This is a genomic window from Bacillus sp. FSL M7-0791 (assembly GCF_038627085.1).
Lineage (GTDB): Bacteria > Bacillota > Bacilli > Bacillales > Bacillaceae > Bacillus > Bacillus safensis.
On record NZ_CP152022.1, the window covers coordinates 286,479 to 517,164 of the forward strand.

A 230,686-nucleotide genomic window follows, 5' to 3' on the forward strand; every position below is an offset into this window, starting at 1 on the left:
TTCTATAGAAGGAACGCGGCTGTCCAGTCCCTTTTCAACACGAAGCAGCCATAAATCTGTACTGCTGGCGATCCTGTCTGCTTCTTCATCTGTTTCACCGCAGATGACAAAGACGGCAAACATAGATTGTGGCTGCCTAGAAAAGACAGATGGAGAAAAGTGTGATCGATACGTCTCAAATGCTTGTGTGCCGCGTGCAGGATGGATAAAGTGGCCGAAAATATAGTTGATTCCAAGCTCCGCCGCCTGCATGGCACTATTTTCTCCCAGCCCAAGCAGCCAAACCGGCGGATGAGTATCAACAAGCGGAGCAGCTTTCACGCCTGTATGCGGATGACCAGAAGGCAGTCTGTCTGATAAGTAAAAAAGAAGATCCTTCAGCTGGCGGTCAAACTGAGACAGATCTTTAGGCACGCCGTCTGTCAAAGCGAGCCTCGTCCTTTCGATCCCGCCTGGAGATTTGCCGACACCAATCTCAATCCGTCCAGGATAAAGGGCTTCAAGCTGCCGCGTGACCTCTGCTACTTTAAAAGGACTGTACTGAGGAAGTAAAATACCGCCAGATCCGGTACGCAAGGTCGTTGTATGAGCCGCAATATGAGCCATTAATATTTCAGGCGCTGTACTAGCGAGCCCTCTTGTGCTGTGGTGTTCAGCGAACCAATAGCGCTCATACCCAAGCGTTTCAGCCAGCTGAGCCAGCTGCGTTGTATGAATCAATGTCTCCTGAGCAGACTGACCTTTAGGAATGGCGACTTGATCTAATATATGAAGTGATGGCATCATCAACATCCTTTCATCAACATGCTGAATATAAGTATAAAGAAATCCTTAGGTGGAAGGAAACGAAAGGGTTTATCCTTTGCTTTTATCTTTTCTATATCAACATATGAAACCACATCAATACACTCGTTATCAGCTAGAGCTGTTCATCGGGAACTTTCGACAATGTTTCACATGAAACACTTCATTAACGACATGAACCATTTCCAATGTGCATCTTTCGTTAAAAAAATATAAAGTGTTTGAAACCTATCTTGAACATAGATCGTATATACTAGTAAATAGAAAAAAGAGTAAGAGGCTCCAATGTCATTTCATGAATTTTGTCGAATTTTCATGTATGATGATTTTAATAGGGTCCATCGCTTAATAAATAGATTTTTATTATGCTGGAGGAGTGATTGATTTGGCGATTACATTAGAAAAAGGTCAACGTATTGATTTAACAAAAGGGAAAACAGGGCTAACAAATATTCTTGTTGGACTTGGCTGGGACCCTGTCTCACAAGGCGGCGGATTTTTAGGAAAGCTGTTTGGCGGCGGAGGCGGCGCTGATGTTGATTGTGATGCTTCAGTGCTCATGCTGAAAAATGATAAGTTTACGGAAAATAAAGATTTGATTTATTTTGGCAACCTAAAGAGCAAATGCGGCAGTGTTGAGCATACAGGTGACAACCTGACTGGTGAAGGAGACGGAGATGATGAACAAGTCCTCGTCAACTTGAGCAAGGTGCCAGGTAACGTGAATAAATTGGTGTTTGTCGTGAACATTTATGATGCTCTTAGAAGAAACCAACACTTTGGTATGATTCAAAATGCTTACATTCGCATCGTTGATCGTTCAAACAATCAAGAATTAGTGAAATATAATTTAAAAGATGATTATGCAGGAAAAACATCATTAATCGTCGGAGAGCTTTATCGTCACGAGAATGAGTGGAAGTTTGCGGCGCTTGGAAATGGAACAAATGATGCGAAGCTTGCAGATATTACGAGAAACTATATTTAAACAGAAGGGAGAGGTTCCTAGTGGGAATTTCTTTAGCGAAAGGTCAAAAAATTGATTTAACAAAAACGAATCCGGGTTTAACAAAAGTAGTCGTCGGTCTTGGCTGGGACGTCAATAAGTATGACGGCGGACATGACTTTGATCTGGACGCAAGTGTATTCCTTTTAGATGCGACAGGTAAAGCAAGCTCTCCATCTGACTTTGTCTTTTACAACCAAACAACTGGCGGAGGCGGCAGTGTCGTACATACAGGCGATAACCGCACTGGTGAAGGGGACGGGGATGACGAGCAGGTCAATGTTGACCTTGCAGCTGTACCAGCAAGTGTTGAAAAGATTTCATTTGTCATTACAATTCATGATGCAGAAGCGCGCAGTCAAAATTTCGGACAAGTGTCTAACGCATATGTACGTATTTTAAATGCAGCATCGAATGAAGAACTCATTCGCTACGATTTGGCAGAGGATTTCTCAATTGAGACAGCCATTATTGTAGGTGAATTATACCGTCATGGCGGGGAATGGAAATTCTCAGCTGTCGGATCAGGCTATCAAGGCGGTCTTGCCCGCATTGCAACGGACTTTGGCTTAGATATCGGATAACGCAATAGTTTTCTATTTTCAAAGACAGGAGAGATACGAATATGGCGATTCAGCTTTCAAAAGGACAACGTGTCGATTTAACCAAAACCAACCCAGGGCTGACGAAAGTGATGATCGGTCTTGGCTGGGATACGAATAAATATTCTGGCGGAGCCGAATTTGATTTGGACGCTTCGGCTTTCTTGGTGGATGCAAACAATCGTTGTCAGCAAGATACAGATTTTGTGTTCTATAATAACCTTCAGCATCCGAGCGGCAGTGTCACTCATACAGGTGATAACCGTACGGGTGAAGGAGATGGAGATGACGAGCAAATTCTCGTTGATTTCTCGAAAATTCCTGCTAACATTGATCGTATCGGAATTACAGTTACGATCCATGATGCAGAGGCGCGCAGCCAAAATTTTGGACAAGTCTCTAATGCATTTGTTCGTGTTGTAAATGAAGAGGGCGGGGAAGAATTGATTCGCTTCGATTTAGGCGAAGACTTCTCAATTGAAACAGCTGTTGTGGTATGTGAATTGTACCGACACGGAAGTGATTGGAAGTTTAACGCGATCGGAAGCGGATTCTCTGGCGGACTTGCAGCTCTTTGTCAAAATTATGGGTTAGAAGTGTAAATAAGAGAAACAAATCAGTTCAAGAGATGCTGTCAAAAGCTCATATGAGGGCCTTTTCCTAAGTGAGAAAGAAACAGCGATCAAGAATAGCAGCAGGCGAAAGCCTGCTGATGCTTCTACACTTATAGGAGGAAAACCAGTTGGACATTTTGAAACATATGTTGGATACATATGCCTCGTTTTTTGATTGGCATATGTGGGCAGAGGTATTAACAGACCCTGTCTCTTGGGGGCTTATTGGGACTCTTGTCGTGCTTGAAGGATTGTTATCAGCAGATAACGCACTTGTATTAGCTGTGATGGTGAAACATCTACCAGAAAAGCAGCGTAAAAAAGCATTAACCTACGGATTAATTGGCGCTTATTTCTTCCGTTTTCTATTCATTGGCGTAGGGATGCTGCTTATTAAGTTCTGGTGGATTAAGGTCCTCGGAGCTGCTTACTTAGCATGGCTTGTTATTAAGCACTTCTGGTTAGGTGACGGCGATGATGAAGCGAAGGAACTGAAAAAAGAAGGCTGGTTGATTCGAGTCTTTGGTGTGTTCTGGGCAACTGTTATTTCTGTTGAAATTATGGACCTTGCCTTCTCGGTTGATAGTATTCTTGCAGCATTCGCTGTATCTGAGGAAGTATGGATTCTACTATTAGGCGGAATGCTTGGAATTCTCATGATGCGTACAGTCGCGCAGTTATTCCTTGTTCTCATTGATCGTATCCCAGAGCTTGAGAATACTGCGTTTATTCTCATCGGGATCATTGCGATCAAAATGGGCTTGAGTGCTGCTCACATTGAAATCCCGCATCTTGTATTCTTTGCGATTATTATCCTAGCATTTATCGGAACGTTTATCGTTCATAAGATCAATAAGAAGAAACATCAAGAAGTGACAAACGAAGCTGCGGCTTCAAAAGAAGAATAGGACGATCAAAAAGGAATGGAGTTGATTAGCGGCTCCATCCTTTTTTGAATCATCAAGTCATTTGTTCGATTTTCTCTCAACAACAGGAGGTGGCACAGCATGCGGTATTTTCAGTTTTTATCAGAGGCGAGGCAGCACGATATTTTTTTCAAACGGCCGGGGTCGATGCATTTGATGACGCCAAGGCACGTACTTGCGCATGCATTAGGTGCTACTTTGTATATGCCTGCGACAAGACAGGATATAGCAGACATGCTGCTGTCGCAGAAATATGAAGCGCTTTGCTCTGTTGTATTTTGTTTAGAGGATGCCATCGGTGATCAAGAAGTGGAAATGGCTGAACAGAATCTAGTGGTACAACTCGCCAAACTGTCGGACAAATTAACGCATACACCTGAAATGGCTGAACAAATGCCGCTTTTATTTATTCGGGTTCGTTCGCCGAAGCAGCTGCTGAAAATGGCAGATTTGCTTGGTCCATCTCTTCGTTTATTGACGGGTTTTGTATTTCCAAAGTGTTCTATTCATAATGCGAAGGATTATTTGGACAGCTTGAAACAGGCGTCCGCACAAACGAAGACAACGCTGTACGGTATGCCCATTTTGGAAACACCCGATTTATTAGAAAAAGAAACAAGATATACGGTGCTGTCTAAGTTAAAGCAGATCATGCTGAATGATGAAGAATATATTTTGAATATTCGTATTGGGGCAACGGATCTTTGCGGCTTATATGGCATTCGCCGTGATCGCAACACCACCATCTATGAAATCAGATTGATTGCTGATTTGATCACAGATATTATCAATTATTTTGGCCGTTCCTTTGTTGTATCAGGTGCTGTATGGGAGCATTTTGGCCCTGCACGAAAGGAACAAAAACCATTCATCCGTGCGCTTTCTAAGGGCGGTGAGCTGTCCTTATCTGAATTCGATGACGTACAAGGTTTACTCAAAGAGACAAGACTCGATGTAGCCAACGGCATACATGGAAAGACAGTGATCCATCCTACACATCTCAAGCCAGTGCAAAGCATGTACGTTGTGACAAAGGAAGAGTACTTGGATGCATTAAGCATTCTGGAACATGCCGACGGCACAGTTGGCGTGATGAAGAGTGCTTTCTCTAATAAGATGAATGAAACAAAGCCGCATTACAGGTGGGCAGAGCACATTTTAATTAAGTCAGATATTTACGGGGTGTTTCATGAAAATAGAAGCTATATCGACATACTCACAGAATCAGAAGCGGCATACGCTGAACATCTTGGAACATATGGAGGTTGAGCTTGACCTTAAAGAAGGTGCGCTCCAGCTTGAAAAAGAGCATCTTTTTGAGATGGCGGCAAGGGTGAACAAAAAAAGAGCCTTTTTATTCGTTAGTAAGGTGCTTGGAAAGCATATTCCTGTTCATCCAGTAAAACCGCTCCTTGTCTCGGGTCTTTTAGCGATGGCATATGCCAAAGAGCAAACGGGAAAGACGCCCCCGCACCAAGATCTTCTTGTAGAGGCACTCAAGACGGATGATCACACGGTGTTAACGGCAGCCTATGAAACACTCAAAGAAGAAAAGCTTTCAGCAGGCAATGAGCCTGTCGTCATCGGCTTTGCGGAAACGGCAACAGCCCTTGGACATGGTGTGTATGATGTGATAGAAGGCGCATCATACATTCATACGACACGTGAACAGCTGCTGGATCTTGACCCGTCATTGGTATTTGAAGAAGAACATTCGCATGCAACAGATCAGCTTTGTTATGCAGACGAAACATTCCTTCGCACAGAACGCCCCATCGTGTTAGTAGATGATGAAGTCACGACAGGCCGTACCAATATCAACATCATTCGTGACCTTCATGCAAAGTACCCAAGGCATTCTTATACCATTCTTTCCATTTTGGACTGGCGGACGGAGGAGCATGAGAAAGCCATGTGCCAGCTTGAAGAGGAGCTTGGAATTCACATCACATCATTGTCTTTATTAAAAGGGCAGATGATTTTTCGAGGCAAAACGCTCGATGAGCCAGCTTATTCGTATGAGATTGCGGAGCAAGAGAAGCAGCCAAGTCTCTCTTTTCACTCTCTTCAACCTTTCTTTAAGCAGGCGCCATATTCACTTTCTCATGCAGCAAATTCGGCTGGTCATTCGCCATATATACATGAAACGGGCCGTTTTGGTTTAAACGCAGCAGATACGGAAGCGCTCGACCAAGCAGCTGCTGAAGCGGGATTGAGGCTGCGGCAGGAACGTAAAGGAAAACAAACACTCTGCTTAGGGACAGGTGAGCTGATGTATGTGCCGATGAGACTGTCTGCACACATGGGGGAAGGCGTTCTCTTTCATTCAACAACGAGAAGCCCTATTCACCCAGTCGAAAAGGATGGATACGCTGTCCAAAATGGGTTTACCTTTATGAATCCAGAGGATGCCCGAATTCAGCACTACGTGTACAACATTCCAAAAGGTGAATATGATGATGTATTTCTCTTTTTTGAGAAAAAGGTCTCTCAGGAGGCATTGCTTCCGCTTGTTCACTTATTTGCTGAGCGGCATGTGAAGCATGTGCATATTGTGACTTTATCAGACGAGGTGAAGGTGAATGGCTAATGTGTATACAAAGATGGGGAGCTATCCAGAGCAGGATGTAACCTTCTTACTCAAAGATTTATCCTCTATTGAGATGGAGAAAAGTACAGAAGAGCGGGAGCGTTCGATTCAGAGCGGTGCGCATTATTCAGAAATGCTGCCAATTGAGTACAAACCAACGGCATCTTATATGACTTTATTCTATCAATCTCTTGAAGAAAGTAAGGAAAAGGTAGCAGAAGCAGTAGCTGTTGTAGCAGAACAGATTGTGAAGAAGCGAGGCTTCCAAACCGTGCTTTGCAGTCTGGCGCGTGCGGGGACACCGATCGGGGTGCTGATCAAACGATATATTCGAAAGACGTATGGTGTCGATCTGCCTCATTACAGCATCTCTATTATTCGCGACCGCGGAATAGACGAGAATGCACTGCATTATATGCTGAAAGAACATCCAGGTTTTGAAATTGCTTTTATCGATGGTTGGACTGGAAAAGGGGCGATTTCGAAAGAGCTCCAAAAAGCTGTTCTTGATTTTGAAAAAAAGTATGGTGTACGTCTCTCGAGTGAGCTGGCTGTGCTGGCAGACCCCGGCTATTGTACACATGTATACGGAACGAGGGAGGACTTTCTCATTCCAAGTGCCTGCTTGAATTCGACAGTATCAGGGCTTGTCAGTCGTACGGTATTAAACAACCGCTGGATCAATGCCGATGATTTCCATGGGGCAAAGTATTATAAAGAGCTGCTTGATGAGGATGTGTCCAATCTATATGTGGATACAATTGAAGAAGCATTTTCAAGCCTCGGACCAAATGTACAAGAGAAAGCAGAAACCATACTCTCGCAAGGGACGCCGGCAGATTGGCGGGGAATGGCATCCATTGAAGCAATCGGTCAGGAGTTTCAAATTGAAAATACCCATTTGATTAAGCCGGGAGTTGGTGAGACGACCCGTGTGCTGCTTAGAAGAATCCCTTGGAAAATCTTGATTCAGCCTGGATCTCAGGAGAAGCTGAAGCATATCTTGCTTTTGGCAGAGGACAGAGGTGTTCCTGTCATTGAATATGCCAATATGTCTTACACGTGCTGCGGGTTAATTCGTCCGCTGGAGCAAACGTCATGAAGACATTTGCATTTGCCAGTGATTTAGACAGGACGCTGATTTACTCACATCGAGTGCTTGACCAGTATGCGTATGAAGGAGAGTATGATTTAGTTGAGGTGCTGGACGAACGGCCGCTTTCCTATATGTCTGTTAAAACGAAAAAATCTTTGCAGACGATTCATCAATCAGGCTGGTTCATTCCAGTGACGACAAGAACAACCGCACAGTATGAACGAATCACCTTCTTTGAGCAAGAGCTTAAACCGGAGTATGCCGTGACAACAAATGGAGGCTGTATTCTTCATCATGGCAAGCCGCTTGAGGATTGGCAGGCCATTGTTGATGAGAGACTTAGGGAGTGTATGCCAGTCAGAGAGATGCTGAGGGCGATCTCGAAACTTCCAGTTGCGGCATGGGTGAAGCGTACCCGTACAGCAGAGGGAAGATTTCTTTATTTGATTATGAAAGATGAGTATCTATCTCACATTCCGCTTGCTGAATTGAAGCTGTGGGGCGAGGAGAGAGGCTGGCAGGTTTCTCTTCAGGGACGGAAGCTTTATTTTATTCCACAGCCGCTTAATAAGTGGGATGCTGTTGCTTTTCTAAAGGACAGGCTGCAGCTTGAATACGTCTATGGTGCGGGTGATTCTCTGTTAGATGCAGGGCTCATTCGTCAATCAGATATGGGCTTTGCCCCAAGGCATGGAGAAGTTCTCGACTTTGACCCATCACTTGAGCCGACAGCAGCATCTGGCATGGCCGCAGCGGATGAAATCACCGCTTGTGTCATCGATCAGATGATGAACGCAAAAAAGCCTTCGATTCGATAGCAGAAGTAGAAGGCTGAATGATATGATAGTAGTAGCTTTCGAGAAAATATAGGAGAAAGGAAGGAGCGGCGTGAGTTATAAAGAAATCAATGTCACCCATACACGGGCGGAGCAGGAAGCCTGGAAAAACGTGCTGAAAAAGCCGCTCCCTGAAAGAGACGGTTATGTAAAGGACGAGCATACGTTGTCTTTGCCGCGTCTCGCCGCCCGGGTCCTTGGAACTCCGCATGATGCAACCGATTATTTTATTTATTTACATGAATTATACGAAACAGACGGCATGCATATTTTAAGTGAAACACTCAATCGTCATATTGAGCCGGAGCATTTTCAAGCGCTGCAGCGCATTCATTTGATTAACCAAGAAGAAAAGGGATTGTCCGTGAATCGCTTTGTTGCTTTTTTAGATGGTGAACAGCTGATTGTACGCCATCCAAACCCTGTGATGAACCGGCATATCCGTCTTTCATTGATCAAGGTATTTGAGCATTTCAAGCAGCTGCACGAGGGTGGATTTCAGCATCCTGATTTCCGCCGGGTCCTGCTGGATGTCGTGAAGTTTTCAAATAACCATCTAGGTCCATGGCTGAAGGAAGTCAATATCGAAGAAAAAATGCCGGCTGTCATTTGGTATGGAGAGGCGAATAAAAGTCAGCTTTATTTTCTTTACTATGTCATGCTGATTGGCTGTGATGTTGTGCTATTTCATCCAGAAGGCAAGGATTCGTTCCGCGAATTAGATCCAGAAGAAAAGCTGACTTTTATTGATCAGTACCCGGGGACTTCAAAGCTTGAGCCGTTCCCTACTGAAAAGCCTGAGAGGAAATCAACGGTGGCGTACCGCTCGACAAGAGAGCTTGAAGAGGTGCTTCACACGGAAGATTCAATGCTGTATAAGCCGTGGCAATTCAGAGATCATACTCCTCATTCTATTACGCTGAAGACCACGTATGATGAGCTGTTTTTAATTGCAAAGGAACGATCCTTTATCCGCCCGAATTTTAAAGCAGACCGGGACACGATACAGATTCCGAATCTTTTTGCGAAAATGATGGGTGTCACACGAGACAAGCGTGAATACTGGGATCGCATTCACACGTTAATGGAGGGGAAAGAGACGAAGACCATTCGCCATTTTCCTTTTACGAAAGAAGTGACTTCGAATTATCAATTTCATTATCAGCATGCACTTTCTTCTGCTGGAGAGATTGATCCTGACTTATTAATGAAAAGCAATGTGTGGCAGTTTTCTCATCTATATGAGGGCACGCAGCGTGCGATAGCAGAGGCGATATCTCGAATCTGTCAGCATCCGAAGCTATTAAAAGAAGGCAATGAGACCGAATTAGATGTCCGTATTTATTTATTCAAGCAGGTTCTGCATTTAAGCCAGGATCTCATTGAACTGATTCAAACCTTTGATTACGCACAAACCGTACCGAAAGTGATTTTATACCATACGGAATATAATGGGGAGCTGACTCGTTCTGATGCGGCCGCCCTGATTTTCCTAAATGAAATGGGTGTGGATCTCTTCGTATATCATCCAGCGGGATATCAGTGTATCGAACGGTATATCGATGACCAATTATTTGATACCCATTGGCTTGATGAGATGGTCATGAACCAGGAGTTTAAAGAGCCGTCCATCGTTAGAAAGTTATTTCAATCCATTAAAAACCGATAAGGAGATCAAAGCTTATGACAAATACAAACGGAAATGACATCATTTCAATTGATAAAGAGGAAATCACGATTGAGAAGGCAGACGATATTCGCGTTCAGCTTCGAAATGAACCAGAAGTGCAAAATATTGCGAGACAGATCGATGCGAAAAATCAGCTGGAACTGCTTGAATACGGGAAACAGCCGGCCGTTGAAATCTCTAAGTTCTCTGATCGTATCCTTTCAATGATGCGTTCAACAAGTGTCACTGACTCAGGAACAATGCTGACGCAGCTTGGTAAGATTATGGATCGCTTTGATAAAAATGATTTTGACGAACCGAAGGGTGGTTTGTTGTCAAAAATCTTTAAGCGCGGCGGCAGCATGATCGAAAAGATTTTTAGTAAATATCAAACGCTTGGTGCAGAAATTGAAAAAATTAATGTGGAAATTAGTAAATATAAAGATGAAATGACCAAATCGACTGTGACGCTTGAAGAAATGTATGAGCATAACATTCAATACTATTTGGAGCTGGAAAAGTATGTCGTAGCCGGTCAAATGAAAATCGAAGAATTAAAGCAATTGGTTCCTTCATATGAAGAAAAAGCAGCTAGTGGAAACCAGCTGGCACAAATGGAGCTTGATACGCTTCGTAATGGCATTCAAGCGCTTGAAGAGCGTGTGTATGACCTTGATATGGCACGAATGGTGGCGCTTCAAACAGCACCGCAAATCCGTTTGCTTCAGCGTGGGAATACGAAATTAATCGGTAAAATCAACTCTGCCTTCATCATCACGATTCCAATTTTCAAAAATGGGATCATTCAAGCTGTTACAGCGAAGAGACAAAAGCTTGTGGCTGATTCTATGAGTGAGCTGGATAGAAGAACAAATGAAATGCTGAAACGAAATGCTGAAAACATTTCAAGTCAAAGTGTGGAGATTGCCAAATTATCTGGCCGTCCAAGCATCGACATTGAAACGATCGAATCTTCCTTTAATACAATTGTACAAGGGATGAAAGAGACGAAACAGATCGAAGAAGAGAACAAGCGATTACGCGAAGATGGAACAAAACGTATGCTTGAGCTTCAAGATAATATTAAGCGGGCTGCCCTAGAGTCCTAAAAAAACAAGCTGTCTGTAACTAAAGATGCAGGCAGTTTTTTTATGAATTTAAATAAAATTTGAGGAAAAAGGTTTTTATGTGACCATTTTCGGGTAAATCCTGTTCAGGGGAATGGTTCGCCCATGATTCAAAAAACCGCTATGACGAGGATTCGACTTATTTTTTAGCACAATTAGGAATTTCCAGTAAAATATTGTCTGATGAGAGGAAATACCCCGTAAAATATGTAGTTTATGAAGCATTCTATAGGATTTACGAGTAATACGGCGTATAAACTCTAATGACCAGACCTCTATATGGAATTCATACATATTGTGGGGAAATAAGCGAATTCTAAAGATTGTTCGCATCATAACGCTTATGTTACGGTTATAAAGATGCTAATTTGGAGGGAAAATATGAATTCTGAAGAGAGAAATATCAAAATCAAGATAAATAATGTATCTAAAATTTTCGGTAAAAATGCTAAAAAAGCATCTCAAATGCTTGAAAAAGGGAAAACAAAAAGAGAGATCCTAAAAGAGACCGGCGCAACAGTTGGTGTCAATCGAGCAAATTTTGATGTTTATGACGGCGAGATATTTGTCATCATGGGGCTATCAGGGAGCGGAAAGTCCACACTTGTGCGGATGCTAAACAGGTTAATCGAACCAACCTCCGGTGAAATATATATTGATGGGGATATGATAACAAATATGTCAAAGGATCAATTGCGTGAAGTCAGACGGAAAAAGATCAGCATGGTTTTCCAAAACTTCGCATTGTTCCCGCACCGTACAATTCTTGAGAACACTGAGTATGGTCTTGAATTGCAAGGTGTCGATAAAGAAGAGCGCAGACCAAAAGCGCTTGAATCTTTAAAGCTTGTTGGACTTGAAGGCTTTGAAGAGCAATATCCAAATCAATTAAGTGGTGGTATGCAGCAGCGTGTTGGATTGGCACGTGCGTTAGCAAATGACCCTGACATTTTATTAATGGATGAAGCATTCAGCGCACTAGATCCATTAATTCGTAAAGATATGCAGGATGAATTGCTTGAGCTTCATACATCTGTAGGAAAAACGATCATTTTCATTACCCATGATTTAGATGAGGCGCTTCGTATTGGTGACCGCATTGTACTCATGAAGGACGGAAATATCGTTCAAATCGGAACACCAGAAGAAATTCTGATGAACCCATCGAATGAATATGTTGAACGCTTCGTTGAAGATGTTGACCTTTCTAAAGTATTAACCGCTGGTCATATTATGAAACGTGCAGAAACAGTTCAGATCGATAAAGGGGCACGTGTTGCGCTTACGCTCATGAAAAACCTTGGGATTTCGTCTATCTATGCAGTAGATAAGAAAAAGCATTTATTAGGTGTCATTTCTGCCCAAGCAGCGAAAAAGGCAGCAGAAACGGGAGCGTCACTTGAAACGGTTCTCGATAAAGAATTTACGACAGTGTTGGAATCTACGTATTTGACAGAGATCTTTGATGCGGTGTCTGATGCGAACATTCCGATTGCCGTTGTTGATGAGAAAAACAGAATGAAGGGCATTGTGGTCAGAGGTGCATTGATTGGTGCATTATCAGGAAATGATGAGTATATCAACATGTCTTCTAACAAGCTAGAGGAAATTAAAGCACAAGAGCCTTCTGCACAGGAGGTAGAATAAGATGTTTAGTATGAGTGATTTACCTAGAATTCCGTTTGCGGAATATATCGATCAATTTGTTGACTGGTTAACATTAACGTTTGGTGGTTTCTTTGATGGCATCACAAATGGATTAGCAGGAACAGTAAATGGGATTGTGGCAGCACTTGGCGTCATTCCATCCATTATTTTAACCCTTATCTTTGCCGGCATTGCTTGGTGGATCAGTACAAGAGGAGTTGCTCTTTTCACACTTATTGGATTTTTACTGATCGACTATTTAGGCTACTGGCATCCAATGCTTCAAACACTTGCACTCGTTTTGACCGCTGTGGTCATTTCCATTGTGATCGGGGTTCCGATCGGTATTTGGGCATCACAGAAGGAAACTGTGCGTAAAATTGTGACACCTATTTTAGATTTAATGCAGACAATGCCTGCATTCGTTTATCTATTACCAGCGATCTTCTTCTTTAATATTGGGGTTGTTCCTGGGGTTGTGGCATCGGTTATTTTCTCCATGCCGCCAACGATTCGTATGACCATTCTTGGTATTAAACAAGTACCGGCTGATTTAATTGAAGCAACTGAAGCATTTGGTTCAACGACATTCCAGCGTTTATTCAAAGTTCAGTTTCCACTTGCAACAAAAACCATCTTAGCTGGTATTAACCAAAGTATCATGCTGGCTCTATCAATGGTCGTCATTGCGGCGATGGTAGGTGCACCAGGACTTGGTTCAGAAGTATATAGTGCGGTAACGCAGCTGAAAACAGGTATTGGTTTTGAAGCAGGTATTGCCATTGTGATTGTGGCGATTACACTTGACCGTATTACCCAAAACATTAAAACGAAAAAATCCAGGGGGAATGCTTAATGTGGAAAAAGTCTCTCTACATTGGGATGACCGCCCTGCTTGTCTTTTTACTAGCCGCTTGCGGTGCGCAGACAGATTCAAATGCGAGTGCTGCTCAGCAGGTGAATAAAACCATTATCGGAATCGATCCTGGTTCAGGGATTATGGCACTGACAGATCAAGCGAAAAAGGATTACGGCTTAGAGGATTGGACGGTTGTGTCTGCATCAAGTGCAGCCATGACGGCAACGCTCAAAAAATCTTACGACCGTAAAAAGCCAATCATCATCACTGGCTGGAATCCACACTGGATGTTTTCCCGCTATGATTTAAAATATTTAGATGATCCAAAAAAATCTTACGGTGAAGCGGAAGAAATTCATACGATTTCACGTAAAGGATTTGCGAAGGATCAGCCGGAAGCAGCCAAAATGCTTAGTCAATTTAAATGGTCTCAAGATGACATGGGCGAAGTCATGATTGATATCCAAGATGGTGTGAAACCAAAGGATGCCGCCTTAAAATATGTGAAAAAACATAAAGACCAAGTAGCGAAATGGACAAAAGGCGTGAAAAAGTCGAATGGTGGAAAAGTCAATCTTGCCTACGTTGCCTGGGATAGTGAGATTGCAAGTACCAATGTTGCAGCAGAAGTATTGCGTGAACTTGGGTTTAAAGTAACTTTGACTCAGGTTGAAGCAGGTCCAATGTGGACAGCAATTGCAACCGGAAGTGCGGATGCATCATTATCCGCTTGGCTGCCAAATACGCATAAAACGTATGCAGCGAAGTTTAAAGGAAAATATGATGACCTTGGTACAAGTATGAAAGGTCTTCGAATGGGGCTAGTTGTTCCAACATATATGAAGAACGTAAACTCCATTGAGGATTTGAAAAAATAGTCAATGATATAGTGGTTCCCTTATAATAGAAGGGAGCATGTTGAAAAAGCAGTCTGCTCAAAAAGCGGCTGCTTTTTTCTTATATAGAAGGATGGAGTTGTCGGACGATGGATAAATCAATCATGATTTTTCTGCATGGTGGAGGAGTAAGCAGCTGGATGTGGCAGGAGCAGGTTGAAATATTGAAGGACACGTATGAATGCTTTGCTCCTGATCTCATTGGACACGGGACAAGAGCAAAAGAACAGATATTTTCAATGAATGAAAGCACCCGTGAAGTCATCTCATGGATCAAGGAAAATGCGAATGGCCGTCAAGTGATTCTGATTGGATTTTCTTTAGGTGCGCAGATTGCCGTTGATGTGTTATCAAGAGAGCCGGATATCGTAGACATAGCCGTCATCAATAGCGCCCTTGTGATGCCTTTGCCATGGCTCCATTTCATGGTGAGACCCCTCTTGCCACTGACGTATCCATTATTAAAGAAAGATTGGTTTATCCAGCTCCAAGCCGAAAAGATGGGGCTCTCGCAACATGTACTGCATCATTATGCGGCGGAATCGAAACATCTGCAAAAGAAAACCCTTCTTACGATGTTTCAAGAAAACCTCCATTACAAGCTCCCTGACACGTTTCAACAAGCGAAGGCACGCATTCTTGTCACAGTGGGAGAAAAAGAAAAAGGCATTATGAAACGGTCAGCAAAAAAAATAACGAATTCACATCCGAAGGCAACAGGCTTCATCGTTCCCGGTATTGGACATACATTTACTTTTGAGAAGAAAGAACTTTTTACAGAAATGATCAAATGCTTTATAGAGGCACGTGCATTACCAGTCGAATTAAAGGAAATCCAGTAGCCGCGCCAATCAATAAGTGAAGACGAGCATAAAAAGGGCGCCAGTCTCTTAAAATCTGTATGATATAGGTGTAGAGCGCTTACAGTTTGTGTTTCCTAGAAGGAGGAGCTATGAGTAAAAACTATATCATATTCGGTGCAAGTCAAGGATTAGGAGATGCTTTTGTAAAGGGTCTCCCTTCAAGTGGAGATACAGTTTGGATTGTATCGCGAAGTGAACCAAGCAGTTTGAGCATAGATGACGGTGTACATAGAATTTGGCTGAAAATCGACTTATCAAGCCAAACGCATATCTCTTATATGCTCGAAGCACTGGAGAACAAGACGATTGATGTACTCATCTATAACGTCGGCTTATGGGAAAAACGAGGCTTTGAAGACGATTATTCCTTTGATCACGATCAGCCAGAGGATATTGCACATTTAATCAATGTGAATGTCACCTCAACCATTACATACATCCAGGCACTGCTTCCGCACGTAAGGAAATCAGAGAATGGGAAAATCATCGTGATTGGCTCAACGGCCGGACTCGACCATACAAACCTGCCTCAGGTCTCGTTTGTTGCATCTAAATTTGGCCTGCGCGGAATTGTAAATGCACTGAGAGAGCATGTGAGGAAAGATAAAATATCCGTCACCTGTATCAATCCAGGAGAGCTGGCGGCGGAGGTTCCATATGAGGATGGAGCCGAAAAGGCCATCACTCTATATGATGAAACGAGAATCCCTGTCCAGGATATTGTGGAGCTTGCGAGATGTGTGATTCATTTATCAAGGGTATCTTGCGTAAAAGAAATCAACGTTCCCGCCATGGCAGATCTGAATGCATAATATAAAGCAGACCACCCGCTTAATGAGAAGGCGGGTGGCTTTTTCATTTATGATGAATGCTGCTGGAGTGTTTGATAGACAGCTTCGGTCAAAATCTCAATGCCGGTAAAGATTGCCGAGCGGTTGAAGGTCATATACGGATGATGAAGACCAGGCTTTAAATCACAGCCTAAACCGAGCATTGTGGATTTGATATGCGGAAGCTTTGCTGCATAAAAGTGAAAGTCCTCTCCACCTGTTGTGACAATCGGGGGATCAAGCTGTTCTTTACCTAAAACCTGTTCAATTGCATGAGACATGATCTGGACAGCTTCCTCATTTAAGGTGGCGGCAGGCAGACGATGGTCTGTTGAAAGTGTAATGGAAGCGCCAAAGGCATCCGCTACAGAATGAACGGCTCTTTCAATTTCTTTTTCTAGTTCATCCATCACTTCGTTTGTTTGCGCCCGTACATCTAATGTAAAAGAAGCTTTACCTGGGATGATGTTTGAGCTGCCCCCGCCAGCATGTAAATTGGTCATTTTGACAGAATGCGCAACTCTTGGATCGACATGGATATGCGCGAGTCTCTGCACAAGGGTAGAAGCCACTTCTATTACGTTGATGCCAAGGTGTGGACGTGCACCGTGCGCTTCCTCGCCAATAATGGTGCCGACATAATGATTACTTGATCCGTGCAAAATAGCAGGAGCGCAGCGTCCGTTTAATGTTTCTTGAATTGGACGCACATGTACGCCATATAAGTAATCGACATCTGCCAGCACACCTTTTTCAATCATTTTCAGCGCACCGCCGCCTCTTTCCTCAGCAGGCTGAAAGATGAAACGGATCGTGCCGTTTGGTCGTTCTTTTTCCTTTAATGCCATGAAGGTGCCAAGAGCCATTGTCATGTGTGCATCGTGGCCACATGAATGATTGGCTTTAAACTCACCATCTACTTCCTGCCAAAGTGCATCAATATCAGCTCTCACAGCGACCACTGGTGCGCCTTCTCCAATTTCACCGATCACCCCTGTACAGTCGTCAAATGTTTGAGTTTTGCAGCCCAATTTTTTCAATATATCTTCAATATAAGCGGTCGTTTCTGTTTCTTCCCAGCTGATTTCTGGGTGGGCATGCAAGTGTTCAAAGATGTCTGTCACGGTTTGTTTCATTTCGTTTGTCAAAGTTGTCATGAGAATCCTCCTTGCTGACAGATAATCTGCCAAAACATTATTTTAATGAAATAATATTGCTCTTAAATATCAACAGTGTTTATAATATAACACATCATTTGATTATTCTGAAAATTAAGTGAAATTCCGATCGGGACAAAGGGGTTTTGACACATGAAAACAGCGACAGTATCAGCACCAGAGAAACAAAAACGAAAACTTCAAATGCCAGATGCGTATGTTCTCTTATTTATGATTGCACTGATTTGTACAATAGCAACGTATTTTGTACCAGCGGGTGAGTTTGACCGAAAGACATCTGGGGAGATCACAACAGCCGTTCCTGGCAGCTATCACCGTATTGATCAATCACCAGTGAGTCCAGTTGGCTTTTTTACAGCGATACAAGAAGGAATGGTAGGGTCCTCTTCTATTATTTTTCTGATTCTATTTACGGGCGGAACCATTGCCATTTTGGAGAAGACAGGTGCTATTAACGGGATGATTCACCATGTCATCAGCCGGTTTCAAACGAAGCAATTATTGTTTATTTGTATTGTTGGGGGATTATTTTCAGTCCTTGGAACGACCGGAATTGTCGTGAACTCTGTCATTGGATTTATTCCAATCGGCATCATTGTAGCACGATCCTTGAAATGGGATGCTGTAGCAGGAGCGGCTGTCATATACATCGGCTGTTATGCAGGATTTAACGCAACGATTTTATCTCCATCTCCATTAGGTTTATCACAAACGATTGCAGAGCTGCCGATCTTTTCCGGAATTGGCCTGCGTGTCATTATTTATCTTTGTTTTCTTATTTCTAGTATTGTGTACATCTATTTATATACAAGACGTCTGAAGAATAAAGAAAAGGGAAGCATTCTTGGCGATCAATGGTTTCCTGCTAAGGGGCTTGGCGGAGCCGATGCGGAATCTGTGGACAAGCCTGCATTTACTGGCAGACATAAGCTGATTTTAGCAGTGTGCGGATTGTCACTTGGAGGATTCTTATATGGCGCACTTCAGCTTGGCTGGACCGATAAGGAAATGGCGGGTGTGTTCATCTTTATGGCTATCGCTGCTGGACTGCTTGGCGGTTTAGCGGCCAATGATATTGCGAAAACGTTTATTATTGGGTGCCAAAGCCTTGTATACGGCGCACTTATTGTTGGGATGGCACGCTGTATTTCGGTCATTTTAGAAAATGGGAAGCTGCTTGATACAGTGGTCAACGGCTTGGCGAGTATGCTGACAGGCTTTAGTCCAATCGCTGGTGCGATCGGGATGTATATTGCGAGTGCGCTTCTTCACTTTTTGATTTCATCAGGATCAGGAGAAGCTGTTGTCTTTATCCCGATTCTTGCGCCGCTCGCTGATTTAATGGGTATCACAAGACAGGTAGCTGTAGAAGCAGTGATGCTTGGCGAAGGGGTAGTCAACTGTATCAATCCGACTTCTGGTGTATTGATGGCTGTGCTTGCTGCAAGTGGTATACCTTATGTAAAATGGCTGCGTTTTATGGTGCCGCTTGCCCTCATTTGGTTTGTCATCGGTCTTGTATTTATTTGTATCGGGGTCATGATCAACTGGGGACCTTATTAAATATGTAGGAAGCTGCCGACGAGTGTTTGGCAGCTTTTTTCTTGTGGAAATATGTATGGATCCAGCGCTTTGAAAGCACAATAAATGTGTTCACAAATTCGCTACATATTTTTTTTGAGCAGTCCCCTTGCAAAAGTTTGTGAAATGTTGCACAATATGAATGTGAAATACTTCACATAAGAAAAACAGCCTAGTTTTACTCAGGAGGATGAGATAAATGACAAACGAAAAAGTAAACAAAGTAGCCCTTATTGGAGCAGGTTTCGTCGGCAGCAGTTATGCCTTTACATTAATAAATCAAGCAATCACAGATGAATTGGTTGTCATCGATTTGAATCAAGACAAAGCAATGGGTGACGTGATGGATTTAAACCACGGAAAAGCATTTGCCCCGCATCCTGTGAATACATGGTATGGAGATTATGAGGATTGTAAGGATGCAGATATCGTCTGTATCTGTGCTGGTGCAAACCAAAAGCCAGGTGAAACAAGACTTGATCTTGTTGAGAAAAATTTAAATATATTTAAAGGCATTGTAGAAAACGTAATGAAAAGTGGATTTGATGGCATTTTCTTAGTTGCCACAAACCCAGTCGATATTTTGACATATGCGACTTGGAAATTCAGTGGACTTCCAAAAGAACGAGTAATTGGCAGTGGTACGACGCTTGATACGGCAAGATTTAGATACATGCTTAGTGAGTATTTTGAAGCAGCGGCACACAACGTGCATGCTTACATCATTGGCGAGCATGGAGATACAGAGCTTGCTGTTTGGAGTCATGCGAATATCGGAAGTGTACCAATTGCAGAATTAATGAAGAGAAATGATCAATACAAACAAGAAGACTTAGATGAAATCATGGAAAATGTTCGTCATGCCGCTTACCAAATCATTGAGAAAAAAGGCGCCACTTATTACGGCGTAGCAATGAGTTTAGCCCGCATTACAAGAGCGATCCTGCACAATGAAAACAGCATTTTAACTGTCAGCACTTACTTAGATGGAGAGTACGGAGCAGAAGATGTTTACATTGGTGTACCAGCTCTTGTGAATCGAAATGGTGCAACAGAAGTGATGGAGCTCGCACTGAACGACACGGAGAAAGAAAAATTTGCACACAGTGTAAATGTGTTAAAAGAGATTTTGGCTCCTCATTTTTAATCAATCAAAAGCAACCTATCTGAGCAGAAAAGGATGAATCACTATGTGGCAGCAAATATATGATCCGTTTGGTAATGAATTCGTCAGTGCATTGGTGGCAATGCTCCCAATCTTGTTTTTCCTTCTTGCATTAACTGTTTTTAAGCTAAAAGGTGTTTTAGCCGCTTGTTTTACCTTAATCGTCAGTTTTGTAACAGCTGTTTTCTTCTTCCATATGCCAGTTGAAAAAGCATTATCTGCTGTGCTGCTCGGTATATCTAATGGGCTGTGGCCGATTGGATATATCGTCATCATGGCGGTATGGCTCTATAAAATTGCCGTGAAATCTGGTAAGTTCGATGTCATTCGATCTAGTATTGCAGGAATCTCTCAAGATCAACGTCTTCAGCTCTTATTAATCGGTTTTAGTTTTAACGCATTTTTAGAGGGCGCTGCTGGATTTGGTGTACCGATTGCGATCAGTGCCGCTCTCTTAACAGAGCTTGGGTTTAAACCGCTGAAAGCTGCGATGCTCTGCTTAATTGCCAATGCTGCGTCTGGTGCATTTGGGGCGGTGGGCATCCCGGTGATTACAGGGGCGCAAATGGGCAATATGACGCCGCTTGCGTTATCTCAAACCCTTGTATATACCATCCCATTTATTTCATTCTGTATTCCGTTTCTCCTCATTCTGATTGTAGATGGATTGAAAGGGATCAAAGAAACTCTGCCAGCCTTGCTTGTTGTGAGTGGTACCTATGCCATTTTGCAAGCTGTCACAATGGTGACGATGGGTCCTGAGCTTGCCAATATTATTTCTGCCTTAGCAAGTATGGGAATTTTGGCTTTATTTCTTCGGAAATGGCAGCCAAAACACATTTATCGTGAAGAAGGAGCGCCAGATATTGAACAGAAACAAACGTATCGCGGCGTTGAAATACTGAAAGCATGGTCTCCGTTCTATATTTTAACTGCTGTTATTACGGTATGGAGTCTGCCGGCATTTAAAGCATTGTTTGCTGTAGGAGGACCGCTTAACTGGACGACCATTTTAGTGAAAATGCCATTTTTACATCAGCAAATTGTGAAATTACCACCAATTGCACAAACGGAAACACCTATTGATGCGATCTTTAAAATTGATGTCATCAGTGCAACGGGGACCGCCATTCTGATTGCGGTCATGCTGACAGGGCTGTTTAGCAGACATATTACATTAACAGAAGGCGCTGTCTGCTTAAAAGCAGCGGTGAAAGAGCTTTGGGTTCCTGTTCTGACTATTTGTTTTGTTATGGGTTTTGCCAACCTTGCGAACTTTGCTGGCCTAAGTTCAGCCATTGGACTTGCTCTTGCCAAAACGGGCGATTTGTTCCCGCTTGTCAGCCCGGTGCTTGGCTGGATCGGCGTGTTTATTACGGGGTCTGTCGTGAGTAACAACGCCTTATTCGGTAACCTTCAAGCGGTCACTGCTTCTCAAATCGGCTCACAGGCAGGTTTGTTAATTGGGGCGAATACGACCGGTGGTGTGATGGCGAAATTAATTTCTCCACAATCAATCGCTATCGCTACAGCAGCTGTTGGAGAAACAGGGAAAGAATCTGAGCTCTTCAAAAAGACCGTGAAGTACAGCTTCATCCTGCTCGGTATTGTATGTATATGGACATTCATTCTTGCTCAATTTGTATAGGTTGATAGACTAAAAAAGACTGAGAAAGATCTCAGTCTTTTTCTTTATGTAGATTCTCTTGTCACGAGCCGGGTAGGCAGCTGGATATGTTCGCGCTGTAATGGTTTTTGATCTTGCAGGAGTGCGATCATTTGCTGTACAGACCGCTGGCCAAGCTCTACGATCGGTATGTCAATTGTGGTGATCGTTGGAGCTGTCACCTCACAAATGTCTTGGTTGTCATAGCCGATGACCGCTAGATCCCCGGGGATTTGATAGCCGTATGAAATAGCCTGTTTAATGAGTCCTGCTGCGACTTGATCATTGCCGGTGAAAATGGCATCAGGCGCTTCCTTCATGTGATGGATGACCTCCATTAAGCGAAAGCCGTCTTCAATGGTAAAAGCCTCTCCAAACAGCCAATCATCTTGCAGCGGCAAACCGTGAGCAGAGAGTGCATCAAGATAGCCCTGTTTCCTTTGTTTCTGCGCTTCACTGCTTTCTGTATCAAAGCAAAACCCAATCGATTTTCGCCCCGACCGAATCAAATAGTCCACCGCTTTATAGGCGGCTTCCCGTTCATCGTATCCAATAATCGGGATGTTTGCTGTTTGGTGATATTCATTTGCCATGACAATGGGGCCGTTCGTTAAAAATGGCTCAATTTTCTCCCACGTATTTTCTAACGCACCCAATATAACCCCATCGACTTCTTTTCTTTTTAATAATTGAAGCCCTTCAAGCTCTAATGCTTCTTGATAAAACGTCTGGAGCACGATGGCTTTATATCCTTGATCCAGTGCTTCCTTTGAAATGCCTTTAATCAATTGTGCAAAAAAAGGATGGTCCACAGCTGGAACAGACACAGCAATGGTTTTTGTCTGATGTGACCTTAGTGTGCGGGCTGCTGAACTCGGTGTATATTCCATTTCTTTCATCACCTGTAAAATGAGCTGCCGCTTTTCTTCTGACACATATGGGTGATGGTTTAGCACTCTGGAAACGGTGGTGGTTGAAACCCCGCAGCGTTTGGCAATTTCATAAATTGTACACATATTAACAAATCCTTTACACAAAGTTATTGTTCTGAAATCGATAACATCATTTACAATGTGAAACAAGTTAAATATTAACAAAAGGAATTGATTAATTGGAGGGAATGGAATGCAAATATTGACGAAGATATCAGGTAAAAGCAAGGATTATCTTCCTTTGCTGGATATGATCAATCAAGGTGTTCAAGTTAAGGCTGATTCAGTTGAAAAGCATCTAGCAAATGAAAAGCTGGTGACGTTCCTTGAGCAAGATATAGAGCGCACAGGTTTGGAAAAAATTCTCTTCCATTATAAACAAAATAAGGAAAAAAAGATACCGTTTCTGCCAGTTGACAAACTGATTTCAGAAGATGAAATCGATGATATTATGCAGGTGCTGAAGGAAGTATTGAGCTCTGGCCGTTTTACTTCAGGGCCATATATTCCGACATTTGAAAAGGCGATTGCTGAGTACTTAGGGAAAAAATATGTCATTGCCACGTCAAGTGGAACAGATGCATTAATGATCAGTCTCATATCAGCAGGCGTCCATCCAGGAGACGAGGTGATTTTGCCGGCCAATAGCTTTGCTGCAACAGAAAATGCAGTGCTTGCCATTGGGGCTGTTCCGGTATATGCCGATATTGATCCTGAAACCTACTGCCTCTCACCGAGTGAAATAGAGAAACATATCACAGATAAAACGGTATGCATTCTACCGGTTCATTTATATGGAAAGCAAGCGGATATGAAGGAGATTTCGGCGATTGCGAAACAGCATGGGCTGAAAATCATTGAAGACGGCTGTCAGGCGATTGGCAGCAGCGGCCTTGGCGCTTATGGAGATGGACTTGTTCTCAGCTTTAATCCATACAAAAACCTTGGGGTCTGCGGAAAGGCAGGAGCCATCGCTACAAATGATGAGGCCTTAGCGGAAAAATGCATGGAGATCAGCTATCACGGCTTTGAAGCTGGAAAGAAAAATGTCAAACGCAGTGACTATGGCTTTAATTCGAAAATTGATAATTTGCAGGCAGCGATTGGACTCGAACGAATGAAGTATTTAGGACTGCAAAATTTCAAACGTTTTTACTTAGCCAAGCGATACATTGAACAGCTGCAAACGCTTGAGGATGAAGGATATATGAAGCTCCCGACGCTGACAGATGATCATGTCTGGCATCTATTCCCGATTAGAGTGCTGAAGGGAGAACGAGATGAACTGGCAGCGAAATTGCTGGAAATGGGCATAGAGACGGATGTCTATTACCCGGTTCTATCGCATCAGCATCAAACAAATCTTGTTTCTCAAAAATATAGACAAACGACACTTCCACACACGGAAAAAGCTGCGCAGCAATTACTTCACTTGCCGCTTTATCCAGGAATGCCGCTGCAAGATCAGGAGAAGGTCATCGAGGGGGTTCATCATGTTATCAAGTCTTCCATTCAATAAAAAACTGCTGAATCTGCCGAAGAATCCGCAGTGGATCGTCTTCTGTGATTTTGATGAAACGTATTATTCTCACGGAATGACAGAGAAGCAGAGAGAGGATGTCAAGCGGCTGGAAGCCTTTGTAGCAGAAAAGAGTGAAGCGGGACAGCTCTTGCTGGGCTGGGTGACGGGAAGCAGTCTCGATTCTGTCACGAGCAAAATGGAAAAAGGCGGGTTTCATCAATTCCCGCATTTCATTGCATCAAACTTAGGGACTGAGATTGTATATACGTCGGATGCCCATTTTGGACAGCCAGACGCAGAGTGGATGAAGCGGCTGAATGCCCAGGGCTTTTCAGATGAAAAAATCGAAGACATCCTGGAAACCATCCGAGAAAAGGGCATTTCCCTTAGACCGCAAACGCAGCTGGGCAGTTCAGGGTATAAGAAGAATTTCTATTATCAGGAGCAGGATGAACGGACAGATCTTCATCATCTATCATTTATCCAAACACTGGCGAAAGAGCGAGGCGTGGCGGTCAACATCAACAAATGCAACCCGCTTGCAGGAGATCCTGCGGATTGCTATGATGTCGATTTTTTACCAGTCGGAACAGGGAAGGATGAAATTGTCCGTTTTATGCTGAACCAATATGATTTATCGAAAGATCAAGGCTTTGCCTTTGGTGATAGCGGGAACGATTTGCGGATGCTTCAATCCGTCACACACGGTTTCCTTGTCCAAAATGCGACAGCCGAAGCCAAACGGCACCATCACCAAATTTGTCATCATGGGTATGCAAAAGGAATCTATGAAACACTGAAAACAGTGATGTATAAACATGAGGAGGCACATTCATGAAGAAAATTGGAATTGTTGGAGCAGGGAATATTGCAAAAGCACATGCAAGAGCATTATCAACGATCAAAGGTGCAGAATTATCCGGTGTCTATGATTTGCACGAGTCAGTTGCACAGGGATTCATTAAACAGTACGGCGGACGTGTGTATTCAAGTATTGAGACACTGGCAGATGCATCTGATGGGTTGATTATTGCTTCTCCTAATTTTTGTCACAAGGACCATGCCCTTCAGTCGCTAAGAGCAGGACAGCCGATTTTATGTGAAAAACCGATGGCTGTGTCGCTGAAGGAAGCGAAGGAAATGGTGGAGACAGCCAAACAGTTCCAAGTTCAAGATAGTATGGGCTTTAACTATCGTTATTTATCCTTTGTGAATATATTGAAGAACTTGATTACCAACGGTGAATTAGGCCGCATTTTAACCGTCAGAACTCATTTTAAGAAAAACAGTGCCCTTAGAAGAAAGACTTTTTCATGGAGAGACAGCGGTGAAAGTCTGCGTACGAGCGGTGCACTAGGGGATCTTGGCATTCATTTGATTGATATGCTGTGGTACTTATTTGGCAGTGAAATGAAGAAAGAATCACTTAACACCAAGATGCTGACACATGTAAAGGAAAAAGAAGAGAAAAAGGTTCAGGTGGATGATCATACCGAAATTTTCGGACAGATGGAGAATCAAGTGTTCTTTCACTTGGTGACATCCAAAAGCACGCAGCCTGAGGAATGTGGATTTAGTGTAGAAGTCGTTGGTCATGACAAGGTATTCAAATACCATACGAACATGAAAAACGAATATGAGATCAGTGATGGATTGTGTGTGGAACGTCATCAAATGCCGCAAACATTGCTGACAGATCCGCCAAATGAATTTTACGGATGGTCCGATACATTCCGCGATCAGCTGATGCATTGGGTGAATACAGATCCATACCCATCTCATATGAAGGTCGCTGATTTTGAAGATGGTTATCGCGCGCAGGCTGCGCTCAATACATGCTTTGAGAGGGAAGAGGCAGTCGTCTCTGCCCAGGCATATTAAAGAGGTGGAGCGGAGGATGTGATGACTCCGCTCCTTTTTAGAGGAAGTGAAAAGATGAAAAAGGTATTTTATTTTGGCTGTGTCTTTTATTTTTTTATTGGGACCATTCATGTGTTTTTTGGCAGCTTAACGCCTTATTTGCTGTCGAGTTACAATAAGGGCCCCGGGGAATTATCATCTTTAATTTTTTTTCAGTTTATTGGATTTTTGACAGGTGTTCTGTTATCCCCCATTCTAGTGAGAAAAAAAGGCTATGGCGCTGTGCTGACCATGGGTCTTTTGCTGATGATCGGCTCACTTCTGCTGGGGCTATTGGTGCCGGGCTGGACAACGCTTGTGCTGGCAGGTTTTTTTCTTGGGAGCGGCGCAGGCAGTCTTGAGACAACGGCCGGTGCGTATGTCATTTCGATGGCTAATAGTGCAAAGCGAATCAGTATCATGGAGGTCTTTTTTGGATTAGGTGCGCTGTTATTCCCGCTAGTGATTCTGCTGACTGTCACAGAACAGACATGGCAGTATGTGTTTTTATTTCAGGTGGGTGCGCTGACATTTTTCCTTATGCTTTGGCTGGTTTTTATGAACAAACTGCCTCACGGACAGATGAATGCTTCTTCCGCAGAAGGGACGAGGAAACCGTCCTTACTTGTTGATCGAAATAATCGAATGATCGTGGTGATCATGATTTGCTTTGCCTTTTTCTACGCAGGGATTGAAACGAACTTTGCGAACTTTTTGCCGTCGATCATGCTGGAAAAAGGGGGAGAAAATTGGGGTCTCTTTGCGGTCTCTACTTTCTGGACAGCGATCGTCATCGGCAGAACCGTGATTGCGAGAAAAGCTGATCAGCTGCATCCGCTGCGTTTTTTAAAGCTAAGTGCATCACTGATGATTTTGCTGCTTGTGATATTCGCTCTGACAACCCACATTACCGCGCAGCTGATTCTCATCTTTTTCATCGGTCTTTGTGCAGCTGGCATGTTCCCAATCGCACTGACAGCATCTGCCTTAATGATTGAAAATGCCATCGATGAGGCGACAAGTTATTTTATTGCAGCCGCGAGCTTAGGCGGAGCCTGCTTGTCCTTTTTGATTGGATTTAGTCTGGAATGGGCAGGAGCGGCAAGTGCCGTCTTTGTATTTGCCTTCTTAGCGGTTCTTCTGTTCGCAGCTGCGATTCAAATGAATCGTTCTAAGAAAAAAGAAACGTTACACGCGCAGCAGTCGGCACTGAAAGCAGACCGCTAAGCATCCACCTGAAATGATGACAAAGGACTTGTACTAAAACGCAGAAAGTTTGAATAACATGTACAAGTCAGCATCAAAAGGAGGACGTCTATGTGGCGGTGTTTTTTGGTTATATCTTTTTAGGGTTGTCACTTTCAGCGCCTGTTGGGCCGGTCAATGCAGCCCAAATCGACAGAGGGATTAAAAGTGGATTTTGGCATGCGTGGATTTTTGGTGTGGGGGCTATGGCTGCGGATATTGTCTATATGCTCCTCATCTATTTTGGTGTCGCCCAGCTTTTGACTGCACCTCTTGTAAAAACCTTTTTGTGGCTGTTCGGCTTTTTCGTTTTGACCTATACCGGCATTGAAAGTCTGCGTAAAATCAATTTGCAGGAGAGTCCGAAAAAGGACAGCGAAAACACATCAATTGGCAAATCATTCATGACCGGATTTTTCATTTCTCTTTCTAATCCGCTCAGTATTTTGTTTTGGCTTGGCATTTATGGCAGCATCTTAGCCAATACGATCGAAAAGTATGGAGCTTCCCAAATGCTCATGTACAGTATGGCTATTTTTATCGGCATGCTGATCTGGGATTTCAGTATGGCGCTGCTTGCTAGTTCGTTTAGGCGTTATTTAAGTGAACGTGTTTTACATGGCTTATCCGTTCTTGCAGGTCTATCTTTACTTGGTTTCGGCGCCTATTTTGGATATCAGGGGATCATGGCGTTGATTGGGTAGAAAAACAGACTGACACATTCAGTCTGTTTTTTTGTAAGGATTGACAGATATAACACATTATTGAATAATGATGGAACAGAAAATGGATTGAAGGAGCTTCTGCTATGCGTCTGTTTTTGCCAGTATTCAACTATGTGTGTATGCTGATTTTATCAGTCATCACAGCAACATTCGTTTATACGTTTTTATTCATGCCGCCTGAAGTGGGCTTTAGTTATGTGGAGATGACCAGTCTGTTCATTTTGCTCGCTTATGTCATTTTTGCTGCACCGATTCAGCTTGTTTTACACCGCCATCCTAAGAGGTTTCGAAGCCGTGACTTATTGATTTATTTTATTGCGGCATGGCTGGTTTGTTCGGCTTTGGCTTTATGGATTGATTATGGGCTTGTTGTGTTCATCAGCTATAAAGTCTATCTGTTTAGCTTCTGCGCAGCCCTTATTTATTGGGTGCTGGATTCCGTCTTTTTGATGAATAATCGATCGTAGGTATGACGAAAGGCTCTCTATTAACTTACACTAGTCTGATCATACATAATAGAATAAAAGAAACAAATACCTGCTCAATTTGAATGGAACCCCCATCCTGTCATGCGCTAGGAAAGTCGTGGAAGGACAGTCACCACAGCCATTTGCACCTCATAGGCTATGGAGAAGACGCTAAAACGAGGTGTAAAGAAATGGCCCAGCTGTATGCAAAAAGTTGCCTTGATCAAAATCTACGATCACTAGAAGAATGGAAGCAGGATGCTTTCACACAATTTGGCGAGATGGTAGGAGATGAAGCCGATACATTCCCTTGTGTACCCGGAAGACAGGGATTTTTTCTCGATCATTTACGCTATGGGTTTGTTGGTGACCCGAGGAAAGAGGAAGCGGTGGATGAATTAGCCCAGCTGCTGAGAGAATATCAAGGCTGTGCGAAAGAAACCGGTCAATATGCTTCATTTATCTGTTTTTTTGAAACACCGCAGGACTTAAAGGAAAGTTCGCTTGAAGAGTTTGAGCAGCAGTTTTGGTCGCTGCTTCAACGGCTGCATCATAAAGATGAAGAACCGTGGCCTGAGGAGATCCCGTTAGATACTCATCATCATGAGTGGGAGTATTGCTTCCATGGTGAGGCGTATTTTATTTTGTGTTCCACACCTGCTCATAAGCTCAGAAAAAGCCGCCACTTCCCTTATCTCTTGATGGCGTTTCAGCCTAGATGGGTGTTTGAGAAATTGAATGGATCGACCAAGTTTGGACAAAAAATGAGCCAGCTCGTTCGCAAGCGACTCAAAGCATATGATGAGGTCAGTGTTCATCCATCATTAAAATGGTACGGTGATCCGGCCAATCATGAATGGAAGCAATACTTTCTCCCAGATGAAGAGGCGGAGAAACCAGCCTCCGCCAAATGTCCATTTACTGCATTAAAAAACATGATGAAATTATGATGCGGTCTGATCCTGCTTCCACTTTTTCCTCATAAATAGCACCATGATGGCAATCACTGCAATGATCCCAAGGCTGATAAAAAAGCCAGGTCGTCCGCTTGCCTCTGTTAATGTGCCTGAAACGGCGGCTCCAATTAAGAGCAGCGCAAGAATCATTTCGCACGTTTGGCGGGTGGATGGCTTGGATAGCTTTTTACTTGAGAACAAAATAAAGATCCATGTGTACAGCAGGGTAAGACCGGCTGCTGTTGTGAGATGCTCGTAGATGTGTTTGGACAAAAAGAGTGCAAGCAAAATTGAGACAATTAAGCCAGCAGCAGTTAAGATAATCGAAGACCATCTCACATGCGATGGATCTTTTTGTTTAAAGCAAGCAGGTGCATCCTGATGCTCTGACATTGTGCCGAGCAGCGTTGTGACCGCATAGAGAGAGGCAACCAATGTCGAAAAACCAGCAATAATGAAAATGCCATTAAAGATATGAAGAAAGATCGATAAATGAAACGGCTCTAATGAAGTAATAAATGGACTGCTGTTCTCATTAAAGGCTGTCACTGGGACAAGCAAGAGAGCAAGTCCGATCGAGACGATATAGATGACTGCTAGAATGATCAGCATGACACGTCCAGCCTTTGCCGCATCCTTCGGGTCCTTTAAATGAACCGCCATCAGCCCCATGACTTCAATTCCCCCAAATGCATAAAATGCGTAAATCAATCCATTCCAAAGACCAAGCGGACCAAGAGGCATCCATTCGTGATCCTTGTTAGGCAGATGCAGGGTCGGTTTATGTTCTGTCAAAATGCCGAATAACACAAGCACCGCAAGAATCATAAACAGAAAAATCGCCGCTGTTTTCAGTACCGCAAGAACATTTTCTGTCTTTTGAAAAGAAGAAAGCCCAATGATAATCACGAGCAGGGCAAGAGCGGAATAAATCGCAGAAAACACCCAAAGCAGAACAGAAGGAAACCAGTGGCGGGTAAATAGAGAAATGGCGGTTAACTGACTTCCTGTAATCAGCATTTCTGCAAACCAATACACCCAGCCATTGCTAAACCCTGCCCAGCGTCCGTATGCTTTACGAGCATAGGAACAAAACGACCCTTTATCAGGATTATCGGCTGTCATCGCAGCTAAATGTTTAAAGACGAGATACGTTCCGACCGCAGCAAGCAAAAAAGAAATGCAGACGGAATAACCGGATTTTGTAATGGCGATGCTGGAACCAAGGAAGAAACCAGTGCCAATTGTACAGCCGACTCCGATGAGAGAAAGCTGCCACCAAGATAAAGATTGTTCTTCTTTCAATGCAAGTGCAACACCTTTCTGTTTCAATGACTTTAGCTTGTGACCGCCTCTTTTTTTTATACATGATCAAGGGGACATTTTGGGCATACTGTCATGGAAAGGAGTGCATGTGATGAACGGAGAACACGTCATTTTACCAAAGGGTAGACTCGGCTTTCGTTTAGGAAAAGGCCAATGTATGCGAGTGGTTGATGTCGAAGGCCAGCAAGTAGCAGATGTGATGGCCTATCATGAAAAAGATTTTTATGAAAAATTTGACCAAGGTGCGACGATGGACAGTTTGTTCTCGTCTAAAGTGAAAAAAGGCGATAAGCTTTATTCTAATTTATATAAACCGATGTTTACGATCATTGAAGATACAGTAGAATGCCATGATTTATACATGCCCGCCTGCCGGCAAGAGATGTATCAGCTTTTATACGGCCGGACGCACTTAGAGGTCATGCATACATGCTACGACAATTTGCGGACGGCCTTTGAGCCCTTTGGAATTCCAAAGGAGGATATGTACCATCCTTTTAATGCCTTTATGAATACAGTCATTGATGAAAAAGGAAAGTTGTCTGTCGAGCTGCCAAAATCGCTGCCCGGTGACTACATTCGCCTGCGGGCTGAAATGGATCTCATTGTGGCCGTGTCTGCATGTCCTGCTGATATTGGGAAGTGTAATGGATCAAGCTGTACATCTATACGGGTAGAAATTGATTAAAAAAGAAAAGGACCAGTCCATAAAGACATGGTCTTTTTCACTTGTGAATGTTTGATCATCTAAGAAATAGGGGAACGTCTAACAAAATGTTCTTGATGAAAACATGGTATAATGAAGATTCAAAAAACGTTGTTAAATCAATGAATTGTGAGTAAAACCTGTTCTCTTCATGTAGAGGATGCTTAGGAGGAAAAGTGTATGAGTTTGCAGAAAAAGATCAGCCAAGAGTTGCATGTGCAGCCCTCAATTGACCCAAAGCAGGAGATCGAAAAACGGGTTGGATTTCTAAAAGAGTACTTGAAAAAAACCGGTGCAAAAGGATTTGTTCTCGGTATTAGCGGCGGGCAGGATTCAACGCTTGCCGGACGTCTTGCACAGCTTGCTGTCAGTGAGCTTCGTCAAGAAGGAAAAGAGGATGCGGTCTTTATTGCGGTACGCCTTCCGCATGGTGTGCAGCAGGATGAAGATGATGCACAGCTCGCCCTATCATTTATTCAGCCAGACAAGTCGTGGAAATATGATATTGCACCTGCCGTGTCAGCATTCAGTGATCAATATCAAAAGGAAACTGGCGGCCCATTGTCTGACTTTAATAAAGGAAATGTCAAAGCTCGCATGAGAATGATCGCGCAATATGCCGTCGGTGGTGAGGAAGGATTGCTTGTCATCGGTACAGATCATGCAGCTGAAGCAGTAACCGGCTTCTTCACGAAGTATGGTGATGGCGGTGCAGATGTTCTTCCGCTAACAGGTTTGACAAAACGCCAAGGCCGTGCGCTTTTAGAAGCCCTAGAAGCTCCGGAACGCCTGTATTTAAAGAAACCAACAGCCGATCTGCTGGATGATAAACCTCAGCAAACGGATGAAACAGAACTCGGCATTACGTACAATGAAATTGATGATTACTTAGAAGGAAAACCAGTGTCAGATCAAGCCGCCGAAGCGATTGAAAAGCGTTATGTTCAATCAGAGCATAAACGCCAAGTACCCGCTTCCATGTTTGATGACTGGTGGAAATAAAAAAGAAACCTCTCCAGAAGATGGAGAGGTTTCAGCGTGTAGACAAACCCTCGCATTCGTTGTCAGGCCTGCATGCCGGTGCTCACGAATGTCACATTCCGAACCGGTACTCATCCTTCCTAGGGCTGCAAAGGTTTTCTATCACGCTGAAAAGAAGACAAAGGGCTAAAATAAAGATCATTTTAGCCCTTTGTCAATAATCAGAGACCTCTCCAGATGGAGAGTTTTTTTTATGTCGAATTTCAATTGAGTTTGACAAAATAACCAAAAATTCATTAAATTAGTAGAACGATCTACTTAAGTCCATTTAACTAAATATCAATTTTTTTGATCAAAAAAAGCAAACATAATTAGTTCGATTCACTTAATTTCGCTCCTATTGACAGTATTTTCAGAAAAAATAATTGACGAATAAAAAGAATGCGCTTACAATGAAACCACATTCCGAAAAGTGAAATTAGATTCCACTGGATGGAATAAAGGGGTGGTTCACCTCCAAATAAGAAGCTAAAGGAATGATTCACACAATGAAAAATCGAAGTGCACTGGAAATTTACAAAGAGGGAGGCGCTTGGTGGGAGACTGAGATTAGTCATATTCAAAAAAATTCAATTGAAATTCGAGGGTATCCGATTGAAGAACTGATTGGTGAATTGTCTTATCCACAAATGCTCTATTTACTGCTTGTTGGTGAATTATTGGATGATTCAAAAGCAGCTCTTTTTGAAAGTGTTCTTGTCGCAGGTGCGGACCATGGACCAAGAGCACCATCTATTGCAGCAGCTAGAATGGCGGTGACTTGCGGCATTTCGTTTAATTCCTCTGTAGCAACAGGGGTGAATCTATTAGGTGACATTCATGGCGGAGCTGGAGAGAAGGCCATGCGCATGCTATACGAGGCTAAAGCGATCTACGATGATCAAAAGGATATACACTCTGCGGCAAAGCAAGTGTGTCAAACATGGTTAAATCGCAAGGAAAAAATCCCGGGAATCGGCCATCAGCTTCATGATGATGATCCGAGGGTGAGACGTCTATATGAGCTGAGTCACAAACATGTCCAGCAAGGTCTTATCAGCGGCACATATTTACGGTTAGCCGAAGCGATTAGGCATGAGCTTGAACAACTGAAAGGGAAGAAAATCACGATGAATATAGATGGTGTATCTGCTGCCATCCAATGTGAATTAAACATTCCAGCAGAAGCAGCAAAAGGCATTTTTTCCTTATCCAGAGGAATGGGCATCGTGGCGCATGCATATGAGGAGCTGACAAAGGGAGCCCTCGTGAAAGGACCTTGTCCGAATGAAGAAAGATTGGTTCGTTATGCAGGACATGGAACGCGGCACTTGAAGGAGGGAGAGAAAATTTGAGTAGTTTGAGAGCGTTGTCATATATAAACGGCGAGTGGCTGGATACCGGTCGTGTGAAAACAGATATCATCAATCCTTACTCAGGAGAAAGGATCGGTACATCCTATCTCGCCTCATCAGAAGACATAGAACAGGCACTTTCTAGTGCGCAGCATGCTAAAAAACAAATAGCGGGAATATCGGCAATCGAACGCTCAAAGCTTCTAACAAAAGCAGCCACCTTGCTTGAAGAACAAAAAGACCATTTTGCAAAACTGATTTCGCTAGAATTAGGCAAACCGCTTAAAAATACAAGAGATGAAGTTTCGCGGTCAATCGAGACGCTGGCGCAATCGGCGGAAGAAGCGAATCGATTAATAGGTGAGACCATTCCTGGCAATGTATCATCGCGCGGACAGGGAGCAATGGCCATGACATTTAAAGTACCAGTCGGAGTTGTGCTGGCGATTACCCCTTTTAATGCACCGCTCAACTTAATTTGTCACAAAGTCGGTCCGGCCTTTGCGGGAGGGAATGTCATCATTTTGAAGCCTGCACCGCAAACATCAGCTGTTGCCACAGCGTTTGTCGAACTCCTTCTCGAAGCAGGATTTCCTGAGGCTGGTTTGCAGCTTGTGATTGGCGGGGTCGACGCCGGGAAACAGTTAGTCACTGATGATAGAACGAATCTCATCTCTTTTACCGGCGGGGCTGCCGGAGGCGAACACATTACAACCTCTGCGGGATTAAAAAAGGTACTGCTTGAACTCGGAGGGAATGGAGCGACGATTGTTCATCACGATGCAGATATTGAACAAGCCGCATCCATGTGTGCCAAAACAGGCTTTAGTAATTCCGGTCAAAGCTGTATTTCTGTTCAAAGAATTTATGTCCACCAGGAAATGATGCCGTTGTTTACTGAGGTATTAAAACAAAAAGTAGAGCAGCTTGTTGTTGGAGATCCGCTGTCCAGTGAGAGTGATATCGGCTGTATGGTCGATGTACAGGCCGCACAGCGTGTTGAGGCATGGATACAAGAGGCAGAGAGCATGGGTGCCCAGCTTTTATGCGGGGGGAAAAGAAATGGAGCGAGCATCACACCGGCTATTTTGCTAAACCCTCCGAAACAGGCCAAGGTCGTCTGTGAGGAAGTGTTCGGCCCAGTTGTCAGCATTCTCCCTTATGAGGAGCTGGAGGAGGCAATTAAAGAAGCAAATGATAGCCGATATGGTTTGCAGGCAGGGATCTTTACGAATCAGCTGGATGTGGCATTACACGCAGCAAAAGAGCTTGAAACTGGCGGCGTTGTCATCAATGGGACATCGAATTTTAGACTGGATCATTGGCCTTATGGCGGGATTAAACGAAGTGGCCTTGGAAGAGAAGGTCCGCGTTTCGCCATCGAGGAGATGACCGAAACCAAAATGGTCGTGCTTCCAAATGGTCTGTGAAAGGGGCGTATGGATGTGAATGCATTTCAGCAAAAGGTAAAAAGTGTGCAGGCAGGCGGTCAGCCAATGATTTGTACGCCGCTCATCGGACAAACAAAGGAAGAATTGTTTCATGAGATAGAGGTGTTAACAGAGAAGAAGCCTGATGTGATAGAGTGGCGGGCGGATTTTTTTCATCACCTTCATGACAAGGATCAAGTGATAGAAACCCTTAAGGGAATGGTAGAAAAGGCAAAGGGCATCCCATTTTTATTCACCATTCGTTCTGAAAAGGAGGGAGGCGAAAGGATATCACTCTCAGAATCTGAGAAGGTTTCTCTGCTTGCCGAACTTTGTTCCACACAGCTTGTGGACGCCGTTGATTATGAATTCATGCATGATGTGACACATATACAGCAAGTCAGTCAGGCAGCTAAAAGACATGGCGTTACCTTGATTGTGTCGTATCACGATTTCGATCGCACCCCTGAGGTGGATCGCCTCGTGCAGCTATTCGTCAATGCAGAATCAGTCGGCGCCGACATCGCAAAGATCGCAGTGATGCCGCATTCCTATGACGATGCATTAACACTGCTCTCGGCGACCAGCCATGCGAAAAAGCAGCTGTCAATTCCCGTTATTTCCATGGCAATGGCGGAATACGGGGCTTTTACAAGAATGATTGGCGGGCTTTTTGGTTCTGTGATGACCTTTGCTGTAGGGAAAGAAAGCTCAGCTCCCGGGCAAGTGGCGATACAGGATTTGAACAATGTTCTATCTATTGTGTTTTCAAAGAATAAGTGAGTAGCAGATTCATAGCTGCACCGTGAGAGGAGAGAAACATGAAGAAGAATATTTCTACACAGGTTATTCAGTACTTAGAAAATCGGGGAGTCGAGCATATTTTCGGCCTCTGTGGTCATACGAATATTGCTTTTTTATCAGCGCTTGAAAAAAGCTCGATTCAATTTGTAAATGTCAGACATGAACAGATAGCGGCACATGCAGCAGATGGTTATGCGCGGGCGAAGAAACAGACGGCTGTTGTTCTCAGTCATCTAGGACCTGGACTCACCAATGCCGCAACAGGGGTAGCGAATGCAGCACTTGATTCCATTCCAATGGTTGTTATTGCAGGAGATGTCCCAAGTCACTATTACGGAAAGCACCCACACCAAGAAATCAATCTTCATTCCGATGCCTCTCAATACGAAATTTACCGGCCGTTTGTGAAAAGAGCATGGCGAGTCGATATTCCAGAATTATTTCCAGAGATTTTATCAAAAGCATTTCAGTTAGCTGAAAGCGGCCGTCCTGGCCCGGTGCTTATTTCTGTTCCAATGGATGTGTTCTCAAAAGACCTAGATGTGTCCCTGTTTGAACAAATCAACCATCATACACACACCATTGAAAAACCTTCTATTGATGATCAAACGGCCAATCGGATATTAGATCGATTGCTGCAGGCAGAAAGACCGCTCTTATATGTTGGGGGAGGCATTTTATTAGCTGATGCAGCTGAAGAACTAAAGGCTTTTTCTGACCATCTAAGTATCCCTGTCGCCCATTCTTTAATGGGGAAAGGAGCCATGCCGGATGATCACCCAATGACCCTTGGAATGACAGGGTTTTGGGGGACGAAATTTATCAATGATCAGTGCAAAGAGGCGGATTATATATTGGCTTTAGGCACTCGTTTTGCTGAAGCTGATGCGAGCTCGTGGGAATCGGAGTATACGTTCAATTTCCAATCAACCAAGCTCATTCATATCGACATAGATCCGAATGAAATTGGCCGTAACTACCCTGTTGAAATTGGAGCGGTAGCCGATCTTAAGCAAGCCTTGACTGTACTCAATCGAGTGGCGAGAGAAAGGCTGCCAAAAGGGCTGAATCGTCCTGAATTGAAAAAGGAAATTGCGGCATATCGTAAGGATTTTCAGGCTAGCAATCTGACGAATGTTCAAGATGAATCCTTCCCAATGAAGCCGCAGCGTATTTTGCAGGAAGTGCGGGAAGTATTGCCGCCAGATGCGTTTATTACAACGGATGTTGGCTGGAACAAAAATGGGGTTGGACAGCAATTTCCTGTGTTGACGCCAGGAACCATTTTAACGCCAGGCGGCTTTGCAACGATGGGATTTGGAGCCCCTGCCGCACTTGGGGCAAAGATTGCCCAGCCTGACCGTGTTGTTGTGTCACTCGTTGGAGACGGCGGCTTCGGTCAAAATCCATCCGTTCTCGCAACAGCCGTTGAAGAGAACATTCCTGTTGTGTGGATTGTGATGAATAACAGTGCATTTGGCACAATAGCCGGCTTGCAAATGGCGCACTATGAAACGACGTACGGCACTGTTTTTAGAAAAGATGGAGAAAGCTATTCACCGGATTTTGCTGCCATTGCGAGAGGTTATGGAATGAAGGGGATTAAAATCACCTCTGCTTCTGAATTCAAAGAAGCTTTAGCTGAAGCCATTGCTTCTCAGGAGCCTTGCGTTATTGATGTAGCAATGAAAAATGATCCTGTTCCTACGGATGGACATTGGAATATTAATGACATTTATTCACCAAATTCAAAGCGCTCACATGTCAGCGTGAATTAATCAGAATGAGGGAGGAATTAACAATGAAAATTAAAGTATTGAATCCGTTTCAAGATGGGAACCCATTATGGTTAGGCTTAGATCGTCCAGAGGAGCAAATGGTTCGAAAGGTATTTCAAACCATTACACCGGATACAGTTGGTTCAGAACATATGATGGCGGGTCTCACCATTTTTGAACCAGGGGAAGCAAGTTCAGTGCACAATCACCCGGGTTCAGAGGAATTTGATTTTGTGATTAAAGGATCTGGCGAAGTCATTTGTGATGGAGAAAGGCAGTCCTTTAAACAAAATGATTTTATGTTCATTCCTGACGGTGTCCCGCACCAGCATGTGAATACAGGAGATGAACCTTTATGGCTCATTTGGCTCTACACACCGCAAGGGCAGCTTCCAAAGGATTAAAAACCTGCACCGGTAAGCCCTCTTTTTGAATCATCAAGGCTTTCCGGGTCAATCAGAAAGATGAAAAGGGCTAAAATTAGGAATGATTTTAGCCCTTCATCACTTGAATGAAAGGGAGTCAAGCAATGAATATGAATACACCGCTCGAAGGAATAAAAATATTAGACGTCTCTACGATGATTGCTGCACCCTATGGCGCGGTGCTTCTAGGGGATTTTGGAGCAGAGGTCATCAAAGTCGAGATTCCTGGCAAAGGCGATACGCTGCGGCATGTCGGCCCTTTTGCAGATGGGGAACCACTTAGATGGTCTGGTCTCTCACGGAATAAGAAATCCCTTACACTGGATTTGCACAAAGACGAAGCAAAAGACATTTTTAAAAAACTTGCGGGCCAGGTCGATGTGCTGATTGAAAATTTCCGCCCTGGAACACTGGAAAAATGGGGCGTTGGGTACGATGTGTTAAAAGAAATCAACCCTCGTTTAATTATGATTCGTGTATCGGGTTATGGTCAAACGGGCCCGTTTAAGGACAAAGCCGGATTTGGAACACCAGCGACGGCGTTTAGCGGCTTTACATATATTCAAGGGTTTCCAGACCGGCATCCAGTCAGCCCTTCCTTTTCTCTCACTGATTATATTGCTGGCATCTATGTGGCGTTTGCTACTGTGACAGCGATGTATTACAGGGATACACATCCAGAAGGAACTGGGCAAATGGTGGATTTGGCCCTCTATGAATCTGTGTTTCGTATGTTAGAGTTTTTGGTTGCAGAATATGACAAGCTTGGGAAGGTGCGTGAGCGTTCACCGGGGCTGAGCGGACATTCAAGCCCTGCCGGCACCTATGAGACAAAGGATGGTCATTATTTGGTTCTTGTGACGAGTACAGATTCGACCTTCAATCGATTGGCAGAGGCGATGAATCGATTAGATTTACTAGAGAATGAAAAATTCGCGGTCAATGCATCCAGGCTGAGGCATAACAAAGAAATGGATGCGATCGTCTCTGAATGGATCGCGTCGAAAACAAGGGATGACGTATTAGAAATTTTAGATAAACACGGTGTTCCTGTGAGCCCAATCTTAAGTATTCGGGATATTTTTGAGCATCCGCAATTTAAAGCACGAGAGAATATCGTCGAGGTGCATCACCCTCGTCTTGGAAAAGTGAAGGTGCCTGGGATCATTCCAAAGTTTGAAAAAACACCTGGAAGTATCCGTCACATTGCACCTGATTTAGGCGAACATAATTATGAAATTTTAACAAATATGCTTGGCTTAACAGAAGAAGAGTGTAAGCAGTTAGAAGAAAAAGGGGTAATTTAATACGCTCAACCGAACCGCACGCTGCGGAAACAAAGGAGGATGGTTATGAAAGTGCATTCAGAACTGAAGGGGAATGAATTGCAGCCCGCATATGTGAAACCAACGAAAGCCCGTTTTGGCATATTGATTCTGTTGTTTTTTATTACCGCTATTAATTATATTGATCGAGCCAGTGTATCCATTGTTGCTCCTGCAATTCAATCTTCATTGCAATTAAATCCTGCCTTATTAGGCTTGATTTTTTCAGCATTTAGCTGGACATATACAGCGATGCAAATACCAGGCGGTTTTATTCTCGATAAATTTGGCTCAAAGGTAACGTATGGGATATCACTCGTTACTTGGTCTATTTTCACATGCTTACAGGCGTTTGCGAACAGCTTTGCCTTTTTATTCGGCTGCCGTTTGTTTATTGGGATTACAGAATCTCCCGCTTTTCCTGCAAATAACCGTATTGTTACCACATGGTTTCCAAGGCGGGAACGGGCTTTTGCAACAGGTGTTTATACTGCTGGAGAGTATGTGGGTCTTGCATTTGCGACACCTCTTCTATTTTGGATCATGACGACTTTCGATTGGAGAACCGTCTTCATTACGGCAGGTGCGCTCGGTATCATATTTGCTTTCTTTTGGTACAAGTATTATCACGAACCGAAAGAGCATCCGAAGATAAATGAAGATGAGTTAGGATTAATCCGGCAAGGCGATGGGCTGACAGTCGCATCACAGGAGAAGCTGAAATGGGCAGACTTTGCCGCCCTTCTAAAATATCGTAAATTGATCGGGCTTTATATTGGCCAATTCTCTGTTGCGTCTACCCTTTTTTTCTTTTTAACATGGTTTCCGACCTATTTGGCAGAGGCGAAAAATATGGCGTTTCTCAAGGTAGGTTTTGCTGCTTCTCTTCCTTATATTGCTGCATTCTTTGGGGTCTTGTTTGGAGGTTATGTGTCTGATTGGCTGCTTAAAAAGGGCGTATCAGTGAATGTAGCGAGAAAGCTGCCAGTAGTGGTTGGCTTGCTGATGACGAGTACCATTGTTTTAGCAAACTTTACAACAAATATCCCGCTTGTGCTGACCATTTTATCCATCGCTTCATTTGCGCAAGGATTGTCTAATATCTCTTGGACGATGCTGTCTGAGGTGGCACCGCGGGAAATGGTTGGGCTGGCTGGCGGCGTATTTAACTTTTTTGCTAATTTAGCTGGGATCATCACTCCGCTGATTATCGGATTCATCGTGTCGGCGACAGGCTCTTACAATGGAGGAATTTTATTCGTCAGTTTAGTTGCTTTAGGCGGGGCATTGTCGTACATCTTTATCGTAGGTAAAATTGAACGTATTCAATTAAAACCATAGAGAGAAAGCAAAAGAGAACTCAAGGGTGAGTTCTCTTTTCAGCGTGTAGACAAACCCTTGCATTCGTTGTCAGTCCTGCGTGCTGGTGCTCACGAATGTTAAATTCGCTCCGCGCCCGTGCTCGTCCTTCCTAGACTTCAAAGGTTTTCTATCACGCTGAAAAGAAGACAAAGGGCTAAAATCAACATCATTTTAGCCCTTTGTCAACAATCTGAAAAGAGAACTCAAGGATGAGTTCTCTTTTTTATGTATAAAAGATAACGGTGATGATCGCTGCACATGCGATACCCATGCTGATATAAAGGCTGGCAAACCATATATTCCAGCGAGTGATACGGTAAGGGTTGACCTTCATCAAATCAGCTAATAGGGAGACAGAAACATTAAAAGGACTAAACATAACAGTCGATGTGCCAGCAACGATCAGCATGATGGCAATGGGAAGAGCAGGCAGTTCATGGATGACTGGTGCCATCATGCTGACTAACAAAGCAAGTGAGACGAGCGGGTGAAAGCCGCAAAGGGCAGTGATCAGAAAATACAACCCAATGACACAATAAACCCAAATGGCATGGTCTGATATACTGACAATAAATGCTTGAATCGGCTGCATACTGTTTGTCGCAAGGAGCATATCGACAAAGAAGCCTGCACTTAAAAATAGACACATATAGTTGGAGAGCTGACGGGTTCTTTCTTTCCAATGAGGCACAGAGACAGCGATATACTGTTTTCTTTTTTTGATAACAGAAGAGAATAATAGAGCAAATGGAATAATCGTCAGTACTACAGCGAATAAATAGCCTTTCCCAATCCATGCATCGACAAGTGAGACGACTGTCATAAAACCTAGCAGCATGAAAGCGAGCTGAAGGGTTTTTCGCTTAATTCGATGAGGATTGGCGTTTGTTTCTGAAGACTGAATGATGTTTGGTAATCGTTTGCTTTGACGAGAAAAAAGCATCCAATCTATCGCCAGCACAACGACCATTAAACCAAAAGTAATAGGTGCAATTTGATAATATTTTAGTTTGGTTGCATCAATGGTGACGCTTACCAGCACTTCAACAGGACTCCAGCTTAAACATAATGCATATGACCTTAAGAGGTTGCGTGTATAAAGATGTTGTTTCACTTGTTCTTTTAGGGATTCGAGCGACGGTTTGAGCGATGTATATAGTAAAGGAATCGTCGCGATATTTAAAAACATGCCGAGTATATGAGTGACAAATGAACTCTTGCGATAAAGCTGATTTGAGCTCGTTGTATGCAGTGTGAGCAGTTTATTTAATTGTGTATCGAAATGTCCAACATGTATGAGAGAATGAATAAAAGGCAGCATGAAAAAGAGAGAAAGCAAGCCCAGCATGGAATGAAAGTGAAGAAAAAACGTGTGCAATGGCTGGCCGGATAAGAAGAATAAGAACAACCCAATGATGAGAAATACAGCACCTGTTTTCAAATAAAGCCCGCTTGCTTTCTTAAAAGAAATGGTGAGCGAAGCAGCGGCCAGCAGACCAACAAAATAGGAGAGTATGAGAGCAGGAAATAGTTGATGAACTATATATAGACTGATAAGCAGTGTAAAAACGAGCAGGTACATTCAAATATCTCCTCCATCAAATATCTTCAATTGATTTTATTCTGTCTGGTGGAATTTGTTTTCTTTTAGTGGAACGTTTAAAATGGATTATAGCAAAATCGATCGTTGATGTCGATAAGAAATCAAAGGGGAAAAGGAGAAAGTGAATATGGCTGATAAAAAGTCAAAAGAAGAATCAGGACTGCGTACAGTTCAGCGTGCTTTGGATATTCTTTATTGTTTTAGTGAAGAACGTCAAGAGCTGACGCTAACGGATATTTCAAAAGAGATGAATTTAGCAATGTCTACGACAACGAGACTGCTCAAGGCACTTGAAATGAATCATTTTGTGGAGAAGAATCAAGAAACAATGAAATACCGATTGGGTCAAAGGCTTTATCTCCTCGGATACATTGCAGGGAAGTCCATTAAATTGAGGGAACTGGCTAAGCCACTCATGTACTCACTTCGTGATGAAACAAAGGAAACCGTCAACCTGTATGTACTGGATTCAACAAGCAGGGTTTGTATTGAACAAGCGGAAGGGCTGCAATCGATTCGGCATCTTGTCAAGATTGGTGAAAAGCTGCCATTGTACGCAGGTGCAGGCGGAAAGGTATTATTGGCATTTCAAAGTGAAGAATTTCAACAAAAAGTATTAGCGTATGAGGCTGATCATGTGATGAAGGGTGACTGGCAAAAGGAACGTAAACATATTCTTGACACATATACTTCTTGCAGCATCGATGAACGCGAGGTAGGATCTGCGGCAGTAGCGGCACCAATCTTTAACATTCATGGTGAAGTGAAAGCCTGTTTATCCATATCTGGTCCAACCCATCGGTTTACTGAAGAAGTCATTCCTCAGCTGCAGCAAAAAGTGAAAGAACAGGCACAGCGGCTTTCTGAACAGCTCGGCTACGTCGTCAAACACAATTTTTAAGATTGCCTATCTTTTCGCGCTCCATTTATCATATAATAGAAACATTATGTAGCATTCCTTGTCGTAGGGAGGACGTGTCACGACCATGAAAATCAATAGAGAAATTCCTGTAAGACAGCGGAATATTGTCCTCATTGGCTTTATGGGTGTTGGGAAAACAACCATTGGGCAGCTGGTTGCCAAAAAGCTATATAGAGATTTTATTGATGTCGATCAGGAGATTGAGAAAAAGTACAACATGACGATTCCAGAGATGTTTCAGCAAAAAGGAGAAGCATTCTTCAGGCAGGCTGAAAAGGATTATATCGTCGATTTATGTGAACATACACAGCTCAAGATCGTTTCCCTTGGAGGCGGTGCATTCAAACAGGAAGAAATCAAACGCGCCTGCTTGAAGCATTGTACCGTTCTTTTCCTTGATCTATCGTGGGAGAATTGGAAGCAGCGGCTTGATATTTTAATCGAAAACCGCCCTGTTCTTCACAACCGGACGCTTGATGAGATGAAAGAGCTGTTTGAAGAGCGCCGGGAGATTTATTCTCTTCATAACTCAAGAGTGGAAACAGATCATTTAGAGGCTGAGGAAGTCGCCAATTATATTGTGGACACACTCAAGCTTGGCTGGGATTTATATTCGAAATAAAAAAAGTCTACCGTTGAGGGTAGACTTTTTTTCTATTGAATTCTTTTCCTTCGTACATATGATGATGCTTTGACAACCAAAATGTATTTATCCTTTTTTTGGTGTGCAGCCGTTTGGAAAAAGCGGTGATCCTCCTTCAATCAATTCATGATGATGAGTTTTTTGATATAGATCATTTTCTTTTTCGGAAAAATAAAATAGTATCTAAATTTTAATAAGAGTTTTTTGAATTATGATAATCTTAAAAAAATAATGTTGACATCTTCCGTGAGGACATTCTATGATTGTTTACGTAAACGCTTACGGTAAACGTTTACTATAATCGAATGGGGAGGAATTTGTTGATGAAAAATAAAGAAAAATGGAGCGGTGTATTCCCGGCGGTCTTAATTCCTTTTAAAGATGACTATTCAATTGATGAACCTGCTTTTCGTAAGCTTGTTCGCTGGGTGGCGGAGCACGAAGGAATTAACGGGATTGTTGTCAATGGACATACGGGCGAGATTATGACTTTGCTGCCACATGAACGAGCTGAGGCTGTGCGTATTGCAGCCGACGAATTAAAAGGGGAAGTACCTGTCATTTCCGGGGTATCAGCTGAAGGGACAATTGAAGCGATCCAGCATGCAAAAGCAGTTCAAGAAGCTGGCGGAGAAGGTATCCTTCTCATGCCGCCGCATTCATGGCTGAGATTCGGTATGCAGCCTGAATCACCTGTCCAATTCTTTAAAGATGTTGCAGAAGCGATTGACATTTCAATCATCGTCCATCAATATCCAACGTGGACAAAAACCTCATATACAACGAATCAATTACTAGAAATGTCGGAAATTGAAAATGTTGTCTCATTCAAAATTGGTCAAAGAGACATGGCACAATATGAAGTCGATGTGCGCGCACTGAAAAAGCATGCACCAGATGTATCGCTGCTCACATGTCACGATGAATATTTATTGCCAACATTAGTTCAAGGGATTGATGGGGCGCTTGTCGGTTTCGGCTGTTTTGTGCCAGATTTGATCGCTGAACTTGTGAAATGTGTGGAAAAACAAGACCTTGCAGCAGCTAATAAAGTGTACGATAGAATCTTTGAATTAAAGCATGCTGTATATAAAATGGATGAACCTTCCTCTACCTCTCATCTGCGAATGAAGGAAGCGATGTTCCAGAGAGGTTTGATCAGCAGTTCGCTTGCTAGAAAGCCGGTATTACCTTTAACTCAAAAGGAAAAAGAAGAGATTCGCCAAGGCCTTCAAAGTGTTGGTTTGCTTAAGGAAAACGTCAGTAGATAACAGACCATTGATTTCATGATGAAGGTGAGTCAGGTTATAATAGGGTATAAAACAACAGACTCCCGGAGGTATGAAATGTGTCAGTAAGTATTAAAGATGTCGCATTGAAAGCAGGAGTGTCTATAGCCTCTGTTTCCCGAGTATTAAGTGGAAAACCAGGAGTAGGCGCTCAAACGGCTGAAAGAATCAAACAAGTGATTGATGAGTTAGGCTACCGCCCTAATTTAGGAGCGAGAGGGCTCGTGAAAAGAAAGACTGGGAATATCGCTGTAGTGGTTCCCCGCGGTTCATATATTTTGAATAATCCATTTTTTTCAACGATTTTAGACGGCATAGCGAAGGAATTAGATGAGACCGAATTCAATATGCTGATGTCATTTACATCTGTGCAGCAGCAGCGGTTACTTGAGACGCAGGCTGTAGATGGTGCCATTTTATTTTCTCCAAGAAATGAAGAATTGAGCATGGATTGGCTAAAAAGTTTGGCTATTCCCATTATCGTTGTCGGAAGTTACTTAGAGGATTCACCATTTCCATGTGTCAGGCCAGATGATGAAGAAGGTGTTTGTCAATCTGTAACGGCCTTATTTGATAAAGGTCATCGAACCATTGGGCTGGTCAATGGTCCAATGAGTTCGATGCATAGTGTGAGGTATTACAAGGGGTATGAGCGCACACTGAAACGTTTAGGATTAACATTGAACAAAGAGCTTGTGTTTGAGTTAGATGAATTTGATGGGGGAAAAGTAGTAGAAGTGGTTTCTCGATTTCTCCAAGGAAACCAGCACATGACTGGAGTTGTTTGCTCTTCAGATTTTTTGGCGATAGGGGTCATGAAAGCGGCAGAAAACGCAAATGTGTCAATACCTCATGATTTGTCTGTCGTTGGTGCCGATGATGTGCCCATTGCAAGTTTCCTAACCCCTTCTTTATCTTCTGTTCATGTTGATTTAGTTGGAATGGGAAGAAAAGCTGTTTCTTTACTAACACAGTTATTAGAAGGAGAACAGTTAGAGGCGATGGAGCATATCTTCCCTATGTATTATATAGATCGGGGCACCACGGGAACGCCAAAAAAGATTTGATAGATGCTGAAAACTCGTATGAACGCTACAGAATTTCAGCTAGATTTAAAATGTAAGCGATTTCTTCAGCGCTCTTCGGCATGTACTTTTGCATCATTTCCTCTAATAAGGAGGAGATACCATGACGTTAGAACTCAGCGGAAATTCAAATTCTCAAGGTGGGCAAGTTGTTGATAGAGCTTCACAACTATTGACCAGGATGGAAAGTGTACCTTTTTCGAGGTGGCATTTAAAACCTCGGATCATTATGGGATCTGCTACCTTTTTTGATGCTTTTGATGCGCTATCTTTAGCGTTTGTTCTCCCGGTCCTCATCGGCATGTGGAATTTATCACCTGCTCAAATTGGCCTTCTTATTGGGTCTGGTTATATAGGACAAGCGATTGGTGCTATTTTCTTTGGGTGGTTAGCAGAAAGGCGCGGCCGTGTATTTAGTGCAAAGTGGACGGTGTTCCTCATGTCTATTATGAGTATCGCATGTGTATTTTCAGGTAATTTTATGGCCCTTTTTATTTTCCGCTTTATACAAGGGATTGGAGTTGGAGGAGAGGTGCCGGTAGCAGCCTCATATATTAATGAGTTGTCCCGAGCCCAAGGAAGAGGCAGATTTTTTATGCTTTATGAGATGATTTTTCCATTAGGATTAATGATCTCAGCTCAAATTGGTGCATTTGTTGTACCTAGCTTTGGGTGGAAATGGATGTTCTTGATTGGAGGCATTGGAGGTTTAATCGTCTTTGGATTCTTTTTCATGCTGCGTGAATCGCCAAGGTGGCTTATTTCGAAAGGCAGGTTAGATGAAGCCGAAAGAATTATTGAAGAAATTGAAGCTAGTACTGACAAACGAATGCCTGTCGCAAATCAAGTATCCAGCAGTACTGAAAAAGGCGACTGGAAAGAGCTATTTTCAACTTTTTACCGTAAAAGAACATTGGTCGTATGGGGACTATGGTTTTCTGCCTACTTTGTATCGAATGGTTTAAATAACTGGTTACCGAGTCTTTATAATACTGTTTACCATTTGCCAGTCGGAGATTCATTAAGGGCAGCATCTCTCACAAATATTTTACAGACCATAGGGGTATTTGCTTGTGCATTTTTAATTGATAAAGTGGGACGGAAGCGCTGGGCAACCATTGCATTTGTATTAACAGGTGTTTTATTAACGGCTTTATGGATCAGCGGAGCGACTTCACCAGAAAGCGTCATCTATTTAGGGTCTGCTGCTTACGGAATGATGGGGACAATTACAGTTCTCCTCTATCTATATACACCTGAAATTTATCCGACACGTATGAGGGTGATTGGAACGGCATTTGCTACATCGTGGCTTAGACTGGCCTCAGCGATCGCTCCTATTATGATAGGTTTTATTTTAGAGGTAAGCGGTGTTTCAACTATTTTTATTCTTTTTGCAAGTGTGACGGTAGTGGGAGCAATTCTTGCTTTTAAAATGATCGAAACGCGCGAGAAAGTATTAGAGGATATTGCACCGTAAGTTACGCATGCAGTAAAGAACTTATTCCAAAGAGGGTAGGTTCTTTTTTTATTCAGAGGATCTAAAATGCCTCACCTATCTTCGTTCATTTATCATATAATAGAAACATAATCTAGTCGTGAAGAGAGACGTGTCACGAACATGAAAAGCCACCTGTGAAACAGTGAAGATTAAAAAAGTCTACCGGCGATGGTAGACTTTTTCTATCAGTTTAATGCTTAATTCCTTGAAGCAGTGCAGCTTTTAAACAGAAGGAAATGGGCTGATGCTGTGCATCGAATTGAAGCTGAAACAGCTGCTTTGTGTCAGGGTCTGCGGCTTGAAGGTGGGAAACGATCTCCTTTTGAATATTCTCTGGCGTGCGTCCGCGTATAATCCAGTCCTGATAATCAATATGCAGATCCCAGTAACCAATCTCTTTCTGAGTCAATTGGTTGTCATCGAAAAGCTCTTTCCATTCTGATAACGAGCTTTCCCGCACATGAGAAGGGTCTCTCAGTCTATTTAAGTGATTAATAAATGAATCCTGTGCAGGGTTTTCAGGTGCATAATGGTCGACGAGCAGAAATTGGCCGCCTTTTTTTAAGACTCGGCTGATTTCAGACATGGCTGGCGGAAGGTTTGGAAAGTGGTGAGCAGCAAATCGGCACGTCACTAAATCAAATGATTCATCAGAGAAGGGCAATGCTTCTGCGGCTGCCTGCTCAAAAGTAATGTGGTTCAGGTGGCGTTCTTCCGCTAGTGCTGCTGCAATCTCGATCATTTTTTGCGTGACATCAATGCCGACCCCTTTAGAGATAACGTCTGAAAAGGAAAAAACGGTATGTCCTGCCGCGCAGCCAATATCAAGTAAATGCTCATGTCCCTTCGCATTTGCTGTTGTTTTCATCCATTCCAGCTCTTCTCCGGCTGCAAATATAGGTGAATCTCGATAGTTCTCGGCATTTTGTGAAAATTGGTTCTCGGCTTTAGCATATGGATTCATTTCTTTTCCCCCTTTGTGGTCTCTTTATCGTAGAATTCCTTCTGTTATTTGTCTAAGACATAAAAGATATGACATGGATAGTTAAAACCTATGAGGTGATGAATGTGGATATACGAATGATGGAATATGTCATTGAAGTGTACCGGCAGCAAAGTTTTACAAAAGCAGCGGATCAACTTCATATTGCACAGCCTTCTTTAAGCCAGCAAATGAAGAAGCTGGAAGAGGAATTAGACACACCGCTATTTATTCGAAATTATGGACAAGTAACGCCCACACCTCAAGGGAGACGATTCATTAAAAGGGCTGAGAATATTTTGAAGGAAAGAGATGATTTGCTGCGTGAAATGGGAGAAGCAGCTTATGAAATCGGGAGAGAGCTGAACATTGGAGCGCCAGCAGTCACAGGGGGATATGTCTTGCCCGGTTTATTAAAAACCTTTTGTCAAACGTATCCTCATGTTCGCGTTCAACTGATAGAAGAGTCTCCTCGTGAGCTCGAAAAACGTCTATTGGCCGGAAAACTGGATTTGGCTATTTTATCTATGCCTGTCGAGCATGAATCATTGAAAACGAAACAAATGCTGACAGAGCCGCTCCTTCTTGCAGTTCCACAAGCTGCTCAGCCTTGGTTATCAGAGGAATTGAACGAGATCATCAAGCAAGCAGGGCAAAAAGAAATGGTTCCCTTTCAACTTCTTGAAGGTATCCCATTTATTATGCTGAAAGAGGGATACGGTTTTCGGCATGTGGTCATGGAACTGTGCCGTTATCACGGTTTTCAGCCAAAAGCGGCTTTTGAAACAAGTCATATTCAAACAGCACAGGCATTGGTCAAAAACGAACTAGGTGTGACCGTTGTGCCGAAAATGGTGGCACAAGAGGATAGGAACCAAGTTATTTATTTAAACATTGATTCATGCCCAACCCGAACACTTGTGTTTGCATATGTTGAAGAAAGGTATTTAACGAAAGCCGCTCAAGCCTTCATGGACCTTTATCAGAACCAAGGGGAAGCTTAAACAAACGTTTAATTAAACGCAAACAGCAGGGGAGCACCCTGCTGTTTAATATAAGTCCAGACGCTGATCCGTCATAACCGGAATTTGCTGTCTGACTTCATCCACTAGCTGAAGATCAATTTCCGCATAATAAATATCTTCGTCATCTTTTGTTTCAAGCAGGATGCGGCCGAGTGGATCAATCACCATAGAGTGTCCAGGGAATGCCGTGTCTCTGCTTGTGCCTGTTCTGTTAACAGCAATCATAAATGACTGGTTTTCAATCGCTCTTGCGATGAGCAGGCTGCGCCAATGGTCCACTCTTGCTGACGGCCATTGCGCCGTATTGACAAGCACCTTCGCTCCTTTGTTCACAAGTGTTCTGGAAAGCTGCGGGAAGCGGAGGTCATAGCAAATCATCGCACCAATTGTTACATCTTCACCATAGTCAAATAAACCAAGCTGATCACCAGCGGTTAAATAGTTGTGCTCATCCATTAAGCGGAATAAATGAATTTTATCATAATCTAACAAAAGCTCACCTTGGCGGTTAAAAACATACATTGTGTTGGTAATGTGTTCATCTTCTGTCCGTTTATTTAATACACTTCCTGCGATGAGATACACTTGGTGGTTGCGGGCAAAGGAGGAGAAGAGCTGCTTTGTGCGTTCACCGTTTATATCTGCAAGCTGCTCGGCTTGTTCAAGGGCGTAGCCGGTATTCCACATTTCGGGTAAAATGATCAGATCAGGCTGCTCGCGGACTGCTTCTTCTAAAAACGCTTCTGCTTTTTTAAAATTCACTTCAGGTTCTCCAATTTGTACGTCCATTTGGACAAGGGCGATTTTCATATGGGTTCCTCCTTTATTCGCTATATGTCATGTGAAAATCATGAATGTATGTAATGGTTTATTCTAGTCTTCAAGGCCAGTTTCTTTATCATAAAGGTTTCCATCATCTTTGCCAATAGAAATGTCAGAAGGTTTTGTTAAATGACTTTCTCAATCAAGAAATGAGTGGTATGATACCTATAACTAATAAAACAAAGGGGAATAGTATGATATGCAATTGTTCGATTTATCACTAGAAGATCTAAAAAAATATAAACCAAAGAAAACTGCACGTCCTGATTTCTCAGACTTTTGGAAGAAATCGCTCGAAGAACTGCGCCAAGTGGAGGCAAAGCCAACACTTGAACCGTATGACTATCCAGTGAAAGGCGTCAAGGTGTACCGCCTGACGTATCAAAGCTTTGGACATTCTAAAATTGAAGGCTTTTATGCTGTACCTGATCAATCTGGCCCGCATCCAGCGCTCGTTCGTTATCATGGCTATAATGCCAGCTATGACGGCGGCATTCACGACATCGTCAACTGGGCGCTCCACGGCTATGCAATTTTTGGTATGCTCGTCCGCGGTCAAGGCGGCAGTGAAGATCAGACAGTGACACCAGGCGGTCACGCTTTGGGGTGGATGACAAAAGGCATTTTATCAAAAGAGACCTACTATTATCGCGGTGTTTATTTAGATGCGGTTCGTGCACTCGAAGTCATTCAGTCCTTCCCTGAAGTGGATAAACACCGGATCGGCGTAATTGGTGGAAGCCAGGGAGGCGCATTAGCGGTAGCAGCTGCAGCCCTTTCAGATATTCCGAAGGTCGTCGCGGCAGATTACCCTTATTTATCAAACTTTGAGCGTGCAGTGGATGTGGCATTGGAGCAGCCTTATTTAGAAATCAATTCGTACTTTCGGAGAAATAGTGACCCGGAAGTGGAAGAAAAGGCATTTGAGACATTAAGCTATTTTGACTTAATCAATTTAGCTGGATGGGTCAAACAGCCAACATTGATGGCGATCGGTCTGATTGACAAAATTACCCCGCCATCTACTGTGTTTGCGGCATACAACCATTTAGAAACAGATAAAGACCTAAAGGTATATCGCTATTTTGGACACGAGTTTATCCCGGCTTTTCAAACAGAGAAGCTTTCCTTCTTACAAAAGCATTTGCTCAAATAAAAGAAAAAAGAGGCCGCTCTAGGAGGGCCTCTTTTTTAATAACTCGTATTTTGTCTCGTTTTTTCATCAGGTACTAACGCGGTGATAATAAGGGCAAGAGCTGTGATGATATGAAGGATGAATCCAAGTATCGGAATCCAGGCGAGGCAGGATGTGATAATCCCAATGATGCTGCCAATCATTGGTCCTTGGTCTCGCTTCGATAAGACGAGTGTGATAATATGCAGAATAAGCATGACCATGAGCGGTGAATAGCCATTGCTAATAATAAATAGCCCTCCGATGACAGGGATGGCAAGACAGGCTTCAAAAATCCCGGTGATCCATTTCATGATGCGAGATATAGACATGAGATCCAACTCCTTTTTCATATATGTCTTATTCGTATTTTACCAAAACGTGAAGAAGTCATGCAGATTTCTATAGAAAGAGTTGATGGATGATGAGAGAGAGAATCAAGGAAGAGCTGAAAATCATCGAAGAAACGTATGACGTGAAAATTTGCCTCGCGGTTGAATCAGGCAGCAGAGCATGGGGATTCCCCTCGACTGATAGTGATTACGATGTCCGTTTTTTATATGTTCCTCGAAAAGAATGGTATTGGGCAATGGAAGAACATCGTGATGTCATTGAACGGCCGATTGATGATGTGCTTGATATCAGCGGCTGGGAGCTTAGAAAGGCACTTCGCTTATTCAATAAATCGAATCCGTCCATCATGGAATGGCTGTCGTCTGACATCATCTATGCTGAATCCTTCTCTTTGGCAAAGCAGCTAAGAGAATTAAAGGATCGAGCGTTTTATCCTGCAGCATTGATGTATCATTACCTCAATATGGCGAAGCGGAATGAAAGCCGGCATTTACGAGGAGAGCAGGTGCGAATCAAGAAGTATTTCTATGTGCTTCGTCCGCTGCTTGCCTGTCAGTGGATTGAACGATACCGGACGGTTCCGCCGATGGACTTTCATGAACTGCTCGAAGAACTAGTGGAGGAAGATCCGCTTTTAGCGGAAATCCATGAGCTGCTCAAACGTAAAATGGACGGAGAAGAAATGGATGTAGAAAACCGCCTCGCTTATGTCCATCCATTTATCGACAAAGAGCTCGCGCGATTTGATGAATTGGTGAAAAGCTACAATCAGCCGAAAGACAACCTGTTGCAAGAATTAAATGAGCTGCTGCAGTCTACCCTTGATGAGGTGTGGGCGTAAGCAGGGAAGAGCCAGCCGGATCACGGCAGGCTCTTTTTTATCTCTTATTGTGATAAAACCACAAAAAAAGTCAGAATTTTTGTCATCTTCAAATATTGTAGCGGACAGCTTATGAGCTTTACAATAAAGACATAGCTTACAAAGAGTGGGAGGTGCCCTTTATGGAGTCGGTCACAAGAAATTTCTTCTTGTTTTTGTCAAAGAGCAGTCTCTTGAACCATATTGCTCGTAATTGGGGAAGTGCTGTTGCATCTAAGAAAATCATCGGAGGGAAGGACTTTGAGAGTGCCATCCCTGTTATCAAGCGATTAAATGACCAAGGAATGGCTGTGACAGTTGATCACCTTGGTGAGTTTGTTACAAAGGCAGAGATTGCCAATGAACGGACGACTGAGTGTATTCAAACCATTCAGCGGATTGCTGAGGCGGGACTCAATTCCCATGTGTCACTCAAAATGACATCCCTTGGCCTGGATATTGACGATGACCTTGTGTATCACAATATGAAACGTATTTTAGATACGGCAGAGAAACACCGTATCATGGTGACAATCGATATGGAGGATGAACAGCGCTGTCAAAAAACGCTGGACATTTTTAAAGAGATGAAATCTCAATATGAGTATGTCAGTACGGTCTTGCAGGCGTATTTGTACAGAACAGAAAAGGATCTTGAAGACCTAAATGAGCTGCAGCCATTTTTAAGACTTGTAAAGGGTGCCTATAAGGAATCCGCCGAAGTGGCGTATCCAAACAAAAAAGATGTCGATCTGAATTATCAAAAGCTGATCGAAAAGCAATTGCTCTCAGGGAACTATACAGCCATTGCGACACATGACGATCAAATGATCGAGTTCACAAAAAATATTGTGAAAAAACACAATATACAGACAAGTCGGTTCGAATTTCAAATGCTGTACGGCATGAGATCAGAAACGCAGCAGGCACTTGTGAAAGAAGGCTATCAAATGAGGGTCTATACTCCGTATGGACGAGAGTGGTATGGCTACTACATGAGACGTCTTGCAGAACGGCCGGCAAACATTGCCTTTGCTCTAAAAGGGATGACGAGAAAATAAATTGAAACGGGAGCGTGACAAAAATGACAACACCTTACAAGCATGAACCATTCACGGATTTTAGCCAGGAAGAAAACCGCAAAGCGTTTGAACAAGCATTAGCTAAAGTAACAGAATCACTTGGTCAAACCTATCCGCTCGTGATTAATGGAGAAAGAATTGAAACGAAAGACAAGATTGTTTCGATCAATCCAGCGAAAAAGGATGAAGTGGTTGGAACCGTATCAAAGGCCGGGAAGGAAGAGGCAGAGCAGGCGGTTCAAGCAGCAGCGAAAGCATTCGAAACATGGCGCTACACGTCTCCAGAAGAAAGAGCTGGCGTATTATTCAGAGCTGCGGCAAGCATTCGCCGTAAAAAGCATGAGTATTCAGCCCTTCTTGTCAAAGAAGCAGGTAAGCCTTGGAATGAAGCGGATGCAGATACAGCAGAAGCGATTGACTTCCTAGAATATTATGCCCGTCAAATGCTGGAGCTGGCGAAAGGAAAGCCAGTGAACAGCCGCGAAGGCGAACGCAATCAATATGTTTACACACCAACTGGCGTGACGCTCGTGATTCCGCCGTGGAACTTCTTGTTTGCGATCATGGCAGGAACAACAGTAGCGCCAATCGTCACTGGGAATACAGTTGTTTTAAAACCCGCAAGTGCGACGCCTGTCATTGCAGCCCGTTTTGTGGAGGAGCTTGAGCAAGCCGGTCTTCCAAAGGGTGTTGTCAACTTTGTACCAGGAAGCGGAGCAGAGGTCGGGGATTACTTAGTAGATCATCCGAAAACAAGCCTGATTACATTCACTGGATCAAGAGAAGTAGGGACACGTATCTTTGAACGCGCAGCAAAAGTGCAGCCAGGCCAGCAGCATTTAAAACGTGTCATTGCTGAAATGGGCGGTAAGGATACAGTGGTTGTCGATGAGGATGCAGATGTTGAATTAGCGGCTAATGCCATTTTCACATCAGCCTTCGGATTTTCAGGTCAGAAATGTTCAGCTGGATCTCGGGCTGTCGTCCATGAGAAGCTGTATGACCAAGTGGTTGAGCGAGTGAAGGAAATCACAGAAACGAAAACAACAGCCAACCCACTTTCTGCCGATGTTTACATGGGACCTGTCATTGATCAAGCGTCCTTTGACAAGATCACGGATTATATCGAGGTTGGCAAACAGGAAGGCCGTTTAGTCACTGGCGGAACGAGTGATGATTCGGAAGGATACTTTATCCACCCGACCATTTTTGCAGATCTTGAGCCAACTTCCCGTTTAATGCAAGAAGAAATCTTTGGACCAGTCTTGGCTTTCTCGAAAGTCTCTAGCTTTGATGAGGCACTTGAGGTAGCCAACAACACAGAATACGGTTTAACAGGTGCTGTCATTACGAATAATCGTGATCACATCAACCGTGCGAAGCAGGAGTTCCATGTAGGGAACCTTTACTTTAACCGTAACTGCACAGGTGCCATCGTTGGTTACCACCCATTCGGCGGCTTCAAAATGTCAGGAACGGATTCAAAAGCAGGCGGTCCAGATTACCTAGCTCTGCACATGCAGGCAAAAACGATTAGTGAAATGTTTTAATATGGAAAAGCATGAACCTGCACTGATGGGTTCATGCTTTTTTTGCCTGCTTGCGACTTGTTTCTATACAAATCTGACTGGAAAGAAGTATGATAAATGTATCACTTAATCAGGGAGCAATCGGGATGGAAGAGATATTAGAAAAGCTTCATACATTTTTTGATGTCGATAAATTAATTGCATTTATTAGCGGATATTTAAAAAAACCAGTCATTTTAGAAAGCACAGAGTGTCAGCTCCTTGCTTATAATTCTTACAGCATTCAGCAGTTTGACCCAGTCAATCAGCAAACGATTTTCTCCAAGGAATGTCCGGGGTCTGTGGTCGATTGGTTAAAGAAAACAGGGGTAATTGAGCGGCTTCACAAGGAGTCAAAGCCTTTTTATGTGAGCGGCCATGACGAGCTCGGATTTAATCGGCGGGTGGCTGTGAGCGCCAAGCATAAACAAGAGGTAGTAGGCTTTATTTGGGTGCAGGACATTGAGGACTCCCTCTCTCAGGAGGAGCTGCAATTTTTACACGAAGCTTCCTTTCAGGTTGGAAAAGTGATTTATAAGAATAAGAAACAGCTTGAGAAAAAGGAAGGCAAGATTGAAGAGTTTTTCAAAAAGGTCATGGATGATCATTTTTATACTGAAGAAGAGCTGAAATGGGAGGCTGAGAACTTAAGCATTCCACTGCCAGCCGTATTTACCGTTATGGTCGTGCACGCTGCCGATAACAAAAGTGAGACGGCAGAAGATGTGAAGGATGTCATTCGAACGTATTTGCAGCTAGAGGATAAAGTAAATCACGTCTATTCGGTTCAAGCAGATATTGTCGTTATATTAGGCAGCCTGTCAGACCGGCACTCACCGAAAGCGACTGCCGCTGATGTCATCGCACATCTGCAATCAAAAACGAATGCCCATCCTTCCCCTTTGTATATTGGGATGGGAAGAGAGTACCGTGATGTCATGAAAATGAGTACAAGTCGATTTGAAGCGATAGAGGTCGTCAAGGCAGTAAAAATTGTCGGAGGGCAAGAACTGATTCCATATGATTATGAGAATTTAGGGGTCTTCCGGTTTTTAGACTCTATTTACAGCCATCAAAAAAAGAAAAACGACTTCAATCCAGATTTGTTACGCTTGAAGGAAAAAGACCGCGAGAGTCAAACCTCGTTTTTAAAAACGCTGGAAGTCTACTTATTGAATAACTGCAAGCTAAAGCCAGCAGCGGAGCAGTTGTTTATTCATCAAAATACATTAAACTATCGAATGAAACAAATTTTTGACATGACTTCGATCGACTTAAGTCATTTTAGCCAGAGATGTGAGTTATTTATTGAATTGATGCTGATGAAAAAAGATCAATAATCATGATGGAATCCGCAGGTGCATAGGTTCACCTGCGGGTTTTCATGTGACATGCGAAAATGGCATACAACTGATGCATTTCGTTGTATGATAGATAAAGATTTTATGAGAAAAGTGAAAGGGGGGCCACCTTTGGGATCAGTCACCTTAGCCATTTTGATTTTCATCATGACCCTCTTCCTTGTCATTTGGCAGCCAGGACGTGTCACCATAGGATGGTCAGCGTGTGGAGGCGCCATTCTTGCACTTGCCTTTGGTGTCGTTCATCTAGGCGATGTGTGGGAAGTCACGCAAATTGTATGGAACGCGACCTTTGCCTTTATTGGCATTATTATCATTTCGTTAATTTTAGATGAGATCGGTTTTTTTGAATGGGCTGCACTGCATATGGCAAAAGCCGCAAGAGGCAACGGTGTCCGCATGTTTATTTACTTAACATTGCTCGGCGCTGTTGTGGCTGCTTTTTTTGCCAACGATGGAGCGGCACTGATCTTGACCCCAATCGTTTTATCTGTGGTGAGAGCGTTGAAGCTGGATGAGCGCATGGTGCTGCCTTTTGTGATGGCAAGCGGCTTTATTGCAGATACAACCTCCTTGCCATTTGTCATTAGTAACCTGGTCAATATCGTATCAGCCGACTATTTTCATATTGGTTTTCTAGAATATACAGCGAATATGTTCGTGCCAAACCTTGTGTCGCTTGGAGCGAGCATGCTGGTTCTGTATGTATTTTACCGAAAGCTTATCCCAAAAACCTACGATCTGTCACAGGCAAAGGAACCGGCGTCAGCTATTCGAGATATCCGTATGTTCCGTTTGTCTTGGTATGTGCTCGGCTGTCTGCTTGTGGGTTATTTTGCGGGGGAACTGATCGGTATTCCAGTGTCCATCATCGTAGGCGGGATTGCCCTTGCTTTCTTGTGGATGGCGAGAAGAAGTCCACAAGTAGCGACAAAGCGAGTGGTCAAAGAAGCGCCGTGGTCCATTGTGTTTTTCTCAATCGGTATGTATGTCGTCGTATATGGACTGAAAAATGTCGGTCTTACAGAAATATTGGCGGCATGGATTGAACAAGGGGCTTCACATGGCTTGCTTGCAGGAACGATGTTTATGGGCGTGCTTGCCGCAGTGCTGTCCTCTGTGATGAACAATCTGCCGACCGTTTTAATTGATGCGATTGCCATTGGACATACAGATACAGCAGGTGTCATGAGAGACGGACTGATTTATGCCAATGTCATCGGCTCCAACCTTGGACCGAAAATGACCCCAATCGGCTCATTGGCGACATTGCTGTGGCTTCATGTCTTAAAGAAAAAAGGCGTCCATATCTCTTGGGGGGCGTACATGAAAGCCGGGATCATCCTGACCATCCCAACCTTGATTCTCACATTACTCGGGTTATATGTATGGTTATGGCTTATTCATTAATTATCGTGCAGAAAAATCCTCGCATTCGCCCGCAGGTCTGCGCTTCGGTGCTTAGGGCTGCAAAGGTTTTCTAACACGCTGAAAAAGAGCAGATCCATGAGATCTGCTCTTTTTTTGCTACAGATATTTCGCATAGCGTTTTTCTAAAAAGTCCTGAAGCAATGAGACGACACTGCAAATGCCCCAGTAAATGAGTGCGACCAAAATATACATGGTCATATAATCGAATTCTCGTCCGCCTACAATTTTTGCTTGCTGGAAGAGCTCTGGTACAGTAATCATTGCTGCCAGTGAGGAAGCTTTGATTAAATCGAGCATGACATTGGTCAATGGCGGCAGGGCGATGCGGACGGATTGGGGCAAAATGACACCACGCATCGTTTGCCAATAGCTGAGACCTAATGATTTAGCAGCTTCCACCTGTCCACTTGGAACAGAGGAGAGGGCCGCTCGGTTAATTTCTGCAATATAGGCAGCACTATTAAAGCTGAACCCAATAATGGCGGCAGTGACCGCTGTGAACTCAATGCCGATATAGGGGAATCCAAAATAGAGAATAAACAAAATCACTAAAATGGGCACGCCTCGCATGAATGAGATATACAGTCGTGCAGGCAGCCGAAGAATCCATGAATTCGCCATCCTGGCAAGGGCGATAAAAAAGCCAAGAATGGTACCAAAAAACATGCTCACAAAGGAAATGAGCAGCGTCAGCCAGATGCCTTTCATAACAAACGGAAATGACGCCTTTGCCAGTGCAGGATTAAATATATATTCTAAATGAATATCTCCCACGATTGCGGCTCCTTATTTGGAAATGTCGACATCTTCGACATCAGCATCAATTTTCTTAGAGACGTCTGCATGATTAAAGAATTTCTCAGAAATCTTTTTCATTGTTCCGTCTTTTTTCATGTCGCCTAATACACGATTTAATTCTTTTTGAAGCTCTTTGTTGTCCTTCTTCATAACAAAACCTTGTTCATTCGGCATGTACTTCAAGTCAGGGTGAATTGTAATATTTAGTTTAGGAAATGCAGCAAGAGCCAGTGTCTGCAAGTAATAATCATTTAGAATGACATCTGTACGGCCGTTTGCAACATCCTTTAGGTATTGCTCGTTTGTCGCATTATCATAAATGACTTCCTTTGCACCGTACTTACGAGCAACATCCATATAAATCGTTGTGGCAGCCCCTGCTGCTTTCTTTCCTTTTAAATCTTTTAAAGTTTTAATGCCAGATAAATCATCTTTCCGAACGATAGCCGTTCCGTAGGAATATTTATAAGGGGTTGAAAAGGCAAACTTGTCTTTTCTGTCATCTGTGATGTCGATATCATTTGCAGCGGCATCCACTTGACCAGAATTAATGGCGCTCAGCATCCCATCATAGCCCATTTCTTTAAATTCTACTTTCACATCAAGACGTTTAAACGCTTCTTTGACGACTTCTACTTCATAGCCAGTTAATTGATCCTTGCCATTAGAAGTATCATGATAAGAAGTTGGATAAAGGGTGCCTGAAGTTGCAACCACGATTTTCCCTTTCTTTTTAATCTGATCCCACTTTGTGTCTTCAGATTGAGATGAGCCTGATTGACTGCAAGCAGACATGATAAGGATGAAAGCAGATACAACAAGCATGATCCATATAGGTTTTTTATGATAAAAACGACTCATTTAAGAATCCTCCTCTATTTTTTATACAAAACAAAACATAGCACGCTTTCTCTATAAGGACAACGTTTTCAGAAGAAAAGTGAAAAAGTAAGAATATTATAAGCAATTTGCGTGTTGAAATAATGTATAAAAAAGGAAAGAGAGCGCAAAATAAAGGCGAATAAAGGAGGGAACAACAATGATGAAAAAAATAAGTAGTTTGATCATCTTGTCGATGATGCTGTTATTTGGTTTTCATATAGAAACGGCTCATGGAGAAACACCTCAAATGGAAAAGCGCCCGGTGACACATCAAGTGAAATTAACAGCAGAACAACAAAAACAAATTGAAATCCTTGAGCAGCAAATTCTTTCTAAGCGAAAAGAAGTCATTGAGAAATATGTACAGTACGGCGTGTTAACAAAGGAACAAGGCACACACATCACGAAACGAATGGATGAGCATTACACTCATTTGAAAAAGAACGGATTTGTTCCATTGCTGAAAAAACCACAGCACCACCGCCCATGATAATGATGAAACCGGCAGCGAAGTGCCGGTTTTTTATTGTCGATCAGAAGGTGAGACTTTCCCCATCTTGAGGGACAAAAATGGCTTGATCTGCATGATGCTCTTGAACGTAAGCTTCTAAAACAGCTCTTGTTAACAGGCAATGATTCACTGCTTCAAGATGACAGACGACAATTTGAGCTTTTGGCTGAGAACGGTGAATGTCTAGAATCTCTTCCTTGGTCATTGTAATAGGATCGCCTTCTAAAAATTGAGCAGCCCCGCTATTGACCACAATGACGTCTGGCTTGCTTGTATTCACAACCTCTTTCGGTTCATCACACCAAATGGTATCACCTGCAATATAAAGGGTAGGTTCATCAGGGTGAGAGAAAACAAAACCGCTCACCTGCCCCATCCGCTTCGCCGTTTCTCCCGTCCCATGCTGTCCGCCTGTACGTTTAATATGAACGCCGCAAATGTCCATTTCATCTTCAATGCATGTGACATGCTGAAATCCAGCTTCTTCAACTTCTTTTCGATCCTTCTCCGATTGAGTATAAATTGGTTGATCCTGAGCTAATTTCCTTTTGGCCTCGTCGTCAAAGTGGTCCACATGTAAATGAGAGAGTAAGACAGCATCTGGGTGTAACAGACTGTCTAAATCTATATTTACAGGAAGCTCCACAATAGGATTGTTCAAATGTTGATTGGCTGTATGAGGGAACGGTGGATATGTTCCTTTTGCTGCTAAAAAGGGATCGATTAAAAAAGTTGAATGACCATAGTGAAGGTATAAAGTCGCATTGCGAATGAGTGTAATTTTCATAAAAAGGCCTCCTTTTTTTCTGATTAAGTTTACAGTATATTAAAAGAGTTCTACGTGACAGAGGATTATGAAAGTGTTTTGGCAGAAGGGCTTGATTTTTGAAAGAGGTGAGCCAATGCTAGACCAAACAGATATGAATATTTTAAAAGAACTATCAAAGAACAGCCGATTAACGATGAAAGCTCTAGGTGAAAAAGTTCATTTAACCGGCCAAGCTGTTGCAAATCGGGTGTTAAAGCTAGAAGAAGAAGGCGTGATTGAAGCATATACCATTTCAATTGATTGGCAGACACAAAAGACGATTCAAACCTTTTTGCAGCTATATACCCGTAGTCATCATCATGAACCACTTTTGTCGTTTCTTTATAAAAAGGAAGAAATCAAGAATTTGTTCAAAATAAGTGGTGAAGGCTGTTATATGGCTGAAGGGCATTTCTCCAGTCATGATGAACTTGATCAGTTTTTAACGGAGCTGACGAATTACGCAAATTACAAACTGTCTATTGCGGTTAAACGTCTCATTCATCAGTAATAGAAGAGACGCAGGAGGAAAAGGAACGATGCAAAAATTAATCGAAAATCAAGCTGAACCGATGACAAAGGAAAGAATCAAAGCAGACTTGGTTCAACTTGGTGTGAAAAAGGGCATGATTTTATGTGTTCATTCATCTTTATCATCAATCGGCTGGGTAAATGGAGGCGCTGTAGCCGTCATACAAGCATTGATGGAAACCTTAACAGAAGAAGGGACACTGATTATGCCGGCACAAACGTTAGAGCTTTCTGATCCCGCCGATTGGATCGATCCGCCTGTTCCTTATTCATGGTGGAAATCGATCAAAGAAACAATGCCCGCATTTGACCCAGCTTACACGACACCAGCAGCAATGGGAAAGGTGGCGGAAACATTTTGGAAATACCCAGGCGTGGCGAGAAGCAATCATCCCCATTTTTCATTCACCGCCTGGGGGAAAAGAAAACATGAAATTCTGCAACACCATGCACTTTCCTTTGGATTAGGAGAGCAGTCGCCTCTTGGCCGCATGTATGATCTTCATGCTCAAGTGCTGCTGCTTGGCGCATCATTTGAGAGCATGACAGCTTTTCATCTAGCTGAATACCGAATCCCTCAACAGGACCTCATGACAAGAGGAGCCCCTATTTTAGAGAATGGGTGGAGGGTATGGAAAGAGTACCAAGATATCATCACAAGAGAAGAACTATTTGAACAGATTGGCCGTGATTTTCTGCAATCAGGAGGCATCCATCAGCACAATCAAATTGGACTTGCCAGTTCATATTTACTGCCCATGAGAGAATCGGTAGACTATGCGGAACAGTGGCTTGATCTATACGATCAGTCGTAATCTACACTGTTTGGAAATTTACATAATAAACGTCTTGATCAGGCTGCTGTGAGGTGTAGCAGGTAAGCTGATAGTTTCCTTTTGGAATGGAAAAAGACAGCACATTGGCCATGACGCTTGTGATATAAACTTGGTCACTTGTAAGCGTAAAGGGAACTGTTATGGCTCTATCAACCGAGACTTGGGGCTCATCGCTATTTAATGTCACAATAATAGACGCCTTTCCATTATTGATTCCTTCAAAGGAAACTCCTTGATCTCCTGTTGCAAATCCTTGAAGAATGTCCTCATCTGTCCAATCAATAACAGGTGGTGTTTCGCTTCCGGTGTATACCGTGATTTGGTGGTAGGAGATAGATAGGGAATAGGCTTGATTTAAGTGATTCATATAAAAAGCTCCTTTATTTATGGATTTTCGTTGGAACGTGAATGGTTAAAGAGTGATTCTTGAGGAGAAAGTTAGGCAGCAAGACGATTGTCGCCGTCTTGCGCTATTTGGTGTGGGATCTAGATGTGAAATTGCGAGACCATTGCTTTTAAATCTCCTGCTAAATGGGCAAGCGCTTCTGATGAAGCTGTTACTTCTTCCATTGCAGCAAATTGTTCTTCTGTTAAACCGGCTACTTGCTGTGAATGTTCACTCGTTCGTTTCACGCCTTCTGTAATAGACGCAAAAGACTGTTTCGCATCGTTTGTATAAGCTGCGATTTTTTGTGATGCACTTGATAAATGCTTAATGCCATTCGCCATTTCTCTCATTGACTGCTGGATATCATGAAATGATTCCTCTGTATGAGAGATAAGTACAGCCCCTTGAGCCGCTTCCTCTCTTACTCGTTTGATGGCATTCGTCGAATGAGTCATCTCTTTTTGTATTTCAGAAATGAGATGGGAAATCATGTTTGATGATGCTTGAGATTCTTCTGCAAGCTTTCTCACTTCGTCTGCGACAACAGCAAATCCTTTTCCATGCTCACCTGCCCGTGCTGCTTCAATTGCTGCATTAAGAGCTAGCAGGTTTGTCTGGCTGGCGATATCTGTAATGACTTTGGAAATATGATCAATTTCAGCTGAACGTGTTTCCAATGCTTGAATCGCTGTACCATTTTCTTCAATTGATTTAGCAATAGACGTCATTTGTGAATGAACTTCACCGATATTGTGTACACCTTTTTGGGCCACTTCTTGTGCGGAGTGACTTCTTGAAGCCATTTGTCCTGCATTTTCAGTGATGTTTGCCAGCTCGTTTGATACTTGAATCATTTTGTGCTCACTAGCTGTCATTTGAGTGGACTGTTCTTCTGAAGATTGTGCCACTTCTTGAATCGTGTAGGTGATTTTTTCTGATGCTGCACTCGTTTCTTCTGCGCTAGCTGACAGCTGCTCAGAGGATGTGGCCACTAATTCAGACGTGTTCATGACATTTAGAATGGTTTGATTTAGTTTTTCACGCATCTTATTGAAATGGCCAGCCAGATCAGACAATTCATCACCAGCAGTATCCGTCACATTGATGGTTAAATCACCTTCGCCTGCACTCTTAATGGCAGAAGCCATATGCTTGAGGCGTGCCTGAATCCGTTTAGTGAAAATAGAAATAATGATGACCGAAACGATCAGACTTAACAAAAGGACGATGACAAATTGTATATAGAATGACTGAAGCATTTGTGAAATCATGCTTTGATTGGCGCCAGTATAAAAAATACCAATTGTTTCGCCTGCTTCATTTTTGATCGGCATATAAGCCGTTTGATAGTCTTTCCCGGCAACATTTGCAGTGCCGTAATAGTTTTCTCCTTTATCTAAAACAGTGGTCTTCACTTCAGGAGAGACTTCTGTACCTACAGCTCTTTTCCCGTTTAACATGACATTCGTAGCAACGCGGGTATTTCCTTGAAAAATCGTGATTGTATCACCGGTATATTCGGCTAATTGGTCAACCAATGTGTCATGATCATTCATTTGCGTATTTCCTTTGAATAGCTTGTCCTCTTTAATCTGCCACGAGCCTTCTACTTTTTCATTCAGGTAGGCGTAGCCTAGTTTTAAATCACCTTTTGCTTTTTCAGTTGCCATATGCTTGATGTTTTCTGTCATCTCGCGATTCACCACATAACCAACAACTGCGGAAAAGATGATGAGGACACTTAAAAAGATCAGCAAAATTTTGGCGCCAAGCCTCAGTTTTCCCTTTTTCTTCATGCTTTTTAACTCCTTTAGGTATAAGGTAGGATATCCCTCCTTAAGGATTATCGGCATGAAAAAAGTGTTTAAAATACCTGCATGCAGTCATGTGAAAATTTTTTTAATATAGAAAAGGGAAAGGCTGCTAATCGATGATAAATTGAATTCTTGTGCCGTCAGGATCATCCGATAATTGATGACTTACCCACGAGCCTGCGCCTCTATTATCAGAAGGGCGTACATATTTGACAGAAGCTCCTGTGCCTCCTTCTTTGCACATTGCCATTGGCCATTCGTCACGATCATACCCGCGCTTTGTTGGAACGCCATGTAATGATCGATCCCTCTGCTCATCACTATGTTTACGGTCAATTGTACAAATGGATGAATGACCTTCATCAATGGCTTCTTCTATGTGCTTGGCTGTTTCGGGGTAGCGGTCTGATGGAAAATGAATCGTTTTGTCATAAGATGAATTCGCTGTCTCTTGTTTCCCTTGCTCCAGCTGGATATAGCCTGTTGCTACACCAATAACAATCAATAAAAGCAAGAGAATCATTTTAAGAAGTTTCATAGGTGCTGGCTCTCTTTCTTGTTTGCGTATTTTGTAAACAGAAGTATAGCAGAATTACTTACCAATTTCTCCTGGTTTTGAAAAAACGCCTTTTAAAATTCAAAAAACAGATTTTACTTGATTTCTTGTTTTTCATTTTTGTAGAAATTCATAAAAATTTTAATTTTGTAGAGCATAAAACGATTATGCTCATCCAAAATGGCTTTATCACTGCTTTTTGAGCTAATTTCAAGAATTTAACACACAGAAATTTCAAAAAATAAAATTGACTAGACCGATCTGCTTTAATAATATGGAGTCAAATATCAAAAAATGTCGTAATTTATCAAAATATGATTCTAATTACATTGTAGGAGGGAAGTACAAATGGCGGATGTCTCATACTGGCTCGGAATAGACATAGGCGGAACATTTACTGATTTATCGTTGATAAATGAAGCAACAGGGGAGCTGACTGAACTCAAGACACCCACAGTGACTGATGACCCAGCCCAAGGTATTATCAATGGGTTAAATCTTCTAAAAAAAAGAGGGGTTGATTTATCCAACATCCAATACCTCGTTCACGGAATGACAATCGGTCTTAATACATTATTGCAGCGAAAAGGAGCAGATTTAGCCCTTTTTGTGACAGAAGGATTTCAAGATATATTGTCACTTCAACGTTTACGACTACCCATTCCTTATGACTTCAATTCTCGTTTGCCAGAACCATTGATACCTCGGAAACATGTATATCCAATCTCTGAAAGGTTGATACACGATGGTACGATCAAAAACCCTCTCCATCTGCAGCAGTTAGATGATGCAGTCCAGCATGTTATATCTAAAAATCTAGCAGGTATCGTCATTTCTTTTTTACATAGTTATCAAAACCCAGTTCATGAATTACAGGCAAAAGCCTATATCAATCATCATTATCCACAGTTAGAAGTCCTTACTTCATCTGAATTATGGCCTCAAATGAGGGAATACGAGCGTACAGTGATGTCTGTTGTTAATTTGTACATTCAACCAAAGGTGAAACAGTATTTACAAACACTGAAAAGTCGTTTGAAGGAAGAAGGTGTACCAATTTCTCCATACATTACACAATCAAATGGTGGTTTAATGGATGCAGAAAGTGCGGCAACCTCGCCTGTTAAGACTCTCTTTTCTGGTCCGGCAGCTGGTGTCATCGGTGCGGCGAGAATTGCAGCATCAGCTAGTGAACCCAACCTGATCACTTTTGATGTCGGGGGGACGAGTGCAGATATCTCGATTATTCAAAATGGACAGCCTACAATGGCGCAATCGAATCAGCTTTCAGGCTTTCCAATTATTCTCCCATCTGTTGCGATGTATTCAATAGGAGCAGGGGGAGGTTCGGTAGCATGGATTGATCAGGGCGGACTTCTAAAAGCGGGGCCAGAATCAGTTGGCTCGAATCCGGGACCAGCTTCGTATGGAAAGGGAGAAAAAGCAGCTTTAACTGATGCGTTTCTTATATGCGGTTATCTCAATCAAGAACGTTTTGCCGGAGGACATTTACAATTACAGTTGTCTGCGGCGAAAAAGGCCTTTCAGCCAATTGCTGATCAGCTCAACAAAACGGTTGAAGAGGCTGCTGACCAGCTCATTCAAGTAGCCGTAGCCAATATGTACACAGAATTAAGCAATGTGATGGAGCAGCAAGGATTTGACCCTAGAGATTTTAGTTTGCTGGCGTTTGGCGGAGCAGGGCCGGTTGTGGCGAATTTTCTTGCGAGAGAAATTCATGCGAAAAATGTGGTTGTTCCTCCGAGTCCGGGTACATTATGTGCATTAGGTGCTCTGACCGCTGACTTTATTCATGATGCGGTGCTGTCGAAGAAAATATGCTTACAAGACTATTCGATCAACCAACTAAAACAAGATTATGAGAAGCTGTCGCGAAAAGCGGCTGATTGGGTCAGCCAGCAGGACATTCAGCATATCAATCAGACATCCATTCTATTATTAGCAGACGCACGTTATCAAGGACAGGCATTTGAGATTGAATTGCCATTATCGATTGATTGGCTAAAACAAGAACAAGACATCCACCAACTCATTGAAGCCTTTCACAAACTGCATCAACGACAATATGGTCATAGGGATGATCAGGCAAACATCGAGTTTACTCATTTACGCGTTCGAGTCATAGGCGAGACGCCTCCTCTGCCTTTTTCACCTGTTCATGAAAGCAGCGGACAGTCTTTGAAACCATATGAATATAGACGAATCTTTATAGAGGAAAAAGAATACGAAGCATCGGTTTATAACCGGGATACTCTGTCAGTAGGTTCTATTGTTAATGGACCAGCCGTTATTGAGCAGGATGATACAACAACATTAATTTTGCCAAACTGGGCAGGCAGCATTGATCCATCAGGTAACTTAGTGATTTCAAAGGAGGCAGCTTTACATGAGAACTGATCCAGCAAAGCTTGAGATGATGCGCAGTTATTTTAATGCGATTGCATCAGGCATGGGACATGTCATTGAACGAACGTCATTTACGACCTTCGTCAAAGAATCTGCTGACTTTGCGACAGCATTAGCCACGCCTTCTGGAGATTTCTTTGTTTATCCGAAGACAGTGGGTGTGACGATCTTTTTAGGGCTGAGTCTAAAAAAGGCGATTGAAGAAAGCGGGCCGATGCAGCCAGGAGACATTATCATCACTAATGATCCTTATACGACAGATGGTTTGGCGACTCACCTGCCAGATGTCCATATCATTAAGCCGATTTTTGTAGATGATGAAATCGTAAGCTATGCTTGGTCTTTTGTTCATGTCAGTGATGTGGGTGGACTTGTGCCTTCGAGTATTTCACCGACAGCAACGGATGTTCATCAAGAAGGATTAAGAATTCCGCCAGTAAAAATTTATGAAGGCGGAAAAGAGAATCAGGTCGTACGTACCTTTTTAAGAGCTAACAGCCGCGCTAGTCATCTAAATGATGGTGATATCAATGCGATGATTGCTGCAGTGAATACAGCAGATATTCGGTTAAAAGAAATGATTGAGAAATTCGGAAAAAACGAAGTGAAACAAGGAATGATAGACTTGCTGAAGCAAGCCGAGGATCGTGCTGGAAAGGTCATTGAAGCTATACCGGATGGAACGAGTGAATTTGCTGATTATTTAGATGATGATATGATCTCAGACGTCCCTATTCGGTTGAAAATCAAGCTAACGATCAAAGGGAAACGGCTGACGCTCGATTTTTCTGAGTGTGATCCGCAAGTAAAAACAGCCTTTAACCTTGTCACCAATGGTCAGAAGCATTCCTTTCTTTATCAAGGGTTGATTAATTACATCATTAGTAAGGATCCTTTTATACCGATTAATGGTGGAATAACGTATCCAATTGACGTGGTCTCTCCTAAAGGAACGCTGGTGCACCCAGAATACCCTGCCTCTGTCGGAATTCGGCATTCGATTACGATGAGGCTGTACAATGTCGTGCTAGGCGCCATTGGTAAGCTGCTGCCTGAAGCAGTGCCGGCAGCAGGTGCAGGTCAATCTGCCATTGTGGTTCTCTCTGTACCTGATGATCAAACGGGTGGCAGGAAAATGTCCGTTGTCGAACCATTAGGCGGAGGCGGAGGTGCTCAAAATGGTACTGATGGAGTGGACGGTATTGATCATTCGTCAGGCTTTTTGAAGAATACCCCAATTGAGAGTTTGGAACAGCATATTGATATTCATGTTCACCGATATGAGCTTCTGCCGAATACAGGTGGAGCTGGTGAAAATCGAGGCGGACATGCGATTGGTTTGGAATTTGAAATGATAAAGCCTGAATCGATGGTGACAGCACGAGGAATGGAACGGATGAAGTTTCAGCCTTGGGGATTAATGGGCGGCCGAGCAGGAGCGGTTGGTGAGGTCAAGCTGATCACAGCTAATGGTGAGAAACAAGACCAGCCCAAAATAGATGTCTTGCGACTTGATAAAGGCGATATCGTTCAATTGATTTCACCAAGTGGAGGCGGCTGGGGGAATCCATTTGCTAGGAAGAAAGAAAAAGTCCTTCAGGAAGTGGAAGCAGGTCTATTAAGTGAAGAAAGAGCGCTGCAGCAATATGGTGTGAAAGTATATTTAGACCAAAATGAATGGAAGATTGATGAGGAGCAGACGAGCAGGGTGCGTGAAAAGGTTAATCATTCTCCATCTACTGACGTGTGGGATTTCGGAGAACAAAGAGCAGCTTATGAGAAAGTATGGACGGACGAAGCCAGCAGTGAGCTTGCCGTTCAGCTTCGTTCCTATCCGGCTAATGAACGTACGCACTATAAACATGCAGTTCATCAACATTTCAGTCATAGAAATGAGCCGTTAACAAAGGAAGATATTACTCAAGCACTTCGTCAAATGAATGGACAAAAAGGGGGAAATGAATCATGAAAAGAAGATTAATCGCTATTTTTGCAGGCATCCTATCAATCGTTGTACTGCTGACCGCTTGTGGTGGAAATGGAAAGGATCAAGGCAAACAGCAGCAGACTGTGATTGTTGGCGTATATGGAGGCGATTGGGAAAAGAATATCAAACCAATCCTCGAAAAGTTTGAAAAAGATACAGGAATTAAAGTGCAAACCGTCTCTGGGGCGGATTCTGAATGGTTTACAAAATTAAAAGCGTCAAATGGGAAAAATCCACCATATGACTTACTAATCTTACAGCCTGATACGATTCAAAGAGGTATCGCGGCAAACGTTCTTGCGCCTATTGATGAAGATCAAGCGCCGAACGTCAAAAAGCTTTACCGTTCTGTCCAAAAGAAGCTTACTGTGAATGGAAAACAATATGCAGCAGGCTTTAGTATGGGGCAGCTTGGTATTGCTTATAGAAAAGACCTCGTCAAGCAGGAACCAAACAGCTGGACTGACCTATGGAGCAGTCAGCTGAAAGGGAAGGTAGCCATTTCATCTCCGACTTATTCAGCCGGTTTGCAATTTTTCTCTGCACTTGTTCATGCGCAAGGGGGGACAGAATCAAATCCTAAGGATATTGATAAAGCATTTAAAAGTCTCGCGCAGTTAAAAGGTCATGTTGCTGCTTTTCCAGATAACCCAGGATCGATTCAAACCTTGTTAGAACGTGGGGATGTTGCGGCTGTTCCATATTGGGACGGGCGAGTATTTGCACTTGAAGAAGAAGGCATGGATATTGGTTTCTCATATCCGAAAGAAGGTGCTGTTGCAGCTGTTGCGAGCTGGGCTTTAACGAAGGGAAGTCCGCATGAAGAAGCGGCGTACAAACTATTAAACTACTTAAGTGGAAAAGAAGCTCAGGAGGCTTTCTCGGAAAAATCTTATTATGGCATGTCGAATTCTGATGTGAAATACGATGACAAGATTAAGGGGAAAGTGAAAGTTGGAGAAAATTATTACAGCAAGCTGACGTGGGTAGATTATGAAACAGCGACCTCTGAGCTTGGCAATTGGACAAACCGATGGAACGAAGTATTAGGCGGAGGAAAATAGGTGATCGCATGAGTGGAATTCATTTAGAACACATCAGTCAGCACTTCGGTGAGCAGATTGCTCTCAACGATGTCAGTCTTACGGTGAATGAGGGAGAGTTTTTCTCCCTTCTTGGTCCTAGCGGCTGCGGAAAATCAACGTTATTAAACATCATTGGCGGTTTTTTAGAACCAACAAAAGGTGTCGTCTATATTGGTGATCAGGATGTGACAGCTTTGCCGCCTTACCAAAGAAAAACAGGTATGGTCTTTCAAAGCTATGCACTCTTTCCGCATCTGACTGTATTTGATAATGTGGCGTACGGGCTAAAGGTTCAAAAGAAAAAGAAGGCGGAAATCAAAGAGAAGGTGATGGAAAGCTTGTCTCTTGTTCAATTAGAGGCATTTGCGAAACGGATGCCCCACCAATTAAGCGGTGGTCAGCAGCAGCGGGTAGCGATTGCAAGAGCGCTGGCGATTCAGCCGTCTGTTCTCCTTCTTGATGAACCGCTCAGCAACCTGGATGCCAAACTAAGAAAAAACATGCAGACAGAGCTGCGAAATATTCAAAGGAATGTCGGGATTACAACCATTCTTGTGACACATGATCAAGAGGAAGCCTTAAGCCTTTCTGATCGGGTTGGAATTTTAGGAGAGGGAAGAATTCAGCAGATTGGGACGCCTTTAGAGGTGTACCGCCAGCCAAACAACCGATTTGTAGCTGAATTCATCGGACAGGTGAACATCTTTGAGGCCGTGTACAATGAAGCTGATGTGGCATTTACAGTTCCGCATGTCACCCATTCAAACGGTCAGCATCTTCAGCTGCAGGCTGCGGCACATCAAGGGAAGAGGGAAAAGCAACTGCTTATGCTGCGCCCTGAAAGAATCAGCATCTCTTCTGAGCGGGAGGAAGTAAAGCCGAACCATGTATCAGGCGTGCTGTCAGATGTGAGTTATATTGGGCATTCATTACGTTTGGTTGTGGGGCTTGATAATGGTGAAATCATTGTCCATGCTTCTGATGCGGCATTTCCCGAGCTGCCTGAAGTTGGAGAAACCGTCCATATCCATTGGCAGCCTGAAGATATCGTTTTCTTAGATTCGAAGGTGCATACGTGATGCGAATCAAGAAAAAGAATCAACGATTTCATTGGTTTATGCTGCTGCCAGCCTGTTTGTTTCTTGTTGTATTTTTACTAGCTCCGCTTGTGATGATGCTCGTTCTCAGTTTTCGCGATGTCGATTCGATGATGAATACATTACAAACGTATAGCTTTTCTCAATATATTCATGTGTTCACGACAGATGCATATGTAAAGGCGATTGGAAGTACTGTGTGGGTGGCTTTGCAGACAACGGTGATTTGTTTATTGATGGCATACCCCGCAGCATACGTGCTCGTCAAAGCACCTAATCCGCGTCTGCGGGCATTTTTCTATATCTTACTAGTGTCGCCGCTTTTGACAAGTGTTGTGATTCGGACATTTGCATGGATCGTTCTTCTTTCGCAAAATGGTCTGATCAATGGCATGTTACTAGATTTACAGGTAATTGAGAAGCCGCTCTCGATGCTGTGGAATATGAATGCGGTCATTATTGCCTATGTCCAAGTCATGCTGCCATTTGCAGTACTGCCGATCGCAACAAGCTTAACCGATATGGATCGTCACTTAAGACCGGCTTCTATGAGTCTTGGAGCTGGCCGGATTCGAACCTTTTTTCATGTCACCTTACCATTGACCATTCCAGGCATGGTGACTGGCGCGATCATCGTCTTCTCACTGGCAGCAGGAAGTTATATCACCCCGCTGTTAGTCGGCGGACGGATGCAGCCGCTGCTGCCGCTGTCAATTTATCAGCAGGTCATGCAGGTGTATAATTTGCCTCTTGCTGCAGCTATGTCCTTTACATTATTGGTTTGTGTGCTTGTGGTAGTCAGTCTATTAAGCTATTTATTGAAGCGTTGGGAGGCGAGGATGCATGCGTAAAAAGTCAATAGGTGACCGCTTGCTTTCCATCCTGATTTGGACTGCTGGGTCATTGGTTTATCTTTTTTTAACCATACCTGTTCTTGTGATCGTCCTATCTGCTTTTAGTCCAAATGCCTTTCCTGAATTTCCACCGACTTCGTTCTCTGTGCGCTGGTTTCATGAGGTCGTGTCAAATCCAGAATGGATGGAATCTCTTCGGATCAGTGTGATTCTGCTGTTCATCGTGACGCCTCTCACGGTTCTTTTAGGGACAATGGCTTCGTATGCTTTAGCAAGGCTTACCTTTAAGGGAAAGGAGGCTGTCCAAGCTTTCATTCTGTCACCTCTCATGATTCCTCAGGTGGTGTTAGGGATTGCAATGCTTTACTTGTTTACGGCTATGGGCTTTACAGGGTCTTTGTGGGCGCTCGTCATTGGTCACGTCATCATTGGTTTTCCCTATGTGGTTCGAACGGTAGGCGTGAGTGTTTCGAATTTAGATCCGCGGCTTGAGCTGGCTTCAATGAATCTTGGCGCAGGACCCATTCGCACGTTTTTTCGAGTCACATTGCCTTTGATTAAGCCGGGAATCATTGCAGGAGGGGTGTTTTCAGCTGTGACGTCATTTGGGGAAATATCGATCAGTTTGTTCGTTTCCTCTCCTCAAACCATTACAATTCCTGTCAGGACCTTTAATTACATTGAGCAGACCTTTGATCCAAGTGTCAATGCGATATCTGTCATATTTATTATCATTTCTATCATTGCGCTGCTCATTATTGAAAAAACGATTGGTCTGTCTAAGGTGATGTAAATATAATGAAGAAACAAGGAGTTGTCATTTGAAATGACAACTCTTTTTTTGTTGTTTTTACAGTAAAAAAATTCATTTTTTTTAGGGAATATAGTTCTTAAGATTTAAGAATTTGCGGGGAACGCAAGGAGACCTCTATCCTACATTTTCGGTCATATTTTCAAAATTTAAGGGAAAATATGAAATTTTTGCGGTATTTAGTCGATTATTTTCGGTTGAACGCAACTATTATTAGTTATTTTCGGTAAATATCGTCAATTCTCACAGGATCCCTTCGGTATAACGCATGAATCTTTACACCCATTTTTCGGTGAAAAAAACAATATTTTCATATAAAGTGGACGTAAATAGAAAATATCTAAAAGAAAAGAAGAAAAAGGCAAATCTATGGAAACATAGAGACGCAAAGCCATGTCCTAAGGTAAATGATTCTTTTTTTGCTAAGGTCGGCAGGCTACCGAATGAAAATGGGAGTCCCTCCGTTTTATTCGGGGTGGGCTCCTTTTCTGTTTAACCGTCTATTTTAATGAAATAGACTTGGTTCTTTTGATATAGAGGGTGCAGGGTGAAATTGGTGGAGAAAACATAGAAGAGGCGGAGGATGAGAATGAATACAGTTTATTACCCCTTAACACATGCGCAAAAGCGAGTATTCTACACGGAAAGATTTTATCCAGGTACAAGTATTTCTAATTTGGGTGGATTCGCCAGGTTGAGATCGGCATCTGGTCTCGATCCTTCTTTGGTCGTCGATGTGCTTCAAGCGTACATTCGACAAACTGACTCTCTTCGGCTGAGGCTCGTGTATCGAGATGAAGAGGAGGAGCCTGTTCAATATATCAAACCTTATGAAAAACAGCCGATTCTCATGGAAAAGGGCTGGAGTGAAGAGGAAGTAAGGGTTTGGGCAAACGAGCAGATTCGTGAGCCGATGCCATTGATTGACAGCCCTTTGATTGAATTTACGGTGTTTCAAATCAGTGATCAAGAGTGCTGGCTGTTCTGTAAAGCACATCATATTGTCGCGGATGGTATTTCCATCATTTTAATGGGAAATCGCATTATTGATTTATATCATGACATGCTGCAAGGAGTAGACATCTCACCAGTTGAGGAGATTTCCTTCGTTGATCACATCATGAGTGAGCAGACCTATGAATCTTCTAAACGTTTTCAAAAAGACCAAGCTTTTTGGAATGAACAATTTGCTCATATTCCAGACTTCGCATCTTTAAAACCGCATAAGGGATACGAGATGAGTTTGCATGCGGAGCGATTTTCAGGGGATGTTCCAGATTCTTTAAAGGAGAAGCTTCGTGTTTTTTGTGAAGAACAGAAAGTCAGTATGCTTTCGATGTTTATGTCCACTGTCTATATTTACTTACATCGCTTTAGCGGTATGGAGGATGTCGTTCTTGGAACCTTTATGGGCAACCGGACGAATGCCAAAGAAAAAAAGATGATTGGGATGTTTGTATCCACGATTCCAATGCGTGCATCTGTTCAAGGGTCGCAATCGTTTCTTGATTTCGTAAAGCAGGTCATGGCGGATCAAATGAAGATCTTGCGACACCAAAAGTACCCTTACAATTTGCTCATGAATGATTTGCGGGAAAGAGAAGGGTTTACAGGACGCCTTTTTGATATTTCTTTAGAGTATCAGGTGATGCAGTGGCAAAAAAAAGAGAATCTGTCGTTCATTACTGAACCGATTTTTAGCGGAAGCGGAATGAATGATATTTCAATACATGTAAAAGACCGCTGGGATACTGATACATTGACCATTGATTTGGATTACCGTACAGATGTATTCACAGAAGAAGAAATGAGTAAGATGTTTGATCGATTCTTGATATTACTAGAAGCGGCCGTCTCTCAGCCTGATCAGCTGATCGGGACACTGCCTTTACTTTCAGCAGGTGAACAAAAGGAGCTGCTGCAATTATCTGAAGGAGAATCGTTTGAAAGGCCAGCAGCAAAACCGGTTCATCACATGTTTGATGAGACAGCTAACAAATATGCAGACCGGACAGCCGTTGTAGCAGAAAATGGAACAATTACTTATGGAGAGCTGCAACAACAGGCAGAAAAGCTGGCACGTTTTTTACAAATGAAAGGTATCTCACGTGATGTGCCTGTTGCTGTTTTGATGGAGCGGAAGACAGATGCCATGGTAGCAGTCTTCGGCATACTAAAGGCTGGCGGGGCATATGTACCAATTGATCCGGCATTACCTGAGGAGCGCATTCAATTTATTGTGGAAGATTCAGGTGCTTCTATTGTGTTAACAGATGAATCGTTCATTCAAGAGTACCCAGCCCTTTCGGAAAAATTGATCGTGCAGCAGCAAATATTATTAGATGATGGACGGCTGCCTGAGCTTGTCGATCAGACGGCGCCGGAGGATTTAGCCTACATGATTTATACATCGGGTACGACTGGAAAGCCGAAGGGCGTCATGATTGAGCATCTTCAGCTTCATCATTTGGTCCATGCTTTGCATCATGAGATTTATCAAGGGGCGAATGAGCTGCAAATGGCGCTTCTAGCCCCATTCCATTTCGATGCATCGGTCAAACAAATCTTTGCTGCCCTTTTATTTGGACATACGCTTCATATCATCCCGCGAGAAACGACGAGAAATGGCATGCAGCTAGCGGTTTATTACAGAAAACATCAAATTGAAGCGGCAGATGGAACACCGGCGCATGTGCAGCTTTTACTTGCTGCGGATTTGGACGGGCTGTCATTGACGCACATGTTGATTGGGGGAGAAGCGCTGCCTGCGAAAGCAGCACGTTCACTCATCGAAGCAGTTCGTATGAGTCAGCCTGATTTTACTCTGTGGAATGTGTATGGTCCAACGGAGACGTGTGTGGATGCGGCGGTGCATCGTCTAGATCTCAGTGAGCTGAGTGAATCAACTGAACAGCGCTATGTGTCGATTGGAAAACCGCTTGGTCATCATCGTGTTTATATTTTAAATGAATATGATCAATTACAGCTGCATGGGGCAGCAGGAGAACTGTGCATTGCCGGTATAGGTGTTGGGCGAGGCTATGTGAATCAGCCTGAATTGACGGAGAAGGTATTCACAGCAGATCCGTTTTCTCCGCATGAGCGGATGTATCGAACGGGGGATCTAGTCAGATGGCTTCCGGATGGCACGATTGATTATCTTGGCAGAATGGACGATCAAGTGAAAATAAGGGGTTACCGGATAGAAACAGGCGAGATTGAAGCGGTGATGGAGCAGGTAGATGGAGTTGATAAGGCTGTCGTGCTAGTGGTTGACGAAGCGGATGGAGAAAAGGGGTTAAGTGCTTATTATCAAGCTCGTCATGAAGGTGTGTCTGTTGACATGCTGCAAGCGGCTATCAAACATCAGCTTCCAGCGTACATGATGCCTCTTTATTTCAAAGAGCTCGATGCTTTTCCACTCACAGTCAGCGGCAAAGTCGACCGTCGTGCACTTGCTGCGTTAAAAGGTGATAGAGCGGTACATGCTGTTTATACGGCACCTAGAAACGATATAGAAACGAAGCTTGTTCATTTGTGGGAAGACATTCTAGATCAAGAGAAGATCGGTGTATATGATTCTTTCTTCGATCGAGGCGGGCATTCGCTCAAAGCAATGACCGTACTTACCAAGGTTCAGCGAGACTTTCAAGTGGAGGTGCCGCTCTCCGTTTTATTTGAACAGCAGACGATTGCTGCTCTAGCTGCTTATATTGAGCAAGCAGATAAGTCTTCTGAAACGGTGATACCAAAAGCGCCGGCTGCTGATCATTATCCATTGTCGCCTCCACAGCAGCGCGTCTATATGGTGAGTCAATTGGAGCAAAGCACTGCATATCATATGCCTGCTGTTGTGAGGTTAAAAGGAACTCTGCAGCTTGAGAAGCTGAATGAAGCCTTTGACAGGCTGATCTCACGTCACGATATGCTGCGCACTTCTTTTCATACGATAAAAGGTGTTCCTCGTCAGCGGATCGTTTCATCAGTGTCCTTTCAAATAGAACAGCTGACAGGCGGTACGATGGAAGAAAACATGCAGCGATTTGTCAGACCTTTTGATCTTGAGTGTGCGCCGCTTCTTCGAATTGGTTTGCAGTCATTGCATGATCAGGAGCATTTGCTCTTTTTCGATATGCATCATCTGATTTCAGATGGTCTTTCGATCGATTTGATGCTGCGTGAGCTGTCAGATGCTTACGAGGGATCGGTTAAAGCACCATTGAAGCTTCAATATAAAGATTATGCTGTTTGGCAACAGCACCAAGGCTTTCAAAAAGAAGAGGCATTTTGGCTGCAAGAATTTTCGGGTGATATTCCTGCTTTACAGCTGCTGACCGATTATCAGCGTCCAGCTGTCCAGTCTTTCGCAGGTGATCGTGTCATCAAAGAAATAGATGAAGCGTTAAAGAATCAATTACAGGAGCTTGCAGCAAACCATCACACGACACTGTATACGGTCTTGCTTTCTGCTTACTATACATTGCTTGCCAAATATACAGGTCAAAAGGAATTCGTGGTCGGAACACCGGCGGCAGGGCGTGTGCATACAGATTTGAATGACATGATCGGTATGTTTGTCCAGACACTTGCTTTGCGGTCTGAGGTAGATCCGAATGGAACCATGTCTCAGCTGATTGAGCAAGTAAAGAAAAAGACAATGCAGGCATTTGAGCATCAGCAATATCCATTTGAACGGCTACTTGAAAAGCTGAATGTGCCAAGAGATTTTAGCCGTCATCCATTGTTTGACACCGTCTTTACACTCGCGCCGGATCATGGAGCAGCTCAGCATATTGGAGATATGCTGGTCGAGGCTGAAGAAACCAATTTCCATATTGCGAAATTTGATTTAACACTGCAAGCGATGGAGTCAGATCAAGGTTTATCCTTTGTACTTGATTACAGTACGGCGCTATTTAAACGAAGTACGGCAGAGCAGATGATGAAACATTATGTTTATCTGCTGGAGCAGATGGTTCAAGCGCCGCAGAAAGCTATCCAATCCTATCGATTACTGTCTGAACAAGAAGCAGAAGCTCAGTTAAATAGGTGGAATCCGTTACCTTCGCCTTATCCAGCAGAAGAAACCATTGTGACGCAGTTTGAAAAACAGGTGCAGCAGCATGGTCATCAGCCTGCATTGCAATGTGAAGATGAGATTCTTTCTTATCAAGAGCTGAATGACCGAGTGAATCAGCTGGCTCATTATTTGCGTGAAAATGGTTTTGAAAAAGGGATGAAAGCGGCCTTATTCTTTGAACGTTCCAATGAAATGGTGCTCTCTGTTCTGGCTGTGCTTAAAGCTGGCGGTGTCTATGTACCAATTGACCCCGATTTCCCTGATGAGCGCGTGAAGCACTTTTTAACAGACAGCGGTGCACAATTTTTACTGACACATCAAGTGCTGCGCCATCGCTCGGTGCTCACTTCATTTGAGGGAACCATCATAGAAACAGAAGATCGAGCGATTGAACAGCAGTCAGACAGCCCTATAGATGCTCATATTTTACCTGAGGACTTAGCGAATTTGACCTATACATCTGGTACAACCGGTAAGCCTAAAGGAAATATGGTGACACACCGGAACATTTTGAGAACGGTGAAGCAATCGAATTATCTCACCATTCATCATGAAGACACGGTGATGAGCCTCTCAAACTATGTATTTGATGCCTTTATGTTTGATGTGTTTGGTGCTTTATTAAACGGAGCGAAACTCATTGTTCTGCCAAAGGACCATATCTTAAACATGAATGAGCTTTCTGGAGCGATTGAGAAGGAAAAAGTCAGTATTTTAATGATCACGACAGCTCTTTTTCACTTACTCATCGATATGAAAAAAGACAGCCTGAAAAACGTGAGAAAAGTGCTGTTTGGCGGAGAACGTGCTTCTGTGCCTCATGTAGTGACTGCACTTGAGACAGTTGGGAAAGACAAGCTTGTTCATATGTACGGACCTTCTGAGAGCACAATATTCACCACATATTATCCTGTGAATCATATTGAGAAGCAGGCGTTATCTATCCCAATCGGAAAGCCAGTGAGTCAAACGGCTGTTTATATTGTAGATGAGTTTGGACATGTTCAGCCGCCGGGTGTGGCGGGAGAGCTATGTGTCGCTGGTGATGGACTGGTGAAAGGATATTATAAGCAGCCAGAACTAACAAGCGAAAAGTTTGTCAAAAATCCTTTCCGCCCTGGAGAGGCCATGTATAAAACGGGCGATCTTGCACGCTGGCTGCCGAATGGAGATATTGAATTCATTGGACGGATCGATCATCAAGTGAAGATTCGCGGACAGCGTATCGAGCTTGGGGAAATTGAACACCAGCTGCTGCGGCATCCTCAGGTGAAGGAAGCTGTCGTCATTGCTGCTTCGAATGACACGTTATGTGCGTATTTCACAGCAGAAGGATCTGTTTCATTATCTGATTTGCGCGAGCAAGCAGGGCGTGAATTGCCTGTGTATATGATGCCGGCATTTTTCATGCAATTAGACGAGCTTCCTTTGACGAATAATGGCAAGGTCGATAGGCGGGCGCTGCCGGCACCTGATCTCAGTGAGCAGGGGGCAAATGAATACACCTCTCCTCAAACAGAAACAGAGCGTCTGCTGGCGAACATTTGGGAGGAAGTTCTTGAAGTGCCGCGAATCGGCAGGCATGATCATTTCTTTGAATGCGGGGGCCATTCGCTGCGCGGCATGAAAATGCTGAACAGGCTGTATGAAGAGATGCAGGTGGAGCTCACTTTGAAGTCTTTATTTGAATCCCCAACATTAGAAGCGTTCGCCCTTGCGGTTGATCAAGCGGACCAAACGGAGATCAAGCGAGTGGAAGTTGCCAAAGAGGCGGCCTATTATCCAGTGACATCTGCTCAGAAAAGACTGTTTGTTTTGGAGAAAATGACTGATGCGGAGCAAAGTTATCATATGCCGGCTGCCTTAAAGCTAGAAGGTGTCTTTGATGAGAAACGATTTGAAAAGGCAATTGATCAGCTAGTCCAACGTCATGAAGCTTTCCGAACGAGCTTTGATTTTGTTCAGAATGAACCTGTTCAACGGATTGAAACAAATGTCTCTATAGACATTGAAAAAATTGAACAGAACGGCCGAGACATACAGGAATTGATGAATGAATTTATCAGGCCATTTGATGTAGAAAAAGCGCCTTTACTCAGAATAGGACTGGTTTCCGTCTCCGTAAATGTCCATTATTTACTGATTGATATGCATCATATCATTTCAGATGGTGCGTCTGTTGGCATTTTAATTGAGGAGCTATCAGCCCTGTATCGAGGAGAAAAACTAGAGGAATTACCTGTTCAATATAAGGATTATGCAGTTTGGTCAAAAAGTGAGGCATCTGCTGCGCAAAAAGCAGCTGAAGAGGCTTTCTGGCTGAATCAATTACAAGGGGAACTGCCTGTACTGGCACTGCCGGAAGACCTGCCAAGGCCAAAAGTGCAAACATTCTCAGGAGATCGTGTCTCATTTACAATCGAAGGTTCGCTTAAAGCGAAATTGGACGAACTCGTTAGAGCGCTCAACAGTACGACCTATACAGTCCTGCTTGCTGGCTACAGTATTCTTTTAAGCAAGCTTTCAAGACAAGAGGATATCATCATTGGTTCTCCGGTTGTCGGCAGAACCCATCCTGATATTCAATCTGTGATCGGCATGTTTGTGAACACGCTGGCACTTAGAACAAGACCATCAGGACATCAGACAGCTGCTGAATTTGCGTCAAATGTTCATCAGCTTGTGTTAGAGGCAAACGAGCATCAGTTGTACCCATTTGAAGAATTGGTAGATCAGGTGCAAACGGTTCGAGACACAAGCCGCCATCCAATTTTTGACGTGGTATTCTCCATGGAAAATGCGGATATTCGTGATTTATCAATGGATGGGCTTCACATTGTTCCACAGCCATTCGAAGAGAATATCGCCAAATTTGATTTAACCTTAACTGGAAACGAATCCTCAGATCAAATTGAGCTCGTGTTTGATTTTAATTGTTCTATCTTTCAAAAGACGTCAATTGAAAAGTGGAAAGAATATTTCCTTCATTTGCTGGAACAAATGGTATCAGCGCCAAATCAATCGCTAGATCAAATGCAATTATTGTCACCGCAGCAGCAGCAAAAACAGCTGAATGAATGGTCAGGACCAGACCTAGACGTCCCGTCAAATCAAACCGTTCACGCGCTAATTGAGTCTAAGGCACAAGAAGCACCTCATCAAAAAGCAGCGGTCTTCTGCGGAACGAGCTGGACGTATGAAGAGCTGAACAGCCGGGCGAATGTAGTTGCTTCAAGACTCATCGCAAGCGGTACAAAACCAGGAGACCGCGTCGGCATTCTCACTCGCCCATCCCTTGATATGACGGCTGCTGTTCTCGGCGTTCTCAAGGCAGGTGCGGCATTCGTTCCAATTGATGCGGATTATCCAGCGCAGCGTATTGCGTACATGCTGGAAGACTGCGGGGCAGAGGTGCTTCTGATGCAGAAAGGACTCACTGCACCATCTTCATTCACAGGTCAAGTGTTGTTCATAGAAGATGCGGTAGAAGGAGAAGCTCACGAGATTCATGTTCATATCAAACCAACAGATCTCGCCTATATGATTTACACGTCTGGAACGACAGGAAAGCCGAAGGGTGTCATGGTCGAGCACCAGTCTCTTGTGAATCTTGCATTCTGGCACAATGATGCGTTCCAAGTGACGAACAAGGATCGAACTGCGAAATATGCCGGCTTTGGCTTTGACGCTTCCATTTGGGAGATGTTCCCGACGTGGATCGCCGGCGCAGAGCTGCACATTATCGATGAAGCGATTCGTCTTGATATGATCAAGCTCAATGCGTATTTCAATGAAAAAGGCATCACCATTGCCTTCCTGCCGACGCAGCTATGTGAGCAGTTTATGTCAATGGACAACCATTCTCTGCGTTATTTACTAACAGGCGGAGATAAGCTGAAACAGGTAAAGCCGGTTCCATATCAACTCGTCAATAACTACGGTCCGACTGAAAATACAGTCGTAGCGACAAGCGGAGTCATCAATCCAGATCAAGGCACGCTTCCGATTGGAACTGCGATTGCCAATACACGTTTCTACATCATGGGTTCGTTATATGACCTGTCGCCGCCAGGCGTACCGGGTGAGCTTGTGATTGCAGGAAAAGGATTGGCAAGAGGCTACTGGAATCTTCCAGAGGAAACCGACAAACGATTTGTCCCAGATCCATTTTTTCCAGGCGAGCGCATGTACCGCACAGGCGATTTAGTGAAATGGATAGAGGGTGGTGAGCTGATTTATCTCGGCAGAAAAGACCATCAGGTCAACATCCGCGGCTTCCGTATTGAGCTGTCAGAAATTGAAGCCCAGCTCCTGACGCTGGATTCGGTCAAAGAAGCTGTCGTGACAACGGTCAAAGATGCGGGTGATCAAGATGCACTTATCGCTTATGTCATCACGGTTGATGAAACAACAGCTCTAAAAGAAAGCCTAAAACGCACACTGCCTGAATACATGGTGCCAGCATGGATCATAAAACTAGACCAATTTCCAATGACGGCCAATGGAAAGGTCGATCTCAAAGCATTGCCAGCTCCTGATATCGAAGCGAACCAAACGATATACGAAGCCCCAAGAGACGAAGTGGAAACACTGCTTTGCGGCATTTGGGAAGATGTCCTTGGCGTCAGCCAAGTCGGCATCCACGATCACTTCTTCTTCCTTGGCGGAGATTCGATTAAAGGTATCCAAATGGCAAGCCGACTCACGCAAGCTGGCTGGAAGCTCGATATGAAACTTCTATTCCAGTACCCAACGATTGCGGAGCTGCGCCCATATATCGAAGAAGCTGATCAAATGACGGCTGACCAATCACCTGTCGAAGGAGAAGTCATTTTAACACCAATTCAGCGGTGGTTCTTTGAACGAAACTTTACGAATCAGCATCATTGGAACCAATCGGTTATGCTCCAAGCACCAAATGGCTTGGATGAGGAACTCGTTCAGCAAGTGCTGGAGCAAGTCATGATTCATCATGATGCATTGCGAATGGTGTTTCCGCTCGAAGAAGGGCGCGTCATCCAGCGTCATCGAGGAATCGAGGAAAACAATGTGGCAATTGATGTGTTGGAAGTAAAAGGAGAGCTGTCGCAGCAGATCCAGCAGGTAGAAAAGCTGGCAAATGAAGTGCAGGCGAGTATGTCGCTAGCGGAGGGACCACTAGTGAAACCTGCCATTTTCCGAACGGATCAAGGAGATCATTTATTGCTCGCTGTACATCACCTTGTCATTGATGGTGTGTCATGGCGTATTTTCCTTGAAGATTTCATGGCTCTTTATGAACAGTCGAAGCGCGGGGAAACTCTTACCCTTCCTGAAAAAACACACTCCTTCCAAGAATATGCCCAAAAACTGACTGAATACGCTGTGTCAGATGAGCTGCTATCGGAAAGAGATTATTGGAAAAAGGTGCTTGCGCATTCCGTTCCTCCGCTTCAAAAGGATCATGTCACGGAGGATCAACGAATGCTTCATACACAGACCGTTCGTTTTACATTGTCTGAAGAGGAAACACGCAGTCTGTTGACGGATGTACATGAAGCCTACCAAACAGAAATCAATGATATTTTGCTGACGGCATTAGGGTTGTCCATGAAAGAGTGGACAGGTGAAGACAGGCACTTTATTCATCTTGAAGGGCACGGGAGAGAGGACATCCTCCCTGCGGTTAATGTATCACGGACCATCGGCTGGTTTACTAGTATGTATCCTGTGTTATTGGATATGTCGCATGCAGACGATCTTTCTTATCAGATCAAGTATTTAAAAGAGGAACTCAGACACATTCCGAACAAGGGCATCGGCTATGGCGTTTTAAAATACTTAACGCCTGACAAGATGAAGGACGATATCGATTTTCAAGTCACACCAGATATCAGCTTTAACTATCTTGGTCAGTTTGATGAACAGATCGGCGGCGGTGAATTGAGGCGCTCTCCATGGCATGCAGGACAATCGCTGAGCCCTGAATCTGAGAAACCTCATGCGCTGGATATTGTTGGTTTCGTAGAACAAGCAGTGCTCCATGTGACGATTTCCTATCATCACCTTGAATTCGAAGAACGTACGATCGAACAGTTCAAGGAACTCTTAGAAAAGAATGTGAAGGCACTGATCTCACATTGTCTATCACAGGATGAGAGTCAGATCACACCTAGTGATGTGGGGGATGAGGATCTCACTATGGATGAACTTGAAAAGCTAATGGATCTATTTTAAGCAAAAATGAAGAGGTGGACTTATGAGCAAGCAGAAAATTCAAAAGGTATATCCTTTAACACCAATGCAAGAGGGCATGCTGTATCATGCCATGCTAGACCCTAATTCCTCCTCTTATTTCACACAGCTTGAGCTTGGAATAAGCGGAGATTTTGATCTCGATCTTTTTGAAAAGAGTCTCAATGAACTCGTACGGACATATGACATTCTGCGTACAGCCTTTGTCTATCAACAATTACAAAAGCCTCGTCAGGTTGTACTGGCTGAACGTCATTTAAATGTGTATAGAGAAGATCTATCTCATCTGAATCATCAAGAGCAGAAAAAGGTATTGGATCAATATAAAAAGCAAGTGAGAAAGCAAGGATTTCACTTAACGAATGATCTGTTGTTGAAAGTCGCTGTTTTTCAATTAAATGAAACAAACTGGCACCTGATTTGGAGCAACCATCACATTATTATGGATGGTTGGTCTATGGGTGTGTTGATGAAAAAACTGTTTCATTACTATGAATCTTATCGGAACGGCCGAACGCCGGATCGCTCACAAGGTAAGCCTTATGTGGACTATATCCAGTGGCTTGGAAAGCAAAACAAACAAGAAGCGGAAGACTATTGGAAGGAGCGGCTGGATGGTGCTGTTCAGCACCAAGGGCTGCTGCAGCAAAAAGAAGCGAACGGACAATATGACCATCAGGAATGGACGTTTACATGGGACGCTCAAACCGTACAAGCCATTCAAGATGCGGCAAGACAATGCCAAGTGACAGCACCGAACCTTTTTCAGGCTGTCTGGTCCGTTCTTTTAGGCACCTATCATGCAGCAGATGATGTCATATTCGGAACAGTCGTATCAGGCAGACCTCCAAGTGTGTCTGGGATTGAGCGGATGGCAGGGCTGTTTATCAATACGATACCTGTTCGGGTGACATTGGATCAGGAGCAGACCTTTAAACAGCTGTTTCAAACGGTTCAGCAGCATGCACTGGAAGCGGAAAACTATGATTTTATGCCGCTTTATGACATTCAGCAGAAAACAGCTGCTGGAGGAAAACTCTTTGATCATTTGGTTGGGTTTGAAAACTATCCTTTAGATCAGGAGCTGTCTGGTGACACCATGTCTGCACGTCTCGGTTTTGCCATTGATGTAAAGGACGGATTTGAACAAACGAATTTCGATCTCAATGTCCTTGTCTATCCTGGTGAAACGTGGACATTGACATTCAAATACAATGCGATGGCTTTTGAAGAAAAGGTCATTGAAAACATATCAAAACATCTGACCAACCTCATGAAGCAAATCATTCACAATCCTGACGTACGTCTTCATGAAGTGACATGTATTACAGAAGAAGAAAAGCAGCAGATTGAAGCATGGAACCAGACGGAGCGAGATTATCCGAAGCATCTGTCCATTCCTGAGCTGCTCGATGAACGTATCAAGGCGCAGCCTGACCATCCGGCATTAGTCGAAGGCGAGCGAACATTCACATACGAAGAGCTTGGACAGGAAATCCGTCGTTTAGCGAGCAGTCTTGTAGAAAACGGCGTTCAGCGGGGGGATGCTGTCGCGGTATATATGAACCGATCAGCAGATGCGGTGATCTCTATTTTGGCCATTTTACATGCAGGGGCTACTTATGTACCGATTGATCCAGCTCAGCCTGAGGAGAGAATCCGTTGGATGCTTGAAGACAGCGGCGTATCCGTTTTGCTCTATGCTGACAGCCAGCCGCCAGTTGATGAAAGCATCAAAGTTGTTCATGTGACCGGCATGTCTCATCACTCACAAGCGGAGTTATCAGTCGAGACGTCCCCATCTCAATTGGCATATATCATGTTCACTTCGGGATCAACTGGACGGCCAAAAGGAGTTCAAATTGAGCATCAGCATATTGTGAGGTTAGCATGCTCTCAGGAAAAAATAGGCTTGAACACATCGGATCGTATGGCGCATACAGGAGCTGTCAGCTTTGATGCGATTACCCTTGAAATCTTTACTACGCTTCTGAATGGGGCGACGCTTTATCCTGTTGACCGTGATACTTTATTGGATATTCACCGATTTGAACAATTTATCCAAACACATCAGATCACAGCGCTCTTTTTAACGACTGGTTTATTTAATCAGCTCGCTCAGCAGCGGCCGCAAATGTTCAAAGGGTTAAAAACATTATTCACCGGCGGTGATGTGATCAATGTGAAAAGTGCGGAGCTTGTGAAAAAGCATCATCCATCAATTACCTTGCTGAATGTCTATGGCCCAACTGAAAATACAACCATTTCGACCATTTACGAAGTAAGAGGAGATGAAATGGGCCCGATCCCAATTGGTCAGCCGATCAATCATACGTCAGCTTATATTTTAGATGACTATCAAAGACTTCAGCCAATTGGAGCCCCAGGAGAGCTGTATGTGGGCGGAGATGGTGTTTCAAGAGGGTACATCAAACGTCCAGATTTGACTGATCAAGTATTCATGGCAGATCCTTTTAAGCCGTCAGGACGGATGTATCGAACGGGAGACTTGGCTAGATATGGTGCAGATGGTCAGATTGAATTCCTCGGTCGTGCCGATGATCAGGTGAAAATTCGTGGTTTCCGTATTGAGCTTGGTGAAATTGAATCAGTGCTTCACCAAGAAGCGGGGATAGATGAAGCAGTTGTACTTGTTCAGCAGCTCTCCTCAGATGAAAAGGAAATCATCGCTTACTTCACAGGGACACTGACAGAAGAAGAGGTACGAGATGTATTCAATCAAAAACTGCCAGCTTATATGGTGCCGCACCATGTGATGAAGCTGGATACCTTTGCACTGACATCGAACGGGAAGGTAGATCGAAAAGCTTTACCAAAGCCTGACGAAGTGCATCGCGAGGAAATCAAAATCATTCTGCCTGAGACCGAGACAGAAAAGGCACTCGCTGACATTTGGGAGGAGCTTCTTGGGAAAACGATTGGGATAGACGAGCATTTCTTTATGGCTGGCGGGCACTCACTCAAGGCGATGATGATGTCTGCGAAGGTTCAAGAAGTGCTTCAAAAGGAAGTGCCGATTCAAGTGATTTTCGAGAAGCCGACGATTCGCTCATTAGCGGCTTACATCGATCAGGATGGTCAAGAAGAAGCCGGACATCCTATTTTGCCAGCAGAGCAGGCGGACGAATATCCGGTATCACCAGCCCAGCGCCGTTTATATATTTTGCAGACACTTGAACCTGACAGCACGAATTATCATATTCCGATCGTCTTAACGCTTGAAGGAACACTCGAATATCAGCGGCTCAAATCAGCATTTAATCAGTTAATCCAAACACATGAAATTTTAAGAACGAGCTTTCATATGAACGGGGAAGACATTGTCCAAAGGGTGCATGAATGGACTGAATTTGACCTTCCTGTTCATGACATCAAGGAAGAAGAGGCGGAGGCATTTCTTACAGAACGTCAATCGCCATTTGATTTAACAGCAGCACCCCTTTTGCGAGCTCAGCTGCTGAAAATCAGTGAGAATCGTCATCTTCTCGTCTTAGAAGCACATCATCTCATTACAGATGGCAGCTCCATGAAGACATTCATTCAAGATTTAGCGAAGGCCTACGATGGGGAAGCTCTTGCTGAACGAGCCCTTCATTATAAGGATTACGCTGTCTGGCAGCTAAGTGAAGAAGAAACGGAGAAACAGAAGGAGCATGAAGCGTATTGGCTGAAGCAATTTGAAGGAGATTTACCGGTTTTAGAGCTGCCAACTGATTATCCTCGTCCAGCAGAACGTGATTTTACTGGAGAACGATTCATGTTTGGCTGTGATCAAGCAACGACTCAGCGAATTCAGGAACTGCTTCAGAAAACCGATACGACCATGTATATGTTCTTGTTATCCGCCTTTCAGGTGCTGCTTGCCTCCTATAGCGGGCAGGAAGATATCATTGTGGGTTCGCCTGTTGCTGGACGGACACACCCTGATATCCAGGACATGCCGGGGATGTTTATCAACACCATTGCGATGCGCGGAAAACCAGAACAAACCAAAACATTTTTACAGCTGCTTGAAGAAATAAAAGAAACAAGTGTTGATGCTTTTGCACATCAAAGCTATCCGCTCGAAGAGTTAATTGCACATCTTCCATTAGACCGTGATACAACTCGGAGCCCGCTTTTTAGCGTGTCATTTAACATGCAGAACATGGAGGTACCGGCGCTAAAGCTCGGCGATCTGCACATTTCGCCTTATGCCATTCAGCATCACTCGGTCAAATTTGATCTATCTTTAGAAGCATTTGAACGCGAGGGAGCATTAAAGCTGAGCTTTGACTATGCAGCGGCATTATTTAAAGAAGAGACCGTCCGACGTTTTGGAACTCATCTCCTGGCGATTATTCGTGAGGCGGTTCGTCATCCAGAGGAACAGATCGGCTTGCTCCATATACTGGATCAGCATGAACAAATAGAGCGTCTGGAGAAAAAAGCCGAAGGACAAACGAATCGTCATGAGCCATTCCATGTTCAATTTTCACGTCAGGCGAAGGAAACACCGGATGCTATCGCCGTCATGGATGATCAAAGAAAACTCACCTACCGCGAGCTTGAGGACATGTCACATGCACTTAGCTGTGAACTTAAAAAACGAGGCGTCGAGAAGGAACAAACTGTGGCACTGATCCTTGACCGCTCTGTCTATGTCATCGTCTCCATGCTTGGTGTGATGAAAGCAGGAGGAGCGTTTGTCCCGATTGATCCGGCCTTTCCGGCTGAACGAATCCGCTACACATTAGAGGATTCAGGTGCACAAGTAATTATGACAAATGAGTCTCTAGCAGATTCCTATCAAAATCATAAGTCGATTCAAGTGGTGCAGGTTGAACAAGCAGTGCATCAAAGCCATCCACTAGAATTGCCGGAAGTATCGGTTGATCAGCTTGCTTATGTCATTTACACATCTGGGACAACAGGGAAGCCGAAGGGTGTACAGCTCACGCATCGTAATCTATCACACTATGTCAGCTGGCTGATAAATGAGGTGACATTGCAGGAATGTGATCGGACGGCACTGCTTTCTTCTTATGCATATGATCTTGGTTACACAAGCATTTTCCCTGTTTTAAAAGCAGGGGGGACACTCTATGTTCCTCGTGAAGACGTGTATACAGACCCTGTACGTCTGATGCGGTTGATTGATGAACAAGAGCTGACTTATATCAAAATGACACCATCCTTATTTCATCTGATGGCAGATTCTAAGGAACATTCATTTAATGCTTTACGCCTGGTGGTACTTGGAGGAGAACCGGTGATCCCTGAGGATGTTGAAACATTTATGATGCAGCATCCATGCGTGGCAGTAATGAACCATTACGGTCCGACTGAGACAACCATTGGTACAGTGACCAAGCTGATCACACCGCAAGAGCTGGACGCTTTGAAGGAACGATCTTTGATCGGACAGCCAATTGCTCACACAAGAGCGCTCGTATGCAATCAGCAGCAGCGGCTTGTTCCTTATGGCGCGCCGGGAGAGCTTTATATATCTGGAGAAGGCGTGTCGAGAGGATATTTGAATCAGCCTGAATTAACAGCAGAACGTTTTCTTGAAAATCCATATGATCCTCAAGAGAGAATGTATCGCACAGGGGATTTGGTCAGACAGCATGCAAATGGAGATATTGAGTTTCTTGGACGAGTAGACGATCAAGTGAAAATCCGCGGCTATCGCATTGAGAAACAGGAAATTGAGCATGCCGCACGTGCTCTGGCATCTATTCAAGAAGTCTATGTAAAAGTCCTGCACCTGTCTGGGTTGCCGGAGCTTGCACTCTATTACACAGCGCCTGAACACATTGGAACACTGACGTTTAGAGAAAATCTTGCGGAGACACTGCCGGATTATATGATTCCAACGTACTTTGTGAAAGTCGATCACATTCCACTCACCCAAAACGGAAAGGTGGATGCGAAGTCTCTGCCGCTTCCGCATGAGGTGCATATGAACCATGCGGCGCATGTGGCACCAGAAACGGAACTTGAGCGGGCGCTGTGTGACATTTGGTCAGAAGTTCTTGGGGTTGAACAAATAGGTGTTCTTGACCACTTCTTTGAATTGGGAGGTCATTCCCTCAAGGGCATGGTGCTCATTTCGAAGGTGCAGGCAAAGCTGAACAAGCATGTGCCGCTCAAAGTCCTTTTTGAAAAACCAACCATACGGGCAATGGCAGCCTACTTGGAAGAAACAGATTCTTCGGTGGTGACATCCATTCAGCCAGCGGAAAAGCAAGATTTCTATCCCGTCTCTTCTGCTCAAAAGCGTATGTATGTACTTCAGCAGCTGCATCCAGATGCAGTCACTTATCATATGCCAGCCGTTTTAATGATGGAAGGCAGCCTTGATGTGAAGCAGCTGGAAGCAGCGCTTCAAGCCTTGATCGACAGACATGAATCACTTCGGACAGCCTTTGTAGAAATTGACGGCGTACCCGTTCAAAAAGTCTATCGCCAAGTACCGTTTACATTAGAGGTTGATGAAATAGAGGGCGATCAGGAGCAGTCTGTCATCGAGTCATTCATTACACCATTCTCATTACATCAAGCACCATTAATGAGGGCAAAAGTGGCGAAGTTTTCTGATGAGAAATATGTATTCATGATGGATATGCACCATATCATTGCAGATGGTGTCACACGCGGCCTGCTCATTCAAGAACTCGCAGAGCTGTATGAGAAAAAGACGTTACCGCCAGTTCAGCTGCATTACAAGGATTTTGCGGTATGGCAGCAGGAAGAAAAGCAGCAGGCACTGCTTGAAAAACAGCGGCAGTATTGGCTGGAGCAATATGCACAGCCGCCGGAAGACTTAGCACTGCCCCTTGATTTTCCGCGTCCTCAAGTTCAGTCATTTGAAGGAGGGAGAGTCGATAGATGGTTGTCTGCTGAAAAGGTGCAGTCCATCAAAACGCTCATGGCGGAAAAAGGTGTGAGCTTGAACATGGTGATGCAAACGGCATTTGCCATTTTCCTTTCCAAGTTAACTGGGCAGACAGATATCGTCATAGGCGCTGTGACCGCAGGACGTACGCATGCTTCAATCGAGCGGGTTCCAGGCATGTTTGTCAATACACTGGCTCTTCGAAACGAAGTGCAGCCAGAAGAAACGACAGCGCAGCTGCTTGAAAAAATGAAAGATCGCAACCTATCAGCCTATGAACATCAAGAATTCCCGTTTGAGGAATTGGTGGCTCAGTTAGATCTTCCGAAAGACACGAGCCGCAATCCATTGTTTAGTGTCATGCTGACAACAGATGACCGTGACCTGACGTTACCGGATTTGAATGGACTCAAGCTGTCGCAAAAGCAGCAAGATACCGTTCATGCAAAATTTGATATAACGCTCGGTGTATTTGAAGAAAATGACCAAGTGGGCTTGCGCTTTGAGTATGCAGCGGCCCTGTTTAAAAAGAGCACCATTCAGCGCTGGAGCATGTATATTGAAAAAATCATAGATGATATGCTGGCTAAGCTGAATCAGCCAATTTCAGCGCTATCTCTCATAACTGAAGAGGAAAAACGAGAGCTGATCAATGAATGGTCAGGACCTGCCCTAGACGTCCCGTTAGATCAAACCGTTCATGCCTTGATTGAGGCTAAGGCACAAGAAGCACCGCACCAAAAAGCAGTGGTCTTCTGCGGAACGAGCTGGACGTATAAAGAGTTGAACAGCCGGGCGAATGTAGTCGCTTCAAGACTCATCGCAAACGGCACAAAACCAGGCGACCGCGTCGGTATTTTCACTCGTCCGTCCCTTGATATGACGGCAGCTGTTCTTGGCGTTCTCAAGTCAGGTGCGGCATTCGTTCCAATTGATGCAGACTATCCAGCGCAGCGTATTGCCTACATGCTGGAAGACTGCGGGGCAGAGGTGCTTCTGATGCAAAAAGGACTCACTGCACCATCTTCATTTACAGGTCATGTCCTGTTCATAGAAGATGCGGTAGAGGGAGAAGCTCACGAGATTCAGGTTCATATCAAACCAACGGATCTCGCTTATATGATTTACACCTCTGGGACGACAGGACAGCCGAAGGGTGTCATGGTCGAGCACCAGTCCCTTGTGAATCTTGCATTCTGGCACAATGATGCCTTCCAAGTGACGAAAGACGATCGAACCGCGAAATATGCCGGCTTTGGCTTTGACGCCTCCATTTGGGAGATGTTCCCGACGTGGATCGCCGGCGCAGAACTGCACATTATCGACGAAGCGATTCGTCTCGATATGATCAAACTCAATGCGTATTTCAATAAAGAAAACATCACCATTGCCTTCCTGCCAACGCAGTTATGCGAGCAGTTTATGTCAATGGACAACCATTCTCTGCGTTATTTACTAACAGGCGGAGATAAGCTGAAACAGGTAAAGCCAGTCCCATACAAACTAGTGAATAACTACGGTCCAACTGAAAATACAGTCGTAGCGACAAGTGGAGTCATCGATCCAGAACAAGGCACGATTCCGATAGGAACAGCCATTGCCAATACACGTTTTTACATCATGGGTTCGTTATACGACCTGTCGCCGCCAGGCGTACCGGGTGAGCTCGTGATTGCAGGAAAAGGACTGGCAAGAGGCTACTGGAATCTTCCAGATGAAACAGACAAACGATTTGTCCCAGATCCATTTTATCCAGGCGAGCGCATGTACCGCACAGGCGATCTAGTGAAATGGACAGACGCTGGTGAGCTGATTTATCTCGGCAGAATAGACCATCAGGTCAATATCCGCGGCTTCCGTATTGAGCTGTCAGAAATTGAAGCGCAGCTCCTGACGCTGGATTCGGTCAAAGAAGCCGTCGTGACAACGGTCAAAGATGCGAGTGATCAAGATGCACTTATCGCTTATGTCATTGCGGCTGAAGAAACAACAGCCCTGAAAGAAAGCCTAAAACGAACGTTGCCAGAATACATGGTGCCATCATGGATCATAAAACTAGACCAATTTCCAATGACGGCCAATGGAAAGGTCGATCTGAAAGCATTGCCAGCTCCTGATATCGAAGCGAACCAAACGGTATACGAAGCACCAAGAGACGAAGTGGAAACACTGCTTTGCGGCATTTGGGAAGATGTCCTTGGCGTCAGCCAAGTCGGTATCCACGATCACTTCTTCTTCCTTGGCGGAGATTCGATTAAAGGCATCCAAATGGCAAGCCGACTCACGCAAGCAGGCTGGAAGCTTGATATGAAACTTCTATTCCAGTACCCAACGATTGCGGAGCTGCGCCCATATATCGAGGAAGCTGATCTTCTCACAGCGTATCAATCACCTGTCGAAGGAGAAGTCATCTTAACACCAATTCAACGCTGGTTCTTTGAACGAGCATTCAGCGATCAGCACCATTGGAATCTCTCGATGATGCTTCATGCACCAAATGGATTTGACCTTTCCATTACAGAACAAGTCATGCAAAAACTGCTTTCACATCATGATGCACTGCGTATGGTATACAGGCAGGAACATGGCGGTATCCTGCAATACAACCAGCGGGAGCTCACGGAACCGCTGGAGATTATTTCTCATGATGTCTCAAAAGAGCACGACGTGAAAAAGGCTATTTCCACATATGCCAATGAGTATCAGCGTCAGCTGAATCTCGAAACAGGTCCGTTAATGAAAGTGATTTGTTTCCATGCAAAAGATGGCGATCACTTACTCATCGTGACACACCATTTAGTCATTGATGGTGTCTCATGCCGAATTTTACTAGAGGACTTTATGTCTCTATATCAGCAGGCAGCTCAGGGGCAAACGCTTGTCCTGCCGCTGAAAACTCATTCCTTTAAAGAATGGGCAGAGGCCATTGAACGTTATGCACAGTCACAGCCTTTAAAAAGTCAGCAGGAGTATTGGGTAGAGATTGAAAGCAAACCATTAACCACATTACCTGTTGATCATGAAGTGACAAAAAGAAAAGTTGCCGAAACCAAATCAGTTCAAATGCAGCTGACAGAAACAGAAACTGAACATCTTTTGACCGATATTCATCTGCCGTACACTACGGAAATGAACGATATTCTTTTATGTGCTCTCGGTCTTGCTGTTCAAGAGTGGACAGGTGAGTCCCATGTACATGTGCAGCTTGAAGGTCATGGTAGAGAGGATATTTTATCAGGGCTGGATGTCTCTCGCACGATTGGCTGGTTTACGAGTATGTATCCAGTTGTACTTGAAGCGAAGCCAGATCAGACCATAGCTGATGCTATTAAAGGAACGAAAGAAATGCTGCGGCGTGTGCCAAATAAAGGAATTGGATACGGAATCTTAAAATACATGACAGCCGCTGAACCGTCAGGACAGCACGTACAGCCTGAAATCAGTTTGAACTATCTTGGACAGATTGATCAGGAAGTGACGACAGAACTCTTTGGGCCGTCGACTTATGATATGGGACGACAAGCAAGCCCTGATTCGGAAGCTGTTTATAAGCTGAACCTTAGTGGTCTTGTTCAACAAAATCGATTCATTTTGTCTTGTTCCTATTGTGCAAGTGAATATGAAGAACAGACGATACAGCAGTTCATGGCATTGTTGAAGGGGAAAATTCAATCCATCATCACCCATTGCTTAGCGCAGCAAGAACGGGAATTTACGCCAAGTGACTTCTCTGCGGCTGACCTTGAAATGGATGAAATGGACGACATTTTTGACATGCTTGAGGAGAAATTGACTTAACAACACGAGATGAATCATAAAAAAGGAAGGGAGGATGAAATAGATGAGTCAATTTAAAAGGGATCAAGTTCAAGACATGTATTATCTGTCACCGATGCAAGAAGGAATGCTGTTTCATACCCTCCATCATCAGGAAAAGGGCTTTTATGTAGAGCAAATGGATATGAACGTTAAGGGCACACTACGTTATGACTTACTTGAGAAAAGCATGAATATCATCGTGGAGCGGTACGATATTTTTCGTACCGTGTTTCTCCACGAAAAAGTAAAGCGCCCTGTCCAAGTTGTACTAAAAGAACGTCCTTTTACACTTGATGTTGTGGACTTGCAAGATCTTTCTGAAGACGAACAACTTGAACGTATAGAGAAATTCAAACAACAGGATCAGCTGAGAGGATTTGACCTCTCGAAGGATTCTCTCATGCGGGCATCCGTTTTCCAAACGGGCCCTGCCAGCTATCGCTGGATATGGAGCTATCATCATATCCTTCTGGATGGCTGGTGCTTTGGACTTGTGGTGCAGGAGTTATTTGCGATTTATCATGCACTTTTACATGACGTCCCTTACAAGTTAGAGCCGGTCAAACCATATAAAGAATATATAAAGTGGCTGGAAAAACAAGATAAGCAAGCATCACTTCAATATTGGCAGCAATCATTAGCAGGGTTTGATGGACAATCGACCTTTAAAGAGCAGCGAAAACAAACGAATGAACATGAATTAGGCGAAATTGAGTGGTCCATGAGTAAAGAAGAAACGGCCGCTTTATCAGAGTTAGCGCTGCAGCAAAATGCAACGTTAAGCAGTGCGCTTCAATCAGTCTGGTCTGTTCTGCTGAGCAGATATCAGCAGTCAAATGATGTGCTGTTTGGAACAGTTGTGTCAGGACGTCCGGCAGACTTGGCTGGCGTTGACAGGATGGTTGGATTGTTCATCAATGTCATCCCAAGAAGAATTCAGCTGACAGATCACATGACATTTCGTGCACTCCTGTCAGAAACACAGCAGCAGTCTCTTGCAGCCGAGCCGCACCAATATATTCCGATTTATGATATTCAGGCAAAGACAGGTCAGCAGCAGCTCATTGATCATATTGTTGTGTTTGAAAATGTCCCAGCTGCAAAGAAGGACGAGCAAGAGGCACGGTTAGGGTTCACGGTGGAGAACATGAATGTCTATGAAAAATCAAACTATGATCTCAATCTGCTCGCATCGCCTGGAGAAGAATTACTATTGAAGCTGGCCTTTAACCAAAGAGCGTTTGATCCTCAATTTGTTCATAAGTTAAAGGAACAGCTCAGCCTATTGATACATGAGGCGGTCAAGCATCCCGATCAATCGGTTCATACACTCTCACTCGTCACGAAACAGGAAAAACAGCTGATTCTTGAGGAATGGAATGCACCTGAGCTTGAGCATGACCAGCTGTATTTATCGAAATGGTTTGAGCATAATGTCCGCAAACAGCCAAATGCAGTGGCGCTATCAGCAGAAGAGCAAACGATGACATATGCTGAGCTGAATGAACAGGCCAATCGATTGGCACGACATTTGCAAAAAAATGGAGCCGAACATCAAACGGTCATCGCCATTTTAGCCGATCGAACGCCTGAACTCATTGTCAGTCTGCTTGCTGTCTTAAAAGCAGGCGCAGCCTATGTGCCAATTGATCCCGACTATCCAGAAAGCCGCATTCAATACATGCTTAAAGACAGCGGAGCGACGCATCTTCTGACTCACTCATCCTTTATTGGTCAGGCGAAGGGACTCGGGTTTGCTGGCACGTATCTGTTTGCAGATGATCAGGAGATTTCACTAATGAGCTCAGAGAATCTGCCGCTGGAAGCAGGTTTACACGATACGGCATATATCATGTATACATCAGGCACAACGGGTCAGCCAAAAGGCATCATGACAACCCATTCCAATATTGCCCGGGTGGTCAAAAATACGAACTACTTAACCATTTCAGAAACAGATACACTACTGTCGCTATCCAACAGCGTATTTGATGGCTTTACCTTTGATGTATACGGTGCACTTTTAAACGGAGCAAAGCTTGTCCTGCCGAAAAAAGACACCATTTTAGATATGCATGAGCTGACGGAGCTGATTAAAAGAGAAAGCATTTCTGTCATGTTTGTTCCAACTGCTCTATTTAATCTTCTTATTGATGAAGAAACCGATTGGATGCGCAGTGTGCGCAAGGTGCTGTTCGGAGGTGAGCGTGCATCTATACAGCATGTGAGAAAAGCCTTTGATGTCATGGGGAAAGGCAGACTCATCAATGTCTACGGCCCAACTGAATCAACGGTTTTCGCCACCTATTATCCTGTAGATGAAGCTCCTCCAATCGAAGCGCATTCTATTCCAATCGGAAAGCCGATTAACCAAACGGGTGCTTATATATTGAGCCAGCACGGACAGCTTCAGCCGATTGGAATGGTCGGAGAACTTTGTCTCAGCGGCAAAGGGCTTGCGAAGGGGTATTTGAATCGTCCTGATCTGACAAAAGAAGCATTTATCACACATCCATTTGCTGCGGGAGAAAGGCTGTATCGTACGGGAGATTTGGCTTATTTTCGAGCAGACGGTCTGATTGAGTATGCAGGCAGAGTGGACGATCAGGTGAAAATTCGCGGCCACCGAATTGAGCTGACAGAAATTGAAGCCCACCTTCTCATGCATCCGGGTGTAAAGCAAGCTGCCCTTATGACGGATCAGCATGGCTCGCAGCATACAAGACTGCTCGCCTATATGACGTGTGAGGAGGAGTGGAAGGACAAAGTTGATGTGATCAAGTCAGGGCTGAAGGAGAAACTTCCGGCTTACATGCAGCCTCATGAGCTGATCAGACTTGAGAAAATGCCGCTGACACCAAACGGAAAGATTGATAAACGTCAGCTGCCAAAGCCGGAGACGCCTCAAGGAAACCGCCATGTGAAGCTTCCGGCCAATGAGATAGAACAAAAGCTGCTTGTCATGTGGCGTGAAGTGCTTGAACGAAATGATATCAGTACAGATGACCATTTCTTTGAGCTTGGCGGACATTCTTTAAAAGCGATGTCACTTTTATCAAAGGTGTCGAAGGAATTCGATGTTCAGGTGCCTATTCACTTGCTGTTTGAGACGCCGACAATTGAAGCCATCAGCCGTTATATTCAACAGCAGGATCATGAAGCTGCCGGCTATCTTGTATTCAATGAATCTCAAACGCCAACAGTCTTTGCTCTTCCGCCATTACCGGGCTACGGCTTTATCTATCAGGAAGCTGCCAAAACGCTTGATAGCGTTCGTTTGATCGCCTTTGACTTTATTGAAGCTGATCAACGCATGACGCAATACGTTCAGCATATCCAGCACCTTCAGCCTGAAGGGCCACTGACTTTGATGGGCTACTCTGGCGGGTGCTACCTAGCCTTTGATCTCGTTCAATCGCTTGAAAAAGCAGGACGGACGGTGGAAAAGGTCATCATGATCGATTCCTATAAGAAAATTGGTGAAAGTGATTTAGAAGGACGATCCATTGATGACGATATCGCAGCGATTGTCCATCAATCAAAGCAAAGTGAACTTGCCCAAGAAGAGCTCGTTCAAGAAGCGCTTGCTCAAAAAACGCGGGCCTACTATGAAACATTTGTTAAGGGGGTGAATCAAGGAAAGATACAAGCAGATATTGATTTCATCCAATCAGAAGAGCAAATTGATGTTCCAGACTGGATGGATCATTGGGAAGAAGCGACGACCGGTGCTTATCGCTATTATCAAGGCTATGGTCAGCATGCTGACATGTTCAAAAACAAAGAATGTGCAGCTCAAAATGCCCAGCTGATCCAAAAGATCGTCAATCAAAAAAATAGAGAAGCCGTTTTGTAAACTTTAGATCAGGCAGGGGTGCACATTAGCAGCCCTGCCTGTCAAAAAAGGAAAGGAACTCATATGAAACCATCAATTATGAACCAATCAAATGTACATGAATCAATGGATACGATTTTACAAGATGTACAGAGAACCATTTTACAAACCAACGAAATCGAACGCTTCGCTGTTTTTTCTCGGGAAAAAACCATTCGACCGCGGCCATATCACCTCTCTCATTTATTTCTCGACAATCACATGGAGCAGGAGGCCGCATCTGAATCGATACAGAAGCACACGGCTTCCCCTGCTTTAGCGGACATGCCGCCTGCCCTTTCCTATGGAGGGGATCTAGATGTTAAGGCAGGAGCCCAAACCTTGCAGGACGCCTTAACAGAGGCGGCAAAAACGACAAATGGGCTGACTTATATCGTCAATAGTGAAAATGAACTCACACAATCCTATGCGCAGTTAAAGGAGGATGCCGAGCGGGTTCTGACAGGTTTAAGGGCGCTCGGACTTAAACCGGGTGATCCTGTGTTCTTTCAGTTTTCATCCAATCATGCGATGGTAACCGCCTTTTGGGCGTGTGTGTTAGGCGGATTTGTTCCAACACTAGTGTCCGCTGCACCGACCTATCGGGAAATGAATGCCTCCGTGAAGAAACTTCATCATGCGTGGCACCTGCTGGAGCATCCGCTCATTTTAACAGATGACTCGCTGATTGATGAGGTGCAAGGCTTAGCTTTATTGTGGCATACAGACAAGTTACGTGTCGCAGCCGTTGAGCCGATGCTTTCTTTAGAAAGAGACATAGAAGCTTATCCCGCGTCACCGGATGATTCAGTCTTTTTTATCTTAACGTCTGGAAGTACAGGGATGCCCAAATGCGTAGAGCATTCTCATCGAAGCGTGCTGGCGAATGTCAAAGGAACAGTGGCAGCCAATGGGTTTACACAAGAGGATGTATCGTTAGACTGGATGCCTTTAGATCATATTGGCGGCATTGTGATGTTTCACCTTGTCAATGTATACACGGGCTGTGAGCAGGTTCGGGCAAGAACAGATGATTTTATCGCACAGCCGCTGCGCTGGCTTGACTGGATGGACCGCTACCGTGCAACGAAGACATGGGCGCCTAACTTCGCATTTGCGATGATCAATGATTATGAGAAAGACATTTCATCAGGATCTTGGGATCTTTCTGCTATGACCTGTATGATCAATGGGGCAGAAGCGGTCGTACCGAAGACGATTCACCGATTTTTACACTTGCTTGCTCCGCACGGCTTAAAGGGAGACGTCATTAGACCGGCATTCGGCATGTCTGAAATCTCTTCAGCCGTTGTCTTCTCTTTTGCGATAGAGCGGGGAGATGAAAGCAGCGGGGTTCTAACCTTTGAGGAAACATCACTCACAGAGCAGCTAAGACCAGCAGAGGCACGTGAGACAGGAACCGTCAGCTTTACAGAGCTGGGAAGACCAATTCCGGGGATCACGATTCGTATCGTGAATCATCAGCATGAGCTTCTTCCCGAAGATCATATTGGCAGTGTGCAAATTAAAGGGCCGACGACAATGAAGGGCTATTACAAGAATGACGAAGCGAATCAAGAAGTCTTTCAAACAGACGGCTGGTTTCACACGGGGGATTTAGGTTTTCTGCACGAAGGAAGGCTGACATTAACCGGTAGAGAAAAAGACATGATCATCATCAACGGGAAAAATTATCACAACTATGAAATAGAAGTCATTGCAGAGGAAGTACCCGGCGTCGAAACGAGCTTTGTAGCCGCTTGTTCCGCTCGGATGGAAGCATCTGCATCCGACGAGCTGATTCTCTTTTTTACACCGAAGCTGTATGAACCTTCTTATATCATGAGGGCAAGTCAGAATATCAAATCCCATATTGCAACAAAAATGGGGTTGTCTGCATCGCGCGTGATTCCTGTCCAGAAGCATGCCTTTCCGAAAACAAGCTCTGGAAAAATAGAAAGGGCACAGCTCAAGAAGCGATGGCAGGAAGGTGAATTCGATGAAATCATCAAGGAGCTGGACATCAGACTTGAAAATGAGCACACCTTGCCTGATTGGAGTCTACAAAAGAAGTGGACACCTGCTCCGCTTCATGAAGCGGAAAAACAAACAGAAGGGAATATGGTGATCTTTGCAGACACACTAGGGCTGGCAGATCAATTAAAATCCCTTTCAGGCAATGAGCAAACGTATATTACGGTTGAACCGGGTCAAGCATTCACACAACTTACACATACACACTTCATCATCCACCCGAATCGGCCGTCTGACTACGAACAACTCTTTGAGACGCTCCGTTCGTATGGCGTTTCGGTGAAACAAATCATTCACCTTTGGAACTACACAACTCAAGAAGACACACTTCATGCATCGTTGGCAAAAGAAGCGCAGAAAACTGGCAGTATGAGTGCATTATATGTAACAAAAGCGATCGCTGCCTATGAGGAGCCGGTAGAGATCACGTTTGTCTCTGCTCATGCGATGAATTTGCCGGAAGATCAAACACACGATGTGGAGAAAGCAACGACAGCAGGATTGATGACAGCTGTTCAGCATGAATGGCCGTTTATCAAGGTGCGGTGTCTTGATTTTTCTCTGATAGAACCGGATGCTGGCCGTTCTCATGCATCATTGATCATGACAGAGCTCACACATGACACAAGCCATCATATCGCCGCTTATCGCGAAGGTGTTCGTTATATTCCTCTTTTAATACCGTTTCATCTGGAAAAAGAACAAAGGATGAAGAAACCGCCATTTGAATCATCCGGGCTTTATGTGATGACAGGCGGGCTTGGCGGCATTGGGGGGATGCTTAGTGAGTACCTGCTGACATCCTATCAAGCGCATCTAGTGCTAGTTGGAAGAAAGGCGAGAGAGGCTTTATCTATGGAGCAGCAAGACGTATTGATTTCACTTGAGACACTAGCGGAAAAGCGCGGCGGCACAGTTCTTTATGAAAAAGTGGACATCACTGACGCAAAAGCCATTGAAGCGTTGATCTCAAAACAGGAGGCGGCTTTAGGCAAAAGGCTGCATGGCGTTATTCATTTCGCTGGCATCATTCAAGAAGAGCTGCTTCGTGACATGACGTCTGTGTCATTACATGCGATGTACGAAGCGAAGGTATATGGCACGATTGCGCTTCATGAAGCAGCCTCTAAACGGCACAATGTCTTATTCCTTTCTAGCTCGTCAGCTCGAACGTTAAAGGGCGGGATGACCGTTGGCGCTTATTGCGCGGCCAATGAGTTCGTTGAACAATTTGCTCATTATCAGAGGCTGACATCTACTGTAAAGCCGTATTGCTTTAGCTTTAGCATGTGGGATGAGACCGGAATGAGTGAAGGCTCAATGATCAAAGGCATGCTAAAAGAAAGGGGCTATCTCCCGATTCCAAAGCGGGTGGGCATTCAAACAATGCTGGCATGCTTGATGACAGATGCTCCCCTCATTTATATCGGGCTGGATCGGTCGAAGCAGGAAATTCAAGAGATGATACAGGGGGAGATCCTAACAGAGCAGGCCGTATATGTCTTTTTCAAAACTGATCAAACAAAGGCTATTGAAGAAAGACTGTATCAATCCATTTATACGTGTATACAGTCTCGGCTATCTGGTGAATATTCCGTTCATCTATATCCTGAAGAATACTGGAAAGAAACAGAGGATGGGATGCCGGACGAAGAGTATTTCAATGAATTAATAGAGGAAAGCGGACATGCTGCAGAGGACAGAGTACCTCAAACCGAGACGGAAAAACTTTTGGCACATATTTGGTCCGAACTGCTTGATGTCTCAATCATCAGCTGTGGTGATCATTTCTTTCTACTCGGAGGTCATTCGCTCAAGGCAACGCAAATGCTGTCTGCTGTTAGGCAGAAAACTGGATTTGACGTGCCGCTCGCCGTTCTTTTTGAGCATACGAGACTCGGAGAGTTAGCGGACTGGATTGATTCACATGCCAAAGCCGATGAAGCGATTCCGATACGGAAAATAGAAAAGGGTCAGGAGCTTCCGATGTCCTATGCTCAGCAAAGACAGTGGTTTCTCTATCAATTACAGCCTGATCTGCCATTATACAATAATACGATTTCCTTTCGGATGAATGGACCTTTAGATGTAAAGGTGCTTCAGCGCAGCCTGCAGCAAATGGTGCAAAGGCATGAATCACTCAGAACATCTTTTGCAATGAACGGCGATGAACCGGTACAGATCATACATGAGCATATGACTCTTCCAGCGCTTGAGGTGGTCGATGTATCAGATTTGGCATCACAGGAAGAAAAAGAACAAAAAGCGGCTGAGTGGGCGAAAAAAGAAGCGGGCACACCTTTCCGCTTAGAGCATGATGCACTCTTTCGGGTGAAACTAATTCGGCTGTCAGAAACAGATCATTTGCTGCTGATGTCCATTCACCACATCGTGTCAGATGGCTGGTCGATTGGCATTGCCGCAAAGGAGCTGTCCGAATGGTATACAGCAATGATCGAGGGGAGGGAGCCTGATCTCTCACCGCTGCCGATTCAATATGCAGATTACGCACTTTGGCAGAAGGAGTATTTGACGGGAGAAACACTGCAGAAGCAGCTTTCCTATTGGAAGGAGCAATTTGCGGTACCTGTGGAAGAGTTGATGCTGCCGTATGACTACACGCGTCCGGCCGTTCAATCCTATAAGGGAAAAACGAAAAAATACCGCTTGTCGAAGCCGCTGTCTGACCAGCTGGCTGCTCTTTCTCAGAAAACAGACAGCACCCTTTATATGACATTACTTTCGGCTTTCTCTACCTTGCTGCATCGATTGTCTTCACAGGATGAGTTTGTCATTGGATCCGTCATTGCCGGGAGAAATCGGACGGAGATGGAGCAGCTCATCGGATTTTTCGTGAATACGCTGGCACTTCGGATCGATCATAGCGGGAATCCGGCTTTCACAGAGCTATTAGAGCGAGTGAAGGAAACAACAATGGGTGCCTATGCACATCAGGATGTGCCGTTTGAGATGGTCGTAGATGAGCTGAATATTGTACGTGAGGCTGGGAAGCAGCCGCTGTTTCAGGTCATGTTCGTTCTGCAAAACCTGCCCCTTGAAGCTTCTCCGATGGGTGAAGCGACATCTGTTTTAGCCATTGAAGATAATGATACGGCCAAATTCGATCTATCTCTGTTTGTTTTTGAAGGGGCGGAAGGTCTTCAATTAAAACTGGAGTATGATGCAGACTTATTTTCTGACGACACGATGGAACGGTTCCTTCGTTACTACGAGCAGCTGCTTGCATGTATTTGTGAAAATCCAGCACAGCCAATCAGACAAATGAATTACCTGCCAAAGAAAGAGAGGAATCAGCTGCTCTATGAATGGAGCGGCACAACAGATCAACCAGCAGGCCCGCTTCTCATCACAGAACGGTTTGAAGCGCAGGTGAAAAAGACACCTCATGCGATCGCCCTCGAATCTGGGGGAAAACAGTGGACGTATCAGGAGTTACAAGAGAAAGTTGACCGGCTTGCCGCTTATCTGCAGCAGCGAGGAGTGAAGCCGCATGAACCAGTAGGGCTTCTGATCGACAGGTCGCCTGAAATGATTTTTGGGGTACTGGCGATTGTGAAAGCAGGCGGGGCCTATGTCCCAATTGATCCTGAATATCCAGAAGCACGCATTGATTATATGCTGAGGGATACAGGTATTCAGCTGTTATTGACAAAAAATGAATGGCTGAAACAAGTCTCGATCAGTCAAACCGAGCTCATTTGTCTTGATCAGGGGTATGAAGAGTTTTTATCAGAGGCAGAACTCAAGTCTGCTGCTTTAAAACCTGATGGACTCGCTTATATCAATTACACATCAGGATCAACCGGTCAGCCAAAAGGGGTTTTAATTCCGCATCAAGCGGTCATCCGGCTTGTATGTGAAACAGATTATGTCACCCTTCATGAACATACGCGTATTTTACAAATCGCGAGCTTTTCCTTTGATGCCTTTACGTATGAAATATGGGGGGCCCTGCTCAACGGGGGAAGGCTGATACTGACCGATCGAAATACGATCTTATCAATGGATACACTGGCTGACACGCTGACATCTTACAAGATCACAACAGGATTTCTGACAGTGCCGCTGTTTAACCGATTAACAGAGGAACATCCAGAAGCTTTATCTGGATTCGATACATTATTGGTCGGCGGTGATGCTTTGTCAGCTGCTCATATCCGTAAAGCGCTGCCGTATTTACCTGAAGGCCTTTTAAACGGCTATGGACCAACTGAGAATACGACGTTCTCCTGTGTGCATCACATTCGGGCAGTGGATGAGGGGCAGGTGGCGGTTCCTATCGGTCAGCCAATTGCGTATTCTCAGGCCTATGTACTAGACGACCAGCTACAGCCGGTTCCGCAAGGTGTTATTGGAGAGATTTACGTAGGCGGTACAGGGCTTGCACTCGGATATCTTGGAGATGAAGAAAAAACATCGCAATCATTTATTCCGCATCCTTTCCAAGAAGGAGCGCGTTTATATAAAACAGGCGATATGGGCCGCTGGCTGCCAAACGGCATCATCGACTGCCTTGGAAGAATCGATCATCAAGTGAAAATTCGCGGACACCGCGTCGAATGCGGAGAAATTGAAGCTACTATGCTGCGCTTTGAAGACATTATAGAATGTGCGGTCATTCCGCATCAGCATGAGAGTGGTCATAAGCGATTGATCGGTTATTTTGTCCAAAAGGGCAGCATGACCACGCATGACATTCGCCATCAATTAAAAGAAATACTGCCAGATTATATGGTGCCAAGCCTATTAATAGAGCTGGAGGAACTCCCGCTCACAGCAAATGGCAAGGTAGACCAAAAACGTCTCCCGCCGCCAGAGTGGAGACAGGAAGAAGTGGACAAACCGGCTGACAGGGCACTCAGTGAGGAAGAGCGTGTACTGGAAAAAGTATGGACTCAGCTGCTCGGTACGCCTTCGATTGGCGTGCATGATAACTACTTTGAGCTTGGCGGAGATTCGATTATTGTCATACAAATGGTGGCGCGCTTAGCACAGGAAGGCTATGTCATTCAGCCGAGAGATGTATTTGAAAAACAGACGATTTCACAGCTAGCACTTGCTATGAAGAGGTCAGATGCTGCTGCGTTCTATGATCAGTCGCCTGTCACAGGAGATGTTCGTCTGCTTCCAATCCAATTATGGTTCTTTGAGCAATCAATGACAAACCAAGATTATTGGAATTTATCAGCGCATATGGAATTCAAGCAATCCATACAGCTAAAGCAGCTGACACAGGTTCTCTCAAAAGTTGTCGATCATCACGATATGCTGAGAGCGGTATATACAAAAGCAGAAGATGGCTCGTGGATTCAAACCATTCGTGAGCCTGGCATCACCCCTTGTGTCTCCTTCTTTGATTTGACGGGTGTTTCTCAGGAGGAAGCGCTGGAACAAATCCGCATGGAGACCGCCGCCTGTCAAGGAACGTTGTCATTAGAACGGGGAGAAGTCATCAAAGCCATTCTTTTTCACACAAGTGATGGCACGTCTGAACTCTTTATCGCTGCCCATCATCTTGTAATGGATGGAATCTCATGGCGCATCATACAGGAAGACCTATTAAATGGACTGAAGCAGCTTGCGGCAGGGCAGGAAATCGAGCTTGCAAAGAAAACTGCGTCCTATCAGCAGTGGGCAGAGGCTCTTTATGAATATGCACAAACCGATCAATTACAAGAGCAGGTTCCTTTTTGGCAAAATATCATCAGTCAAGAGGAAGAGGGTTCTCCTTTTCAAACACCTGCGCTTTTCAATATAGAAGAACATGCAGAGATCCTGTCTATTCAATTGACGAAGGATCAAACAGATATTTTATTAAGACAGGCATCACAAGCGTACCGAACAGAGGTAAACGATTTACTCTTATCAGGACTCACACAAGCCGTTGGAAAGCCGCTGCTCATCACGTTAGAAGGGCACGGGCGCGAGGATTTATTTGAACAGATGGATTTGTCACGAACAGTCGGATGGTTTACAAGCTCTTATCCTATTTTTATTCCTTTTATTCAAACCGATATTGAGAGACAAATCAAAGATATCAAAGAAACCTTAAGAGCTGTGCCGCAAAAGGGAATCGGCTATGGCTTGCTTCAATATATGACAGCATCTCGTTTCCTCAAAAAGGCAGCGCCGCAAATGAGCTTTAATTATCTTGGACAGTTAGATCAAATAGACGGTGAAGCACATCTTTATTTAGCAGATGAACGAAATGGACTTGTACATGATCCAAAAGCAGAAAGACAGCATTTGATCGATGTGTACGGATATGTTGTGAACGGTCAGCTTCAGATGAATTTTATGATAAACCGTGAACTGCTTCAGTATGAAGAGGTGCGCCTGTTACCTGAACGGTTCAAAGAAAAAATGGAGGATATTTTGACGCATTGTGTAGAGACAAAAGGCGGCTTTACGCCATCTGATTTTCCAATGGTTCAGCTGACGCAAGAGCAAATCGATGAGCTTCCAGACAATGTAGTGGATGTGTATCCACTATCTCCAATGCAGCAAGGGATGCTGTTTCATGCTCTATTAGATCAAGCGTCACAGGCGTATTTTGGTCAAGTGCATATGACACTCGTAGGCTTAACGGACGGCGCAGCCTATGAAAAGGCCTGGAATCTGCTTGTGGAGCGTCATTCGATTTTGCGGACAACATTTGCTTGGGAAGGGCTAAAGGAGCCTGTTCAGTTGATTCAATCAGAAGGAAGCATTCATCTCACTCAGCACGATGTGCGCCACCTGAGCGAAACGGATCAGAAGGAAGCTATCCAGCAATATTTGCAAACAGATCGTTTAAAGGATTTCAAACTAGAAGATACGGATGAGCCGCTGATTCGTATTGCTTTATTCCATCGTGATGAAAACACATGCACGTTTGTTTTTAGCTTTCATCATATTTTAATCGACGGCTGGAGCTTGTTCAGCTTTATTGAAGAATCCTTTTCTTTGTACCGCTCTCTAGTGGATGAACGGGAGGTGGATCTTCCTGCTGTCCGTCCATATAAAGATTTTATCGAGTGGCTGCAAAAGCAGGATCAAGAGAAGGCGCTAGAGTTCTGGAAAGGTTATATGTCAGGAGTAGAGGAGGCTACACCGCTACCAGGAGACGGCGGGCAGGCTTCGGATGAAGATGGAGGTGTTGATCAACTAAGTATCAAACTAACGCCCGAGATGCAGCAGAAACTCGAAAAGATGACAGGCACGCAGAAGGTGACAATGAGCACATTGATTCAAACAGCATGGGGGCTGCTTTTGCATCTTCATTCAGGATCAGAGGATGTTGTGTTCGGAGTGACAGTATCAGGACGGCCGGCGGATTTACCACAGGTTGAAAGCATGACAGGGCTCTTTATTAACACATTGCCGCTCCGTTTGCCGATCACGCCAGAGTGGACCATTTCCAAGCTGCTGGCACATACGCAGGACACAGTTTTTCAGATGCGGGAATTCGAATATACCGTACTGCCAGATATTCAGCAGCTGACCCACATCCCGAATGGAGATTCATTGTTTAACAGCATTGTCGTGTTTGAAAACTATCCGATTGAATCTATCGAGCCATACGGGGTACGCATTTTAGACATTGCAAGTCATGAAGAAACGAACTATGACCTGACCCTTGTGGCAGTTCCGGGAGATACGCTGGAGCTTCGGGTCACATATCGCTTCAATCAATATACAGAAAAGCAAATACAAGCGCTGATGCAGCAGCTGATCCATACACTTGAAGCGATGACAGAACAAATGGAGACACCCCTCTCTTCCTTCACGATCGTCACGAATGAAGAAAAAGAGCGGATGATCACCGATTGGGCGAAAAATGCACAAGTCAACGTGCTGTACCCAGATCAAGAAGAGGTCTATTCAGGTGTGCATGATCCTTCCTGTGAGACGGAAATATATGTCCTGAGCGAAGAGCATCAGCTCATGCCGGTAGGATTTTCTGGAGATATTTTTATCGGCGCAAAGGATATTAAAGCACTTTGCGGGGAGCTTGCCGATTGGATGGAGACGCATAAAATTCCGCATCCATTCAAACATCAAACTGGCGAATACCTCTATCCGACAGGGGATGTCGGCGTTTGGATTGAAGAAAGCAAGATTCAGATTTTGGATTGGATGTAGGAGGAGAAGAACGATGCTAGTGAGTAGACGAAAAGGACATGCAGCAAATCATATCGTCAGAATCAACGGGAAACGGATAGATCTCAAAGCATTAGAGCAAGTCATGATGCTTCATTTTCCGCTTAAGGAATGTGCAATCATTCCAAAGAAAAATCAAGAAGGCAGTCTATCGCTTGTGCTATTTGCACAGGCGAAGGACGCTTCGCTGACAAGGGAGGACCTGATGAAAGGTCCACTTCATCCTCATGAAGTGCCAGCTGCTCTTGTCTTATTACCTTCTTTGCCAAAGACAGAAAGTGGAGCAGTTGACAAAGAGGCACTGCTTTCAATTGAAATCATAGATCAAGAGGAATTAAGAAAGATAGAAGAGCGCGCCAAAGCTATAGATGGAGTAGAGGAAGCGGCCGCTTTCATTGAAAGTCAGTCAGAAAAACGCACGCCCTATCACTTAAATGATCTGTTTCCTGATCGACAGCGTACTCAAGGGAACGGACCGATTTCGAAAAGTGAAGCGGGCGAAACAAAACCATCATCTCTACATGAGAAGCCGCCCGCACTTGTGTATGGCGGAGATGTGATCAAAAAACCAGGCACACCTGTCACGCTGACAGAGGTGCTGATTCGATCAGCCTTTATGTCACCAGACCGCGGGGTGACTTATTTGAAAGAAGGCGGGCGTACGTTGACCCAAACATATCCTGAATTACTAACTAGCGCTGAACGGGTTCTGTCTGGTTTAAGGGCAGCAGGACTGTCAAACGGCGATCAAGTGTTACTTCAATTGAAAGACCATCAAGATTTTATCACGGTGTTCTGGGGCTGTATTCTCGGAGGAATCATTCCGACCCCAGTCTCTGTGCCGCCTGTTTATGATGAAGTGAATCAAGGTGTGAATAAGCTGAAGGGCGTGTTTCAGCTGCAAAATGAACCTTTCATTATTACGAATGAAGCAAGTGCTGAGGACATTGCTGGGCTGCGTGAGGCATTTGAAGCGAAGGTCATGCCTATCTTAACAATTGAAGCGTTGCTGGCGTATGAACCAGATGAACAGCATTATGAGCCAGAGCCGGATGAGCCTGTGCTGCAGCTGCTGTCTTCAGGAAGTACGGGTGTACCAAAGTGTATCCGTCATCATCATCAAAGCATTTTATCTAGAATTATGGCCTTTGAGCAGGTAAACGGCTTTACACATGAGGATGTGTCGCTTAACTGGATGCCGCTTGATCATGTTGGTGGAATTGTCATGTTTCATGTACATGACGTCTACCTTGGCTGCCAGCAGATTAGTCCATCCATCGATCAATTTATCGAGCGGCCGATGGTGTGGCTGGATTGGGTAGAAACATACGGTGTCACAAGGACATGGGCACCAAACTTTGCCTTTGCCATGATGAATGAATATGAAGACGACATTCGTAAGGGAAACTGGGACCTGTCCACTCTGACTTATATCATGAATGCAGCCGAAGCGGTTGTTCCGAAAGTCACGCAGCGCTTCATGCACATCATGGGGCAGCACGGATTAAGCCGTCATGCGATGGTACCTGCTTACGGTATGTCAGAAACATCCTCAGCCATTGTTCAGTCAAAGAAATTTATGCGGAACAGTGAACAGGATGGACAGCTGACGATTGATCAGACCTCGTTAACAAGTGAGATCGAATATGTGACGCACGATCATCCGAACAAGATGACGTTTACAGAAGTCGGCACGCCGATTCCGTCTGTATGGATTCGAATTGTAGATGAGCATCACGAGGTGCTGCCAGAAGATCAGGTTGGGCGCTTGCAGGTGAAGAGTCCAACAATTATGATGGGCTACTATCAAAATGAGGAAGCCAATCAAGAAGTATTTGCGGAAAACGGCTGGTTTCACACAGGGGATTTAGGTTTTATTCATGAAGGGCGTCTCGTTCTGACAGGTCGAGAAAAAGACATCATTGTGATCAACGGCGCAAACTATTTGAATTACGAAATTGAAGCGGTTGTAGAAGAAGTGGACGGGGTCGAAGTCACCTTTGCCGCTGCGTACGGCATTTATAATCCCGAATCAAGCAATGACACGCTTGCCGTCTTTTTTGTCTCACAAAGGGATTCAATAGAGGAACAAATCGCAATAATTCAACAGATGAGAGAGGCTATTATTCGAAAAATCGGAATAGAGCCTGATCACATCATTCCGGTGAAAAAAGACCAATTTCCAAAAACGGAAAGTGGGAAAATCCAGCGTGCCCAGTTAGGCGCAGCACTAAAAGATGGAGCCTTCCGTGACATTGAACAGGCACTGGATCTTGCTTCTGAAAATGAACAAACACTCCCAGACTGGTTTTTCAAACGCATTTGGGCTAAGGAGCATATCGGTCCAACTCAGCCTATTGCTGACCATGTACTCGTTTTTGAAGATGAAAAAGGACTTTATCAATCGCTTTACGCACAATTTGAGCAAAAGAATCAGCCATATATTTCTGTGAGAAAAGGGCATGAATTTTTGCGTCTGTCCAAAGGGGTGTACCAGATAAATCCGAGAATCAAAGGGGATTACGTCAGGCTCGTTGCCGCACTTGAAGCAGATGAACTAAAGATCGGGCGCATGCTCCATCTGTGGAATGTGTCAGACAAAGAAGACATCGTTGATCCTGCGCAGTTCAAAGAGCTGCATGCCAGCACCAATCAATCCATTTTGTACTTGTATCAAGCATTGAGACAAGCAAATAAAGAGCCCATCCGTCTTGTCGTTGTGACAAAAGGCGGTCAATTTGTGAAGCCTGAAGACGATCTTCATGTGGAGAAAACGCCCCTTGTAGGTCTGCTAAAAACCATTCCGCAAGAATGGGAAGGAGCAGAGGTGTCTCATCTTGATATTGAAGCGGAGAATGTAGAACAGGATGCCAAGCATATTGCGGAAGAATTGTCTGCGATTCATATAAAAGCAGAGGTTTCTTACCGAAATGGGGACAGATTCGTACCAAAGCTTGAAAAAGTCAATATGATCGAAGCGCCTCAAACAGAAGGGTTTTTAGAATATGAAGGTCTTTATTTATTGACTGGAGGACTTGGCGGTATTGGGTTTGAGCTGTCTAAGCAGATGATCCAATTTGGCTTAAAGCTCGTCTTGATCGGACGGACATCTCTGGAAGACAGCTTGGAAAAGAAAGAAGCCTTCTCACAGCTAAAAGATGTTGGTGACGTCATTTATATCCAAGCAGATGTGACCAACTTACGTGACGTTGAACAGGCGATTTATGAAGCAGAAAAGCATTTTGGACAATCGATCCGGGGTGTGCTGCATTTAGCCGGTGCTGGCAATGTGTCTGAGCATTTTCAGCAGGCGGACAAGTATACACTGGCTCATACGTCAGAAGAGGATTTCACAAAAGAAGTGTCAGGGAAAGCAGACGGGGCATGGGTCCTGCAGGAAGCCTTTAAGTATGATCCGACAATACCGCTTGTCTTTTTTGGATCGGTCAATGGCTTTTTTGGCGGCACAACATTTGGGGCATACTCTGCGGCCAACAGCTTTTTAGATGGACTCGCGCACGCTCTCACCTTTCAAGAAGGAAGACGAGCAATCTCTTTGAACTTCAGTATGTGGGATAATCTCGGTTTGTCTAAGGGGCATACCGGAACAGCTCTCACCGTTCGCAAGGGATTTCAATTGATTGGAAAAAAACAAGGTCTCCATTCATTATGTTTAGGTGTTCGGCTCAATGAAGCGCATCTGTTTATCGGTCTGGACGGAGCAAATCCAGACATCGCCGGGTATCTTCAGCCAGCTCCAATACCGGTCTTTGAGAAAAAGCTTTTTTACACCGTTCAGCCTGGCAAAGAAGTGCATGTTGAAGAGATCACGAGCGTCTCAGAAGGCAAATGGGACATTCAGCAAGTACAGGAAATACCGAAAAACAAAGATGGCTCTATTGATCATGAAGCACTCAAATTGAATCATGACAAAAATGGACAAAGCCTTGAAAAGCAATTGCCAGAAACGAAGACAGAGCAGCTTCTTGCCGCCATATGGGAGGACATTTTAGATGTAGATCGCGTGTACAAAGAGGATCAATTCTTCGATCTTGGCGGACATTCACTAAAGGCAACTCAAACCATTTCCCGGATCAATCATGAATTTTCAATGAAGGCGCCTTTAAAAATATTATTTGAAAGCAAGCATCTGGCACATCTGGCGCAAATGGTTGATGACATCAAAGGGGCGCCAGCCGTTCAGGAAGCTAAAATTCCAAAGCTTGAAAAGCAAACAAGCTATGAACTGTCACATGCCCAGAAGCGTATTTGGTTCTTATCCACATTAGAAAAGAGCCATCATTACAATATATTAGGTGCTTGGAAGCTGACAGGACCATTACACATTCAAGCATTAACAAAAGCGATTGGCCTTTTAACAAAGCGGCATGAAGCACTTCGGGCAGTATTTAAATCACTTGGCGGCAAGCCGGTGCAACTTATTCGTGAAGACCTTCCGCCATCTGTGACAGTGGCAAATTTCTCATTATTTAATGAAAAAACAAGAGCGAGAAGACTCAAGCAGCTCATTCAGCAAGAGGCAGAACGTGTCTATGATTTAGAAAGAGGGCCTCTTGCGCAGTGGACGATAGTAGATATGGGCAAGGAGGAGTATTATCTCCTTTGCGCGCAGCACCACATCATTTCAGATGCATGGTCACTCAGCCTGCTCATTCAGGAATTAGAAGTGGCATATGACGCGCTGCTTGCAGATGAAACGCCGCAGCTCCCAGCCTTAGAAATCGAATGGACAGATTATGTACATTGGGAAAATGAACAATTAAAGCATCATCAAGAAGACCAAACCTATTGGCTCAATACGTTACAAGGTGAACTTCCAGTGCTGGAGCTGCCGTTTGACCGTCCTCGTCCGCCGGTTCAAACATTTAACGGTGCTACAGAGCAAATTGTACTGGATGAACCGCTTATCCGCCGCTTGCAGGCTTTGTCCAAGCAGCAGGGCACGACCTTGTTCATGACGATGCTGTCCGCGTACTACGTCCTGCTTCACAAACTGTCCGGACAGACAGATATCATCATTGGATCGCCTATCGCGGGTCGGGATGCCAAGCAATCAGAGCAGCTCGTTGGGATGTTTGTGAATACACTTGCGCTGAGACAGGATGTCTCAACAGCAGAGACGTTTGCTGATCTTTTGGAAAACGTGAAAGAGATGACATTAAAAGCGTTTGAGCATCAGCATTATCCATTTGACAAGCTTGTCGATGACCTTTCGTTAGATCGAGATTTAAGCCGGTCACCTATTTTTCAGGCGGCCATGGGGTATGTCACCGATTCACTTGATGTAAACCTTAAAGGGCTGACAAGTGAACATGTGATGGTCCATCATACAGTATCTAAATTTGATCTCACCCTGCATGTATTTGAACAGGAAGAGCAGCTCTCGATTCATGTGGAATACAATACGGATTTATTTGATCAAGAGACCATCCATCGTTATATGAACTATTATCTCCATGTGCTAGACGGCATGACGGCTCAGCCTGAGCGTACATTTGCTGATTATTGCTTAATGAACAAAGCGGAACAGGCGGCCATGATTATAGGGAAAAATCAAACGGATACGCCTTATCCAAAGCGTACGCTTCAAGAATTGTTTGAAGAACAGGTGCAGCGTGATCCGCATCGTATTGCCCTGTCCTATATGGATGAGCATATGACGTATGAAAGCTTGGATAAGAAGGCGACAAAGCTTGCTGCTTACTTGCAGTCAAAAGGAATTGGACCAGGCTCCCTTGTCCCGATGCTTTTTGATCGCTCCTTTGACATGATTGTGTCGGTACTAGGAATCATCAAATCTGGTGCTGCATATGTTCCGATGTCACCTGAATATCCTGATGCACGCATCCGTCTCATCGTTCGTGATACGCAAAGCGATGTGATCATCACCCAGTCTCATTTTGCAGACCGTCTAGTAGACTTTACATGTACAAAGATCGTCATGGACAAGCCAATACCAGAAACAAAAGCAGTGTATCAAAGAGAATCATCGATTATAGGTGAAGACCAGATAGCCTATGTTAATTACACATCAGGCTCAACAGGTACACCAAAAGGCGTAATGCTTCCTCATGCAGGAGTTGTCCGCTTGGTTAGAGAAACAAATTATATAAAGCTCGGTCCAGATGACAAAATGCTTCAGCTCTCAAACTATGCTTTTGATGCTTTTACATTTGAATTATGGGGGATGCTGCTGAATGGCGGTCAGCTGATTTTACTCCCAAAATATGCAGCACTGAATATGGAAGAATTAACGCAGTTCATCAAAACGTATCAAGTGACTGCCAACTGTCTGCCAACCGCTTTATTTAATCGACTGGTAGAGCACGATCCGAAAAGTGTGGCAGGCTACCGCACATTACTTGTTGGCGGGGAAGCCATGTCTAGTGAGCATGCACGAAAGGCACTGCCGCATATGGAAGGTGTGCTCGTCAATGCTTACGGTCCAACAGAAAATACGACATTAGCCACAACACATCAAGTCACACACGTGCCAGCAGGTGCAAAATCAGTTCCAATTGGTGTGCCGGTGTCGAACTCAACTGTCGTCATACTGGACGATGCGCTCAATCCAGTACCAGCAGGCGTCAAAGGAGAAATTTATATCGGTGGAACCGGTCTTGCGAAAGGCTACCTTCATGATCCAGAGCAGACAAAGGAGCGGTTTATTGACAATCCTTTTCCTGAACTAAAGGGAGACAAGCTGTATCGTTCAGGCGACCTTGGTACATGGCGATCAGATGGCACCATTGAATACCTCGGCCGAAAAGATCATCTAGTGAAAATTAGAGGCTACCGAATTGAATGCGGAGAAATTGAGACAGCCCTGCTCAAGCATCCGCAAATCAAAGAATGTACAGTCATCGCCAAAACGTATGGCAGCTCAAAACGGCTGGCGGCCTACCTTGTAACAAACGGAGAAAACCCTGTTCCGGGCTGGAAAGCCTTTTTGCAGGAAAGCCTGCCAGGCTATATGATTCCAAGTTACTTTGTCGTACTGGATGAAATGCCGGTGACAACGAACGGGAAGGTTGATCAAAAAGCACTGCCAGAGCCAACAGCAACAATTTCCCTTTCCCATGATGACGACAAACCGGTCACCGAAACGGAGGAGCGGATTGTCGCAGCTTTCAAGGAAGTGCTTGGTGTGAAACAAGTAGGTATGCATGACTCCTTCTTTGATCTGGGCGGCGATTCAATTATGAGTATTCAGGCTGTCGCCAAATTAAAAGAAAAAGGTGTTCGTGTTGATCCAAAATGGATTTTCATGCACCCGGCGCCTGCCCAGTTAGCCGCACATTTGAACACAGTGCCAGAAGCCGCTGAGAACGTCGAAAGGTCTCCGAAGGACTACGTGATTGAGCTGAAAAAAGGCGATCCAGCCGAACCGAGAATATTCTTCGCGCCGCCTGCTGGTGGAACGGTGATGGGCTATATTGATGTTGCTAAGCTCATGACACATCAAGGTGCTGTGTATGCCTTGCAGTCTCCTGGACTATATGAGGATGAAGAGCCACAATTCCTCCATTACACGGAGCTTGTAACCCTTTTTATTGAAGCTATTGAGACGTTCTACCGTCCGGGCATTGACTATCTCGCAGGGCATTCAATGGGCGGGCATCTTGCCTACGGAATGAATCAGCGGCTCTGCCATGCAGGAAAAGCACCGAAAGGACTCATCATTTTAGATACGGTGCCAGTGCTAAGAGATGAGGCAGATCAGGCACTTCATGCCGATATGAACGAAGAAGAAGTAAAAATGCTCGCACTTGTCCTTGGGATGGGGAACCTGGTCGGCATTCAGCCAGAAGCTTTACAAGGATTGAGCTTCCAAGAAGTGAAGCAGAAAATACTCAAAGAGGCAGAAAAGGATGAAGTTGTTCATCAATTCATGAATGATCAATATTTAGATAAATATTTGCAAATGCAAACGCATAATACGATCATGTCACAAGCCATTGAATTAGAAAAAGAACCATTCCCTGTGCCATTTTATATTGTCCAAAGCAGTGATCACGCAAGCGATTTCCAGAAGAAGTTCGCAGATTGGGAGGCTTATACGAAAGAGTCGTGCTCGTATTACCACATCAAAGGCGATCATGTCACCATGATGAAAAGACCGCAGGCAGATGAACTGGCACGGATTCTTCAAACGATTATAAAGGGGTAAAGACGTATGAATCAGTTATTGAAAACCTTTGAAAAAAAATCAGATCTCAATCAGCTTATTTGTTTTCCTTTTGCCGGCGGATATTCCGCCTCATACCGTCCGCTCTTTGAACAGCTAAAAGACGTGGCCGAAGTCACAGCAGCAGAGCCCCCAGGGCACGGCACCAATCTCATGCCGCTTGAATCAAGCATTGACCGGCTGGCAGAGCTGTATAAAGAAGGACTTACGGACAAATTGAACCGCCCATTTATTCTGTTTGGACATTCAATGGGAGGGCTTGTGGTATACAGACTAACCCAGCTGCTAGAAAAGGAAGGAATTTATCCTGCAGCAGTGGTGATCTCAGCCATTCAGCCTCCGCAAACAAAACGGCAGATGCTGACACATTTATCCAATGAAGCATTTGTACAGCATATTGCCGAAATGGGCGGGATTCCAAAGGAATTACTAGAGAACAAACCAATGATGGATTACTTTACGCCGTCATTGCGTGCAGACTACAAGGCGTTAGAAACCTTTCAGCACACAGATCAATCGATTATCGACACACCTGTTTATTTATTCAATGGAAAGCAAGATGAGAAATGCATGCAGGATGCAAGCGGCTGGTTAAAATGGGCAAAAACGATCGAACGCACCAATTTCGATGGAGGCCACATGTACATCAACACACACCTTGAGCCATTTGCAGAGCAGATGAGACATGTGATTGAGCTTACAGCCAAGCAGCAATTGATCAAGAATTAAGAAAAAACGACCCATCAATAGGGTCGTTTTTTACTGAGGAATAATTCTTGAAAACGCTGATATAGCTAATGAAAATAAGAATAATAAAACGAATGGGAGGTAAAATTTATAACTTCTATTTTCTTGATCTTTTAAGTAAGAATAGCACCACACACTAAATGCGACTATAACGAAAATGTTGATGTTCCATAAAAATGGAAGTGTAATCGTGCGTTCAGCATTAGATACCTTAAATAGGTATAAAATAATAACAATCAAGTTGCCTAGTAAAATGTAATAGTAAGCTAATATCCCTTTTTTAAAAATATTTTTATAGGAATCTTTTATTCCAAAAATAATAAAACTTAAAAAAATGACTAATGAAAAAAATAAAACTTCAATCATTGGCTTGAATATTTCTCCAATCACAGCAAGTGAAATACCTATCCACTTACTAACTTCAATTACATCTTGATTCCCTTCAAGTTGTAGCTCTAGTAGATTTTTATTTATTTCATCCATTTTTAATATAGAAAGGATGAAAGCTATTATACCAGAAAGCATACATACTAATAAAATGTGTTTTTTCATAATAGCACCCTTTAACAATATCAAATTTTTATAAAATAAAATTCAATCATCGAAGCAATAAATAATAAGAAAACACCGGTTATAAGCTGACTAGCATAGATTTTCCCTTTTGTTTTAAATGAAATTTTGTTTTTAGATATGATATATCCTATAATCTGTCTTGATATATCAAAAGAGACAAAATAAAAAAGGAACAAACCGACAATCTCCATCGGAGCGTGGAAAATAATATAGTATAATGCTATATCAAATCCATATATATAGGTATACGATATAAAAAATGCACCTAAGAAAAAACCATTTAGAAAAATAATCATGCTAGATAACAAACCTAAACTAACTATTCCAGATATTAATATTAGGAGTGACACAAAAAGATTATTAAAAAAAATGTCTAGATAGCTATGAATCTCAATGTTGTTTTTAAAATCTATACTATCTATAAATGTTGAAGCAAAAATACTTAAACTAAAACCTCCTAAAAATAATATGATAAAAACTGAAAAATTTTTAAGATAATTTTTCAAAAAATTTCTTTTCGAGCTGATCCTCATGAAAAGTCACTCCTGAAGATTTTTTTTCTGAGTGAATAATACTACCATTATCAATAAAAAGGATTTCATCACATAAGTCTGCTGCAAATTGAATGATATGTGTGGAGAGCAAAATGATTTTGTTGGCATCTCTGAAATTTCTTAAATGTTTTTTCATGTCAGCCATGTTAGTAGGATCAAGACCTGTAAATGGCTCATCTAATAAAATAATGTTTGGATGATGTAATATTGTTAATATAAAAGACATTCTTTGTCTCATACCTCTTGAAAGAGCAGAGGAACGGCGGTGAGTTTGTTCTTCTAATCCATATTTGCTCAATAAATCCTTGATTTGTTCATTTTCTAAAGGTTGTTCTACAAGCATAGATTGATATTTTACAAGTTCAAAACAGGTTAAGTTTTCAAATAGAGTTGGATCGTCTTCCATATATCCGACAGAAGAAAAATTTTGCTTACTATGATTTATTAATATTTGACCTTCATCAGGATTTATCAATCCAGCTACCATTTCTAAAATAGTCGTTTTTCCAGCACCATTTTTACCTAATAGTCCGATAATTCTACCCTCTTGGAAATGCATCTCAGGGATCATAACTTTAAAGTTAGACTCTTTGTACTCTTTAATTAGACCTTGAATTGATAACATACAATCCCTCACTCAAATAATGTTTTAAATGATTTGTAGTTTTTGTTGATTGTTCTATCCCAAAATTTAATCATTAAAAATAAAATGATGAATGAACAAGCAGCCATAACAGAATTTGTTAAAATGAAATATACTGTGCTGTATGAGGAAATCACTGATAAAGCTAGAATAAATCCATAACAAATATTTAAAGTCAATTTACTAAGAGAACTTGGAACTTGATAAACAAATTCCCAATTAAAATAAGGAAATACAACAGTAGAACCGACAGTACAAATACCGACGAGAATGCAAGTGTTTATTAAAGTAATCATCACGTAAAAAGGCTGATCTAGTTTTAATACAAAGCTTGAAAAAATGATATATAAAATACAAAAAAACAAGTGTAATATAATAGATAAAATTATCTTATTTTTAATTTTATTTTTCACTAAGTTAGGTAGATTCTGTTTTAAAGGAAGAATGGGTCCATCAATATCAAAAGAGACATATGGTTGTATTGCATTCGATATAATAATCATTGGAAAAATCACACTAAAAATAAACAAAAAATCATTTTCTATATTCAATGTTTCAAGCTGATTTGTATTAACACCATAAAGAATTAGACCAAATAACCCCCCAGATAAGGTTAATATGAATAATAATACTGACCATTGAATAGGGGGATTTCTCATGAGAAGCGTAATTTCATAAAACAAAATATGATTAAACTCTCTAGATGTTCTTTTTCGTTTTTCTTTTAATTCTTTTTGGGAATTAAAAATTGGTACATTACGAACATTTTTCTTCCAATTCATCAATAACAATAAACTAATGAATGTGAAGGTTAAAATAAAATATATTGAATAACTAGATAAAGAATTTGTTAATAAATTGAATCTAAATACAGTGAATACCCATAGAGCAATGAGGCCTGTAGTTATATAACCAATGCTCGATGAAATTGAGAAAAACTTTGGATTAGAAAGTAGCAACAAGACGTGTAATCTAAGTAAGTAACCTAAAATAAAAGAAGTGGCGGCGAGAGCTGCTATTGTAAAAGCTCCCTCATACCCATTTATAATTAAGTTTGCTAAGTAGGACCCTAATATGAAGAATAATACACCCACAATAGTGCTGAAAAACTTACTCATATCTTTGCCGAAAATGTATTGATCAAGATGAACTTTTAAAATAGCCATCTGTTTTTTATCAGAGGAGAAAAGTATTCTCATCAAACTCTTATCAATATTAACTGTAAACATAAATATAAACAGCGATAAATAAATTATTGATAAATCCTTAACGAAAAAAGGAGTTAATATACCTAGTAATAGTGGTGTTATTATGTATAAAAAAGCAAAAAATACAAAAATGAGAGCATTTTTTCGATGATGTCTTCTTAAATCATTGATTAACAAGATTTTTGTATATGTTAAATATTTATGCATTTACAACACTTCCATTTTAAAGGTGTATAGAGAAGGCTGTTACACCTTCTCTATTAAATCTTTTTTAGAAAGAAATAGCGTATTTCACTCCGTATTTTCTAGCATAACTAATGACCAGAGAAGCAATAGCACCAAGTCCAAAAGTACCTAAGACAGCAGCAACAGCACCCACTGTACCTGCAGCATTTAGAATTGCACTAACAGAAGTTATAGCCCAGCCAGGTATTTGAGGATAGTTTGCTACTAGATTTGCAAAAGGTGTAACTGGTTCAAGAGTCAATAAAATCATAGTTGTCAAAGTTAGAGTGAAAATAAGACTCAAGCCTACAATTGCAAAAAATCTATTTTTTAAACTCAATTCCATAATTAACACCTCCCCCCTTGCTTATATGCCCATATTATACAAAAAAAGGATATTTAATAAATGGGTTTTTTATACTGTATTTTATTTCTCTGTAACGAAAGATTTAGTAGTAGTTTGATGGAATATGAGAAAAGGTAGTAAAATTACTCGAGAATTAATAGCCCATAAATCTATTTTTTATATTGATAATGACATTACTTCAGTAACTAGCTATGAAATACAAGGTGAAATCACTTATTTTATTAAATATGATATTTAATTTGGACGAAAAAAGAAGCTTATACAAGACTATCAACAATTAATAGGACATAAGAAAAGCGGCTCTCTATAAAGATGCCGCTTTTTCTTATGAATGCTGTTTCTTCACCACATTCCCGCCAATCACCCCGCCAATGACCAGCACCCCTCCGAGGAGATGATACCAATCAATCGTTTCATGTAAAATGAGAACTCCGGCGGCGACCGTGATAAACGCGGATAAATTGTTAAAGATGCTCACCTTTGCCGCTTCTAGCTGCGAGAGTGCATAGTTTGATAAATATGCGGTAAGAAGAGATGAAAGAATACCTAAAAAGAGCATCGACCATACAAAGGATGCTTCTGTAAAAGGACTGAAAAACTGAGGCAATGACCCATTGATCGAATGCCGGATAAGCGCAGCGGCATTAAAAAAGACAAAGCCAAAGAAGGTCATCACAAAGGTGAGTTCGATCACGTGGAATCGTTTTGTAATCACTCTGGCAAACACACTATATGCACTGGATGACAAGGCTGAAAGTAAAATCAGCACATAGCCGATGAAGTGAGAATGCTTGACATCGATTCCCTTCATGACAAAGAGAAGCATCACCCCGCACACAGAAAGGAAGGTAAACAGCACTTGTATCCATGTCGCACGTTCCTTTAAAAACCAGGCTGCCAGCAGCATCGTCAGAATGGGAATCGTCGCTTGAATGATGCCAGCCTCTGAAGAAGATGTATACATCAATCCCCACACTTGAAAAGCAAAGAACAAAACAGGGTAAAGCAAGGAAAACGGTACGATATAAATGAGATCACGCCATTGAATGGATATGCGATACTTTTTTCGTAGAAACGGATACAGCAATAAAGCGGCTGCAAAAGAAACAGTAAAGCGGTGTGCCAATAAATCGATTGGATTTGCTGATTCTAATGCTATTTTGACAAACAAAAAGGAAAAACCAATGATAGAGGCGTATGCGATCGCGGCAGCATACGCTTTTTGTTTTGACATATTCATAACGTGACTCCTTACATGAGCATGCATGCTTCAAATGAATTGACCGGTTCTGTTCTTCTATCGTAATCGGATCATCTAACGTGTACAATAAGAGAACATGATATCTGTACCGGTACAAGGAGGAAAAGGCGTGAGGAAATATGATCAGCTTGTCTCGAGTTTAAAAGAAAAAATGGATTCAGGTGAGTACAGCGCTGGAATGAAAATTCCCTCCATTCGCCACTTAGCGGCTCAATATGCAGTGAGTAAAAGCACTGTCATCAAAGCGCTGGAGACATTGGAGCGTGAACATCTGCTGTATTCTGTAGAAAGGAGCGGCTATTATGTCGTGAAAACGAAGCAATCAGCAGGTAAGCAGGACGGCACATGGATTGATTTTGCTTCATCTGCTCCTGATCCCGTTGTGTTTCCATATGTCGATTTCCAGCACTGCATCAACCAAGCGATCGATTTATATCAAAATGACTTATTTATTTACGGCACAGCCAACGGCTTACCATCCCTGCTGCCAGTCATTTCAAAGCGATTAATGGATTATCAAGTGTTTGCTCATCCAGAACAGATCGTCATGACCTCTGGTATTCAGCTCGCGTTATCCATTTTAAGCACCATCCCTTTTCCGAATGGAAAACAAACCATACTAGTCGAACAGCCGGGGTATCACTTATATCTCCAATATTTAGAGAAAAACCAATTGCCTGTGCGCGGAATTCAACGGACGGAAAAAGGGATCGATCTGATCGAATTAGAACGTATCTTTCGAGAAGAGGAGATTCGTTTTTTCTATACGATGCCAAGATTTCAAAACCCGCTTGGAACGAGTTTATCAAAGCAAGAAAAAAGAGCGATTGCAGCCCTTGCTGAGAAATATGATGTCTACATTGTTGAGGATGATTATCTAGCAGATTTAGAATTCGACACAAAAAGAGACCCGATCTATTCATACGATCAGGCAGGAAAGGTTATTTATTTGAAAAGCTTTTCTAAAATCATTTTTCCGGGGCTGCGAACAGGAGCTGTCGTCTTACCTGAAGAACTGATTACACCTTTTAGCGAACACAAACGGCTGATTGATATCGACAGCTCCATGCTGTCCCAGGCAGCCTTAGAAATCTATTTAAAAAGCGGGATGTTTGAGCGGCATAGAGACAGAATGCGGGCGAGCTATCGAAACCGCTCCAAGCAGCTCGTGGCAAGTCTAAAAAATGATCAGAGCGCTTATCAGCTGGGAGAACAGGAGCCGGCTACCCATACACATGTACGTGTCGACCGGTCGATTCCCATGAACCAGCTCATTCAGCAGCTGAAAAAGGCATCTGTTTCCATTCAGCCAATTGACCGCCATTACCTACAGGCCTATCAAAAGGACCCCATTCTTCAGCTGAACATCTGGCAGGTGAAAGAAGAGCAGATCACACGTGGAGTCGATTTATTAAAGACGGTATTTCAGCAAAGCACGCGTTATTAAAGACGGGACAGCACATCACTGCAAGTGATTTTCTCTACGCTTTCAGCCGCAGCAGACTTTCGTGTGCATACCGCCATTTGGTAGGCAGGGTCAAGTGAATAAGTTTGAACAAAGCAAGGTGCTTCATGATCAGGTAATGTCAACGCAGCCTGTCCATCCTCTGACAGACGGGCTGTAAAGGACGAAAGTCCATAGGATAAGCCTTTTCCAGTGAGCTTGATAAAGGCCTCCTTCATTGACCAGAGATGAAAGAAATACGCTTCCTGCCGTTCTGCCGGCTGTGAGAGTAAATCCTGATACTCATCCGCTGAAAAAAATCGTTTGGCAATCGCCAGATCAATAGGTTTGATTTCCTCAATATCAATGCCAACAGGTGCATCATCTACTGCGCAAACGACCCAATCGCCAGAATGAGAAAGATTAAAATGAAAAGAAGGAAGCTGCCGGACAACAGGCTTGCCATTGCCCTCAGTTTCAAAAACGATCCGATCCATAGGCAGATCGTACATATCATGGATCGTTTGACGAACCAGCACCTCACCTAACAAGGTTCTTCTTGCATCGATCAAAAAACGAAAGCGTTCAGCCGCAGCACGCTTTTCAGATGAAACAAAGGGTTTCAGCCGCTCTATTTGTTGTTGTGCATCAATTTCATCTAAGTGTTGTAATTGGATAGCAAATATCTTCATAACGAACCTCTAATTTTTTACATTGATTGTACCATTGGAGAGCGCCGCGCAAAAGAGTCCATTAACGTAAAAAAGGCAGCGAGCCTCACTGCTTTTACGTCTGATTCACGATGTGAACACCATTCGGATCAGTTGTATCAACTCCATCATCATCTGTCATGACCACGTTAAGCAGGGAAAGCCGTTCTCCTTTTTGCCAGTGAATGGGCTGATGCAAAGGTGATAGCAGCTGATCCACTTTAGGTGTCTGTGACAAATCAGGAACAGCAATTGTCATAGCGTGCAGCGCATCGGTTCCCGTTTCAATGACATCTGTACGCCGCTGTAACTCAAGCCTTAAACGAAGAGGTGTCGAAAGAAACGTTCTCCGTTCCCCAGCTTGGATTGGCCAGTTTAGTTCTTTAGCTTGTGCAAGCAGCTGAGCATATTCTTCGTCTGAGACAAGAAAGCCGATGTGATCAAAAAGGACTTTTTTGCTATAGCCAAAAGTGATATTGATCTGACCTTTTCTCATTTCGATGATTCGAAAGGTGGGCTGCTCTTCTCTAAAATCATCCCATGTCAGCGGGGGATGAAAGGAGCCATCTTTTGTGAAACGACCTTTTACCTCAAAGCCTAGCGAACGATACGCTTGTTCTGTCTCTTCAACAAATGGTGTCCAGTAATGATAGTGGAAAAGCTGCATAGGTCTCATCTCCTGTGTGTGAATATTCTGTTTATTTATTTTAGCACAAGAAAAGCCATTCTAATTATAGAATGGCTTGTTCTCATCTAGTCAGGGTTTGAACAGGTTTCTCTGCTGTTTTTGTAATGAGCAGCTCCAGAAGCCGTGTTGATTGAGGCAAGGAGAAACGAAGGACAAGACCTGTGAAGATCGCAGTCAAAATCGTTCCAATGCCAATCGGTCCACCGAGCATCCATGCAAACAAAAGCACTGTTAACTCAATGCCATTTCGAACCCACTGTACGTTCAGTCCCGTTTTCGCTGAGATGAGCAGCATTAATGAGTCCCGTGGCCCAGCGCCAAGATTAGCTGAAACATAAATGCCAACGCCATATCCAGAAACAACAACACCTGTAATAAATACATATAAGGCCGGTAAATATCCGTGCGGCGCAGGTAATATCGCATTAAAGAAATCAATAAAAACGCCAATCAGCACCATATTCAGTAAAGCGCCGATCTTTGGAAATGATTTCGTAAAAATAGAAGTCAGTGTCACAATAAGTGCACCAATAATAATGGACCATTGTCCAATTGTGAGTCCAAAATGCTGAAACAGTCCGTAGTGGAAAGCGTCCCAAGGACCAATCCCAAGGATCTTCCCTTTCACTGTCAGCGATAGTCCAAAAGCTAGTACGATCAATCCAACAAAATAAAAAAACCAACGTAAAAGATGTTCCCGCTTCAAAAGCATTCCCTTCTTTCTTAAACACTCGATTTCCATCGTAACATACTCTCACACCCCTTTAAATGGCTCAGCCTAATTGTAATCGCTTACTTCAAAAATAATTTTTTCGAATTGTAAAGGTCAAAACGGCAAAACAAGCAGTATGACTTTCGGATTGTTTTTTTTGACAAACCAAGCCATTAATTTCCTATCTTTAAGAAAAAAAGAAAATAATTCAATATATTTTGCCAAAAAAATAATCTACACCCAATTAAAGAATATTTATCTTTAAATAGAAAGGATTGTATGTAATTCACATCATAAGACCTGTTTATAAAGATAGATATATGAGGGGATTTAAGATGAAAAAAGGCTATTTTTTTGGAAAAAACATAGACATATCAAATGACGAGAGGTGTATAGTTCTAAAAGTCTATTTTTGTCGAAAATAGTCATTTAGTCATGTTGAGGCATTTCAAATGTTACTGATATTCTTTACCAAAGTGTGGGAGGTGAACTGGTACATACCATTATGAAATGAAGCAGGAAAAAGGGGAGGTCAAAAAATGAATATATTAAAAAGAACGAGTCAATTATTTCTTATATTGGTGCTGATCGTTGGAAATTTATTAACGGTCTCACCAGCTGTTACGAAAGCCGCTGGGACGGTGGTTGTCAATAACTCGGATTCATATATTATTGGGAGTAGGCCGCTAGTTCTTCAGCAGCTTGATGGAAATAATCCAACTAATGTAAAAGCTAGTGTGCAGGTGAAGGGAATCGATATAGGTGCAGTGAATGGTGTTGCTGTAAGTGATCGAGAAAATGTTGTGTATGCATTTGCGAATAGCACTACCCCTACTCTATATAAAATAAATGCGACATCAGGACAAGCAGAGAGTGTAGCCCAATTACCAGAAGGTGCTTCTAATGCCGTTGTGTATCAAGATAAATATATATATTCTTACGCTTCTAATGGTGAGTATTTCCTTGGAACATACGATTTAGTTACGAAGAAAAAAACGGCCAAAAAAATTGTAGGCTATGACATTGGCTCTGGCGTTGGCGGAGATCTTGTCGTTGATAAGGACGGCTATCTTTGGTTCGCATCAAATGGCAGTGGAGCCATTGCGCAAATGAACCCTGATACAGCAGAAGTCATTCGTGTCATTCCGATTAAAAATGCGGATGGTAAAACGATTGAAGGAGGCGTTCGGGGGATTAGCTTTTTGCCAAATGGACAAATGCTATTACAGTCAGGGTTAAATGAATCCATTGGTCATTCAACTCTTTTTACACTTGATGCGAAAACATTAAGTACAACATATATGGGCACTGTAGGTGATTCATTATCTTACGACTTAGCATCACGAGTAAAGCCAGAATTTGATCCATATCCTCCAGAGCTTGAATCTGAAAAATCAGTTGTCTTACAGAAAAAAGCAGAGGGTAACACAGATGAGAAGCATCCAGAAGTAGGCGACACGTTACTTTATACAATTAAAACAAAAAATACTGTGCAATATGGTATTGTCAAAAATCTGATCATATCTGATAACCTGCCAAGCAGCTTAACGTATGTTTCAGGGTCGCTTAAGGTGGATGGAACAAGCGTAACAGATGCAAAAGATCAAGACAAAGGTGATTATACAAACGGCACTGTTTCAGGTCAAATAGGTGACGTGAAAGATACCGATTGGCACACAGTGACATTTGAAGCGACGGTAGGCAAAGGTCAGGCAGGCAAAGATATTCAAAATACCGCGAATGTCAAAGGGGAAAACACACCACCGGACAAACCAACAACAAACATAGAAATTTACCCGCGTGACCCAAAGCTTGAATCAGAAAAATCAGCCGTCTTACAGAAAAAAGCCGAAGGTAACACAGATGAGAAGCATCCAGAAGTAGGCGACACATTACTGTATACCATTCAAGCCCGTAATGCTGTTGAAGACAGCGTCATTGAAGATCTTGTGATTTCTGACAAGTTACCTCAAGGGTTATCATATGTACCAAATTCTCTACAGATAGATGGAAATCCAGTCACAGATACAAAAGATGATGACAACGGTGATATGACAGACGGAACTGTCACTGGAACGTTCGGTGAAGTGAAAGATGCGAAATGGCATACAGTGACGTTCGAAGTGACGATTAACAAAGGGCAGGCAGGCAAAGACATTCAAAATACAGCCAATGTCACAAGCGGCAACACACCGCCAGATGAACCGACAACGAATGTAGAAATTTATCCGCGTGACCCGAAGCTGACCTCTGAAAAATCAGCCGTCTTGCAGAAAAAAGCCGAAGGTAACACAGATGAGAAGCATCCAGAGGTCGGTGACACCCTTCTTTATACAATTAAAACAAAGAATACGATAGAAGACAGTCTCGTTGAAAACTTAGTGATCTCAGATGAACTGCCGGAAGGATTGGCGTATGTACCGAATTCACTACAGGTGGATGGAGATACAGTCACAGACGCAAAGGATGACGATAACGGAGACTTTACAAACGGAACCGTTTCAGGACAATTTGGCGACATTAAGGATACAGATTGGCATACGGTGACGTTTGAAGTGACGGTTGAAAAAGGACAATCTGGTAAAGACATTCAAAATACAGCCAATGTCACAGGCGGCAACACACCGCCGGATAAGCCGACAACAAAAACAGAAATCTATCCGCGTGATCCAAAGCTTGAATCAGAAAAATCAGCGGTCTTGCAGAAAAAAGCAGAAGGTAACAAAGATGAGAAACACCCAGAAGTAGGCGATACCCTTCTTTATACGATTAAAACAAAGAATACGAAAGAAGACAGTTTGATTAAAGATTTAGTGATTTCAGATCAATTACCAAAAGGACTGAAGTATGTCACTGGATCCCTGCAAGTTGATGGAGAATCTGTCACGGATGTAAAAGACGACGATAGCGGAGACTACACAGATGGAAAGGTTACAGGTTCTTTTGGTGATGTGAAGGATACGGACTGGCACACGGTGACGTTTGAAGTAACAGTTGAAAAGGGACAGGCTGGTCAAGACATTCAAAACACAGCCAGCGTCACAGGCGAAAACACACCGCCAGAAGAGCCAACAACAGAAACAAAAATTTACCCTCGTGACCCAAAACTAGCATCAGAAAAATCAGCGGACATTCAAAAGAAGGCAGAGGGCAACACAGATAAAAAGACACCACAGGTAGGCGATACCCTTCTGTATACAATCAAAACAAAGAACCTTGAAGAAGACAGCATCGTCAACAATCTCGTGATTTCCGATGAATTGCCAGAAGGTCTTCAATATGTCGAAGGTTCATTAAAAGTAGATGGACAAGTTGTTACAGATGCAAAAGATGACGACAACGGAGACTACACAAAAGGCACAGTAACCGGTCAAATTGGCGATATCAAAGATACGGACTGGCATACAGTGACCTTTGAAGCGAAAGTCGCTAAAGGCCAATCAGGTAAAAACATTCAAAACACAGCGAAAGTAACAGGCGAAAACACACCGCCAGATGAACCAACGACCGAAACAAAAATTGAACCAAGAGATCCAAAGCTTGAATCAGAAAAAACATCTGAAATCTCTCAAAAAGCAGAAGGCAATACAGATGAAAAACAAGTACAGGCAGGCGACACTCTTCTTTACACCATCAAAACAAAAAATAGTGTAGAAGACAGTGTCATCAAAGATCTAGTCATCACAGATAAGCTGCCGGAAGGTCTTCAATATGTCGAAGGTTCATTAAAAGTAGATGGACAAACCGTCACAGATGCAAAAGATGACGACAACGGAGATTACACAAAAGGCAAAGTAACTGGTCAATTTGGCGATATCAAAGATAACGATTGGCATACCGTAACGTTTGAGGCGAAGGCTGTCAAAGGATCTGAAGGTAAAACCATTCAAAATATTGGAGTCGTGAAGGGTGAGAATGTAGATGAACCAGACAAACCTGAAAACTCAACGACAGTAGAACCACCGAATGTGCCAGAAGTGCCAGCAAATCCAGATCAACCTTCTGATCCACAACAGGATACACCTGGACATCATCTTCCGAATACTGCAACTGCGATGTACAACCTTTTACTAGCAGGATTTGCACTCGTATTAATAGGTGCAGCCCTGATTTTTTGGAATAGAAGAAAAAGAAACGGATAACCAGTCATGTTTCAAAAATTCATCTCAGCGATAATGATCATAGCAGGGCTTTGTCTTGCGATTGTAGGATATTTGAATATCGTTGATGGACAAAAAGAAGTAGATCAGTCATTTCAGTCTGCACAAGCAGCCATTCAGCAAAAGGGGCAAACAGATTCCCCTTTTGCGCCGCAGACTGGTGAAGCGATTGGGCTTTTGCACATCCCAAAGCTAAAAGCTGAGTTACCGATTGTAGAAGGAACAGAAGCAGATGATTTAGCAAAAGGCGTTGGTCACTTTCATGACAGTTATTTTCCAAACGAGCACGGACAAATCGTTCTATCAGGGCATCGTGATACGGTGTTTAGACGAACAGGAGAACTTGTGAAGGGAGATCAATTGATTATTGAGCTTTCATATGGACGTTTTGTCTATGAAATCGAGAAAACAAAGATAGTGAAGAAAGTTGATCAAACAATTATTACTTTACAACAGGAAAAGGAAGAACTTGTCCTCACCACATGTTACCCTTTTTCCTATATTGGTCCTGCACCAAACAGATATATCATATATGGGAAGCGTATTTAGTCACTGGAACAGCCTGCAGATTAACCGATTTGATCGCTTAATCCCTTCATAAAGAGGGAATCTTTTATATCATATCTAGAGATGCAGGAGGGGGCAATTTGTTAAATAACGATTATGTTAAATATATAGATAAATTTGGAAGAATCGTCCTGCCGACAGAGATGAGAAAACGGTTGAACATTCATCCGCAAGATTTTATGGAGATTTATCGAGAAGAAGACCAAATTGTGATGAAGCCGTATTGGCAGGACAAACCTTGCATCGTAACAGGACAAGTGACGTGTTCCAATAAGGTGCTATCCGGCGGGCTGGTTATCAGTCCAGAGGGAGCGAGACTGCTCCTGCAAGATTTACTGGCACTTCGCCTGCAAAAAGAGATATAAAAAAAGGCTGTCCTCACCACGTGAGAACAGCCTTTTTTCATCATACTGGATTTAATATCCGGTTTAAGAATTGTTTTGTTCGTTCTTCCTTTGGTCGTTTGAAGATTTCTTCCGGGGGACCTTGTTCGACGATGACGCCGCCATCAATAAAAATCACTTCGTCTGCTACTTCTTGGGCAAACTTGATTTCATGTGTGACAACTGCCATGGTCCAGCCTTCCTTCGCTAGATCCTTCATGACCTTTAAGACTTCCCCGACAAGCTCAGGGTCAAGCGCAGAGGTTGGTTCATCAAAAAGCATGAGCTCTGGCTGAATGGCAAGTGCACGGGCAATCCCGACACGCTGCTTTTGACCGCCTGAGAGCTGGAATGGATACAGATCCTTTTTATCTTCCAGACCGACCTTTTGCAAGAGCTGAATGGCTTCCTTTCGAACCGTTTCCTTTGGACGGCGCTGCACCTGAACAGGACCTTCCATCACATTTTCAAGCACTGTACGGTGAGGAAACAGGTGATAATCCTGAAACACCATTCCTGATTTCCGGCGTAACTTCAGGAGATCAGCTGATTTATTTTTTTTCGAAAAATCAATCGAGAAATCATTGAAGGTAAAGGAGCCGCCATTTGGTATTTCAAGTGCATTTAAACAGCGAAGCATCGTTGTTTTTCCTGAACCAGATGGACCGAGAATGGCCACAACCTGCCCTTTGTTGATCGAAAAATCAATCGACTTTAATATTTCGTTTTCACCAAAGGATTTCTTGAGACCTTTGACTGTTAGCATGTCGTTCCCTCCTTACCTTGCGACATATCGATCAAGTCGTTTTTCAATTTGATGCTGAACGAGCGATAGAATGAAGCAGAATACCCAATAGATGAGAGCTGCTTCCATATAAATAAACAAGATTTGATCCAAGTTTGCCGCAGCAATTTCCTGTGATTTACGGAACATCTCTGCCACGAGGATTTGGGAGGCAAGCGATGTATCTTTCACCAAACTAATGAAAGAATTAGACAGCGGCGGAATCGATACACGCACTGCCTGCGGTAAAATCACGCGGACGAGCGTTTTGCGATGGGTCATCCCAATCGAATACCCCGCTTCCCATTGTCCTTTTGGAACAGATAGGACGGATGCACGAATAATTTCCGAAGCATACGCACCTACGTTTAAAGAAAAAGCGATGATAGCACTTGGATATGGATCAAGTGTGATATTAAATGTCGGAAAGAAATAGAAAATAATAAACAATTGCACAAAAAGCGGCGTTCCGCGAACAGCCGACACATAGATAGAAAAAATCCATCTGAGCGCTTTGATTTTAGACATTCTAGCAAGAGCTGTCACAAGCGCGATAAAAAGACCAATGATAAAGGCAATGATGGCGAGGGGAATTGTATAATAAATTCCCTGCATCACCATTGGCCAAAAAGATTGTTGAAGAAGATCCCACGGAATGACGACTCCGAGGATATTATTTTGTAACATCTTCACCAAACCATTTCTTAGAAATCTTAGCAAGTGTACCGTCTTTTTTCATTTCTTTTAGTGCGCCATTCACTTTGTCAACGACTTCGCCGCTGCCTTTTCTGAAGGCAAAATACGTTTCTTGTGGATCTCCTGTTTCAAATGCAACTTTTAGGTTTTTGTTACCGCTTGTTTTCAAGTAATTCAAGACAGCCAATTTATCATTGAACGTCAAATCAGCACGCCCTTGCTGAATCAATTGAATGGATTGTGCAAGACCTTCAACCCCTTCAATTTTAGCGCCAGCATCTGTAGCTAATTTGTTATAGTTACTTGTTAATGATTGTGCTGCTTTTTTGCCTTTCACATCAGAAAGTTTCTTGATGTCATTGTTATCTGATTTTGTCACAACAATGGCTTGAGATGTTGTGTATTTATCAGAGAAATCATATTGATTTTCACGTCCAGTTTTACCAACTTGGTTCGCTACCACATCAAAACGTTTTGAATTCAGACCAGCAAACATGCTGTCCCATTGTGTTTCTTTGAAGTCTGGTTTTAAGTCAAGACGTTTTGCGACTTCTGTGATGACCTCGACATCATAGCCAGTTAATTTATCTGTCTTTTTGTCATGGAAGGTGAAAGGAGCATATGTACCTTCTGTACCGATGGTTAATACGCCTTTATCCTGAATGGACTTCCAAAGGTCACCTGATTCCTTAGACCCAGATTGTTTATTTGCGCTGTCGTTTGCAGCTGATCCACATGCTGTGATCAATGCAACACAAGCGCCTAAAATAATGGCAAAGAACATTTTTTTCATTTTATTCCCCACTTTTCTTGTTGGTATTTACAACATATGATCTTACAGAGAAGCAACCTAAAAGTAAAGCATTTGAAACTAGCTTGAGCGAATCTCACCAACTTTATGCCCTCAAACGGTCGAACGGACAAACGATAGAACTATACCCAAGTTAAAAGGTGAATAAAACCAATCACAAGTTCAAGATGATTTGATTGGTGGAACGTTAGATAAACGATTCGGGTAAAATATGCAATGATCATCCCAACGAAATTTTCCAATCGATTCAATTGACTTCTAAGAAACAAAAGGGAAGTGTGAACATTTGCATACATCGAAACAAAAACCTGTCATGATCTTAATACACGAAATATACGGAATAAATGATCATATGAAGAGTATGATCCATTATTTCGACACAGCTGGTTTTGAGGTTTATTGTCCTCATTTATTGGGACAGGCGAAGCACTTCCCTTATGTCAGTGAAAATGAGGCTTACGACTACTTTATGAATAAAGTTGGTTTTGATAAGCCGGTAAAGAGTGTACTGAATCTGGCAAAAGAGTTAAAAACGAAGAATGCCGCGATAGACATATTTCTGCTAGGTTTTAGTGTGGGGGCAACAATTGCCTGGCGATGCAGCCAAAATGATCAGCTGTTTAGAGGAGTTATTGGATTTTATGGTTCAAGGATCAGAGATGACGTCGATCTTGTGCCCGCCTGCAAAACGCTGTTATTTTTCCCGGAGATCGAAGCATCCTTTCATCCAAGGGAGATTGCGAGTGTTTTGGAGAAAAAGGAAAAGCTTTGCGTGACAATAGTAGAGGGTGAGCATGGATTCGCCAATTCATATTCTGCGGCCTTTCACGCTGAATCTAAAAATCGCTGATTTCAGAAAATAGATGAATTTATCAAAGTGTGTTTGTTAAAAGCAGAATGACTTGTGACTAAAGTGATCATAAGAACTGTCTAAAATGAGACTTGAAAAGAATGAAACGAAACCAGTGTGCAACGATAAAGTTTCAAGCTGGTTTTTTTGTGCAATATTTTAGATATATCGCATCCTATCAAATGACCAGATCCACCACATAGTTGTGCGAACATTACTAAAATAAAGACTTTGAGACAGTGACCATAGAAGGAAGCATATTTATTATAAAAGATGTATAATTAGTAGGTTGTTTTGAAAATGGAATGAATCACATGGAGACATGTTTTGATAACAGAGCATCTTAGAAGAAGGAGGGCATCATTGTGGATGTTGGACAAAATCAGCCTGAACAATTGAAAAGGGCGATGACCTCCCGCCATTTATTTATGATTTCACTTGGCGGTGTCATTGGGACAGGCTTTTTCTTAGGAACGGGCTATACGATTGGACAAGCAGGGCCAGTCGGAGCTGTTCTTTCATATATTGTGGGCGGATTGATCATGTATTTAACCATGCTGTGTCTTGGTGAGCTGTCGGTTGCACTTCCTGTGTCGGGGTCGTTTCATACGTATGCGACAAAATTTGTCAGCCCTGCAGCAGGTTTTGCTGTCGGCTGGATTTATTGGCTCGGCTGGGCAGCAACGGTCGCCCTTGAGTTCTTATCAGCAGGGCAGCTGATGAGGCGCTGGCTCCCGCAAGTGGATGTGTGGATTTGGTGTCTCATATTCGGACTCTGTCTTTTCTTATTAAATGCCCGGTCGGCGAAAGCGTTCGGGGAGTCGGAGTTTTTCTTTTCCACCATTAAGATTATTGCAATTTTACTCTTTATTGGCGTAGGCGGAGCGGCGATGTTTGGGTTTATTGAAACAACGAGCGGTGAACCCGCCCCATATTTCAGCCATTTTGTGAGTGACGGGCTGTTTCCAAATGGTCTGCTCGCTGTTGTGGTTACGATGATAACAGTAAATTTTTCGTTTCAAGGAACAGAGCTGATCGGGATTGCGGCAGGTGAAAGTGAAAACCCTGAGAAAACCGTTCCCCGCTCGATTCATCAGACCGTATGGCGTACACTCGTCTTTTTCGTCTTATCGATTTTCGTCTTAGCGGGTATGGTGCCTTGGAAGGAAGCTAGTGTGCTGCAAAGCCCATTTGTTACTGTGTTTGAGAGAACGGGCATTCCTTTTGCGGCAGACATCATGAACTTTGTCATTATCATTGCTTTATTATCTGTTGCGAACTCTGGCTTGTATGCATCAACGAGAATGCTGTATTCCTTATCGAAGGAAGGAATGGCAGGAAAAGCGTTTAGACGCGTCAATCAGCGCGGTATTCCGATGAATGCCTTACTGCTCACGTTCCTGTTTACAGGGATTTCGCTGTTATCCGGGTTTTTTGCAGAGAAAACGGTATTTGCCTGGATCGTGTCCATTGCCGGCATGAGTGCCCAGACAGGCTGGATCACGATTACATTATCACAGCTGCTTTTCCGTAGAAAATACTTGAAAGCAGGCGGAAAGCTGGAAAACTTAAAATTTAAAACGCCTCTTTATCCGGTGCTGCCAATCATTGCGATCACACTGAATACCATCGTATTGGTCAGCCTTGCCTTTGATCAAGAGCAGCGCATCGGGCTATATGTCGGTGTACCGCTCATGATCATTGGGTATATTGTCTATCACCGCTATGTGAAAAAGCATCAGGCGAAAAGTGAACCGCTGAAGCTGCAAATTCATGGAGATGATGAGATCCGGTTTTAAAATCAAAAAACACTAAATGTAAGATATTTAAAAACACCTCTGATATCAATCTGAAGGTGTTTTTTTTTGAAGTGCAACTAACAACAAAAGTTAGTTCATATCCTGTTTAAAATCTTGTTGTTCAAAATGTTGGCGCTTATTCTGATATCCTACGTTATTATGACCCCAAAGCTTCTCGTAATCCCATCCTGTTAGCGCTTTCAAAACACTTCTTGTTTCATCATCAGCCTGTTCCATTGAACCATTATTCTTTAACCTATTAATTTCATTAATCATAATGGAATGGGTTTTCTTAGATAATTTAAATCTAAATGAAATAACTAAACTAATACCGACTAGCCCTACAGTTCCGAAAAACAGAATACCTACAATCCCATTTATTGCTGTCGTAGATTGTGTCGTCGCGCTTGCAACGAATCCACTTTCCTGTAAAATAACTCCTACCAAAAATGTGGCTAAAGCTGTAGTACTTTTGCGTGTAAAAGTCATAATACCTGCAAATATTCCTTCTCTTCTTTTACGAGTGACCATTTCATCTACATCAGGAATGAAAGTGTAAATATTCCATGGTATATAATATAATCCACTCTTTCCGATGCCTAAGATAACAGAGAAAGCATACAGCGCTATAATCATATAAGTTGGTTGTGTGAAGTATAAAAATATATAACCGCTGATACATGTAATAATCGCAATATAAGATATTTTCAAAGATGGCGCAGGACCTATTTTAATCACGAGCCAACCAAACAATATTGTACATACCATTTGAAGTAATGAACCAATAGATAATAAATCGGCTGCCAGCACTGCATCTTTATTTAAAGAAAACACAACAAAGTAGACAAAGACAGCGTTTAAAATATCCATGGCCGTAAACGAACAAATATACATCGTGAGGTGCTGACGGAAACTTCTTATTCTAAAAGTAGATGTTAAGTCAATGATGACTTTTTTTATGGATTCTATAGCAGGTACTTTTTCTACACCATCAGGTTCTATCATGTCTTCTTCTATTTTACGTTCCCATGTTGTTCTATGTGTAATTAATAATGCGGCCATAAAAATAAAGGTGAAGATAATCCCATTGTAAAGAAAAACTTGAGGTGAATCTTTTCCGAATATTTCGAATAATCTACCTGGAATAAAGGTAGCTAAAAATGTTCCTAGTCCTGAATAGATTAATCTGATAGTTGAGAGCTTGGTCCGAGCATTAAAATCATTCGTCATTTCAGCTCCAAGTGTTTCAAATGGAATTAATACCATTGCTGCAAGGAATTCTAACAAAATATAAACCGTTAAATAGTACCAGTAATTCATATCAGAAATCCAAAGAAGAGAATAAATAACCATTAAAGGGCTTCCAACTAGCAAAAAGAACCTGCGTCTTCCAAATTTTTTCCCAAGTTTTGTACGACCAAAATTATCAGTGATATGGCCCATAATTGGGCTTGCTATCGCATCAATAATACGTGCAATTGCAATAATAGATCCTGCTTCAACAGGGGTAAGGCCGCAGTATGTAATGAAAAAATATAACATCCATGCGCCTATTATAGCGAATGCTCCCCCTCCAAATATATCCATTGTTCCATAACCAATATAATTTTTGAGTGTTAGTTTCCTGTTCTCAGTCTGCATTCTTATGTCTCCTTTCCAAGCCTACTTATAAATTTAAAAAAACAGATAAAATAAAGATGTATGACAAGGAAAAAATAAAAATATTAAACACCTGAATACGCCATAAAACCTCCATCCACAGGAATTGTCACGCCGGTAACAAATGCTGACATATGATCATCAACAAGCCATAATAGGGTACCAAGAAGATCTTCTGGCGTACCAAACCTTCTCATTGGTGTATTCGAAATAATCTTATGTGACCTCTCTGTATAATCTCCATCTTCATTTAGGAGAAGGTTTTTATTTTGTGAGGTTAAAAAGAAGCCCGGTGCAATAGCATTTACTCTAATTCCTGCCTCAGCCATATGAACAGCTAACCATTTGGTGAAATTTTCAATTGCTGCTTTTGCCGCGCTATAAGCAGGCACTTTGGTCATTGGAGAAGGGGCACTCATAGATGACATGTTGATGACAACTGCTCCCTTTTGATGAACCATATGTTTAGTGAAAATTTGTGTAGGAATGAAAGTCCCCATAAAATTTAAATCAAATACATTTTGTACACTATCTGTACTTAAATGAAAAAAAGTATTTACCTTAGGATTAGTAAGATCTTCTGTTTGAAATATTTCGTTGGTTGTATTTGCACTGGAGTGGTTACCACCAGCTCCATTTATCAATATTGTACACATGCCTAATTCCTCTGTTACAATCTTCTCGGCTTGTACCACACTATCTTTATTCATCACATCACATTTAATCGCAATCGCTTTCCCACCCATAAGGTTAATTTCTTCGGCTACCTTTTCACCCTTTTCGACTGTTCTATTTAAAATAGCCACAGACACGCCATGTCTAGCAAGTTCCTTTGCCATGGCGCTGCAAAGTACGCCACTTCCTCCTGTTATGACAGCTACTTTACCAGCTAAATTTTTATTTTCTTGTATGTTTACCATGTAGCTTCCTCCTTTGCTTCTTTTCGTACAGACTGTTTATTTTTTAAAGCATCCCAAGCTCCCCACAAATACATAATTCCAAGTGCTCTATCATAAAGACCATATCCAGGCCTGCATTGTTCATCCCAAATGTGTCTTCCATGATCGGGTCTACAATAACCTTTGAATCCGCTTTCATAATAAGCATGTATAATGGCTGAAACGTCTACTGATCCATCTTTTGATCGATGCGATGTTTCAACAAAGTCCCCGTTATCATATACGCGTACATTTCTTATATGAGTAAATGGTATTCTATCAATAAATTCGTGAATCATAGAAACTAAATCATTCTCTAAGTTTGCTCCTAAAGATCCTGTACAGAGCGTTATACAATGATATGGGCTGCTATTTAGTTGTAAAATTTTTCTGATGTTTTTTTGATTAGTTACTATTCGTGGTAGACCAAAGACAGGCCAAGGTGGATCGTCAGGATGAATAGCCATTTTAATATCATGAAGTTCTGCAATTGGAATAATCTGATCTAAAAAATATTTCAAGTTAGCCCACAAATCATCTTCTGTTATATTTCTGTAGGCTTCAAAAAGTTGGTGGAGGTGATTTAACCGCTCTGGTTCCCAACCGGGCATGGTTAAACTGGAGTTTTCACTAATTTTATTTACTAATTCTTTCGGATCAATATCTTTAATTCGACTATGTTCATAAAATAGAGCTGTAGATCCATCAGAAAGTGTTTTATTTAAGTCTGTACGGATCCAATCAAAGACAGGCATAAAGTTATAACATATGACTTTAACACCCACCTTTGCTAGCTTCTGAATTGTTTTCTTATAATTTTCTATGTATCGATCTCTAGTTGGAAGTCCGAGCTTAATGTCTTCATGAACATTCACGCTTTCAACCACTTCAATATGAAGGTTATGTTTATCGGCTAATTTTTTCATTTCTAACATTCTTTCTATTGGCCACTCTTCTCCTACGGGCACATCATGCAGTGCCCAAACAATTCCTTCCACTCCTGGAATCTGCTTTATTTGTTCCAGTGTGATCGTGTCGTTTCCTTCTCCAAACCATCTGAATGTCATCCTCATCTACCATCACCCCTAATTTTATTGAAAATAATTTGGATATTCTTTCTTCAATAATTCTTTATCAACAAGTGCAATTTTCAAATGCTCTTCCATGATTTTTTCAGCTTTATCAGCATCTTGATCTTGTATAGCTTTGAAGATATTTACATGTTGAGAAAGAATATGATCCCAATTATAATCTGTTACTAGCCTTAACATGCGACTCCTATTAAAGTGTACATTCATCTGTTGAATAACTAACCATGTTTTTTCTTTTTTACACCGTTTGAAAATAGTTCTATGAAACTCCTCATCTAATTCAAACATTTTTTTATAGTCTTTTTTCTTAACGCAAATTTTTTGCATACTTAAATTCATATCTAAATCATTAATCAGCTCTTCCGAAAATTCCTGACAGGCTAGTCTAATCACTGCCTTCTCGAGATGTTCTCGCATAAACCGTGCTTCCTCCACAAGGTTCAAATCAATTAAAGAAACAAATGTACCTCGTTGAGGATAGATACTTAATAATCCTTCTTGAGATAATTTTAAAAAGCTTTCTCTTACAGGAGTTCGACTCACATTAAATTGAACGGATATTTCCTTTTCAGAAATATTTGTCCCAGGTGGAAGCTTCAGGCTTAATATTTGATCTTTTAGCATATTGTAAACTTGTTCCCTCGTAGAGAGGTTTTGGTTTTTAAAATCAATATTCATTATTCTAATCTCCTTTCTCTAACATACTACCATACAAGTAGATTAGAATGGTAGACATTCATATAATTTTTCTGAATACTTGTACTGTGAGCATCTCTTGATGATTCCACTATGTAAGCCATGATCAATCATAAAAGTGTGGGATATTAAAAAGAAAATTCAAAAAACTATACAAAATTCAAAAAGATTGAGTTATAATGTTTTTGATCTACCATACTAGTATAACTAGAATATTAACAAAATGAACGGTACTTTGATCTATCAGTTAGGTGAATCATTCAGTTTTTTGAAAGCGCTATCTCATTATTGGAAGTGAAAATTTATCTTCTTGCAGAAGGGAAAGATTGATATGTCTAACATCGCCATTATTGGAACTGGATCTATTGCAACTGCCCATATCGAGGCTTATCTTGCAATGCCTGAAATCAGTAAAATTGTAGCTTTAGCTGATATTTATCCTGAAAAAGCAATGTCTGCAGCAACAAAATATAACCTGGAAGCACGAGTTGTCGCTAACTACCAAGAATTATTGAATGATCCTACGATTGATGCCGTTTCCATTTGTACACCTCCTTATATGCACGCAACCATTGCCATCGATTTTCTTAAAGCAGGCAAACATGTTTTAGTAGAAAAACCTATGGCTTCTTCTCTAAAAGAATGTGACGAAATGATAAAAGCATCTATTGAAAGCCAAAAGCTTTTATCTGTGGTTGCTCAAAACAGGTTTATGACGCCCATTATGAGATTAAAACATGTCCTTGATCAAAACCTAATTGGAAAAATCGCTCATACTCAAGTTGATTCTTTTTGGTGGCGTGGTCATAGTTATTATGATTTATGGTGGCGCGGTACATGGGAAAAAGAAGGTGGAGGTTGTACACTTAATCATGCTGTCCACCATATTGATATGTTGCAATGGATGTTAGGATTGCCGGTTGACATTTTTGCAGCAACTAGTAATACCTTGCATGATAATGCAGAGGTTGAAGACCTTTCTATTGCTGTACTTCGCTATGGAAATGGCAGCTTAGCACAAGTAACCAGTTCTGTTGTTCATCATGGAGAAGAACAACAATTGATTTTTCAAGGTGAAAAAGCTAGAGTATCTGTCCCATGGAAAGTAAATGCTCAAATAGCTAAAGAAAATGGGTTTCCTCAAGAGAAAAATGATGAGGATTTAGAAAATCGTATTCAGGAAGCTTTTCATCAATATCCGGAATTACTATTTGAAGGGCATAAAGGACAAATAAATAATTTTTTAATGGCTATCAAGGGTAACCAGAAGCTTTTAATTGATGGAACAGAAGGAAGAAAAACACTAGAACTTATTACAGCCATCTATAAATCTGCAAACCAAGGTGTTCATGTGAAGCTTCCTCTTTCAGCAGATGATCCTTTTTATACACGTGAAGGAATGCTCGCGAACGTTAAGCATTTTTATGAAAAACAAAGCAGTGTCGAAAATTTTTCAGACGATACGATAACCGTTGGAGGAAATTACGAGAAACTATGAGTCTAACGTTATTAAATTATTAAAAATAAACTGGAAGCTAGCTAGAGGAGGAACAATCATGCAGAAAAGTGATGGAATGAATTATGCTCCTAAGGGAAAAAGTGCCCCTGTTGTTACAGAAGGACAATTCGTCATGGCGGCAATAGGTCTTGATCATGGACACATCTATGCAATGTGCAATGGATTAACTGAGGCTGGGGCTACATTAAAATGGGTTTATGATCATGATCAGAAAAAAGTACAAGAATTTTGTAAAGCTTATCCGGAGGTACAGGCAGCCAAAAGTGAGAAAGAAATCCTCGAAGATCCAGATGTCAGGCTCGTGGCAGGCGCAGCCATTACATCTAAACGCTGTGATTTAGGGCTGCGTGTTTTAGATCATGGTAAGCATTACTTTACGGATAAATCACCTTTTACAACGTTAGAACAATTGGAGCTTGCTCGTAAAAAAACAGCTGAAACGGGACTTAAATGGGCTGTTTATTATAGTGAACGTTTGCACGTGGAGAGTGCCGTATTTGCTGGTCAATTGATTGAACAAGGAGCCATTGGAAAAGTGGTACAAGTTCTTGGAACTGGCCCACATCGTAGTAATGTAGAAAGCAGACCAAGCTGGTTTTTTGAAAAGGAATATTATGGAGGTATTCTATGTGATATTGGCAGTCACCAAATTGAACAATTCCTTTTCTATTCTGGCGCAAAAGATGCAAAAGTTGTACATAGTAAAGTGGGCAATTATAAGCATCATCAATATCCAGAATTAGAAGACTTTGGTGATGCTACTTTGATTGCTGATAATGGGGCTACAAACTACTTTAGAGTAGACTGGCTGACTCCTGATGGCCTTAGCACTTGGGGGGATGGGCGTACATTCATTCTTGGAACAGATGGGTATATTGAAATTCGCAAATACGTAGACATCGCAAGGGATAAAACAGGAGACCATTTATACTTAGTAAATCAACAGACAGAGCAGCATTTTTCTCTAAATGGAGAAGTAGGATTCCCTTACTTTGGTGAACTTATTTTAGATTGTTTAAACGGTACAGAAAATGCTATGACTCAGGAACATACTTTTAAAGCCGCAGAACTTTGCTTAATTGCACAACGAGACGCAATCTACGTAAATACGGAGTTTGAATTAAGTAAGATCTAAAAAAGAGAGGTGTTATTTTTGTTAATAACACCTTATTTCATTTAATTGATTTTCTAAACATAAGTATAGAGGTGACGATATTGTCTACATTCCTAAGCGAAGATATGATGCTTAATCATGAAAGTTCAAAAGTTCTTTATCATGATTACGCGAAAAATATGCCAATCTATGATTTTCATACGCATTTAATGGCTGATGACATTGCTGCTAACAAAAAATATGAAAATATGACTGATATTTGGCTTAATGGAGATCACTATAAATGGAGGGCGATGCGATGGTTAGGCTTAGAAGAAAGATTGATCACGGGGAATGCAAGTGACAAGGAAAAATTCTTAGCTTGGGCGCAAACGGTTCCATATACAATAGGAAACCCTCTTTATCATTGGTCACATTTAGAATTAAGTCGTTATTTCAATATAAATGAGTTGTTCTCAGAAAAAAATGCACATCAAGTTTGGGATATTTGTAATGAGAGATTAAATGAAAGTAACATGTCCACAAATGGAATTTTAGAAAAATTTAATGTAAAAGTTGTGTGTACGACTGATGATCCAATCGATACTTTAGAAATTCATCAAATCATACGTAAAGATGTAGGAATTAAAACTAGGGTCCTACCTACATTTAGACCGGATCATGCTTTAAATATTGAACAATCAAATTTTGTAAACTATATAGAAAAATTAGGTGATTCAATCAACGGCGCTGTTTTAACATATGAAAACTTTATCGCTTCATTACATTCGCGAATTGATTATTTTCACGCGAATGGATGCAGAATTTCTGATCATGGTTTTGAAATATTTCCATTTTCACCAGCTACTGAACAAGAAGTGTCTTCTATATTTGTACGTGCTCTGCAAGGAAAAACACTATCCCTAGAGGATATCAATAAATTTAAAACAAACACTCTTCTTCACCTGAGTAAAAAATATCATTCTCTTCATTGGACCATGCAATTACACATAGGTGCTTTAAGGAATAATAACACACGAATGTTCAAGTTAACGGGGAAAGATAGTGGGTACGACTCTATGTCTGACTTCCACCTAGCAAGACATTTAAATGGTTTTTTGAATGAATTAGACAAAGACAACCTTTTACCTAAAACCATCATCTATAATTTAAATCCCGCTCATAATGCGATTGTGGCCTCTACTATAGGGAATTTTCAGTCTTCTGATGCCAGAGCAAAAATTCAATTTGGATCCGGGTGGTGGTTTAATGATCAAAAAGACGGCATGCTAGATCAAATGAAAACATTATCTAATATAGGTTTGCTTAGCACTTTCGTAGGGATGCTTACAGACTCCAGAAGCTTTTTATCGTTCCCTCGCCATGAATATTTCAGAAGAATCTTATGTGATTTATTTGGGACTTGGATAGAAAATGGTGAGCTTCCAAGGGATTACGAATTTATAGGAAAAATAGTCAAAGATATTTGTTATCACAATGCCGTGAATTATTTTAATATTGAAATAAATGAGACAGTACCAATGAAAACGAATGAATAATGCAGTAAGATAATGATTATAATTAAAGTAAAAAACTGGACATGATGTACTCATGCCCAGTTTTTTATTAATGAACGCCTTTCATCGCTTTCTTAATCACTGGTGTCAGTAATAGCATCACAACGCATAAAACGATGGCAAGGAATCCGATGATACCGAAATAGACGGTTTCCGGCACTTTATCAAACAGTTTGACTACTTGCGCATTGATCGCCTGTGCCATTGCATTTGAAAGGAACCAAAGGCTCATCGTTTGCGCTGAGAAGGCAGCAGGGGCCAGCTTTGTTGTCGCTGACAGTCCAACTGGTGATAAGCAGAGCTCTCCGATCACGACGAGGAAGAAGCTCAGAACGAGCCATAATGGGCTCACAAGTGTGTTCGGACCAGACATGTATGCAGGAATGATCATGATGATGAAGGATAACCCTGCAAACAGAAGACCGAGTGAGAATTTAATCGGGGTAGACGGCTGTTTCTTCCCAAGTCTGACCCATAACCAAGCAAACACTGGAGACAGCAGCACAATAAAGATTGGGTTCAATGATTGGAACCATGAAGACGCTAGTGTCATCCCAAGGAAATTCAAGTTTGTTCGTTGATCTGCATATGTTGCTAAAATGTTTGAGCCCTGCTCTTGAATCGCCCAGAACATCACGGCAGCAAGGAACAATGGAATATAAGCGAGAACCCTGGATTGTTCCACTGCGCTCGTCTTTTTACTGAAATACATGACAATGAAATAAACAATCGGAATGAGTACACCAAGGGCACTGACAAACCAAGTGAATAGATTAATTGTGAGTGCGCCTGTTTGAATGCCAATGACAGCAAAAACCGCAAGCAAAATCACAACCAATGATCCGTAAATTTTGAAGTTCTTACGTTCGGCAGCTGATAATGGATTTGTCACATAAGTGCCGGCAAGACCAAGATTCGGTTTTTTTGTGACCACAAATGTAATAAGTCCAACAAGCATCCCCACGGCAGCGAGTGAGAACCCGAGGTGGAAATTCACTTTTTGACCGAGTGTTCCGACAATTAATGGGGAGATAAAGCCACCCATGTTGATCCCCATGTAGAAAATACTAAATCCAGAGTCCCTGCGCGGGTCTGTTTTTGTATATAGGTCGCCAACAATGTTTGAAACGTTTGGCTTGAGAAGACCTGTCCCGATAATAATCAGTCCCATACTAATAAAGAGCGCTGTTGCTCCGCTTGGCAAAGCCAAAATCACGTGGCCAAGCATAATAAAAACTCCGCCATAAAACACCGTACTGGACGAACCAAATACCCGGTCGGCGAGCCATCCGCCAATCACTCCTGACATATAGACAAGCGCACCGTAGACAGACATGATCGAATTGGCTGTCGTCTGGTCAAAGCCTAGACCGCCTTTTGTCACCTCTGTGTACATATAATAAATAAGCAGTGCACGCATGCCATAATAGGAGAAACGCTCCCAAAATTCAGTGAAAAACAGTGTGTAAAGTCCTTTAGGATGTCCAAAAAACCCTTTTTGAGGAACACTTTTAACAATTTTATCGTGATCAATTGTAGACATGGCATAGATCCTTTCTTAAAAAAAGAGATATGAGAAAAATGATATTCTTGTATAGTTCTTGTGTCAATATAAAACTATTCTAAAACAGGAAAATGTTAGTTCAATAGGCGTAAAGACTCAAAAAATTGAAAAATTCTTTGAAGTGAAAATTATCGGAAAGTTATTCCAAAAGAATTTATTTAAAATTTGAAGGAATGTACAAGCAAACCTTTACCACATGCATAGGATGACAAGAGAACATGTGTGAAAAGGAGTGATTAGGTTGGGGGAATTGAATGAATCTGATCTAAAAAAACCAGTTGTCAATGTACTAGATTTTGGCGTAATTGCTGACGGGAAAACGGATTGCACAGCTAAGCTCAATGAATGTTTAGAGTGGACAAAAGCACAGGGATATTCCCATATCTGGCTGCCGAGCGGCACATATTTAATCGATGCGGTGTACAGAGGTGATCCATTTTTTCCTTTCCGAGGTGCAGGTATACGGGTGCCAAGTCATATATGCATTGAGATGGCGTCAGACGCTGTAATAAAGGTGAAACCAAATGATTCATGGGGGTATGCAGCTTTTTATATAGGAAAGGTTGAGCATGTGACCATTCGAGGCGGGCGTATTGAAGGGGATCGTCATGAGCATGTATACAAGCCGCTCCCCGCTGAACGAAGAACCCATGAATGGGGCTTTGGGATATGTATTGAAGGTGCCTCCCATGTAGAGGTCAATCATGTCCAAATAAAAAATTGTACGGGAGACGGCATCATTGTTAGTCCCCACGGTTTGTTGACAGAGGGTGAACCATACTCGCCTGCTGCATCTATTGATATTTCTGGCTGCACCATCACAGATTCGAGACGCAACAATATTTCGATTACAGGCTGTGATGGGGTTATTGTGGAGGACTGTCTCTTGGAAAGAGCAGGAGTAAATGGGGTCGAGCCAAGAATGGGCATTGATATTGAAGGCTATGGAGAAAATGCTGTTAATATGGAGGAGCCTTTGAATATTCAGATTCGCAACAACATCGTCAGAGGAGGTGCAGCAAGCTCCATCTATAACTTTAACGGCTATGGTGTGATCATTGAAGGCAATCATACAGATAGCAGTATCTCCTATGGCTTCTCCACCGAAACGATCATTGCCAACAATTTGATTCGTGCAGTAGGAGGAGGTGTTACAAAAGCAGGGATTACGAGTTTAGGCGTCTCACTTGGCCAAACGGAAAACAATGTGATGATTATTGGCAATATGATTGAGGGGTTTGAAAAAGGAATTGATGTGAGAGGAGACAGCGTTCACATTACAGGCAATAAGATTAGTCTTTTTGAAGATGCGGCTGTGTCCGTTTATATGGCGAATCGTATTCTAATAGAAGGAAACCATATTGAATCAGGAACGAATACCGGAAAAAGAAGCGCCTCGCTGCGTATCTATCAATCGGATAGTGTCGTTTTTTCAAACAATACGGTCTACTCTGTTATCGATGCGGCCGTGGTGAGAGGAACGAATATTCTCATCCAGCACAATCAATTCAAAGAATTCAGCAGAGGAATCTGGGTGCAGGAAGGGGAAGCAGGAATCAACGGCAACCACTTTATTCAAGAAGGACACCCGGAGCTAGATTCTTCGTATACGATCAGTGTCACTGGAAATGCAAAGGCTTTCATCTGGCAGAATCGCTTTAAGCACTATCAAAACTACGCTGTATACAGCAGCACGACGGGGGCATTGGAAATTAAAGATAATTCCTTTGAAGAAACATCCTTATATGTCGTGATGTATATTAAAAATGGTTCACCACAAATTGGAGATAACCGCTTCTATTTAAATCGATCGATCGGACAGCCGACGGCGATCTTTATTGACCAGACTGCCTCAGCCCGTGTGCTGCGTAATAACATCATCAATAGATCTCCTCAAAAAGCGATTGCCGTCCGCACCGCAAATTCCACTCATTCTGTGATCGCTCACAACATGCTGGAGCGTAGTCAATTGGTGACACATACCACAGACCGGCTCATCGGAAATATTGAGATTGATACACCGTCATGAGCGTTTGAAATCCCTTATTTTGGAGGTTCAGAAGGCGGTTGACAATCCTGTAAAAAGGGCATATAGTAATAATTATTTTTCATTTTTCGCAACATTTGCCCTTTTTTTTATTAATAAAACCGATTAATTCAATCAGAAAAATGTATCTTCTAAGGACTTCGGTTTGATACATTTAGGATATAGAAAGGATGAAGAACAAGTGTCACAGCCGAAAAGGAAGCTCAAGCTAGGCGTATTCATCGCAGGAACTGGACATCACGTTGCCTCTTGGAGACATCCGAATGCAGTACCAGATGCAGCCATGAACCTAAATTATTTTAAACAATTAGCGAAAAAGGCAGAGGAAGGAAAGCTGGATTTGCTCTTTTTAGCCGACAGTTTATCCATTAATCAAACCTCTCATCCGAACGTATTAACGAGATTTGAACCGCTCACGCTGCTTTCATCTATTGCTGAGTCTACCTCAACCATTGGTTTAGCAGCAACAGCTTCCACTACATACAGTGAGCCTTTCCATATTGCAAGGCAGTTTGCTTCCCTTGATCATTTATCAGGAGGAAGAGCGGCATGGAATGTGGTCACATCTTCTATTGAAGAAACAGCGAAAAATTTTAGCGGAGAAGAGCATTTAGCACACCATAAACGATATGAGCGGGCAGAAGAGTTCGTCGAGGTCGTCAAAGGTCTCTGGGATTCTTGGGAGGAAGACGCTCTGGTCCGAAACAAGGAAACAGGAGAATTCTTCGAATCTAGTAAGCTTCATGAGCTCCAGCACAAAGGTGAGTTCTTCTCAGTCAGGGGGCCTCTCAACGTATCACGTACGCCGCAAGGGCAGCCCGTGATCATTCAAGCAGGATCTTCCGAAGATGGCCAAAAGCTTGCAGCAAAAACAGCAGAGCTCATTTTCACAGCACAAAACGATCTCGATAAAGCGAAGGAATTTTATCAAAGCTTGAAGGGGAAAGTAGAGGCTGCTGGCCGTGCTAGAGAGGACGTCAGTATCATGCCGGGTATCTTCCCGATCATTGCTGATACAGAGGAAGAAGCCCAAGCGAAATATGAAGAATTACAGGAGCTGATTGTTCCTGAGATTGGACTGAGCATTCTGCAAAATTACTTAGGCGGAATTGATCTGTCTCAGTATCCTTTAGACGGACCGCTTCCAGAGATTGATCCAAGCACAACAAATGCGGTGAAAAGCCGTTTTGATCTCGTGATGAATATGGCGAGAAAGGATAACCTGACCATTCGCCAGCTCTATCAATCGGTTGCCGGCTCACGCGGTCATAATATTTTCATTGGAACGCCGCAGCAGCTGGCAGATGTGATGGAAACATGGCTTCGTGAAGAAGCAGCAGACGGCTTTAATGTCATGCCGCCGCTCTTGCCAGAAGGGCTGGATGTGTTCGTAGACCGCGTCGTCCCAATCCTTCAGGAACGAGGCTTATTCAAAACCGATTACACAGGACAAACCTTGCGAGAAAATCTCGGATTAACAGAGCCAAAAAATCGCTACACGACATAAGGGTGAGGTGACTAACGTTGGGATACACGTTTCGTCTGGCAACAGAGGCAGATATAGAGGCGCTGCTTGAACTGACAACAAGAGCCTACGAGCCAATTCGTGAGCTCGGCATCCAGTTTCAAGCAGCACATGCTGATTTCGCTCTCGTTCAGAATAATGTACAAAAGAATCTTTGCTATGTGATGGAAGAAAACGGAGAGCTTCTATCCACCTTATCACTCCGTATGCCTTGGGGAGAGCAGCCAGGACCGTTCGGCGTCCCTCATATCTGGTGGTTTGCCTCAGAACCAGCCGCCAAAAAAGGCACAGGCTCAGCCTTGCTGGAATGGGTGGAAACTGAAGTGCTAAGGGATACACTGAAGGTGCCGTACGTGTCGCTCGGTACAGCTGATAAGCATCCATGGCTGATAGAGATGTATGAGCGTAAAGGCTATGTCAGAGCAGGTGAAAAAGATTTAGGCAAAGGTCATATCACGGTTTATTTCAAAAAACAATTAAGATCAGATATCACACAACCATAAGAGGAAGAAGGGTTTACAAACATGAAAAACAAAAAGTGGCTAGTCGTTCTATTTGCAGCAATGCTGGCAGTTTTAGCAGCTTGCGGCGGCAACAATCAGAGTGAAGGCAAAGACGAAAAAGTGTTAAAAGTAGGCGCTACAGGACAAAGCTATCCGTTTGCTTATAAAGACAATGGCAAGCTTGTAGGATTCGATGTTGAAGTAACAGAAGCTATTGCGAAAAAGCTTGGCTACAAACTAGACTGGCAGCTGAGTGAATTCAGCGGACTGATGGGACAGCTAACGTCTGGTAAGCTCGATACAGTGTCAAACCAAGTCGCCATCACAGACGAGCGTAAACAAACATTTAACTTTACAGATACGTACGCTTACGCAGGAACACAAATCATCGTGAAAAAAGACAACAACGACATCAAAGGTCTTGACGATTTAAAAGGAAAAACAGTGGCGGCGGTTCTTGGCTCTAACCATGCTAAAAACTTAGAGAGCAAAGACCCTGACAAGAAAATTAAGATTAAAACATATGAAACGCAAGACGGCGTATTAAATGAAGTGGCAAATGGCCGCGTAGATGCATATGTCAACGGACGCAGTGTATTACTTGCTCAAATTGAAAAAACAGGTCTGCCGCTGAAAATCGTAGGCAACCCAATTGTATATGAAGAAGTAGGCTACCCATTTGCGAAAGATAAAAAGCATGACAAACTAAGAGAAGAATTTAACAAAGCCATCAAAGAATTGAGAGAAGACGGGACACTTAAGAAATTGTCTGAGAAATATTTCAAAGACGATGTGACAGTGCCAATTAAAAAATAACGACAGCGGCGGTGAAGAGCAGACATGAACAAAATTGATTGGCAGTATATGGTGACGGTGTTTCCGACATTGCTTCAATACTTGCCGATAACGATCTTCATGGCGATTGTCTCCATGGTATTTGCCATTATCATTGGTGTGGTATTCGCTCTCATTACGAAAAACCGGATACCTGTTTTATACCAATTTGCCAAGCTGTATATTTCTTTCTTCAGAGCGGTTCCAACCTTGGTTCAGCTCTTTCTCATTTATTTTGGTCTCCCGCAGCTATTCCCTGCGATGACCTCAATGGATGCTTTAACAGCGGTCATTATCGGATTAAGTATTAAAAACTCAGCATACTTAGCAGAAATTTTCAGAGCGGCTCTGAACTCAGTGGATGAAGGGCAGCTTGAGGCATGCTTATCTGTTGGCATGACAAGATGGCAGTCTTACATCAGAATTATTTTCCCGCAGGCCATTAGAAATGCAATTCCAGCGACGGGGAATACCTTTATCGGTCTTTTAAAAGAAACATCTCTTGCCTTTACGATTGGTGTGGCAGAAATGTTTGCACAAGGGAAGATGATTGCATCGGCGAACTATAAATACTTTGAAACCTATTTAGCCGTAGGGATCGTGTATTGGGTGATGACGATTATTTATAGCTTCCTGCAAGACCTATTTGAACGAAAAATCAGCAAACCTTACCGGAATTAAGGAGGTGTGGACATGATCAAGCTCACCAATTTGAAGAAATCATTCGGCGATCTTGTCGTCTTAGACGGAATCAATCTCGACGTGAAAAAAGGGCAGGTTGTGGCCATTATCGGACCTTCTGGCTCCGGTAAATCCACCTTGCTGCGCTGTTTAAATTTATTAGAAACACCTGATGAAGGGACAATTGAAATTGGCGATGCGAGGCTCGATGCGTCCAAATATTCACGTAAAGAAGCCCATCACCTGCGTCAACAAACGGCCATGGTGTTTCAAAACTATAATTTATTTAAAAACAAGACAGCACTGCAAAACATAACAGAATCACTGCTTGTGACGAAAAAAATGACGAAGCAGCAGGCGAATGAAATCGGTATGAAACTGCTGAAGCAGGTAGGGTTAGAGCAAAAGGCTGACAGCTATCCAGTCACGTTATCTGGCGGACAGCAGCAGCGGATTGGGATTGCCCGCGCGTTAGCGGTTGATCCACATGCGATTTTACTGGATGAACCAACGTCAGCGCTTGATCCAGAGCTTGTCTCAGGTGTGCTTCATGTCATTAAATCCATTGCGATTCAAGAAACAACGATGATCATCGTCACACATGAAATGGCGTTTGCAAGAGAAGTGGCAGACCATGTGATTTTCATGGCGGATGGTCATATTATCGAGCAGGGGACGCCAACTGAGCTATTTGATAAAACGAAGAATGAACGGACGAAACGATTTATCCAAAAAGAAGCAGCGGCTGAAGAAGCATAAGCTGCTTTTTATTCTTTAGAGGGGTGAGTGTCTAGTGAAATCAATAGGAAATGAAGCTTTAAACAAACGTTTGATCAACATTCGCCGAGCGCTTCATGAGCATCCAGAGCTGGCGTTTGAAGAATTTGAAACGACAAAGAAACTGCGCCACTGGTTAGAAGAGGAAGGGATCACTGTACTTGATATCCCAGCCCTTCAAACAGGCGTTGTCTGTGAAATCAAAGGAGAACAAGAGGGGCCGACAATTGCTTTGAGAGCCGATATTGATGCACTTCCGATTGAAGAGGCATCTGGCGAACCATTTTCTTCAAAGGTACCGGGCAAAATGCATGCGTGCGGTCATGATTTCCATACAGCTTCTATTTTTGGTGCGGCTCTTTTATTAAAGGAGCGGAAACATGAGATCAAAGGAACGGTCCGTATTTTGTTCCAGCCGGCTGAGGAAGTGGCTCAAGGGGCGAAACACGTCATAGAGGCAGGCGTTTTAGATGGAGTCGATGCGATTTTCGGTATGCACAACAAGCCTGACCTGCCAGTTGGCACGATTGGCATTAGAGAAAAAGCATTGATGGCGAGTGTGGACCGGTTTGAAATCGATATTAAAGGAACGGGTGGCCACGCCGGTATTCCAAATCACACGGTAGACCCGATTGCCATCAGCGGGCAGATCACAAGCGCCCTTCAGCAAATCGTCAGCCGCCGCATCAGCTCCTTGCATCATGCAGTTGTCAGTATCACACGCATCCAAGGCGGTACATCATGGAATGTGATTCCCGACCGTGTTGAGATGGAAGGAACCGTTCGGACGTTTGAGCCTGAAGTAAGAGCGATGATTCCAGAGCTTATGAAACAAATCGTCAGCGGGATTGCTGAAGGATTTGGAGCAGAGGCTGAAGTGAGATGGCATCCTTATTTGCCTTCTGTCATGAATGATGAGCGTCTGACAAAGGTGGTAGAAGAAACGGCTGGCTCGCTTGACTTACATGTCGTGCAGGCAGAGCAGTCACCGGGCGGAGAAGATTTTGCCCTTTATCAAGAACGCATTCCAGGCTTTTTTGTATGGATGGGGACTAGTGGTACAAAGGAGTGGCATCACCCTGCGTTTACATTAAATGAAGACGCACTTCCAGCTGCCGCTGCCTTCTTTGCTGAGCTTGCCGTTCGGGCATTGGAGTCTCGATCATGGAATTAACAAAACATCTGGCAGAAGCAGTGCTTTCTGCTGATCCACTGCTAGATGAGCGGGCCATTCAAATGGCTAGCAATGGCCTGTTAGACGCTGCGGCATCAGCGTTTGCTGCGAAAGAGGATGAAGGGATTCAGAAGCTGATGCAGCTTGTTGAACAGGAAGGCGGAGCCGCTCAGATTCCTGTCATTGGACAAGGAAAGAAGGTGAGCCGCCAATCTGCAGCCATGCTGAACGGCTACCTCATCCATGCCCTGGATTATGATGATGTGCACTCAGATGTGAGAGGACATCCGAGCGCGGTCATCATTCCAGCGCTGCTATCACAGCTGACAGACGGCAAAGGGTATGGCGAGCGGTTTTTAGCTGCCTACATCACAGGTGTTGAAGTGATGGCAAGACTTGGCGAATCCATCGGCAAGGCGCATTATGAGCGGGGCTGGCATAATACAGGAACACTCGGAGCCATTGCGGCAGTGTGTGCGATTGGCTATTTGAAACAAGTCTCGCAGGAAGAACTGACGAAAGCAATCGGCTTTGCCGGAGCGCAATCAGCCGGAATGCGAAAGCAATTTGGCTCTGATATGAAACCATTACAAGCCGGCTTAGCTGCTAAAACAGCCGTTTGGTCTATGGATTTAGCTTGTTCAGGTTTTGGCGGGAATGATTCGGTTCTTGATGGCGCGCTTGGTTTCTTTTCACTCTATGGAGATCTGGAACTTGCGAAAAGCCGTTTGCTAGAGGGCTATGGTTCTACATGGCGTATCGTTTCGCCGGGGCTGTGGTTCAAAGTATATCCATTTTGCTCAGCAGCCCACCATGCAGCAGATGCGATCCAATCCTTAATGAAAGAGCGGTCTTTCTTGCCGGAGCAGGTAAAACAGGTCGATGTCATATTCCCGCCAGGCGGAGATGCAGCGCTTATTGAGCGGACACCTTTAACCGGGGAAGAAGGACGATTCAGTGTCGAATACGTCATCGCACTTGCAGTGTTTGGACAGACGCTTACGCTGGATGCCTTTACGAAAAAAACCATTCCATCAGACATGCGGACATGGATGAAGCGGGTAAGCAGAGGATATGATCAAACGACAGAACCCCATCCCGATGCTGTTCCAAAAGGACGCTTTACGATTGTGAAACTCACCTTATCTGACGGCACCACCATTAGCAAGCGGGTTGATATTCCGCAGGGAGCACCAGGCTGTGCGTTATCGAAAGAAGACATCATACAAAAGTTAAGCAGCGTCACAAGCGCATCACAGGCACAGCAGATTTTACAGGCGGTTGAAGAGGAAAACGACACTGCTTATTTGAAGTTGCTGGCATGATAAAAAAGCTCATCGATAGGGGACTGACCCCAAAAGATGAGCTTTTTTAATCCATCTTTTAACTGTCAGGATGCGTGACACATGAGTTTAAAAACCATAAATGACACTGTCCTTCTCTTGATATTTTGTCACGTCATGTTGAATCATATCTTCAACTAACATCTTACCATCTTCTGCAATGCCATCATATAAAAAACCTCATGTGATTCACCGCAGTATTAGTTCTTTCAAAAAGTATGAATAAAAGATGACCAAACGATGATAAGTTCATAAAAACAGTGGAATCCAATTGAGATTTGAAAGGGAACATGTAAAATAAAGAAAAACAATGGTAGCAGCGGAGGCTGATCATGAAAATATTAATGATTGAAGATAATCAGAGCGTTTGTACAATGACGGAAATGTTTTTTCAACGAGAGGGATTTCAAGCGGAATTCGTTCATGATGGATTAGAAGGATTGAATCGTTTTAAGCAAGAGGAGAATTGGGATCTACTCATTTTAGATGTCATGCTTCCTTCGATGGATGGTCTGACCATTTGTCAAAAGGTGCGCCAGATCAGTGACATTCCGATTATCATGCTGACAGCCAAGGAAACCGAATCTGATCAGGTACTTGGTTTTGATCTTGGGGCAGATGATTATGTGACCAAGCCCTTTAGTCCACTAACCTTGATGGCAAGAATTAAAGCGGTGAAACGACGCTTTGCTCATACAAAGACTCAAGAAAAGGTGAATGAGGGCGAACGGCTGGAGACAGCACATTTTCAGTTGGATAAGAAAACGAGGGAAGTTTTCCTGGATGGAGAGCGAATAGAGAACCTCACACCGAAAGAATACGATCTGCTGTGCTTTTTTATTCAGCATCCTCGGCAAGTATTTTCACGAGAACAATTGCTTGAGCAAATTTGGGGATACCAATTTTATGGAGATGAACGAACGGTAGATGTTCATATTAAACGGCTGCGCCAAAAAATTGGGGACGGGCCTAAGCCCTTCTTGTATACAGTATGGGGCGTAGGGTATAAGTTCGATGAAGATTAAATATTTTTATCAGCTGCTGATCAGCCATCTTGGGTTATTGCTCATCGCCATTGTCATTATCAGCACCCTTTTATCTCATTTTGTGAAAGATATTGCCTATCAAAACAGAGTGAATGAAATGAGCTCCTATGGGAATGAAATCTTGCAAGATTATAGAAGACTCCCTAAAAGCGAGATGACCTTTCGTCTGCGGCCATTTGAAGATATTCTTTCGACGAGACAAATTCGTTTTTTCGTGTTTGATGAAAAAGGAGATATTCTGTCTCAGCAGCAAGAGATGCCGCCGCATGAAGTATTATTGACAAAGGATTTATGGGCCAAACTCTCAAAAGGAGAGCAAATCATTGTGAAGCGAAGTGATTCACGCCGCCTTGATCAAGAGGCATCACTTGTGGCGCTCCCTGTCATGGAGGATGGAAAGCTAAAGGGCGGAGTTGTCCTTATTGCCCCGATTCAAGGCGCTGAACAGCTCATCGCCCAAATGAATCGTTATCTGTATATCATCGTATTTGTGGCGCTGACGATCACCTTTATTCTCAGCCTGTTCCTGTCTAAATTTCATGTGAACCGTATCAAAAAGCTGAGAGAGGCGACTGAAAAGATTGCGCAAGGTGATTACAACATCAAGCTTGAAAACAAACACCTTGATGAAATTGGCACACTTGGTGAGGATTTTAATATGATGGCCAAGCGTCTTCAGCAATCAAGAGAGGAAATTGATCGGCTCGAAAAGCGCAGACGCCAATTCATCGCAGATGTGTCTCACGAATTGAAAACACCGCTGACCACCATTCGAGGACTGGTGGAATGGCTGAACACTGCGGATGTGTCAGCAGAAGAGAAAGAGAAATGCTATGCCTTAATCACTGACGAGACAAAACGTATGCTGCGCCTTGTCAATGAAAATATGGATTATGAGAAAATTAGATCGAATCAAATTACCCTTCAGAAATTTTACTATCCACTCATTGACACATTTGAAGTGATGAAAGAGCAGCTGAGCCGAATCGCCGAAGAGAAAAACAATCAGCTGATCGTGGACGTTGATCCCGAGCTAAAGGTTTATGCAGATTATGACAGGCTTATTCAAATCCTTGTCAATATCACAAAGAACGCGATTCAATTCACAGAAGGCGGCCGTATTTACTTAAGAGGAAAACAAGAAAATCAAGAGACGATCATCGAAGTGGAAGACACAGGCATTGGCATTGCGCCAGACGAAGTCAAACACATATGGGAACGTTTTTATAAAGCGGATATCTCAAGAACGAATACACCGTATGGAGAATACGGATTGGGCTTGTCTATCGTGAAGCAGCTTGTAGACCTGCATGAAGGGCATATTGATATGAAAAGTGAAAAAAACAATGGAACGACATTTACCATACGACTCCCGTTTCCAGAAGAAAAGGGCTAAAATGAAGTTCATTTTAGCCCTTTTTGGTGAATCACCACTTATTCATTTTTGGTAAACGTCAACCCAATATGAGCAAGTGCCTGCGGCAAGTCTTTCCGGATGGTGATGTCTTTAAACGATATATTGGATTGAATCGCACTTAAAGCAAGGTCTTGCTTAATACCTGTTAAAACTGCCGAAATTCCTAAAAGTCTCAGTGTTTGTGCGTAGCTGACTAAATATTGAATGCTTTGTTCATTCAGGCTTTTTGTTCCCGATACATCAATGACCAAATGAGAAAGCGACAGCCTGTAGCTTTCCTGTAAAATGGTTTCCAAAATATGCTGAGCACGTGTCTCTTCGATATCACCAAGCAGAGGAAGCACAGCGACACCGTCAACAACTGGTACGATCGGTACAGACAATTGCCGAATTTGCCGGTTGGCACGGTCTAGTTCGAGGACATAGCTTAATAATGAAGCCATCGTTTCAAACATATATACATGCTCTTCTGTGAACTGCTTCGGCCTCAAATCAAGTCCGCAAATCGTTCCGTAGTTCGTCCCATCTGTGAAATTAATGGGAACTCCAATAAACGAGCCGCCTTGAAGATTTTTCGTAACCTCTAAGTATTTAAAACGGTCATCCTTCGAAATGTCAGGAATCACAAGTGTATCCCGATGATCGACCACAAGCTTGCAAAATGTCTTTTCGTAAGGAAGTTCTTCTCCTTCTTCAAGAAGCTGCTCGTCATGATTTAGCACCTTTACAATTTGATTGGTGTTTTGATCATTTTTAGCAATAAACAGTGTATTCACATCAATGAATTGACTCATCATGTTTAAAATACTAGTAGAAGCATCATGAAAATTGCGAAACTGTTTTAATAGTTGTTGAAGAGGCATTGTTTTAGGACTCCTTGTAGCTCCGATCATAGGCCGGAACGGATAGTTGATTTGTCTCTATCATACAAAATCAAACAAGAAATAGATACACTTTAATGCGCAAAAACACTCTGATCGTCGAGATGAAAAAAGACTGCCGATCCAAAGATCTGGCAGCCTTCTGATTAAAGAGAGACAGGGACAGTAGACATAGAGAAAAATTCCTCATACAAGGCTTGAACAGCTTCTTTTTCTTGAGCCGCTTTGACGCCAAACATCATGCTGACCTCTGAAGAGCCTTGATTGATCATTTCAATATTGACCTTCGCTTTTGACAGCGCCTTTGCCGCTCTTGCTGTTGTACCAACATTATGACGCATCGCTTCTCCTACAACCATAATCAGCGAAAGATTTCGCTCTAAAATGACCTCATCTGCATCAAGCACGAGCTTCAAGCGGTCTAGCAGCTCCTCTTCAATATGCTGCTCCTCCAGCTGATCCTGCCGTAAAATAATGGTCATATCATCAATGCCAGAAGGAACATGCTCATACGTAAGCCCATACTCTTCTAGTGTTTGCAGCACCTTTCGTCCAAAACCGACTTCTCTGTTCATCAAATATTTACTAATGTAAATACTGCAAAATCCATTGTCTGAGGCGATTCCAACAACAGGTCCATTTGTATGGTCCCGCTGATTTACGATTTTTGTCCCTTTTGCCGACGGGTTGTTGGTGTTTTTAATCTGAACCGGAATGCCTGCACGGAAGGCAGGAATAAGTGCTTCATCATGGAACACAGAAAAACCAGCATAGGACAGCTCGCGCATTTCCCGGTATGTCAGCTCTGTAATCTCTTTTGGTTCATGAACGATCGTTGGATTGACGGCATAGACAGCATCGACATCTGTAAAGTTTTCATATACATCTGCCTTCAAACCGTTCGCCAAAATGGAGCCGGTAATATCGGAGCCGCTTCGCGAAAAGGTGACGATGTCTCCCGCGAGACTAAAGCCAAAAAAGCCAGGGAATATAATAATGCCAGAGCGCTCTCTTAATTTGTACAAATGATCATAAGACTCCGGCAGAACTTGCGCTTGGCCAGGCTCATCGCTCACAAACAAACCAGCTTCCTTTGGATTCACATAATGAGCTTCCACACCTTGGTGGCGGAAATAGGCGGCAATGAGCTTAGCGTTATTGTCTTCACCGCTTGCTTTAATGGCATCAAGATAGCACTCAGGGCGGGATGAATCAGCCTGTAATAATGTGTCTAGATCTTGCCTGATGGTATCGATAATGTCTTGACCTAATTCGAGTTCATCCGCTATTGAGGCATACCTCTCGATGACTGCTTCCTTTAAATCATGTGCTTCGCCTAAACGTAAATATTGTTCACCGCAGCTAATTAATAAATCGGTGACCTTTGTATCCGTTGAATGCCGTTTTCCTGGTGCGGAAACAACGACTGCTTTTCGAGCTGGATCTGCTGTTACAATGTCAAATACCTTTTGCAGCTGCTTGCCAGAGGCAAGTGAACTGCCACCAAATTTAACGACCTTCAATGCATACATCTCCTATAGTAAAAATTTTCTCACAAATTGAATAGTTCCTATTATCAACTCTTTTCCTTAAATTATCAAGGTTTTTCTTCACTAGAAATACAAATGTTTTTATAGAGAGGACAATATTGTGTAAGTATATGAAAAAAGAGCCGGCCATATGCCGAGCTCTTTTTCTTATGAAGAAGACGAGGAGGAAGATAGCTCCTGCTTCATTACTTTATTCTCACGTTTTTTTTCCTTTAAGAAAAAGGAGAGGACGAGTCCAATGACCGCAATCAGACCAGAAATGAAGAATGACGTATTCATTCCATGAACGGCCGATTTTAATGGATTGGCTAATTCTGCATTTGCAGCAGAGCTGCTCATGATGGAAACAAGCACAGCCGTTCCAATGGAACCGCCTATTTGTCTCATCGTGTTATTCATCGCTGTCCCATGAGGGATCAAATGAGGCGGTAAAGAGTTAATACCTGCGGTTGTCAGCGGCATCATGATCATCCCAACCCCAATTAACCGAAGCGTGTAGGCGACCGTAATGAGGGCGATCGATGAATCAAGAGTGAGCAGCATAAATGGCAGGGTGGTAACGGTGAGTATCGTAAATCCGCCTAATGCCAGCCCTTTTCCGCCGACTTTATCAAAAATCCGTCCAATAATCGGTGACAGGAGTCCCATGAAGAGAGCACCTGGCAATAAGATAAGCCCTGTATCAAGTGCAGACAGCCCTCTGACATTCTGCGTATAAAGCGGCAGAATCGTCTCTGTCCCAATTAATAAAGCAAAGACAAGCATCCCGAGGAAGGTTGTTAAGCTAAAGATCGCAAATTTAAATACGCCAAACTCAAGCATCGGTCTTGTTAAGTTCGACTGGCGCAGGATAAAGAAGAACAAGCTCACGGCGCCGACAATCAGCGAAATGAGAACAGTCGCACTCGTCCATCCATACGTGCCGACACTAGAAAATCCGTAAAGCAGCCCGCCGAAACCGAACGACGACAAGATGACAGATAAAACATCAATACGTGTTTCTCTTTGCTGCGTCACATTTTTCATTAAGAAGAAAGCAAGAATGAGATCAATGATACCGATTGGCAGAACAATATAGAACAAGAACTTCCAGCTGAAGGAATCAACAATCCAGCCGCCAAGTGTTGGCCCAAGCGCAGGTGCGAACGAGATGACAAGTCCGACCATGCCCATTGCCTGCCCGCGTTTTTCTTTCGGGAAAATGGTTAAAAAGATCGTTTGCATCAGCGGCATTAAAATCCCTGCACCGGCTGCCTGTACGATACGCGCTGCAAGTAACACCGGGAAATTCGTTGCAAATGAAGCAAGAATTGTACCGGCTGTAAAGATGCTAAGTGCCGTTAAAACTAAAGAACGGCTTGAAAATTTCTCAATGAGGAAAGCCGTAATGGGGATGAGAATCCCGTTTGTCAGCATAAAGGCTGTTGTAAGCCACTGTCCTTTGCTGACCTCAATATTGAAATCTTCCATGATATGCGGGATCGCTGGAATGAGAAGCGTTTGGTTTAAAATCGCAACGAATGCCCCAACGAGAAAAATCCCAACAATCACAGATCGATTATACGATGTAGTTGATTGGTTCATGTTATCCCTTCTTTATCTATAAAATGATGCTTTTCAGCTGTGACACGTTTTGTGATAAAACGCTGTTTTTGCCTAAATAATCGAGCAGTGAGCTGACCAAAAAGGTTCTCGGTTCATCCTTTGATAATTCTTGATTGAGCAGCTCATACGCAGAGAGGAGATCGTCTTTTTCTTCTCCGTTTGACAGTGCGTGAAGCTCTTGTTTGATCTTCGTTAAGTACGAGATGACAAGTTTTTCTTCATCATATCCGTCCTGTGAGGAAAACAAATAAGAGTCCATGAGCTGATCTGTTAACACAGGCTCAATTGAGCAAGGCTTTTTCGATACACGGTCCATCACACCGATGATCATCTCGGCAGCATTTTCTAATTTGATGTTCTTGTGCTCAATCGCCAGCATTAAGATGAATTCTCTCATTAATCCATTGAGAACAATCACAAGATCCCAGACATAAGGAGCGACAGATTCACCATATGTGCTCAAAATTATGTCTCTGTGCCGCTGCATGATAATGGAGCGTGTCTCGCGTAAGTGTTTAATGACAATAGGCGAATGCTGAGAAAAAGCTTCAAAAGACAGCATGTTCAAAAATTTATGATTCTCTTTAAACTCTTCAAGCTCAAGCTTGATCTTCTTTGTGAATTTTTCCTTTTTGGACAGCGTCGTTTCTGAATGAATGATGCGAGAAATCTCTCTCATTTTGCGCTGATTGTATTTAATCAGTTCTAGTAGAAGAGCTTCCTTTGAATCAAACAGTTTATAAATAGACGCTTTTGATATTTTACAGGCATCGGCAATTGACTGCATGGAGACACTCATATAGCCTTTTTGAGAAAATAATTTCTTTGAAACCCGCAAAATCTCTTCTTGCTTTTCGTTCATCTTCAATAAGTCCCTTCCGAATCGGCAAAACCATATGGTCACAATGGAAACCGAGTGGTCACTTTTGCTATGATAACAAAACCAATGACCCATGACAAGAAAATGAACTTAAAAAATACCCGTCTGTGACAAGTATTTTATCCTTCCGCATGTGCGGTATATATATTTTTGTTTTGCCGTGAAGTTCGGCGATCAAAACGGGTTCCTTCCCTTCAGACAGTCTCATGAATAATGGACGTTTGTGAAGTCATATCGTTACTTGACCAGTCAGCTTCAGGTGAATGAGATTGTATGTTGGCACAAAATACGATACATTTATTGTATGACGAATCCAAACCATCCAAACAAAGAAGATATGAGATTGATTTCTGTGCTGCACGCATTGGCTGATCCAATCCGGTTAGAAATTGTCCGCTGCTTAGCGGAAGCGGGGGAGAGGACATGCGGCACGTATGAGATGAATATTGCCAAATCTACGCTTTCCCATCATTTCAAAGTGCTGAGGGAGGCAGGCGTCGTGAAAGTGAGAATTGACGGGAAGCACCGTTACTATTCTTTAAGAAAAGAAGACATCGAGACCGCTTTTCCTGGACTCATGTCATCGATTCTAGCTGTAGATAAAGAACGGTGGTAAGCCAGCTGTCTATGAAGAGCAGCTGGCTGTTTTATTTCCCAAAAATGGCGTCATACAGCCGTTTTACTGCTGGCTGAATATCTTCTTGCTTCATATGTGAGAAGCCGAGGACGAGCGGAACAAAGCCTGGCTGATGCCCCGGCAATTGCTCATCAAGGGTAAAACGATCCATTCCGTACATTTTCAGCTTTCTTTCTTTCGCTCGCTGTAAAATCTCATGCTGCGTTCGATTTGAGCGGAACTCTGCAATAAAATGAAGACCGGCATTTTCTCCAATAATCCGCACGTTGTCAGCAAAAACCGTATTGAGCTCTTCAATGAGCTGCTTCCGTTTTTCCTCATATAAACCATTCATTCTTTTAATATGCCGTTGATACGCCCCATCTTTTATAAAATGAAGAAGGGTGTATTGTGTAAAAAGATTAGCTGTTTGAATGAAAAAATGCTGTTCCTCCTTATAGCGTCTCAATAAATGCTGAGGCAGCACCATATAGCTTAGCCGCAAGCCAGGCAGCAATGATTTTGAAAAGGTGCCCATATAAATGACTTTGTCATATCGGTCAAGACTTTGCAGCGCCGGAATGCTGTCTGTGCCATATTTAAATTCACTGTCATAATCATCCTCAATAATATAACGATCTGGCTGATCGGCTGCCCAGTTTAACAGCTGAATACGCCGGGAAATCGGCATAATCACCCCTGTTGGAAATTGATGTGAAGGGGTAATGATCAACACATTTGGCTGTTTCTTATGAATGTCGCTCATCCGCACACCTTTTTGGTCAATGCCAATCGTTTCAATTTGGTGATGATTGTTTTTCAGCATTTGAAAGAGCCGGCGGTAGCCAGGGTTTTCTAACCCATATATTTGATCGGCCGGAAGAATGCTTGATAACGAATGGATCAGTGACTGTGTGCCTGCACTTAAAATGAGCTGTTCTGGATAGCATTTGACCCCTCGTGCAAGTCCGATCAACCGGGCAATCGTTTCCCGCAGTTCATACACACCTTGTGGATGCGGAAGCTCACCGAAGGCTTCTTGGTGGAGATGGATCGCCTTTTGTTCACTTTTCAGCCAGCTTTTAAATGGAAAGTTCGCTGTATCGACGGAGATATGTGAAAAGGAATACCAGTCGTCTCGTGCAATCGGTTCTTCCTTTAAATCTACAGGAAGAGAAGAGGGTTTCAGCTGCCCAGATTCATGAAATGTTTCTAGTGATTCCACGAAAAAACCTTTGCGTTCAACCGAATATAAATATCCCTCAGCAAGCAGCTGCTGATAGGCCCCATTCACTGAATTAACGCTGACGTTTAATGTATCGGCTAACTCTCGTTTAGATGGTAATTGATCGTGTGGCTGTAGGTTGCGATTTAAGATTTCTTCTTTAATTTTCATATAAATTTGATGATAAATATATCCGTTTCGTCCTGTTTGGTCTAGTTGAATTGTCAGCATCTCACCATTCCATCCTCTCTGGTACCATGAAAAAAATGATATTGGTACTTTCTATCATACCAAAAAATATTCAGAATAATAAAAAAGGATATAAAGGGGATGGATGACAATGAGTCAAACGACAACAAACCGTTTTTCAACCGAAGAATGGCAGGGGAAAAGAGATCAATACGTCGCAAGAGGCGTGAGTAATGGCAACCGTCATCTTGCAGCGAAGGGGAAAGGAGCCGAGCTGTTCGATATTGATGGGAAACGATTTATCGATTTTGCAGGCGCCATTGGCACATTAAACGTAGGCCATTCACATCCAAAGGTCGTGGAAGCGGTCAAAGCACAGGCAGATAGCCTGATTCACCCAGGATTCAACGTGATGATGTACGAATCGTATATCGAATTGGCAGAGAAGCTGTGCCTTCTCACACCAGGGGATCATGATAAGAAAGCCATTTTTCTTAATTCAGGTGCAGAAGCTGTTGAAAATGCGGTGAAAATTGCACGTAAATATACGAAAAGACAGGCTGTTGTGTCGTTCACAAGAGGTTTTCACGGCAGAACGAATATGACAATGAGCATGACGAGCAAGGTCAAGCCATATAAATTTGGCTTCGGGCCATTCGCATCTGAGGTGTACCAAGCACCGTACCCTTATTACTATCAAAAGCCTGAAGGCTTAAGTGATGCTGCTTACGACGAGTACATCATTGATCAATTCAATCAATTCTTCGTCGCAGCCGTTGCACCAGAAACCGTTGCTTGTGTGGTCATGGAACCAGTCCAAGGGGAGGGCGGATTCATTGTGCCATCGAAGCGTTTCGTTCAGCATGTCGCTTCATTCTGTCAGCAGCACGGGATTGTCTTTGTTGCAGATGAAATCCAAACCGGTTTTGCGAGAACAGGGAAATACTTTGCGATTGAGCACTTTGATGTGGTACCGGACTTAATTACTGTGTCAAAATCTCTTGCAGCTGGCTTACCGCTGAGCGGAGTCGTTGGCAGAAAAGAAATGCTTGATGCGGCAGATCCAGGGGAGCTTGGGGGAACATATGCAGGAAGTCCGTTAGGCTGTGTAGCTGCACTGGCTGTCCTTGATATCATTGAAACAGAACAACTGAATCAACGATCTGAACATATTGGGCAAGTCATTGAGGACAAAGCAAATGAATGGAGACAGGCGTATCCATTCATTGGGGAAGTCCGCCGGTTAGGGGCAATGGCGGCGATTGAAATTGTGGAAGATCAAACAACGCGTACACCGGATAAGAAAACAGCCGCAGCGATTGCAGCATATGCAAATGAGCAAGGGCTGCTTCTTTTAACGGCAGGGATTAATGGGAATATCATTCGCTTCTTAACACCACTTGTCATCACAGATGAGCTGCTTCACGAAGGACTAGGGATTATCGAGGACGCCTTCAAAGCACGCTAAACAACAAAGGGGGATGGTTGTATGCAAAAACAACAAATGGCAAAAACGATGTCGCAGTCTGACGTGCTGTTTTTGTCCATTGGTGCAATGCTTGGCTGGGGCTGGGTTGTACTTTCGGGAGATTGGGTTTTAACAGCTGGATTTTTAGGCAGTGTGATTGCTTTCATTATAGGCGGTATTCTCGTCATCTTTATCGGACTTACGTATGCTGAGCTTTCGTCTGCGATTCCAGAGACAGGCGGAGGGCTCGTTTTTGTCCAGCGGGCATTTGGGATGAAAGCAGCGTTCGTCTCAGCATGGGGCGTATTATTTGGTTATGTGTCTGTGATTACGTTTGAAGCTGTCGCCTTGCCGACCGTCATTGATTATGTGATTCCAACACAGCATGCTGGCTTCTTATGGAATATAGGAGGATGGGACGTTTATTTCACATGGGTATTGATTGGATCTGGCGGGGCATTGTTTTTAACAGCGCTGAATTACATTGGAGCGAAGCCTGCTGCCATTTTTCAGTCCGTGTTCACAGTGGCGATTATTCTGACAGGTTTTCTCCTTTTAGGCGGCGCAACATTTAATGGAGATTTTGCAAACCTTGAGCCGATGTTTCAAGGCGGAGTTGGGGGGCTTATGGCGGTGTTAGTCATGATTCCCTTTTTATTCGTTGGGTTTGATGTCATTCCGCAAGTAGCGGCAGAGATTAACGCACCAAAAAAAATCATTGGGAGAATCTTGATTATCTCCATCGTGAGCGCAGTCGTTTTTTATCTGCTTATTGTCTTTGGGGTAGCTGCTGGAATGTCAAAAGGACAGCTTGAAGCTTCCTCATTAGCGACAGCAGATGCGATGGTACAGCTTCTCGGTCATCAAGCGTTTGGAACAGTGCTTGTCATTGGAGGGGTAGCAGGAATTGTGACGAGCTGGAATGCTTTTATTATCGGTGCAAGCCGTATTCTATATGCTATGGCGGAAAGAGGTATGATTTCCAAATGGTTTGCGTATATTCATCCAAAGTATAAAACACCGACAAATGCCATTTTATTTCTTGGAGCTTTAGCTTTTTTTGCTCCATTACTAGGGCGTCCTGCCCTCGTATGGATTGTCAATGCAGGCGGTGTCGGAATCATCGTCGGGTACTTAATCGTGTCCATTGCCTTTATGAGACTTCGCAAAACAGAACCTGAGCTGGAGCGTCCATACAGCATTAAATATTGGCGGACGACAGGTGTTTTAGCCATCGGACTGAGTCTTCTTTTCCTTTCATTTTACTTTCCAGGAATGCCGGCTTCCTTATCGTGGCCAGCTGAATGGATATTGCTTTTAGGTTGGGTACTCATTGGGTATATACTATATGTAATGAATCCAAGAACGAAGGAGACGGTAGAGCATGACAAACGAACTCAGAGTATATAATCCTGCAACAGGAGAAGAAATTGCTTCAGTTGCTCAGCATACAAAAGAACAGATCGAAGATGCAATTTCCCGTTCACACAAAGCATTCAAATCATGGGCAAAAACGTCAGCGCATGAACGTGCCAATATCATTCGCAAATGGTTTGATCTGATGATTGAGCATAAAGAAAGGCTTGCGAAAATCATCACAGAAGAAAACGGAAAGCCGTATCAAGAAGCATTAGGAGAAATCGTCTATGCGGCTGGTTATATTGAATGGTACGCAGAAGAAGCAAAGCGAATCTACGGCAGAACCATCCCGTCACATACGACGAACAAACGGCTTTTCGTCACAAAACAGCCAGTTGGTCCTGTTGCTGCCATTACTCCGTGGAATTTCCCTGCGGCGATGATTACGAGAAAGGCAGCTCCTGCGCTTGCAGCAGGCTGTACGTTTATTGTAAAACCTGCTGAAGACACACCGCTGACAGCCATTGAACTAGTAAAATTAGGTCATGAAGCCGGCATTCCAGAGGATGCACTGCAATGGGTTGTGGGAGATGGCAAAGAAGTGGGTGAAATCTTCACAGATAGTCCATTGATTCGAAAAATCACGTTTACAGGCTCAACGCCCGTCGGAAAGCATTTGATCAAAAACAGTGCCAGCACAGTCAAACACGTATCAATGGAGCTTGGCGGTCATGCTCCGCTCATCGTAGACAAGGATGCGAATCTTGAACAAGCTGTCAAACAGGCAGTGGCATCTAAGTTCCGGAATGCAGGACAAACCTGTGTCTGTGCCAACCGCTTAATTGTGCATGAAGACATTCATGAAGCATTTGCGCAAAGCCTCAGCAAAGAAGTAGAAAAACTGAAAGTAGGCAATGGCTTTGAAGAAGGCATATCTATTGGACCAATTATCAACAAGCGCGGCTTTGATAAAATTGTCGGTCAAATTCAAGATGCTGTGGCTAAAGGGGCGAAAGTTCTTGTCGGCGGCGATACGCATTTCGACGATGACAAATCATATTATTTTGTCCAGCCAACGGTTCTTACACATGTGGATCCTTCGATGAACATCATGCATGAAGAGACATTTGGTCCAGTGGCACCAATTACGACATTCAAAACGTTAGACGAGGCAATTGAATTAGCCAACGATACACCTTTTGGCCTTGCAGCTTATTTCTTTACAGAAAATTATCGGAACGGACTCTACATTTCAGAACATCTCGATTATGGGATTATTGGCTGGAATGATGGCGGTCCATCGGCTGTTCAAGCACCTTTTGGCGGTATGAAAGAGAGCGGAATTGGCCGAGAAGGCGGCATCGAAGGGATCGAACCTTATTTAGAAACAAAATATGTATCTATTGGTTTAGACGAATAAACGTGAAAAAGACTGTCAGAGGGATCTCGGCAGTCTTTTTTATGTTAAACAGCCGGCGGGAAAAGCTGATCCACCGTTTCTTTCGTTTCTTTCAAAATTTCATGTATGTAATCTGCAGATGCCTGCTCCATGCTGCTGAACAAAAGCCTTTCGACAGGCTGAACGCCAATAAAATTGAAGACTTCAGTATCGGTTGTCATGTGATGAGAGGAGCTGAAGACTTTATTGGAATCAAGAAAAGTCCTCGGTGCATCGTGGGTGTTGATAATGACACCTTTTTTGTGCTGAAGCAGATTTTCAATCTCTCCATCTTCACTGATCTGATAAGCAAAACCTTCAGAAAACACGCGCTCTACATATCCTTTTAGCATAGCCGGCAAGCCTGTCCACCATATTGGAAAAATAAACGTCAGCACATCCGCTTGCTGAATCAGCGTCTGCTCTCTTTGAATGGCAATCGGGACATCACCGCATTTGATGGCAGCCTTTTCTGCAATGGTGAGCTCTGGCGAAAATCCTAGGGCATAGACATCACGAACAGTCACTTTATGACCATTGTTCAATAGAGTGCTCACAACAAGATCTAATAAGGTTTGATTTAAGCTTTGCTGGGGATGAGCAAATATAATTACATGGTTCATCTCATAGCCTCCTATGTGGTCATCTGTCTCATTATGTCACGCGGCTTTATCCTATTCAATCCTATATTGGTAATAACAAGTTGGGAAAATGGAAAATAATTGATTTCTAATAAAAGTAAACAGTCTGTGATGCAAGAAAAAGCGATCGTTTCTGAGAAAACGATCGCTCATACAGCTTTTATTTCTTTCTAAAAGCAAGTCCAAGTGCAATCAGTGCCACCACTAGAGCAGCAATGGACAGACCAAGGACAAGTGGTGAGGAAGAAGCAGAGGCTGTTTCAGAGGCCTTTTCTTCTTTTGGTTTTTCCTGGCCATGTGAATCCGTTACTGTATTAGATGCGACAATGTTTGTGATGGAATGAGGTTTATCAGCATCTTTATCGCCAGTCCATTCAACGACTGTACCATCCTTATAATATTGATACGCATCCCAAGCAGCTTCACCTGCTTTTTCAGGGTTTTTCGCTACAAAAACGAATTGCTGGAATTGTCCTGCAAGCACACCTTTACCAGTTGCTTCCCAAGTCACTCTTGTCACCTTGCCATCTTTCTCTTCAGTTGACGTTTTCCAGCCAGGTACTGGCTCATATTGTTGGAATTCTACGCCTTTAGGTATTGTCAAAACAACCTTTGTCGTCGGGCTGTCACTCTCAGAAGGAACCTTTAATGTATAGGTCTCCCAAGCATTTGCCGCAGATGTATCAGGCTTGACTGACACGTGCGCACTCACAGGAATCGCCAATAAAAATGAAGCGAGAAGCATTGGTAATAAAGCTTTAACGTATTTTTTCATAGTGATAACTCCTTTTTAGTTTCTTCTAATAAATGTAGTATCGATATTCTTAAATGAACCAGTTAACGCATGGATTTCAATTTTCCATGTGCCTTTTTCATTTAATAAGAGATTTTCAGCAGAGAAATGACCATTTTTTAATCGTTTCAGTTGAAATTCACTTGGTGTCTCATCACCGAATAAAGCCACCTTATGGATTTTGGCTGTCACAGATTGAATATCAGTGATCGTTTCTCCATTCTTCTTTGTAAATGCCACTTCGAACGAGTTTTTGCCCGGGGCATTCGGGGTAATGCTCAAGGACACAATGTCACGATGCTCAACCTGATTTGCACCAAAGAAGGGCTCAGGTGCAGGAGGAGGAGGGCTCGGAATATTGGTAAAGACAGCCGTTAATAACAAAATGGCGATCCCGATCATCCATTCAACTCGTAAGGAAACGCTGCGTTTCTGCATCTTTTCCCATCTCAGCATCAAGTAATGCATAAGCCCAAGAAGGCCCATGATGATAAATAAACCAAGCTTGATTAAAAAGGTGCGTCCGTATGCTGATTGGAAAAGCGCGTCAAACGATTGCAAAATAAAGATGGCATTCACAAATCCTGAGAACACAATGAGTCCAACAGAGAGCAGTGCCCAAGGATGAAATGCTGCTAGCGTACTCCGAATGAGCGGCTGATCTTCATTTGGCAGTTTCTTCATCAATAGAAGGACAATGGCTGTTAAACCACCGACCCAAATTGAAGCAGAGACGAGATGGATGAAATCAAGTGATGTTGTGAGTATTTTATTGTCTGTTGCGGCTGGATGGCCGATTTGTGCTTTCACCCAAAGGAGCACTGTGAATAGGAGCAGTGGAAACAGCCAAACCCGGAAAGAAGAGAAGGCCCCTTTTCTCACCGCCACAATCGTCCAGATGGTGAGAAGAACAAATGACGCCATAAGCATCATCCACAGACTACCGCCAGAAGTGGAAGCAATCGTTTCTTGTAAAAGCGAAGGCTGAAATGCCCCCCAAAAGGACACGTCTGCCGCTGATTTTGTTTGAATCGGCAGCTGGAACACAAGTGCTGTGCCCATCATGATCAATGACACGGTTAAAAGCCGCTTCATTCGTTTCGCCAATACAGATGAAATCGCAGTCTTAAACCAAAGCAGTCCAAACAAAATGGTCCCAAGGAATAAGCTGAATGAAGTATAAAGAAAGGCTTTATCAATAGTTGAGGCCACATCAATGGCTTCATCCGTTTGACCTTGTTCTAATTGGTCAAAACCGCCATCCGCTTTTCCAATACTAAACGGAATCATGCCAGAGACAGAGTGTCCGTCCGCTGATACCGCATTCCACTGAATGGTGTAAATTCCTTTTGGTAAATTCTTTTTCAAAGCCGCTTCCATGATCTTTTGATCTTTAATGACCGTATCTCCTTTATCCACACGATCACCTTTTGCATTTAGCACCTTAATGGCATGAAATCCGCTTTCAATCCCTTCACTAAATGTGATCGAGACTGAAGGAGGCTGCTGATCCAGTTCTTCATTTGCCGCTGGGTTTGAGCTCACGACGTATGCGTGAGCAAATGCTTCCTTTGGAATGAAAAAAGCGAACATGACCATAAGAAGCAGAAGCCACTTACTATTTTTATACAAGGTGAATAACCGCCTTTCTACCTATGAAAATGTCTCATGTATCAGAAAGAAAGCGGCAGTAAACTGTGAGTCACAGAAAAAACCGCTCTTCCTATTGTACCGCCCTCTCTAAAAGGTAAACGAAACAAACAGCAAGATGGTTCACTTTTTCTGTGTCATGTCTGCGCAGACATTTCTTAATTGAATAGGTTTGATCAATTATAAGCCTATTCGATTTAAGAAGAGGAAACAAGAAGAGACCATTTGAAAGTTGTGAAATTCCCATGAATTTTGCTTCAAAACAACGGCAGATCAACCTTTTCTCCCCTTTTGTATTGGGATCTGAAGGTGATGTCACATCATTTTTCAATTTTGTCACACACTAAGTGACAAAGTGACATTTAGTTTCAATTGAAGAGAAAGTGAAAGCGTTTTACGATAGGCATAAGGGCTTCACTGAATCTTGTTCTTATATCTTTTGACCTATAAAGCCCTAAATAAAGGGAGAGAAGAAAGGAGTTTTCATAGATGCAGGAAAAAAGCGGATTTCGCGTAAAGGTACAGCGCTTTGGAAGCTATTTAAGCGGTATGATCATGCCGAATATTGGAGCGTTTATCGCTTGGGGACTCATCACCGCATTGTTCATTCCAAGTGGTTATTTTCCAAATGAACAATTAAATACACTTGTTGGACCAATGATCAACTACTTGCTGCCGCTCTTAATCGGTTACACAGGCGGGAAGCTCGTATATGACCATCGAGGCGGGGTACTCGGTGCAACCGCTACGATTGGGGTTATTGTCGGTTCGGACATCCCAATGTTTCTAGGCGCAATGATCATGGGCCCGCTTGGCGGTTATCTCATTAAGAAAATCGACCAGCTGTTTAAAGACCGAATCAGATCAGGCTTTGAAATGCTGATTAATAACTTTAGTGCAGGTATTCTAGGTGCCATTTTAGTCGCCATTGCTTTCTACGCCATCGGTCCAGTGGTACTAGGTTTGAATAAAGCCCTTGCGGCAGGTGTAGATATCATTGTCAATGCACATTTACTTCCGCTGGCAAGTATCTTCATTGAACCAGCGAAAGTATTGTTCTTAAACAATGCCATTAACCAAGGGATTTTAGGTCCATTAGGAGTAGAGCAAGCAGCGAAGACAGGCCAGTCCGTTCTGTTCTTGCTTGAAACAAACCCAGGACCAGGTCTCGGTGTTCTTCTAGCTTACATGTTCTTTGGAAGAGGGACGGCAAAGCAGTCTGCACCTGGTGCGATTGTCATTCAATTCTTAGGGGGAATCCATGAGATTTACTTCCCATACATCTTAATGAAGCCAAAGCTCATTTTGGCGGTTATTGCTGGGGGAGCGAGCGGCGTTCTGACCTTTACACTGTTAAATGCAGGCTTAAAGGCTGTGCCGTCACCAGGAAGTATCATCGCTCTGATGCTCATGTCACCAAAAGGCGGCCACCTTGCCGTTCTAGCAGGTGTTGTCGTGGCAGCGGTCGTATCGTTCCTTGTCGCTTCTGTCATTTTGAAAGCGTCTAAAGCAGTGGACGAAGATTTAACAGCAGCAACTGAAAAAATGCAAGACATGAAAGGCAAGAAAAGTGCAGCAGCAGCAGCTCTTACAGCACAAAAAGAAGGTGCTGAAGCAAGCGAGCAAGCAGCATCTCCAGATGAAATCAATCCAGATGACGTGAACAAAATCATCTTTGCCTGTGATGCAGGAATGGGCTCAAGTGCGATGGGCGCATCCGTCTTAAAGAATAAAGTCAAAAAGGCAGAGCTAGATATTGATGTAACAAATACATCCATCAGCAATATCCCAGATGATGCCGATGTGGTCTTTACTCATAAAGATTTAACAGATAGAGCCAAGGCAAAACTGCCAGGAGCTGTGCATATCTCAGTTGATAATTTCTTAAACAGCCCGAAATACGATGAGCTGATTGAGAAATTGAAAAAATAACATGACGAAACGGGTTGAGTCCAATTTTTCCTAATTGAACTCCCCGTTTTGGTTGTTTTCTGATTTTCCATTCTAAAAAAGGTGTGTGATCTTTCATGAAACAAGTACTTTCAAAAGACAATATTTTTCTAAACGAACAAGCGGGCTCTAAAGAAGAAGCCATTAAAAAAGCGGGCGAAGTCCTAGTGGCAAACGGTTATGTCACAAGTGATTATGTGGACAAAATGTTTGAAAGAGAAAATATTTCTTCTACATTTATGGGCAACGGAATTGCCATTCCTCATGGAACAGAGGATGCGAAAGCGGCTGTTCTTCATTCAGGAATTTCCATTATCCAAATTCCAGATGGCGTTGAATATGGCGAGGGGAATATTGTCAAAGTCGTATTTGGCATCGCTGGTAAAAACAATGAACATCTCGATATTCTTTCTCAAATTGCAATTGTCTGTTCAGAGGAAGAAAACGTAGAGCGTATCATTCATGCAAAGGATCAGGATGAACTGATCGCCATCTTTAACGAGGTGAACTAACATGAAGGCACTTCATTTTGGAGCAGGAAATATTGGCAGAGGGTTTATCGGATCTTTGTTAAAAGCATCAGGCTTTGAGCTCGTTTTTACCGATGTAAATGAAGCGGTGATCAACGAGCTGAATGAAAAAGGAGAATACACAGTGGAACTTGCAGCACCAGGGCAGCAGCAAGAAGTGGTTGGTCCTGTGTCAGCCATCAATTCCGCAAAAGATCCAGCCGCATTAACAGAGGCAGTTGCAACAGCTGATCTCATTACAACAGCTGTTGGACCAGCTGTTTTGAACATCATTGCTTCATCGATTGCTGAAGGTTTAAAACAGAAAAAGACTGATCATATCATCAACATTGTGGCGTGTGAAAATATGATTGGCGGCAGCTCTCATTTAAAGGAAGCCGTTTTCTCTCATTTAACAGCTGATGAACAAGAAGCGCTGTCACACACAGTTGGTTTTCCAAACGCTGCGGTTGACCGCATTGTCCCCATTCAGCACCATGAGGACATTTTGAAAGTATCAGTCGAGCCATTTTTCGAGTGGGTCATTGATGAGACAGGCTTTATTGGAGACGTTCCTCAGATCGATGGAGCGACCTTTGTACAAGATTTGACGCCTTATATTGAGCGTAAGCTCTTTACTGTCAACACAGGACATGCACTAGCTGCTTATGTCGGGTACGAGAAAGGCGTTCAAACGATTAAAGAAGCTGTCGATACACCAGAGATTCGTCAAGTGGTCGAAGGTGCACTTCACGAAACGGGCAGCTATTTAATCGACACATATGGCTTTCAAAAAGAAGAACATGATGCGTATATCCAAAAAATCATCAAACGATTTGAAAATGCCTTTATCTCTGATGAAGTCACGCGCGTCGCACGTTCCCCGCTTAGAAAGCTTGGAGCAAATGACCGTTTAATCGGTCCAGCGAAAAAGATCAAACAGCCACAGTATTTAGTAAAAGGAATCGTGGCAGCTTTGGCTTACGACTTTACTGAAGACGAAGAAGCTGTTCGTTTGCAGGCATTAAGAAAAGAAAAAGGCATTGAATGTGTGCTGGAAGAGGTATGTGGACTCTCACCAACAGACGATCTTTATCAAGCCATTCTTAAAGAAACAGCTCGATAATGAGAAAAATCCCTTTCCAACGTGAGAAAGGGATTTTTTCTATGACTTTTTTAATACTTTTCCCTGCTTGACGATATATAAAGTAAGGGGGAATTTGTACATGAAAAAGAAAGCGTTTGCGTCAAGGAGTGTCTTTTTTCAATTAATGTCTGCTATTATCGTGATCACGATTTTAACGGGCGGACTAGTTGGAACAACGGGATATTTGTTAGCGAAACATGTATTAATTGATGCAGGGAAAGCAGATTTAAAGCACATCGTCAGCGGAGCGATGGCCACACTTGAACAGTTGAATGACCGTGTGGAGAAAAAAGAACTGACGCTTGAGCAGGCGCAAGAACAAGCCCGGCTTTACTTGAGCGGACCCAAAAATGACAACGGGAAGGGATACCAATCTCAAAAATCAGATTTTATCTATAAAAATAAAGGCTATCTGATCGCATATGGCTCTGACTATTCTACCCAAGTTCATCCGGTCAACGACATTGGCGTTATTCCAGATAACACGACCAATCGTGAAAAAATGGTCGCTGGCGCTAATGCAAAAGGTGAGGATGCACACTATGTGACCTATATGGATAAGGACGATGCAACCGGCGAAGAAAAAGAAAAGCTCGCCTATATGAGCCAGTTTACGCCGTGGAATTGGAGTGTAGGTATCGCTGTCTTCCAGGACGAATTTTATAAAGAATTAGAGCAGATGAAGCTCTATATTATTCTCATTACAGCAGGTGTCGCCCTTCTGAGTCTAGGCGTCTTTTATTTAGCTGCTCGAGGAAAAGTCAGACTGCTGAAGCAAGTCACTGCTGCTTCAAAGGAAATTGCGGCGGGGAATATTGAACGCACGAACTTAAAGGAAACAACGGATGAAATCGGCCAGCTGGCAAAAGGCTTTAACCATATGTCAGGAGAGCTCAGAACACTGGTGAGCGGTTTACAGGAAACGAGCAGTCAGCTTGTTGAATCAGCGACAGATTTATCGGCGATCTCTGAAGAAACCTCAGCCAGCAGTGAAGAAATTGGACGAGCCATCGGAGACATTTCGACTGGAACACTTCATCAAGCATCCGATCTTGAAGTAGCCAATCAACAAATGACCCAGTTTAATCAATCTATTGAGAATGTCAAAGAACAGAGTGATCAAATTAAACGGATTTCCGACCAATCAAGTCAATCATCACAGCAGGGTCAGCAAATCGTACAGCAATTAAAACAATCGAATGAACAATCGATTCAGGCATCTCAAGGCATTAGAGCAGGAATCGAGCAGTTAACTACAAAAGTACAGGATATTTCTCAAATCACAGATACGATTGAAAGCATTTCAAATGAGACGAATTTACTGGCGCTGAATGCAAGTATTGAGGCAGCACGTGCAGGAGAGCATGGCAAAGGCTTCTCAGTTGTGGCGAGTGAAGTGCGGAATTTAGCTGAACAGACAAAACAATCAGCCGTTCAAATTCAGCAAATGATCCAAGGCATTAAAGAAGAAACGACGGCAACAGCCGGCATCATGTCGAGCACAATGGATCGTTTTGCCGAGCTGGATGAAGCGGTGCATGCAACAGAACATGAGTTCAATGCCATCTCTACATTGATTTCACAAACCATCGTTGAAACAAACGCGATGGCAAAAGAGCTGAATACACTGCTGGAGCAAAACGACCTCATCACAAAAGCCATGCACGGCGCAGCACATGTTTCTCAAGAAAATGCTGCGGTGATCGAAGAAATCACTGCGTCCACAGACGAACAAGTGACAGCCATCTCTAATGTGGCTAAAGCAGCAGAAAGGCTCAATGAACTAAGCATGCGATTGAATCAGGACATTGCACGTTATCGTCTATAAATCATTTTGACGATGTATCACTTGTCAGGTACGATGAAGTTAATCAAAACCTTGCTCACGCAAACAAAAGGAGTGTTCCGGTCATGAAAAAGAAGATTGATGTTCTTACCTTGTGGCTATGGATACTCATTTTGGTTTTATTTTTCATTAATACAAAAAGCTATCCATAATAAAGGATAGCTTTTTTTAAGGATACGAATATAAATCGCTTATGGAATTATATTAAATAAATTTTCTTGACTTGGTGTTCACTCCAAGTAGTAATCTGTGTTTACTATCGGAAACACAGAAAGGAAGAATAAAATGAACGAACAAAATAAAGTGGTATTGATTACAGGAGCCAACTCTGGGATTGGATTGGAACTGACGAAAAAGATTCTATCTCAAGGATGGGAAGTAATTGCTGTAATTCGTTCTGACTTTCCAAATGATCAACCAATAATTATTGATGCTCTTAAAAAGAAGCTATTAAGAGTATATAAAGCTGATTTAGCCGAATTCTCCAGCCTTAGAAACGTACTTAGCCAGATTAAGAAAAGCGAGACCAAAATTGACTTGATTTTTAACAATGCAGGAGTCAGTTTTGCTGAATACAAATATTCCAAACAAGGGCGTGAAATTCATTTTGAAGTTAATACATTAGTGCCTTATATCGTTACAATGGAACTTAAAGAACTGTTACTACATGGGCAGGAGAAAACGATCATCAATACGTCTTCCAATTCTTTATTATTTTTGAAGCAATTTGACTTAAATACAGTAATCGATCCTAAGATAATTCCATTTAAAAAGATTATAGGTCCATATGCGAACAGTAAATTAGCCCTTTCCCTGTGGACGAATGGAATTGCTCCGAAGCTATTGACCGAGGGAATAAAAATTCGCAGTGTCTGCCCAGGACCAAACAGGACGAAGTTGACCAAAGGAAAAAGAATGCCCAGTTATATTCTTCCCATAAGGAACCTTATTTTTTCTCCTCCAAGCAAAGGGGCATCTCGCTTATATGAAGCTGCTTTCAATTTCAACAACGAAATTACCGGGATTTTTGTAAACAAGGGCAAAGAAACTGCAATCAAATTCTCTGGTTATGAGGCACAAGTACTTAATCAACTGATTGATATTTACCAAAACGAGTTTCTCGTTTAGATTTTAATTAATCTATCTGTAAACAAAATTAGTAGGTGATGATTTGAATGCTTATTCTATCAAGCAAGCTTCCAAGAAAACCGGATTAACTGAAGATGCGATCCGCTATTATGAAAAAATCGGATTGCTTCCTTATGCAAAAAGAAAACGAAATGGACATCGAATATACGATGAAGAAGACATAGAGCTAATGGACCTGATCATTTGTCTGAAAAAAACAGGAATGTCATTAAATGAAATGAAAAATATTTTACAATATCCTGTAAAATATAAACTTAGTTCTGTTCCCGAATTAAAAAGAACCCTTTTAGAATATAAAGAAAAAGTGATGAATCAAATACACGATCTTCAACGTATTGTGGAGTTTATTGATTCTAAGCTAGAAAACGATGAGACCCTTTTTCGGCCTCAAAAAAATAAAGGTAACAAAAACGCTTAGTGTATGACTGGTATTTTACCTGTAGTTTAGGTATGAAGCTATCCCTTATGGGCTATTACTTAATATTTTGTTTAAATCAATAAGATGCTTCAATATAAGAGTATTTTAGTGTAAATTAGCACTTAAATGAAATGAAAAATAGAGCTCCTAAAGTGATCGACTGGGACCATCTATACCCTCAGTGGGATACGATCTTCAAAACAGCTTACCCATCAATGACGGTTGCTTATGTATCAGCTTTAGGATGGCCTGAGCTGAAAATTGAAATTGAACTATGGTGTGCGGATATATGATTCAAAAAAAGAACAGTGGAAACTGTTCTTTTTTACTTGAGCCGCTTTGTAATCCACCCAGCAAAGAATGTAAAGACGGTATAGACGATGACCCAAATGAGAAAGGATTCATTCCCGTCAATATAAGTGAACATGAAGATTATGCTCGCTAACAGCACAATCAAAGTAGGTATCCAAACATTCTTTAAAAAGAGCGTGCCCAAAATGCCAATCAGCACAGAGAGAATAGGAAAGCCAAATACAATGAATAGAATAAAAACAGCCATATTGCGAACTCCTTTTAACAAGTGTTTACGTCAAAACATAAAAGACTGACGCAGCCATGTGTGGAAGTGCAAAAATGATTACAAGAAAAGCCGTATCAAGACGCCACATGCGGTGTTCTTTTGTTTCAGAATGATAGGCTGTTCGTGTCTCTTCTCCACTTGTCCAAGCACCCATTAGCACCCCAGACATCACGACCCCAATAATTGAGATGCCGCCACTGACAAACCCAATCCATTCAAGGTGCTGCAACAGGATAGCGGCGCTGCAAATCACAATCATTGAGCAAACACCGGCGAAAAAAGCATGTTTTTTTCTCATTCTGGTTCACTCCCTTCAAAGACAATTAGGAGACCGCATCACATATTTCAATGAAATGACCATCAGGATCAGACACATAAGCGACTGTTTGACCCCATGGTTTTTTTGCAGGTTCTTTGATGATCGAAACCCCTTTTTCCTTCATTGATGCAATCGTTTGCTCCACATCATCCACAACAAAGCCAATCTCAAACGTGTGAGACGCTTGATTTGCTTCAGGGACAGGCAATCCGAGTGCTTCTTTGACATCCTGGCGTGAATTAATCGATAACGTCACGTCTCCAGTGTCAAACTCAACATAGGATTCAACCCTCAATTTTATTGGGAAACCAAGTACATGCTGATAGAAATGAATACTTGCCTCCACATCGTTTACATATAAAATGGTATATTTCATTTTCATGTGAAAAACTCCTTTCTTCATATACGTGTCAAAAACGGAAAGGTTTCCCACTCATTGTACCATATAGGATATAAGGTGTATTTCATGCCAAAAAAATCAAAATATTTAGCTCAATAGTCTTGAAAAACAAAAAGTGGTGACATATGATAAAAATGTAAAATTAGAAAAAATAGGGGGATCTTACATGTTGAAAAAAATCATGGTGGCTGTCTTGTCTTTAGGACTTTTACTAAGTTTTACACAAGTCGACACCCACACAGCAGATGCAAAAACGGTCAAGTCTTACAAAAACTGCAAAGCGCTGAACAAAGTATATAAAGGCGGCGTAGCAAAAAGTAAAAATACGAAAAACAAAGGCGGAAAAACAAAATACAAGCCTTATGTATCTAAAGCACTTTATCAAAAAAATAAGCACCTTGACCGCGATAAAGACGGCATTGCGTGTGAACGCTAAGCACATGTGAAAAAGACCTGCAACAAGGTCTTTTTTCTATGGGATCAAACTCGTCCCTTTGTGCCTTCTTCCTCTTTATATTAAAATAAAGATAGTTTCAAAAATCGATACAAAGTGGGGTACTCAATTTGTCAACACAAGCTCATAAGAAAGACATCCGATTGATTGCCATTGATATGGATGGCACGCTGTTAAACAGTGAGCACATCATTCCAGAGGAAAATAAACAAGCCATTAAAGAGGCTGAAGCAAAAGGAGTCCATGTGGTCATTAGCACAGGGCGGACACTGATGACATGCCGAGAGCTGGTTGAGCCGCTCAAGTTATCGTCTTACCTTGTGACAGCAAACGGAAGTGAAATCTGGGATTCAAACTTCCAGCTGATCGAACGGGATCTGCTGCATCCTGATCACGTCCAAATGATGTGGGATTTAAAAAATAGGTACGAAACCGATTACTGGGCTTCGACTGTGGATAAGGTGTGGAGAGGTGAATTCCCTGAACGAATTCATGACCATGAATGGCTGAAATTTGGCTTTGATATTCATGATGATGACGTTCGTGAGGAAGTACTCAATACATTGAAAACAAATAAGCATCTAGAGATCACAAACTCAAGTCCAACGAATATCGAAGTGAATGCAGCCGGCATTAACAAAGCGGCAGCTCTTGCAAAAGTAGCAGAACGCATTGGCTGTACGATGGACAACGTCATGTCACTTGGCGACAGCCTCAATGATATAGCCATGATTCAAGAAGCCGGATTAGGCATTGCCATGGGAAATGCGCAGGAAGTGGTGAAAGAGGCCGCTGATTGGATTACAGCGCCTAATACAGAACACGGCGTGGCAAAAGCCATCCAACATTGGGTGCTGTCTAAATAAGGTGCATATCATTACAAAAAAAGTGAGAGGATTTTGCCTCTCGCTTTTTTTGTTTTCTCCTAGTTCTATTGTTATGTTTTCTGCCAATTTCATGTGCAGTCTATTCAAAGTTGGTATAATCAATATAAATTCGAATATTCGGACTTTATATTCCGTATTTCGGAACAATAAGGAGGGATTCTATGTATCAAGTGGATATCAACTGTGATTTGGGAGAAAGCTTTGGTCAATACACAATCGGTGCAGATGAACAAATCTTAGAATATGTCACCTCAGCCAACATTGCTTGCGGTTTTCATGCAGGAGATCCAACGGTCATGAGAAAGACAGTTAGAATGGCACTGGATAAAGGGGTTAAAATTGGTGCACATCCAGGTTTGCAAGATTTGGCCGGCTTTGGCAGACGTCCAATGGCTATCTCCGCAGAGGAAGCCTATGATCTTGTCATCTATCAAATTGGCGCTCTATCAGCCTTTCTCAAGGCCGAGGGCGGCACGATGCAGCATGTCAAACCACACGGCGCCCTCTACAACATGGCAGCTAAAAATAATGAATTATCTGAATCGATTGCGCAGGCTGTATATGATGTGGACCCAAACCTTGTGTTATTTGGTCTGTCAGGCAGTGAACTTGCGTTAGCAGGTGAACGAATAGGTCTGCAAGTGGCACATGAAGTTTTTTCTGATCGGACGTATCAAACAGACGGGACGCTGACATCGCGCCGCGAACCACATGCACTCATTAAAGAGGATGAACGGGCCGTCCAGCAGGTTGTTCGTATGGTGCGAGAAGGCAGGGTTCGTACAGTTCAAGGAGAAGATATCGAGCTCAAAGCAGATACGGTTTGCATTCACGGAGACGGCAGTCATGCGCTTCAATTTGCGAAGATCATTACAGCAAAGCTAAAAGAAGCCGGCATCCATCTGAAGGCCTTTCAATAAAAATCGTCATCAAAGGGGGAAACAGCATGAAAACAGAGAAAGTCAAACAAATGAAGGCACCAAAGGGGAATCGGTCTATGCTGATGGGCGCAGCCTTTTTAATGGCGACGTCCGCGATCGGACCGGGATTTTTAACACAAACAACCGTCTTCACACAGCAGCTTGCGGCTAGCTTTGGATTTGTCATTTTGATCTCAATTTTATTAGATATTTTTGCACAAACAAATGTATGGCGCATCATTGCCGTGTCAGAAAAACGAGGTCAGGATATCGCAAATATGGTGCTCCCGGGTCTCGGCTATGTGCTGGCCTTTTTGATTGTCATTGGAGGACTTGCCTTTAACATCGGAAATATCGCTGGAGCTGGTCTCGGTTTCCAGGTGATCTTCGGAGTCGATCCGCGAATCGGCGCAGGGATCAGTGCTGTGATTGCCATTCTTATCTTTGTGATCAAAGAGGCTGGGAAAGCGATGGATCGTTTCACACAGGCAGCTGGTTTTGTCATGATTGGCCTGATGCTGTATGTGGCGATTTCAACAGCGCCGCCAGTTGGAGAAGCGGCCGTGAGAACATTTGTCCCAGAGACGATTGATATTTTATCCATTGTGACACTTGTGGGCGGAACGGTAGGCGGCTATATCGTCTTTGCTGGCGGGCATCGCTTGCTGGATGCAGGTATTAAGGGGAAGGAAGCACTGCCGCAAGTGACGAAAAGCTCTATTTTCGGTGTTTTAATTACATCTGTCATGCGTGTAGCACTCTTTCTTGCCGTATTAGGGGTTGTTTCAAAAGGCTTGCAGATTGATCCATCCAACCCGCCTGCCTCTGTTTTTCAATTAGCTTCAGGAAATATCGGCTATAAAATGTTCGGGATTATTATGTGGGCTGCGGCGATTACGTCTGTCATTGGAGCAGCATACACATCTGTTTCTTTCTTCAAAACCTTCTCACCAAAAATTGAGCAAAACCAGCGTGGCATTATCATTGGTTTTATTGCTCTTTCAACCCTTTGTTTTATCACGATCGGAAGACCTGTGAACATCTTGATATTAGTTGGAGCAATCAATGCATTGATTTTGCCGCTCGCCCTTGGCACTTTACTCGTTGCGGCGTATAAGAAAGACATTGTTGGAGATTATCGTCATCCATTCTTTTTGACAGTGACTGGTGCATTTGTTGTGGTCATTATGGCGATGATGGGCGGCTATACCATCATGAATGAAATCCCTAAACTATGGAGCTGATCCAGATGAATACTTATCAAACATATGAGCCATCACAGATGAGAGAATTGATTCGCGAAAAAAAGATCACAGGACCAACGGCTGGCTTTGCAGAAGGGTTTGCTCAAGCCAATTTAATGATTGTCAAAAAGGAACTTGCCTTTGATTTTCTTTTATTTTGCCAGCGGAATCCGGCTGCATGTCCCTTGCTTGATGTACTGGACCCAGGTGATCCAGTGCCAAGACGGTCGGCGCCTCAAGCGGATATTCGTACGGACTTTCCTAAGTACCGTATTTACCGAAAAGGGATTCTTGAAGAAGAGGTGACAGATATCACGGTTTATTGGGAGGATGATATGGTTGCCTTTCTCATTGGATGCAGTTTTACGTTTGAGCACGCGCTTATGCTGAATGACATTCCTGTCCGCCATATTGAAGACGGTCATAACGTACCCATGTATCAAACGAATATAGCTTGTGAAAAAGCAGGAGTCTTTCATGGCCCGATGGTGGTCAGCATGAGACCCATTCCGGCGCATCAAGTCACAAGAAGTGTTCAAGTGACATCTCGATTTCCATCAGTCCATGGCGGACCGATCCATATAGGGGACCCAACGGTGATTGGCATTTCCGATGTGAATCAGCCTGACTTTGGAGAGCCATCTGTGATCAAAGAAGGAGAAGTCCCGGTGTTTTGGGCATGTGGTGTGACGCCGCAAGCCATTGTCATGCATACAAAACCCGACATTGCGATCACTCATGCACCCGGGCATATGTTCATCACTGATCGAAGAGATCAAAAGCTCGGTGTACTGTAGAAAGAGAGGTGTCCTCAAGTGGCTTTTTCAACGATAAAAGATTCCATCACCTATCACCCGCTGGGAGATGCAGCGATCGTCATCCAAGCAGGAGCTGACATACGTGAGGAGATTCATGCACGTGTTGAGCAGCTGTTTGCATGTATTGAACAGCACCCATTTGAAGGGTATGTAGAAGCAGTTCAAGCCTTTACAAACGTGACTGTTTTTTACGAGCCTTATACCGTACATCAATCGGCCCAGCTGCAAACACAAGACCTGTCTCCGTATGAATGGGTCAAAGGCTATATTGAACAACTTCTTGAAGACAAATGGCAGGAGGGAGTTCAGGTAAAGCGCCGCACCGTTGACATTCCAGTCTGTTACGGGGGAGCGCTGGGCCCTGATTTAGAAGAGGTTGCCCGTATCAATGGTTTAACGCCAGAAGAAGTCGTGCGTATTCACACTGCCGGCACGTACCTTGTCTATATGATTGGATTTGCCCCAGGGTTTCCGTTTTTAGGCGGGCTGTCTGAAAAGATCGCGGCACCACGCAGAGAAACACCAAGGATGTCCATTCCAAAAGGCTCTGTTGGTATTGCAGGAAAGCAGACAGGTGTTTATCCAATTTCCACACCCGGGGGCTGGCAGCTCATTGGACAAACCCCGCTGCCGCTTTTTCGCCCAGACGAGGAAATTCCGAGTCTATTGAAAGCAGGGGACGAGGTCAGATTTGTCCAAATGTCTGAAAAGGAATTTTTCAGCATGAAGGAGGCAGAACGTTGAGTATTCATGTCATCAAGCCAGGAATCTACACAACCATTCAAGATAAAGGGCGGCAAGGCTATCAAAAGTATGGTGTCTTAACGAGCGGCGGCATGGACCCGCTCTCACTTAGAATCGCCAACATTCTCACTGGCAACCAAGAAAACGAAGCAGTGCTGGAAGTGACGTTGATGGGGCCGGGGCCTGTGCTCACATGTGAGAGGGATCAGCTCATCGCCGTCACTGGTGCTGATGTTGAGATTGATATTGATGGGGAGCGGGCACCATTATGGAAGCCGCTCTTTGTTCGATCAGGAAGTACGATCACCTTTGGTCTTTGTAAGAGAGGCTGCCGCGTTTATCTTGCTGTGGCAGGTGGATTTGATGTGGAACCAGTCATGCAGAGCAAAAGCACCTATGTCAGAGCAGGGATCGGTGGACTGAAAGGACGACCGCTTGAAAAAGGCGACGTTCTGCCTGTTGGAGAGCCGTCTCTCGTAGCGGATCATTTGTTTGATAGGCTGAAAAATAAAGTGAAACAGGCGGGATACGGCGCACCCGATTGGACAGTGAGTCATGATCATTTTTTACCGCTGCGGAAATCACCAGTGATTCGTGTGCTGGCAGGCAGGCATCTTTCTCATTTTCAAGAAACATCTCAAACCGCGTTTTTTGAGCAGCCTTATCAGGTCACACCCCAATCAGATCGCATGGGCTGCCGGCTAAAGGGAGAGCCGGTTCATTTAAAAGAAAAGCTGGAATTGATCTCAGAAGCTGTCGCCTTTGGATCTATTCAAATTCCACCCGATGGCCAGCCGATTATTCTGCTGGCAGATCGGCAGACGACAGGCGGATACCCGCGTATTGGAGAAGTAGCGACTGTTGATTTGCCGCTTATTGCACAGGCGATGCCTGGGGCAAAGCTGTATTTTGAACAAATAGATCATCGGGATGCAGAGCAGGCGTTATTTAAGCAAGAAGCAGAACTGAGGGAGCTGGCCGCAAGAATCAAGCTGGAAGCATTCTCGTTTAGAAAAGGTGAAGAAGATGCAAAACACAAATAAAACGGTTGTGAAATCAATGGAGATTTTGCGGCTGTTTATCGCTCACGATCAATTAACATTAAATGAAATGATCGAGCTTTCCGGTATGCCGAAAACATCTGTCCATCGCATGGCGAGCTCTTTAGCCGATATGGGACTGTTAGAAAAGCAAGAAACAGGTGTTTATCGATTAGGCTTAATGTTCCTTGAATACGGTCAGCTTGTGGCGGACCGCCTTGATATTCGAAGGATTGCAAGACCATTTATGGAAAGCTTACGCGATGAAGTAGGAGAGGCTGTACAGCTCATTGTTCGTGAGGGCGACGAAGCCATTTACGTGGAAAAGATTGAAGGTACGCAGCCTGTTCGTCTCTACACCGCCGTTGGCAGACGGTCTCCCCTATATGCGGGTGCCTGTGCGAGAAGTATTCTCTCCTTTTTGCCAGAGAGCGAGAGACTTGCCTATATTGACTCAATTGAGCTGGGGAAGATCGGAATTGGGACCATCACAGATAAAGAGGTTCTAAGAAACATGCTGGAAGAATCAAATGCGAGGGGATATACGCTAAGCTATTCTGAGCTTGAAAACTATACAGCTGCGATTGGAGCTCCTATTTTCAATCATCTGGGGGAAGTGGCAGCAGGTATTAGCATTGCAGGATTTGAAGCAGGATATCAAAAAGAACGCTTACCTTACTTAATTAAACAGGTGAAAAAAGCCGCCAGTGATATTTCGAGAGAATTAGGCTTTTCTGAACAAATAAAAAGCCAATGACCGTAAAGATCATTGGCTTTTTGTGTGCAGTTATTAGAAAGTTTTTCCTAAAGCTTTCGCACGTTCGATTGCATCTGCTTTAATTTGCTCTGCTTTTGCAGGCTCAGCATTGTGGCCTTCAACGATAAGACCTTCGAAAGAAGGAATTCCGAAGAAGTTAGCGATTGTACCAAGGTAACGGTGACCTGCTTCAAGTTCAGCAGCAGGACCTTCAGAGTAGTATCCGCCACGTGCTTGGATGTGAAGAGCTTTTTTGTCTGTTAATAATCCAACAGGACCTTGCTCAGTGTATTTGAATGTTTTACCAGCTACAGCAACAGAGTCGATGTATGCTTTAAGAACTGGTGGGAATGAGAAGTTCCAAAGTGGTGAAACAAATACATATTTGTCAGCAGAAACGAATTGATCACTTAATTCGTTTAGACGAGCAACTTTCGCTTGTTCTTCAGCTGAAAGTGTATCGAAACCAGCGCCAGATTGAAGTTTGCCCCAGCCAGCGAATACATCTGCATCAATGTGAGGGATGTTTTCTTTGTACAAATCGATATGTACAACCTCGTCACTTGGATTTGCTTCCTTATAAGATTCGATAAATGCCTTAGCAGTAGCCATACTGTAAGAAACTGTTTCATCATGCGGATGTGCAGTGATGTATAAAACTTTTGCCATGTTCATTCAATCCTTTCTGTTTCGGTTATTTTTTTAGCGTATCCCAAAGGTACACTGAATATGTGGCATCTTTAATCATATTGGAATGCTATGAAAAAGATGTAACAAGCACAGTTACATGAAAACTGATATTTTCATTGTAATCACTATGTAGTTTGAAGTCAAGGTAAAAAGTCTCGAAATCAAGATAAAAAGTTTGTAAATTTTTCTGGAACGCGTAAACACGCAGTTTTCAGCGCAAAAAACCTACTCTTATTGAACAAAAAAATGATCGATATCGCAAGTAAAGAGTTTGTAAAGGCGCTGCATCTCAAAAAAAGATGGATGCCCCTAAGTCATCTGCTACAAGCATCTGTTCTCCGGTTTCGTATATATAAGAGAAGGCAGGAGAGAGTGAGGGATAAGAGTGGGACGATCCTATGTTGCGATTGGAGATTCCTTAACAGTTGGGGTGGGGGCGCGTTTATTTTGCGGAGGATTTGTTCAGCGGTTTTGGTGGATGCTTGAAAAAAAGACGCATGCACCAGTTGAGCTGTCCGTATTTGCAAAATCAGGGTTAACGACCGAGCAGATTTTACAGCTCTTCAAACGGTCAGAGGTGAGACGTTCGATTGCGGCAGCTGACATCATCACCATCACAGGCTGTGGGAATGACCTTGTTCAAGCTGTTCAGCAGTATGAAGATGGTGAAGATGAAAAGAAACTGCTGCAAGCGGTCACGCATTGCCAGGCGAATTTTAGCAAGATGATTCAAGAAATCGCTCAGATCAAAAGAGGGCAGCATCAGCCCTACTACGTGTATTTCATGAATTTATATAATCCATTTCCACAAATACCAATAGCCGGTCGGTGGCTTCAGCAATATAATCAACAGCTTCGTTTGCTTGCTGCGAATCCGCATGTAGAAGTTGTGGATGTGTACCGGGCGTTTGAAGGACATGAAAGAGCCTACTTATCGATTGATCAATTTCACCCGAATCCTAAGGGGTATGAAGCGATGGCAGAAGCATTGTTTAAGGCATACTGTAAACAGCTGTAATCCGGTGGGATTGCAGTTTTTTTCATCCTTTTCAATATATGACGGTTTCGATATGATAAAAGAAACGAAGGCGAAAGAGGTGTGCAGGCATGGAGGAAATCAGTGCGTTTTTTCAAAAGATGACAGGAACGGCTTATGAAGTAGGAAAACAGCAGGCTGTCTGGCTTAAGGAGAACCCGTTGCTAAAGACACAATATATTCGAACAGAACCGGTAACACAACAGGCTGTGAAAGAAACGAAGCAGCTGATCCGTCCCTTTCTTCCTCAATTAGATGAAGAGATTGCTGGGTTTTGTGATGAAATGCAATTAGATGAGCGTTATTTGACCTTTTTCTATTCATCTCATCTTCAGCCAGGCTGTTCCCACTGTGTGAGGCAGGGGAATATGGCGGCCGGTCAACAAACGGTCATGCTGCGTAACTATGATTTCTCCCCGATTTTTGATGATATGCGTCTTGTGACGACACATGTGAAAGGCTCAGTATATCATACAGGCTCGTCGCTGCTGTTGTTTGGCAGATCTGATGGAATGAATGAGCATGGTCTTGCTGTGACTTTCTCTGCTTGCGGTCCGCCGGTTGGCAATGAACCCGGTTTAAAGCCTCCAGCCGTCGCCGGTTTGCAGGTGTATCATGTGATTCGCTCTGTTCTGGAATCCTGTCCAACGGTCGAGGAAGCCATTCGCTCTATCGAGGAAATGCCCGTTGCCTCAAATGTTCATATCATGCTTGCCGATCGAAAAGGAAAGGCGGCTGTGATTGAAATCATTGATGGTCAAAAAAGGGTGAGGAGACCGGAGAGAGGTTATATTGCTGCAACGAATCATCCGGTAGCTGATCAAACAGCAAAAGGGATGACCAAACATCATTCTGTTGTCAGATACGATATGTTAATGGAAGCTTTAAAAGAGCAACGATCAAGTGATTCTCTTGCGAAACTGTTCCAGACAGAATATCCTGATGGTCTGACTGTACACAATTATGAGGAGCTGTTTGGAACGATGCGAACCGTCATGTTCCGTCCAGAAGAAGGCACAATCGATTATTGCTTTGGCTCTCCCGTATACAATCCGACTTATTCTTTAAAAACCGGGGGTTCACTGCCTTTTCAAAAACAAAAGGTTCAATTTCATCAAAAGGATTATGGACCGTCATTTTGGAGAAGTGTCTGATGATCCCTTGTTTATATTTTGTCACAGCTGCTGTGCCAAATTCAGATCAACTTAAGATTGCATCGCTCGTTGAAAGCGTTTTATATTAAGGTGTGACAATAGACCTATTTATACAGAAGGAGGCATTTCATGTACATAACGGCACGAGAACAGAAAGTCATTAAATACATCATTCAGCAAAATCGTTATGTCACCATTCGTGAGATAGCCGATTCTGTTCAGGTAAGTACTAGAACGATCCATAGAGAACTAAAATCTATTAAACCAATATTGAAAGATTATCATCTTTCATTAGATAAACAACCGGGAAAAGGCTTGAAGGCAGTCGGCGAACAGGAGGATAAACAGCGGCTTCTTGCTCATATGTCAAATGAGGATCAAATCGAATATAGCTCAGATGAACGAAAGCTCTTAATTCTATGTGCGCTGCTTGAAGCGAAGGAACCGGTGAAATTATACACACTCGCAGCTGACTTGCAGGTAACAAATGCGACGATCAGCTATGATTTAGATGAACTAACGGAGTGGATTGCTCCATACGGTTTGCAGCTTATCCGCAAGCGCGGGTACGGCATTGAATTAAAAGGGCCGGAGGAAGCAAAACGAAAAATTGTCGGCAATCTCATTGTTGACCGGCTCGACATTCAATTATTTTTAGAAACGATTGAAATGAATATCAAACATCGAACGAAAGCAACGGAAAAGGTGTTTGGCGTTGTCAGCAGAGGACAGCTGCTAAAGGTAGAAAGGCTGCTCTTTCATTTGAAAGATCGACTGTCACTCTCATTATCTGATAGTGCCTATATTGCACTTGTTGTTCACTTAACCTATGCCATCGAACGTATTCAGCTTGGGGAAACCATTCGAATGGAAGAGGAAGAGCTGCTGGAATTAAAGCGGACGAAGGAATTTGAATCATCACTTCGAATGGCAAGGGCGCTTGAACGCATGTTTAATGTGGAGATTCCTGAAGCGGAGGTCGGATATATGACCATCCATCTTCGCAGTGCAAATCGCAGCTTTGGGGCAGAATACCGTATTGATGAAATTGAGCTGGATATAGCGCTGAGAACGAAAAAGCTCATTGATTTTATTTCAAATAAAACCGGCTATCATCTCAATGAAAATGATTCATTGTATGAGGGGCTCGTGTCTCATCTTGAGCCTGCCATGAACCGTCTAAAGGAAAAGATGAGAATCTATAATCCGCTCACACAACAAATAAAAAAAGACTACTTTTTGCTGTTTATGGCGATTGAAGAAGGAGTCGAGCGTTTCTTTCCAGAGATTGAATTTCCAGAGGATGAAATCGCCTTTCTTGTGCTTCACTTTGGCTCAGTGCTTGAAATCAAAAAAGAAGAAACAAAAATTCATGCGCTCGTTGTTTGCTCAAGCGGGATTGGTTCCTCGAAAATGCTCGCCTCCCGGTTGAAAAAAGAATTGCCGGAGATCGCCAAATTCGATCTATCCTCCTTGATGGAGCTAAAGGAAATCGATGCATCAAGCTATGACATGATTGTCTCGACCGTTCCAATCCCATATGAGCATATCGATTACATTATGGTCAGCCCCCTTTTAAACGAGGATGATGCCATGCGTGTGAAGGCTCATATTAAACGGAAGATTCCTTATATCATCGAGAAAAAAAGAACAAAAGAATCTCCTAAAGAATTGGTGCAAGAAACCGTGGATATGATGGCGGTTGCAGAGCAGGTGGCGAATTATATGTTTGTGATTCGCAGCATTCTGTCCCATTTTACCATCGAAAAAAGAAAGACGATGCCGCAGCATGATGAAACCATCAGGCAGCTGCTTTGTCAGCTTGAAGAGGAAGGGTGTATCATACATGCGGATGATGTAGCGGGCGGCCTTTTGGAACGTGAACAGCAAGGCGGCTTAGGCATACCTGGCACTGAGTTTGCTCTTTATCATTTAAAGCATGCATTCATCAAGGAACCAATCTTTCATATTTATGATCTTGATCAGGCATATGAGGTTAAAAGCATGGATGGCGGGCAGCAGCAGATGTCACGAATGCTCATGATGCTGGCGCCGCAAGAGCTTGGCAAGGAAGGGTCAGAAATGTTTAGTCTGATCAGTTCATCCATCATTGAAAGTGAAGAAAGCATGGCGCTTTATGGACAAGGAACAAAGGAAGACATTGAACTGAAATTACATCAGCTTTTCTATCAATTTGTCAAAGAGGCAAAGTGGTAAGAAAAAGGCCGAGAGCTTAGTCGCTTCTCGGCTTTTTTGCTGTGACACAGACGGCAAGGGTAGGACGAATTTCTTCATACTCAATAGAAAATTGGTCAAACCCGGCAAACTGCAAGTCGTTTAATATGTTTTCACCCATCTCTTTTGTCCGATTTGCATCAGCTCCTTTTTCTCTTGGCTGCATCACAATAACGAGTGTTCCGCCTGGTTTCAAGGTGTGATAAAGATTGAGTAAGCCCGTTTTTGGATCATCCCAAATCGTAAAATTGTTAACAGACAGCACTTTATCATACTGCTCTCCGGGAAGACGTGTTTTCTCGATTTTTCCGACATACAGCCGAACCTGTTTGTCTTTTGCCCGTTTGCTGACGCGTGACTGTGCTTGCTCCTGCATGGTGGAAGAAGCATCAAGCCCATCAATGTGAAGATCTTGATAATGCTTGAGCATATGTTTAATACTGTAGCCGGGTCCATAGCCAATTTCTAAAATGTTTTCACCATCTGTCAAATCTAAGTGGCGGATGGCCCACTGATTCAATGCTTTATTTTCATTTGCCATAATGAGTCCAGCAATGCTTCCGAGCCAGCCTTTTGGTCTGCTAAAGGTTTTCGAAATAGACAGCATGTGAGAACGCTCCTTTTTGATGATCATGTAACCGATTTTTCCCCTCTTCAAACATGCTGATTTTCGGGAACACATCTGAATAGCTTCATGATGTTTGAGTGAAAAAATGAGGTGGTAATGAAAGGATACATCAACAAATCAAGGAGGAGCTTACACATGGATTTACGTGAATATTTAACAAATGGCATTCCGCGCCAAACGCAGGATCAGCAGCCAGGCAGTGAAAGAGAAATGAATCCAGCGCCGATCTTTGAGGATGAATCATATCAAGGTTCTGGCAAGCTAAAAGGAAAAGTGGCACTGATTACAGGTGGAGATAGTGGAATTGGACGGGCAGTATCTGTTGCCTATGCAAAGGAAGGTGCACATGTTGCCATTGTGTATTTAAATGAACATGAGGATGCAGAGGATACGCAAAAACGTGTAGAACAAGAAGGCGTTAAATGCTTAACGATTGCAGGAGATGTCGGTGACGAAGCCTTTTGTGAGAAAGCAGTAGAAAAAACAGTTGAAGCCTTTGGTCAATTAGACATTTTAGTAAATAATGCGGCTGAACAGCATCCGCAAGAACGTATTCAAGATATTTCGAGTGAACAGCTTCACCAAACCTTTAGAACCAACTTCTATTCCTATTTCTATTTTACGAAAAAGGCACTGGATTATTTAAAACCGGGAAGCTCCATCATTAATACAACATCCATTAACCCATATCGGGGTAACCCAGTGCTGATTGATTATACGGCGACAAAAGGAGCCATCAACGGCTTTACGCGTTCTATGGCACAATCGCTTGTGAAAGATGGGATTCGGGTGAACGGTGTAGCGCCAGGTCCAATTTGGACGCCGCTCATTCCATCTACATTTGATGAAGACAGTGTGGAAAGCTTCGGCGCAGAAACCCCAATGGGAAGACCAGGACAGCCTGTTGAGCATGTCGGCTGCTTTGTCCTGCTGGCTTCTGATGAATCGTCTTATATGACAGGACAAACACTTCATGTAAATGGCGGTTCCTTTATGAATACATGATCTACCGCGGCACCGCCCAGCTTTGATTGGGCGGTGTTTTTAGTATTTCTTGCGATTTTTCTGCACAGATATGACAGACCATACGATAATGCCTACAACAACTGCCGCAATGACAAGTGAACTTAAATGGAACATCGTTTCATGATGCATGTTCAATTTCTCCCTTCATTGAACCTGTTTTCTATAGCATCAGCCAGAAGGTCGCTTTTTATGAAAAACACATTTCTTTGTTTAATGAATGGGCTGTCGTGGAAACCTACGAATACGGATGAAATTTTGAAGGAGTGAAACGATATGTCTCAAGAAGAATTAAAACAAAAGGTATTAAACCTATTAGATGAACAAAAGGTCGGGACACTAGCGACTGTTGAGCAGGATAAGCCGCATACCCGCTATATGACTTTTTTCCATGAAGGGCTGACGTTATATACACCAACGAGTAAAGAAACACATAAAGCAGAAGAAATTGAAAAAAAACCGAATGTTCATATTCTTATTGGATATTCAGGCGAAGGATTCGGTGATACTTATGCAGAGATTGCAGGCACCGCCACATTAACCGATGATCGGGAACTGATCGACCGTCTTTGGTCTGATGAGATGAAGAAATGGTTTAAAGGAAAAGAGGATCCGAATCTAGTGATTCTGAAGATTGAGCCAACCTCCATTCGTTATATGAATGAAGGAAGCCGTACACCAGCAGAATTATCACTTTAACACTTGCGTAAGCAGGGGGAATGTGTTATAGTTTTATATTAGTGTTGAAATAAGCAAATAAATAAAGAAAGTAAACTTTCTTTTTTCTATGACATAATGAGAAGCAATAGAGCTTCTACTTGATAAGAACGAGACGCTGTCAAAGCGAACAAACTTATTCTTTTCCTTCTGCACCCGCCCCCTATAAAAGCGGAAGAATGGAAAAAAGACGTTTTGATTTACAATTCACACTGGCGCGGCTTCGGAGCCGTAAGGACGAATGAGAGGTAGGGCTTTCGTTGTCTTGTTATCCAGAACTTCCATGGCGTTTACTTTCAAACGTAGGTTCACTCGGAACACATATGACACACTGATATGATCGAATCTTAATTCATACACTCCGTAACGGAGATTAAACATTGATTATTTATTTGCATGAAAAGAGTAAGGAACAGGCTGCCATCTATTTGGCAGCCTTTTTCATTAGGTCAAACAATAGAACCCCGAAACCAATGAGCACAAGAAAAGGAAAAACAAAGGTCGCAACCATTCGCATAGCGTCCCCTCCAAAAGGGTTCGATACTAACAGCAGGCCGATAAATGCACAGATCATCAGAGTGAATAAAGCGGGCTTCATGATCATTTACTTTGTCCTTTCTTCTGATACTGCCAAATTCGCTCAATAAAAAAGAACATCACCGCAAACAAAATAGAAAACATGAACATATCCAGCAGTGTCACGCCTCTATTTGGGTGCACAAGACCAAACCAAACGAATTGCAGAACAAAAGAGATCGCAAAATATAGAATCGTTTTTTTCATCATTGTCCTCTTTTCACTTATTTTTTTGTCCCTTAAGCCACATCAGCCAAATGATGAAGGAACCAATCACACATGAGAGCAAAGTGACAGGCGGCAAGGTGTGCCAGCTAGTCAGCCCCTTTACAAAACACATATAAAAAAAGAAAATGGAAATGGATACGAGTACCCATTGCTTGAACCAACGAGGGACACGCAGCCAAGCTGCTAGAATGATTGATGATAGCTTATCCAATGAGATAACTCCTTTTTTGAATCTGATTGGATTTTATCGTAAACAACAAAGTTTGTAAAATATGGATTTTAGAGGCTTTGATGGTATTCTTCTAGCATGAAACATTTTCGCTGTACTGACGTATAAGTGAAAGGAACCTCAAGAAAGGAAGCGATCAAGTGAAAAGAGTACCAGTCATCTTCCTCAGATATATTGTCTTCTTTATTCCAGCAATCATTCTTAGTTTCTTGGTGTGGAACCATTACCAAGATGATTTGTCAGCAGGGAAAGCGACGCAATATGACGTCAGACGAATATTTACATTTGATGAAGGGAAACGAGTGGTGAGTGCTGTATCAAAAGACCAGCAGCTCCATTTTGTAATGTATGATCCTCAATCAGGAAAAATAATCAGTGAATGGACCACGGAAAGCGATACGTTTAATGAAATGCTGCCATCCATTCAAGGTAACAATCTCTTACTTGCTTTAAAAAATAAAGAGGGGCAGCTTTTGATCGAGAAACTAACGCCTAGCGGAGAAAAGAAAGAGCTCATTAAACAAAACTTGCAGATACCCTCGTTTTTAAAAACGAATACATATCAATGGAATGGACGGCTTGTGTTTACAGGAGAAATGGAAGGTGCCGCTACCGTCCTAGGTGAGCTAAAGAATGGTCAGTTTTTTCATGTGCACAATCTCAACAAACTGAACCTGCCAGCAAGACCCGTTTCCATCGATGCCGTCATGAACTCCTTTAGAGGCCAGACGCCTATACCTATATTTGAATTGACTTTAAAAAATGACCAGAAAGCATATGTCAGCGGAGTCTCAAACGATAAGCATCAGCTTGGGGTCTATGTCTCCAAAAACGCTGAACCGTTTAGCCTCATTAAAGATAAAGTGGAGAAGCAGCTAGCAAAAACAATCGGAACATCCCAAAACTTTGCCGTCGCTGTCGAATCTAACTATCCAAAAAGACCAAGGAAAGTGAATGCAGATGGAGGGCTTGGTGAAGTCGTCCCAACACCAAAACCGATTTATCAAACCTTTATCTACCAGCTTAATGAAGAAGAAGTTCTTCTTGCAGGCTCTACAGCAAAGGATGAAGCAAAAGGCAAGCTGACTGGTTATATTTACAACCACCGCACGAATAAGACGACGTCTGTCAGCAAGCTTTTTCAGTCGTTTTCATATGAAAATTTAAACAGAGAAGGACTATTTTTTCATAAAAATGTGAAAAGTGATTGGATCTATTATTCATTCGAAAATCAATTAACGGGTGCATTTGAGACGAAAAGCAAACAGCTAAAGGAATTTCCTTTGCAAAAAGTCATCTCAATCGAAAACGCAAGCCCTGCTCACCAAACATCATTTGACACCTTTATGCAATATGTCATGAAAGGCGGACCGCTCATTCTTAACTGGGCGATATGGATCTTGATCCCGCTGTTATTATTTGTACTAGCGATCTTCCTGCCGCCGATTTTGAGACTGGTGAGAAAGAACAAGATTAAGGACAGTGTCACATTAGAAGCCAATATTGTGTCTGTTAAAGAAACGGGCACCTACATCAACGAACAGCCAGTTGTCAGCATGCGGCTTCAATTTGAATATGAAGGGCAGCGCATAGAAAAGACGGTTAAAACGGTTGTATCCTACACCCAGATACCGCAGCCAGGCCAGCGTATTGTCATTCACTATGATCCGAAGAAGAAAAAGGCAATGCTCTTAAAAGAAGGTGACTTCTCACAGCCAAGTCAGCCAAAGTTCATCAAAGGCGCTGTTTTAAGAAATATAGAATCATATGGAACAGTAGGACGAGGCACTGTCTTATCACTCACATTTGAATTGGATCAGAAAACGTATATCATTCCAATGATTCAAGCCGCTGGTTTTGAATTTACAACAGGAGAAAAAGCCGATCTTGTCGACATCAACGGCCAGCTCAAAATGGCAGCCTATGGCCATGAAGTGCGGAATCGATCGGGGAAAGACGTGACATTAACAGGAACCATCCAGCGGGTGAAGCAATATCCAGTCACGATTCATAATCAGAAACCTATTATGCTGGATGTGACGGTTTCTAGCGGAGATCAGTCCATTACAAAAACGGTCAGTCAATTCATCCCTGACCATATGGAGGTTGCGCCAGGAACTCAAATCACGATGCAGACAAAACAAGAAGAGCTGGATAAAGAAATCAGTCTTATGCAAGAGAAACAAGGAAGTGCAAAAGTGACCCATGTCGCATTTTCTGGTGTCATCGGCAACCAGCCGTTAGCGACCATTCAGATTGAGAGAGATGGCGTGATGTATGAAGTGAAACAGCCAATCGATCCAATCACTAGCGTACTGCCAGGTGATGAATTGTGGGTGGCATATCACGACATGACGCGTCGAGCAGCCATTGTGAAATATGCATCAATATAAAAAAGCGTTCCTTTATCAGGACGCTTCAGCGTGAAGACTAGGGGCTAAAACGAATGTCGTTTTAGCCCTTTTTGATTAAGCTTTTGTATCATATTGGCGTAGCACCTTATCGTAGGCGAAGTTACCGAAAGGAATGAAAGCCGCAAAAAAACCAGCGATGGACCATTTCAAATGCCAGCGAACTTTAAAAGTCACATATGCCAAAATGAGCATATAGATGACAAACAATGCGCCATGAAGAGAGCCTACAATAGTGACTGCCATCGGAATATCCGCAAAATATTTTAGAGGCATGGCAATTAAAAGAAGGGTTAAAAGAGACATACCCTCAATAAAACCCGCCTGTCGAAGACGGCTAATACTTGTATGCATATACAAATCCTCCTGTATAAAAGCTAGTTTCTCATCTTCTAATATAAACGAAAGATCGTCTGGACATGCTGAAATCTACGAAAAATTCAAAATATGTTCATGGAATGCTTAAAAAATGGGAAAAGTCCTTTACTCTTTGTTTGTTTCAGAGAGTACTTGCTTTAAGTGCATAACATCATGTAATAAATGCTCTGTCATTGCTTGAACCGCTTCTCTGGAGCGGCGCTCTTTTATTTCAGAATAGATGGCTGTATGCTCTCTTTGAATGGTTTCAGCACGAGCCCCGCCGCTAAAATGGAAGATGCGGCAATAGTGAATGAGTGCATTCACGTGATTCAATTGTTTGGATAAGCGGTCATTGTGACTCGCCAAAATGATTTTTTGGTGAAAGGCTTCATGTAACTGGACGATCTCTTTAGATGGCAGCTGCTGCTTGATCGCTTCGTCCGCCTGCGTGAGAACCTGCTCAATTTCATCCATTTCTCTTTGCGAGGCTTCCTTACAGGCAAGCTCAACAGCAAGTGTTTCTAAGGCCGCCCGAATTTGATAAAGCTCCTCGACATCTTTTTCTGTTAATGTATAGACGGAATAGCCTGAGCGATGATCCGCGATTAAAAGCTCGTCTTTTTCTAACAGCCTCATCGCCTCTCTTACCGGTGATCGGCTTACGCCAAATTGCTTGGCAAGCTGTGTTTCATTGATGCGCTCTCCTGGCTGAAACTGGCCATCAAATATCATTTGCTTCAGCTGTTCATAAAATTGCATGTGATACGGTGCTGGTTTTTCCAACTCGAATGAATTCATACCATCGTTCCCTCTTTTATACATCATCTTTTGTCTCATGTTATCCAAGTTTTTCCCTCTAGGCAAGTCTGCATCGAAAAGTCAATATCGTACAATCCAAGAGAAAAAGGGTGTGCTACACTAATGATCAGTTCAGTGAAAAGAGGGATCGACATGAACACACAAGAGGAACGAACTGTACATTTTGATCAAGACTTGCAAATAGAGGCGTATCGCTTTCATGGCATCATGCAAAAGTTCCCGAATCATTTTCATACATATTATGTGATTGGATTTATTGAAGACGGTCAAAGACGTTTGATCTGCCAAAATCAAGAATACATCATTGAAAAGGGTGATATCCTTCTTTTCAATCCGTATGATAATCACGCATGTGAACAAATTGATCACAGGACACTCGATTATCGCTGTTTAAATATTGAAGCAGAGGTGCTGGAAAAAATCTTTCAGCACAAGCCGCATTTTAAAGCCCCTGTGTTTTCACAAAGTGAACGAACAAAGCCGTTATATGATTTACATCAAATGATCACAGAAGAAGCGCCTGCTTTGAATAAACAGGAAACCTTCTATTTCTTTATGAAACAATTGATTGAAGCCTATGCTGATACCCCAGGGGGAAAAGTATCAGCCGCACATGCCAACGAACAAAAAGTCCAAGACGTACAGCAATATATCGAAACACACCTCACGGAAAATATCTCGTTAGATGACTTAGGTGAGCTTGTGTCTATGAACAAATATTCATTGCTGCGTGCTTTTACAAAGTTCAGAGGCATCACGCCGTACCGTTATTTACAGACAGTCAGGGTGAACTATGCGAAGGAGCTTCTCGCCCAAGGAGTGAAGCCTGTAGATGCGGCTGCCTCCGCTGGATTTTCTGATCAAAGTCATTTGAGTCATTTCTTTTCAGAATTTATTGGACTCACGCCAGGGCAGTATCAGCAAATTTTTGTAAAGCAGGTAACTGCTGATGAAAAATAAACAGCTGCTTGGTCATTTGGCGGCCATGTTCACCATTTTTTTATGGGGATCTACCTTTATCTCTACCAAAATATTATTAACGGCTTTTTCTCCAACAGAGATTTTATTTTTCCGTTTTTTTATAGGGTACTTGGCTCTGATGATCATCTATCCAGTCACCATGAAGGTGCGAAGTAAAAAGCATGAAGGGATGTTTGCGCTGGCAGGTTTATGCGGTGTGGTCTTATATTACTTTTTAGAAAATGTCGCACTTACTTATACGTTCGCTTCGAATGCAGGTGTCATCAGCTCCGTTGTCCCATTCTTCTCTTTTTTATTGGCTTATTTTTTATTAAAAGATGAGCCGCTGCACAGCCGGTTTTTCATAGGCTTTTTCATCGCGATGACGGGAATTGTGCTGATTAGCATGAATGGAATGACGACGTTTCAATTGAATCCACTCGGTGATGCGTTAGCATTAACGGCCACCATCGTTTGGGCATTCTATTCCATTTTATCGAAGATGATCAACCAATATGGCTACCATATCATTCAGGTAACAAGGCGTGTTTTCTTTTACGGACTGCTATGGATGATTCCACTGATCTGGCATTTTAAAATTCGTTTAGACTGGGAACGATTGACGAATCCATCGTTTGCCTTCCACTTGCTGTTTTTAGGCCTTTTCGCATCTGCCATTTGTTTTCTGACATGGAGTTTTTCCGTGAAAACGCTCGGTGTGGTGAAATCGAGTGTGTATATTTATGGAGTGCCCCTTATTACGATGGTTATTTCAATGATCGTTCTTCATGAGAGATTGACCTTTATGTCTGCGCTTGGAACGGCACTGACCTTAGGAGGTTTGCTGCTTTCAGATAAAAAAAGTACGGGAAGAAAGAAACAGAAAGCCCCGTGTGCTGATGCAGGATAAAAAGGCGCTTTGATCAAAAAAGCGTCTTTTGTCCATTGTAAGAACAGACACTCTCTAGTAAACTCGAATTAAATGGTCGACGGTCGACCGATGACGAAGGGGGAAAAATCAATGAAGCATGTTTCAATTGCAGCAATACCAGGAGACGGGGTTGGAAAGGAAGTTGTACCAGAAGCCATCCGAGTTTTGAAAGCGATATCAGATGTGCATGGCGGTCTGTCTTTCACCTTTCAGGATTTTCCATGGAGCTGTGAATATTATTTAGAGCATGGCGAAATGATGCCAAAGGATGGATTGGAACAACTGAAAGCCTTTGACAGCATTTTCTTAGGGGCAGTCGGAGATGCCAATTTAGTGCCGGATCATGTATCGCTTTGGGGATTGCTGATTAAAATTAGACGTGAATTTGAGCAGGTGATAAACGTTAGACCTGCAAAACAGCTGAGCGGTATTCGCTCCCCGCTTGCTCAGCCAAAGGATTTCGATCTTCTTGTTGTAAGAGAAAACGGTGAAGGTGAATATAGTGAAATCGGAGGCCGCATCTATCAAGGGGAAGATCAGCTTGCCATTCAAAATGCTGTTTTCTCAAGAAAAGGGACAGAGCGAGCCATGCGCTTTGCTTTTCAATTAGCAGAAAAAAGACGAAAGCATGTGACAAGTGCAACCAAATCGAACGGAATCGTTCATACAATGCCATTTTGGGATGAAGTGTTTCAAGACGTAGCAAAGGATTATCCAGAGGTGACAGCAGACTCGCAGCACATTGATGCGCTCTCAGCCTTCTTTGTGACAAGACCAGAGAAATTTGATGTGATTGTTGCCAGCAATTTATTTGGCGATATTTTAACTGATCTTGGGGCTGCAATTATGGGAAGTATTGGCGTGGCGCCTGCCGCCAACATCAATGTGAATGGCAAATATCCATCCATGTTTGAGCCTGTACACGGATCAGCCCCAGACATTGCAGGAAAAGGAATCGCCAACCCAATCGGTCAAATTTGGACCGCTAAACTCATGCTTGATCATTTCGGTGAGGAAGAACTGGGTACACACCTGCTCGAAATCATCGAGTCAGTCACAGCAGACGGCTTTTTAACGGCAGACATCGGCGGGGCTTATCAAACACAAGAAATCACAAACGAAATCATCACGCGCTTGAAGAAATAATCCGTCATTAGAACCACATCTCCACGTCTGCTATAATAAAAGGATGGATAGAAGAAAGAGATGTGAAATCTAGTGTCAAAAACAGTTGTATTAGCAGAGAAACCTTCAGTAGGACGTGACTTAGCACGTGTACTGAAGTGTCATAAAAAAGGAAATGGTTTTTTAGAAGGAGATCAATACATTGTAACGTGGGCCCTTGGACATTTGGTCACACTGGCTGATCCAGAAGGCTACGGAAAAGAATATCAATCCTGGCGTTTGGAGGATTTGCCGATCATTCCAGAGCCGCTCAAGCTTGTCGTCATGAAAAAGACAGGCAAACAATTTCAAGCAGTGAAAGCGCAGCTTGCAAGAAAAGATGTAAAAGACATTGTCATCGCAACAGATGCTGGACGTGAAGGGGAGCTTGTCGCAAGATGGATTCTTGAAAAAGCGCATGTGAAAAAGCCCCTAAAACGACTATGGATCTCATCTGTTACGGATAAAGCCATTCAAGAAGGCTTCAAACGACTAAAAGACGGCAGAGAATATGATAACCTTTATCGCTCAGCGGTTGCACGTGCAGAGGCAGACTGGATTGTAGGGATCAACGCAACAAGGGCGCTGACGACCAAGTTCAATGCACAGCTTTCCTGCGGACGGGTACAAACACCAACGATTGCCATGATCGCCAAACGAGAAGAAGACATTCAGCAATTCCAGCCGAAGCCGTTCTATGGAATGACTGCACAAGTAGATGGACTTACCTTGACATGGCAGGATGCCAAAACAAAGCAAAACCGCACATTCCAAGAGAATGTTATAAAAGAGCGTTTGGCAGGCTGCAAAGGAAAACCAGCAGTGATCGATGCATTGAAAAAAACAGCGAAAAAAGCTTTTGCTCCAGGACTGTACGACCTGACTGAATTGCAGCGTGATGCGCATAAACGCTACGGATTCTCAGCAAAAGAAACATTATCTACGCTTCAGCGGTTGTATGAGCAGCATAAGCTTGTGACATATCCGCGTACAGATTCACGATTTATTTCAGCGGATATCGTTCCTACATTAAAAGATCGATTAAAAGGAATGAATGTCAGACCGTACGCTCAGCATGTGAACCGCATTTTACAATCAGGTGTGAAAGCGCACAAAGGCTTCGTCAACGATGCAAAAGTGTCAGATCACCATGCGATCATTCCAACCGAGGAAGAGCTGTATCCTGGTGCATTAAGTGATAAAGAGCGTAAATTGTATGATCTTATTGCCAAACGATTCCTTGCTGTACTCATGAATCCTTTTGAATACGAGGAAACAACGGTGATCGCCAAAATAGGCAGTGAAACATTCACAGCAAAAGGAAAAACCGTGCAATCAGCCGGCTGGAAAGCCGTGTATGATGAATCCTATGAAGACGAGGAATCAGCCGAAGCAGATCAGCATCTGCCGGTACTCTCCGAAGGGCAATCACTTGAAGTGCGCCAGCTGAAAGAAACAAAAGGAGAAACGAAACCTCCTGCCCGTTTTAATGAAGCAACCCTGCTATCCGCTATGGAGAACCCAGCGGCATTTATGCAAAATCAGGAAAAGGACTTAGTGAAAACCCTTGGTGAAACAGGCGGACTAGGGACAGTAGCCACAAGAGCCGATATCATTGAAAAACTGTTCAACAGCTTCTTAATCGAGAAAAAGGGCAAAGATATTTTCATCACATCGAAAGGAAAGCAGCTGCTCTTCTTAGTGCCTGAAGACTTAAAGTCTCCAGCATTAACAGCAGAGTGGGAACAAAAGCTTTCTAAAATCGCAAAAGGACAGCTGAAGGCTTCTCAATTCATGAGTGAAATGAAGTCCTATGCAAAACAAGCCGTATCTGAAATCAAACAGACGAACCAAACCTTTAAGCATGATAATGTCACTGGCACCCATTGTCCGGACTGCGGAAAACTTATGCTGAAAGTAAATGGAAAACATGGCACAATGCTCGTGTGCCAAGACCGAGAATGCGGCCACCGTAAAAATGTGGCGAAGAAAACAAACGCACGCTGCCCGAACTGCCATAAAAAGCTCGAGCTGCGCGGAGAAGGCGATGGCAAAATCTTCGCTTGTGTGTGCGGCCATAGAGAAAAACTGTCTGTTTTCGAAAAACGCAAATCACAATCCAATCAAAAGAGAGCCAGTAAGCATGATGTGTCAAAATATATGAAGAAACAAAAGAAAGTGGAAGAACCAATCAATAACGCACTGGCTGAACAATTAAAGAAATTAAAATTAGATCAATAGTATTATAAAAACCCATGCGGAAACGCATGGGTTTTCCAATGTAATCAAGCATATCGACATATTGTTTTTCTGAAAATGGGAATGTCTATGCGAAAAGACTCGTAATTTGGTATAAAATATTTATTTAAATTTAAACAGAAACAATCTATAATAAATCGTTGGAATGCTAAGAGAACGGGAGTTGAAAGGGGACACGAATGGATACACCCATACATCGCATAGGTATTGTTTTACTCATTGTCATTCTACTAGGCGGATGTACCTGGAAGCAGCAGAAGGAGTCATCTTATCCAGTATCACCACAGCCTGTATTGCCTGGAGAATATTTTATTACTCATCACCTCATGACAGATCAAGGCATGATTCGCACTTCATTTGCAGAGCAGCATATCTACTTATCTGAATCGCTTGGGCTTTGGATGGATTATCTTGTTCGAAAAAAAGACCAAAATTCTTTTGACCAACAATTTGGTGTCCTGCAAGATGAATTTTTACTAGACCATCATCTTCTCAGCTGGCAAATCGAATCTGATCAAAAAAGTAAGGCCAATGCCTTAGTTGATGACTTACGGGTAGTGGCGGCACTTCAAAAGGCAGATCGTTTATGGAAGAATGCAGCGTATCAAACCACAGCAAAAGAAATCGCACAAGCGTTAAAAGACAAGAATATGTATAGGGGCATCTTGTCCGATTATTATGATGCATCAACAAATCGAACTTCACACACAATCACACTCTCATATTTAGACCCAAAAGCAATCAAAGAATTGGAATCCCTCAAAATATTCACGAAACAAATGACGAGTAACCAATTGACCATTCTAAAACAAGCACCGAGAAAAAAAGGATTCTTTCCTAAATCCTATGACATAAAGAAAAAAGCCTATTCATTTGATCGAGAAATCAATATGATTGATCAACTCTATACGGCTCTACATGCTGATCGTGCAAAGGTGAATACGTCCGCGATCATGAAATGGCTTAAAACGACTTTTAAAAAAGAAGGAAAGCTGTACGGTAGATATAAACTGAGCACATTGCAGCCATCAGTGACGTATGAATCGCCTTCTGTATATGCGCTGGTCATCTTGTATGCTCTTAAACGAAACGAACTGGAATTCGCAAAAGAGGTGTATGACCGCATGAAAGAATTACAAATTCAAGATCCTCTCAAGGATTATTATGGAGGGTACATGAACGAAAAAGACACACACTCATTTGACAACTTATTGCCTCTCATTGCAGAAAGGGAGCTTTTTAATGAATCGGTTATTCAGTAATACGTATCGTTTATATTATTCTCTGCTCCTCACGTTCGCAGGTCTTATTTTGTTTATGGGCTACCTTGGCGTACATGATGCAGAGAGCTTTTTGATGATCACACTGACTTTTGTCGTGTTAGGATGCGGGATTTTATTTGGCATCTTACCAGCATTAATTTTTACCTTGCTGATGCTGTTCTTTATAGGAAGTGCTATGTTCTTTACAGAGCTTGGCCACACAAATCCCTTCTTTTCCAATCAAACATTGCAGGATGTGGTGGTTTGGGGCGCAGCTCTTCTCTTTTTCGCGATTTCAGCAGGAAGCTTGCATGAGCGAATCAAGACGATGCGTCACACCATAGAACAACAAAAGCAGGCGATGAAACAATTTGTGGCGATTGACTCGACAACTGGATTTGACAATGCAGATCGGATGAAGCTGGAATTATCCGAGGAAATGAAACGGGCAGAACGCTACAAACAGCCATTCGTTTTTATCCTTCTTCATATCCATTATGCAGCGGAATTCAAATCATTATATGGAGAAAAAGAAATGCAGCACCTATTTCAGCAAACAAGTATCAAGATTCGCGAAAGTGTCAGAGAAACTGATAAGAAATTTCGATTATCCGAAGAACGAATAGGATTGCTGCTTACTCACACACCAGAAGAGAATGTCTCTGTCGTCCTTGAGAAGCTAAAAGATAAATTGCAAAAGCATGTGCTGTTAAACGGCCGTGAAGTCACCCTGACTTTTCATGTCTGTCATTTAACAAGCAGTTCGGATTATCGTACGCCAGAGCAATTTTTAGAAGAACTAGAAAAAGAGATGATGATGAATGAACTTTAATTCTATAATGAAATGCTGTTTGATGATCGCTCTTTTTTTCATTCTTTCGTTTCAATACATGGCTTCAGCCGACGCGCTTGCCAAGCCAGATACCCTGATCGTTTATTCAACAGAATCGGGAGAAGCGACTCCAGCAGTGCATATGCTGGATCTACTCGCCGGACATTTTTCCAAACAGACGACGATTGTATCTGATGAACATTTGGCTGAAAAGAAGATCAGCGAATTTCAGCAAGTCTTCTATCTAGGGGAAATAAAGAGAACCTTACCAAAACAGGCCATTCGTGTAATGAACGAAGCACAGAAGATCATAGCCATTGGATACAATGCGGACCAGCTGCGCCCATTTTCCAAGCTTACTTTTCATAAACAAGAACACACGAGTCAAATCAAATATACAGATGATCCCACTTACCGTCAGCTAGAGAAAAGGATCACTGCGTTAACGGTTCAAGGGGCAGACTTGCAAAGTGAATTTCTCTTGAAGAAGCATGAAGCTGATCTTCCATTTGTGATTCAAACGAAAGAAGGTGCGGCCTATATCGGAATCTTAGATGTTGTGCAGCACAACGAGCTTCTTGCAGAGGTGTTAGAAAAACACCTGCCTTCTTCTGATCAGCTGACCACAAAGTACTTAAAGCTTGGGAACATCAGTCCTGTCACTGACGAGAAAAAACTGCTTGAGCTTGGACAATATGTATCCACTCGGCATATCCCGTTTCTGATAGCGGTAACCCCTGTTTGGGTGGATCGAACAACAGGCGATGAAGTGACACTGAGTGACCGCCCGAAGCTCGTAAAAGTGTTAAAACAATTGCAAAGTAATGGAGCCAGCATTATTCTTCATGGATTTAGCCGTACGTATCGAACAGAGGATTCTGGTCAGGACTTTGAGTTCTGGGATGCAAAGAATGATCAGTCCATTACGTCAAATGACCCAAAAAAAGCCGAGAAGAATCAAAGTGAAAGTCATTTTTCGAATGAGAAAGACTTCCATGCTTATACGAGATCGAATCAGCAGCAAGAAACCATCTATACAGAAGAAAAACTGACAAAAGGTATTGAGTTTCTTGCGCAGCAAGGTCTCTATCCACTGGGATTCGAGGTGCCGCATGATGCCATATCTCAACAAGGCTATGAAGTGATATCAAGGCATGTGTCCAGTCTGTTTGGACAGGTACAGCTGTCGGACCATACGTGGAAAACAGCCGGTGCTCCGCCACTCGTGACGAAACCCGCCATGCTTCATGGCATGACCTTATATCCTCAGCAATCAGTAGAGCCAGCGTCTGACCAAGAAGGTTCAAATATTTTAACAGAACAAAAGATTCAATCCATCCAGCATCTTCAATCAGCCGCAATCGGGCTGTCCTATGATGTGGAATCCGGAATAACTGGATTGCAGAATCTAATGACGCTGATGGATGCAATTCCTTCTAGTGAATGGCTGGATTTAAAGAAAACAAAACAAACAGTCCAAACACCACATGTACAAATCAAAACATCAGGAAATGGACATATTCAAGTAGAACAATCCAATAGAGCAGAAACCAAAACAGTTAAACGAAGCGGCATGGAAAATATGCTGCGAATTCTAACAGTCGTGGTGATGCTGTTTATTGCGGCATTTGCTTTTTACACATTGTATTTAAGGCTGACAATGAAAAAACGAATTTTTAAGGAGAGAAAATTAGGTGGCTGATGTCTTATTTTATCTTTCATTAATACTGATTTGGATCATGCTCCTATACCACATGTTTCTCATGCAGGGCGGCTTTCAGCACTACCTGACCTACGAAAAAGTGCTGCCTGAATGGACGAAACAAGGGAAAGAGCTGCCGACCGTCAGCATTCTAATTCCTGCTCATAATGAAGAAGTTGTCATCCGGCAAACGCTAAAAGCAATGGTCCAGCTATCCTATCCTAAACATCTTCTTGAAATCATTGTGATTAATGACAATTCTTCCGATGGCACAGGGGATATCGTGCAGTCTTTCAGTGAGCAATATGATCATGTTCATATGATTGAAACGAAGCCGCCATTTGCAGGAAAGGGAAAATCCACTGCACTGAATGAAGGCTTAAAGGCTTCAACAGGAGAAGTCATCTGCGTATACGATGCAGATAACATGCCTGAACAAAAGGCCGTCTATCATTTGGTTCTTGGTTTATTGAATGACCCTAAGGCAGGCGCTGTTGTCGGGAAATTCAGGGTTATCAATGCAGCCAAAAATCTCCTGACCAAATTTATTAATATTGAGACCATCTGCTTCCAATGGATGGCGCAGGGTGGAAGATGGAAGTGGTTTGGTATTGCGACAATACCAGGTACCAACTTCGCCATCCGCCGGCACATTTTAGAAGAGCTTGGCGGCTGGGATGTTCATGCGTTGGCTGAGGACACTGAATTAACGATTCGAGTCTATAACCTTGGCTATGTCATTCGATTTTTCCCGGCTGCGATTACATGGGAACAAGAGCCTGAGACATGGAAGGTCTGGTGGCGGCAAAGAACGCGCTGGGCACGAGGCAATCAATATGTTGTACTCAAATTTTTAAAGCAGTTTATGAAGCTGAAACGAAAACGAATGATTTTCGATTTGTTTTATTTCTTCTTTACGTATTTCTTATTTTTCTTCGGTGTCCTGCTCTCAAATGGCATCTTTATCGTGAACCTATTTGTTGACCTTCACTTATCTGTAGGAGCTGTTGCACTGATCCTGTGGGGATTGGCCTTCTTCCTCTTTCTAACAGAAGTGATGATTACATTAAGCATTGAGAAAACAGAGCTCACCAAACAAAATATACTCATTGTGGCACTCATGTACTTCACTTATTCTCAAGTATGGATTGCGCTAGTCGTGTACTCCTTATGTGTAGAGGCAAAGAGCCGATTATTCAAACAAGAAGTGAAATGGTACAAAACCGAGCGTTACGATCAACAACAAAAGAAAAGCGGGTGACAAATTGAAATCGGTAAAATGGATGATTTTTATATTGGTGATATCCCTTGCCATTCAGCCCTTTTTTATGGCGGGTCAAGCAATGGCGCAATCAAATCGAGTACAAGTGAAAGATGACTGGATTCGCTCATCTAAAGGAAGCCAGACAGAAACGCAGCACTTATCAGAAGATGTAGTGACCTTGTATGGACAAGAAGACCGCACTGAATTTTCCTATCAAATAGAGAAAGAAAAAGTAGAGTCTAGCATCCTTACATTGAATATAGAGGCTTCACCATTACTCATTTCGCCATCTTCGTTCACAGTCATGATCGATGGAGAGATTGAAAAGACCATTCCCGTATCAGGGAAAAACCAAAAGAAATCAATTCAAATCAAATTAAGCAAATCGCAATTGAAAAAAGGTTCTCATCAAATTCAGCTCGCATTTTATGGCGTGTTAAAAGAAGGTGTGTGTATCAACCAAGAGACACCTGCCAACTGGCTGAAAGTATATCCTGAAAGTGAGCTGGCTTTCAAAGGAACTCAAACGAAAGACGTGACGTTAGACAGCTTCCCTTCACCTTTCATTCAAACAGGTGATCAGAAAGAACAAACAGATATCGTGATTCCAAATTCACCGGAAGCAGCAGAATTAGAAGCGGCTATGAAAGTATACCGTACGTTGAAAAACAAAGACCGCCAAGCAGACCTCAAACTCGTCCAAGAAAAGGACCTCAAGCAAATTGCGCATCCAACCATTGCTGTAGGAGCAAAAGGAAACTGGGATGGACGAGTAAAATCGATCGAGCAAGCTGCGAAGATGAAAACTGCAAACAATCAGCTCACATTAGCGGTGAGAACCTTGACAGGAAAGAAAAAAGAACAGCCTATTTTATTTGTCACTGCTAAGCAGCCAAAAACAATTGCTGAAAAAATCAATGTCCTAACTCAACCAGAACTGACTGGTCAGCTCACTGGTAGCGATTTACTGCTTCAAAAGGTTACGGCTAAAGCATCAAAACCATCTCATCAAATTCGTTTAAAAGATTTCGGTGGAGAGGATGTCACAGTTGGAACCAAGAAAACGTCGTCTGAACATTACTATTATCCGAAGGCATTGATCGCTAATCAAAAATCAGGTGCAAAGCTAAATCTATCATTTAAAAAATCTGTTATAGCGAACAAAGCGGAACGCTTAACAGTCATGATCAATAACGAACCGCACGATGTACCATTAACAAAACTAGGAAACAAAGATGAGAATGGATTCTATCATGTGTCAATTCCAGTAGATTCACAAGTACTCCAAAAGAACGAATATATTGATTTGCAATTTGTTACTACAGGCTTTAAAAACATGGAATCCTGCAGACATACGGATGAAGAAGGCTGGATTTACATTGATAAGAACAGCTCTCTTCAAATACAAGAAGGTACGACTAGTGATACACCGGATTTAGCCGCATGGCCGCTTCCTTTCACATCAAAAACGCAGCAAGGAAAAACATTGATCGTCATTCCAGATCAACTCAAGCAAGAAACGATCAATCAAATGGCGATGCTGACAGAATCATTTAGTCAGCCGGAAGCTGCCCAATATCATTTGATCAAAGCTTCAAATGTGACAAATGATCAATTGAAAGATCACTCTCTCATTTTCATCGGGGGCATTCAAACGTTCTCTCTTTTAAAAGAAAAGGCAGACGATCTCATCGTTCCAGTGAAAAAGGATCAGTATGATGTATCCTCCTTTGGCATGATCAACGAAACGACTGCTCGTATCGTATGGACGCAGCCATCTGTATGGAATAAAGAACAGACAATGACCGTCTTTTCAGGAATGAATGCAGCTGACGCTGATCTTTCACATGAAGTGCTTCATTTCCTGCAAACAAATACGGAAACGGCAACAGTCGCAATCGGGAGCAAAAACAAAGACATGTTCTCTAATCATCAAACGGTCAGCAGCACAACAAATGATCTCCAAAAAGATGAAAAGCAAGGCATCGATGATTCTTGGATTTACTTTGCATGTATCGCTGCGCTGATTATTTTTGTGGTCGGGCTGATTATTTATTTCGTGCGAAAAAACCGCAAAAAGACTGATTGATAAACGATCAAAAGACCTTGAAAAAATGTCTTTACTTTGGTGTCAAACGGGAGTATGATCTCTTTTATAAAAGACCAATCGCTGAATCATTTCAATGAGCGGGGGAACCATTAGTGGTGCAGGACACCACGTGGGGTGAATCCTTTTTAGGTAGGGCAAAGTCTCATGCGCCCGAATCCGTCAGCTAACCTCGTAAGCGTTAAAGAGAGCAAAGACCAACCTGTGATCTAAACAATAGACGCAGGGGCATTCTATTGCCTCTGTGTCTTTTTGGCGATCCATCTTTTGTAACTTAAATCGTTTGACACTAAAGGAGCGGGCATCACATGTACAGTTTGATGAAGCGTATTTTAATTGGGAAACCATTAAAATCACAGGCAGCAGGAGAACAAAAGCTATCAAAAATCAAAGCGTTGGCATTATTGTCATCAGACGCATTGTCATCCGTTGCATATGGTACAGAACAAATCTTGATTGTTCTTTCAGTCGTTAGTGCAGCAGCATTTTGGTACTCACTCCCGATTGCAGGTTGTGTATTAATTCTTTTAATGGCGTTAATTTTATCTTACCGCCAAATTATTTATGCTTATCCAGAAGGCGGAGGGGCTTATGTCGTCTCTAGCAGAAACTTAGGTGAAAAGCCAGGACTGGTCGCTGGCGGATCATTGCTTGTAGATTATATTCTGACTGTAGCAGTGAGCATATCAGCGGGTACTGATGCCATCACATCGGCTTTTCCGGCACTATATCCATATCATGTGTTGATTTCAATTGTATTGGTCATCTTAATTATGGTGCTCAACCTTCGTGGATTGACAGAATCAGCATCTATTTTGGCCTATCCCGTATACTTGTTTGTATTATCACTCCTTATACTAATTGGAGTCGGAGGCTTTAAATTATTAACAGGAGGCATCCCGCCAGCACCTGAGCATACAGCGATCGGCACACATGTACCTGGCATTACATTATTTCTTTTATTAAAAGCATTTTCGTCTGGCTGTTCAGCACTGACTGGGGTAGAAGCCATTTCAAATACCATTCCATCCTTTAAAAAACCAGCTGCACAAAATGCAGCGAGAACATTATTGATGATGGGTGGATTACTAGCTGTTTTATTTGTGGGTGTGACATTGCTTGCGTTTGGTTTTGGCATCTCACCAAAGCCAGAAGAAACGGTTGTATCACAAATTGCATCAGATACATTTGGACGTACATTTTTCTATTATGTCATTCAGGCTGTCACAGCTTTAATCTTGATATTAGCGGCAAACACCGGCTTTTCCGCCTTTCCTTTATTGGCGGTCAACTTAGCAAAGGATAAATATATGCCGCGCATGTTTACTGTAAGAGGGGATCGACTCGGTTACTCTAATGGCATTATCTTTTTAGGTGTAGCTTCTATGCTGCTCATTTGGTTGTTTGATGGGAAAACGGAACACCTCATTCCGTTATATGCTGTCGGTGTATTTATTCCATTTACCTTGTCACAGACCGGCATGTGTGTGAAGTGGATTCGTGAAAAACCGCAGGGCTGGAAAACGAAAATGCCTATCAATATAGTCGGAGCACTGATTTCTTTCACGGTTCTCATGATTCTCATTTTGACCAAGTTCCATCTTGTATGGCCAGTATTTGTTTTCATGCCAATTGTGCTATTGATCTTTCATTCCATAAAAAAGCATTATCTGTCAGTCGGAGAACAACTGCGTTTAATGAATGAAACAGAGCCTGTTGAGATTAAAGGAAATGTGGTTATCGTGCCAATAGCAGGAGTAACACGTGTCGTTGAGCAATCTGTTCAATATGCAAAATCCTTATCAGAGCAAGTCATAGCAGTTCATGTATCTTTTGATAAAGAAAAAGATAAGAAAATTGAAGCGGATTGGGAAAAACTGAACAGCGGTGTGCGGCTTGTGATATTGCATTCGTCTTATCGAAGTCTTATTCATCCGCTTGATAAATTTCTTGAAACGGTTGAGGCTAAAGCAAATGCGCATCAATATAAAGTGATGGTGCTTGTGCCTCAATTTATCCCGAAAAAAAGATGGCATACGATCTTGCATAACCAATCTGCCTTTTTATTAAGATTCCGTCTATTATGGAAACGGGATATTGTGGTCGCCACCCTTCCATATCATTTTAAAAAGTAGCAGCAAGTTGAAACGTTTGATCAAAAGGGTGCGGTGGTATGGAGTAAGAAAAAAGGAGTTTTCTCACATGCCGCAAAGAACCGCAGGAAAAGAAGTAACAGCGCTACTGGAAGAGTGGGGCGTAAAACATATTTATGGAATGCCCGGCGACAGCATAAACGAATTGATTGAAGAGCTTAGGCATGAATCAAGCCAAATACAATTTATACAAACGAGACATGAAGAAGTGGCGGCACTCTCAGCGGCGGCTGATGCCAAACTAACAGGTAAGCTCGGTGTCTGCTTATCCATCGCTGGACCGGGTGCTGTCCACTTATTAAATGGACTATACGATGCAAAAGCAGATGGCGCACCCGTTTTAGCAATTGCAGGGCAGGTTGCATCGAATGAAGTAGGAAGAGACACATTTCAAGAAATCAAATTAGAGCGGATGTTTGACGACGTCGCTGTCTTTAATCAGCAGGTACAAACAGCAGAATCTCTGCCTGATTTATTGAATCAAGCCATTAAAGCAGCTTATACCCATAAAGGGGTGGCTGTTCTCACCGTATCAGATGACTTATTTTCTCAAAAAATTAAGCGTAAGCCAGTTTATACATCTCCTCTTTATGTTGAGGGAGAGGTACGGCCAAAGAAAGATCAACTGCTAAAGGCAGCACAGCTAATTAACAATGCGAAGAAGCCAGTCATCTTAGCAGGTAAAGGATTACGAGATGCAAAAGAAGAGCTTCTTTCATTTGCAGAAAAGGCTGCTGCACCTATCGTCATCACACTTCCTGCAAAAGGGGTTGTGCCAGACAGGCATCCATACTTTTTAGGAAACCTAGGTCAAATTGGAACGAAGCCAGCTTATGAAGCGATGGAAGAGTGTGATCTCTTAATTATGCTTGGAACTTCCTTTCCATATAGAGACTACTTACCAGAGGACACACCTGCCATTCAACTGGATATTAAACCAGATCAAATCGGTAAAAGGTATCCAGTAGACGTAGGAATCGTGAGTGACAGCAAGAGTGGTTTGCAGGAACTGACCTCCTACATTGAATATAAAGAGCAGCGTGGTTTCCTTGAAGCTTGTACAGAGCATATGATGAAATGGCGAGAAGAAATGGATAAGGAAAAATCCGTTGCCACATCACCGCTTAAACCGCAGCAAGTCATTGCTAGACTAGAAGAAGCAGTTGAAGACGACGCCATTCTTTCTGTAGATGTAGGGAATGTAACCGTATGGATGGCCCGCCATTTCGAAATGAAACAGCAGGATTTCATCATCTCCAGCTGGCTTGCCACAATGGGCTGTGGTTTGCCTGGAGCGATCTCTGCTAAGTTAAATGAACCGAATCGTCAAGCGGTTGCTGTCTGCGGCGATGGTGGCTTCACAATGGTTATGCAAGACTTTGTGACAGCGGTAAAATATAAACTGCCGATCGTTGTTGTGATCTTAAACAACAACAACCTTGGAATGATTGAATATGAACAACAGGTAAAAGGAAACATCAATTATGGTATAGAGCTGGAAGATATTGATTTTGCTAAGTTCGCAGAAGCATGTGGCGGCAAAGGAATCTCCGTGTCATCACATGAAGAACTAGCTCCGGCTTTTGATACAGCCCTTCAATCTGATAAACCCGTCATTATTGATGTTGCTGTCACCAATGAACCGCCGTTACCTGGGAAAATTACGTATACACAAGCAGCCGGTTTTAGTAAGTACTTACTGAAAAAATTCTTTGAAAAAGGCGAGCTGGATATCCCTCCACTCAAGAAAAGTTTAAAACGCTTTTTCTAAACAAAATGTAGTCGGTCCTCTCAAAAGAGGACTGATTTTTTTGTGAGGAAAGGAAAAAATATATCAATTATCACTTGTTTTATTCCCTCTATAAATATATGGAAATTATTTTTTGTAACTTAAAGCCTATTTTTCCAATTCGCTGAGAAAGGTAAAATAGACTTTATGATCAATAATGGAGGGAGTGACTTCTTCTGGGCAAGATACTTGATGCAAAAGCACTAACAAGTGCCATGGACACAAGGGCCAAACACTACCAGGAACTCCGCGAACAAATGGTAGATTTAAAAAAGGCATTACAAGGTGTGGCCAACCTCGGTGATGATTTCACTGGGAAAGGTGCAGATAATATTAAAAGTTTCTATAAAGAGCTCGCTGGAAATGTAGACATGTTTATCAGCTTCATTGATAAGCAAAAAGCCTTTCATGAAGGTGTTCCTGGGACACTGGATGATACAAACTTTGGCGGCGATACCTTTGTAGAAGAACACTTTTTAGACAACGCAGTATATATGGGCATCAAAAACGCCAAAAGCATTGTAAAGGATCAAAAAAAGGCACTCAAAACGATTTTTCAAGACATTGATGACCTCATTTCCCTAGAGGTATTTGATAGCCAAACCTTTGATGAAAAAATAGAAGATGCGGAAGATGAACGAAAAAAGACGGTCAAAGAACTAAGAGAGCTTGATCAAAATTTAAAAGATGAATATGCTTTGTCAGAGACGGAGCAGCAAGCTACAATGGCATTGTACGCTGAAATGATGAATGCGACAAATGACGGAAAAGCGATTTCGCCTATGAATTTTGACAAGAAAGCCTATCAAAATAGCGAAATCTACAAGGCAAAAAGCGATATTGAGAAGCAAACTTCTGAATATCTGAAAATCAAAAAAGAACAAGAACAAGCCCGCGAAATCGCAAAGGAACAAGAAGCACTCGCCAACCGCCCTTGGTATGAAAAAGCCCTCGATTATGGTGGAAACATCGTCAATGAACTGACTGGTGTGAACGATGCAAAACGTGCCGCAACAGGCGTTGATCCAATCACAGGGGAAGAACTCACCGCAGGCCAGCGAGTCGCGGCAGGTGGCATGGCAGCAGCCGGTTACATCCCTATCGTGGGTTGGGCAGGCCGCATTTTCAAAGGCGGGAAGGCTGTCTATAAAACGACCCAAGCCACATCAGCCGCAGTCAGGGCGGTCGATATCTACAAGACATCGCAAAAATCTTTTGACGCCCTGAAAACATCTCAAAAAGGCTTGTATGGCCTCACCGCCACCAACGGCTTCAGCGAAGCGATCACAGGCCGAGACATGTTTGGAAACAAGATCTCAAAAGAACAGCAGGAAGCAAGTATGAACGCGGCGCTTGGAATGCTTTTGCCGTTTGGAGCGAAAGGGTTTCATGGTAAAATGGGGATTAAGGGTACGGGTGAAATTGGTTGGAATATGTCAAAAGGTGGAGGAGAAATAAATGGAAGAAAGTATTCTCAGCATGCTTTGGAAAGAATGGCACCTGATATTCCTGAAGTACAAGCTACTTTAACAAGTAGAGCAATTAAAAAAGCTGAAGAATTAGGATTTAAACCACAAACAAAAGAATTTAGTGATTTCATCAAAAAATATGTTGATCCAAGAAATATTCCACCTTCAGTTATTGAAGACGCTATAATGAATACGAAAAAGATACCTGGTAATAGAAGCGGAACGTTTGTTCATGAAACAATGGATGTCAAAGTAATTATAAATGAAGCTGGCGATGTTATCACAGTTATACCGAAATAATTAATAAAAGGATGAATACGAATGTTTATCAAGTATGATGAATATGATCTATTAGAACTTTTTCAAAGTGAGCCGGTGAGTATAACAGGCAATATAGATGATGGAGAATTAATCTATACTTACAAAGATGACCAAAATTTCAAGGTGATTTTAACTTTAGATGTATATAAGCAAACGAGTAGTCTAAGTATTACATTTAATGATTCTATAGTATTTACAGGTGATTTTAATAATGTAACAAGTATAAAAAAAGATGACAATGCTATGGTAATGAACGTGGGCGAAGAAGAGAAGCTAAAAGTTAAATTTTATAAACAAGTTGGAGTGGAGTTACTTTAAAATAGCCTTATTATATTAGAAAGAAATATAAAACAATTATGATATTCTCTCAGATAAATCAGTAGGTGAAGTAGTTGATACTTCTAAATATAATGTTATTGTTATCATACCTTGACTGGCTATATGCCTTTCAAGGTTTTTGTGTTTATTGGCTTTCATACCGAGAAAAACCGTTAAAATGGGAATCTTTTTCCTGAGTGGTTCATCGTATGATAGAGACAAGCAAAACGAACGTATTGAGCACTCTAAGTGCCTTGGTTGGTGTCCCCTGTTTTTATTGGGAGACGCGCCTCTCCCTTATCAATGGCATATCTGGATACGGAACAAAAGTGTTGAGGAATGTGGCTATACGAGAGGGACATTCTGAGCCTGAATAGCAGCTGGTCTGCGGCAGCCGTATCGAGGACAGTTTTTCATTTCAATTGATATTGACTGTAATTGGCATCCTCTCGGAGTGTAGTCATCATTTCAAAATCTATTTAAGCGAATAGCGTAAGGTGGTGTTTATTCAGCTAACAGTGTTCTGTTTCGAAAGAGACAATAAAGCAATCGAAAAGCATTGCAGCTTGATCAAAATAGCGAAATCTACAAGGTAAAAAGCGATATTGAAAAGCAAACTTCTGAATATCTGAAAATCAAAAAAGAACAAGAAGAAGCCCGCAAGATCGCAAAGGAACAAGAAGCTCTCGCCAACCGCCCTTGGTATGAAAAAGCACTCGATTATGGTGGAAACATCGTGAATGAACTGACCGGCGTGAACGATGCAAAACGTGCCGCAACAGGCGTTGATCCAATCACAGGCGAGGAACTCACCGCAGGACAGCGAGTCGCGGCAGGAGGCATGGCAGCAGCAGGCTACATCCCAATCGTCGGCTGGGCAGGCCGCATTTTCAAAGGCGGAAAAGCTGTCTATAAAACGACCCAAGCCACATCAGCCGCAGTCAGGGCAGTTGACATCTATAAGACATCACAAAAATCCTTTGACGCCCTGAAAACATCGCAAAAAGGTTTATATGGAATCACCGCCACCAACGGCTTCAGCGAAGCAATTACAGGCCGAGACATGTTTGGAAACAAGATCTCAAAAGAACAGCAGGAAGCGAGTATGAACGCAGCTCTTGGAATGCTTTTGCCGTTTGGGGCTAAAGGGTTTCATGGGAAGATGGGGATTAAGAGTACAGAAAAAACTTTGAGTAATAAAAAAGTAGCAGTAGGTGAAGAAATTATTGCTCAGAGGGTACAGATAGTAGAATTAGATTTAACTACAAAAGTTACACCTTACAAATCGTTAAGTCGGAATCAGCAGAAGAAAATAAAGGAAAAGATTGAAAATCGTACTGTTACAAAGGAAGAGTATAAACGATATCAATGGGATAAAAGATTCTCCAAAAGAAGGGCTGCAGGGGTTACTGAATTCTGGAAACAAGAAAAGAATTTTAGATGGAGAATCTACAACAAGGAATTGGACTAATGAACAAAAACAAGAGATTTTAAAAAGCAAAAAACCACAATATAATGGGAAATCCATTATCGGACACCATACTTACAATGCTATGAATTATCCACATATCAGTAATAGAGGAGAATTAATTTATCCTGTGACTGGAAGAGAACATTTAAAGGGTTGGCATGGAGGAAGTTATAGCAAAAATGCACCTGGTAGACCTGTTAATCCAGATTATTTAGAGGAATTTTAATAGGGAGGAAAAATATGAGTAAGATAGCTATTAAGATAAGCTCAAAAGATCCAATTAATAAATATGTATTACCTTTAAGAAAGTACACCGGTTTAGGAATTACAGATATAAAAAGTGGGATTGAAAACAAGGACTTTTTTTCCGAAACGGATGCAAATGATATTGATAGTATGGAAAGTTTAAAGGAATTAGTTGATGCTTTACTGTATTTGGGAGCGGATGTGAAAATCTTTGATAGTGATGAATATGGTGAAGGAATATTTAATTATCAAGAAATTTCTTACGATGAATTGATCAATAGTATTGAGCGATTAAAAGAAATAATGGAAGAATTACGGGATTACGACGATGCTATATCTGATGAGTGAAAGTGAACAATTAATAAAAGAATAATGAATGGAGCTTTGCCAGTAAAAGAACCTATGTAATTTTAACGTCTAAATGATGACATAAAAACTAAAAGATTACGATACTATGTTAACCTTGATTTTTTTACGAAATATCAAGGTTTTTTAAACTGAAAATGCACTTGCAAACTCAATCACCCACTCATATTTGGAAATTACATGTTAAACTTAAACTAATCCAATCACCACAAAAAAGGAGCTAAAACCATGCTATGGATTTTCACACAAAACCAGCAAAGTTTCGTTCATGTCCACGAAATCACAGTAGCCGGCAAAAAGATTGAAGGGATGATCGCAGGAAGCGATACTTGGGTCAAGACGCTCGGTAAGTATGACTCAAACGATCGTGCAGCAGAGATTCTTCAAGACATTGTGAAAGTAATTGAAGCCAATCAAGATGCCACTGTGACTTACAGAATGCCAAATCAATAAAAAAGAAACCACCTTTCCATTGAGAAAAGGTGGTTTTTGTTTATGATGGTGTTTTTGTAAAGGCTAAAAATAAAGGGATGCCTGTGCCGACAAGGGTGGTGGCAAATAGGAACATACCGCAAATGAATAGAAAATGGCTGGCTGAAAAGACAAGTGCCAGAATGAGAAAAACGATGCTGAGTCCTGCCATGCTATATGATGGGACAAAGCGGCGTTTGTATGTGGCTTTCTTTGTTAAGAATGAGAAGAAAATGCCAAATAATAAAGGGACAATCCATAAGTAAAATAAAATAATAAGAGACATACTTCATACCTCGATTTTTCCTTCTATTTTATCAGATGCTGATCGCAATCGATACTACAAAGCTTCACTTTGTAAAATAATTCATGCAATCGACACAATTACGTGGGCTGATTCATAGAATGCGTTTTTTCTTTCATATATTCAGGCTGCAAAAGGGCGTATACACAATGATCCGTAAAGCGGTCGCCCAGCCATTCACATTGTCTCAAAATGCCTTCAAGCGAAAAGGATAATCGCTCTGCGATGCGTCTGCTCTTCAGGTTATCGACAGCAGCCCTGATTTCAATGCGGTGCAATCCACAATCTTCAAATAAATAATGAATGACTGCTTTGCACGCTTTTGTCATAATGCCTTTTCCTTGATAGCCTTCTCCGAGCCAATAGCCAATTGAAACAGTTCTGTCGATCCAATGAATTTGGTGGGTGCCGATGATCCCGACAAGTTCTCCATGTGACCAGATGCCCGCTTGAAAACCGTTGTTCTGCATGGCTTGCTGCATTGCGCCTTGAATGAACGCCATGCTGTCTTCTTCTGTTTTCGTTGAATCCACCCAAAGCATCCATTCACGTAAATGCTCTCTTGACCGCTGAATGAGCAAATATAGACTTCGTGCGTCTCTTGGCTCAAGCAGCCGCATGGATATCTCTTGATCTTGATAAAAAAACATGTGCCCACATCCTCTCAGGGGAATTTTACCATAACCATATGAAAAGAAAAAGACAGCATCACTACTGTCTTTTACATAAATGTATCCACAATTAAAAAGAGATTGAGTGCGACAACAAGAGCTGCTATCACCCAAGATATTCCTGTTACCCAGCGGGCATTCGTTAATTCGCCCATAATTCGTTTTTTACTTGTAAATAAAATGAGCGGAATTAAAGCAAAGGCAATACCAAAGGATAAGACCACCTGACTCATCACAAGTGCGGATGTCGGATTCACCCCAGATGCAATGATCACAATAGGGGGAATAATAGTAATCAGCCGGCGGACATACAGTGGAATGCGGTATTGAATAAAACCCTGCATAATGATATCGCCTGACAATGTACCGACAGAAGAGCTGGATAGTCCGGCTACAAGCAGGCCTACACCAAATAAGATAGCTGATACAGGACCTGCGAGTGTGCTAAAATGCTGGAACGCAACATCCAGATCTTCAACAAAGAGACCATTTTTATAAAATAGAGCGGCTGCCACAATCAACATACTGGCATTGATGGCTCCAGCGACTAGCATCGCAATGAGGATATCTAAAAACTCAAAGCGGAAAATCTGTTTTTTCTCCTTTTCCGTTCTGCCGACGACTCTTCTTTGGGTTAATGCTGAATGTAAATAGATCGCGTGCGGCATCACAGTGGCACCTAAAATTCCAGCTGCAAGCAGTACACTATCTGTGCCTTCAAATTTTGGAATGAAAAGCCCGCCTGCGACACTTCCTATATCAGGCTTGGCGACAAAGGTTTGCACAGCGAAAGCGATCACGACAACGAACAGCATGCCGGTGATGCCGGCTTCTAATGCTCGATATCCACGTCTTTGCAATTCTAAAATCGCAAATGATCCGATGGCTGCAATAATAGATGCTTCAAGCAAAGGAATCCGAAAGAGCAAGTATAAACCAAGTGCCGCTCCAATAAACTCAGCTAAATCTGTGGCAATAATAACGAGTTCTCCCTGAATCCATAAACCGATGGAGACGGGTTTTGGAAACTCTTCACGTGCGATTTCAGGTAAGTTTTTCCCTGTCGCTATTCCAAGCTTTGCGGATAAGGATTGGATGAGCAGCGCCATGAGATTTGATATTAGAATGACCCATAAGAGAAGATATCCATATTTAGAGCCAGCCGCAATGTTGGTGGCAAAATTCCCTGGATCAATATATGCAATGGCTGCAATAAAAGCAGGGCCTAGAAAAGGAAGAAGCCTTCTAAATCCTTTGACCTTACCTTCAAGTGCACGCTCAGCTGCCGCTGACATGTGTGCCTGTGCCTCGATGTATTTGTTTGTCATATGTCATCACCTAGATTCTACAAAGTTTTGCTTGGGCACAAAAAGTTTCCTTCATGCAATTTTTAATCATCATATGCCCATCTTCATGAAAAGTCAACTATCTGAACTAATAGGTTTGTTTATCATATGTAAGTGAAAAAAATAGATACCTTGTCAACGCGCAACATAAAAAACACCGCCCCTTAGACGGTGTCCCTACTGCTTCCTCTTTTATTTGTTTTTTTAAGATACCCTTGATCCCACGCTGCGGAAGATCAGGCTTAAAATAATGACAAAGATGGCTGCTCCTAAGATCGCTGGAATGATCGCAAAGCCTGCCAGACTAGGACCCCACGTTCCAAGTAATCCATGACCAATCCAAGCGCCTACAAACCCGGCAATCATTGAGCCGATCCATCCTCCTGGTACACTGCCTCCAGCGAGTGCACTCCCAATGAGACCAATGACAATCGCCACAACTAATGAAATTAGAAATCCTAACATGTTGATCACTCCTCTTTTGTTTGTTTATTAAGCAATAACCGTTTTGAAAAAGATTAAAACCTTTCGGAACCGCTTCAATGTTCTATACGTATGATGGACAAGGATTGTGTATAATAACAGACAAATACTTCAGCGGCATCTAAGGAGGCATATGGCATGGAGGAAAGAGAGTGGCTAAAAGCACAATTAAAGGAGATCGAAAAGTGGGAGAAAGACCAGCAAAAGGTATGGTTTTGGGAGAAGCTCAGCCGCCTTCCATTTCAAATGCTGGACAAGCTCACGCCTGCTTTTATTCAGAAAAAAATCGGCGTACTGCTAGACGAAATGGGTCATTACATTCAATCTGGCGGTGCCTATTTGACATCGGAAAAAGGCATCATTCATCAATTTCAAAAGAAGAGTGCAGACGAATCCATTCAGCGCATAGAGGATATTGGAAAGGCCCCAATCGAAATGATGGATGCCATTAGTGAACATATGGGGAAAAACAGAACGAATCTCGCGACTGTGCAAGGGGCGACAACTGGTGTCGGCGGAATGTTTACGCTAGCTGCTGATATCCCTGCGGTCCTGGGCCTCTCCCTGAAAACATTACAGGATATTGCCGTCACCTATGGCTATGATCCTAAAAACAAAGAGGAGCGGGTCTTCATCATTAAATGCTTGCAGCTGAACTCTGCGGATGTCGTTGGAAAGAAATCGATTCTAAAAGAACTCAAAAGCTATCATGCATCCGAAGGGAAACATGAAAACATGATTTCCCAAATCCAAGGGTGGCGTGAGGTCGTCTATAATTACCGGGATTCGTTCGGCTGGAAGAAACTATTTCAGCTTGTTCCCATCGCTGGGATTTTGTTTGGTGCCGTTTCGAACCGCTCACAATTAAAAGGAATTGCCGAAACCGGCATGATGCAATACCGAAAGCGAAGAATTTTAACAAGATTAGAAGAGCTCACGCAGCAAGAACAGAGTGAGTCCGGCGCATAAAAAAATCCCATATCAAAGGGATTTTTTATTTGCTCTCATCCTCTTCCTGAAAAGCATGAATAGGTGATTGTTCATAACGTGCACGCAGTTCACGGATCTGTTTGATGAGGGTGGAGCCGATCGTTTTTTCGGCCTCATCATACAAAGGATCAAGGGCTTTCATCCATTTTTGTCTTTCAGCTGGCGTCAATTCATGAATGGCAATCGGCGATTCACGTTTAATGTCCTCCAGCTGATCTTTGTTCATCTGTTCTGCATGCTTTTCATTCCAAGCCGTTGTTTCTTCCATGGCTTCAAGTAAAATTCGTTTCGTTTCGGGTGTCTGGCGGTCAAAGAAAGATTGATCTGTTAAGACCACATAGCCTAAATACCCGTGATTGCTGATCGTCATATAGTCTTGTATATGATAGAATTTTTTTGAATAAATATTTGAAATGGTATTTTCTTCACCGTCTACTTTTTTGGTTTCTAATAGCTGAAACGTTGAATTAAATGATTCCTGATAGGGCTTTGCGCCAAGGAGTTTGAATTGTTTTTCAATCATGTCGCTTTGCATAATGCGGAGAGACTGGTTTTTTAAATCAGCCGGCTGTTTGATTGGCCCTTTATTAGAAGTAATTTGCTTAAAGCCATTTGTCCAATAAGCCATTCCCTTTAACCCATCTTTTTGCAGCGTGCCAAACAACCTTTGTCCAATTGCACCTTGCAGGCCTTCTTGAACCGCATTGTAATTTGAAAAAGCAAAGGGAAGATCAAGTGCCAGCCACTCAGGGGACAGCATGCCGAGCTTCGAGGTAGACGGAGCAATAAATTGAACTTGATTCTCTTTGAGTGCATTTATTTCTTCAATATCAGAATAAAGGCTTCCATTGGAGAAAATTTGAATGCTGATCTTTCCATCGGATTTTTCGTGCACGAGCTCAGCAAATTTCTTTGCGGCAAGTCCTTTAGGTGTATTGTCTGCCACGACATGGCTGAATTTGAACACAAGCTGGTCCTTCAGCCCTGTCTGTTCATCATCAAAGGTTGTCGCTGATTTTGGCATCATATGATAAAAACCAAAGTATAAAGCGGTTACAAAACCGATCATGAGCAATAGTGTATAAGCGAGTAAATTCTTCATGCGTCAGATCCCCCTTATGTCAAGCATACTTGACAGAGGAAGAATCCGTAAAGATACAGGTGAAAAAATGATGAGAAATCGATTGAAATTACAACAATTATCTATTAGATGGAAGCTTACCATCCTCACATATTTCGTTGTCATTTTCGCCCTTTTAATCGGAGGAATTGTCCTTGTTGGGGGAATTCAGCAAACAGAGGAACGGGAGCTTCGAAAAAGACTCATGAACACGGCGAGAACCGTGGCTGAGATGAATGAGGTGAAGCAGGCGTTAGCTGATCAGACAAAGGATCGTGATCAATTACAGCATGCAATCGAAGAGATTCGGATTATTCAAGATGCTGACTATATTGTCGTGATGGATATGGATCATGTGAGATTAACGCATCCAGTGAAAACGAGGATTGGCCAGCGCTCAGAAGGAACTGATGAAGAGCCGGCTTTTGCGGAGCATATTTATTTCTCAGAAGCAGAGGGAGAGCTTGGAACAGCCATCAGAGCTTTTTATCCAGTCAAGGATGATCAATTTAATCAAACAGGGGTTGTGCTTGTAGGAAGAACTCTGCCAAGTATGGCAGATATATTAGGAGAAATGAAGCAGGATATCCTTATGATTCTCCTGCTGACGCTCAGCTTTGGGCTTGTGGGTTCATTTTTGCTCGCCCGTCATATTAAACAGCAAATGTTTAAGCTGGAGCCGCATGAGATTGTCAGAATGCTAGAGGAACGCACTGCAACCTTTCACTCTATTAATGAAGGGGTCATCGCCATTGATAATCAGCACATGATCACCATTTTTAATGAGAAGGCGAAGCAGATTTTTGGCGTAACAGGTGATGTCGTGGGCCGGAATATTTGGGGTGTGCTGTCTGATACGAGACTTCCTGAGATTATTGATCGCGCAGAACCTGTCTACAATGAAGAAATTCATATGAGCGGAAAGCGGATCATGAGCAGCCGGATTCCGATAGTCATGAAAAAGAAGATCATCGGAGCGGTCGCCATTTTTCAAGACCGGACAGAAGCAGCGAAATTGGCGGAGGAGCTCACAGGGGTTAAGAACTTTGTGGACGGTTTGCGGGTGCAAAACCATGAACATATGAATAAGCTTCATACGATTGCCGGGCTGATTCAGCTCGGTAAAGCCGATCAGGCGCTCGATCTAGCCTTTCAAACAACCGAGGAGCAGGAACATGTGACGGACTTTCTTCATCGCGTCATAGAGCATGATGCTGTCGCAGGGTTATTGATGAGCAAAATCAGAAGAGGCAAGGAGCTTGGCATCATGGTCGAAGTAGATGAACATAGCTGTCTGCGTGATTTCCCTGAACGGCTTGATCAGCATGATATGACAAAGCTGCTCGGAAATCTCATTGAGAACGCCTTTGCTTCGTATGATACTGTAGAAAGAGACACAAAAGTCATTTCCATTAGTATCGATCAAACGGAGGATGTCATCGCGATTTTAATTGAAGACAATGGCTCCGGGATCGAAGAGGAAATGATTCCTTCTATTTTCGATAAAGGCTTCACACATGGCAAAGAGGGCGGAACAGGCTATGGCCTGTACATTGTAAAAACGATTATCGACAAAGGGATGGGAAATGTAGAGGTCACATCAAGCATCGGTATTGGTACCACCTTCTCAATCGAATTCCCAATGACCATAGAGGAGAGAGACAGATGACTCAGATTAAGGTGCTGTTAATTGAAGATGACCCAATGGTGCAAGAAGTGAATAAAGAGTTCATTATGAGTGTCCCTGGCTTTCAAGTCGCAGCTGTCGCTGGGAACGGGGAGCAGGGCATCCAGCTGATCAAAGAAATTCGTCCAGACCTCGTGGTACTTGATGTCTATATGCCAAAAAAGGATGGCGTCAAAACGCTGCAAGACATCAGAAAACAGAAGATGAAAGTGGACGTGATTGTCATTTCTGCAGCGAAGGACAAAGAGACCATCGGCATCATGCTTCAAAATGGTGCGCGGGATTATATTATTAAACCATTCAAATTTGAACGAATGAAAGAATCACTTGAAAGCTATAAGGCGTTTAAATCAAAAATCCAAACTGCAGCAGAATTCTCTCAGGAGATGCTCGATGATATCATACGAAAGCCTGCTGTTAAGCAGGAAGATACTTGGCTTCCTAAAGGGCTGAATGTGCATACGATGAACGAAATTAAAGCGTATATGGGCTTGCAGGAAGGCGCGCAGTCTGCAGAAGAAGTCGCCAATGCACTTGGCATTGCCCGCGTCACGGCACGCCGGTATTTAGACTTCCTCGTAAAAGAAGGCGAGCTGAAATTAGATATGCAATATGGCGGGGTAGGACGGCCTGTGAATAAATATATCGTACATTCTGACTAAGAGACCAAAAAGACCAAAATGTACGATATGTCCATAAGCTTCACAGCCTTTGATGAAATCGCTATCATTTATCTACAGATAATAGTTAAGCGTTTACATCAAAGGGTGAGGGAGTTGATTTTTTATGAAAAGGATTTTGAAGAACCTGACATTTCAGGTAATTGCAGCTGTCATTATCGGGATCATTGTCGGGATGGTTTGGCCAAACGTCGGAAAAGAAATGAAGCCGCTTGGTGACACCTTTATCAATGCCGTTAAAATGGTCATTGCACCAATTATTTTCTTAACCATTGTTCTTGGTATTGCCAAGATGGGTGATATGAAAAAGGTTGGGAAAGTTGGGGGAAAAGCATTTATTTATTTTGAAGTTGTCACGACACTTGCTCTAGTCATCGGTCTTTTTGTGGTGAATATCATGAAGCCAGGTGCAGGTCTTGACTATAGCAAGCTTGAAAAAGGGGACGTTTCACAGTATACCCAAAATGGGGGACAGGGTATCGACTGGATGGAATTTGTTACACACATCGTGCCATCTAACATGGTTGATGCTTTCGCAAAGGGTGATATTTTACAGGTCTTATTCTTCTCTATTTTATTCGGTGTTGCGCTCGCTGCTCTTGGCGAGAAGGGGAAAGGCATTATCGAATGGCTTGATAAGCTGTCACTTGTTTTCTTTAAAATCATTGGTTATATCATGCGTGCTGCGCCTCTTGGTGCATTTGGGGCGATGGCTTATACGATCGGACACTTTGGTTTGGCATCGATTAAACCGCTGGCGAGTCTGATGCTCTCCGTTTATATGACCATGTTCTTGTTCATCTTCATTGTACTGAACATTATTTGTAAAATGTATGGCTTCAGCTTGTTTAGCTATCTGCGATTTATCAAGGATGAAATTTTGATTGTACTTGGCACAAGTTCTTCAGAATCCGTGCTACCAAGAATGATGGATAAAATGGAACGCTACGGGTGTTCTAAGTCTGTTGTCGGTCTTGTCATTCCAACAGGTTATTCCTTTAACCTAGATGGAACTTCCATCTATTTATCAATGGCCGTCGTCTTCTTGGCGCAAGTGTTTGGTGTAGACCTGTCGATCGGTCAGCAGATCACCATTATCCTTGTGCTGATGCTTACATCAAAGGGAGCAGCTGGGGTGACAGGAAGCGGATTTATCGTGCTTGCATCTACACTTGCAGCACTTCAGGTCATTCCGTTAGAGGGTCTAGCACTGCTGCTTGGGGTTGACCGCTTCATGAGTGAAGGAAGAGCGATTACAAACCTCATTGGAAATGGAATCGCAACAATTGTTGTCGCGAAGAGTGAAGGTGAATTTGACGAAGCGAAGAGCAAAACAGCACTTCAGGAAATGCGGAATATGAAGCAGGCTGTTTAGTATAAAAACAACCAAAAACCGAAACCTTATGTTCTACATGGGTTCGGTTTTTTTGTGTAAAAAA

176 protein-coding genes, 2 pseudogenes and 2 riboswitches (1 of these 180 running past the window's edge) are annotated in these 230,686 nt (G+C 42.8%); of the genes and pseudogenes, 125 read left to right on the plus strand and 53 right to left on the minus strand.

Annotated features, from left to right (window positions below):
* On the minus strand, positions 1-783 hold the 5' portion of the coding sequence (locus tag MHI08_RS01570) for an LLM class flavin-dependent oxidoreductase (protein ID WP_125587133.1). It extends 210 nt beyond the left edge of the window; only the first 783 of its 993 coding nucleotides appear in the window; its start codon is at positions 781-783; its stop codon lies off the left edge, out of view.
* Positions 784-1,189: 406 nt separating this feature from the next.
* Here MHI08_RS01570 and MHI08_RS01575 point away from each other — a divergent pair, with 406 nt between their 5' ends.
* The 15 genes from MHI08_RS01575 (at position 1,190) to MHI08_RS01645 (ending at position 16,347) form a co-directional block, all read left to right on the plus strand.
* The gene (locus MHI08_RS01575; RefSeq protein WP_024427228.1) at positions 1,190-1,792 is read left to right on the plus strand and encodes a TerD family protein; all 603 of its coding nucleotides are present in this window, start codon (positions 1,190-1,192) and stop codon (positions 1,790-1,792) included.
* Positions 1,793-1,812: 20 nt separating this feature from the next.
* The gene (locus MHI08_RS01580) at positions 1,813-2,394 is read left to right on the plus strand and encodes a TerD family protein (protein WP_034623949.1); all 582 of its coding nucleotides are present in this window, start codon (positions 1,813-1,815) and stop codon (positions 2,392-2,394) included.
* Between the two features lie 41 nt (positions 2,395-2,435).
* Positions 2,436-3,014, plus strand: coding sequence for a TerD family protein (locus MHI08_RS01585; RefSeq protein WP_007498343.1), 579 nt, complete (start codon positions 2,436-2,438; stop codon positions 3,012-3,014).
* Between the two features lie 140 nt (positions 3,015-3,154).
* Positions 3,155-3,934 (plus strand): TerC family protein, encoded by a 780-nt coding sequence (locus MHI08_RS01590; protein WP_024424355.1) that lies wholly within the window; start codon positions 3,155-3,157, stop codon positions 3,932-3,934.
* 99 nt (positions 3,935-4,033) lie between these two features.
* Positions 4,034-5,221 (plus strand): HpcH/HpaI aldolase/citrate lyase family protein, encoded by a 1,188-nt coding sequence (locus MHI08_RS01595; protein ID WP_342492224.1) that lies wholly within the window; start codon positions 4,034-4,036, stop codon positions 5,219-5,221.
* Positions 5,211-6,542, plus strand: a complete 1,332-nt coding sequence (locus tag MHI08_RS01600; RefSeq protein WP_342500182.1) for a phosphoribosyltransferase family protein — start codon at positions 5,211-5,213, stop codon at positions 6,540-6,542. Before MHI08_RS01595 ends, MHI08_RS01600 begins: the two co-directional genes overlap by 11 nt.
* A complete protein-coding gene (locus MHI08_RS01605) occupies positions 6,535-7,644 on the plus strand; it encodes a cysteine protease StiP family protein (protein ID WP_024424352.1) in 1,110 nt (369 codons plus the stop codon). Before MHI08_RS01600 ends, MHI08_RS01605 begins: the two co-directional genes overlap by 8 nt.
* Positions 7,641-8,456, plus strand: a complete 816-nt coding sequence (locus MHI08_RS01610) for an HAD family hydrolase (protein ID WP_342499920.1) — start codon at positions 7,641-7,643, stop codon at positions 8,454-8,456. The genes MHI08_RS01605 and MHI08_RS01610 overlap by 4 nt, the downstream gene beginning before the upstream one ends.
* Before the next feature lie 70 nt (positions 8,457-8,526).
* A complete protein-coding gene (locus MHI08_RS01615; RefSeq protein ID WP_103132607.1) occupies positions 8,527-10,143 on the plus strand; it encodes a YceG family protein in 1,617 nt (538 codons plus the stop codon).
* Between the two features lie 14 nt (positions 10,144-10,157).
* On the plus strand, positions 10,158-11,252 hold the full coding sequence (locus tag MHI08_RS01620; protein ID WP_024427234.1) for a toxic anion resistance protein: 1,095 nt from the start codon (positions 10,158-10,160) through the stop codon (positions 11,250-11,252).
* Positions 11,253-11,651: 399 nt separating this feature from the next.
* Positions 11,652-12,917: a glycine/proline betaine ABC transporter ATP-binding protein OpuAA gene (gene opuAA / locus MHI08_RS01625; protein ID WP_024424349.1), complete on the plus strand. Its 1,266-nt coding sequence runs from the start codon at positions 11,652-11,654 to the stop codon at positions 12,915-12,917.
* A 10-nt stretch (positions 12,918-12,927) separates the two neighbouring features.
* Positions 12,928-13,773, plus strand: a complete 846-nt coding sequence (opuAB, locus tag MHI08_RS01630) for a glycine/proline betaine ABC transporter permease subunit OpuAB (protein WP_342500183.1) — start codon at positions 12,928-12,930, stop codon at positions 13,771-13,773.
* The gene (locus MHI08_RS01635; RefSeq protein ID WP_024427235.1) at positions 13,773-14,654 is read left to right on the plus strand and encodes a glycine betaine ABC transporter substrate-binding protein; all 882 of its coding nucleotides are present in this window, start codon (positions 13,773-13,775) and stop codon (positions 14,652-14,654) included. Before opuAB ends, MHI08_RS01635 begins: the two co-directional genes overlap by 1 nt.
* Positions 14,655-14,761: 107 nt before the next feature.
* Positions 14,762-15,514 (plus strand): alpha/beta hydrolase, encoded by a 753-nt coding sequence (locus MHI08_RS01640; protein ID WP_024424346.1) that lies wholly within the window; start codon positions 14,762-14,764, stop codon positions 15,512-15,514.
* Positions 15,515-15,624: 110 nt separating this feature from the next.
* Complete coding sequence (locus MHI08_RS01645) at positions 15,625-16,347, plus strand: SDR family oxidoreductase (RefSeq protein WP_125587128.1); 723 nt, start codon at positions 15,625-15,627, stop codon at positions 16,345-16,347.
* A 47-nt stretch (positions 16,348-16,394) separates the two neighbouring features.
* On the opposite strand, the gene MHI08_RS01650 is transcribed toward MHI08_RS01645, so the two are convergent.
* Positions 16,395-17,522 carry a M20 peptidase aminoacylase family protein gene (locus MHI08_RS01650; RefSeq protein WP_125587127.1) on the minus strand — a complete coding sequence of 376 codons (1,128 nt, stop codon included), beginning with the start codon at positions 17,520-17,522 and terminating at the stop codon, positions 16,395-16,397.
* Positions 17,523-17,675: 153 nt separating this feature from the next.
* Here MHI08_RS01650 and MHI08_RS01655 point away from each other — a divergent pair, with 153 nt between their 5' ends.
* From MHI08_RS01655 to MHI08_RS01665, 3 genes are all read left to right on the plus strand, one after another.
* Positions 17,676-19,106 (plus strand): YfcC family protein, encoded by a 1,431-nt coding sequence (locus tag MHI08_RS01655; protein WP_024424344.1) that lies wholly within the window; start codon positions 17,676-17,678, stop codon positions 19,104-19,106.
* 217 nt (positions 19,107-19,323) lie between these two features.
* Positions 19,324-20,271: an L-lactate dehydrogenase gene (locus MHI08_RS01660; RefSeq protein WP_172880166.1), complete on the plus strand. Its 948-nt coding sequence runs from the start codon at positions 19,324-19,326 to the stop codon at positions 20,269-20,271.
* Positions 20,272-20,314: 43 nt separating this feature from the next.
* Positions 20,315-21,937, plus strand: a complete 1,623-nt coding sequence (locus MHI08_RS01665) for an L-lactate permease (RefSeq protein ID WP_024427240.1) — start codon at positions 20,315-20,317, stop codon at positions 21,935-21,937.
* A 44-nt stretch (positions 21,938-21,981) separates the two neighbouring features.
* On the opposite strand, the gene MHI08_RS01670 is transcribed toward MHI08_RS01665, so the two are convergent.
* Positions 21,982-22,971 (minus strand): LacI family DNA-binding transcriptional regulator, encoded by a 990-nt coding sequence (locus MHI08_RS01670; protein WP_024424341.1) that lies wholly within the window; start codon positions 22,969-22,971, stop codon positions 21,982-21,984.
* A 109-nt stretch (positions 22,972-23,080) separates the two neighbouring features.
* Here MHI08_RS01670 and MHI08_RS01675 point away from each other — a divergent pair, with 109 nt between their 5' ends.
* The 7 genes from MHI08_RS01675 to MHI08_RS01705 all read left to right on the plus strand — a co-directional run bounded on the left by MHI08_RS01675 (position 23,081) and on the right by MHI08_RS01705 (position 29,695).
* A complete protein-coding gene (locus MHI08_RS01675; RefSeq protein ID WP_125587124.1) occupies positions 23,081-24,406 on the plus strand; it encodes a DegT/DnrJ/EryC1/StrS family aminotransferase in 1,326 nt (441 codons plus the stop codon).
* Positions 24,381-25,247, plus strand: coding sequence for an HAD-IIB family hydrolase (locus tag MHI08_RS01680; RefSeq protein ID WP_342499921.1), 867 nt, complete (start codon positions 24,381-24,383; stop codon positions 25,245-25,247). The genes MHI08_RS01675 and MHI08_RS01680 overlap by 26 nt, the downstream gene beginning before the upstream one ends.
* Complete coding sequence (locus MHI08_RS01685) at positions 25,244-26,290, plus strand: Gfo/Idh/MocA family oxidoreductase (protein ID WP_342499922.1); 1,047 nt, start codon at positions 25,244-25,246, stop codon at positions 26,288-26,290. Before MHI08_RS01680 ends, MHI08_RS01685 begins: the two co-directional genes overlap by 4 nt.
* Before the next feature lie 54 nt (positions 26,291-26,344).
* Positions 26,345-27,535 (plus strand): MFS transporter, encoded by a 1,191-nt coding sequence (locus MHI08_RS01690; protein WP_342499923.1) that lies wholly within the window; start codon positions 26,345-26,347, stop codon positions 27,533-27,535.
* Between the two features lie 92 nt (positions 27,536-27,627).
* Complete coding sequence (locus MHI08_RS01695; RefSeq protein ID WP_024424337.1) at positions 27,628-28,257, plus strand: LysE family translocator; 630 nt, start codon at positions 27,628-27,630, stop codon at positions 28,255-28,257.
* Between the two features lie 104 nt (positions 28,258-28,361).
* Positions 28,362-28,745: a UPF0715 family protein gene (locus MHI08_RS01700; protein WP_342499924.1), complete on the plus strand. Its 384-nt coding sequence runs from the start codon at positions 28,362-28,364 to the stop codon at positions 28,743-28,745.
* Between the two features lie 191 nt (positions 28,746-28,936).
* On the plus strand, positions 28,937-29,695 hold the full coding sequence (locus tag MHI08_RS01705; protein WP_041106642.1) for a YqcI/YcgG family protein: 759 nt from the start codon (positions 28,937-28,939) through the stop codon (positions 29,693-29,695).
* Here MHI08_RS01705 and MHI08_RS01710 read toward each other — a convergent pair.
* Positions 29,690-31,033 (minus strand): amino acid permease, encoded by a 1,344-nt coding sequence (locus MHI08_RS01710; RefSeq protein WP_342499925.1) that lies wholly within the window; start codon positions 31,031-31,033, stop codon positions 29,690-29,692. The genes MHI08_RS01705 and MHI08_RS01710 overlap by 6 nt on opposite strands.
* An 85-nt stretch (positions 31,034-31,118) precedes the next feature.
* Between MHI08_RS01710 and MHI08_RS01715 the strand changes: the two genes are divergently transcribed.
* From MHI08_RS01715 to MHI08_RS01755, 9 genes are all read left to right on the plus strand, one after another.
* Entirely contained in the window at positions 31,119-31,715 is a 597-nt protein-coding gene (locus MHI08_RS01715) for an urea carboxylase-associated family protein (protein ID WP_041088963.1), read from the plus strand.
* Positions 31,716-31,913: 198 nt separating this feature from the next.
* On the plus strand, positions 31,914-32,735 hold the full coding sequence (gene nadE / locus MHI08_RS01720) for an ammonia-dependent NAD(+) synthetase (RefSeq protein ID WP_024424335.1): 822 nt from the start codon (positions 31,914-31,916) through the stop codon (positions 32,733-32,735).
* Positions 32,736-33,250: 515 nt separating this feature from the next.
* Positions 33,251-34,108, plus strand: coding sequence for a citryl-CoA lyase (locus tag MHI08_RS01725; RefSeq protein WP_024427250.1), 858 nt, complete (start codon positions 33,251-33,253; stop codon positions 34,106-34,108).
* Positions 34,105-35,538: an aldehyde dehydrogenase family protein gene (locus MHI08_RS01730; protein WP_056765034.1), complete on the plus strand. Its 1,434-nt coding sequence runs from the start codon at positions 34,105-34,107 to the stop codon at positions 35,536-35,538. The genes MHI08_RS01725 and MHI08_RS01730 overlap by 4 nt, the downstream gene beginning before the upstream one ends.
* A gap of 9 nt (positions 35,539-35,547) precedes the next feature.
* Positions 35,548-36,321: a type I 3-dehydroquinate dehydratase gene (gene aroD, locus MHI08_RS01735; RefSeq protein WP_056765039.1), complete on the plus strand. Its 774-nt coding sequence runs from the start codon at positions 35,548-35,550 to the stop codon at positions 36,319-36,321.
* 38 nt (positions 36,322-36,359) lie between these two features.
* Positions 36,360-38,120: a thiamine pyrophosphate-binding protein gene (locus MHI08_RS01740; RefSeq protein ID WP_056765041.1), complete on the plus strand. Its 1,761-nt coding sequence runs from the start codon at positions 36,360-36,362 to the stop codon at positions 38,118-38,120.
* Positions 38,121-38,143: 23 nt separating this feature from the next.
* A complete protein-coding gene (locus MHI08_RS01745) occupies positions 38,144-38,524 on the plus strand; it encodes a cupin domain-containing protein (protein WP_024424330.1) in 381 nt (126 codons plus the stop codon).
* A 125-nt stretch (positions 38,525-38,649) separates the two neighbouring features.
* Entirely contained in the window at positions 38,650-39,852 is a 1,203-nt protein-coding gene (locus MHI08_RS01750) for a CoA transferase (protein ID WP_080780824.1), read from the plus strand.
* 45 nt (positions 39,853-39,897) lie between these two features.
* Complete coding sequence (locus tag MHI08_RS01755) at positions 39,898-41,211, plus strand: MFS transporter (protein ID WP_056765044.1); 1,314 nt, start codon at positions 39,898-39,900, stop codon at positions 41,209-41,211.
* A 244-nt stretch (positions 41,212-41,455) separates the two neighbouring features.
* On the opposite strand, the gene MHI08_RS01760 is transcribed toward MHI08_RS01755, so the two are convergent.
* Entirely contained in the window at positions 41,456-42,814 is a 1,359-nt protein-coding gene (locus MHI08_RS01760; protein WP_342499926.1) for a hypothetical protein, read from the minus strand.
* Positions 42,815-42,962: 148 nt separating this feature from the next.
* Here MHI08_RS01760 and MHI08_RS01765 point away from each other — a divergent pair, with 148 nt between their 5' ends.
* From MHI08_RS01765 to MHI08_RS01785, 5 genes are all read left to right on the plus strand, one after another.
* Positions 42,963-43,736, plus strand: coding sequence for an IclR family transcriptional regulator (locus MHI08_RS01765; RefSeq protein ID WP_149126016.1), 774 nt, complete (start codon positions 42,963-42,965; stop codon positions 43,734-43,736).
* Positions 43,737-43,821: 85 nt separating this feature from the next.
* On the plus strand, positions 43,822-44,379 hold the full coding sequence (locus tag MHI08_RS01770; protein WP_003214270.1) for a shikimate kinase: 558 nt from the start codon (positions 43,822-43,824) through the stop codon (positions 44,377-44,379).
* 344 nt (positions 44,380-44,723) lie between these two features.
* Positions 44,724-45,671: a dihydrodipicolinate synthase family protein gene (locus MHI08_RS01775; RefSeq protein ID WP_056765053.1), complete on the plus strand. Its 948-nt coding sequence runs from the start codon at positions 44,724-44,726 to the stop codon at positions 45,669-45,671.
* Positions 45,672-45,748: 77 nt separating this feature from the next.
* Positions 45,749-46,756 carry a LacI family DNA-binding transcriptional regulator gene (locus MHI08_RS01780; protein ID WP_342499927.1) on the plus strand — a complete coding sequence of 336 codons (1,008 nt, stop codon included), beginning with the start codon at positions 45,749-45,751 and terminating at the stop codon, positions 46,754-46,756.
* Positions 46,757-46,877: 121 nt separating this feature from the next.
* Positions 46,878-48,254, plus strand: coding sequence for an MFS transporter (locus MHI08_RS01785; protein WP_342499928.1), 1,377 nt, complete (start codon positions 46,878-46,880; stop codon positions 48,252-48,254).
* A 211-nt stretch (positions 48,255-48,465) separates the two neighbouring features.
* Here the strand turns inward: MHI08_RS01785 and MHI08_RS01790 are convergent, their stop codons facing one another.
* The gene (locus MHI08_RS01790) at positions 48,466-49,239 is read right to left on the minus strand and encodes a class I SAM-dependent methyltransferase (protein ID WP_342499929.1); all 774 of its coding nucleotides are present in this window, start codon (positions 49,237-49,239) and stop codon (positions 48,466-48,468) included.
* Positions 49,240-49,355: 116 nt separating this feature from the next.
* Here MHI08_RS01790 and MHI08_RS01795 point away from each other — a divergent pair, with 116 nt between their 5' ends.
* A complete protein-coding gene (locus MHI08_RS01795) occupies positions 49,356-50,261 on the plus strand; it encodes a LysR substrate-binding domain-containing protein (protein WP_342500184.1) in 906 nt (301 codons plus the stop codon).
* A gap of 45 nt (positions 50,262-50,306) precedes the next feature.
* On the opposite strand, the gene MHI08_RS01800 is transcribed toward MHI08_RS01795, so the two are convergent.
* Positions 50,307-51,092, minus strand: a complete 786-nt coding sequence (locus tag MHI08_RS01800; protein WP_280149016.1) for a carbon-nitrogen family hydrolase — start codon at positions 51,090-51,092, stop codon at positions 50,307-50,309.
* A gap of 211 nt (positions 51,093-51,303) precedes the next feature.
* Between MHI08_RS01800 and MHI08_RS01805 the strand changes: the two genes are divergently transcribed.
* Positions 51,304-52,260, plus strand: coding sequence for an acetylxylan esterase (locus MHI08_RS01805; RefSeq protein WP_103132587.1), 957 nt, complete (start codon positions 51,304-51,306; stop codon positions 52,258-52,260).
* A 35-nt stretch (positions 52,261-52,295) separates the two neighbouring features.
* On the opposite strand, the gene MHI08_RS01810 is transcribed toward MHI08_RS01805, so the two are convergent.
* Complete coding sequence (locus MHI08_RS01810; protein ID WP_024424319.1) at positions 52,296-52,610, minus strand: hypothetical protein; 315 nt, start codon at positions 52,608-52,610, stop codon at positions 52,296-52,298.
* A 92-nt stretch (positions 52,611-52,702) separates the two neighbouring features.
* Between MHI08_RS01810 and MHI08_RS01815 the strand changes: the two genes are divergently transcribed.
* The 5 genes from MHI08_RS01815 to MHI08_RS01835 all read left to right on the plus strand — a co-directional run bounded on the left by MHI08_RS01815 (position 52,703) and on the right by MHI08_RS01835 (position 58,912).
* Positions 52,703-53,473 carry a nucleotidyltransferase domain-containing protein gene (locus tag MHI08_RS01815; protein ID WP_342499930.1) on the plus strand — a complete coding sequence of 257 codons (771 nt, stop codon included), beginning with the start codon at positions 52,703-52,705 and terminating at the stop codon, positions 53,471-53,473.
* 161 nt (positions 53,474-53,634) lie between these two features.
* The gene (locus MHI08_RS01820; protein WP_305933820.1) at positions 53,635-54,552 is read left to right on the plus strand and encodes a proline dehydrogenase; all 918 of its coding nucleotides are present in this window, start codon (positions 53,635-53,637) and stop codon (positions 54,550-54,552) included.
* A 23-nt stretch (positions 54,553-54,575) separates the two neighbouring features.
* Complete coding sequence (pruA, locus tag MHI08_RS01825; protein ID WP_024424316.1) at positions 54,576-56,123, plus strand: L-glutamate gamma-semialdehyde dehydrogenase; 1,548 nt, start codon at positions 54,576-54,578, stop codon at positions 56,121-56,123.
* A gap of 125 nt (positions 56,124-56,248) precedes the next feature.
* The gene (locus MHI08_RS01830; RefSeq protein ID WP_024424315.1) at positions 56,249-57,481 is read left to right on the plus strand and encodes a helix-turn-helix domain-containing protein; all 1,233 of its coding nucleotides are present in this window, start codon (positions 56,249-56,251) and stop codon (positions 57,479-57,481) included.
* 132 nt (positions 57,482-57,613) lie between these two features.
* Complete coding sequence (locus MHI08_RS01835) at positions 57,614-58,912, plus strand: arsenic transporter (protein WP_342499931.1); 1,299 nt, start codon at positions 57,614-57,616, stop codon at positions 58,910-58,912.
* A gap of 117 nt (positions 58,913-59,029) precedes the next feature.
* Here the strand turns inward: MHI08_RS01835 and MHI08_RS01840 are convergent, their stop codons facing one another.
* Positions 59,030-59,707, minus strand: a complete 678-nt coding sequence (locus MHI08_RS01840; RefSeq protein WP_034283291.1) for an amino acid ABC transporter permease — start codon at positions 59,705-59,707, stop codon at positions 59,030-59,032.
* A 12-nt stretch (positions 59,708-59,719) separates the two neighbouring features.
* Positions 59,720-60,592: a transporter substrate-binding domain-containing protein gene (locus tag MHI08_RS01845; protein ID WP_024424312.1), complete on the minus strand. Its 873-nt coding sequence runs from the start codon at positions 60,590-60,592 to the stop codon at positions 59,720-59,722.
* 181 nt (positions 60,593-60,773) lie between these two features.
* Between MHI08_RS01845 and MHI08_RS01850 the strand changes: the two genes are divergently transcribed.
* A complete protein-coding gene (locus MHI08_RS01850; RefSeq protein WP_024424311.1) occupies positions 60,774-61,103 on the plus strand; it encodes a YckD family protein in 330 nt (109 codons plus the stop codon).
* A 43-nt stretch (positions 61,104-61,146) separates the two neighbouring features.
* On the opposite strand, the gene MHI08_RS01855 is transcribed toward MHI08_RS01850, so the two are convergent.
* On the minus strand, positions 61,147-61,911 hold the full coding sequence (locus MHI08_RS01855) for an MBL fold metallo-hydrolase (protein WP_342499932.1): 765 nt from the start codon (positions 61,909-61,911) through the stop codon (positions 61,147-61,149).
* 115 nt (positions 61,912-62,026) lie between these two features.
* Between MHI08_RS01855 and MHI08_RS01860 the strand changes: the two genes are divergently transcribed.
* Both MHI08_RS01860 and MHI08_RS01865 read left to right on the plus strand, forming a co-directional pair.
* Complete coding sequence (locus MHI08_RS01860; protein WP_025092811.1) at positions 62,027-62,443, plus strand: Lrp/AsnC family transcriptional regulator; 417 nt, start codon at positions 62,027-62,029, stop codon at positions 62,441-62,443.
* Positions 62,444-62,471: 28 nt separating this feature from the next.
* On the plus strand, positions 62,472-63,278 hold the full coding sequence (locus MHI08_RS01865) for an AAC(3) family N-acetyltransferase (RefSeq protein WP_025092812.1): 807 nt from the start codon (positions 62,472-62,474) through the stop codon (positions 63,276-63,278).
* 1 nt (position 63,279) lies between these two features.
* On the opposite strand, the gene MHI08_RS01870 is transcribed toward MHI08_RS01865, so the two are convergent.
* From MHI08_RS01870 to MHI08_RS01880, 3 genes are all read right to left on the minus strand, one after another.
* The gene (locus MHI08_RS01870; protein WP_024427268.1) at positions 63,280-63,666 is read right to left on the minus strand and encodes a competence protein ComJ; all 387 of its coding nucleotides are present in this window, start codon (positions 63,664-63,666) and stop codon (positions 63,280-63,282) included.
* Positions 63,667-63,785: 119 nt separating this feature from the next.
* Positions 63,786-65,483 (minus strand): methyl-accepting chemotaxis protein, encoded by a 1,698-nt coding sequence (locus MHI08_RS01875; protein WP_073203732.1) that lies wholly within the window; start codon positions 65,481-65,483, stop codon positions 63,786-63,788.
* 127 nt (positions 65,484-65,610) lie between these two features.
* On the minus strand, positions 65,611-66,039 hold the full coding sequence (locus tag MHI08_RS01880) for a NucA/NucB deoxyribonuclease domain-containing protein (protein WP_024424305.1): 429 nt from the start codon (positions 66,037-66,039) through the stop codon (positions 65,611-65,613).
* Positions 66,040-66,405: 366 nt separating this feature from the next.
* On the opposite strand from MHI08_RS01880, the gene MHI08_RS01885 reads away from it, so the two are divergent.
* From MHI08_RS01885 to MHI08_RS01940, 12 genes are all read left to right on the plus strand, one after another.
* Positions 66,406-68,475: a hydantoinase/oxoprolinase family protein gene (locus MHI08_RS01885; protein WP_342499933.1), complete on the plus strand. Its 2,070-nt coding sequence runs from the start codon at positions 66,406-66,408 to the stop codon at positions 68,473-68,475.
* Positions 68,465-70,453, plus strand: a complete 1,989-nt coding sequence (locus tag MHI08_RS01890; RefSeq protein WP_341319890.1) for a hydantoinase B/oxoprolinase family protein — start codon at positions 68,465-68,467, stop codon at positions 70,451-70,453. The genes MHI08_RS01885 and MHI08_RS01890 overlap by 11 nt, the downstream gene beginning before the upstream one ends.
* Positions 70,450-71,535 carry an ABC transporter substrate-binding protein gene (locus tag MHI08_RS01895; RefSeq protein ID WP_024427273.1) on the plus strand — a complete coding sequence of 362 codons (1,086 nt, stop codon included), beginning with the start codon at positions 70,450-70,452 and terminating at the stop codon, positions 71,533-71,535. The genes MHI08_RS01890 and MHI08_RS01895 overlap by 4 nt, the downstream gene beginning before the upstream one ends.
* Before the next feature lie 8 nt (positions 71,536-71,543).
* Positions 71,544-72,635, plus strand: a complete 1,092-nt coding sequence (locus MHI08_RS01900) for an ABC transporter ATP-binding protein (protein WP_041106605.1) — start codon at positions 71,544-71,546, stop codon at positions 72,633-72,635.
* The gene (locus MHI08_RS01905) at positions 72,635-73,504 is read left to right on the plus strand and encodes an ABC transporter permease (RefSeq protein WP_024424299.1); all 870 of its coding nucleotides are present in this window, start codon (positions 72,635-72,637) and stop codon (positions 73,502-73,504) included. The genes MHI08_RS01900 and MHI08_RS01905 overlap by 1 nt, the downstream gene beginning before the upstream one ends.
* A complete protein-coding gene (locus tag MHI08_RS01910; protein WP_041106603.1) occupies positions 73,497-74,300 on the plus strand; it encodes an ABC transporter permease in 804 nt (267 codons plus the stop codon). The genes MHI08_RS01905 and MHI08_RS01910 overlap by 8 nt, the downstream gene beginning before the upstream one ends.
* A gap of 368 nt (positions 74,301-74,668) precedes the next feature.
* Positions 74,669-74,762, plus strand: a riboswitch (cyclic di-GMP riboswitch).
* 145 nt (positions 74,763-74,907) lie between these two features.
* Positions 74,908-85,614 carry an amino acid adenylation domain-containing protein gene (locus MHI08_RS01915; RefSeq protein WP_342499934.1) on the plus strand — a complete coding sequence of 3,569 codons (10,707 nt, stop codon included), beginning with the start codon at positions 74,908-74,910 and terminating at the stop codon, positions 85,612-85,614.
* A 22-nt stretch (positions 85,615-85,636) separates the two neighbouring features.
* Positions 85,637-96,331 carry an amino acid adenylation domain-containing protein gene (locus MHI08_RS01920; protein ID WP_342499935.1) on the plus strand — a complete coding sequence of 3,565 codons (10,695 nt, stop codon included), beginning with the start codon at positions 85,637-85,639 and terminating at the stop codon, positions 96,329-96,331.
* A 43-nt stretch (positions 96,332-96,374) separates the two neighbouring features.
* On the plus strand, positions 96,375-100,208 hold the full coding sequence (locus MHI08_RS01925) for an amino acid adenylation domain-containing protein (protein ID WP_342499936.1): 3,834 nt from the start codon (positions 96,375-96,377) through the stop codon (positions 100,206-100,208).
* 63 nt (positions 100,209-100,271) lie between these two features.
* Positions 100,272-110,405 (plus strand): amino acid adenylation domain-containing protein, encoded by a 10,134-nt coding sequence (locus MHI08_RS01930; protein WP_342499937.1) that lies wholly within the window; start codon positions 100,272-100,274, stop codon positions 110,403-110,405.
* Between the two features lie 13 nt (positions 110,406-110,418).
* A complete protein-coding gene (locus MHI08_RS01935) occupies positions 110,419-118,614 on the plus strand; it encodes an amino acid adenylation domain-containing protein (protein WP_342499938.1) in 8,196 nt (2,731 codons plus the stop codon).
* A gap of 6 nt (positions 118,615-118,620) precedes the next feature.
* A complete protein-coding gene (locus tag MHI08_RS01940; RefSeq protein WP_342499939.1) occupies positions 118,621-119,361 on the plus strand; it encodes an alpha/beta fold hydrolase in 741 nt (246 codons plus the stop codon).
* Positions 119,362-119,391: 30 nt separating this feature from the next.
* Here the strand turns inward: MHI08_RS01940 and MHI08_RS01945 are convergent, their stop codons facing one another.
* The 6 genes from MHI08_RS01945 to MHI08_RS01970 form a co-directional block, all read right to left on the minus strand.
* Positions 119,392-119,931 carry a hypothetical protein gene (locus MHI08_RS01945; protein WP_342499940.1) on the minus strand — a complete coding sequence of 180 codons (540 nt, stop codon included), beginning with the start codon at positions 119,929-119,931 and terminating at the stop codon, positions 119,392-119,394.
* Between the two features lie 20 nt (positions 119,932-119,951).
* Positions 119,952-120,485 (minus strand): stage II sporulation protein M, encoded by a 534-nt coding sequence (locus MHI08_RS01950; RefSeq protein WP_034622973.1) that lies wholly within the window; start codon positions 120,483-120,485, stop codon positions 119,952-119,954.
* Positions 120,442-121,131, minus strand: coding sequence for an ABC transporter ATP-binding protein (locus tag MHI08_RS01955; protein WP_041116637.1), 690 nt, complete (start codon positions 121,129-121,131; stop codon positions 120,442-120,444). Before MHI08_RS01955 ends, MHI08_RS01950 begins: the two co-directional genes overlap by 44 nt.
* 8 nt (positions 121,132-121,139) lie before the next feature.
* The gene (locus MHI08_RS01960) at positions 121,140-122,564 is read right to left on the minus strand and encodes a hypothetical protein (RefSeq protein ID WP_087975287.1); all 1,425 of its coding nucleotides are present in this window, start codon (positions 122,562-122,564) and stop codon (positions 121,140-121,142) included.
* 64 nt (positions 122,565-122,628) lie between these two features.
* On the minus strand, positions 122,629-122,928 hold the full coding sequence (locus MHI08_RS01965; protein ID WP_024427284.1) for a hypothetical protein: 300 nt from the start codon (positions 122,926-122,928) through the stop codon (positions 122,629-122,631).
* A 346-nt stretch (positions 122,929-123,274) separates the two neighbouring features.
* Positions 123,275-124,189, minus strand: a complete 915-nt coding sequence (locus MHI08_RS01970; protein WP_025092828.1) for a DMT family transporter — start codon at positions 124,187-124,189, stop codon at positions 123,275-123,277.
* A 130-nt stretch (positions 124,190-124,319) separates the two neighbouring features.
* Between MHI08_RS01970 and MHI08_RS01975 the strand changes: the two genes are divergently transcribed.
* Positions 124,320-125,657: a PLP-dependent aminotransferase family protein gene (locus tag MHI08_RS01975; RefSeq protein ID WP_248351474.1), complete on the plus strand. Its 1,338-nt coding sequence runs from the start codon at positions 124,320-124,322 to the stop codon at positions 125,655-125,657.
* Here the strand turns inward: MHI08_RS01975 and MHI08_RS01980 are convergent.
* The 3 genes from MHI08_RS01980 to MHI08_RS01990 form a co-directional block, all read right to left on the minus strand.
* The gene (locus tag MHI08_RS01980) at positions 125,654-126,346 is read right to left on the minus strand and encodes a 4'-phosphopantetheinyl transferase superfamily protein (protein ID WP_248351473.1); all 693 of its coding nucleotides are present in this window, start codon (positions 126,344-126,346) and stop codon (positions 125,654-125,656) included. The genes MHI08_RS01975 and MHI08_RS01980 overlap by 4 nt on opposite strands.
* A gap of 94 nt (positions 126,347-126,440) precedes the next feature.
* Positions 126,441-127,031 (minus strand): hypothetical protein, encoded by a 591-nt coding sequence (locus MHI08_RS01985; protein ID WP_248351472.1) that lies wholly within the window; start codon positions 127,029-127,031, stop codon positions 126,441-126,443.
* Positions 127,032-127,113: 82 nt separating this feature from the next.
* Positions 127,114-127,758 carry a YitT family protein gene (locus tag MHI08_RS01990; RefSeq protein WP_024427289.1) on the minus strand — a complete coding sequence of 215 codons (645 nt, stop codon included), beginning with the start codon at positions 127,756-127,758 and terminating at the stop codon, positions 127,114-127,116.
* Positions 127,759-128,303: 545 nt separating this feature from the next.
* On the opposite strand from MHI08_RS01990, the gene MHI08_RS01995 reads away from it, so the two are divergent.
* The 3 genes from MHI08_RS01995 to MHI08_RS02005 all read left to right on the plus strand — a co-directional run bounded on the left by MHI08_RS01995 (position 128,304) and on the right by MHI08_RS02005 (position 132,856).
* Positions 128,304-131,906 (plus strand): isopeptide-forming domain-containing fimbrial protein, encoded by a 3,603-nt coding sequence (locus tag MHI08_RS01995; RefSeq protein ID WP_342499941.1) that lies wholly within the window; start codon positions 128,304-128,306, stop codon positions 131,904-131,906.
* 6 nt (positions 131,907-131,912) lie between these two features.
* A complete protein-coding gene (locus tag MHI08_RS02000) occupies positions 131,913-132,473 on the plus strand; it encodes a class D sortase (protein WP_248351470.1) in 561 nt (186 codons plus the stop codon).
* A 98-nt stretch (positions 132,474-132,571) separates the two neighbouring features.
* Positions 132,572-132,856, plus strand: coding sequence for an AbrB/MazE/SpoVT family DNA-binding domain-containing protein (locus tag MHI08_RS02005; protein ID WP_024427292.1), 285 nt, complete (start codon positions 132,572-132,574; stop codon positions 132,854-132,856).
* 40 nt (positions 132,857-132,896) lie between these two features.
* On the opposite strand, the gene MHI08_RS02010 is transcribed toward MHI08_RS02005, so the two are convergent.
* The 3 genes from MHI08_RS02010 to tcyA are packed head-to-tail and all read right to left on the minus strand — an operon-like array spanning position 132,897 to position 135,147.
* Positions 132,897-133,640 (minus strand): amino acid ABC transporter ATP-binding protein, encoded by a 744-nt coding sequence (locus tag MHI08_RS02010; RefSeq protein WP_248351469.1) that lies wholly within the window; start codon positions 133,638-133,640, stop codon positions 132,897-132,899.
* 12 nt (positions 133,641-133,652) lie between these two features.
* A complete protein-coding gene (locus MHI08_RS02015; RefSeq protein WP_008347286.1) occupies positions 133,653-134,345 on the minus strand; it encodes an amino acid ABC transporter permease in 693 nt (230 codons plus the stop codon).
* Positions 134,332-135,147 (minus strand): cystine ABC transporter substrate-binding lipoprotein TcyA, encoded by an 816-nt coding sequence (gene tcyA, locus MHI08_RS02020; RefSeq protein ID WP_110487638.1) that lies wholly within the window; start codon positions 135,145-135,147, stop codon positions 134,332-134,334. The genes MHI08_RS02015 and tcyA overlap by 14 nt, the downstream gene beginning before the upstream one ends.
* A gap of 304 nt (positions 135,148-135,451) precedes the next feature.
* Here tcyA and MHI08_RS02025 point away from each other — a divergent pair, with 304 nt between their 5' ends.
* Positions 135,452-136,015, plus strand: a complete 564-nt coding sequence (locus MHI08_RS02025) for a dienelactone hydrolase family protein (RefSeq protein WP_342499942.1) — start codon at positions 135,452-135,454, stop codon at positions 136,013-136,015.
* Between the two features lie 407 nt (positions 136,016-136,422).
* On the plus strand, positions 136,423-137,814 hold the full coding sequence (locus tag MHI08_RS02030; RefSeq protein ID WP_044332722.1) for an amino acid permease: 1,392 nt from the start codon (positions 136,423-136,425) through the stop codon (positions 137,812-137,814).
* Between the two features lie 90 nt (positions 137,815-137,904).
* Here MHI08_RS02030 and MHI08_RS02035 read toward each other — a convergent pair whose 3' ends face one another.
* The 4 genes from MHI08_RS02035 to MHI08_RS02050 form a co-directional block, all read right to left on the minus strand.
* On the minus strand, positions 137,905-139,455 hold the full coding sequence (locus MHI08_RS02035) for an MFS transporter (RefSeq protein WP_041106576.1): 1,551 nt from the start codon (positions 139,453-139,455) through the stop codon (positions 137,905-137,907).
* A gap of 83 nt (positions 139,456-139,538) precedes the next feature.
* Positions 139,539-140,393 carry an SDR family oxidoreductase gene (locus MHI08_RS02040; protein WP_041106574.1) on the minus strand — a complete coding sequence of 285 codons (855 nt, stop codon included), beginning with the start codon at positions 140,391-140,393 and terminating at the stop codon, positions 139,539-139,541.
* On the minus strand, positions 140,387-141,484 hold the full coding sequence (gene uxuA / locus MHI08_RS02045; protein WP_041106572.1) for a mannonate dehydratase: 1,098 nt from the start codon (positions 141,482-141,484) through the stop codon (positions 140,387-140,389). Before uxuA ends, MHI08_RS02040 begins: the two co-directional genes overlap by 7 nt.
* 18 nt (positions 141,485-141,502) lie before the next feature.
* On the minus strand, positions 141,503-142,180 hold the full coding sequence (locus tag MHI08_RS02050) for a GntR family transcriptional regulator (RefSeq protein WP_087975282.1): 678 nt from the start codon (positions 142,178-142,180) through the stop codon (positions 141,503-141,505).
* Between the two features lie 349 nt (positions 142,181-142,529).
* Between MHI08_RS02050 and MHI08_RS02055 the strand changes: the two genes are divergently transcribed.
* From MHI08_RS02055 to uxaC, 3 genes are all read left to right on the plus strand, one after another.
* The gene (locus MHI08_RS02055; RefSeq protein ID WP_073203781.1) at positions 142,530-143,696 is read left to right on the plus strand and encodes a Gfo/Idh/MocA family oxidoreductase; all 1,167 of its coding nucleotides are present in this window, start codon (positions 142,530-142,532) and stop codon (positions 143,694-143,696) included.
* 58 nt (positions 143,697-143,754) lie between these two features.
* On the plus strand, positions 143,755-144,852 hold the full coding sequence (locus MHI08_RS02060) for a Gfo/Idh/MocA family oxidoreductase (RefSeq protein ID WP_024425518.1): 1,098 nt from the start codon (positions 143,755-143,757) through the stop codon (positions 144,850-144,852).
* Positions 144,853-144,932: 80 nt separating this feature from the next.
* Entirely contained in the window at positions 144,933-146,369 is a 1,437-nt protein-coding gene (gene uxaC, locus MHI08_RS02065) for a glucuronate isomerase (RefSeq protein ID WP_339240800.1), read from the plus strand.
* Positions 146,370-146,436: 67 nt separating this feature from the next.
* Here the strand turns inward: uxaC and MHI08_RS02070 are convergent, their stop codons facing one another.
* On the minus strand, positions 146,437-147,930 hold the full coding sequence (locus MHI08_RS02070) for a peptide MFS transporter (protein ID WP_056765124.1): 1,494 nt from the start codon (positions 147,928-147,930) through the stop codon (positions 146,437-146,439).
* 262 nt (positions 147,931-148,192) lie between these two features.
* Between MHI08_RS02070 and MHI08_RS02075 the strand changes: the two genes are divergently transcribed.
* From MHI08_RS02075 to MHI08_RS02120, 10 genes are all read left to right on the plus strand, one after another.
* Positions 148,193-149,980, plus strand: a complete 1,788-nt coding sequence (locus tag MHI08_RS02075) for a right-handed parallel beta-helix repeat-containing protein (RefSeq protein ID WP_342499943.1) — start codon at positions 148,193-148,195, stop codon at positions 149,978-149,980.
* A 199-nt stretch (positions 149,981-150,179) separates the two neighbouring features.
* Positions 150,180-151,505, plus strand: a complete 1,326-nt coding sequence (locus MHI08_RS02080) for an LLM class flavin-dependent oxidoreductase (protein WP_041106559.1) — start codon at positions 150,180-150,182, stop codon at positions 151,503-151,505.
* Between the two features lie 17 nt (positions 151,506-151,522).
* A complete protein-coding gene (locus tag MHI08_RS02085; protein WP_024425523.1) occupies positions 151,523-152,026 on the plus strand; it encodes a GNAT family N-acetyltransferase in 504 nt (167 codons plus the stop codon).
* Between the two features lie 21 nt (positions 152,027-152,047).
* On the plus strand, positions 152,048-152,842 hold the full coding sequence (locus tag MHI08_RS02090; protein ID WP_024427304.1) for an amino acid ABC transporter substrate-binding protein: 795 nt from the start codon (positions 152,048-152,050) through the stop codon (positions 152,840-152,842).
* A 24-nt stretch (positions 152,843-152,866) separates the two neighbouring features.
* A complete protein-coding gene (locus MHI08_RS02095; RefSeq protein ID WP_034283777.1) occupies positions 152,867-153,541 on the plus strand; it encodes an amino acid ABC transporter permease in 675 nt (224 codons plus the stop codon).
* A 12-nt stretch (positions 153,542-153,553) separates the two neighbouring features.
* The gene (locus MHI08_RS02100; RefSeq protein ID WP_326349999.1) at positions 153,554-154,300 is read left to right on the plus strand and encodes an amino acid ABC transporter ATP-binding protein; all 747 of its coding nucleotides are present in this window, start codon (positions 153,554-153,556) and stop codon (positions 154,298-154,300) included.
* 34 nt (positions 154,301-154,334) lie between these two features.
* Positions 154,335-155,492 carry an amidohydrolase gene (locus MHI08_RS02105; protein WP_326349998.1) on the plus strand — a complete coding sequence of 386 codons (1,158 nt, stop codon included), beginning with the start codon at positions 154,335-154,337 and terminating at the stop codon, positions 155,490-155,492.
* The gene (locus MHI08_RS02110) at positions 155,483-156,817 is read left to right on the plus strand and encodes an MmgE/PrpD family protein (protein ID WP_163114325.1); all 1,335 of its coding nucleotides are present in this window, start codon (positions 155,483-155,485) and stop codon (positions 156,815-156,817) included. The genes MHI08_RS02105 and MHI08_RS02110 overlap by 10 nt, the downstream gene beginning before the upstream one ends.
* 350 nt (positions 156,818-157,167) lie before the next feature.
* Positions 157,168-157,860 carry a response regulator transcription factor gene (locus tag MHI08_RS02115; protein WP_218676945.1) on the plus strand — a complete coding sequence of 231 codons (693 nt, stop codon included), beginning with the start codon at positions 157,168-157,170 and terminating at the stop codon, positions 157,858-157,860.
* On the plus strand, positions 157,850-159,277 hold the full coding sequence (locus MHI08_RS02120; protein WP_342499944.1) for a HAMP domain-containing sensor histidine kinase: 1,428 nt from the start codon (positions 157,850-157,852) through the stop codon (positions 159,275-159,277). Before MHI08_RS02115 ends, MHI08_RS02120 begins: the two co-directional genes overlap by 11 nt.
* Positions 159,278-159,315: 38 nt before the next feature.
* On the opposite strand, the gene MHI08_RS02125 is transcribed toward MHI08_RS02120, so the two are convergent.
* The 4 genes from MHI08_RS02125 to MHI08_RS02140 form a co-directional block, all read right to left on the minus strand.
* Entirely contained in the window at positions 159,316-160,161 is an 846-nt protein-coding gene (locus MHI08_RS02125) for a GAF domain-containing protein (protein ID WP_024427310.1), read from the minus strand.
* 164 nt (positions 160,162-160,325) lie between these two features.
* Complete coding sequence (locus MHI08_RS02130) at positions 160,326-161,702, minus strand: aspartate kinase (RefSeq protein WP_024427311.1); 1,377 nt, start codon at positions 161,700-161,702, stop codon at positions 160,326-160,328.
* Between the two features lie 174 nt (positions 161,703-161,876).
* Positions 161,877-163,313 carry an MDR family MFS transporter gene (locus MHI08_RS02135; RefSeq protein ID WP_024425533.1) on the minus strand — a complete coding sequence of 479 codons (1,437 nt, stop codon included), beginning with the start codon at positions 163,311-163,313 and terminating at the stop codon, positions 161,877-161,879.
* 16 nt (positions 163,314-163,329) lie between these two features.
* Positions 163,330-164,196, minus strand: coding sequence for a TetR/AcrR family transcriptional regulator (locus MHI08_RS02140; protein ID WP_076840730.1), 867 nt, complete (start codon positions 164,194-164,196; stop codon positions 163,330-163,332).
* A 322-nt stretch (positions 164,197-164,518) separates the two neighbouring features.
* On the opposite strand from MHI08_RS02140, the gene MHI08_RS02145 reads away from it, so the two are divergent.
* Positions 164,519-164,830, plus strand: coding sequence for a metalloregulator ArsR/SmtB family transcription factor (locus tag MHI08_RS02145; RefSeq protein WP_024427315.1), 312 nt, complete (start codon positions 164,519-164,521; stop codon positions 164,828-164,830).
* Positions 164,831-164,861: 31 nt separating this feature from the next.
* On the opposite strand, the gene MHI08_RS02150 is transcribed toward MHI08_RS02145, so the two are convergent.
* Positions 164,862-166,286 carry a PLP-dependent aminotransferase family protein gene (locus MHI08_RS02150; RefSeq protein ID WP_342499945.1) on the minus strand — a complete coding sequence of 475 codons (1,425 nt, stop codon included), beginning with the start codon at positions 166,284-166,286 and terminating at the stop codon, positions 164,862-164,864.
* A 109-nt stretch (positions 166,287-166,395) separates the two neighbouring features.
* Between MHI08_RS02150 and gabT the strand changes: the two genes are divergently transcribed.
* The 3 genes from gabT to MHI08_RS02165 are packed head-to-tail and all read left to right on the plus strand — an operon-like array spanning position 166,396 to position 170,491.
* On the plus strand, positions 166,396-167,712 hold the full coding sequence (gene gabT / locus MHI08_RS02155) for a 4-aminobutyrate--2-oxoglutarate transaminase (protein ID WP_342499946.1): 1,317 nt from the start codon (positions 166,396-166,398) through the stop codon (positions 167,710-167,712).
* Between the two features lie 21 nt (positions 167,713-167,733).
* Entirely contained in the window at positions 167,734-169,122 is a 1,389-nt protein-coding gene (locus MHI08_RS02160; protein WP_342499947.1) for an APC family permease, read from the plus strand.
* Positions 169,097-170,491 carry an NAD-dependent succinate-semialdehyde dehydrogenase gene (locus MHI08_RS02165; protein ID WP_342499948.1) on the plus strand — a complete coding sequence of 465 codons (1,395 nt, stop codon included), beginning with the start codon at positions 169,097-169,099 and terminating at the stop codon, positions 170,489-170,491. The genes MHI08_RS02160 and MHI08_RS02165 overlap by 26 nt, the downstream gene beginning before the upstream one ends.
* Positions 170,492-170,535: 44 nt before the next feature.
* Here the strand turns inward: MHI08_RS02165 and MHI08_RS02170 are convergent, their stop codons facing one another.
* The 3 genes from MHI08_RS02170 to MHI08_RS02180 all read right to left on the minus strand — a co-directional run bounded on the left by MHI08_RS02170 (position 170,536) and on the right by MHI08_RS02180 (position 173,575).
* Positions 170,536-171,132, minus strand: coding sequence for an NAD(P)H-dependent oxidoreductase (locus tag MHI08_RS02170; protein WP_024427320.1), 597 nt, complete (start codon positions 171,130-171,132; stop codon positions 170,536-170,538).
* A 178-nt stretch (positions 171,133-171,310) separates the two neighbouring features.
* The gene (locus MHI08_RS02175; RefSeq protein ID WP_252057310.1) at positions 171,311-171,925 is read right to left on the minus strand and encodes a DUF1775 domain-containing protein; all 615 of its coding nucleotides are present in this window, start codon (positions 171,923-171,925) and stop codon (positions 171,311-171,313) included.
* Positions 171,926-171,940: 15 nt separating this feature from the next.
* A complete protein-coding gene (locus MHI08_RS02180; RefSeq protein WP_342499949.1) occupies positions 171,941-173,575 on the minus strand; it encodes a copper resistance CopC/CopD family protein in 1,635 nt (544 codons plus the stop codon).
* A 507-nt stretch (positions 173,576-174,082) separates the two neighbouring features.
* Here MHI08_RS02180 and MHI08_RS02185 point away from each other — a divergent pair.
* From MHI08_RS02185 to MHI08_RS02210, 6 genes are all read left to right on the plus strand, one after another.
* Positions 174,083-175,525 carry a PTS mannitol transporter subunit IICB gene (locus tag MHI08_RS02185; protein WP_039176553.1) on the plus strand — a complete coding sequence of 481 codons (1,443 nt, stop codon included), beginning with the start codon at positions 174,083-174,085 and terminating at the stop codon, positions 175,523-175,525.
* Between the two features lie 95 nt (positions 175,526-175,620).
* Positions 175,621-176,055 (plus strand): PTS sugar transporter subunit IIA, encoded by a 435-nt coding sequence (locus MHI08_RS02190; protein WP_041106527.1) that lies wholly within the window; start codon positions 175,621-175,623, stop codon positions 176,053-176,055.
* 1 nt (position 176,056) lies between these two features.
* The gene (locus MHI08_RS02195; RefSeq protein WP_342499950.1) at positions 176,057-177,178 is read left to right on the plus strand and encodes a mannitol-1-phosphate 5-dehydrogenase; all 1,122 of its coding nucleotides are present in this window, start codon (positions 176,057-176,059) and stop codon (positions 177,176-177,178) included.
* 100 nt (positions 177,179-177,278) lie between these two features.
* Complete coding sequence (locus MHI08_RS02200; RefSeq protein ID WP_342499951.1) at positions 177,279-179,027, plus strand: methyl-accepting chemotaxis protein; 1,749 nt, start codon at positions 177,279-177,281, stop codon at positions 179,025-179,027.
* 303 nt (positions 179,028-179,330) lie between these two features.
* Positions 179,331-180,173, plus strand: coding sequence for an SDR family NAD(P)-dependent oxidoreductase (locus MHI08_RS02205; RefSeq protein ID WP_024427327.1), 843 nt, complete (start codon positions 179,331-179,333; stop codon positions 180,171-180,173).
* A 43-nt stretch (positions 180,174-180,216) separates the two neighbouring features.
* On the plus strand, positions 180,217-180,612 hold the full coding sequence (locus MHI08_RS02210; RefSeq protein WP_024427328.1) for a MerR family transcriptional regulator: 396 nt from the start codon (positions 180,217-180,219) through the stop codon (positions 180,610-180,612).
* Between the two features lie 325 nt (positions 180,613-180,937).
* Here MHI08_RS02210 and MHI08_RS02215 read toward each other — a convergent pair whose 3' ends face one another.
* Genes MHI08_RS02215 through MHI08_RS02225 form a run of 3 tightly spaced genes read right to left on the minus strand, consistent with a single transcriptional unit; the run spans position 180,938 to position 181,893 of the window.
* Positions 180,938-181,171 (minus strand): DUF2651 family protein, encoded by a 234-nt coding sequence (locus tag MHI08_RS02215; protein WP_342499952.1) that lies wholly within the window; start codon positions 181,169-181,171, stop codon positions 180,938-180,940.
* Positions 181,172-181,196: 25 nt separating this feature from the next.
* Entirely contained in the window at positions 181,197-181,490 is a 294-nt protein-coding gene (locus tag MHI08_RS02220; RefSeq protein ID WP_342499953.1) for a DUF5316 family protein, read from the minus strand.
* A 25-nt stretch (positions 181,491-181,515) separates the two neighbouring features.
* Positions 181,516-181,893, minus strand: coding sequence for a VOC family protein (locus MHI08_RS02225; protein ID WP_024427330.1), 378 nt, complete (start codon positions 181,891-181,893; stop codon positions 181,516-181,518).
* Between the two features lie 184 nt (positions 181,894-182,077).
* Here MHI08_RS02225 and MHI08_RS02230 point away from each other — a divergent pair, with 184 nt between their 5' ends.
* From MHI08_RS02230 to MHI08_RS02265, 8 genes are all read left to right on the plus strand, one after another.
* Positions 182,078-182,347: an excalibur calcium-binding domain-containing protein gene (locus tag MHI08_RS02230; RefSeq protein WP_080652949.1), complete on the plus strand. Its 270-nt coding sequence runs from the start codon at positions 182,078-182,080 to the stop codon at positions 182,345-182,347.
* Between the two features lie 128 nt (positions 182,348-182,475).
* Entirely contained in the window at positions 182,476-183,231 is a 756-nt protein-coding gene (locus tag MHI08_RS02235) for a Cof-type HAD-IIB family hydrolase (RefSeq protein WP_041106513.1), read from the plus strand.
* 182 nt (positions 183,232-183,413) lie between these two features.
* Entirely contained in the window at positions 183,414-184,172 is a 759-nt protein-coding gene (locus tag MHI08_RS02240) for a 5-oxoprolinase subunit PxpA (RefSeq protein ID WP_076840744.1), read from the plus strand.
* A gap of 26 nt (positions 184,173-184,198) precedes the next feature.
* Entirely contained in the window at positions 184,199-185,416 is a 1,218-nt protein-coding gene (locus tag MHI08_RS02245; protein WP_076840745.1) for an NRAMP family divalent metal transporter, read from the plus strand.
* Positions 185,417-185,421: 5 nt separating this feature from the next.
* Positions 185,422-186,213 carry a putative hydro-lyase gene (locus MHI08_RS02250; protein WP_342499954.1) on the plus strand — a complete coding sequence of 264 codons (792 nt, stop codon included), beginning with the start codon at positions 185,422-185,424 and terminating at the stop codon, positions 186,211-186,213.
* A gap of 18 nt (positions 186,214-186,231) precedes the next feature.
* The gene (gene pxpB / locus MHI08_RS02255; protein ID WP_125587524.1) at positions 186,232-186,978 is read left to right on the plus strand and encodes a 5-oxoprolinase subunit PxpB; all 747 of its coding nucleotides are present in this window, start codon (positions 186,232-186,234) and stop codon (positions 186,976-186,978) included.
* A complete protein-coding gene (locus MHI08_RS02260; protein ID WP_125587523.1) occupies positions 186,975-188,021 on the plus strand; it encodes a biotin-dependent carboxyltransferase family protein in 1,047 nt (348 codons plus the stop codon). The genes pxpB and MHI08_RS02260 overlap by 4 nt, the downstream gene beginning before the upstream one ends.
* Positions 188,005-188,775 carry an IclR family transcriptional regulator gene (locus MHI08_RS02265; protein WP_024427337.1) on the plus strand — a complete coding sequence of 257 codons (771 nt, stop codon included), beginning with the start codon at positions 188,005-188,007 and terminating at the stop codon, positions 188,773-188,775. The genes MHI08_RS02260 and MHI08_RS02265 overlap by 17 nt, the downstream gene beginning before the upstream one ends.
* A 33-nt stretch (positions 188,776-188,808) precedes the next feature.
* On the opposite strand, the gene MHI08_RS02270 is transcribed toward MHI08_RS02265, so the two are convergent.
* Positions 188,809-189,444 (minus strand): FMN-dependent NADH-azoreductase, encoded by a 636-nt coding sequence (locus MHI08_RS02270; protein WP_024425558.1) that lies wholly within the window; start codon positions 189,442-189,444, stop codon positions 188,809-188,811.
* Between the two features lie 406 nt (positions 189,445-189,850).
* Between MHI08_RS02270 and MHI08_RS02275 the strand changes: the two genes are divergently transcribed.
* The 3 genes from MHI08_RS02275 to MHI08_RS02285 all read left to right on the plus strand — a co-directional run bounded on the left by MHI08_RS02275 (position 189,851) and on the right by MHI08_RS02285 (position 193,872).
* Complete coding sequence (locus MHI08_RS02275; protein ID WP_248351456.1) at positions 189,851-190,483, plus strand: GDSL-type esterase/lipase family protein; 633 nt, start codon at positions 189,851-189,853, stop codon at positions 190,481-190,483.
* Positions 190,484-190,572: 89 nt separating this feature from the next.
* Positions 190,573-191,655, plus strand: a complete 1,083-nt coding sequence (locus MHI08_RS02280) for a C45 family peptidase (RefSeq protein WP_342499955.1) — start codon at positions 190,573-190,575, stop codon at positions 191,653-191,655.
* Between the two features lie 129 nt (positions 191,656-191,784).
* Entirely contained in the window at positions 191,785-193,872 is a 2,088-nt protein-coding gene (locus MHI08_RS02285) for a transcription antiterminator (RefSeq protein ID WP_056765182.1), read from the plus strand.
* 16 nt (positions 193,873-193,888) lie between these two features.
* On the opposite strand, the gene MHI08_RS02290 is transcribed toward MHI08_RS02285, so the two are convergent.
* A complete protein-coding gene (locus tag MHI08_RS02290; RefSeq protein ID WP_224426885.1) occupies positions 193,889-194,524 on the minus strand; it encodes a class I SAM-dependent methyltransferase in 636 nt (211 codons plus the stop codon).
* Positions 194,525-194,653: 129 nt separating this feature from the next.
* On the opposite strand from MHI08_RS02290, the gene MHI08_RS02295 reads away from it, so the two are divergent.
* Positions 194,654-195,523, plus strand: coding sequence for an SDR family oxidoreductase (locus tag MHI08_RS02295; RefSeq protein ID WP_024425561.1), 870 nt, complete (start codon positions 194,654-194,656; stop codon positions 195,521-195,523).
* Positions 195,524-195,817: 294 nt separating this feature from the next.
* On the plus strand, positions 195,818-196,240 hold the full coding sequence (locus MHI08_RS02300; RefSeq protein WP_056765186.1) for a pyridoxamine 5'-phosphate oxidase family protein: 423 nt from the start codon (positions 195,818-195,820) through the stop codon (positions 196,238-196,240).
* A gap of 618 nt (positions 196,241-196,858) precedes the next feature.
* Here MHI08_RS02300 and MHI08_RS02305 read toward each other — a convergent pair.
* Complete coding sequence (locus tag MHI08_RS02305) at positions 196,859-197,041, minus strand: hypothetical protein (RefSeq protein WP_149125971.1); 183 nt, start codon at positions 197,039-197,041, stop codon at positions 196,859-196,861.
* 13 nt (positions 197,042-197,054) lie between these two features.
* Entirely contained in the window at positions 197,055-197,273 is a 219-nt protein-coding gene (locus MHI08_RS02310; protein WP_034283837.1) for a hypothetical protein, read from the minus strand.
* Positions 197,274-197,431: 158 nt separating this feature from the next.
* Here MHI08_RS02310 and MHI08_RS02315 point away from each other — a divergent pair, with 158 nt between their 5' ends.
* Positions 197,432-199,684, plus strand: a complete 2,253-nt coding sequence (locus tag MHI08_RS02315; protein WP_342499956.1) for a hypothetical protein — start codon at positions 197,432-197,434, stop codon at positions 199,682-199,684.
* Between the two features lie 75 nt (positions 199,685-199,759).
* Here MHI08_RS02315 and MHI08_RS02320 read toward each other — a convergent pair whose 3' ends face one another.
* Complete coding sequence (locus tag MHI08_RS02320; protein ID WP_008347156.1) at positions 199,760-200,056, minus strand: DUF3817 domain-containing protein; 297 nt, start codon at positions 200,054-200,056, stop codon at positions 199,760-199,762.
* Positions 200,057-200,185: 129 nt separating this feature from the next.
* On the minus strand, positions 200,186-200,860 hold the full coding sequence (locus tag MHI08_RS02325) for a GntR family transcriptional regulator (protein ID WP_342499957.1): 675 nt from the start codon (positions 200,858-200,860) through the stop codon (positions 200,186-200,188).
* A 153-nt stretch (positions 200,861-201,013) separates the two neighbouring features.
* On the opposite strand from MHI08_RS02325, the gene MHI08_RS02330 reads away from it, so the two are divergent.
* From MHI08_RS02330 to MHI08_RS02410, 17 genes and pseudogenes are all read left to right on the plus strand, one after another.
* Positions 201,014-201,841, plus strand: a complete 828-nt coding sequence (locus MHI08_RS02330; protein WP_087975295.1) for an AraC family transcriptional regulator — start codon at positions 201,014-201,016, stop codon at positions 201,839-201,841.
* Positions 201,831-202,764 (plus strand): annotated as a pseudogene (locus MHI08_RS02335) (DMT family transporter). The gene MHI08_RS02330 and the pseudogene MHI08_RS02335 overlap by 11 nt, the downstream one beginning before the upstream one ends.
* A 98-nt stretch (positions 202,765-202,862) precedes the next feature.
* Positions 202,863-203,918 carry a tartrate dehydrogenase gene (locus MHI08_RS02340; protein ID WP_024427347.1) on the plus strand — a complete coding sequence of 352 codons (1,056 nt, stop codon included), beginning with the start codon at positions 202,863-202,865 and terminating at the stop codon, positions 203,916-203,918.
* Between the two features lie 72 nt (positions 203,919-203,990).
* Positions 203,991-206,177, plus strand: coding sequence for a DNA topoisomerase III (locus tag MHI08_RS02345; RefSeq protein ID WP_342499958.1), 2,187 nt, complete (start codon positions 203,991-203,993; stop codon positions 206,175-206,177).
* 197 nt (positions 206,178-206,374) lie between these two features.
* Positions 206,375-207,457 (plus strand): glycosyl hydrolase family 8, encoded by a 1,083-nt coding sequence (locus MHI08_RS02350; protein ID WP_197172362.1) that lies wholly within the window; start codon positions 206,375-206,377, stop codon positions 207,455-207,457.
* Entirely contained in the window at positions 207,438-208,289 is an 852-nt protein-coding gene (locus MHI08_RS02355) for a GGDEF domain-containing protein (protein ID WP_056765218.1), read from the plus strand. The genes MHI08_RS02350 and MHI08_RS02355 overlap by 20 nt, the downstream gene beginning before the upstream one ends.
* Entirely contained in the window at positions 208,279-209,991 is a 1,713-nt protein-coding gene (locus MHI08_RS02360; protein WP_342499959.1) for a DUF2334 domain-containing protein, read from the plus strand. Before MHI08_RS02355 ends, MHI08_RS02360 begins: the two co-directional genes overlap by 11 nt.
* A complete protein-coding gene (locus MHI08_RS02365; protein WP_024427352.1) occupies positions 209,984-211,252 on the plus strand; it encodes a glycosyltransferase in 1,269 nt (422 codons plus the stop codon). The genes MHI08_RS02360 and MHI08_RS02365 overlap by 8 nt, the downstream gene beginning before the upstream one ends.
* 4 nt (positions 211,253-211,256) lie before the next feature.
* A complete protein-coding gene (locus tag MHI08_RS02370) occupies positions 211,257-213,344 on the plus strand; it encodes a cellulose biosynthesis cyclic di-GMP-binding regulatory protein BcsB (protein ID WP_342499960.1) in 2,088 nt (695 codons plus the stop codon).
* A 69-nt stretch (positions 213,345-213,413) separates the two neighbouring features.
* Positions 213,414-213,558, plus strand: a riboswitch (cyclic di-AMP (ydaO/yuaA leader).
* Positions 213,559-213,670: 112 nt separating this feature from the next.
* On the plus strand, positions 213,671-215,497 hold the full coding sequence (locus tag MHI08_RS02375) for an APC family permease (RefSeq protein WP_024425576.1): 1,827 nt from the start codon (positions 213,671-213,673) through the stop codon (positions 215,495-215,497).
* A gap of 67 nt (positions 215,498-215,564) precedes the next feature.
* On the plus strand, positions 215,565-217,286 hold the full coding sequence (locus MHI08_RS02380; protein ID WP_056765229.1) for a pyruvate oxidase: 1,722 nt from the start codon (positions 215,565-215,567) through the stop codon (positions 217,284-217,286).
* Between the two features lie 194 nt (positions 217,287-217,480).
* Positions 217,481-219,073 carry a T7SS effector LXG polymorphic toxin gene (locus tag MHI08_RS02385; protein ID WP_342500185.1) on the plus strand — a complete coding sequence of 531 codons (1,593 nt, stop codon included), beginning with the start codon at positions 217,481-217,483 and terminating at the stop codon, positions 219,071-219,073.
* Positions 219,074-219,094: 21 nt separating this feature from the next.
* Entirely contained in the window at positions 219,095-219,412 is a 318-nt protein-coding gene (locus tag MHI08_RS02390; RefSeq protein ID WP_025093598.1) for a hypothetical protein, read from the plus strand.
* A gap of 571 nt (positions 219,413-219,983) precedes the next feature.
* Positions 219,984-220,592: pseudogene (locus MHI08_RS02395) on the plus strand (pre-toxin TG domain-containing protein); the annotation flags it as partial.
* Between the two features lie 145 nt (positions 220,593-220,737).
* A complete protein-coding gene (locus MHI08_RS02400; RefSeq protein WP_235566812.1) occupies positions 220,738-221,109 on the plus strand; it encodes a hypothetical protein in 372 nt (123 codons plus the stop codon).
* 14 nt (positions 221,110-221,123) lie between these two features.
* Complete coding sequence (locus MHI08_RS02405; protein ID WP_056768331.1) at positions 221,124-221,477, plus strand: hypothetical protein; 354 nt, start codon at positions 221,124-221,126, stop codon at positions 221,475-221,477.
* Between the two features lie 246 nt (positions 221,478-221,723).
* Positions 221,724-221,948 (plus strand): hypothetical protein, encoded by a 225-nt coding sequence (locus MHI08_RS02410; protein WP_024425367.1) that lies wholly within the window; start codon positions 221,724-221,726, stop codon positions 221,946-221,948.
* Positions 221,949-221,988: 40 nt separating this feature from the next.
* Here the strand turns inward: MHI08_RS02410 and MHI08_RS02415 are convergent, their stop codons facing one another.
* The 4 genes from MHI08_RS02415 to MHI08_RS02430 form a co-directional block, all read right to left on the minus strand.
* On the minus strand, positions 221,989-222,252 hold the full coding sequence (locus MHI08_RS02415) for a hypothetical protein (RefSeq protein WP_008346966.1): 264 nt from the start codon (positions 222,250-222,252) through the stop codon (positions 221,989-221,991).
* 98 nt (positions 222,253-222,350) lie between these two features.
* Positions 222,351-222,920: a GNAT family protein gene (locus MHI08_RS02420; protein ID WP_024427358.1), complete on the minus strand. Its 570-nt coding sequence runs from the start codon at positions 222,918-222,920 to the stop codon at positions 222,351-222,353.
* 71 nt (positions 222,921-222,991) lie between these two features.
* Positions 222,992-224,269 (minus strand): Nramp family divalent metal transporter, encoded by a 1,278-nt coding sequence (locus tag MHI08_RS02425; RefSeq protein WP_122631451.1) that lies wholly within the window; start codon positions 224,267-224,269, stop codon positions 222,992-222,994.
* Positions 224,270-224,491: 222 nt separating this feature from the next.
* Positions 224,492-224,752 carry a GlsB/YeaQ/YmgE family stress response membrane protein gene (locus MHI08_RS02430; protein WP_024427360.1) on the minus strand — a complete coding sequence of 87 codons (261 nt, stop codon included), beginning with the start codon at positions 224,750-224,752 and terminating at the stop codon, positions 224,492-224,494.
* 156 nt (positions 224,753-224,908) lie between these two features.
* Here MHI08_RS02430 and MHI08_RS02435 point away from each other — a divergent pair, with 156 nt between their 5' ends.
* On the plus strand, positions 224,909-225,739 hold the full coding sequence (locus MHI08_RS02435) for an EcsC family protein (RefSeq protein WP_257802922.1): 831 nt from the start codon (positions 224,909-224,911) through the stop codon (positions 225,737-225,739).
* Between the two features lie 25 nt (positions 225,740-225,764).
* On the opposite strand, the gene MHI08_RS02440 is transcribed toward MHI08_RS02435, so the two are convergent.
* Positions 225,765-226,862, minus strand: a complete 1,098-nt coding sequence (locus tag MHI08_RS02440) for a TRAP transporter substrate-binding protein (protein WP_342499961.1) — start codon at positions 226,860-226,862, stop codon at positions 225,765-225,767.
* Positions 226,863-226,944: 82 nt separating this feature from the next.
* On the opposite strand from MHI08_RS02440, the gene MHI08_RS02445 reads away from it, so the two are divergent.
* From MHI08_RS02445 to dctP, 3 genes are all read left to right on the plus strand, one after another.
* A complete protein-coding gene (locus MHI08_RS02445; RefSeq protein ID WP_342500186.1) occupies positions 226,945-228,549 on the plus strand; it encodes a sensor histidine kinase in 1,605 nt (534 codons plus the stop codon).
* On the plus strand, positions 228,546-229,229 hold the full coding sequence (locus MHI08_RS02450) for a response regulator (RefSeq protein WP_024425373.1): 684 nt from the start codon (positions 228,546-228,548) through the stop codon (positions 229,227-229,229). Before MHI08_RS02445 ends, MHI08_RS02450 begins: the two co-directional genes overlap by 4 nt.
* 124 nt (positions 229,230-229,353) lie before the next feature.
* On the plus strand, positions 229,354-230,622 hold the full coding sequence (gene dctP, locus MHI08_RS02455; protein ID WP_073203933.1) for a C4-dicarboxylate transporter DctP: 1,269 nt from the start codon (positions 229,354-229,356) through the stop codon (positions 230,620-230,622).
* The last annotated feature ends 64 nt before the right edge of the window (positions 230,623-230,686 follow it).

Bases quoted from the DNA above. Each gene is read 5' to 3' on its own strand.
- MHI08_RS01585 (WP_007498343.1), top strand. From the start codon at position 2,436: ATGGCGATTCAGCTTTCAAAAGGACAACGTGTCGATTTAACCAAAACC.
- MHI08_RS01595 (WP_342492224.1), top strand. From the start codon at position 4,034: ATGCGGTATTTTCAGTTTTTATCAGAGGCGAGGCAGCACGATATTTTT.
- MHI08_RS01600 (WP_342500182.1), top strand. From the start codon at position 5,211: ATGGAGGTTGAGCTTGACCTTAAAGAAGGTGCGCTCCAGCTTGAAAAA.
- MHI08_RS01605 (WP_024424352.1), top strand. From the start codon at position 6,535: ATGGCTAATGTGTATACAAAGATGGGGAGCTATCCAGAGCAGGATGTA.
- MHI08_RS01610 (WP_342499920.1), top strand. From the start codon at position 7,641: ATGAAGACATTTGCATTTGCCAGTGATTTAGACAGGACGCTGATTTAC.
- MHI08_RS01620 (WP_024427234.1), top strand. From the start codon at position 10,158: ATGACAAATACAAACGGAAATGACATCATTTCAATTGATAAAGAGGAA.
- opuAA (WP_024424349.1), top strand. From the start codon at position 11,652: ATGAATTCTGAAGAGAGAAATATCAAAATCAAGATAAATAATGTATCT.
- opuAB (WP_342500183.1), top strand. From the start codon at position 12,928: ATGAGTGATTTACCTAGAATTCCGTTTGCGGAATATATCGATCAATTT.
- MHI08_RS01635 (WP_024427235.1), top strand. From the start codon at position 13,773: ATGTGGAAAAAGTCTCTCTACATTGGGATGACCGCCCTGCTTGTCTTT.
- MHI08_RS01640 (WP_024424346.1), top strand. From the start codon at position 14,762: ATGGATAAATCAATCATGATTTTTCTGCATGGTGGAGGAGTAAGCAGC.
- MHI08_RS01645 (WP_125587128.1), top strand. From the start codon at position 15,625: ATGAGTAAAAACTATATCATATTCGGTGCAAGTCAAGGATTAGGAGAT.
- MHI08_RS01650 (WP_125587127.1), bottom strand. From the start codon at position 17,522: ATGACAACTTTGACAAACGAAATGAAACAAACCGTGACAGACATCTTT.
- MHI08_RS01655 (WP_024424344.1), top strand. From the start codon at position 17,676: ATGAAAACAGCGACAGTATCAGCACCAGAGAAACAAAAACGAAAACTT.
- MHI08_RS01660 (WP_172880166.1), top strand. From the start codon at position 19,324: ATGACAAACGAAAAAGTAAACAAAGTAGCCCTTATTGGAGCAGGTTTC.
- MHI08_RS01665 (WP_024427240.1), top strand. From the start codon at position 20,315: ATGTGGCAGCAAATATATGATCCGTTTGGTAATGAATTCGTCAGTGCA.
- MHI08_RS01670 (WP_024424341.1), bottom strand. From the start codon at position 22,971: ATGTGTACAATTTATGAAATTGCCAAACGCTGCGGGGTTTCAACCACC.
- MHI08_RS01675 (WP_125587124.1), top strand. From the start codon at position 23,081: ATGCAAATATTGACGAAGATATCAGGTAAAAGCAAGGATTATCTTCCT.
- MHI08_RS01680 (WP_342499921.1), top strand. From the start codon at position 24,381: ATGTTATCAAGTCTTCCATTCAATAAAAAACTGCTGAATCTGCCGAAG.
- MHI08_RS01685 (WP_342499922.1), top strand. From the start codon at position 25,244: ATGAAGAAAATTGGAATTGTTGGAGCAGGGAATATTGCAAAAGCACAT.
- MHI08_RS01690 (WP_342499923.1), top strand. From the start codon at position 26,345: ATGAAAAAGGTATTTTATTTTGGCTGTGTCTTTTATTTTTTTATTGGG.
- MHI08_RS01700 (WP_342499924.1), top strand. From the start codon at position 28,362: ATGCGTCTGTTTTTGCCAGTATTCAACTATGTGTGTATGCTGATTTTA.
- MHI08_RS01705 (WP_041106642.1), top strand. From the start codon at position 28,937: ATGGCCCAGCTGTATGCAAAAAGTTGCCTTGATCAAAATCTACGATCA.
- MHI08_RS01715 (WP_041088963.1), top strand. From the start codon at position 31,119: ATGAACGGAGAACACGTCATTTTACCAAAGGGTAGACTCGGCTTTCGT.
- nadE (WP_024424335.1), top strand. From the start codon at position 31,914: ATGAGTTTGCAGAAAAAGATCAGCCAAGAGTTGCATGTGCAGCCCTCA.
- MHI08_RS01725 (WP_024427250.1), top strand. From the start codon at position 33,251: ATGATTCACACAATGAAAAATCGAAGTGCACTGGAAATTTACAAAGAG.
- aroD (WP_056765039.1), top strand. From the start codon at position 35,548: ATGGATGTGAATGCATTTCAGCAAAAGGTAAAAAGTGTGCAGGCAGGC.
- MHI08_RS01740 (WP_056765041.1), top strand. From the start codon at position 36,360: ATGAAGAAGAATATTTCTACACAGGTTATTCAGTACTTAGAAAATCGG.
- MHI08_RS01745 (WP_024424330.1), top strand. From the start codon at position 38,144: ATGAAAATTAAAGTATTGAATCCGTTTCAAGATGGGAACCCATTATGG.
- MHI08_RS01750 (WP_080780824.1), top strand. From the start codon at position 38,650: ATGAATATGAATACACCGCTCGAAGGAATAAAAATATTAGACGTCTCT.
- MHI08_RS01755 (WP_056765044.1), top strand. From the start codon at position 39,898: ATGAAAGTGCATTCAGAACTGAAGGGGAATGAATTGCAGCCCGCATAT.
- MHI08_RS01760 (WP_342499926.1), bottom strand. From the start codon at position 42,814: ATGTACCTGCTCGTTTTTACACTGCTTATCAGTCTATATATAGTTCAT.
- MHI08_RS01765 (WP_149126016.1), top strand. From the start codon at position 42,963: ATGGCTGATAAAAAGTCAAAAGAAGAATCAGGACTGCGTACAGTTCAG.
- MHI08_RS01770 (WP_003214270.1), top strand. From the start codon at position 43,822: ATGAAAATCAATAGAGAAATTCCTGTAAGACAGCGGAATATTGTCCTC.
- MHI08_RS01775 (WP_056765053.1), top strand. From the start codon at position 44,724: ATGAAAAATAAAGAAAAATGGAGCGGTGTATTCCCGGCGGTCTTAATT.
- MHI08_RS01785 (WP_342499928.1), top strand. From the start codon at position 46,878: ATGACGTTAGAACTCAGCGGAAATTCAAATTCTCAAGGTGGGCAAGTT.
- MHI08_RS01790 (WP_342499929.1), bottom strand. From the start codon at position 49,239: ATGAATCCATATGCTAAAGCCGAGAACCAATTTTCACAAAATGCCGAG.
- MHI08_RS01795 (WP_342500184.1), top strand. From the start codon at position 49,356: ATGATGGAATATGTCATTGAAGTGTACCGGCAGCAAAGTTTTACAAAA.
- MHI08_RS01800 (WP_280149016.1), bottom strand. From the start codon at position 51,092: ATGAAAATCGCCCTTGTCCAAATGGACGTACAAATTGGAGAACCTGAA.
- MHI08_RS01805 (WP_103132587.1), top strand. From the start codon at position 51,304: ATGCAATTGTTCGATTTATCACTAGAAGATCTAAAAAAATATAAACCA.
- MHI08_RS01810 (WP_024424319.1), bottom strand. From the start codon at position 52,610: ATGTCTATATCTCGCATCATGAAATGGATCACCGGGATTTTTGAAGCC.
- MHI08_RS01815 (WP_342499930.1), top strand. From the start codon at position 52,703: ATGAGAGAGAGAATCAAGGAAGAGCTGAAAATCATCGAAGAAACGTAT.
- MHI08_RS01820 (WP_305933820.1), top strand. From the start codon at position 53,635: ATGGAGTCGGTCACAAGAAATTTCTTCTTGTTTTTGTCAAAGAGCAGT.
- pruA (WP_024424316.1), top strand. From the start codon at position 54,576: ATGACAACACCTTACAAGCATGAACCATTCACGGATTTTAGCCAGGAA.
- MHI08_RS01830 (WP_024424315.1), top strand. From the start codon at position 56,249: ATGGAAGAGATATTAGAAAAGCTTCATACATTTTTTGATGTCGATAAA.
- MHI08_RS01845 (WP_024424312.1), bottom strand. From the start codon at position 60,592: ATGAGTCGTTTTTATCATAAAAAACCTATATGGATCATGCTTGTTGTA.
- MHI08_RS01850 (WP_024424311.1), top strand. From the start codon at position 60,774: ATGAAAAAAATAAGTAGTTTGATCATCTTGTCGATGATGCTGTTATTT.
- MHI08_RS01855 (WP_342499932.1), bottom strand. From the start codon at position 61,911: ATGAAAATTACACTCATTCGCAATGCGACTTTATACCTTCACTATGGT.
- MHI08_RS01860 (WP_025092811.1), top strand. From the start codon at position 62,027: ATGCTAGACCAAACAGATATGAATATTTTAAAAGAACTATCAAAGAAC.
- MHI08_RS01865 (WP_025092812.1), top strand. From the start codon at position 62,472: ATGCAAAAATTAATCGAAAATCAAGCTGAACCGATGACAAAGGAAAGA.
- MHI08_RS01870 (WP_024427268.1), bottom strand. From the start codon at position 63,666: ATGAATCACTTAAATCAAGCCTATTCCCTATCTATCTCCTACCACCAA.
- MHI08_RS01875 (WP_073203732.1), bottom strand. From the start codon at position 65,483: ATGAAGAAAAAGGGAAAACTGAGGCTTGGCGCCAAAATTTTGCTGATC.
- MHI08_RS01880 (WP_024424305.1), bottom strand. From the start codon at position 66,039: ATGAAACTTCTTAAAATGATTCTCTTGCTTTTATTGATTGTTATTGGT.
- MHI08_RS01885 (WP_342499933.1), top strand. From the start codon at position 66,406: ATGGCGGATGTCTCATACTGGCTCGGAATAGACATAGGCGGAACATTT.
- MHI08_RS01890 (WP_341319890.1), top strand. From the start codon at position 68,465: ATGAGAACTGATCCAGCAAAGCTTGAGATGATGCGCAGTTATTTTAAT.
- MHI08_RS01895 (WP_024427273.1), top strand. From the start codon at position 70,450: ATGAAAAGAAGATTAATCGCTATTTTTGCAGGCATCCTATCAATCGTT.
- MHI08_RS01900 (WP_041106605.1), top strand. From the start codon at position 71,544: ATGAGTGGAATTCATTTAGAACACATCAGTCAGCACTTCGGTGAGCAG.
- MHI08_RS01905 (WP_024424299.1), top strand. From the start codon at position 72,635: ATGCGAATCAAGAAAAAGAATCAACGATTTCATTGGTTTATGCTGCTG.
- MHI08_RS01910 (WP_041106603.1), top strand. From the start codon at position 73,497: ATGCGTAAAAAGTCAATAGGTGACCGCTTGCTTTCCATCCTGATTTGG.
- MHI08_RS01915 (WP_342499934.1), top strand. From the start codon at position 74,908: ATGAATACAGTTTATTACCCCTTAACACATGCGCAAAAGCGAGTATTC.
- MHI08_RS01920 (WP_342499935.1), top strand. From the start codon at position 85,637: ATGAGCAAGCAGAAAATTCAAAAGGTATATCCTTTAACACCAATGCAA.
- MHI08_RS01925 (WP_342499936.1), top strand. From the start codon at position 96,375: ATGAGTCAATTTAAAAGGGATCAAGTTCAAGACATGTATTATCTGTCA.
- MHI08_RS01930 (WP_342499937.1), top strand. From the start codon at position 100,272: ATGAAACCATCAATTATGAACCAATCAAATGTACATGAATCAATGGAT.
- MHI08_RS01935 (WP_342499938.1), top strand. From the start codon at position 110,419: ATGCTAGTGAGTAGACGAAAAGGACATGCAGCAAATCATATCGTCAGA.
- MHI08_RS01940 (WP_342499939.1), top strand. From the start codon at position 118,621: ATGAATCAGTTATTGAAAACCTTTGAAAAAAAATCAGATCTCAATCAG.
- MHI08_RS01945 (WP_342499940.1), bottom strand. From the start codon at position 119,931: ATGAAAAAACACATTTTATTAGTATGTATGCTTTCTGGTATAATAGCT.
- MHI08_RS01950 (WP_034622973.1), bottom strand. From the start codon at position 120,485: ATGAGGATCAGCTCGAAAAGAAATTTTTTGAAAAATTATCTTAAAAAT.
- MHI08_RS01955 (WP_041116637.1), bottom strand. From the start codon at position 121,131: ATGTTATCAATTCAAGGTCTAATTAAAGAGTACAAAGAGTCTAACTTT.
- MHI08_RS01960 (WP_087975287.1), bottom strand. From the start codon at position 122,564: ATGCATAAATATTTAACATATACAAAAATCTTGTTAATCAATGATTTA.
- MHI08_RS01965 (WP_024427284.1), bottom strand. From the start codon at position 122,928: ATGGAATTGAGTTTAAAAAATAGATTTTTTGCAATTGTAGGCTTGAGT.
- MHI08_RS01970 (WP_025092828.1), bottom strand. From the start codon at position 124,189: ATGAATATGTCAAAACAAAAAGCGTATGCTGCCGCGATCGCATACGCC.
- MHI08_RS01980 (WP_248351473.1), bottom strand. From the start codon at position 126,346: ATGAAGATATTTGCTATCCAATTACAACACTTAGATGAAATTGATGCA.
- MHI08_RS01985 (WP_248351472.1), bottom strand. From the start codon at position 127,031: ATGCAGCTTTTCCACTATCATTACTGGACACCATTTGTTGAAGAGACA.
- MHI08_RS01995 (WP_342499941.1), top strand. From the start codon at position 128,304: ATGAATATATTAAAAAGAACGAGTCAATTATTTCTTATATTGGTGCTG.
- MHI08_RS02000 (WP_248351470.1), top strand. From the start codon at position 131,913: ATGTTTCAAAAATTCATCTCAGCGATAATGATCATAGCAGGGCTTTGT.
- MHI08_RS02010 (WP_248351469.1), bottom strand. From the start codon at position 133,640: ATGCTAACAGTCAAAGGTCTCAAGAAATCCTTTGGTGAAAACGAAATA.
- MHI08_RS02015 (WP_008347286.1), bottom strand. From the start codon at position 134,345: ATGTTACAAAATAATATCCTCGGAGTCGTCATTCCGTGGGATCTTCTT.
- tcyA (WP_110487638.1), bottom strand. From the start codon at position 135,147: ATGAAAAAAATGTTCTTTGCCATTATTTTAGGCGCTTGTGTTGCATTG.
- MHI08_RS02030 (WP_044332722.1), top strand. From the start codon at position 136,423: ATGACCTCCCGCCATTTATTTATGATTTCACTTGGCGGTGTCATTGGG.
- MHI08_RS02035 (WP_041106576.1), bottom strand. From the start codon at position 139,455: ATGCAGACTGAGAACAGGAAACTAACACTCAAAAATTATATTGGTTAT.
- MHI08_RS02040 (WP_041106574.1), bottom strand. From the start codon at position 140,393: ATGGTAAACATACAAGAAAATAAAAATTTAGCTGGTAAAGTAGCTGTC.
- uxuA (WP_041106572.1), bottom strand. From the start codon at position 141,484: ATGAGGATGACATTCAGATGGTTTGGAGAAGGAAACGACACGATCACA.
- MHI08_RS02050 (WP_087975282.1), bottom strand. From the start codon at position 142,180: ATGAATATTGATTTTAAAAACCAAAACCTCTCTACGAGGGAACAAGTT.
- MHI08_RS02055 (WP_073203781.1), top strand. From the start codon at position 142,530: ATGTCTAACATCGCCATTATTGGAACTGGATCTATTGCAACTGCCCAT.
- MHI08_RS02060 (WP_024425518.1), top strand. From the start codon at position 143,755: ATGCAGAAAAGTGATGGAATGAATTATGCTCCTAAGGGAAAAAGTGCC.
- MHI08_RS02070 (WP_056765124.1), bottom strand. From the start codon at position 147,930: ATGTCTACAATTGATCACGATAAAATTGTTAAAAGTGTTCCTCAAAAA.
- MHI08_RS02090 (WP_024427304.1), top strand. From the start codon at position 152,048: ATGAAAAACAAAAAGTGGCTAGTCGTTCTATTTGCAGCAATGCTGGCA.
- MHI08_RS02095 (WP_034283777.1), top strand. From the start codon at position 152,867: ATGAACAAAATTGATTGGCAGTATATGGTGACGGTGTTTCCGACATTG.
- MHI08_RS02100 (WP_326349999.1), top strand. From the start codon at position 153,554: ATGATCAAGCTCACCAATTTGAAGAAATCATTCGGCGATCTTGTCGTC.
- MHI08_RS02110 (WP_163114325.1), top strand. From the start codon at position 155,483: ATGGAATTAACAAAACATCTGGCAGAAGCAGTGCTTTCTGCTGATCCA.
- MHI08_RS02115 (WP_218676945.1), top strand. From the start codon at position 157,168: ATGAAAATATTAATGATTGAAGATAATCAGAGCGTTTGTACAATGACG.
- MHI08_RS02120 (WP_342499944.1), top strand. From the start codon at position 157,850: ATGAAGATTAAATATTTTTATCAGCTGCTGATCAGCCATCTTGGGTTA.
- MHI08_RS02125 (WP_024427310.1), bottom strand. From the start codon at position 160,161: ATGCCTCTTCAACAACTATTAAAACAGTTTCGCAATTTTCATGATGCT.
- MHI08_RS02135 (WP_024425533.1), bottom strand. From the start codon at position 163,313: ATGAACCAATCAACTACATCGTATAATCGATCTGTGATTGTTGGGATT.
- MHI08_RS02140 (WP_076840730.1), bottom strand. From the start codon at position 164,196: ATGAACGAAAAGCAAGAAGAGATTTTGCGGGTTTCAAAGAAATTATTT.
- MHI08_RS02145 (WP_024427315.1), top strand. From the start codon at position 164,519: ATGACGAATCCAAACCATCCAAACAAAGAAGATATGAGATTGATTTCT.
- MHI08_RS02150 (WP_342499945.1), bottom strand. From the start codon at position 166,286: ATGCTGACAATTCAACTAGACCAAACAGGACGAAACGGATATATTTAT.
- gabT (WP_342499946.1), top strand. From the start codon at position 166,396: ATGAGTCAAACGACAACAAACCGTTTTTCAACCGAAGAATGGCAGGGG.
- MHI08_RS02160 (WP_342499947.1), top strand. From the start codon at position 167,734: ATGCAAAAACAACAAATGGCAAAAACGATGTCGCAGTCTGACGTGCTG.
- MHI08_RS02165 (WP_342499948.1), top strand. From the start codon at position 169,097: ATGACAAACGAACTCAGAGTATATAATCCTGCAACAGGAGAAGAAATT.
- MHI08_RS02170 (WP_024427320.1), bottom strand. From the start codon at position 171,132: ATGAACCATGTAATTATATTTGCTCATCCCCAGCAAAGCTTAAATCAA.
- MHI08_RS02175 (WP_252057310.1), bottom strand. From the start codon at position 171,925: ATGAAAAAATACGTTAAAGCTTTATTACCAATGCTTCTCGCTTCATTT.
- MHI08_RS02185 (WP_039176553.1), top strand. From the start codon at position 174,083: ATGCAGGAAAAAAGCGGATTTCGCGTAAAGGTACAGCGCTTTGGAAGC.
- MHI08_RS02190 (WP_041106527.1), top strand. From the start codon at position 175,621: ATGAAACAAGTACTTTCAAAAGACAATATTTTTCTAAACGAACAAGCG.
- MHI08_RS02195 (WP_342499950.1), top strand. From the start codon at position 176,057: ATGAAGGCACTTCATTTTGGAGCAGGAAATATTGGCAGAGGGTTTATC.
- MHI08_RS02200 (WP_342499951.1), top strand. From the start codon at position 177,279: ATGAAAAAGAAAGCGTTTGCGTCAAGGAGTGTCTTTTTTCAATTAATG.
- MHI08_RS02205 (WP_024427327.1), top strand. From the start codon at position 179,331: ATGAACGAACAAAATAAAGTGGTATTGATTACAGGAGCCAACTCTGGG.
- MHI08_RS02215 (WP_342499952.1), bottom strand. From the start codon at position 181,171: ATGGCTGTTTTTATTCTATTCATTGTATTTGGCTTTCCTATTCTCTCT.
- MHI08_RS02220 (WP_342499953.1), bottom strand. From the start codon at position 181,490: ATGAGAAAAAAACATGCTTTTTTCGCCGGTGTTTGCTCAATGATTGTG.
- MHI08_RS02225 (WP_024427330.1), bottom strand. From the start codon at position 181,893: ATGAAAATGAAATATACCATTTTATATGTAAACGATGTGGAGGCAAGT.
- MHI08_RS02230 (WP_080652949.1), top strand. From the start codon at position 182,078: ATGTTGAAAAAAATCATGGTGGCTGTCTTGTCTTTAGGACTTTTACTA.
- MHI08_RS02240 (WP_076840744.1), top strand. From the start codon at position 183,414: ATGTATCAAGTGGATATCAACTGTGATTTGGGAGAAAGCTTTGGTCAA.
- MHI08_RS02245 (WP_076840745.1), top strand. From the start codon at position 184,199: ATGAAAACAGAGAAAGTCAAACAAATGAAGGCACCAAAGGGGAATCGG.
- MHI08_RS02250 (WP_342499954.1), top strand. From the start codon at position 185,422: ATGAATACTTATCAAACATATGAGCCATCACAGATGAGAGAATTGATT.
- MHI08_RS02265 (WP_024427337.1), top strand. From the start codon at position 188,005: ATGCAAAACACAAATAAAACGGTTGTGAAATCAATGGAGATTTTGCGG.
- MHI08_RS02270 (WP_024425558.1), bottom strand. From the start codon at position 189,444: ATGGCAAAAGTTTTATACATCACTGCACATCCGCATGATGAAACAGTT.
- MHI08_RS02280 (WP_342499955.1), top strand. From the start codon at position 190,573: ATGGAGGAAATCAGTGCGTTTTTTCAAAAGATGACAGGAACGGCTTAT.
- MHI08_RS02285 (WP_056765182.1), top strand. From the start codon at position 191,785: ATGTACATAACGGCACGAGAACAGAAAGTCATTAAATACATCATTCAG.
- MHI08_RS02290 (WP_224426885.1), bottom strand. From the start codon at position 194,524: ATGATCATCAAAAAGGAGCGTTCTCACATGCTGTCTATTTCGAAAACC.
- MHI08_RS02295 (WP_024425561.1), top strand. From the start codon at position 194,654: ATGGATTTACGTGAATATTTAACAAATGGCATTCCGCGCCAAACGCAG.
- MHI08_RS02300 (WP_056765186.1), top strand. From the start codon at position 195,818: ATGTCTCAAGAAGAATTAAAACAAAAGGTATTAAACCTATTAGATGAA.
- MHI08_RS02305 (WP_149125971.1), bottom strand. From the start codon at position 197,041: ATGAAAAAAACGATTCTATATTTTGCGATCTCTTTTGTTCTGCAATTC.
- MHI08_RS02320 (WP_008347156.1), bottom strand. From the start codon at position 200,056: ATGCATACAAGTATTAGCCGTCTTCGACAGGCGGGTTTTATTGAGGGT.
- MHI08_RS02325 (WP_342499957.1), bottom strand. From the start codon at position 200,860: ATGAATTCATTCGAGTTGGAAAAACCAGCACCGTATCACATGCAATTT.
- MHI08_RS02330 (WP_087975295.1), top strand. From the start codon at position 201,014: ATGAACACACAAGAGGAACGAACTGTACATTTTGATCAAGACTTGCAA.
- MHI08_RS02340 (WP_024427347.1), top strand. From the start codon at position 202,863: ATGAAGCATGTTTCAATTGCAGCAATACCAGGAGACGGGGTTGGAAAG.
- MHI08_RS02350 (WP_197172362.1), top strand. From the start codon at position 206,375: ATGGATACACCCATACATCGCATAGGTATTGTTTTACTCATTGTCATT.
- MHI08_RS02355 (WP_056765218.1), top strand. From the start codon at position 207,438: ATGAATCGGTTATTCAGTAATACGTATCGTTTATATTATTCTCTGCTC.
- MHI08_RS02360 (WP_342499959.1), top strand. From the start codon at position 208,279: ATGAACTTTAATTCTATAATGAAATGCTGTTTGATGATCGCTCTTTTT.
- MHI08_RS02375 (WP_024425576.1), top strand. From the start codon at position 213,671: ATGTACAGTTTGATGAAGCGTATTTTAATTGGGAAACCATTAAAATCA.
- MHI08_RS02380 (WP_056765229.1), top strand. From the start codon at position 215,565: ATGCCGCAAAGAACCGCAGGAAAAGAAGTAACAGCGCTACTGGAAGAG.
- MHI08_RS02390 (WP_025093598.1), top strand. From the start codon at position 219,095: ATGTTTATCAAGTATGATGAATATGATCTATTAGAACTTTTTCAAAGT.
- MHI08_RS02405 (WP_056768331.1), top strand. From the start codon at position 221,124: ATGAGTAAGATAGCTATTAAGATAAGCTCAAAAGATCCAATTAATAAA.
- MHI08_RS02410 (WP_024425367.1), top strand. From the start codon at position 221,724: ATGCTATGGATTTTCACACAAAACCAGCAAAGTTTCGTTCATGTCCAC.
- MHI08_RS02415 (WP_008346966.1), bottom strand. From the start codon at position 222,252: ATGTCTCTTATTATTTTATTTTACTTATGGATTGTCCCTTTATTATTT.
- MHI08_RS02420 (WP_024427358.1), bottom strand. From the start codon at position 222,920: ATGTTTTTTTATCAAGATCAAGAGATATCCATGCGGCTGCTTGAGCCA.
- MHI08_RS02425 (WP_122631451.1), bottom strand. From the start codon at position 224,269: ATGACAAACAAATACATCGAGGCACAGGCACACATGTCAGCGGCAGCT.
- MHI08_RS02430 (WP_024427360.1), bottom strand. From the start codon at position 224,752: ATGTTAGGATTTCTAATTTCATTAGTTGTGGCGATTGTCATTGGTCTC.
- MHI08_RS02435 (WP_257802922.1), top strand. From the start codon at position 224,909: ATGGAGGAAAGAGAGTGGCTAAAAGCACAATTAAAGGAGATCGAAAAG.
- MHI08_RS02440 (WP_342499961.1), bottom strand. From the start codon at position 226,862: ATGAAGAATTTACTCGCTTATACACTATTGCTCATGATCGGTTTTGTA.
- MHI08_RS02450 (WP_024425373.1), top strand. From the start codon at position 228,546: ATGACTCAGATTAAGGTGCTGTTAATTGAAGATGACCCAATGGTGCAA.
- dctP (WP_073203933.1), top strand. From the start codon at position 229,354: ATGAAAAGGATTTTGAAGAACCTGACATTTCAGGTAATTGCAGCTGTC.